The 229,086-nt window shown below is 62.7% G+C and carries 213 protein-coding genes and 1 other RNA gene (2 of these 214 running past the window's edge); 71 read left to right on the plus strand and 143 right to left on the minus strand.

Annotated features, from left to right (window positions below; genetic code table 11):
* Nucleotides 1-651 carry the final stretch of a glucans biosynthesis glucosyltransferase MdoH gene (gene mdoH / locus DT070_RS02710; protein WP_122954018.1) on the plus strand. Its footprint begins 1,350 nt before the window's first position, so only the last 651 of its 2,001 coding nucleotides appear in the window; its start codon lies beyond the left edge, outside the window; the stop codon is at nt 649-651.
* A gap of 141 nt (nt 652-792) precedes the next feature.
* On the opposite strand, the gene ffh is transcribed toward mdoH, so the two are convergent.
* Complete coding sequence (ffh, locus tag DT070_RS02715) at nt 793-2,151, minus strand: signal recognition particle protein (RefSeq protein WP_122954019.1); 1,359 nt, start codon at nt 2,149-2,151, stop codon at nt 793-795.
* Between the two features lie 100 nt (nt 2,152-2,251).
* Here ffh and DT070_RS02720 point away from each other — a divergent pair, with 100 nt between their 5' ends.
* The 10 genes from DT070_RS02720 (at nt 2,252) to DT070_RS02760 (ending at nt 12,980) form a co-directional block, all read left to right on the plus strand.
* Nucleotides 2,252-3,052, plus strand: a complete 801-nt coding sequence (locus tag DT070_RS02720) for an inner membrane protein YpjD (RefSeq protein ID WP_122954020.1) — start codon at nt 2,252-2,254, stop codon at nt 3,050-3,052.
* Nucleotides 3,049-3,300 carry a PP0621 family protein gene (locus tag DT070_RS02725; protein ID WP_122954021.1) on the plus strand — a complete coding sequence of 84 codons (252 nt, stop codon included), beginning with the start codon at nt 3,049-3,051 and terminating at the stop codon, nt 3,298-3,300. Before DT070_RS02720 ends, DT070_RS02725 begins: the two co-directional genes overlap by 4 nt.
* Entirely contained in the window at nt 3,297-5,015 is a 1,719-nt protein-coding gene (locus DT070_RS02730; protein ID WP_122954022.1) for an ATP-binding protein, read from the plus strand. Before DT070_RS02725 ends, DT070_RS02730 begins: the two co-directional genes overlap by 4 nt.
* Nucleotides 5,015-6,469, plus strand: coding sequence for a sigma-54 dependent transcriptional regulator (locus DT070_RS02735; RefSeq protein ID WP_122954023.1), 1,455 nt, complete (start codon nt 5,015-5,017; stop codon nt 6,467-6,469). Before DT070_RS02730 ends, DT070_RS02735 begins: the two co-directional genes overlap by 1 nt.
* The gene (gene ampD / locus DT070_RS02740; protein WP_122954024.1) at nt 6,456-7,058 is read left to right on the plus strand and encodes a 1,6-anhydro-N-acetylmuramyl-L-alanine amidase AmpD; all 603 of its coding nucleotides are present in this window, start codon (nt 6,456-6,458) and stop codon (nt 7,056-7,058) included. Before DT070_RS02735 ends, ampD begins: the two co-directional genes overlap by 14 nt.
* Before the next feature lie 447 nt (nt 7,059-7,505).
* On the plus strand, nt 7,506-10,415 hold the full coding sequence (locus DT070_RS02745; RefSeq protein WP_122954025.1) for a ribonucleoside-diphosphate reductase subunit alpha: 2,910 nt from the start codon (nt 7,506-7,508) through the stop codon (nt 10,413-10,415).
* A 133-nt stretch (nt 10,416-10,548) separates the two neighbouring features.
* A complete protein-coding gene (locus tag DT070_RS02750) occupies nt 10,549-11,781 on the plus strand; it encodes a ribonucleotide-diphosphate reductase subunit beta (RefSeq protein WP_122954026.1) in 1,233 nt (410 codons plus the stop codon).
* Between the two features lie 36 nt (nt 11,782-11,817).
* Nucleotides 11,818-11,952, plus strand: a complete 135-nt coding sequence (locus DT070_RS21675; RefSeq protein ID WP_255416853.1) for a hypothetical protein — start codon at nt 11,818-11,820, stop codon at nt 11,950-11,952.
* 14 nt (nt 11,953-11,966) lie between these two features.
* Entirely contained in the window at nt 11,967-12,440 is a 474-nt protein-coding gene (locus DT070_RS02755) for a histone H1-like DNA-binding protein (RefSeq protein WP_122954027.1), read from the plus strand.
* 186 nt (nt 12,441-12,626) lie between these two features.
* The gene (locus DT070_RS02760) at nt 12,627-12,980 is read left to right on the plus strand and encodes a DUF167 domain-containing protein (protein ID WP_122954028.1); all 354 of its coding nucleotides are present in this window, start codon (nt 12,627-12,629) and stop codon (nt 12,978-12,980) included.
* Between the two features lie 78 nt (nt 12,981-13,058).
* On the opposite strand, the gene DT070_RS02765 is transcribed toward DT070_RS02760, so the two are convergent.
* From DT070_RS02765 to DT070_RS02795, 7 genes are all read right to left on the minus strand, one after another.
* Nucleotides 13,059-13,961, minus strand: a complete 903-nt coding sequence (locus DT070_RS02765) for a carbohydrate kinase family protein (RefSeq protein WP_122954029.1) — start codon at nt 13,959-13,961, stop codon at nt 13,059-13,061.
* Nucleotides 13,962-13,981: 20 nt separating this feature from the next.
* Nucleotides 13,982-15,106: a DUF3426 domain-containing protein gene (locus DT070_RS02770; protein WP_122954030.1), complete on the minus strand. Its 1,125-nt coding sequence runs from the start codon at nt 15,104-15,106 to the stop codon at nt 13,982-13,984.
* 67 nt (nt 15,107-15,173) lie between these two features.
* Nucleotides 15,174-16,064: a 50S ribosomal protein L11 methyltransferase gene (prmA, locus tag DT070_RS02775; RefSeq protein WP_122954031.1), complete on the minus strand. Its 891-nt coding sequence runs from the start codon at nt 16,062-16,064 to the stop codon at nt 15,174-15,176.
* Between the two features lie 143 nt (nt 16,065-16,207).
* Nucleotides 16,208-17,557, minus strand: a complete 1,350-nt coding sequence (gene accC / locus DT070_RS02780; protein ID WP_122954032.1) for an acetyl-CoA carboxylase biotin carboxylase subunit — start codon at nt 17,555-17,557, stop codon at nt 16,208-16,210.
* A gap of 42 nt (nt 17,558-17,599) precedes the next feature.
* Entirely contained in the window at nt 17,600-18,055 is a 456-nt protein-coding gene (accB, locus tag DT070_RS02785) for an acetyl-CoA carboxylase biotin carboxyl carrier protein (RefSeq protein WP_122954033.1), read from the minus strand.
* A 334-nt stretch (nt 18,056-18,389) separates the two neighbouring features.
* The gene (locus tag DT070_RS02790; RefSeq protein ID WP_240642559.1) at nt 18,390-18,947 is read right to left on the minus strand and encodes a TlpA disulfide reductase family protein; all 558 of its coding nucleotides are present in this window, start codon (nt 18,945-18,947) and stop codon (nt 18,390-18,392) included.
* Entirely contained in the window at nt 18,944-19,507 is a 564-nt protein-coding gene (locus DT070_RS02795) for a hypothetical protein (protein WP_122957218.1), read from the minus strand. The genes DT070_RS02790 and DT070_RS02795 overlap by 4 nt, the downstream gene beginning before the upstream one ends.
* A 290-nt stretch (nt 19,508-19,797) precedes the next feature.
* Between DT070_RS02795 and mpl the strand changes: the two genes are divergently transcribed.
* Entirely contained in the window at nt 19,798-21,225 is a 1,428-nt protein-coding gene (gene mpl / locus DT070_RS02800; protein ID WP_122954035.1) for a UDP-N-acetylmuramate:L-alanyl-gamma-D-glutamyl-meso-diaminopimelate ligase, read from the plus strand.
* A gap of 115 nt (nt 21,226-21,340) precedes the next feature.
* Here mpl and DT070_RS02805 read toward each other — a convergent pair whose 3' ends face one another.
* From DT070_RS02805 to rodA, 5 genes are all read right to left on the minus strand, one after another.
* The gene (locus tag DT070_RS02805; protein ID WP_122954036.1) at nt 21,341-21,652 is read right to left on the minus strand and encodes a hypothetical protein; all 312 of its coding nucleotides are present in this window, start codon (nt 21,650-21,652) and stop codon (nt 21,341-21,343) included.
* Nucleotides 21,653-21,750: 98 nt separating this feature from the next.
* Nucleotides 21,751-22,875, minus strand: a complete 1,125-nt coding sequence (locus tag DT070_RS02810) for a 3-deoxy-7-phosphoheptulonate synthase (RefSeq protein WP_122954037.1) — start codon at nt 22,873-22,875, stop codon at nt 21,751-21,753.
* 248 nt (nt 22,876-23,123) lie between these two features.
* Nucleotides 23,124-24,647 (minus strand): metalloprotease TldD, encoded by a 1,524-nt coding sequence (tldD, locus tag DT070_RS02815; RefSeq protein WP_228778592.1) that lies wholly within the window; start codon nt 24,645-24,647, stop codon nt 23,124-23,126.
* A gap of 59 nt (nt 24,648-24,706) precedes the next feature.
* The gene (locus tag DT070_RS02820; RefSeq protein ID WP_228778591.1) at nt 24,707-25,594 is read right to left on the minus strand and encodes an NAD(P)-dependent oxidoreductase; all 888 of its coding nucleotides are present in this window, start codon (nt 25,592-25,594) and stop codon (nt 24,707-24,709) included.
* Between the two features lie 13 nt (nt 25,595-25,607).
* Complete coding sequence (gene rodA, locus DT070_RS02825) at nt 25,608-26,762, minus strand: rod shape-determining protein RodA (RefSeq protein ID WP_122954038.1); 1,155 nt, start codon at nt 26,760-26,762, stop codon at nt 25,608-25,610.
* Between the two features lie 216 nt (nt 26,763-26,978).
* On the opposite strand from rodA, the gene DT070_RS02830 reads away from it, so the two are divergent.
* The 5 genes from DT070_RS02830 to DT070_RS02850 all read left to right on the plus strand — a co-directional run bounded on the left by DT070_RS02830 (nt 26,979) and on the right by DT070_RS02850 (nt 32,186).
* Nucleotides 26,979-27,575, plus strand: a complete 597-nt coding sequence (locus DT070_RS02830) for a YqiA/YcfP family alpha/beta fold hydrolase (RefSeq protein WP_122954039.1) — start codon at nt 26,979-26,981, stop codon at nt 27,573-27,575.
* A gap of 66 nt (nt 27,576-27,641) precedes the next feature.
* Nucleotides 27,642-29,702: a ribonuclease catalytic domain-containing protein gene (locus tag DT070_RS02835; RefSeq protein WP_122954040.1), complete on the plus strand. Its 2,061-nt coding sequence runs from the start codon at nt 27,642-27,644 to the stop codon at nt 29,700-29,702.
* Nucleotides 29,703-29,739: 37 nt separating this feature from the next.
* Entirely contained in the window at nt 29,740-30,588 is an 849-nt protein-coding gene (locus DT070_RS02840; RefSeq protein ID WP_122954041.1) for an energy transducer TonB, read from the plus strand.
* 9 nt (nt 30,589-30,597) lie between these two features.
* The gene (gene aroE / locus DT070_RS02845) at nt 30,598-31,437 is read left to right on the plus strand and encodes a shikimate dehydrogenase (RefSeq protein WP_122954042.1); all 840 of its coding nucleotides are present in this window, start codon (nt 30,598-30,600) and stop codon (nt 31,435-31,437) included.
* Nucleotides 31,434-32,186, plus strand: a complete 753-nt coding sequence (locus DT070_RS02850) for a transglycosylase domain-containing protein (protein WP_122954043.1) — start codon at nt 31,434-31,436, stop codon at nt 32,184-32,186. Before aroE ends, DT070_RS02850 begins: the two co-directional genes overlap by 4 nt.
* Nucleotides 32,187-32,199: 13 nt before the next feature.
* Here the strand turns inward: DT070_RS02850 and DT070_RS02855 are convergent, their stop codons facing one another.
* The gene (locus DT070_RS02855; RefSeq protein WP_122954044.1) at nt 32,200-33,447 is read right to left on the minus strand and encodes a hypothetical protein; all 1,248 of its coding nucleotides are present in this window, start codon (nt 33,445-33,447) and stop codon (nt 32,200-32,202) included.
* 101 nt (nt 33,448-33,548) lie between these two features.
* On the opposite strand from DT070_RS02855, the gene DT070_RS02860 reads away from it, so the two are divergent.
* Genes DT070_RS02860 through ruvC form a run of 3 tightly spaced genes read left to right on the plus strand, consistent with a single transcriptional unit; the run spans nt 33,549 to nt 35,752 of the window.
* Nucleotides 33,549-34,160, plus strand: coding sequence for a 1-acyl-sn-glycerol-3-phosphate acyltransferase (locus DT070_RS02860; protein ID WP_122954045.1), 612 nt, complete (start codon nt 33,549-33,551; stop codon nt 34,158-34,160).
* 20 nt (nt 34,161-34,180) lie between these two features.
* Nucleotides 34,181-35,161: a phosphatidate cytidylyltransferase gene (locus DT070_RS02865; protein ID WP_122954046.1), complete on the plus strand. Its 981-nt coding sequence runs from the start codon at nt 34,181-34,183 to the stop codon at nt 35,159-35,161.
* A 42-nt stretch (nt 35,162-35,203) separates the two neighbouring features.
* Nucleotides 35,204-35,752: a crossover junction endodeoxyribonuclease RuvC gene (ruvC, locus tag DT070_RS02870; protein WP_122954047.1), complete on the plus strand. Its 549-nt coding sequence runs from the start codon at nt 35,204-35,206 to the stop codon at nt 35,750-35,752.
* A 599-nt stretch (nt 35,753-36,351) separates the two neighbouring features.
* Here the strand turns inward: ruvC and DT070_RS21205 are convergent.
* From DT070_RS21205 to DT070_RS02970, 21 genes are all read right to left on the minus strand, one after another.
* Entirely contained in the window at nt 36,352-36,525 is a 174-nt protein-coding gene (locus DT070_RS21205; protein ID WP_164483706.1) for a hypothetical protein, read from the minus strand.
* A gap of 23 nt (nt 36,526-36,548) precedes the next feature.
* On the minus strand, nt 36,549-37,472 hold the full coding sequence (lpxC, locus tag DT070_RS02875) for a UDP-3-O-acyl-N-acetylglucosamine deacetylase (protein WP_122954048.1): 924 nt from the start codon (nt 37,470-37,472) through the stop codon (nt 36,549-36,551).
* Between the two features lie 331 nt (nt 37,473-37,803).
* A complete protein-coding gene (ftsZ, locus tag DT070_RS02880; RefSeq protein WP_122954049.1) occupies nt 37,804-39,036 on the minus strand; it encodes a cell division protein FtsZ in 1,233 nt (410 codons plus the stop codon).
* A 149-nt stretch (nt 39,037-39,185) separates the two neighbouring features.
* Nucleotides 39,186-40,415 carry a cell division protein FtsA gene (gene ftsA / locus DT070_RS02885; RefSeq protein ID WP_092131935.1) on the minus strand — a complete coding sequence of 410 codons (1,230 nt, stop codon included), beginning with the start codon at nt 40,413-40,415 and terminating at the stop codon, nt 39,186-39,188.
* Between the two features lie 6 nt (nt 40,416-40,421).
* Nucleotides 40,422-41,213: a cell division protein FtsQ/DivIB gene (locus DT070_RS02890; protein ID WP_122954050.1), complete on the minus strand. Its 792-nt coding sequence runs from the start codon at nt 41,211-41,213 to the stop codon at nt 40,422-40,424.
* Between the two features lie 8 nt (nt 41,214-41,221).
* On the minus strand, nt 41,222-42,199 hold the full coding sequence (locus DT070_RS02895; RefSeq protein ID WP_122954051.1) for a D-alanine--D-alanine ligase: 978 nt from the start codon (nt 42,197-42,199) through the stop codon (nt 41,222-41,224).
* A complete protein-coding gene (murC, locus tag DT070_RS02900; RefSeq protein WP_122954052.1) occupies nt 42,196-43,611 on the minus strand; it encodes a UDP-N-acetylmuramate--L-alanine ligase in 1,416 nt (471 codons plus the stop codon). The genes DT070_RS02895 and murC overlap by 4 nt, the downstream gene beginning before the upstream one ends.
* Nucleotides 43,612-43,873: 262 nt before the next feature.
* On the minus strand, nt 43,874-44,956 hold the full coding sequence (gene murG, locus DT070_RS02905) for an undecaprenyldiphospho-muramoylpentapeptide beta-N-acetylglucosaminyltransferase (RefSeq protein ID WP_122954053.1): 1,083 nt from the start codon (nt 44,954-44,956) through the stop codon (nt 43,874-43,876).
* Nucleotides 44,953-46,209, minus strand: coding sequence for a putative lipid II flippase FtsW (gene ftsW, locus DT070_RS02910; RefSeq protein WP_122954054.1), 1,257 nt, complete (start codon nt 46,207-46,209; stop codon nt 44,953-44,955). Before ftsW ends, murG begins: the two co-directional genes overlap by 4 nt.
* Complete coding sequence (murD, locus tag DT070_RS02915; RefSeq protein WP_122954055.1) at nt 46,206-48,020, minus strand: UDP-N-acetylmuramoyl-L-alanine--D-glutamate ligase; 1,815 nt, start codon at nt 48,018-48,020, stop codon at nt 46,206-46,208. Before murD ends, ftsW begins: the two co-directional genes overlap by 4 nt.
* Nucleotides 48,021-48,026: 6 nt before the next feature.
* Nucleotides 48,027-49,205 (minus strand): phospho-N-acetylmuramoyl-pentapeptide-transferase, encoded by a 1,179-nt coding sequence (mraY, locus tag DT070_RS02920; RefSeq protein ID WP_122954056.1) that lies wholly within the window; start codon nt 49,203-49,205, stop codon nt 48,027-48,029.
* Nucleotides 49,195-50,604 (minus strand): UDP-N-acetylmuramoyl-tripeptide--D-alanyl-D-alanine ligase, encoded by a 1,410-nt coding sequence (gene murF, locus DT070_RS02925; protein ID WP_122954057.1) that lies wholly within the window; start codon nt 50,602-50,604, stop codon nt 49,195-49,197. Before murF ends, mraY begins: the two co-directional genes overlap by 11 nt.
* Entirely contained in the window at nt 50,601-52,100 is a 1,500-nt protein-coding gene (locus tag DT070_RS02930; RefSeq protein ID WP_122954058.1) for a UDP-N-acetylmuramoyl-L-alanyl-D-glutamate--2,6-diaminopimelate ligase, read from the minus strand. Before DT070_RS02930 ends, murF begins: the two co-directional genes overlap by 4 nt.
* A complete protein-coding gene (locus DT070_RS02935; protein WP_122954059.1) occupies nt 52,097-53,830 on the minus strand; it encodes a penicillin-binding protein 2 in 1,734 nt (577 codons plus the stop codon). Before DT070_RS02935 ends, DT070_RS02930 begins: the two co-directional genes overlap by 4 nt.
* Nucleotides 53,827-54,141: a cell division protein FtsL gene (ftsL, locus tag DT070_RS02940; RefSeq protein ID WP_122954060.1), complete on the minus strand. Its 315-nt coding sequence runs from the start codon at nt 54,139-54,141 to the stop codon at nt 53,827-53,829. Before ftsL ends, DT070_RS02935 begins: the two co-directional genes overlap by 4 nt.
* A gap of 124 nt (nt 54,142-54,265) precedes the next feature.
* The gene (gene rsmH, locus DT070_RS02945) at nt 54,266-55,183 is read right to left on the minus strand and encodes a 16S rRNA (cytosine(1402)-N(4))-methyltransferase RsmH (protein WP_122954061.1); all 918 of its coding nucleotides are present in this window, start codon (nt 55,181-55,183) and stop codon (nt 54,266-54,268) included.
* A gap of 9 nt (nt 55,184-55,192) precedes the next feature.
* Complete coding sequence (mraZ, locus tag DT070_RS02950; RefSeq protein WP_122954062.1) at nt 55,193-55,621, minus strand: division/cell wall cluster transcriptional repressor MraZ; 429 nt, start codon at nt 55,619-55,621, stop codon at nt 55,193-55,195.
* 530 nt (nt 55,622-56,151) lie between these two features.
* The gene (locus tag DT070_RS02955) at nt 56,152-57,978 is read right to left on the minus strand and encodes an STAS domain-containing protein (protein WP_122954063.1); all 1,827 of its coding nucleotides are present in this window, start codon (nt 57,976-57,978) and stop codon (nt 56,152-56,154) included.
* Nucleotides 57,979-58,018: 40 nt separating this feature from the next.
* Nucleotides 58,019-59,068, minus strand: coding sequence for an RNA polymerase-binding protein DksA (dksA, locus tag DT070_RS02960; RefSeq protein ID WP_122954064.1), 1,050 nt, complete (start codon nt 59,066-59,068; stop codon nt 58,019-58,021).
* 290 nt (nt 59,069-59,358) lie between these two features.
* Nucleotides 59,359-60,420: a GTP-binding protein gene (locus DT070_RS02965; protein WP_122954065.1), complete on the minus strand. Its 1,062-nt coding sequence runs from the start codon at nt 60,418-60,420 to the stop codon at nt 59,359-59,361.
* 239 nt (nt 60,421-60,659) lie between these two features.
* Nucleotides 60,660-61,850 carry a class I SAM-dependent rRNA methyltransferase gene (locus DT070_RS02970; protein WP_122954066.1) on the minus strand — a complete coding sequence of 397 codons (1,191 nt, stop codon included), beginning with the start codon at nt 61,848-61,850 and terminating at the stop codon, nt 60,660-60,662.
* 190 nt (nt 61,851-62,040) lie between these two features.
* On the opposite strand from DT070_RS02970, the gene DT070_RS02975 reads away from it, so the two are divergent.
* Nucleotides 62,041-63,846, plus strand: a complete 1,806-nt coding sequence (locus DT070_RS02975) for a 7TM diverse intracellular signaling domain-containing protein (protein ID WP_228778590.1) — start codon at nt 62,041-62,043, stop codon at nt 63,844-63,846.
* 16 nt (nt 63,847-63,862) lie between these two features.
* On the opposite strand, the gene DT070_RS02980 is transcribed toward DT070_RS02975, so the two are convergent.
* The 3 genes from DT070_RS02980 to dapF all read right to left on the minus strand — a co-directional run bounded on the left by DT070_RS02980 (nt 63,863) and on the right by dapF (nt 66,592).
* Nucleotides 63,863-64,930: a tyrosine recombinase XerC gene (locus DT070_RS02980; protein WP_228778589.1), complete on the minus strand. Its 1,068-nt coding sequence runs from the start codon at nt 64,928-64,930 to the stop codon at nt 63,863-63,865.
* A gap of 14 nt (nt 64,931-64,944) precedes the next feature.
* Nucleotides 64,945-65,637, minus strand: a complete 693-nt coding sequence (locus DT070_RS02985; protein WP_122954067.1) for a DUF484 family protein — start codon at nt 65,635-65,637, stop codon at nt 64,945-64,947.
* Between the two features lie 76 nt (nt 65,638-65,713).
* Nucleotides 65,714-66,592 (minus strand): diaminopimelate epimerase, encoded by an 879-nt coding sequence (gene dapF, locus DT070_RS02990; RefSeq protein WP_122954068.1) that lies wholly within the window; start codon nt 66,590-66,592, stop codon nt 65,714-65,716.
* 170 nt (nt 66,593-66,762) lie between these two features.
* Between dapF and DT070_RS02995 the strand changes: the two genes are divergently transcribed.
* The 4 genes from DT070_RS02995 to DT070_RS03010 all read left to right on the plus strand — a co-directional run bounded on the left by DT070_RS02995 (nt 66,763) and on the right by DT070_RS03010 (nt 70,414).
* On the plus strand, nt 66,763-67,083 hold the full coding sequence (locus DT070_RS02995) for a hypothetical protein (protein WP_122954069.1): 321 nt from the start codon (nt 66,763-66,765) through the stop codon (nt 67,081-67,083).
* Between the two features lie 43 nt (nt 67,084-67,126).
* Entirely contained in the window at nt 67,127-68,761 is a 1,635-nt protein-coding gene (locus DT070_RS03000; RefSeq protein WP_122954070.1) for an MBL fold metallo-hydrolase, read from the plus strand.
* A gap of 223 nt (nt 68,762-68,984) precedes the next feature.
* Nucleotides 68,985-69,860 carry a basic amino acid ABC transporter substrate-binding protein gene (locus tag DT070_RS03005; protein ID WP_122954071.1) on the plus strand — a complete coding sequence of 292 codons (876 nt, stop codon included), beginning with the start codon at nt 68,985-68,987 and terminating at the stop codon, nt 69,858-69,860.
* Between the two features lie 47 nt (nt 69,861-69,907).
* A complete protein-coding gene (locus tag DT070_RS03010) occupies nt 69,908-70,414 on the plus strand; it encodes a DUF2127 domain-containing protein (protein ID WP_122954072.1) in 507 nt (168 codons plus the stop codon).
* Nucleotides 70,415-70,529: 115 nt separating this feature from the next.
* On the opposite strand, the gene rnpB is transcribed toward DT070_RS03010, so the two are convergent.
* Nucleotides 70,530-70,867: RNase P RNA component class A (gene rnpB / locus DT070_RS03015), an RNA gene on the minus strand.
* 84 nt (nt 70,868-70,951) lie between these two features.
* Between rnpB and DT070_RS03020 the strand changes: the two genes are divergently transcribed.
* Genes DT070_RS03020 through DT070_RS03030 form a run of 3 tightly spaced genes read left to right on the plus strand, consistent with a single transcriptional unit; the run spans nt 70,952 to nt 73,988 of the window.
* Nucleotides 70,952-72,622, plus strand: a complete 1,671-nt coding sequence (locus DT070_RS03020; RefSeq protein ID WP_122957222.1) for an NAD(P)/FAD-dependent oxidoreductase — start codon at nt 70,952-70,954, stop codon at nt 72,620-72,622.
* Nucleotides 72,622-73,242 carry a flavin reductase family protein gene (locus tag DT070_RS03025; RefSeq protein ID WP_122954073.1) on the plus strand — a complete coding sequence of 207 codons (621 nt, stop codon included), beginning with the start codon at nt 72,622-72,624 and terminating at the stop codon, nt 73,240-73,242. The genes DT070_RS03020 and DT070_RS03025 overlap by 1 nt, the downstream gene beginning before the upstream one ends.
* Nucleotides 73,243-73,298: 56 nt before the next feature.
* Complete coding sequence (locus DT070_RS03030) at nt 73,299-73,988, plus strand: ProQ/FINO family protein (RefSeq protein ID WP_122954074.1); 690 nt, start codon at nt 73,299-73,301, stop codon at nt 73,986-73,988.
* Nucleotides 73,989-74,050: 62 nt separating this feature from the next.
* Here DT070_RS03030 and htpX read toward each other — a convergent pair whose 3' ends face one another.
* The 12 genes from htpX to DT070_RS03090 all read right to left on the minus strand — a co-directional run bounded on the left by htpX (nt 74,051) and on the right by DT070_RS03090 (nt 86,639).
* Nucleotides 74,051-74,926, minus strand: coding sequence for a protease HtpX (gene htpX, locus DT070_RS03035; protein ID WP_122954075.1), 876 nt, complete (start codon nt 74,924-74,926; stop codon nt 74,051-74,053).
* 118 nt (nt 74,927-75,044) lie between these two features.
* Nucleotides 75,045-75,794 (minus strand): DUF3025 domain-containing protein, encoded by a 750-nt coding sequence (locus tag DT070_RS03040; RefSeq protein WP_122954076.1) that lies wholly within the window; start codon nt 75,792-75,794, stop codon nt 75,045-75,047.
* 5 nt (nt 75,795-75,799) lie between these two features.
* The gene (locus DT070_RS03045; RefSeq protein WP_122954077.1) at nt 75,800-76,582 is read right to left on the minus strand and encodes an NYN domain-containing protein; all 783 of its coding nucleotides are present in this window, start codon (nt 76,580-76,582) and stop codon (nt 75,800-75,802) included.
* Nucleotides 76,582-77,661 (minus strand): dihydroorotase, encoded by a 1,080-nt coding sequence (gene pyrC / locus DT070_RS03050; protein WP_122954078.1) that lies wholly within the window; start codon nt 77,659-77,661, stop codon nt 76,582-76,584. Before pyrC ends, DT070_RS03045 begins: the two co-directional genes overlap by 1 nt.
* Nucleotides 77,662-77,772: 111 nt before the next feature.
* Nucleotides 77,773-78,192: a GreA/GreB family elongation factor gene (locus DT070_RS03055; protein WP_122954079.1), complete on the minus strand. Its 420-nt coding sequence runs from the start codon at nt 78,190-78,192 to the stop codon at nt 77,773-77,775.
* 284 nt (nt 78,193-78,476) lie between these two features.
* On the minus strand, nt 78,477-79,214 hold the full coding sequence (locus tag DT070_RS03060) for an amino acid ABC transporter ATP-binding protein (RefSeq protein WP_122954080.1): 738 nt from the start codon (nt 79,212-79,214) through the stop codon (nt 78,477-78,479).
* A gap of 51 nt (nt 79,215-79,265) precedes the next feature.
* Nucleotides 79,266-79,952 carry an amino acid ABC transporter permease gene (locus tag DT070_RS03065; RefSeq protein WP_122954081.1) on the minus strand — a complete coding sequence of 229 codons (687 nt, stop codon included), beginning with the start codon at nt 79,950-79,952 and terminating at the stop codon, nt 79,266-79,268.
* A gap of 1 nt (nt 79,953) precedes the next feature.
* Nucleotides 79,954-80,676 (minus strand): amino acid ABC transporter permease, encoded by a 723-nt coding sequence (locus DT070_RS03070; RefSeq protein WP_122954082.1) that lies wholly within the window; start codon nt 80,674-80,676, stop codon nt 79,954-79,956.
* A 107-nt stretch (nt 80,677-80,783) separates the two neighbouring features.
* A complete protein-coding gene (locus DT070_RS03075) occupies nt 80,784-81,674 on the minus strand; it encodes a transporter substrate-binding domain-containing protein (protein ID WP_122954083.1) in 891 nt (296 codons plus the stop codon).
* Nucleotides 81,675-81,925: 251 nt separating this feature from the next.
* On the minus strand, nt 81,926-83,380 hold the full coding sequence (locus DT070_RS03080; RefSeq protein ID WP_122957223.1) for an aspartate ammonia-lyase: 1,455 nt from the start codon (nt 83,378-83,380) through the stop codon (nt 81,926-81,928).
* Nucleotides 83,381-83,568: 188 nt separating this feature from the next.
* A complete protein-coding gene (locus DT070_RS03085) occupies nt 83,569-84,531 on the minus strand; it encodes a LysR substrate-binding domain-containing protein (protein ID WP_122954084.1) in 963 nt (320 codons plus the stop codon).
* 245 nt (nt 84,532-84,776) lie between these two features.
* Nucleotides 84,777-86,639, minus strand: coding sequence for an ABC transporter ATP-binding protein/permease (locus DT070_RS03090; protein WP_122954085.1), 1,863 nt, complete (start codon nt 86,637-86,639; stop codon nt 84,777-84,779).
* 56 nt (nt 86,640-86,695) lie between these two features.
* Between DT070_RS03090 and DT070_RS03095 the strand changes: the two genes are divergently transcribed.
* Complete coding sequence (locus DT070_RS03095) at nt 86,696-87,133, plus strand: acyl-CoA thioesterase (RefSeq protein WP_122954086.1); 438 nt, start codon at nt 86,696-86,698, stop codon at nt 87,131-87,133.
* Between the two features lie 73 nt (nt 87,134-87,206).
* On the opposite strand, the gene DT070_RS03100 is transcribed toward DT070_RS03095, so the two are convergent.
* Together DT070_RS03100 and DT070_RS03105 are read right to left on the minus strand one after the other, a co-directional pair.
* A complete protein-coding gene (locus tag DT070_RS03100; RefSeq protein ID WP_122954087.1) occupies nt 87,207-87,575 on the minus strand; it encodes a hypothetical protein in 369 nt (122 codons plus the stop codon).
* Nucleotides 87,572-88,957, minus strand: a complete 1,386-nt coding sequence (locus tag DT070_RS03105; protein WP_122954088.1) for an acyclic terpene utilization AtuA family protein — start codon at nt 88,955-88,957, stop codon at nt 87,572-87,574. The genes DT070_RS03100 and DT070_RS03105 overlap by 4 nt, the downstream gene beginning before the upstream one ends.
* 108 nt (nt 88,958-89,065) lie before the next feature.
* Here DT070_RS03105 and DT070_RS03110 point away from each other — a divergent pair, with 108 nt between their 5' ends.
* From DT070_RS03110 to DT070_RS03145, 8 genes are all read left to right on the plus strand, one after another.
* Entirely contained in the window at nt 89,066-89,941 is an 876-nt protein-coding gene (locus DT070_RS03110; RefSeq protein WP_122954089.1) for a branched-chain amino acid ABC transporter permease, read from the plus strand.
* A gap of 124 nt (nt 89,942-90,065) precedes the next feature.
* Entirely contained in the window at nt 90,066-91,142 is a 1,077-nt protein-coding gene (locus DT070_RS03115) for a branched-chain amino acid ABC transporter permease (RefSeq protein ID WP_122954090.1), read from the plus strand.
* Nucleotides 91,139-91,936 carry an ABC transporter ATP-binding protein gene (locus DT070_RS03120; protein ID WP_122954091.1) on the plus strand — a complete coding sequence of 266 codons (798 nt, stop codon included), beginning with the start codon at nt 91,139-91,141 and terminating at the stop codon, nt 91,934-91,936. The genes DT070_RS03115 and DT070_RS03120 overlap by 4 nt, the downstream gene beginning before the upstream one ends.
* Nucleotides 91,933-92,730 (plus strand): ABC transporter ATP-binding protein, encoded by a 798-nt coding sequence (locus DT070_RS03125; RefSeq protein ID WP_122954092.1) that lies wholly within the window; start codon nt 91,933-91,935, stop codon nt 92,728-92,730. The genes DT070_RS03120 and DT070_RS03125 overlap by 4 nt, the downstream gene beginning before the upstream one ends.
* Nucleotides 92,731-92,857: 127 nt before the next feature.
* A complete protein-coding gene (locus DT070_RS03130) occupies nt 92,858-94,711 on the plus strand; it encodes a long-chain fatty acid--CoA ligase (RefSeq protein ID WP_122954093.1) in 1,854 nt (617 codons plus the stop codon).
* Between the two features lie 52 nt (nt 94,712-94,763).
* Nucleotides 94,764-95,939, plus strand: coding sequence for an ABC transporter substrate-binding protein (locus tag DT070_RS03135; RefSeq protein WP_194965965.1), 1,176 nt, complete (start codon nt 94,764-94,766; stop codon nt 95,937-95,939).
* Nucleotides 95,940-96,103: 164 nt separating this feature from the next.
* Entirely contained in the window at nt 96,104-96,700 is a 597-nt protein-coding gene (locus tag DT070_RS03140) for a YdeI family protein (protein ID WP_122954094.1), read from the plus strand.
* Nucleotides 96,701-96,804: 104 nt separating this feature from the next.
* A complete protein-coding gene (locus tag DT070_RS03145; RefSeq protein ID WP_206074063.1) occupies nt 96,805-97,341 on the plus strand; it encodes an MgtC/SapB family protein in 537 nt (178 codons plus the stop codon).
* 22 nt (nt 97,342-97,363) lie between these two features.
* On the opposite strand, the gene DT070_RS03150 is transcribed toward DT070_RS03145, so the two are convergent.
* Entirely contained in the window at nt 97,364-97,807 is a 444-nt protein-coding gene (locus DT070_RS03150; protein ID WP_122954096.1) for a hemerythrin domain-containing protein, read from the minus strand.
* A 201-nt stretch (nt 97,808-98,008) separates the two neighbouring features.
* On the opposite strand from DT070_RS03150, the gene DT070_RS03155 reads away from it, so the two are divergent.
* From DT070_RS03155 to otsA, 7 genes are all read left to right on the plus strand, one after another.
* A complete protein-coding gene (locus DT070_RS03155) occupies nt 98,009-98,965 on the plus strand; it encodes a complex I NDUFA9 subunit family protein (RefSeq protein ID WP_122954097.1) in 957 nt (318 codons plus the stop codon).
* Between the two features lie 231 nt (nt 98,966-99,196).
* Entirely contained in the window at nt 99,197-99,880 is a 684-nt protein-coding gene (locus DT070_RS03160; RefSeq protein ID WP_122954098.1) for a glutathione S-transferase family protein, read from the plus strand.
* Nucleotides 99,881-99,892: 12 nt separating this feature from the next.
* Entirely contained in the window at nt 99,893-100,198 is a 306-nt protein-coding gene (locus tag DT070_RS03165) for an NIPSNAP family protein (RefSeq protein ID WP_122954099.1), read from the plus strand.
* A 34-nt stretch (nt 100,199-100,232) separates the two neighbouring features.
* On the plus strand, nt 100,233-101,522 hold the full coding sequence (locus DT070_RS03170) for a multifunctional CCA addition/repair protein (protein ID WP_122954100.1): 1,290 nt from the start codon (nt 100,233-100,235) through the stop codon (nt 101,520-101,522).
* A gap of 55 nt (nt 101,523-101,577) precedes the next feature.
* Complete coding sequence (gene otsB, locus DT070_RS03175) at nt 101,578-102,426, plus strand: trehalose-phosphatase (RefSeq protein ID WP_122954101.1); 849 nt, start codon at nt 101,578-101,580, stop codon at nt 102,424-102,426.
* Nucleotides 102,423-104,285, plus strand: coding sequence for a glycoside hydrolase family 15 protein (locus DT070_RS03180; RefSeq protein ID WP_122954102.1), 1,863 nt, complete (start codon nt 102,423-102,425; stop codon nt 104,283-104,285). Before otsB ends, DT070_RS03180 begins: the two co-directional genes overlap by 4 nt.
* 124 nt (nt 104,286-104,409) lie before the next feature.
* On the plus strand, nt 104,410-105,792 hold the full coding sequence (gene otsA, locus DT070_RS03185) for an alpha,alpha-trehalose-phosphate synthase (UDP-forming) (RefSeq protein WP_122954103.1): 1,383 nt from the start codon (nt 104,410-104,412) through the stop codon (nt 105,790-105,792).
* A 799-nt stretch (nt 105,793-106,591) separates the two neighbouring features.
* Here the strand turns inward: otsA and DT070_RS03190 are convergent.
* From DT070_RS03190 to cadR, 8 genes are all read right to left on the minus strand, one after another.
* Nucleotides 106,592-107,083, minus strand: coding sequence for a thioesterase family protein (locus tag DT070_RS03190; protein ID WP_122954104.1), 492 nt, complete (start codon nt 107,081-107,083; stop codon nt 106,592-106,594).
* Nucleotides 107,080-108,258, minus strand: coding sequence for an acyl-CoA dehydrogenase family protein (locus DT070_RS03195; RefSeq protein ID WP_122954105.1), 1,179 nt, complete (start codon nt 108,256-108,258; stop codon nt 107,080-107,082). Before DT070_RS03195 ends, DT070_RS03190 begins: the two co-directional genes overlap by 4 nt.
* Nucleotides 108,255-110,159: a biotin carboxylase N-terminal domain-containing protein gene (locus DT070_RS03200; RefSeq protein WP_228778587.1), complete on the minus strand. Its 1,905-nt coding sequence runs from the start codon at nt 110,157-110,159 to the stop codon at nt 108,255-108,257. Before DT070_RS03200 ends, DT070_RS03195 begins: the two co-directional genes overlap by 4 nt.
* On the minus strand, nt 110,156-111,337 hold the full coding sequence (locus DT070_RS03205) for an acyl-CoA dehydrogenase family protein (protein WP_122954106.1): 1,182 nt from the start codon (nt 111,335-111,337) through the stop codon (nt 110,156-110,158). Before DT070_RS03205 ends, DT070_RS03200 begins: the two co-directional genes overlap by 4 nt.
* Nucleotides 111,338-111,362: 25 nt before the next feature.
* Nucleotides 111,363-113,021, minus strand: coding sequence for an acyl-CoA carboxylase subunit beta (locus tag DT070_RS03210; protein ID WP_122954107.1), 1,659 nt, complete (start codon nt 113,019-113,021; stop codon nt 111,363-111,365).
* The gene (locus tag DT070_RS03215; protein ID WP_122954108.1) at nt 113,018-113,902 is read right to left on the minus strand and encodes an SDR family oxidoreductase; all 885 of its coding nucleotides are present in this window, start codon (nt 113,900-113,902) and stop codon (nt 113,018-113,020) included. Before DT070_RS03215 ends, DT070_RS03210 begins: the two co-directional genes overlap by 4 nt.
* Entirely contained in the window at nt 113,899-114,630 is a 732-nt protein-coding gene (locus DT070_RS03220; protein ID WP_122954109.1) for a TetR/AcrR family transcriptional regulator, read from the minus strand. Before DT070_RS03220 ends, DT070_RS03215 begins: the two co-directional genes overlap by 4 nt.
* A gap of 77 nt (nt 114,631-114,707) precedes the next feature.
* Nucleotides 114,708-115,217, minus strand: coding sequence for a Cd(II)/Pb(II)-responsive transcriptional regulator (cadR, locus tag DT070_RS03225; protein ID WP_122957226.1), 510 nt, complete (start codon nt 115,215-115,217; stop codon nt 114,708-114,710).
* Nucleotides 115,218-115,321: 104 nt separating this feature from the next.
* On the opposite strand from cadR, the gene DT070_RS03230 reads away from it, so the two are divergent.
* The gene (locus DT070_RS03230; protein ID WP_122954110.1) at nt 115,322-117,577 is read left to right on the plus strand and encodes a cation-translocating P-type ATPase; all 2,256 of its coding nucleotides are present in this window, start codon (nt 115,322-115,324) and stop codon (nt 117,575-117,577) included.
* The gene (locus tag DT070_RS03235; RefSeq protein ID WP_122954111.1) at nt 117,577-117,936 is read left to right on the plus strand and encodes a DUF3703 domain-containing protein; all 360 of its coding nucleotides are present in this window, start codon (nt 117,577-117,579) and stop codon (nt 117,934-117,936) included. The genes DT070_RS03230 and DT070_RS03235 overlap by 1 nt, the downstream gene beginning before the upstream one ends.
* 47 nt (nt 117,937-117,983) lie before the next feature.
* On the opposite strand, the gene DT070_RS03240 is transcribed toward DT070_RS03235, so the two are convergent.
* From DT070_RS03240 to DT070_RS03270, 7 genes are read right to left on the minus strand one after another with little or no spacing between them, the layout of a single operon-like run.
* Nucleotides 117,984-119,051 (minus strand): ABC transporter substrate-binding protein, encoded by a 1,068-nt coding sequence (locus DT070_RS03240; RefSeq protein WP_122954112.1) that lies wholly within the window; start codon nt 119,049-119,051, stop codon nt 117,984-117,986.
* 54 nt (nt 119,052-119,105) lie between these two features.
* Entirely contained in the window at nt 119,106-120,287 is a 1,182-nt protein-coding gene (locus DT070_RS03245; RefSeq protein ID WP_122954113.1) for an FAD-binding oxidoreductase, read from the minus strand.
* On the minus strand, nt 120,284-121,666 hold the full coding sequence (locus DT070_RS03250) for an FAD/NAD(P)-binding oxidoreductase (RefSeq protein WP_122954114.1): 1,383 nt from the start codon (nt 121,664-121,666) through the stop codon (nt 120,284-120,286). Before DT070_RS03250 ends, DT070_RS03245 begins: the two co-directional genes overlap by 4 nt.
* A complete protein-coding gene (locus DT070_RS03255) occupies nt 121,663-121,974 on the minus strand; it encodes a (2Fe-2S)-binding protein (protein ID WP_122954115.1) in 312 nt (103 codons plus the stop codon). The genes DT070_RS03250 and DT070_RS03255 overlap by 4 nt, the downstream gene beginning before the upstream one ends.
* On the minus strand, nt 121,971-122,765 hold the full coding sequence (locus DT070_RS03260; RefSeq protein ID WP_122954116.1) for an ABC transporter permease: 795 nt from the start codon (nt 122,763-122,765) through the stop codon (nt 121,971-121,973). The genes DT070_RS03255 and DT070_RS03260 overlap by 4 nt, the downstream gene beginning before the upstream one ends.
* A gap of 12 nt (nt 122,766-122,777) precedes the next feature.
* Nucleotides 122,778-123,659, minus strand: coding sequence for an ABC transporter permease (locus DT070_RS03265; RefSeq protein ID WP_122954117.1), 882 nt, complete (start codon nt 123,657-123,659; stop codon nt 122,778-122,780).
* Nucleotides 123,656-124,726: an ABC transporter ATP-binding protein gene (locus tag DT070_RS03270; RefSeq protein WP_122954118.1), complete on the minus strand. Its 1,071-nt coding sequence runs from the start codon at nt 124,724-124,726 to the stop codon at nt 123,656-123,658. Before DT070_RS03270 ends, DT070_RS03265 begins: the two co-directional genes overlap by 4 nt.
* Nucleotides 124,727-124,935: 209 nt before the next feature.
* Between DT070_RS03270 and DT070_RS03275 the strand changes: the two genes are divergently transcribed.
* Nucleotides 124,936-125,757 carry an IclR family transcriptional regulator gene (locus DT070_RS03275; protein ID WP_122954119.1) on the plus strand — a complete coding sequence of 274 codons (822 nt, stop codon included), beginning with the start codon at nt 124,936-124,938 and terminating at the stop codon, nt 125,755-125,757.
* Between the two features lie 123 nt (nt 125,758-125,880).
* On the opposite strand, the gene DT070_RS03280 is transcribed toward DT070_RS03275, so the two are convergent.
* Complete coding sequence (locus DT070_RS03280; RefSeq protein ID WP_122954120.1) at nt 125,881-126,774, minus strand: LysR family transcriptional regulator; 894 nt, start codon at nt 126,772-126,774, stop codon at nt 125,881-125,883.
* 109 nt (nt 126,775-126,883) lie between these two features.
* On the opposite strand from DT070_RS03280, the gene DT070_RS03285 reads away from it, so the two are divergent.
* Genes DT070_RS03285 through DT070_RS03295 form a run of 3 tightly spaced genes read left to right on the plus strand, consistent with a single transcriptional unit; the run spans nt 126,884 to nt 130,661 of the window.
* Nucleotides 126,884-127,912, plus strand: coding sequence for a DUF1338 domain-containing protein (locus tag DT070_RS03285; RefSeq protein WP_122954121.1), 1,029 nt, complete (start codon nt 126,884-126,886; stop codon nt 127,910-127,912).
* Nucleotides 127,909-129,153 (plus strand): PLP-dependent aminotransferase family protein, encoded by a 1,245-nt coding sequence (locus DT070_RS03290; protein WP_122954122.1) that lies wholly within the window; start codon nt 127,909-127,911, stop codon nt 129,151-129,153. Before DT070_RS03285 ends, DT070_RS03290 begins: the two co-directional genes overlap by 4 nt.
* The gene (locus DT070_RS03295; protein WP_122954123.1) at nt 129,150-130,661 is read left to right on the plus strand and encodes an aldehyde dehydrogenase family protein; all 1,512 of its coding nucleotides are present in this window, start codon (nt 129,150-129,152) and stop codon (nt 130,659-130,661) included. The genes DT070_RS03290 and DT070_RS03295 overlap by 4 nt, the downstream gene beginning before the upstream one ends.
* A gap of 109 nt (nt 130,662-130,770) precedes the next feature.
* Here the strand turns inward: DT070_RS03295 and DT070_RS03300 are convergent, their stop codons facing one another.
* From DT070_RS03300 to DT070_RS03355, 12 genes are all read right to left on the minus strand, one after another.
* On the minus strand, nt 130,771-131,577 hold the full coding sequence (locus tag DT070_RS03300) for an enoyl-CoA hydratase (RefSeq protein WP_122954124.1): 807 nt from the start codon (nt 131,575-131,577) through the stop codon (nt 130,771-130,773).
* Nucleotides 131,578-131,606: 29 nt separating this feature from the next.
* Nucleotides 131,607-132,440, minus strand: coding sequence for an acyl-CoA thioesterase II (locus DT070_RS03305; protein ID WP_122954125.1), 834 nt, complete (start codon nt 132,438-132,440; stop codon nt 131,607-131,609).
* Nucleotides 132,441-132,467: 27 nt separating this feature from the next.
* Entirely contained in the window at nt 132,468-133,346 is an 879-nt protein-coding gene (locus tag DT070_RS03310) for an alpha/beta fold hydrolase (protein ID WP_122954126.1), read from the minus strand.
* A gap of 135 nt (nt 133,347-133,481) precedes the next feature.
* Nucleotides 133,482-134,681 carry an acetyl-CoA C-acyltransferase gene (locus DT070_RS03315; RefSeq protein ID WP_122954127.1) on the minus strand — a complete coding sequence of 400 codons (1,200 nt, stop codon included), beginning with the start codon at nt 134,679-134,681 and terminating at the stop codon, nt 133,482-133,484.
* Between the two features lie 23 nt (nt 134,682-134,704).
* Nucleotides 134,705-135,211 (minus strand): DUF4442 domain-containing protein, encoded by a 507-nt coding sequence (locus DT070_RS03320; protein WP_122954128.1) that lies wholly within the window; start codon nt 135,209-135,211, stop codon nt 134,705-134,707.
* Nucleotides 135,211-137,625 carry a 3-hydroxyacyl-CoA dehydrogenase/enoyl-CoA hydratase family protein gene (locus DT070_RS03325; protein ID WP_122954129.1) on the minus strand — a complete coding sequence of 805 codons (2,415 nt, stop codon included), beginning with the start codon at nt 137,623-137,625 and terminating at the stop codon, nt 135,211-135,213. The genes DT070_RS03320 and DT070_RS03325 overlap by 1 nt, the downstream gene beginning before the upstream one ends.
* Nucleotides 137,626-137,774: 149 nt before the next feature.
* Nucleotides 137,775-138,209: a DUF2147 domain-containing protein gene (locus tag DT070_RS03330; RefSeq protein ID WP_122954130.1), complete on the minus strand. Its 435-nt coding sequence runs from the start codon at nt 138,207-138,209 to the stop codon at nt 137,775-137,777.
* 29 nt (nt 138,210-138,238) lie between these two features.
* Nucleotides 138,239-140,035: an acyl-CoA dehydrogenase C-terminal domain-containing protein gene (locus DT070_RS03335; RefSeq protein WP_122954131.1), complete on the minus strand. Its 1,797-nt coding sequence runs from the start codon at nt 140,033-140,035 to the stop codon at nt 138,239-138,241.
* Between the two features lie 20 nt (nt 140,036-140,055).
* A complete protein-coding gene (locus DT070_RS03340) occupies nt 140,056-140,787 on the minus strand; it encodes a TetR/AcrR family transcriptional regulator (RefSeq protein ID WP_122954132.1) in 732 nt (243 codons plus the stop codon).
* A 305-nt stretch (nt 140,788-141,092) separates the two neighbouring features.
* Nucleotides 141,093-141,941 (minus strand): fumarylacetoacetate hydrolase family protein, encoded by an 849-nt coding sequence (locus DT070_RS03345; RefSeq protein WP_122954133.1) that lies wholly within the window; start codon nt 141,939-141,941, stop codon nt 141,093-141,095.
* Nucleotides 141,942-141,973: 32 nt separating this feature from the next.
* A complete protein-coding gene (locus DT070_RS03350; protein ID WP_122954134.1) occupies nt 141,974-142,720 on the minus strand; it encodes an SDR family NAD(P)-dependent oxidoreductase in 747 nt (248 codons plus the stop codon).
* Nucleotides 142,717-143,451, minus strand: coding sequence for an SDR family oxidoreductase (locus tag DT070_RS03355; RefSeq protein WP_122954135.1), 735 nt, complete (start codon nt 143,449-143,451; stop codon nt 142,717-142,719). Before DT070_RS03355 ends, DT070_RS03350 begins: the two co-directional genes overlap by 4 nt.
* A gap of 132 nt (nt 143,452-143,583) precedes the next feature.
* Here DT070_RS03355 and DT070_RS03360 point away from each other — a divergent pair, with 132 nt between their 5' ends.
* The 6 genes from DT070_RS03360 (at nt 143,584) to DT070_RS03385 (ending at nt 150,104) form a co-directional block, all read left to right on the plus strand.
* Nucleotides 143,584-144,333, plus strand: a complete 750-nt coding sequence (locus DT070_RS03360) for a FadR/GntR family transcriptional regulator (RefSeq protein ID WP_122954136.1) — start codon at nt 143,584-143,586, stop codon at nt 144,331-144,333.
* An 85-nt stretch (nt 144,334-144,418) separates the two neighbouring features.
* Entirely contained in the window at nt 144,419-145,423 is a 1,005-nt protein-coding gene (locus tag DT070_RS03365; protein WP_122954137.1) for a sialic acid TRAP transporter substrate-binding protein SiaP, read from the plus strand.
* Between the two features lie 80 nt (nt 145,424-145,503).
* The gene (locus DT070_RS03370) at nt 145,504-146,058 is read left to right on the plus strand and encodes a TRAP transporter small permease (protein ID WP_122954138.1); all 555 of its coding nucleotides are present in this window, start codon (nt 145,504-145,506) and stop codon (nt 146,056-146,058) included.
* Nucleotides 146,059-146,076: 18 nt separating this feature from the next.
* The gene (locus DT070_RS03375; protein WP_122954139.1) at nt 146,077-147,471 is read left to right on the plus strand and encodes a TRAP transporter large permease; all 1,395 of its coding nucleotides are present in this window, start codon (nt 146,077-146,079) and stop codon (nt 147,469-147,471) included.
* A gap of 42 nt (nt 147,472-147,513) precedes the next feature.
* Nucleotides 147,514-149,040: a UxaA family hydrolase gene (locus tag DT070_RS03380; RefSeq protein WP_122954140.1), complete on the plus strand. Its 1,527-nt coding sequence runs from the start codon at nt 147,514-147,516 to the stop codon at nt 149,038-149,040.
* Between the two features lie 8 nt (nt 149,041-149,048).
* Entirely contained in the window at nt 149,049-150,104 is a 1,056-nt protein-coding gene (locus tag DT070_RS03385) for a malate/lactate/ureidoglycolate dehydrogenase (RefSeq protein ID WP_122954141.1), read from the plus strand.
* Between the two features lie 19 nt (nt 150,105-150,123).
* Here the strand turns inward: DT070_RS03385 and DT070_RS03390 are convergent, their stop codons facing one another.
* Nucleotides 150,124-151,527: a mannitol dehydrogenase family protein gene (locus DT070_RS03390; protein WP_122954142.1), complete on the minus strand. Its 1,404-nt coding sequence runs from the start codon at nt 151,525-151,527 to the stop codon at nt 150,124-150,126.
* Nucleotides 151,528-151,628: 101 nt separating this feature from the next.
* Between DT070_RS03390 and DT070_RS03395 the strand changes: the two genes are divergently transcribed.
* The 6 genes from DT070_RS03395 to manD all read left to right on the plus strand — a co-directional run bounded on the left by DT070_RS03395 (nt 151,629) and on the right by manD (nt 156,874).
* Complete coding sequence (locus DT070_RS03395) at nt 151,629-152,363, plus strand: FadR/GntR family transcriptional regulator (protein WP_122954143.1); 735 nt, start codon at nt 151,629-151,631, stop codon at nt 152,361-152,363.
* Nucleotides 152,364-152,562: 199 nt separating this feature from the next.
* Complete coding sequence (locus DT070_RS03400) at nt 152,563-153,408, plus strand: ABC transporter substrate-binding protein (RefSeq protein ID WP_122954144.1); 846 nt, start codon at nt 152,563-152,565, stop codon at nt 153,406-153,408.
* A gap of 66 nt (nt 153,409-153,474) precedes the next feature.
* Nucleotides 153,475-154,140, plus strand: coding sequence for an amino acid ABC transporter permease (locus DT070_RS03405; protein WP_122954145.1), 666 nt, complete (start codon nt 153,475-153,477; stop codon nt 154,138-154,140).
* Nucleotides 154,137-154,796 carry an amino acid ABC transporter permease gene (locus DT070_RS03410; RefSeq protein ID WP_122954146.1) on the plus strand — a complete coding sequence of 220 codons (660 nt, stop codon included), beginning with the start codon at nt 154,137-154,139 and terminating at the stop codon, nt 154,794-154,796. The genes DT070_RS03405 and DT070_RS03410 overlap by 4 nt, the downstream gene beginning before the upstream one ends.
* Nucleotides 154,797-154,807: 11 nt before the next feature.
* Nucleotides 154,808-155,593: an amino acid ABC transporter ATP-binding protein gene (locus DT070_RS03415; protein ID WP_122957227.1), complete on the plus strand. Its 786-nt coding sequence runs from the start codon at nt 154,808-154,810 to the stop codon at nt 155,591-155,593.
* 69 nt (nt 155,594-155,662) lie between these two features.
* Complete coding sequence (manD, locus tag DT070_RS03420) at nt 155,663-156,874, plus strand: D-mannonate dehydratase ManD (RefSeq protein ID WP_122954147.1); 1,212 nt, start codon at nt 155,663-155,665, stop codon at nt 156,872-156,874.
* A 286-nt stretch (nt 156,875-157,160) separates the two neighbouring features.
* Here the strand turns inward: manD and slmA are convergent, their stop codons facing one another.
* The 49 genes from slmA to DT070_RS03665 form a co-directional block, all read right to left on the minus strand.
* Nucleotides 157,161-157,811: a nucleoid occlusion factor SlmA gene (gene slmA, locus DT070_RS03425; RefSeq protein ID WP_122954148.1), complete on the minus strand. Its 651-nt coding sequence runs from the start codon at nt 157,809-157,811 to the stop codon at nt 157,161-157,163.
* Between the two features lie 179 nt (nt 157,812-157,990).
* Complete coding sequence (locus DT070_RS03430) at nt 157,991-159,412, minus strand: sensor histidine kinase (protein ID WP_122957228.1); 1,422 nt, start codon at nt 159,410-159,412, stop codon at nt 157,991-157,993.
* Between the two features lie 107 nt (nt 159,413-159,519).
* The gene (locus DT070_RS03435; protein ID WP_122954149.1) at nt 159,520-160,221 is read right to left on the minus strand and encodes a response regulator transcription factor; all 702 of its coding nucleotides are present in this window, start codon (nt 160,219-160,221) and stop codon (nt 159,520-159,522) included.
* Between the two features lie 260 nt (nt 160,222-160,481).
* Nucleotides 160,482-161,621 (minus strand): glycosyltransferase family 4 protein, encoded by a 1,140-nt coding sequence (locus DT070_RS03440; protein ID WP_122954150.1) that lies wholly within the window; start codon nt 161,619-161,621, stop codon nt 160,482-160,484.
* Nucleotides 161,622-161,873: 252 nt separating this feature from the next.
* Complete coding sequence (argB, locus tag DT070_RS03445; protein WP_369973915.1) at nt 161,874-162,785, minus strand: acetylglutamate kinase; 912 nt, start codon at nt 162,783-162,785, stop codon at nt 161,874-161,876.
* Nucleotides 162,786-162,862: 77 nt separating this feature from the next.
* Nucleotides 162,863-163,726, minus strand: a complete 864-nt coding sequence (locus DT070_RS03450; protein ID WP_206074051.1) for an NAD(P)-dependent oxidoreductase — start codon at nt 163,724-163,726, stop codon at nt 162,863-162,865.
* A gap of 26 nt (nt 163,727-163,752) precedes the next feature.
* Complete coding sequence (locus DT070_RS21745; protein WP_122954152.1) at nt 163,753-165,651, minus strand: NAD-dependent epimerase/dehydratase family protein; 1,899 nt, start codon at nt 165,649-165,651, stop codon at nt 163,753-163,755.
* On the minus strand, nt 165,648-166,205 hold the full coding sequence (locus DT070_RS21720; protein WP_305036993.1) for a serine O-acetyltransferase: 558 nt from the start codon (nt 166,203-166,205) through the stop codon (nt 165,648-165,650). The genes DT070_RS21745 and DT070_RS21720 overlap by 4 nt, the downstream gene beginning before the upstream one ends.
* Nucleotides 166,202-167,653, minus strand: coding sequence for a hypothetical protein (locus tag DT070_RS03465; protein WP_153976293.1), 1,452 nt, complete (start codon nt 167,651-167,653; stop codon nt 166,202-166,204). The genes DT070_RS21720 and DT070_RS03465 overlap by 4 nt, the downstream gene beginning before the upstream one ends.
* A gap of 13 nt (nt 167,654-167,666) precedes the next feature.
* Complete coding sequence (locus tag DT070_RS03470) at nt 167,667-168,902, minus strand: hypothetical protein (protein WP_228778586.1); 1,236 nt, start codon at nt 168,900-168,902, stop codon at nt 167,667-167,669.
* Between the two features lie 87 nt (nt 168,903-168,989).
* Nucleotides 168,990-170,114, minus strand: a complete 1,125-nt coding sequence (gene wecB, locus DT070_RS03475; protein WP_122954156.1) for a non-hydrolyzing UDP-N-acetylglucosamine 2-epimerase — start codon at nt 170,112-170,114, stop codon at nt 168,990-168,992.
* Complete coding sequence (locus DT070_RS03480; protein WP_122954157.1) at nt 170,107-171,117, minus strand: polysaccharide biosynthesis protein; 1,011 nt, start codon at nt 171,115-171,117, stop codon at nt 170,107-170,109. Before DT070_RS03480 ends, wecB begins: the two co-directional genes overlap by 8 nt.
* A gap of 15 nt (nt 171,118-171,132) precedes the next feature.
* The gene (locus DT070_RS03485) at nt 171,133-171,993 is read right to left on the minus strand and encodes an SDR family oxidoreductase (RefSeq protein WP_122954158.1); all 861 of its coding nucleotides are present in this window, start codon (nt 171,991-171,993) and stop codon (nt 171,133-171,135) included.
* Between the two features lie 6 nt (nt 171,994-171,999).
* Nucleotides 172,000-173,235, minus strand: coding sequence for a glycosyltransferase family 4 protein (locus DT070_RS03490; protein ID WP_122954159.1), 1,236 nt, complete (start codon nt 173,233-173,235; stop codon nt 172,000-172,002).
* Nucleotides 173,232-173,390 (minus strand): hypothetical protein, encoded by a 159-nt coding sequence (locus tag DT070_RS21210; RefSeq protein WP_153976292.1) that lies wholly within the window; start codon nt 173,388-173,390, stop codon nt 173,232-173,234. Before DT070_RS21210 ends, DT070_RS03490 begins: the two co-directional genes overlap by 4 nt.
* Nucleotides 173,391-173,672: 282 nt before the next feature.
* Complete coding sequence (locus DT070_RS03495; RefSeq protein WP_164483707.1) at nt 173,673-174,215, minus strand: pilin; 543 nt, start codon at nt 174,213-174,215, stop codon at nt 173,673-173,675.
* Nucleotides 174,202-175,176 carry a hypothetical protein gene (locus DT070_RS03500; protein WP_122954161.1) on the minus strand — a complete coding sequence of 325 codons (975 nt, stop codon included), beginning with the start codon at nt 175,174-175,176 and terminating at the stop codon, nt 174,202-174,204. Before DT070_RS03500 ends, DT070_RS03495 begins: the two co-directional genes overlap by 14 nt.
* 13 nt (nt 175,177-175,189) lie before the next feature.
* Nucleotides 175,190-175,996: a glycosyltransferase family 2 protein gene (locus DT070_RS03505; RefSeq protein ID WP_164483708.1), complete on the minus strand. Its 807-nt coding sequence runs from the start codon at nt 175,994-175,996 to the stop codon at nt 175,190-175,192.
* Between the two features lie 186 nt (nt 175,997-176,182).
* The gene (locus DT070_RS03515) at nt 176,183-176,878 is read right to left on the minus strand and encodes a cytidylyltransferase domain-containing protein (RefSeq protein WP_122954164.1); all 696 of its coding nucleotides are present in this window, start codon (nt 176,876-176,878) and stop codon (nt 176,183-176,185) included.
* Nucleotides 176,875-177,519 (minus strand): imidazole glycerol phosphate synthase subunit HisH, encoded by a 645-nt coding sequence (gene hisH / locus DT070_RS03520; RefSeq protein ID WP_122954165.1) that lies wholly within the window; start codon nt 177,517-177,519, stop codon nt 176,875-176,877. Before hisH ends, DT070_RS03515 begins: the two co-directional genes overlap by 4 nt.
* On the minus strand, nt 177,509-178,276 hold the full coding sequence (gene hisF / locus DT070_RS03525; protein ID WP_122954166.1) for an imidazole glycerol phosphate synthase subunit HisF: 768 nt from the start codon (nt 178,274-178,276) through the stop codon (nt 177,509-177,511). The genes hisH and hisF overlap by 11 nt, the downstream gene beginning before the upstream one ends.
* A gap of 3 nt (nt 178,277-178,279) precedes the next feature.
* Nucleotides 178,280-179,443 (minus strand): N-acetyl sugar amidotransferase, encoded by a 1,164-nt coding sequence (locus DT070_RS03530; RefSeq protein ID WP_122954167.1) that lies wholly within the window; start codon nt 179,441-179,443, stop codon nt 178,280-178,282.
* The gene (locus tag DT070_RS03535) at nt 179,440-180,516 is read right to left on the minus strand and encodes a nucleotidyltransferase family protein (protein WP_122954168.1); all 1,077 of its coding nucleotides are present in this window, start codon (nt 180,514-180,516) and stop codon (nt 179,440-179,442) included. The genes DT070_RS03530 and DT070_RS03535 overlap by 4 nt, the downstream gene beginning before the upstream one ends.
* Entirely contained in the window at nt 180,513-181,691 is a 1,179-nt protein-coding gene (neuC, locus tag DT070_RS03540; RefSeq protein ID WP_122954169.1) for a UDP-N-acetylglucosamine 2-epimerase, read from the minus strand. The genes DT070_RS03535 and neuC overlap by 4 nt, the downstream gene beginning before the upstream one ends.
* Nucleotides 181,688-182,680, minus strand: coding sequence for an N-acetylneuraminate synthase (gene neuB / locus DT070_RS03545; RefSeq protein ID WP_305036994.1), 993 nt, complete (start codon nt 182,678-182,680; stop codon nt 181,688-181,690). Before neuB ends, neuC begins: the two co-directional genes overlap by 4 nt.
* Nucleotides 182,681-182,694: 14 nt before the next feature.
* Nucleotides 182,695-183,312: an acetyltransferase gene (locus DT070_RS03550; protein WP_122954171.1), complete on the minus strand. Its 618-nt coding sequence runs from the start codon at nt 183,310-183,312 to the stop codon at nt 182,695-182,697.
* A complete protein-coding gene (locus DT070_RS03555; protein WP_164483709.1) occupies nt 183,309-184,475 on the minus strand; it encodes a LegC family aminotransferase in 1,167 nt (388 codons plus the stop codon). Before DT070_RS03555 ends, DT070_RS03550 begins: the two co-directional genes overlap by 4 nt.
* Nucleotides 184,476-184,488: 13 nt before the next feature.
* On the minus strand, nt 184,489-185,493 hold the full coding sequence (locus tag DT070_RS03560) for an NAD-dependent 4,6-dehydratase LegB (RefSeq protein ID WP_122954172.1): 1,005 nt from the start codon (nt 185,491-185,493) through the stop codon (nt 184,489-184,491).
* Nucleotides 185,494-185,503: 10 nt separating this feature from the next.
* Nucleotides 185,504-186,475, minus strand: coding sequence for a hypothetical protein (locus DT070_RS03565; protein ID WP_122954173.1), 972 nt, complete (start codon nt 186,473-186,475; stop codon nt 185,504-185,506).
* Nucleotides 186,476-186,515: 40 nt separating this feature from the next.
* A complete protein-coding gene (locus tag DT070_RS03570) occupies nt 186,516-187,187 on the minus strand; it encodes a hypothetical protein (RefSeq protein ID WP_122954174.1) in 672 nt (223 codons plus the stop codon).
* A 37-nt stretch (nt 187,188-187,224) separates the two neighbouring features.
* Nucleotides 187,225-187,899 carry a DapH/DapD/GlmU-related protein gene (locus DT070_RS03575; protein WP_122954175.1) on the minus strand — a complete coding sequence of 225 codons (675 nt, stop codon included), beginning with the start codon at nt 187,897-187,899 and terminating at the stop codon, nt 187,225-187,227.
* 2 nt (nt 187,900-187,901) lie between these two features.
* Nucleotides 187,902-189,350 (minus strand): hypothetical protein, encoded by a 1,449-nt coding sequence (locus DT070_RS03580; protein ID WP_122954176.1) that lies wholly within the window; start codon nt 189,348-189,350, stop codon nt 187,902-187,904.
* A gap of 45 nt (nt 189,351-189,395) precedes the next feature.
* Entirely contained in the window at nt 189,396-190,118 is a 723-nt protein-coding gene (locus DT070_RS03585; protein ID WP_122954177.1) for a hypothetical protein, read from the minus strand.
* A gap of 30 nt (nt 190,119-190,148) precedes the next feature.
* A complete protein-coding gene (locus DT070_RS03590) occupies nt 190,149-190,685 on the minus strand; it encodes a GNAT family N-acetyltransferase (RefSeq protein ID WP_122957231.1) in 537 nt (178 codons plus the stop codon).
* A gap of 4 nt (nt 190,686-190,689) precedes the next feature.
* A complete protein-coding gene (locus tag DT070_RS03595; RefSeq protein WP_122954178.1) occupies nt 190,690-191,997 on the minus strand; it encodes a DegT/DnrJ/EryC1/StrS aminotransferase family protein in 1,308 nt (435 codons plus the stop codon).
* A complete protein-coding gene (locus tag DT070_RS03600; RefSeq protein WP_122954179.1) occupies nt 191,994-192,965 on the minus strand; it encodes a Gfo/Idh/MocA family protein in 972 nt (323 codons plus the stop codon). Before DT070_RS03600 ends, DT070_RS03595 begins: the two co-directional genes overlap by 4 nt.
* Nucleotides 192,958-193,863, minus strand: coding sequence for a hypothetical protein (locus DT070_RS03605; protein ID WP_122954180.1), 906 nt, complete (start codon nt 193,861-193,863; stop codon nt 192,958-192,960). Before DT070_RS03605 ends, DT070_RS03600 begins: the two co-directional genes overlap by 8 nt.
* Nucleotides 193,863-194,597, minus strand: coding sequence for a cytidylyltransferase domain-containing protein (locus tag DT070_RS03610; RefSeq protein ID WP_122954181.1), 735 nt, complete (start codon nt 194,595-194,597; stop codon nt 193,863-193,865). Before DT070_RS03610 ends, DT070_RS03605 begins: the two co-directional genes overlap by 1 nt.
* Before the next feature lie 42 nt (nt 194,598-194,639).
* Nucleotides 194,640-195,728 (minus strand): pseudaminic acid synthase, encoded by a 1,089-nt coding sequence (pseI, locus tag DT070_RS03615; RefSeq protein ID WP_228778585.1) that lies wholly within the window; start codon nt 195,726-195,728, stop codon nt 194,640-194,642.
* Nucleotides 195,698-196,222, minus strand: a complete 525-nt coding sequence (pseH, locus tag DT070_RS03620; protein WP_206074052.1) for a UDP-4-amino-4,6-dideoxy-N-acetyl-beta-L-altrosamine N-acetyltransferase — start codon at nt 196,220-196,222, stop codon at nt 195,698-195,700. Before pseH ends, pseI begins: the two co-directional genes overlap by 31 nt.
* Nucleotides 196,212-197,297, minus strand: a complete 1,086-nt coding sequence (pseG, locus tag DT070_RS03625; RefSeq protein ID WP_122954184.1) for a UDP-2,4-diacetamido-2,4,6-trideoxy-beta-L-altropyranose hydrolase — start codon at nt 197,295-197,297, stop codon at nt 196,212-196,214. The genes pseH and pseG overlap by 11 nt, the downstream gene beginning before the upstream one ends.
* 5 nt (nt 197,298-197,302) lie before the next feature.
* Nucleotides 197,303-199,330, minus strand: a complete 2,028-nt coding sequence (locus tag DT070_RS03630; RefSeq protein ID WP_122954185.1) for an aminotransferase class III-fold pyridoxal phosphate-dependent enzyme — start codon at nt 199,328-199,330, stop codon at nt 197,303-197,305.
* Nucleotides 199,327-200,208, minus strand: coding sequence for an aldo/keto reductase (locus DT070_RS03635; RefSeq protein WP_122954186.1), 882 nt, complete (start codon nt 200,206-200,208; stop codon nt 199,327-199,329). The genes DT070_RS03630 and DT070_RS03635 overlap by 4 nt, the downstream gene beginning before the upstream one ends.
* On the minus strand, nt 200,205-201,365 hold the full coding sequence (gene pseC, locus DT070_RS03640; protein WP_122954187.1) for a UDP-4-amino-4,6-dideoxy-N-acetyl-beta-L-altrosamine transaminase: 1,161 nt from the start codon (nt 201,363-201,365) through the stop codon (nt 200,205-200,207). Before pseC ends, DT070_RS03635 begins: the two co-directional genes overlap by 4 nt.
* Nucleotides 201,362-203,161, minus strand: coding sequence for an ABC transporter ATP-binding protein (locus tag DT070_RS03645; protein WP_206074053.1), 1,800 nt, complete (start codon nt 203,159-203,161; stop codon nt 201,362-201,364). The genes pseC and DT070_RS03645 overlap by 4 nt, the downstream gene beginning before the upstream one ends.
* A complete protein-coding gene (gmd, locus tag DT070_RS03650) occupies nt 203,158-204,252 on the minus strand; it encodes a GDP-mannose 4,6-dehydratase (protein WP_122954188.1) in 1,095 nt (364 codons plus the stop codon). The genes DT070_RS03645 and gmd overlap by 4 nt, the downstream gene beginning before the upstream one ends.
* A gap of 15 nt (nt 204,253-204,267) precedes the next feature.
* Nucleotides 204,268-205,287, minus strand: coding sequence for a GDP-L-fucose synthase (locus DT070_RS03655; protein WP_122954189.1), 1,020 nt, complete (start codon nt 205,285-205,287; stop codon nt 204,268-204,270).
* Complete coding sequence (locus tag DT070_RS03660; RefSeq protein WP_122954190.1) at nt 205,284-206,747, minus strand: mannose-1-phosphate guanylyltransferase/mannose-6-phosphate isomerase; 1,464 nt, start codon at nt 206,745-206,747, stop codon at nt 205,284-205,286. The genes DT070_RS03655 and DT070_RS03660 overlap by 4 nt, the downstream gene beginning before the upstream one ends.
* Nucleotides 206,744-207,067 carry a MarR family EPS-associated transcriptional regulator gene (locus tag DT070_RS03665; protein ID WP_122954191.1) on the minus strand — a complete coding sequence of 108 codons (324 nt, stop codon included), beginning with the start codon at nt 207,065-207,067 and terminating at the stop codon, nt 206,744-206,746. Before DT070_RS03665 ends, DT070_RS03660 begins: the two co-directional genes overlap by 4 nt.
* Before the next feature lie 299 nt (nt 207,068-207,366).
* Here DT070_RS03665 and DT070_RS03670 point away from each other — a divergent pair, with 299 nt between their 5' ends.
* Complete coding sequence (locus tag DT070_RS03670; RefSeq protein ID WP_122954192.1) at nt 207,367-207,927, plus strand: sugar transferase; 561 nt, start codon at nt 207,367-207,369, stop codon at nt 207,925-207,927.
* A gap of 37 nt (nt 207,928-207,964) precedes the next feature.
* A complete protein-coding gene (locus DT070_RS03675) occupies nt 207,965-209,917 on the plus strand; it encodes a nucleoside-diphosphate sugar epimerase/dehydratase (RefSeq protein ID WP_122954193.1) in 1,953 nt (650 codons plus the stop codon).
* On the opposite strand, the gene rfbC is transcribed toward DT070_RS03675, so the two are convergent.
* From rfbC to DT070_RS03700, 5 genes are all read right to left on the minus strand, one after another.
* Nucleotides 209,914-210,462 carry a dTDP-4-dehydrorhamnose 3,5-epimerase gene (rfbC, locus tag DT070_RS03680; protein WP_122954194.1) on the minus strand — a complete coding sequence of 183 codons (549 nt, stop codon included), beginning with the start codon at nt 210,460-210,462 and terminating at the stop codon, nt 209,914-209,916. The two genes, DT070_RS03675 and rfbC, sit on opposite strands and share 4 nt — an antisense overlap.
* Nucleotides 210,459-211,346, minus strand: coding sequence for a glucose-1-phosphate thymidylyltransferase RfbA (rfbA, locus tag DT070_RS03685; protein ID WP_122954195.1), 888 nt, complete (start codon nt 211,344-211,346; stop codon nt 210,459-210,461). Before rfbA ends, rfbC begins: the two co-directional genes overlap by 4 nt.
* 10 nt (nt 211,347-211,356) lie before the next feature.
* The gene (gene rfbD / locus DT070_RS03690; RefSeq protein WP_122954196.1) at nt 211,357-212,253 is read right to left on the minus strand and encodes a dTDP-4-dehydrorhamnose reductase; all 897 of its coding nucleotides are present in this window, start codon (nt 212,251-212,253) and stop codon (nt 211,357-211,359) included.
* Between the two features lie 8 nt (nt 212,254-212,261).
* Nucleotides 212,262-213,326: a dTDP-glucose 4,6-dehydratase gene (gene rfbB, locus DT070_RS03695; protein ID WP_122957233.1), complete on the minus strand. Its 1,065-nt coding sequence runs from the start codon at nt 213,324-213,326 to the stop codon at nt 212,262-212,264.
* A gap of 147 nt (nt 213,327-213,473) precedes the next feature.
* Nucleotides 213,474-215,459: an SDR family oxidoreductase gene (locus DT070_RS03700; RefSeq protein ID WP_122954197.1), complete on the minus strand. Its 1,986-nt coding sequence runs from the start codon at nt 215,457-215,459 to the stop codon at nt 213,474-213,476.
* Between the two features lie 235 nt (nt 215,460-215,694).
* On the opposite strand from DT070_RS03700, the gene DT070_RS03705 reads away from it, so the two are divergent.
* The 4 genes from DT070_RS03705 to DT070_RS03720 all read left to right on the plus strand — a co-directional run bounded on the left by DT070_RS03705 (nt 215,695) and on the right by DT070_RS03720 (nt 219,254).
* Nucleotides 215,695-216,201, plus strand: a complete 507-nt coding sequence (locus tag DT070_RS03705) for a phasin family protein (RefSeq protein ID WP_122954198.1) — start codon at nt 215,695-215,697, stop codon at nt 216,199-216,201.
* Nucleotides 216,202-216,328: 127 nt separating this feature from the next.
* Nucleotides 216,329-217,624, plus strand: coding sequence for a patatin-like phospholipase family protein (locus tag DT070_RS03710; RefSeq protein WP_122954199.1), 1,296 nt, complete (start codon nt 216,329-216,331; stop codon nt 217,622-217,624).
* 127 nt (nt 217,625-217,751) lie between these two features.
* Nucleotides 217,752-218,411: a TetR/AcrR family transcriptional regulator gene (locus tag DT070_RS03715; RefSeq protein ID WP_122954200.1), complete on the plus strand. Its 660-nt coding sequence runs from the start codon at nt 217,752-217,754 to the stop codon at nt 218,409-218,411.
* 69 nt (nt 218,412-218,480) lie between these two features.
* Nucleotides 218,481-219,254: a hypothetical protein gene (locus tag DT070_RS03720; RefSeq protein WP_122954201.1), complete on the plus strand. Its 774-nt coding sequence runs from the start codon at nt 218,481-218,483 to the stop codon at nt 219,252-219,254.
* 301 nt (nt 219,255-219,555) lie between these two features.
* Here the strand turns inward: DT070_RS03720 and DT070_RS03725 are convergent, their stop codons facing one another.
* From DT070_RS03725 to DT070_RS03750, 6 genes are all read right to left on the minus strand, one after another.
* Entirely contained in the window at nt 219,556-220,317 is a 762-nt protein-coding gene (locus DT070_RS03725; protein ID WP_122954202.1) for a 5'-methylthioadenosine/adenosylhomocysteine nucleosidase, read from the minus strand.
* A gap of 188 nt (nt 220,318-220,505) precedes the next feature.
* Nucleotides 220,506-222,194, minus strand: coding sequence for a long-chain-fatty-acid--CoA ligase (locus tag DT070_RS03730; RefSeq protein WP_122957234.1), 1,689 nt, complete (start codon nt 222,192-222,194; stop codon nt 220,506-220,508).
* 186 nt (nt 222,195-222,380) lie between these two features.
* Nucleotides 222,381-223,805, minus strand: coding sequence for an NAD(P)(+) transhydrogenase (Re/Si-specific) subunit beta (locus DT070_RS03735; protein WP_122954203.1), 1,425 nt, complete (start codon nt 223,803-223,805; stop codon nt 222,381-222,383).
* On the minus strand, nt 223,802-224,128 hold the full coding sequence (locus DT070_RS03740; RefSeq protein ID WP_092132381.1) for an NAD(P) transhydrogenase subunit alpha: 327 nt from the start codon (nt 224,126-224,128) through the stop codon (nt 223,802-223,804). The genes DT070_RS03735 and DT070_RS03740 overlap by 4 nt, the downstream gene beginning before the upstream one ends.
* A 77-nt stretch (nt 224,129-224,205) precedes the next feature.
* Nucleotides 224,206-225,321: a Re/Si-specific NAD(P)(+) transhydrogenase subunit alpha gene (locus DT070_RS03745; RefSeq protein WP_122954204.1), complete on the minus strand. Its 1,116-nt coding sequence runs from the start codon at nt 225,319-225,321 to the stop codon at nt 224,206-224,208.
* 249 nt (nt 225,322-225,570) lie between these two features.
* A complete protein-coding gene (locus DT070_RS03750; RefSeq protein WP_122954205.1) occupies nt 225,571-227,103 on the minus strand; it encodes a CoA-acylating methylmalonate-semialdehyde dehydrogenase in 1,533 nt (510 codons plus the stop codon).
* Nucleotides 227,104-227,268: 165 nt separating this feature from the next.
* Here DT070_RS03750 and DT070_RS03755 point away from each other — a divergent pair, with 165 nt between their 5' ends.
* The 3 genes from DT070_RS03755 to mnmA form a co-directional block, all read left to right on the plus strand.
* The gene (locus DT070_RS03755) at nt 227,269-228,228 is read left to right on the plus strand and encodes a LysR family transcriptional regulator (protein WP_122954206.1); all 960 of its coding nucleotides are present in this window, start codon (nt 227,269-227,271) and stop codon (nt 228,226-228,228) included.
* A gap of 76 nt (nt 228,229-228,304) precedes the next feature.
* On the plus strand, nt 228,305-228,814 hold the full coding sequence (locus DT070_RS03760) for an NUDIX hydrolase (protein ID WP_122954207.1): 510 nt from the start codon (nt 228,305-228,307) through the stop codon (nt 228,812-228,814).
* Nucleotides 228,815-228,893: 79 nt separating this feature from the next.
* Nucleotides 228,894-229,086, plus strand: the 5' portion of a protein-coding gene (gene mnmA / locus DT070_RS03765) for a tRNA 2-thiouridine(34) synthase MnmA (RefSeq protein WP_122954208.1). The gene runs 1,031 nt beyond the window's last position; 193 of the gene's 1,224 nt are visible here — the first part of the coding sequence; its start codon is at nt 228,894-228,896; its stop codon lies off the right edge, out of view.

Genomic DNA, 229,086 nt, shown 5'->3' on the forward strand with positions numbered 1-229,086 from the left:
GCCTATTTGTCGGCGCCGCTGTGGCTGTGCTTCCTCACGCTAGGCACGGCGCTGTGGCTGTCGGGCTCGCCGATGATTGCCGACTGGACGCTGCTGCCGGGCGAGCTGATGGCGCTCTGGGGCTGGACGCTGTGCATGCTGTTTTTGCCGCGCATCCTGGGCATCGTCGCCGTGCTGGTCAACCGCCAGCAGGCCTCTTACGGCGGCACCGCCAGCCTGCTGCGCAGCGCGTTGCTGGAGACGCTGATCGCGCTGCTGCAGGCGCCCATCCGCATGCTGGCGCATTCGCTGTTTGTGGTGGTGGCCCTCACCGGCCTGAAGCTCGAATGGAAGTCGCCCCCGCGCGAAGCGGCCGCCGTGCCCTGGCGCCATGCGCTGGCGCAGCTGGCGCCCATGTCCGGCGTGATTGTGCTGCTGGCCGTCGGCATTGCGGTGATCGATGCCCGCGCACTGGTCTGGCTGATCCCGGTCGGCCTGCCGCTGCTGCTGGCGATCCCGATGACGGTGCTCACCAGCAAGGTCGGCGTGGGCACGGCCCTGCGTGCGCAGAACTACCTGCTGATCCCGGAAGAGACCCGCTCGCCGGCGGTGCTGCGCCGCGCCTGGCTGCATGCAAGCCGGCTGGCCCAGCCTCGGCTGAAGGCGGCCTGACGCGTTTGAAAAGCCCAAGAAAAAAGCCGCTTGAAGCGGCTTTTTTCTTGGCGGTCAATTCCGGCAAATGCTATTAATTTAATAGCTATAAGTCCAGGCGGCGATTGGGCAGGTGGCCTTTTTTGCTTAAATCCCGGCCGGTTAAAACTTCGGCATGCCCTTCATGCCGCCCATGCGCTTCATCATCTTCATCATGCCGCTGCCCTTCATCTTCTTCATCATGCCCTGCATCTGCTCAAACTCGTTGAGCAGGCGGTTGACCTCCTGAACATGCACGCCGGAGCCGGCGGCGATGCGGCGCTTGCGGGTGGCCTTGATGAGTTCGGGCTTGCGGCGCTCCAGCGGCGTCATGCTCTGGATGATGCCTTCCTTGCGCTTGATGTCTTTTTCGGCCTTGTCCATGTCGACCTGGCCGGCCTTGGCGGCCATTTGCGCGGGCAGTTTGTCGAGCAGGCTGGACAGCCCGCCCATGTTTTTCATCTGCTGCAGCTGGCTCAGGAAGTCGTTGAGGTCAAAGCCGTCGCCGGACTTGATCTTGGCGGCAAGCTTCTGGGCGGACGCCATGTCCACCCCGGCAGCCACCTGCTCGACCAGCGCGACGATGTCGCCCATGCCCAGGATGCGGCCGGCGTGGCGCTCGGCGTCAAACACTTCCAGGCCGTCGATCTTTTCGCTGGTGCCGGAGAACTTGATGGGCGCGCCGGTGACCTGGCGCACGCTCAGCGCCGCGCCGCCGCGCGAGTCGCCGTCGGTTTTGGTCAGGATGATGCCGGTGAGCGGCAGTGCTTCCTTAAAAGCCTTGGCGGTGTTGACGGCGTCCTGGCCCTGCATCGCGTCGACCACAAACAGGGTTTCGACCGGGTTCAGGATGGCGTGCAGCTCCTTGATTTCGGCCATCAGGGCTTCGTCAATGGCCAGGCGGCCGGCCGTGTCGACCAGCAGCACGTCAAAGAAATGCTTGCGGGCGTAGTCAATGGCGGCGCGGGCGATGTCGGCCGGTTTCTGCTCGGGCGAGCTCGGGAACCACTCGGCGCCGGCCTGCTTGGTCACGGTTTTGAGCTGCTCGATGGCGGCCGGGCGGTAGACGTCGCCCGAGACCGTCAGCACTTTTTTCTTGCGCTTTTCGATCAGGTGCTTGGCCAGCTTGGCGGTTGTCGTGGTTTTACCCGCGCCCTGCAGGCCGGCCATCAGGATGACGGCGGGCGGCTGGGCCGCCAGGTTGATGTCGCTCACGCCTTCGCCCATCGTTGCCGCCAGCTCGCGGTTGACGATGCCGACCAGCGCCTGGCCCGGCGAGAGCGATCCCATCACCTCCTGACCAAGCGCTTTGTCCTTGACCCGGGCAATGAAGTCGCGCACCACCGGCAGGGCGACGTCGGCCTCCAGCAGCGCCATGCGCACCTCGCGCAGCATGTCCTGCACATTGGATTCGGTGATGCGGGCCTGGCCTCGCATTTCCTTGACGAGGCGGGATAACTTGTCGGTAAGGGCTGAGGCCATGGGAAGGCGCCACGGGCGTGGGGCAGTTAGGGGTGGGAAAGGGAGGGCGCCAGGCTGTCAGGAGGGCGGCGGGAAAGACAGTAAAGGCTAAACTCTAGCCATGATTTTAGCTTTGAGCGCCTGGTGGGGTCTTGCGGTAGCGGCGGGCGCCGCCATTGCCTATGCCGTGCTGGCGCTGGCCACCCCGCGCCTGGCGGCCGGCACCATCCGCGCCGTGCTGCTGGCGGCCTGGCTGCTGCACGCGCTCGCGCTGGCCGACGGCCTGCTGGGCGAGCCGCCCCGCTTCGGTTTTGCGCCGGCCCTGTCCATGACGGTCTGGCTGGTGCTGACCGTCTACGCGATCGAAAGCCGCCTTTTCCCGCAGCTGCAGGCCCATTGGGCGCTGGCCGGGCTGGGCAGCGCGGCCGTCATCGTTGCCGCCATCTTCCCCGGAACGACCTACCACGCCATCGCCTCACCCTGGCTGCCGCTGCACTGGGCCCTGGGCATCGCGTCTTACGGACTCTTTGCCGCGGCGGTCGTGCACGGCTGGCTGATGACGCGCTCCGAACGGGCCATCCGCCTGGCCGCGCAAACCGATGCCGGCGTGCCGCTGCTCACGCTGGAGCGCCTGACCTTCCGCTTCGTCGAGGCCGGCTTTGTGCTGCTGTCGGCCACGCTGTTTGTAGGCTGGCTGTTTGCCGAGACGCTCTACGGGCCGGGACTGGCCTGGAAGTGGAACCACAAAACCGTTTTTTCCGTCCTGGCCTGGTTGACATTCGCCGGCCTGCTGATCGGCCGCGCGCGCCTGGGCTGGCGCGGGCGCAAGGCGGTAAACGTTTTGTACCTGGGGTCGGGCTTGCTGCTGCTGGGCTATGCGGGTTCGCGCTTTGTGCTTGAAGTCATCCTGAGGCGGGCATGAAATACCTGCTGGTCGCGGCCCTGGTGCTGGTGGTGTTCTGGCTCTGGCGGAACAACCGCGACGCGGAAAGAAAAGACGCTGCGGCAAGCCGTGCGCCGGCCCCGCCAAAACCCGGAACTGCTGTCACCGAAATCGTCGCCTGCGAGGTCTGCGGCGTACATTTGCCGAAATCAGAAGCGCTGATCGCAGGCAAGGGCATTTACTGCAGCGATGCGCACCGCCGCCAGGCCGGGGGCCAGGGCCTGTGACCACGCCGTCCCATTGGTTTGAGACAGGCGGCGACAAGATACCCGGCGCCTGGGAAAACGAGCCGGAAGTGGGTTCATTCGGGCGCCTGTGGCGCGTATTCATGACGGCGCGCGTGGCGATTGCCTCCGTGCTGGTGATCCTGCAGGCCGTTATTTATGCGCTGGGCAATATCACCGACGGCTGGTCCATCGCGGTGTGCGTCGCCTATCTGTGCGCAACGCTGGCGGTGCGGCTCTGGGCCAGGCCCCGGCCGCCCGGAAGCACCTTTGACGCGCAATGGGTATTGACGATCGGCGTGGATGTCATCACGTTCTCGGCGCTGAATTTTCTGCAGTCGAGCGGCATCAACTACACACCGCTGTTTGCGCTGCCGGTGCTGCTCTCCTCCATCCTCGGCCCGATTTTGCTGGCTTTTGGAACGGCCGCCAGCGTCACGCTGCTGCTGCTGGTGGAGGCATGGTCGAGCTCGCTGCAAAACCTGGGTGACTCCAGCGCGCGCTTTCTGCAGTCGGGGCTGAGCGGCTCCGGCTTCTTCCTGGTGGCACTGCTGGCCAATCACCTGGCACTGCGCCTGGCGCGTGAAGAGCAACTGGCAAAGCGCAGCCAGTCTGCCGCGCGCATGCAGATCCAGGTCAATGAACTGGTCGTCGAAACCCTGGCGGACGGTGTGCTGGTGGTGGATATCAACGGCATCGTCCGTTCAGCGAACCCTGCTTCCCGGCGTTTGCTGACAGCCGGGGAATCCGTGCGCAACGCACCTTTTATCCTGGCCACCGAAGCGGCCTGGCAGCCGCTGGCCGAATTGACGCACCACACTTTCAGCACACAGACTCCCCAGGAGGCCGACGTCAGCCTTGAGTACCCGGACAGCCACAGCCGGCGGCTGCACGTGCGCACGCGGCTGGCGGCCTCGCAAAACGGCACGCACGAGAGTCTTTGCGTGATGTTTCTCGAGGACCTGCGTGAAATGGAAGCGCGGGTGAGAACCGAGAAGATGGCCGCCATGGGACGCATGTCGGCCGCGGTGGCGCATGAGATCAGGAATCCGCTGGCGGCCATCTCGCAGGCCAACGCGCTGCTCGAGGAAGACCTGCAGGACGCAGGGCACCGCCAGCTCACCGCCATGGTCAGGCAAAACGCGCAGCGCCTGGCCAAAATTGTCGACGAGGTGCTGAATATCTCCAGGGCCCAGGCGCAACTGCCGCTGGCAGAGGCGACTGCCCTGGCGCTGGATGAAACCGTCCAAAAAATCGCCACCGACTGGGGTACCCAAACCGCCGCATCGCAGCGAATGCGCATCACGACAGACTCGGGCAACGCCGTCGTGTGCTTTGAGCCCGAACACCTGCGGCGCCTGATGGTCAATTTGCTGGACAACGCCTTGCGCTATGCCGGCACCTCCGTCCGCTCCATCGAGGTGAGTACCCAGGTCGTTTCACCGGGGCAGGCGTTCCTGTCGGTATGGAGCGACGGGCAGCCGCTGGAGCAAACCGTCCAGACCCATCTCTTCGAGCCGTTTTTCTCTTCGGAAAGCCGCTCCAGCGGATTGGGCCTCTATATTTGCCGCGAACTGTGCGAGCGCTACGGCGCGCTTATCGGCTACCAGCGCGTACAACGCGCCGGCACCGAGGGCAATGAATTCTTCGTCATGTTCAGGCCGACCTCCCCCGCTTTAAACACGCCGCCGCCTTCTTTTGCCACAATGCCCACCTAATGAGCACGCAAGCCCCCGCCGCCCAGCAAGCCCGCATCCTCGTCATTGACGACGAGCCGGACCTGCGCACCCTCTACGAGCTGACGCTGCTCAGGGAAGGCTATCGGGTGGAAGCTGCCGGCGACCTGCAGCAGGCCCGCCAGCAACTGAGTGAAAACCGCTTCGACGCGGTCATCACCGACATGCGCCTGCCGGACGGCCTGGGCCTCGAATTGCTGCGCGACCTGGTGACCCAGCAGCGGCCGGAGCGCTGCGTGGTCATCACGGCGCACGGTTCTGCCGAAAATGCGGTCGAAGCGCTGAAGGCCGGCGCTTTTGACTACCTCACCAAGCCGGTCGACCTCAAACAGTTTCGCAGCGTCGTCGCCTCGGCCGTGCAGGGCGCGCGGCAGCCCGCTGCTGCCGCCAAGGCCGAACGCAATGGCGCGGAACCGGGTATCGCCCCCCTCGCGATCCCGCTGCCCGTAGCCGCCGATGCGCCTTTGATACTGCAAAAACTGGTCGGTGAATCGGCCGTCATGCGCGCCGTGAAATCGCGCATCGTCAAGGTGGCGGGCAGCATGGCGCCGGTTTTGATCCAGGGAGAATCGGGCACCGGCAAGGAACTGGTCGCGCGAGCGGTGCACGGCTGCAGCCACCGGGCGGCAGGCCCTTTTGTGGCAGTCAACTGCAGCGCCATCCCCGAGAACCTTCTCGAAGCGGAGTTCTTCGGCGCGCGCAAAGGGGCGTACACCGGATCGGCACAGGACCGGCAGGGCTACTTCCAGGCGGCCAAAGGCGGCACCCTGTTTCTCGATGAGATCGGCGACCTGCCGCTGGCCATGCAATCCAAGCTGTTGCGGGCCATCCAGGAGCGAACGGTGCGCCCGCTGGGCTCCCCGCACGAAGATGCCGTCGATGTGCGCATCGTCAGCGCCACCCACAAGGACCTGTCCGCCGGCGTAGAGCAAGGCACCTTCCGCCAGGACCTGTATTACCGGCTCAACGTGATCGAGATTCTTGTGCCCGCCCTGCGCGAGCGCCGGGAAGACCTGCCCGCTCTGTGCAAGGCACTGCTTTCAAGAATCTGCCAGGAGTCCGGCTTCGGCATGCCCGAGCTGACGGACGCCGTGATGGAACAACTGCGCGCGCGGCCCTTCAACGGCAATGTGCGGGAGCTTGAAAACACCCTGCACCGGGCGGTGGCGCTCGGCGACGGCAGCGAGCTTCACTTCGATGCGCCGGCGGAAGAGCACGTCTCGGTTCCCGAGAACCTGCAGGATTACCTGGACGGGCAGGAAAGAAACATTCTTACCAAGGTATTGCTGGAAACCGGCTTTAACCGCACCGCCGCAGCCAGCCGGCTGGGCCTGACGCTTCGCCAGATCCGCTACCGGATTGCCCGCCTGAACATCGTGACGCCGGGCAGCGACGACCCCGCCGACGGACTCGACCCTGCCGATGACCCCGCCTGAGCCCGGCGGCGCACCCGCCTCACAGCCCCTGTGGCAAAACGGCTGGTACCGGTACGCGCGGGCACTGGCTTCGCCCAATTTCGGCCCGCGGCCCGAAGGCGCGCAGATCGACCTGATCGTCATCCACTCCATCAGCCTGCCGCCCGGCGAGTTCGGCAACGGCAACGTCCAGCGCCTGTTCACCAATGAACTCGACTGGGAGGCGCATGCTTACTTCCAGGGCATTCGCGGCTTGCAGGTCTCATCGCATTTTTTCATTGCCCGCGACGGTGCCTTGTGGCAGTTTGTCGGCTGCAACGACCGGGCGTGGCATGCCGGCGAGTCCAGCTACCGCGGACGCGGCAACTGCAATGACGACTCCATCGGCATTGAGCTGGAGGGGCTGGAAGGCAATCTCTTTGAGGGCCCCCAATATGAAACCCTGGCCGGACTGTGCGCCGGGCTTCTTCAGGCCTATCCCATTGCCCACATTGCCGGGCATGAGCATATTGCGCCGGGCCGCAAGCTGGATCCGGGACCGGGCTTCGACTGGCCTTTGCTGCAAGACGCACTGGCATTGCCTGCTAGGTGTTTTCCCGAAATTATTTGAACGGCCCGCCGCGCGCACCACACCATCAGGGTGCATTTTGTGGCGCAAAAATTTGCGGTACTTTTACCGTTTCAATGCCGGCCGGTGCCGCCGGCCCAAAGCACGCGCAAAGCCGCGCCAGCGCTTTGTCCATGAGGCGCAAGCGTGATTTCATGAGGGCTTGGCGAGCATCAACGCGCTCTCCGATGCTTGATTGAGGTGCACAAGCACGGCACAAAAAAGCACCTGAAAAAGCCACAAAACGTAACAGCGAATTCAGAGGGCGATACACTACCTGTAGTGGCTTGTATTCCCTTGGTACCCTAGGTATAGTGTCTAAGCCCTAATTCAGTTTTGACGTAATTCGGGCCCAGCGCCGCAGGGAACCGTTCATTGCCCTTGAACAACCCCGGCAAATTTGGATGCCCCGGACAGCACGTCAGACAGTCATAAAACAAAGAGGAACTCATGCAAACAGCACAACACGCGGTGCCAGCAACGTCCAGCGTTCTGGCAGGCAATCCCGCAGCAGGCGACACCAACGCACAATCCAACCCCCTCGCCCATTACCAGATCATTCGCCGCAATGGCGGCGTGGTGCCGTTTGAGCCCAACAAGATTGCCGTGGCCATGATGAAGGCCTTCCTGGCGGTTCACGGCACGCAGGGCGCCGCATCGGCCAGCGTGCGCGAAACGGTGGACGGCCTGACCCAGGCGGTCATTCGCGCCCTGATGCGTTCGCGCCCGGGCGGCGGCACCTTTCATATAGAAGACGTGCAGGACCAGGTCGAACTCGGCCTGATGCGCGGCGGCCACCACGAAATCGCCCGCGCCTACGTGCTGTACCGCGAAAAGCGCACGCAGGAGCGCGCACGCCAGCCCCAAACCACCGCACCCGCAGCGCCCCTGATCCATGTGACCGACCGCGGCAACCGCGTCGCGCTCGATGTGCGCAACCTGCAGGCGCTGATTGAGGCGTCCTGCGCCAACCTGGGCGCCGACGTCAAACCCGACCCCATCGTTGCGGAAACCATGCGCAACCTGTACGACGGCGTTCCCATTGACGAGGTCTACAAGGCTTCCATCCTGGCAGCGCGTACCCTGATTGAAAAAGACCCCGACTACACCTACGCTACCGCGCGCCTCTTGATGCACACCATCCGCCGCGAAGTGCTGGGCGAGGAAGTCAACCAGGCCGACATGGCGATCCGTTACGCCGAATACTTCCCCCAGTTCATCGCCAAGGGCGTGCAAAACGAGCTGCTCGACGAAAAACTGCAGCAGTTCGACCTGGCCCGCCTGGGCGCCGCGCTCAAGCCCGAGCGCGACCTGAAGTTCGACTACCTCGGCCTGCAGACCCTGTTTGACCGCTACTTCCTGCACGTGCGCAAGCAGCGCATCGAGCTGCCGCAGGCTTTCTTCATGCGCGTGGCCATGGGCCTGTCGCTCAACGAGATCAACCGCGAAGAGCGCGCGATCGAGTTCTACGAAATCCTGTCGTCCTTCGACTTCATGTCGAGCACGCCGACCCTGTTCAATGCCGGCACGCTGCGCTCGCAGTTGTCGTCCTGCTACCTGACGACCGTCGCCGACGACCTGGGCGGCATCTACGACGCCATCAAGGAAAACGCCCTGCTGTCCAAATTTGCCGGCGGCCTGGGCAACGACTGGACGCCCGTTCGCGCCCTGGGCGCCCATATCAAGGGCACCAACGGCGAATCGCAAGGCGTCGTGCCTTTCCTCAAGGTCGTCAACGACACGGCAGTGGCGGTCAACCAGGGCGGCAAGCGCAAGGGCGCCGTCTGCGCCTACCTGGAAACCTGGCACCTGGATATCGAGGAGTTCCTCGAGCTGCGCAAGAACACCGGCGACGACCGCCGCCGCACGCACGACATGAACACCGCCAACTGGATCCCCGACCTCTTCATGCGCCGCGTGATGGAAAAGGGCACCTGGACACTGTTCTCGCCGTCCGACACGCCTGACCTGCACGACAAGTTCGGCAAGGACTTCGAGAAAATCTACACCGCCTACGAGGCCAAAGCCGAGCGCGGCGAGATCAAGCCCTCCCGCAAGCTGCAGGCCACCGACATGTGGCGCAAGATGCTGTCGATGCTGTTTGAAACCGGCCATCCCTGGATCACTTTCAAGGACGCCTGCAACGTGCGCTCGCCGCAGCAGCACACCGGCGTCGTGCACTCGTCCAACCTGTGCACCGAGATCACGCTGAACACCAGCGACACCGAAACCGCCGTGTGCAACCTCGGATCGGTCAACCTCGTGCAGCATTTGAAGGACGGCGCGGTCGACCACGAAAAGCTCAAGAAAACCATCACCACGGCCATGCGCATGCTGGACAACGTGATCGACATCAACTACTACGCCGTCAAGAAGGCCCGCGACTCCAACATGCGCCACCGTCCCGTGGGCCTGGGCATCATGGGCTTCCAGGACTGCCTGTATGAACTGCGCGTGCCTTACGCCTCGCAGGAAGCCGTCGAGTTCGCCGACAAGTCCATGGAAGCCGTCTGCTACCACGCTTACTGGGCCTCCACCGAGCTGGCCAAAGAGCGCGGCAAGTACGCCAGCTACAAGGGCTCGCTCTGGGACAAGGGCGTCCTGCCCCTGGACACGCTGGACATGCTGGCCGAGCAACGCGGCGGCTACGTCGAAGTCGACCGTTCCGCCACGCTGGACTGGGAAGCCCTGCGCAAGAAGATCGCCAAAGACGGCATGCGCAACTCCAACTGCGTCGCCATCGCCCCGACGGCCACGATTTCCAACATCATCGGCGTGGACGCCTGCATCGAGCCCTGCTTCGGCAACCTCTCGGTCAAGTCCAACCTGTCCGGCGAATTCACGGTCATCAACCACTACCTGGTGCGCGACCTCAAGCGCCTGAACCTGTGGGACGACGTGATGGTGGTGGACCTGAAGCACTTTGACGGATCGCTGCGCCCCATCGACCGCGTGCCGCAAGACGTCAAGGCGCTGTACGCCACGGCGTTTGAAATTGAGACCTCCTGGATTGTCGAAGCCGCAGCGCGCCGCCAGAAATGGATCGACCAGGCCCAATCGCTCAATATCTATATGGCGGGTGCCTCGGGCAAGAAGCTCGATGACACCTACAAGCTGGCCTGGTTGCGCGGCCTGAAGACCACCTACTACCTGCGCACGCAGAGCGCGACGCACGCCGAGAAATCAACCGTGACCGCAGGCAAGATGAACTCGGTTTCTTCCAGCACGGCCACCGCAAGCAGCGGCATGAGCGCGCTCGAAGCGGCTGCTGCCGCAGCGCAAGCGCAGATGAATGCAACGCCGGCAACCGACATCAAGTTCTGCGCGATCGATGACCCGGGATGCGAGGCCTGCCAGTAAAAAAACTTTGAATCGCGCAGTCACCCGGCCGCGCGATTCGATGTATATGAGCAACACAATTTTGTAGCGATGTGAATGAACACTTTTCATTTTGTATCGCTGCTTTCATAATCCCAAAGTATTGGAAACCTCTATGTTGACCTGGGACGAAGAAGTCAAACCATCTTTGCAAACATCTCATAACAGCGGCACGCCCGAAGGCCGCTCGATGGAACTTCCGCCTCTTTCTTTGAACCCCGCCGGGCAACCCCAAGCGCAAGTGCGCATGCTCAACGACGGCGCGTTCACACCCGCACCCGCTGCCATCTCTTCTACCCCTTCTGCTCCTGCAGCAGAACCCGCCAAGGCGCAGCGCGTCAAGGCCTCCGACAAGCGCATCATCAACGGCCAGACCGACGTCAACCAGCTGGTGCCCTTCAAATACAAATGGGCCTGGGAAAAATACCTCGCCACCTGCGCCAACCACTGGATGCCGCAGGAAGTGAACATGACGCGCGACATCGCGCTCTGGAAAGACCCGAACGGCCTGACCGAAGACGAGCGCCGCCTGGTCAAGCGCAACCTGGGTTTCTTTGTCACGGCCGATTCGCTGGCCGCCAACAACATCGTGCTGGGCACCTACCGCCACATCACGGCGCCCGAGTGCCGCCAGTTCCTGCTGCGCCAGGCATTCGAAGAAGCCATCCACACCCACGCTTACCAGTACATCACCGAGTCGCTGGGCCTGGACGAAGCCGAGATCTTCAACGCCTACAACGAAGTCCAGTCCATCAAGGACAAGGACCAGTTCCTGATCCCTTTCATTGAAGTCATCTCCAACCCCCACTTCAAGACCGGTACGCCCGAAGCCGACCAGACGCTGCTCAAGTCGCTGATCGTGTTTGCCTGCCTGATGGAGGGTTTGTTCTTCTATGTGGGCTTCACGCAGATTCTTGCGCTGGGCCGCCAGAACAAGATGACCGGCGCCGCCGAGCAATACCAGTACATCCTGCGCGACGAGTCGATGCACTGCAACTTCGGCATCGACCTGATCAACCAGCTGAAGCTGGAAAACCCCCATCTCTGGACCGCAGAGTTCAAGGCCGAGATCAAGGCCTTGTTCATGAAAGCCGTCGAACTGGAATACCGCTACGCCGAAGACACCATGCCGCGCGGCGTGCTCGGCCTCAATGCCTCCATGTTCAAAGGCTACCTCCGCTACATTGCCAATCGCCGCGCCACGCAGATCGGACTTGAAACTCTCTTCCCCAACGAGGAGAATCCGTTCCCGTGGATGAGCGAAATGATCGACCTGAAGAAAGAGCGCAACTTCTTTGAAACCCGTGTGATCGAGTACCAGTCCGGTGGTGCACTTTCCTGGGATTGATTGAAAAACGCCCGAACAATGATTTTAAGAATTGCAATGACCAATGACGCTGCCGAAGAGCACGCGTTGGGCTTTGCTCCTGTGTTCGCGGCGCTGGGACCGGTTTATCCGGGGCCCAACGCCGTGAATCGCTTTACGTACTCCAACCGTGAAGTGCTCTTTGCAACGTGATCAAGGAGAAAACTATGGCAACTGCGAAAAAAACTGCGGCTAAAAAAGCTGCTCCAAAGAAAGCCCCTGCTAAAAAAGTAGCGGCTAAGAAGGCTCCTGCGAAAAAAGCAGCAGCGAAAAAAGCTCCGGCTAAAAAAGCTCCAGCGAAAAAAGTAGCGGCCAAGAAGCCAGCTGCGAAAAAATCGCCAGCGAAAAAGCCAGCAGCCAAGAAGGTAGCGGCCAAGAAGCCAGCGGCGAAGAAAGCCGCAGCTAAAAAGCCAGCAGCCAAGAAGGCCGCGAAAAAGGTAGCGAAGAAACCAGCGGCCAAGAAAGCCGCTGCGAAAAAGCCTGCCGCCAAGAAAGCAGCGAAAAAGCCCGCTGCGAAGAAAGCCGCGAAAAAACCTGCTGCCAAAGCTGCCAAAGCACCTGCTGTAGCGGCTGCCCCTGCGGCTCAGACAACCCTGAACCCGCAAGCTGCCTGGCCGTTTCCAACAGCCAGCAAGCCGTAAGCAGTAAGGTATTTCTGCTTGGAGCCCGATATCGAAAGATGTCGGGCTTTTTTCATTGCCGGGCCGCCCCAAAATGAAAAGCGCCCCCTCAGGGGGCAGCGAGCACACGAAGTGAGGGAGCGTGGGGTTATTTTTCATGCCCGTGCAGTTTTCACAGCTGCCCGGCCTCTTCACATACCCGCCGCCATGAACATACCCCCTGCACCACCCGACCTGCCCTTCATGCGCACGGAAAAGAACGGCGATGTGCTGCTGGACGTGCACGTCGTGCCGAATGCCGCCAGAACCCAAGCCATGGGACTGCATGGTGAGGCCGGAGATCTGGCGCTGCGCCTGCGGCTGCAGGCGCCTCCCGTAGACGGCAAAGCCAACCAGGCGCTGGTGAAGTGGTTGGCCGGTTGCCTGGGTGTACCCCAACAGGCGGTCACGCTGGCGCGCGGCGAGACCTCCAGGCGCAAGCAGCTGCGCGTGCAAGCTTTGGCGGCAAGCCAGGCCACATGGGATGAATTGGTGAAGGCTGCGGGCAGGCCCGCGCCATAAGGACGCAATCAGCAAACGGGCAGCGCAGCGGTTAAATTGCTATTAATTTAATAGCTATAACCCAAGGTACGGATTGGGCTAGGCAGCGATTTGTTCAGCAGTCAGGGTGTAATTCTGGCCGCCGCGCGTGGCGATCTTGAGCGCACCCACCCGGTTACCCAGCGCGGCGCAACGCGCCAGCGACCAGCCCTGCTCCAGGCCAAACAGCAGTGCGCCGCGAAAGGCATCGCCACAGCCGGTCGGATCGACCACTTCTGTGGCCTTCACAGGCGGTACCAGCGTTTTTTCGCCGGCCACCCAGACTTCGCAGCCCTCGGCGCCCAGCGTCACCACCAGGCCCTCCACCCTGCGCGACAACTCGGCGCACGACAGACCCGTGCGGTCGCAAAGCATTTTGGCTTCGTAATCATTGACCGTCACCCAGGTCGCCAGCTCGACAAAATGCGCCAGCTCCTTGCCGTCAAACATGGGCAGGCCCTGGCCCGGGTCAAACACAAAAGGAATGCCGGCCGCCTTGAACTGTTCTGCGTGCTGAAGCATCGCGTCGCGGCCATCGGGAGCAATGATGCCCAGCTTGATGTCGCTGCGGGCCTCGATGCGGGTCACATGGGCCTGCATCATCGCGCCGGGGTGGAAGGCCGTGATCTGGTTGTTGTCGCGGTCGGTCATGATCATGGCTTGCGCGGTGTAGGTATCGCCGACCTGGCGGACGAACTCGGTGCTGACGCCCAGGGTTTTCATGCGTTCCACATACTCGGCGCCGTCGGTGCCGACGGTGGCCATGGGCAGCGGTTTGCCGCCGAGCTGGCGCAGGCTGTAGGCAATGTTGCCGGCGCAGCCGCCGAACTCACGGCGCAGGGCCGGCACCAGGAAAGACACATTGAGGATGTGCAACTGGTCGGGCAGGATCTGCTCGGAAAAGCGCCCCTCAAAAGTCATGATGGTGTCAAACGCCAGGGAGCCACAGATAACAGCAGACATTCAGTTCTCTCTCGTATCAATCAGGGATAAAAAGCCAGGACGCGGTAGCCGGCAACCCGCAAGGGGCCGCCGGGCGCAGGGGAAGGGGAAGAAGATGCCGAAGCAGGCGCCGGCGCAGCCGCGTCGCCGGAGACTTTCATGACGACCACACCCGCCAGGTCCGACTGTGCGGCCAGCGTAGCGCTTTTGGCGCCAAACTGCGCCGGCGTGAGGATGCGGCGCACGATGGCCTGGTCCTGTGTGTCGGTCAGCGTGACTTCCAGCGACGGCATTTCAAGCACCACCACGCCGGTGTTCTTGAGGGTAAAACTGAGCCGGTAGGCGTCGGGGCCGAGACGGTTGAAACTGGAACTGTCGATCACCAGCGCCTCGATATGGCGGGGCGCGCGTATCTGGCACTGCAGCGGGCCGCAAATCGCCTGGAGCGCCGGAACCAGGCGCGGCTCCAGCGCCGCCAGCGTGTCCCGCTGCTGCACGCCCCATTGCAGCACCAGGGCCGCCAGCAGCAACAAGGACAGCAAAGCCAGCGACCAGCGTGTCGACGCCTTCTTCCAGAAGGCCTTGCGCCGCGCATCCCGCACAAAAGAAACATCGTGCTCCACGCGTATGCGCGAGTCCGGCATGCCGGAGTCCACATCCGAGAAAAGGAAGCTTGAATCGTCTTCGGGCGTTGGCCGCACCATGGCCGGCTGCCGGGGCAGCGGCGCCGGGGGCAGCGAATCATCATCGAGCTCCACCGGATCCAGCTGGCGTTCCTGCTGCGCCCGCTTCCAGCGCACGGGGTCAAAGTCGGCGGCGCTGTCCTGGGCTTCAACGGGTCCGGCCCGCATGGGCCGCTGCGGCGCCCTGTCGGCAAACGACCGGGCAGGTGCCCAGTCATCGGGGTGAAGGCCTGCAGGCTCTGTGTCGGCGGTGGCTTGCGGGGTGGAAGGAGGGCCGGGTTCCGGCAGTGGCTGCGGCGCGGTGTCGGCCAGCGGGGCGGATGACGTTGCCAGCGACGACATATCGCGGGGCAGCAGATGGGCCGAAGCGTCAAAGACTTCGGCGCAATGCCCGCATCGCACCCAGCCCTGCGAGACTTTGAGTTGATCGGTCACGACTTTGAACATCGTGCCGCATGCGGGGCAGCGCGTAATCAGGCTCATTTAGCGCTGTATTGTAGGGGTGCAGGCCGCTGCTGACGGCCCGTGGCGAGCTGGAGCGCGGGAATGCCTAAAAGGCCGCGGTCATCAGGATCCAGCCCTCTTGCGTGTCATGCACGGTGAGCCGGCAGTAAGGCGCATAGGCCTCCTTGAGCTCTTCGGCCTGGCGGTCAAGAATGCCGGCCAGCACCAGGTGCCCGCCTTTGTCGACATGCGAACACAGCAGCGGCGCCAGCACCTTGAGCGGCGTGGCAAGGATGTTGGCCAGCACCGTCTGGTACTTGCCGGTGGCCTTCTCGGGCAGACCTGCCTTGAGCACCACGTGGTTGGCCTCGGCATTGGCCCAGGTCGACTCGACGGCGGCCTGATCGATATCGACAGCGTCGATGTCGGTTGCGCCGAACTTCGCCGCGCCAATGGCCAGAATGCCCGAGCCGCAGCCGTAGTCCAGGACACGGCCGAGATCTTTGCCGGCGGAACCCTGGCCCGCGATCCAGCGCAGGCACATGCGCGTGGTGGGATGGGTTCCGGTGCCAAACGCCAGGCCCGGATCCAGGCGAATCAGCTGTTTGGCCTCTGCGGGCGGCTCATGCCAGGTCGGCACGATCCAGAATTCGGGCGTGATGTCGACCGGCGCGAACTGCGATTGCGTCAGTCGCACCCAGTCCTGGTCGGGCACCGGCTGAATGGCCACCACCCGGCAACCGGCGAAAAAATCTTGCGCCGCCAGCACGCCGGCGGCGTCACGCGCCAGGGCTTCGGTGGCAAACAGCGACACGATGCGCGAGCGCTCCCAGCCCGCCTTGGGCGGCGGCATGTCCGGCTCGCCAAACAGCGCCTGCTCCGCCGGCGTCTGCGCATCGGCATCTTCCACCGACACGCTGAGCGCATCCAGCGCGTCCAGCGCCTCGCTCAGGATTTCGACTTCGTCGACGGGGGTCAGCAGGATCAGTTCAAACATGGTTTATTGCCTCGCAGGAAGCTCTACGCCGAGGAGCACGGTATTCAATTCCAGCATGAGCCGCGGAACCGGCTTTGCCGGGCCGCAGGGCGGGCGGCCCCCTCGGGGGGCAGCGACCCACACGAAGTGGGGGAGCGTGGGGGCTAACGTTCTCGCTTGGACAGCCACTCTTCGAGGTAATGAATATTCGTGCCGCCGTCCATGAACTTGGCATCCACCATCAGCTCGCGGTGCAGCGGGATGTTGGTGTTGATGCCTTCGACCACGGTCTCGGCCAGCGCCGTGCTCATGCGGGCCAGCGCCTGCTCGCGCGTGTCGCCGTGCACGATGATCTTGCCGATCATCGAGTCGTAGTTGGGCGGCACGAAGTAGTTGGCGTAAATATGCGAGTCCACCCGCACGCCCGGCCCGCCCGGCGTGTGCCAGGTCGTGATGCGGCCCGGCGAAGGGACAAACTTGTACGGGTCTTCCGCGTTGATGCGGCATTCGATCGAATGGCCCTTGAGCTCGATGTCGCGCTGGGCGAAAGGCAGCTTTTCACCGGCGGCCACCATGATCTGGGTGCGCACGATGTCCACGCCGGTGATCCACTCGGTGACCGGGTGCTCCACCTGCACGCGGGTGTTCATCTCGATGAAGTAGAACTCGCCGTTTTCGTAGAGGAACTCAAAGGTGCCCGCGCCGCGGTAGCCGATCTTCTTGACGGCGGCGACGCAACGCTCGCCGATGCGCTCGATCAGCTTGCGCGGAATGCCGGGCGCTGGCGCTTCTTCAATGACTTTCTGGTGGCGCCGCTGCATGGAGCAGTCGCGCTCGCCCAGCCAGACCGCGTTTTTGTGCTGGTCGGCCAGGATCTGGATTTCGATGTGCCGCGGGTTCTGGAGAAACTTCTCCATGTAGACCTCGGGGTTGCCGAAAGCCGCGCCGGCTTCGGCCTTGGTGGTCTGCACCGCGTGCAGCAAGGCCGCCTCGGTGTGCACCACACGCATGCCTCGCCCGCCGCCGCCGCCCGCCGCCTTGATGATGACGGGGTAGCCGATCTGTTTGGCGGTGCGCTTGATGAAGACCGCGTCGTCGGGCAATGCGCCTTCGGAGCCGGGCACGCAGGGCACGCCGGCCTTGATCATGGTTTGCTTGGCCGAAACCTTGTCGCCCATGATGCGGATGGATTCGGGCGTGGGGCCGATGAACTTGAAGCCGCTTTTTTCTACCCGTTCGGCGAAGTCGGCGTTTTCGCTCAGGAAGCCGTAGCCGGGGTGAATCGCTTCAGCATCCGTCACCTCGGCGGCCGAGATGATGGCCGGCATGTTGAGGTAGCTGTCTTTGGAGGGCGCCGGGCCGATGCAGACCGACTCGTCCGCCAGCTTGATGTATTTCGCCTCGCGGTCGGCCTCGGAATAGACCATCACGGCCTTGACGCCGAGTTCGCGGCAGGCGCGCTGGATGCGCAACGCGATCTCTCCGCGGTTGGCGATCAGTATTTTCTTGAACATGCGTCGGTAAGCCTGGTTTGAAAAAGGGGGCGAAGCGCCCGCTTACTCAATGATGAAGAGCGGTTGGCCGTATTCGACAGCCTGGCCGTTTTCCGAAAGAATCTTGGTGACCGTGCCGGATTTGTCGGCTTCGATCTCGTTGAGGATCTTCATGGCCTCGATGATGCAGATGGTCTCGCCTTCCTTGACGACGCTGCCCAGTTCGACAAAAGGCTTGGCGCCGGGGCTGGCGGAGCGGTAGAAGGTGCCCACCATGGGCGACTTGACGGCATGGCCGGCCGGTGCGGCGGGGGCGGCTTCAGCCACCGGGGCAGCGGGGGCGCCTGCTGCGGGGGCCGCAGCGGGAGCTGCTACCATGGCAACCGGCTGCTGCATCACGAGCGGGGCGCCGCTGGACTTGACGATACGCACCTTGCCTTCGGCTTCGGTGATTTCCAGTTCAGACACGTTGGACTCCGAAACGAGGTCGATCAGGGTCTTGAGTTTTCTTAAATCCATGGGTTCTCTCCAACGACGGTAGATGCTGGCGCGAGGGTTTCAGCGCAGCGTCTGAATAAAAGCGTGGAAACCGGGCAAGCGCATCGCCAACACCGATCTCTCTTCTTTTTTCATTTACTTCCTGCTTTTGTGCCCTAAAGCACTTATCAGTTTATTACTGCAGGCACCAACCAGGTGGCCGGGCCTGTGAGAGCGCAGAGTGTACATCAAGCTGGAGGGCCTCCCAAGCCCCTGACGGCAACCCTGGCAGACCATTAGTAAGCGCCTATACCGCGGCTGTTCGGTGCAGCTCGCAGCGCGTTCCCGTCAGTTAGACCAAAGATACCAGCAACAGCTATTTCAGCTTGGCCCAAAGCGCCAGTTCTTCGGGCAAGACCTGGCCGATCTTGCGGTGAAGCAGCTCGCCGGTGGCGCTGAACACCACCGTAAAAGGCAGGCTGCCGGCGAGGTTGCCCAGCGATTTGCTGAGCTCGGTGCCGCCCATCCCGGCCATGCCGACCGGAAAATGCAGCGGTGTCGCTTTCAGCCAGTCCCTCACCTTGCTGGGCTGGTCGACCGCCAAACCGACGATTTGAATGTTTTTATCGCGGTTTTCCTGGTAGAAGTAATCCAGTAAAGGCAACTCCTCCACGCACGGCGGGCACCAGGTCGCCCAGAAATTGACCAGCAGGAGCTTGCCCCGAAAACTGCTCATGGACAGGTTTTTGCCGTCGGGCGTGTCGAAATTCAGGCTCCAGAAGGCGTCGGTCGCGCTGCCCGCCGTGCCGCCGGGAGCCTTGGCCACGACCTTTTCATCCACCGCGTGGGGCTGGAATTTCCACCAGGCGACGCCCGCGCCGGCCAGGCCGGCCACAACGGCGGTGCCGCCATAAAGCATGTTTCTGCGATTCACGAGTTCTCGGCTCCGGGTTGGGGGGACAGCAATTTTTGCACGGCGGCCAGGTCGCCTCGGGGGCTGCGGCCTTTGGTGTCGGGCCTCAGGGCGCCGCGCAGGTCGTCATGGTCATACACCATCAGGTGCACACCCACGGTTTCGTTTAGAGGTTTGCACACACTTCGCAAACTGAGCGCTTCCACGCTGTCGCCGGTAAAACCGGTGACGGTGCGCGGCTCGTAGTCCACATTGTGCTCAATCAGCGCGATCTCGGCCGATTTGGGGTCGTCGCAAAAAAGCTGGATATAGATATCAGACAGCCGGGTGGCCGTGCCGTGCCAGACGGCGCCTCCCAGATAGGGCCGGAACTGCGCCAGCCGCTCCATCCAGGTCAAGGCCAGCTCACGCAGCGCGGTCAGCTCGGCCGGCTGGGTGTCGGCGCAGAACAGCGCGATGTATTCACGCACCGCGTCTTCCAGCTCGTCGTTGCCCGGCAACTCGGTGCGCGCGGGCAGCGCCATCTGCTTGACGGCGCGGCGTTTGGCCGGGCCGTACTCCAGCCCTTCTTCCACGACCATGGCGGCGGCCGTGGCGGCGATTTCGGATTTGAGGGTGTGTGGGGTCAAGGTCGGCTGGCGTGGGCCAGTGATAGGAGTGAAGCAGATGCGGGCGAAACGATTGTGCCCGGGTTAGGCCACCGTTGCGGCCTAAAGTTCACGGCAAACAGCTGAAGGCGTGGTTGCTATGAAATCAGGAGCTAAAAGCCAAGGCAGCACCTGGGCCGGAGGCCTTTTTTACTTGAAACCCCCGGGAGCCGGAGGAGCCCCGGCCTGCCGGGCGGCAAAACGCCCTGCCTAGAATACGGGCCATGCACATACATATTCTGGGAATCTGCGGCACTTTCATGGGCGGCCTGGCCGCCCTGGCGCGGGAGGCGGGGCACAAAGTCACGGGTTGCGACACCGGCGTCTACCCGCCCATGAGCGACCAGCTGCGGGCCCTGGGCATTGAACTGATCGAAGGCTATAGCGCCGACCAGATGGCGTTTGAGCCCGATGTGTTTGTGATCGGCAACGTCGTGTCACGGGCCCGCCAGCCGGACGGCAGCCCACGGTATCCATTGATGGAAGCCATCCTCAACAGCGGCAAGCCCTACACGAGCGGTCCGCAGTGGCTGTCTGGCCACGTGTTGCACCACCCAACCCACCACGCCACCGGCCCGCGCCATGTGCTGGCCGTGGCCGGCACGCACGGCAAGACCACCACGACCGCCATGCTGACCTGGATCCTGGAGCAGGCCGGCCTCAAGCCGGGTTTTCTGGTGGGCGGCGTGCCGCTGAACTTCGGCGTGTCGGCCCGGCTGGGCGAAGGCAACGCCTTTGTGATCGAGGCCGACGAGTACGACACCGCGTTTTTCGACAAGCGCAGCAAGTTTGTGCATTACCGCCCGCGCACCGCCGTGCTGAACAACCTGGAGTTCGACCACGCCGACATCTTTGACGACCTGGCGGCCATCGAGCGGCAGTTTCACCACCTGGTGCGCACCGTGCCTTCGCAGGGGCGCGTGGTCGTCAACGCCGCCGAAGCCAGCCTGCAGCGCGTGCTGGCCCAGGGCTGCTGGAGCGAGCAGGTGCTTTTCGGCGGTGGCACACTGAATAAAGACGGCTTTACCGCCCAGGGCGAGCCGCATGACTTCAAGGTGCTGAAAGCCGGGCAGGCCGTGGCCCATGTGCAATGGGGCATCAGCGGCGTGCACAACCAGCTCAATGCACTGGCCGCCATCGCCGCGGCCGAGCATGTCGGCGTGGCGCCCGAAGCCGCCGCCCAGGCGCTGGCCTCCTTCCAGAACGTCAAGCGCCGCATGGAAGTGCGCGGCGTGGTGAAGAAACCCGGCGGCGACATCACGGTGTACGACGACTTCGCCCATCACCCGACCGCCATCCACACCACGGTGGACGGCCTGCGCCGCCAGATCAAAAGCGCCGGCAAGGGCGGCGAACGCATCCTGGCGATTTTCGAGCCGCGCAGCAACACCATGAAACTGGGCGCCATGACGGCCCAGCTGCCCTGGAGCCTGGAGCAGGCCGACCTGGCGTTTTGCCACGCCGGCGGGCTGGACTGGGATGCGCGCGCCGCACTCGCGCCCATGGGTGACCGCGCGCAGGTCGCTGGCACCATCGATCAGCTGGTTGGGCAGGTGCTGGCCGCGGTGCGGCCCGGTGACCATTTGCTGTGCATGAGCAACGGCGGGTTTGGCGGGATTCACGCCAGGCTGCTGGCGGCGCTGCAAGCGTGATGAACAGCCTTACGGATTCAAACCCGGTTTGCTATTAATTTGATAGCTACCAGTTCATGATTGGCATGGGCTGGAGGCTTAAATCGCTTAAGAAAAAGCGAACGCCGCAGGGGCGCTAGAAACTGATGCTGAGCGTGGCGACGTCGACATGCACAACGGGCTTGCCCAGCGCCGCACTCGAAGCCCGGGCAAATTCCTGGGCCCATTTGGCCTCGGCAAACTTCGCCGGCCCGGCCGCCTGGGCCACCACCACGACCTTGTCGGCCGTCAGCAGCTTGCCGGTGGGCCGCAGCGGCTCGCAGCCCATTTGCGTGAACTGGTCGTCCAGCCACCAGCGCGCCACATCGTGCGGCATGGGCTGCACTTCGTTGAGGTCCAGCCGCACGGGCGGGCTGTCTTTGAAGGTCACGCTGACTTCGCTGCGCATGGCCGGCTCCTGGTAGGCAGATGCTGCATGTTCGGCGATCTGCGGGCGCGCGGCATTCGCACTTACCCGCAAGATGCCGGCGGCCTCTTCGTTGCTTCTTACTTGGCGGCGCGACGCTTGAGCACGGCGGCAGACAGCACTTCCAGCACGTCCAGAGAATCGCCCCAGCCCAGGCAGGCGTCGGTGATGCTTTTGCCGTATTCCAGCGCTTTGGCGTCGTCCTTGCCGGGGGTGAATTTCTGCGCGCCGGGGTTGAGGTGGCTTTCCACCATCAGGCCGAACACATGGCGCGAGCCGCCCGCCACCTGGCCGGCGATGTCGCGCGCCACGTCGACCTGCTTTTCATGCTGCTTGGAGCTGTTGGCGTGGCTGCAGTCCACCATCAGCGTGGCCGGCAGTTTGGAGGCTTCGAGTTCCTTGCAGGCCGCCGCGACGCTGGCCGCGTCGTAGTTGGGCGCCTTGCCGCCGCGCAAAATCACGTGACAGTCCTTGTTGCCGTTGGTCTGCACGATGGCGACCTGGCCGTTTTTGTGCACCGACAAAAAGTGGTGGCCGCGGGCAGCCGCCTGGATGGCGTCCGTCGCAATGCGGATGTTGCCGTCGGTGCCGTTCTTGAAGCCGATGGGCGCCGACAGGCCCGAAGCCAGCTCGCGGTGCACCTGGCTTTCGGTCGTGCGCGCACCGATGGCGCCCCAGGAAATCAGGTCGCCGATGTACTGCGGCGAGATCACGTCGAGGAACTCGCTGCCGGCGGGCAGGCCCAGGCGGTTGATGTCGATCAGCAGCTGGCGCGCGATGCGCAGTCCTTCGTCGATGCGGAAGGTTTCGTCGAGGTAGGGGTCGTTGATCAGGCCCTTCCAGCCGACGGTGGTGCGCGGCTTTTCGAAGTAGACGCGCATCACGATTTCCAGCGAGCCTTCGTACTTCTTGCGCTGCTCGACCAGCTTGCGGGCGTATTCCAGCGCGGCCATCGGGTCATGGATGGAGCAAGGCCCGACGACGACAAGCAGGCGGTCGTCCTTGCCCTGGATGATGTTGTGGATGCTTTTGCGGGTTTTGCTGATCAGCGTCTCGACGGCGGTGCCGCGGATCGGGAAAAAGCGGATGAGATGCTCGGGAGGGGGTAGCACGGTGATGTCCTTGATGCGTTCGTCGTCGGTCTGGCTGGTCTTTTCGACGGTCGCATACCAGTTGTCGCTGGCGGAGGTGGGCTTGGCATTCATCGGAGTTTTCCTTTTCTTTCGGGCTATCAATCAGGTCGTCGGTGTCGGGTCATCTGGAAATTGGAACGGGCAAAAAAAAACCGCCGGAGGCCGGCGGTTTTTGGAGAATCGGTGCGTTTTATCGGGTCACGCGTTGATCTCTCTACCGCCGGAAGCGCTTGAGAACCAAAAGTAACCGAAGTAAAACTTGGCCGAATTCATAAGCTGAAATGTAGCACAGGTCAAAAAGTGGCCAATTCAGGGCCTGTTCAGGCGGTTCCGCCCACCGTCAGGCCGTCGATGCGCAGAGTCGGCTGGCCGACGCCGACCGGCACGCTCTGGCCTTCCTTGCCGCAGGTGCCCACGCCGCTGTCCAGCGCCATGTCGTTGCCCATCATGGTGACGCGGGTCAGCGCGTCGGGACCATTGCCGACAATCGTCGCGCCTTTGACCGGATACAGGATCTTGCCGTTTTCAACCCAGAAGGCTTCGCTGGCCGAAAACACGAACTTGCCCGAGGTGATGTCGACCTGGCCGCCGCCGAAGTTGGTGGCGTACAGGCCTTTTTTGATGCTGGCCACGATTTCTTCGGGCTGCTTGTCGCCGCCCAGCATGTAGGTGTTGGTCATGCGCGGCATGGGCACGTGGGCGTAGCTTTCGCGGCGGCCGTTGCCGGTGGGTTTGACCTTCATCAGGCGCGCATTGAGCGAGTCCTGGATATAGCCCTTCAAAATTCCGTCTTCGATCAGCACATTGCGCTGGCTGGCGTTGCCTTCGTCATCGACGTTGAGCGAGCCGCGGCGGTCGGCAATCGTGCCGTCGTCCAGCACCGTGACGCCCTTGGCTGCCACGCGCTGGCCGATCTTGCCGGAAAACGCGCTGGAGCCCTTGCGGTTGAAGTCGCCTTCCAGGCCGTGGCCGATGGCTTCGTGCAGCAGGATGCCGGGCCAGCCCGAGCCCAGCACCACCGTCATTTCACCGGCCGGCGCGGGCCGCGCATCGAGGTTGGTCAGCGCGGCTTTCACCGCGTCGTTCACATATTCGGCGATCTGCGCGTCATCAAAGTAAGCCAGGCCAAATCGCCCGCCGCCGCCGCCCGAACCGACTTCGCGCCGGCCTTTTTGTTCGGCGATCACCGTCACGCTCAGGCGCACCAGCGGGCGCACATCGGCGGCCAGCGTGCCGTCGGCGCGCGCCACCATCACCACGTCGTATTCACTGGCCAGCCCCGCCATCACCTGCACGATGCGCGGGTCCTTGGCCTTGGCGAGCTTTTCAACTTTCTCCAGCAGCTTGACCTTGGCGGTGCTGTCCAGCGTGGCGATCGGGTCCAGGCCCTGGTAGAGCGAGCGGCTGCCGGCGATGCGGCTGGCGGGCGTCTTCACGCGGGCCGATTTGCCGCCTGCGGAAATGCTGCGCACCGTGCGGGCGGCATCGAGCAGCGAGGCTTCGGAAATATCGTCGGAATAGGCAAATGCGGTTTTTTCGCCGCTCACGGCGCGCACACCCACGCCCTGGTCGATGCTGAAGGAGCCGGTCTTCACGATGCCTTCTTCCAGGCTCCAGCCTTCGCTGCGGGTGTACTGGAAGTAGAGGTCGGCATCGTCGGCGCCGTGGGAGGTGATTTCACCCAGTGCACGGCTCAAATGCGCCTGCGTGAGGCCGAAAGGCGCCAGCAGCAGCTTTTCAGCGATCTCCAGCCGCCCCGAGGTGGACGCCGCCGTCGGCTTGGCCGTCGATGAGGCCGTGGACTTGTTGGAGGCGGAGGCGGGGGTGGAGCGAAGTGAGGTCATTGGGCCATTGTAGGCAGTCTGCGCTGCCTGACATGCCCCATGGGCATTGCCCGCCACGCTCAGGATTTGCCGGCCAGGTGCTTGAGATGCTTGAAAAGGGCCGCGTCGTCCTCACCCGCCAACCCGGCCTGGTGCGCTTCGGCAAAAACCCGGCTGGCGCGCAGGCCCAGCGGGCCGTCAAACCCGGCCGCGCGGGCGGCCTCCATGGCCAGGCGGGTGTCTTTTTCAAGCAATGTCACGTGCGCGCGGGGCGCGTAGTCGCCGGCAATCGCTCGGCGCATGCGGTCCGACCCAATCCAGCTCTGCCCGCTGGATTGCTCGATCACGTCCAGCGTGGTGCCCAGGTCCAGCCCCAGCCGGCCAGCCAGCGCCAGCGCTTCGGCGGCGCCCACCAGGTTGATGCCCGCCAGCAGGTTGTTAACCAGCTTGGTGCGGGCGCCGTCGCCGGGCTTTTGGCTGATGCGAAACACCTTGGCTGACAAGGCCTGCAGCAACTCAGCCTGCTGCGCATAGACCTCGTCCGCGCAGGCCAGCATCAGGCTCATGGTGCCGTCGCGGGCCCGCGCGGGCCCGCCGGACATGGGCGCGTCCAGCGTGTGCACACCGCGTGCCGCCAGTCGGCTGGCGAAAGATTCAACGTCTTGGGGCGAGATCGTCGGGCACAGCATCACGGCATGGCCGGGTTGCAGCATGCGGGCCAGGCCCTGGCCGTCAAACAGCACGTCTTCGGTTTGCGCGGCGTCGACCACGCAGATGATGAAAGCCAGTGAATCGGCCGAAGCTTCGGCGGGGGAGTCAATGGCCACAGCGCCCAGCGCCACCATATCGGCCACCTTGCCCTCGTCGATGTCGCAGACCTGCACGCTCCAGCCCTGGCTCAGCAGGTTGGCCGCCATGCCGCCGCCCATATTGCCGACCCCAATCACGGTCACGAGTCTGGGGTTCACGGCAAGACTCCGTTCAGGACTGCACCAGCCGTTTGGCCTTGGCGATCGACATCAGCATGCCGATGGCCAGGCCCAGCGTGACCATGGCGGTGCCGCCGTAGCTGATAAAGGGCAAGGGCACGCCCACGACAGGCAGGATGCCGCTGACCATGCCCATGTTGACAAACGCATAGGTGAAAAAAATCATGGTCAGCGCGCCGGCCAGCAGGCGCGCAAACAGCGTCGGGGCCTCCAGCGCAATCGCCAGCCCGCGCAGGATGAGGAAGATGAATCCGGCGATCAGAAGCAGGTTGCCCAGGAGGCCGAATTCTTCGGAATAGGCCGCAAAGATGAAGTCGGTGGTGCGCTCGGGGATGAACTCCAGGTGCGTCTGGGTGCCGGCCATAAAACCCTTGCCGGTGATGCCGCCGGAGCCGATGGCGATCATGCCCTGGATGATGTGAAAGCCCTTGCCCAGCGGGTCGCGCGAAGGGTCCAGCAGCGTGCAGATGCGCTGCTGCTGGTAGTCGTGCAGGACGGGCCAGCGCATGCCGTCGGCGCACAGCTGCGGCTCAAACCACACCAGCAGGAACATGCCGGTCAGCCCCAGCAGCACCGGCGGCACGATCAGCTTCCAGCTCAGGCCCGCAAAAAAGATGACGGCCAAACCTGCAGCCAGCACCAGCAGCGAGGTGCCCAGGTCAGGCTGCTTCATGATCAGCCCGACCGGGATGATCAGCAGCAGCCCTGCCGCCAGGAAGTCCAGCGGGCGCAACTGGCCTTCGCGTTTCTGGAACCACCAGGCCAGCATCAGCGGCATGGCGATCTTGAGGATTTCGCTGGGCTGGATGACCACGCCCACATTCAGCCAGCGCCGCGCGCCTTTCTTGGTGATGCCGAAAATCGCCACCGCGATCAGCAACGTGACGCCGGCGATGTACAGCGGCACGGCAAAGGCCATCAGGCGCTGCGGCGGGATTTGCGCCACCACAAACATGATGGCGCCGGCAATCAGCATGTTGCGGCCGTGGTCGACAAAACGGGTGCCGTGGTCGTAGCCCGACGAATACATGATCAACAGGCCCGCACAGGCCAGCAGGAAAACGGCAAAAGCCAGCAGCCCGTCAAAGCCCTGCAGCAAAGGCAGGGTTCGCTGGTAGAGGGAGGGTTTGTCGAAAACGGCAGACATGCCGCGATTATCCGCCAGCTCGATGGCCGGGCTGGTCGCCTTGCAGGGATTGCGACGATCACTGTGGGCATCGGATTGCTATCAAATAAATAGCGCAATACCTAACCACCATATGGGCTGGAGGCCGATTTTTCTTAAGAACCCGGCGCACCGCCTGAAAGCCTGCACTCAAACCCAGGCAAGGCGCAGGGCCCACCCGCCGTCTAACATGGCGCCATGCGCACCACCCACCTGCTTTACCTGCACGGCTTTCGCTCTTCGCCCCTGTCCACCAAAGCCAAAAAAATGGCGGCCCTGGTACAGGCGCGCCACCCGGCCGTGCGCTGGTGGTGCCCTCAACTGCCGGCCTCGCCCAAAGCCGCGCTGCAGATGATTCAGGATGAAATAACCGGCTGGCCGCGGCAGGCCGGCTACGAAAGCATGGCGGTGATCGGCTCGTCGCTGGGCGGGTTTTACGCCACCGCCGTGGCGGAGCGCACCGGCTGCCGCGCCGTGCTGCTGAATCCGGCCGTGGAGCCGGCGCGCGACCTGGCCGGTTATATCGGCGAACAAACGACCTGGCAAAACCCGAATGAACACTTCTTCTTCGAGCCGCACTTTGTGGACGAGCTCGAGGCCCAGCACGCCGGGCCGTTGAAGGCGCCCAAAAACTACTTCGCCGTGATCGCCAAGGGCGACGAGGTGCTGGACTGGCGCGAAATGACGGCGCGCTATGCGGGCGCGCGCATCAAGCTGCTGGAAGGCGGCGACCATGCACTGAGCGACTTTGACGCGCATGTGCCTGAAATTCTCGATTTCCTGGCTTTGGCCTGAAATCTCCCCGAACGGGGCCTGATTACACTAGTCCCAAGTCATCAAAGACACCAAAGGGATCCCGTTTTGTTTGTATTGTTTGAAGAAGCCGGCAAGTTTCTGGCCGGCCGCATTTTGTCCGAGAGCGACGCCTCGCTGCAGGTCGAGCTCGACTCGGGCAAGCGCGTGAAGGTCAAGGGCGTCAACGCCCTGCTGCGATTTGAAAAACCCTCGCCTGCCGACATGGTGGCCGCGGGCCAGAAATTGAGCCAGGACATCGAGCTCGACCTGGCCTGGGAATTTGCCAGCGAAGAAGAATTCGGTTTTGCCGACCTGGCGCGCGACTACTTCAGCGCCGACGGCAAGGCCGCCACGCTGGAGCAGCAGGCCGCCGCCCTCTTTCGCCTGTACGACGCGCCGCATTACTTTCGCCGCGCTGGCAAGGGCCGCTTCAAAAAAGCCCCCGCCGAAATCCTGCAGCAGGCGCTGGCCGCCATCGAGAAAAAGAAACAGATCGCAGCACAGATCACCGCCTGGGCCGAAGAACTGGGCCGCGGCGAATGTCCGGCGCCGGTGCGCGAGCAGCTGTACAAAATCCTTTTCAAGCCCGACAAAAACAGCGCTGAATACAAGGCTGTGGTCGAGGCCTCGCGCGCCACGCACACCGCGCCGCTCGATCTGCTGCAAAAGTCCGGCGCCATCGCTTCGCCCTACCAGTTCCACTGGAAGCGCTTTCTGTTTGAAAACTTCCCCAAGGGCACCGGCTTCCCCGCGCTGCAGGCGCCTGAAGTCAAGGACGAGCTGCCGCTTGCCGACGTGAAGGCGTTTTCCATCGACGACTCGGCCACCACCGAGATCGACGACGCGCTCTCCGTGCAAGGCCTGGGCAGTGGCACCGTCACGCTGGGCATCCACATCGCCGCCCCCGGCCTGGCCGTCTTGCCCGGCAGCCCGATTGACACCGTGGGCCGCGCGCGGCTGTCCACCGTCTACATGCCCGGCTACAAGCTGACCATGCTGCCCGACGAGATCGTCAAAAGCTACACGCTGCAGGAAGGCCGCAACTGCCCTTCCCTGTCGCTGTACATCACGCTGGACGAAGCCACGCTGGAGATCAAGGACAGCGTGACCCGGCTGGAGCAGGTGCCCATCGTCAGCAACCTGCGCCACGACGTGCTGGACAGCACTTTCACCGAGGCCTTTTTTGAAGCCGCGCAAACCACCCCTCCCACCGGCGTTGAGTGGGGCGTGGAGCTGAGCTTTTTGCACCGCCTGGCCAAACACCTGAAGGCGCAGCGCGAAGTCGCACGCGGCAAGCCCGAGAACTTCAACCGGCCCGATTACAACTTCCGCCTGGACAACCCCACGGGTGCCGAGCCCCAGGGCAACGAGGCCGTCAGCATCAGCACCCGCCAGCGCGGCGCGCCGCTGGATTTGATCGTGGCCGAGGCGATGATTCTGGCCAACAGCACCTGGGGCCAGTGGCTGGCCGAGCACGGTGTGCCCGGCATTTACCGCAGCCAGGCGAGCCTGGCGCCCGGCGTGAAGGTGCGCATGGGCACCAAGGCCTTGCCGCATGCGGGCCTGGGCGTGAAAAGTTATGCCTGGAGCACCTCGCCGCTGCGCCGCTACACCGACCTGGTCAACCAGTGGCAAATCATTGCCTGTGCGCGCCACGGCCGCACGGCCGCGCTGGCTGCCCCCTTCAAGCCCAAAGACGCCGAGCTGTTTTCCATCATCTCGGGTTTTGATGCGGCCTACAGCGCCTACAACGGTTTCCAGGCCGGTATCGAGCGCTACTGGACGCTCAAATACCTGCAGCAAAACAACATCACCGAGCTCACCGCCACCGCCTTCAAGGACAACCTGGTGCGCGCCGACGAGTTGCCACTGGTGCTGCCGGCCGTGGGTGCGCAGGGCCTGCCGCGCGGCGCGAAAGTGCGCGTCAAGCTGGGCGAGATCGACGAGATCACGCTGGATATTTCAGGCACGGTGATCGAGCGGCTGGATGTCGACATCGACGAGTCGCCGGACCCGCTGGGCGAGGAAGACGGCGAGTCCGAGATGGCGGCCGGCCCGATCTCGATTGCCGTCGATGTCAATGAGCCACAAACCGATGCCGCCGCTGCGGCCCCGGTGGCAGGTTGACACCGGAATGCATGCATAAGCCCCGATAATCTGCTCTGTGAAATCCCCGAGCACACTGCAAATCGCTTTAGGCGCATCCATCGCGTTCCACGTGGTGTTGCTGACGGTGCGTTTTGTCGACCCGGAGCGTTTTAACCGCGTCTTCCAGGACACGCCGCTGGAAGTGATCCTGGTCAACGCCAAGTCCAACGAAAAGCCGGATTTCGCCAAGGCCATTGCGCAGGCGTCCCTCGCCGGCGGCGGCGAGGCCGAAAAAGGCCGGGCCACTTCGCCGCTGCCGCCATCGGCCCTGATGGAGCTGGGCGACGCCACCGAAGACGCGCAGCGCAAGGTCGAGTCGCTGCAGGAGCAGCAAACCCAGCTGCTGGCGCAGATCAAGAAACAGCTGGCCTCCATGCCGCCGCCCGACCTGACGCAGCCCGCCAACAACCCCGCACAGGCCGAGCGCGAAGAAAAGCGCAAGCAGCTCATCAAGATCCTGGCCGAGATCGAACGCCGCATCAACGAAGAAAATGCACGGCCCAAAAAGCGCTACATCAGCCCGGCCACGCGCGAAGAGGTCTACGCCGTGTACTACGACGAGCTGCGCCGCAAGATCGAAGACAAGGGCACCGTCAACTTCCCCGAGCAGGCCGGCAAAAAACTGTATGGCGAGCTCACCATGGTCGTCACCGTGAATTTCGACGGCAGCGTGATCGACACCGAAGTCGTGCAGACCTCGGGCAACCTGACGCTGGACCGGCGCGCGCAAAGCATCGTGCGCGGTACCGGGCCTTTCGGTAAATTCAGCGACGCCATGCGCCGCAAGGCCGACCAGATCGTCGTGGTGTCGCGCTTCAAGTTCACGCGCGACGACACGCTTGAGACCAAACTCACGAGCCGTTGAGGTCGCGCCATGGATCAGTACTACGTCCTGGGCAACCCGATCGCGCACAGCAAATCGCCGCTGATCCACGCGCGCTTTGCCGAACTGACCGGCCAGACGCTGCAGTACGAACGCCTGCTGGTGCCGCTGGATGCCTTTGCCGCCACGCTGGCGCAACTGGCACAAGACGGCGTTAAAGGCTGCAACATCACCGTCCCTTTCAAACTTGAAGCCTTTGAAGCTGCCGCCACGCTGACCGACCGCGCGCAACTGGCCCGGGCCGCCAACACGCTCAAACTGGACGGCGGCCTCATCCATGCCGACAACACCGACGGCGTAGGCCTGGTGAACGACATCCAGAACAACGCCGGTGTTTCGCTGGCCGGGCGCGATGTGCTGCTGATAGGCGCGGGCGGCGCGGGGGCCGGTGCGCTGGCGCCGCTGCTGGCGGCCGGGCCGCGCCGGCTGGTGCTGGTCAACCGCACACGGGCCAAGGCCGATGCGCTGGTGGACAGCCACAAGGCGCATCCCTCCATGCAGGCTTTGCTACAAAAAACAGAGCTACAAGCCCAGGACCTGCCTGGGCTGCAGGGCAATTTCGATGTAATCATCAATGCCAGCGCCAGCAGCCTGGCCGGCGCCGGCGTGCCGGTGGCGGCCTGCGTACTCAAGCCCGGCGCGCTGGCCTGCGACATGATGTATGGCCCCGCGGCCGCCGGCTTTATGGTCTGGGCCAAAGACCACGGCGCCACGCCGCGCGACGGTCTGGGCATGTTGGTGGAGCAAGCCGCCGAGGCCTTCGAAATCTGGCGCAAGGTGCGCCCGCCGTCCGCGCAGGTGCTGCGGGAAATGCGGGCGCAGTTCGGATGAAAGCGCTGCTCCGCTTGCTGGGCCTGGGGCTGATCGCCGGGCTGGCGCTGCAGCTCTTTTTTGTGGCGCGCATCGCCATGATGGCTGTGGTGAACCCGGAGTCGACCGCCTTCCAGCGCTCGGAGGCTTATCTCATCGCGCGCAACACCGGCGCCCTGAAATGGCGCCAGCAGTGGGTGCCTTACAGCGAGCTGCCGGCACACCTCAAGCGCGCCGTCATCGCCTCGGAAGACGCGAGTTTTGCCGAGCACGACGGCGTGGACATGGAAGCGCTGGAAAAAGCCTGGGACAAAAACGCCAAGGCCGAGCAGCGCGCCGCGCAGTCGGCCAGCCGGCTGGCCCCGGCCAACAAGGCGGCCGCAACCCCGGCCAAGCCCCCCAAAATCGTGGGCGGCTCCACCATCACGCAGCAGCTGGCCAAAAACCTCTTTTTGTCGGGTGAACGCACCTTGCTGCGCAAAGGCCAGGAGCTGGTGCTGACGCTGATGCTGGAGGCGCTGCTGAGCAAGGAACGCATCCTGGAGATCTACCTCAACAGCGTGGAATGGGGTGAAGGCATTTTTGGCGCCGAGGCTGCGGCCCAGCACTACTACCGCAAGCCCGCAGCCAAGCTCAGCGCCTACGAGGCCGCGCGCCTGGCCGTGATGCTGCCCCGGCCCAAGTACTTTGAAACCCGGCCGGCCTCGGGTTACCTCGCCTCACGCGCCGGCACCATCGTGGCGCGCATGGGCGGCGTGGAACTGCCCTAGAACCCGTTCACGGTCAGCGCTTGACCACCAGCGAAGCCACGCCGGCCTCCCGGTTGCGGCCCACATCGGTTTGCAGGCTGCCCACCGGCGCCGTGCTGGTGTAAGTGCCGGCCGCCGAAGCCCGCACCTTGATCGAAACCGTGCACCCGCCGCTGCGGATGCCCATGCCGGCATCGACTGTCACCGTGCTGCCGCCTGGCGCGGCGCTGACCGAACCCAGGCAGTCGCCGCCCAGGCCCGACGGGTTGGCCACCACCAGGCCGGCGGGCAGCGTCTGCGCGAAAGGCGCGGCCAATACTGCGGCGCGACTGCCGGTGCTGTTGAAATGCAGCTCCAGCGTGCTGGTGCCACCGGGTGCAATCGTCGTGGGCGTGAAGACCTGGTTGATCGCGGGCGGGTTGGCCGCGTTGCCGGTCACCATCAGGTCGCGCACCTCGTGCACATTTTTGGCGCCGCCCGTGCTGCCGGCCACCCCCACGCTCAGCGCGGCGGGCGCCGCATAGGGGAAGTCGGTGTTGGACAGCAGGCGCCGGAAGGGGCCGGCCGTGCCGTCGCGCACATCGACATTGATGGTGTAGCCCACGCCGGCGGTCTTGGGCGTCAGCGTCATCACCACCTGGCGCAGCAACGGGCGCGCGGTGGCCGTGGCCTGGTCCACGTTGCCGGGCATGGGCACATGGGCAATAAAGGGGTTGCTGGCCGTGACGGGGCCGCGCAGCACCAGTGCCTGCGGCGCGCCGCCGGGACCGCCGCCGCCCGAGCAGTTGTCGGCCGGGCTGGAGAAATTGCCGTATTCATCCAGCGCCAGCGCCAGGTAGCCGCCGGCGCCCTTGCAATAACCCAGGCCACCGCCGGGCAGCGCACCGGCCATGTTTTGTGTGGCGTCATAAAGGAAGACCGAGATGCCGTCTGCGCCCGGCGCGCCGCCGCCCCACGAGGCATAGCTGAACGCCAGCGTCACGCCGCCCTGCGCACTGAAGCTGGCGGCGGTGTAGCGCACATTGCCCTGCGCACTGCCGACATTGCCCGTGAGCCGGAGCCAGCCGGCGCCTTCGGCATCGGCGACGGGTGCGGTCAGCGCCACCGACCCGCCCGGGCTCCAGCCCGCATCGAGTGTGGAGGCCGAGAAACGCCCGTGCACCTGGAACTGGCCCCAGGCGGCGCACGACAGCGCCAGGCACGCACCGCCGGCAAGCCAGCGGGACAGGAAAGCCGCGCGCCTGGGCGCAGCGAAAGATGGGGAAGTGTGGAGTTTCAGCATCGGCTACGAACGGAAGTATTAATAAGTATGCGCATCTTGCTATGTACCAGAATAGTTTGAATCGCGCCAGACGGTCACGGCGGGAACGTATCATCGGCGCCATGCTTGCCAAAATAATGAGCCTTTTCCTGCTGGGCCTGATCCGTACGCTCACAGGCGCACAGGCCCGCTGGCTGGGCTGCCCGCCCAAGGCCGAACAGCGGATTTACTTCGCCAACCACCAAAGCCACGCCGACCTGGTGCTGATGTGGGCGGCGCTGCCCGAAGAGCTGCGCAGCATCACCCGCCCCATCGCCGCCAAAGATTACTGGACCAAAACGCCGTTCAAGAAGTGGATCACCACGGCGGTCTTCAACGCCATTTACGTCGACCGCGCCAAGACCGGCGACCAGGACCCGCTGGAGCCGCTGATCGAGGCGCTGACCAACGGCGACTCCATCATCCTGTTCCCCGAAGGCACACGCGGCAACCAGGAAGAGCCGCAAAAATTCAAGGCCGGCCTCTACAACCTGGCGCTGAAGTTTCCCCACGTCGTGCTGGTGCCGGCCTGGATCAACAACGTGCAGCGCGTCATGCCCAAGGGCGAAGTCGTGCCGGTGCCCATCCTGTGCTCGGTCACCTATGGCGCGCCGATTTCGCTGGCCCCGGGTGAAGACCGCGGCGAATTCCTGGCGCGCGCGCGCCAGGCCGTCATCGACCTCAGGGAAACCTGACCCCAAGGCCCGGATTCCTGATGAACACCTTCTTGCGCAACCTTTCCCCCTCGCACCAGGTCGGCCTGCTGTTTGTGCTGGTCTTCGGCGTGCTGGCCATCATCAGCGCGGTGGCCTTTGTGATGTCGCTCAAGGACACGCACGAGGACGACCTGCACACCGACAAGCTCAAGGAATTCAACGGCCTGCTGCGCACCTCCTGGCTGATGTCGACGGTGTTCTGGATAGGCTGGACGCTGGGCGAGACCGTGGCCACGGTGCTGTTCGCCGTGGTGGCGTTTTTTGCGCTGCGCGAGTTCATCACGCTCTCCCCCACCCGCCAGGGCGACCACCGCAGCCTGGTGCTGGCGTTTTTTGTGGTGCTGCCGGTGCAGTTCGCGCTGGTGATCACGCGGCGCTTTGATTTGGTCACCGTGTTCATTCCGGTGTACGTGTTCCTGGCGATCCCGGTGGTGAGCGCACTGGCCGACGACCCGCAGCGCTTCCTGGAGCGCAACGCCAAGCTGCAGTGGGGCATCATGGTCTGCGTCTACGGCATCAGCCACGTGCCGGCCCTGCTGCTGCTGAAGTTTCCCAACTACGACGGCAAGAACGCCTTCCTGGTGTTCTTCCTGGTGTTTGTGGTGCAGACCTGCATGATCGTGGAGCACCTGGTGGGCCGCAAGCTGCAGCGCCCGCCCAGTGCGCCCAATGTGAGCAAGAGTTTTAACTGGACCAGCTGGCTGATCGCCGTGGTCGTGGCCAGCCTGCTGGGCGGCCTGCTGGCGGGCCTCACACCCTTCAAGCCCGCGCAGGCCGTCGCCATGGCTTTCATCGCCTGCGTGTCGGGCTCGCTCGGGCACCTGGTGATGAAGGCCCTCAAGCGCGACCGCGGCATTCCCAACTGGGGCAAGCGCGGCGTGGGCGTCACGGGCGCCAGCGGACTGCTCGACAGGGTCGATGCGCTGTGCTTCGGCGCACCGATCTTCTTCCACTCGGTTCGATGGTATTTTGGCCTCTAGCCCTTACTGTACCTTGACCAGTAGCTACAAAATTCATAGCAGATGCGCATCCTAGGCATAGACCCCGGCCTGCAGACGTCCGGCTTCGGCGTGGTCGATGTGGATGGCCAACACCTGCGCTACGTGGCCAGCGGCACCATCAAGACCACCCACCTGGAGCGCGCCGATCTGCCGGGCCGGCTCAAGGTGCTTTTTGAAGGTGTGTGCGAGGTGGTCGAGCGCTACCAGCCCGACGCCGCCTCGGTCGAAATCATTTTTGTCAACGTCAACCCGCAGGCGACGCTGCTGCTGGGCCAGGCGCGCGGGGCCTGCATCACCGCGCTGGTGTCACGCGAACTTTCGGTGGCTGAATACACTGCGCTGCAGCTCAAAAAAGCCGTGGCCGGCTACGGCAAGGCCGGCAAGGCCGAGGTGCAGGAGATGGTGATGCGGCTGCTAAAGCTGCCCTCGCTGCCCGGCAAGGATGCGGCCGATGCGCTGGGCCTGGCAATTACCCACGCCCATGTGGGCAGCGCGATGGCGCGGCTGGCGCAGGCCAGCGGCACGGGCGCGCCAATGACGGGAAATTACCGGGGTGGTCGAAGCCGATAGATTTTTACCTTGAGCGCCCGCATCTCAGCAAAGGCGTTAGCGTCCGGTATTTTTTGCCGGGCCACAGCGATCGGAGGGATTCAAGACAGTCTTGCATTGCTGAAACGCCTCTTCTTTTGACCCCGCGAGGCATCTGAAAAGGTGCGAAGCATTCCTGGCTTCATAGTACGCGCGCCATAAGGCGTCGCATTCCGTTCCTGTTTGACCTTTAGAAGACTGGCCTGCTGAACCAGGAGCAGCAGATCCTGGACTGGCAGGCGGGAGCCGGGCGGCCTCGTCACGAATTCGTTCGGCCTCCAGGGCGGCCAGCCGATCGCGATCCCTGGCAGCACGTGCGGCAGCCGTCGCACGCTCGCTTTCGGGCACCTGAAACTTCCCGGAGTTGATTTTGGTCGCGACGGCCTTATAGCGTTCCGGAACAGAATCGGCGACGTGCGTGCGGCCATGCTCGTCCACCCAGCGTCATATATCGGCGGCATGGCAAAGGCCGGCAACACACACCAAGACGATAGCGGCCAATCCTTTCACCGCAGTCCCCCGGGTAAATTTGTTGCAGCGAATCACGGCGTTAACTGCGCTGAGATGCTGCGGCAGACTGACTACACACGATCAAGTATCAATATCGCAAAAAAGACGAAGGCGGCAACCAGCGTCCAGATGAGGAGGGTCAGCCCCACACGTTTATAGCGGTCCTTCGACGTCAGCGCGTAGGCCGCAAAAAATCCAGCCGACACAAAAAGCAGCAGGAAAATAGCGACGCGGAAAACTGCCATGGGTGATTTTGCTTACTCGCAGGCTACCAGGCGCGCGCCAGCGTCGCAAAACCCTGCGGCGCTTTTTTCTCGTCCTCGAAGGTCACGACCTCGTAGGCGTCCTTGTGCGCCAGCAATTCGCGCAGCAGCTTGTTGTTCATCGCGTGGCCGGAGCGGAACGCGCTGTAGGCCGCCAGCATCGGCTTGCCCAGCAAATACAGGTCGCCCATGGCGTCGAGGATCTTGTGCTTCACGAACTCGTCGTTGTAGCGCAGGCCGTCGCTGTTGAGTACCTTGTAGTCGTCCATCACGATGGCGTTGTCCAGCCCGCCGCCCAGCGCCAGGCCGTTGGCACGCATCATTTCCACGTCTTTGGTAAAGCCGAAGGTGCGGGCCCTGGCGATGTCGCGCGTGTAAACGCCCGAGCCCATGTCGAACTCCACGCGCTGGCCGGTCGAGTCCACCGCCGGGTGGTCAAAATCAATTTCAAAGCTGAGCTTGTAGCCTTCGTAAGGACTCAGGCGCGCCCACTTGGTGTTGGCGCCCTCGCCTTCGCGCACCTCCACCGGCTTGATCACACGGATAAAACGTTTGGGCGCAGCCTGCAGTGCAATGCCCGCCGACTGCAGCAAAAACACGAACGACGAAGCCGAGCCATCCAGGATCGGCACTTCTTCAGCCGTGATGTCCACATACAGGTTGTCGATGCCCAGGCCCGCACAGGCCGACATCAAATGCTCAACCGTGTGCACCTTGGCGCTGCCGCTCGAGATCGTCGACGCCAGCCGCGTGTCCGTCACCGACTGCGCAGAGATCACGATGTCCACCGGCTGCGGCAAATCCACCCGGCGAAACACAATCCCCGTGTCCGGCGCCGCAGGCCGCAAAGTCAACTCCACCCGCTGCCCACTGTGCAGGCCCACGCCCACGGCTTTGGTCAGTGACTTAAGGGTTCTTTGGGCAAGCATGGTGTCTATTTTAGGTGGCGCAAAGCCATTTCAAGGGTAGGGGATAGCAATGCCGGGCATAGGCAGAGTGCATTGGGCGACCTCACGACCCTGCGGCCTCAGCGACGAGCACCCGGCCCACTACCCAAAGCGATTGGTCGAACGGAAAGCGTAGCGAGCGGGCTGAGGTTGCGTAGAGGAGCGGAACCGTACTCGGGTACGGCGAGCACCGCAAGCGCAAGATCGGGACGCGCAGTAGCTTTACATCCGCCCCGCCGCCGGGCCGCCCCAAGGCGGGGCAGCCCCCTCGGGGGGCAGCGCAGTACGCGAAGCGACAAGCGTGGGGGCCAGGTTAATCGGCTTGTTTGCGGAGGAAGGCGGGAATCTCGAAATCGTCCATCCCGCCAGAAGCCAGCGCATCCACCTTCGCAGCCGCCTGCGTCCGGTTGGTACGCCAGACGCTAGGCACCGACATATTCCCGTAGTCAGGCTGGGCCGATCCCGTGGCCATCTGCGGTGCACCACCAGCAGTGCCTGCCGTCGCATTCAACGTAGGCACATTAAACGGCACGTTGTCAGTACCGGTGCGCAGCACCTGCAGCGGCGGCGCATGGCGGCGCACGCCCTGGCGCGACAAACCCGTCGCGACCACGGTCACGCGGATGTCGTCGCCCAGCTCGTCGTCATAAGCCGTGCCGTAGATCACATGCGCATCCGGCGAAGCGTAAGCGCGGATGGTGTTCATCGCCAGCTTGGATTCGCTCAGCTTGAGCGAGCCCTTGGCGGCCGAGATCAGCACCAGCACGCCCTTGGCGCCCGACAGGTCGATGCCTTCGAGCAGCGGGCAAGCCACGGCTTGTTCGGCAGCGATGCGCGCGCGGTCGGGGCCATTGGCCTTGGCCGTGCCCATCATGGCCTTGCCGGGCTCGCCCATCACGGTGCGCACGTCTTCAAAGTCGACGTTCACATGGCCGGGAACATTGATGATCTCGGCAATGCCGCCCACGGCGTTTTTCAGCACGTCGTTGGCATGGGCAAACGCCTCGTCCTGCGTGACGTCGTCGCCCAGCACTTCGAGCAGCTTCTCGTTCAGCACCACGATCAGCGAATCGACGTTCGCTTCCAGCTCGGCCAGGCCGAGGTCGGCATTGGTCATGCGGCGGCCGCCTTCAAACTCGAAAGGCTTGGTCACCACACCGACGGTGAGGATGCCCATTTCTTTCGCGATGCGCGCGATCACCGGCGCCGCGCCGGTGCCCGTGCCGCCGCCCATGCCGGCGGTGATGAACAGCATGTGCGCGCCGTCAATCGCGCTGCGAATGTCGTCCGCCGCCAGTTCGGCCGCGTCACGGCCCTTGTCGGGCTTGCTGCCCGCGCCCAAGCCGCTGTTGCCCAGCTGGATGGTCTTGTGCGCGCTGCCGCGGCTGAGCGCCTGTGCGTCGGTGTTGGCGCAGATGAACTCGACGCCTTGCACGCCGCATTCGATCATGTGCCCGACCGCGTTGCCGCCGCCGCCGCCCACGCCGATCACCTTGATCTGCGTGCCCTGGTTGAACTCTTCGATTTCAATCATTTCGATGCTCATTGGGAGCCTCCTAATCAATAAACTGCAGTTGCCAATAGTTGGAAATTTGTACTTATGCTTGACATGGCGTCGTCACGCAGGGGGGTCCGCCCCGCCTGAATGCATACAACGCGAAGGCCTGCCGATAAAAGTGGAATAGGTTTTCATGGTCAGAAGTTCCCCACAAACCAGTCTTTGACCCGGCCGAATGCGTTGTGCACGCTGCCCGCTTTTTGCGACACCTTGTAGCCCCGCATGCGCGCCAGCCGGGCTTCCTCGAGCAGGCCCATGACAGTAGCCGCTCTCGCCTGGGCCACCATGTCGGACAAAGCGCTCGAATAACGCGGTATGCCGCGCCGAACCGGCTTGAGGAAGATGTCTTCGCCAAGCTCGACCATGCCGGGCATGACCGCGCTGCCGCCCGTGATGACGATGCCTGAAGAGAGAACTTCTTCGTACCCGGACTCACGGATCACCTGCTGGACCAGCGAGAAAATTTCTTCAATGCGCGGCTCGATCACACCGGCCAGCGCCTGTTTGCTCAGCATGCGCGGGCCGCGGTCGCCCAGGCCCGGGACTTCCACCTGCGTGTCCGGGTCGGCCAGCAGCTGCTTGGCATAACCGCTTTCGACCTTGATGTCTTCGGCATCCTTGGTGGGGGTGCGCAGCGCCATGGCGATATCGCTGGTGATCAGGTCGCCGGCAATCGGGATCACCGCCGTGTGCCGGATGGCGCCACCGGTAAAGATGGCGACGTCGGTGGTGCCGGCGCCGATATCGACCAGCGCCACACCGAGCTCCTGCTCGTCCTGTGTCAGCACCGACAGGCTCGACGCCAGCGGGTTGAGCATCAGCTGGTCGACCTCCAGCCCGCAGCGCCGCACGCACTTGATGATGTTTTCAGCCGCGCTTTGCGCGCCGGTGACGATGTGCACCTTGGCCTCGAGGCGAATGCCGCTCATGCCGATGGGTTCGCGCACGTCCTGGCCGTCGATGACAAACTCTTGCGGTTCCACCAGCAGCAGGCGCTGGTCGGTCGAGATGTTGATGGCCTTGGCCGTCTCGATCACCCGCGCCACGTCGGCCTGCGTGACTTCCTTGTCTTTCACCGCGACCATGCCGCTGGAGTTGATGCCGCGGATGTGGCTGCCGGTGATGCCGGTGTAGACACGCGCGATCTTGCAATCGGCCATCAGCTCGGCCTCTTTCAGCGCCTGCTGGATGCTTTGCACCGTGGCATCGATGTTGACCACCACGCCGCGCTTCAGGCCGTTGCTCGCCGCAATGCCCAGGCCTGCGAGCTTGAGCTCGCCGCCCGGCATGACCTCGGCCACCACCGCCATGACCTTGCTGGTTCCGATGTCCAGCCCGACCACCAGATCTTTGTATTCCTTGGCCATATCTATTTACCTTTTTTTCTTTCCGTCGTCTTTGTCAGCGGGGTTTCCCGTGGTGACGCCCTTGAGCCTGACCGCATAGCCGTTGCCGTAACGCAAATCGGCCGACTCCAGCTCACGCCCGTACCTGGATGAGACCTGCGTCATCGTGGCGATAAAGCGCCGCGTGCGCGCCTGTATTTCGTCCAGGGACCCGTGCCCCAGTTCAATCACGGCGCCGGTATCCAGTTGCGCACGCCAGCCGCCTTGCCCCGACAGCTGGAGCTCCTCCAGCGTTGCGTCCATGTCGTCGAACAGGGGCGACAGCACCTGGTAGGCCTGAAGCACCAGTGCCGCCTGCCCTGGTGGGCCATTGAGCAGGGGCAAGTCCTCAGCCTCGACATCGCCCTGGTTGGCATCGAAGACTTCGCCAAAACTGTTGACCAGCCGGGCCTCGCCCTCGGCGCCCCAGAAGGCCACCGGCTTGTGCTCCTGCAGCACGACTTTGAGCCGGTTGGGAAACTCACGCTGCACCAGCGCCCGGCGCACCCAGGGCACCGACTCGAACACCGCGCGCGTGGCGCCCAGGTCGACCGTGAAAAAGTTGCCCGCCAGCCGGGGCGCCACATTGGCGCGCAGGGTGACGGCGTTGTTGTGGATCAAATCGCCCTGCACGCGAATCGCGCTCAGGCTGAACAGGGACTGCCGCATCAGCCACGCCACACCCAGCGCCACAACCATGGCGGCAAACGCCAGGCTGAAGACCACCGTGAGGGTGTTCATCAGTTTGACGTCCAGCGGCAAGGGCGTGGAAAGGGGCATGGTTCGGCTCAAGTTGCGCCTCCTCCGTGCTTTTGGTGATCGAGCGAGGCGGTCTGCAGCACCTGGACGCAGAGGTCTTCATACGAAATGCCGGCCGCGCGCGCGGACATGGGCACCAGCGAATGGCCCGTCATGCCGGGCGAGGTGTTGATCTCCAGCAGGTAGGGCTTGCGCGTGACCTTGTCGATCATCACGTCGGCGCGGCCCCAGCCACGGCAATTGAGGATCCGGAAGGTATCCAGCACCAGCTGCTGGATGACGGCCTCTTCGCCTTCGGGCAGGCCGCAGGGCACGATGTACTGCGTGCTGTCGGTGAAGTATTTGTTCTGGTAGTCATAGTTGCCGTCCGGCGCCACAATGCGGATGACGGGCAGCGCGCGCGCCTGGGCGCCGGTGCCCAGCACCGGGCAGGTCACTTCGTCGCCGCTGATGAACTGTTCGCACAGCACATCGGCATCGAGTTTTTCGGCCTGCGCCACGGCCTCGGCCATGCCCGAACGCTCCGTCACCTTGGTCAGCCCGATGGACGAGCCTTCGCGTGCCGGCTTGACGATCAGCGGCAGGCCGAGTGCATCCGGCAACGCAGCGATGTCGGCGGCGCCATAGGTGCCACGGCGCAGCAGGCGGTATTGGGGCGTCGGCAGCCCTTCGGAAATCATCACGCGCTTGGTCATGACCTTGTCGATGGCCATGCTGGAGGCCATGACGCCTGAGCCGGTGTAGGGAATGCCCAGCAGCTCGAGTGCGCCCTGCACCGTGCCGTCTTCGCCGAAACGGCCGTGCAATGCGATGAAGCAGCGCTCGAAGCCGTCTTTCTTCAGCTCGCTCAGGTCGCGCTCGGCGGGGTCAAAGGCGTGGGCGTCCACGCCGCGCGAGCGAAGCGCCTTCAGCACGCCATTGCCCGACATCAGCGAGACTTCGCGTTCCGCCGACGCCCCCCCCATCAGAACGGCGACTTTTCCAAAGTTCACGGTGTTCTCTTTCATGTTCTGGCTCCTGCCGGCTCCAGCATTTCAACGACTTTGGCGGGCACCTGGCCAATCGATCCGGCGCCCATGCACATCACCACATCGCCATCCAAAGCGTTGTCCAGGATGGCCTGCGGCATGGCCTCGATCTCATCCACAAAAACGGGCTCCACCTTGCCGCCTACACGCAGCGCGCGCGCCAGCGAACGGCCGTCGGCCGCCACGATGGGCGCTTCGCCGGCGGCATACACCTCCGACAGCAGTACCGCGTCGGCGTTGCCTATGACCTTGACGAAGTCTTCAAAGCAGTCGCGTGTGCGGGTGTAGCGGTGCGGCTGGAAGGCCAGCACCAGGCGGCGGCCGGGGAAGGCGCCGCGCGCCGCGGCCAGCGTGGCGGCCATCTCCACGGGATGGTGGCCATAGTCTTCGATCACAGTGAAATGCCCGCCGCCCTTGGCCGGCAGGTCGCCGTAGCTCTGGAAACGCCGGCCCACGCCGCGGAATTCGGCCAGGGCTTTTTGCACGGCGGCGTCAGGCACATTGAGTTCGACCGCAATCGCAATGGCCGAGAGCGCATTGAGCACGTTGTGCTCGCCGGCCAGGTTGAGCACCACCTCCATGTCGGGCAGCGTGACACCGTTGCGCCGCTGCGCCGTGAAATGCATTTGTGCGCCCACCGGCCGCACATTGACGGCGCGCACCTGCGCGTCTTCGCCAAAGCCGTAGCTGGTGATGGGGCAAGACACCTGCGGCACGATCTCGCGCACGGCCGGGTCGTCGGTGCACAAGATCGCCGTGCCGTAAAACGGCATGCGGTGCAGGAAGTCGACAAAGGCTTTCTTGAGGTTGCCGAAATCGTGGCCGTAGGTTTCCATGTGGTCGGCGTCGATGTTGGTGACGACCGCCATCACAGGCAGAAGATTGAGGAAGGAGGCGTCGGACTCGTCGGCCTCGACCACGATGTAGTCGCCAGAGCCCAGCTTGGCATTGGCGCCTGCACTGTTGAGGCGCCCGCCGATGACAAAGGTCGGGTCCAGCCCGCCCTCGGCCAGCACGCTGGCTACCAGGCTGGTGGTTGTGGTTTTGCCGTGTGTCCCTGCAATGGCGATGCCCTGCTTCAGGCGCATCAGTTCGGCGAGCATGAGTGCGCGCGGCACCACAGGAATGCGCTTTTCACGCGCGGCCAGCACTTCGGGGTTGTCGGCCTGCACGGCGGTGGAAGTCACCACCGCATCGACGTCGGCCAGGTTACCGGCCGCATGGCCGACGAAGGTCTTGATCCCGAGCTTGGCCAGGCGGCGCAGCGTCGCGCTGTCCGACAGGTCGGAGCCGGAAATCACGTAGCCCAGGTTGTGCAGCACCTCGGCGATGCCGGACATGCCGGAGCCGCCCAGGCCGATGAAGTGAATGTTCTTGATGGCGTGTTTCATGGTCAGTCCAATGAAACGGGGAAATCGAATGTGCGCCGGGCCAATGCGGGGATGCAGGGCAAGGCGTGGCCCGCCGCCAAGGCTGCACGCCTTGGCAAGGGCCGCAACGCGGCCATGCGCCACGCATTGACCCGGCCCTTCGGGTGAGTGCCTGCCAGGGCCGCACTCGTTGTTGCCGTGCTCGCCGGGTGGTCAACCCGGCTGCGCGCGGCGCCTAGATTGCGACCCTGGCAGGCACTCACGCACATCCGATTTCCCCGTTTCATTGGACTAGCTCCTCGCAAGCGGCTACGACGCGAGCCGTGGCATCTGTTTTTTGCATTGTTTTGGCCTGTAGCCCATGCTGCATAAGCACATGGCGCTCTGTTTTTTGTAGCATTTCAGCGAGCCGCCCGGGTGTCAGGTCGCGCTGCTGGATGAGCCAGCCGCCGCCCTGGTCGACCAGAAACTTCGCGTTGGTGGTCTGGTGGTCGTCAACCGCGGCCGGAAAAGGCACAAACAGCGCCGCGGCGCCAACGGCGGCGATCTCGGTCACCGTGCTGGCGCCGGAGCGGCAGATGATGAGGTCGGCATCGGCGAAAGCCTGCGCGGTGTCTTCAATAAAGGGCGTGAGTTCGGCCTGCACGCCGGCCGCAGCGTAGTTGGCGCGCAACTCGTCAATCTGATGGGCACCGCTTTGGTGGAGGACCTGCGGACGTTCGCCTTCGGGAATCAGTGCGAGGGCTTTGGGCACGAGGTCGTTCAACCCACGCGCGCCCAGGCTGCCGCCGACCACCAGCAACTTCAAGGGACCGGTGCGGCCGGCAAAACGCTCTGCCGGGCCGGGCTGCCCAAGAAAGGCCGGACGCAAGGGGTTGCCCACCCATTCGGCTTTGCGGAACACATTCGGGAAGGCGGTAAAGACGCGGTCAGCGACGCCGGCCAGCACCTTGTTGACCATTCCCGCCACCGAGTTCTGCTCATGCAGCACCAGCGGCTTGCCCAGCAGCACGCTCATCATGCCGGCCGGAAAGCTGATGTAGCCGCCCAGGCCCACCACCACGTCGGGCTTGACGCGGCGCACCACCTGGATGCTTTGCCAGAAGGCCTTGAGCAGGCGCAAAGGCAGGAACACCAGCGTGGCGGGGCCTTTGCCGCGCACGCCGGAAAAATCAATGGTCTCGAAAGCGAAGCCGCGCGGCGGCACCAGCTGGCTTTCCATGCTGGGGCGCTGCTCACTGCCGCGCCCACCCAGCCAGTGCACACGCCAGCCGCGTTCGCGCAGGGCCTCGGCCACGGCCAGGCCCGGGAAGATGTGGCCACCAGTACCACCAGCCATGACAAGAGCGCAGCGCTGTCCACTCATGCGCGGCCCCCTCTCATGAGCATGCGGTTCTCGTAATCAATCCGCAACACGACCGCCAACGCAATCAGGTTCATCAGGATGGCCGAGCCGCCGTAGCTCATGAGCGGCAAGGTCAGTCCCTTGGTCGGCAAGGCGCCCAGGTTCACGCCGATGTTGATGAAGGTCTGGAAGCCCATCCAGATACCGACGCCCTGCGCCACCAGGCCGGCAAAGAGCCGGTCCAGCGCGATCGACTGACGGCCGATGTGCATGATGCGGCGGGTCATCCACATGAACATCCCGATCACTGTCAGCACGCCGAGCAGCCCAAACTCTTCGCCGATCACGGCCATCAGGAAATCGGTGTGCGCTTCGGGCAGCCAGTGCAGCTTTTCAATGCTGCCGCCCAGGCCCACGCCAAAAATTTCGCCACGCCCGAAGGCGATCAGCGAATGCGACAACTGGTAGCCCTTGCCCATGGAGTATTTGTCGCTCCAGGGGTCGAGGTAGGCAAAAATCCGCTCGCGCCGCCATTCGCTGAGCATCACCATGAGCCCGAACGCGACCACCACCACGGTGGCGATGACAAAGAACATGCGGGCATTGACGCCGCCCAGGAAAAGGATGCCCATGGCAATGACCGAAATCACCATGAAGGCGCCCATGTCGGGCTCGGCCAGCAACAGCAGACCCACGATGGCAATGGCGATTGCCATGGGCATGACGGCGCGGAAGAAGCGCTCCTTCACTTCCATCTTGCGCACCATGTAGTCGGCCGCATACAGCAGCACCGCGAACTTCGCCAGCTCGGAAGGCTGGAAGTTCATGATGCCCAGCGAGATCCAGCGGCGGGCGCCGTTGACGCCCTTGCCGATAAAGGGCACCAGCACCAAAATCAGCAGCAGCAACGAGATGACAAACAGCCAAGGCGCCATTTTTTCCCAGGTTGCCAGCGGCACCTGGAAAGCCAGGACGGCCACGACGAAGGCCACCACCAGCGACAGCATGTGGCGCATCAGGAAATGTGTGTGCGCATAGCGTGCGAACTTGGGGTTGTCGGGCATGGCGATGGAAGCGGAATACACCATCACCAGGCCGAACATCAGCAAGGCGACCGTGACCCAGAGCAGCCCCTGGTCGAAGCCGGCCATGCGCACAGGCGGCTTGGCCAGCGTTCGCGACAGGCTTTGCCCGCCCAGCCGCACCGGCAGCACATCGGCGGCAGCCTTGCCGAAGCCGGAGAACCAGCCCGAGATGCGCGCAGCAGCTGTCACAGCACGGCCCCCTGTTCCCGGGCCAACGCCTGCACCGCGTCACAAAACACACGGGCGCGATGTTCGTAGTTGTCGAACATGTCAAAGCTGGCGCAGGCCGGCGACATCAGCACGGCATCGCCGGTGGTCGCCTGTTGTGCGGCCAGGGTGACGGCCTCTTCCATCGACGCGGCGTCGAACACCGGGATATTGCGCGGCAGCACTTCCTTGATCAGGGGCGCATCACGCCCGATCAACACCACAGCCCGTACATGGCGCAGCACCGGGTCGGCCAGCGGCGAGAAATCCTGCCCCTTGCCTTCGCCGCCGAGAATGAGCACCAGCTTGCGCTCCAGGCCCAGCCCCGTCAGCGCCGCCACGGTGGCGCCCACATTGGTGCCCTTGCTGTCGTCAAAGTACTCGACGTCGTTGATGATGGCCACCGACTCCACACGGTGCGGCTCGCCGCGGTATTCACGCAAGCCGTGCAGCATGGGCGCCAGGTTGCACCCGGCAGCCACGGCCAGGCCCAGTGCGGCCAGCGCATTGGTGGCGTTATGGCGTCCGCGAATGCGCAAGGCCTCGATGGGCATCAGGCGCTGCACATGCAGCTCGACCTCTTCGTCCTTGCGGCGCTTGATGGTCTCATCCGCCTCGGCCGCCCGCACCAGCCAGGTCATGCCGTTGACGGTTTCAATGCCGTAGTCGCCGGGGCGTTGCGGTTCGCCCGCACCGAACGTGGCATGGGGACGAACCTGCGGCGGCTTCAACCGCACCTTGACAGGCGGCGGCAGCATGGCCATCACGCGCTCATCGTCGCGGTTGAGCAGCATGAAGGTGCTGGCGCCGAAGACTTTGGCTTTCGCCGCGGCGTAGGCGTCCATGTTGCCGTGCCAGTCGAGGTGGTCTTGCGTGATGTTGAGCACCACGGCGGCCGTCGGGTCAAAATCCTGCACGTCGGCCAGCTGGAAGCTGGACAGCTCCAGCACCCAGACCTGCGGCAGGGTTTCGGCGTCCATATGGGCCGACAGGGTGTCCAGCAGCGTGGGACCGATGTTGCCGGCGACGGCGACGGTTTTTCCGGCGCGCTGCACCAGCTGGCCGAGCAACGAGGTCACCGTGGTTTTGCCGTTGGTACCTGTAATGGCGAGCACGGCGGGGCGGTAGCCGACAGGTTTCTCCGGCGGCACAAGACCCAGCAGCTCAGGCGTCACAACACCTTCGCCGGTTTCATCCGGCACCGGTGCATCACCAGCAGCGTCCGGTGCGGCCACGGCCGCCTCTTGCAGGTCGCCGGAGGTATCGGCTGCCAAAGCGGCTTCGCCTTCGGGTGTGTCAGCCGCGTCGCCTGCGTCGGCGGCATCGGTCACGCCGGCTTCGTCAACGGCTTCAATCGCATCAGGCGCATCGGGCAAGGGCGCTTCTGCCGTCGGCTCGGGCGCCGCAACGGCTTCAGCAGGCTCTTCGGCCGCTTCGGCGGCGGGCGGCTCACGCAGGTCCGCCAGCGCGCGTGCGAAAAGATCCAGCTCGCCACCCACCGGCAAGCCCATGGCGCGCGCGGCATCGGCCACGGGGGCGATGGTGTCGGGCGTCAGTCCGGGCGAGCGATAAACGGCACGCACCGCAGTGCCTTGCACCAGTTCCGGGGTAAAGGCGCCGCCGGCAAAGGCCACGCCCGGCAGTTCCTCCTGCAGCGTGGCGAGCAAGGGCGGCGCTTCCCGTGTGTCGGCGACCGTCACATGGGCCCCGTGGCGCACGCACCAGCGCGCCATGGCCAGGCCGGACGCACCCAGGCCCAGGATCAACACGGTTTGGTCTTGTAGATGCCGCATGCCTTGTTACCTGAGCTTCAAGGTGGAAAGGCCGATGAGGCACAGCAGCATGGTGATGATCCAGAAACGCACGACGACCTGCGTTTCCTTCCAGCCGCTCTTTTCAAAGTGGTGGTGAAGCGGTGCCATCTTGAGGATGCGGCGACCCTCGCCGTACCGCTTCTTGGTGTACTTGAACCAGGTCACCTGCATCATCACGGAGAGGGCCTCAACGACAAAGATGCCGCCCATGATGGCCAGCACGATTTCCTGGCGCACGATGACGGCGATGGTGCCCAGCGCGGCGCCCAGCGCCAGCGCGCCCACGTCGCCCATGAAGACCTGGGCCGGATGCGTGTTGAACCACAGGAAAGCCAGGCCGGCGCCGGCCATGGCCGAGCAGAAGATCAGCAATTCGCCCGAGCCTGGGATGTGCGGGAAGAAGAGGTATTTGGAGTAGACCGAGCTGCCGGTGACGTAGGCAAACACACCGAGCGCCGAGCCCACCATGACCACGGGCATGATGGCCAGGCCGTCCAGACCGTCTGTCAGGTTGACGGCATTGCTGGAGCCCACGATCACCAGGTAGGTCAGGATCACGAAGCCGAACACGCCCAGCGGGTAGCTGATTTCCTTGACGAAGGGCACCAGCAAACCGGCCTTGGGCGGCAGGTTCACGTCAAAGCCCGACTGCACCCAGCTGAAGAACAGCTCCAGCACACGCATGTTGGAGCTCTCGGAAATGCTGAACACCAGGTAGAGCGCCGCGACCAGCCCGATGATGGACTGCCACATGTATTTCTCACGCGAGCGCATGCCTTCCGGGTCCTTGAGCACGACCTTGCGCCAGTCGTCTGCCCAGCCGATGGCGCCGAAACCCAGCGTGACGATCAGGACGATCCAGACAAAACGGTTGGACAGGTCGAACCACAGCAGCGTGGAGATGCCGATGGCCAGCAGGATCAGCACACCGCCCATGGTGGGCGTGCCGCTCTTGCTCAGGTGTGTCTGCATCGCGTATTCGCGGATGGGCTGGCCGATCTTGAGCGCGATGAGACGCCGGATCACAAAGGGCCCGGCCAGCAGGCCGATCAGCAGCGCCGTGAGCGCGGCCATGACGGCGCGGAAGGTCAGGTACTGGAACACCCGGAAGACCCCGAACTCGGGGGAAATCGACTGGAGCCACTGGGCCAGACTAAGCAGCATGGGGCCCTCCCTTTTGATGGTGATGTTGTTGTGTTGGGTCTTGTGCGTGCGCGGTGATGGCTTGCACCACACGTTCCATCTTCATGAAGCGTGAGCCTTTCACCAGCACACTGCCGGTGTGGGGGAGTTCGGCCAGCACGGTGGCGATGAGCGCATCCACGTCGCCGAAAACCTGCGCCTGGCCAAAGCCCGCCGCCGCGTTTTTCGACTGTTCCCCCAAGGTGAAAAGCTTTTCAATGCCCAGGGCGCGTGCATGCCGCCCGGCTTCGTCATGGAACTGCGGGCCCTGGTCGCCGACCTCGCCCATATCGCCCATCACCATCAGGCGCGGGCCGGGCAGTTCGGCCAGCACTTCCAGCGCGGCGTGCATGGAGTCGGGATTGGCGTTGTAGGTGTCGTCCACCAGCGTCAGCACACGGCCGGGCAGTGCCACGGCAATGGCGCGTGAGCGGCCCTTGACCGGGACAAAGGCCGACAAGCCTGCAGAAATGGAGGCCAGCGGCACACCCGCAGCCAACGCGCAGGCCGTGGCGGCTAATGCATTCTTGACGTTGTGCCTGCCGGCGATATGCAGTGAAAAGACGGCAGCGCCTGCGGGCGTAGCCGCCGTGACCTTCCAGCAGCCGTCCTCCCACTGCGCGGCGCCGGTGACATCGGCGGGGCCTGAGAGTGCAAATGTCAGCACCTTGCGCGAACCCACGAGGCCGCGCCAAAGCGGCGTGTACGCATCGTCGGCCGGGAAGACCGCAGTCCCGTCCGCAGCCAGCGACCGGAACACGGAGCCGTTTTCGCGGGCGACAGCCTCCACCGTTGCCATGAACTCAAGATGCTCACGCTGCGCGTTGTTGACCAATGCGACGGTGGGCTTTGCAATTTCGGCCAGGTAGGCGATCTCGCCCGGGTGGTTCATGCCCAGTTCGACCACGCCGGCTTCATGGGCCGCAGACAGGCGCAGCAGCGTGAGCGGCACGCCGATGTCGTTGTTGAGGTTGCCTTCGGTCGCAAAGGCCTTGTCGAGTTTCCATGCGCGCAAGATCGACGCGATCATCTGCGTGACGGTGGTCTTGCCGTTGCTGCCCGTCACCGCCACCAGGGGCAGGCGGAACTGCGACCGCCAGCCGGCGGCAAGCTGGCCCAGCGCCAGCCGGGTGTCGGGCACTTCCAGCCCCGGCAAGCCAGCCTCGGCCAGCCCATGGTGCGCAATGGCCGCCACTGCGCCCTGCACTTTGGCCTGCGCCAGAAACTCGTGCGCGTCGAAACGCTCGCCCTTGAGGGCGACAAACAGATCACCCGCCTGCAGGCTGCGTGTATCGGTGTTCACCCGCAAGGCCGTGACGCCGGCGTCCCCCACCAGACGCGCCGAATTCACCCAGCCCATGGCTTGCTGCAAGCGCATCATGAGCGGCCCCCTTGCACACCGGCCGCGGCGGCGCGGGCATCCAGGGCCGCCTGCGCATGTTCACGGTCGGAAAACGGCAGCTTCTGGCCGCTGATCTCCTGAAAACTTTCATGGCCCTTGCCGGCCAGCAGCACCACGTCTTGCGGTTGGGCCAAACTCAAGGCGTGCGTGATGGCGGCGGCACGGTCAGCCTGCACGTGCACGGCATCCCGGTGGCTCAAGCCGAGCAACACCTGGCAGATGATGGCCAGCGGGTTTTCGCCGCGCGGGTTGTCGCTGGTCACCACAATCTGGTCCGCGGCTTTTTCAGCGACGGCCGCCATCAGCGGGCGCTTGGTGGCATCGCGGTCACCGCCGCAGCCAAATACACACCAGAGCCGCCCGCCCCGGCGCGCGGCCGAGGGCTTGAGCGCCAGCAATACTTTTTCGAGGGCGTCCGGCGTGTGCGCGTAGTCGATGACCACCAGCGGCAGGCCTGGCATGGCCAGCGTCTCGGTGCGCCCCGGAACCGGCAGCAAACCAGTGCAGGCGCCCACGGCGTCGGCCAGGGCGATGCCCATCGCACGAAGCGCCGCCAGGACGCCGAGCAGGTTCGACACGTTGTACTGGCCCACCACCTGCGCGTGCACCCGGTGGCGCTCGCTGCCCTCGACCACATCAAAACTCAGCGCATCGGCGCCATGCTCAATCGCTTGCGCCTGCAGGCGTGCGGGCTCTGCGCACGACACGGTCCAGAGATCGAGCCCGCGGCCTTCCAGTGAGGCGTTGAGCTCGGCTCCCTTGCTGTCGTCGATATTGATGACCGCCGCCTTCAGGCCCGGCCAGCCGAAGAGCGCAGCCTTGGCCTCCCAGTACGCATCCATCGATGCGTGGTAGTCGAGGTGGTCCTGGGTGAAGTTGGTGAAAATCGCCACTTCAATGGCGGTGGCATCCAGGCGGTGCTCGACCACACCGATGGAAGACGCTTCAAGGGCGCATGCGGCAAACCCTTCGTCGGCGAAGCGCCGCAGCGCTTGCTGCAGCAGCACCGGGTCAGGCGTCGTCAGGCCGTTGGACACCATGGCACCGGGTTCGCCGATGCCCAGGGTTCCCACGACCCCGCACTTGTGCCCGATGCGGCCCAGGGCCTGGGCCAGCCACCAGGCTGTGGAGGTTTTTCCGTTGGTGCCGGTGACGGCGGAAATCCGCAACTGCCGGCTCGGTTCGTTGAAGTAGGCAGAGGCAATCGGCCCGGTTGCGGCCTTGAGGCCCGCGTAAGCAGCCACTTTCTCGTCATCGAATCCGTAGTCGGCCGCGCCGTCCTGCTCGACCAGGCAGGCCTTGGCGCCGGCGGCCAGCACGGCGCCCACAAATTTACGGCCGTCCGTCGCAGCGCCCGGCCAGGCAATGAAGCCGTCGCCCTGCGCCACTTTGCGGCTGTCGGTCCAGAGGCTGCCGTTCACGCGTTCGCGCAACCAGCCCGCTGCCTGCTCGGGGGTGTGGAGTTGCGTGCTCAAAACGACTCCTCCACGGCCTGGGTGGTGATTTGCGGCTTGACGCTCATGTCGGGCTGCACACCCATCATGCGCAGCGTCTGCTGCACCACCTCGCTGAAAACGGGTGCGGCAGCCACGCCGCCGAAGTAGTTGCCGTCGCTGGGCTCGTCGATCATCACGCCGACGATGATGCGCGGCGCCTCGATGGGCGCCATGCCTGTGAACCATGCGCGGTATTTGTTGGTGGCATAGCCTTTGCCGACCTGCTTGTGCGCCGTGCCGGATTTGCCGCCCACCGAATAGCCCACGGTCTGCGCAAGCTGTCCGGTGCCGCCGGGCGCAGCCGCCATCTGCAGCATCTTGCGAACGGCGTGCGCGTTCTCCGCGGAAAAGACCTGCACGCCCACGGCGGGCTCACTGCTCTTGAGCATGGTGGCGGGGATGATCTGGCCGTCGTGCGCGAACGCGGTGTAGGAGTGCGCCATCTGGAACAGCGAGGCCGACAGGCCATAACCGTAAGCCATCGTCGCCTGCTCGACCGGGCGCCAGGTTTTCCAGGGCCGGACACGCCCCGTGACGGCGCCGGGGAACTGGATTTGCGGCTTTTGCCCGTAACCCAGCGCCATGAAGGTTTCCCACATTTCCTGCGGGCTCATCTTTTGCGCAATCTTCAACGCACCGACATTGCTGGATTTCTGGATGACGCCTTCCACCGTCAGCGTGCCGTAGTTGTGCGTGTCGCTGATCGTGAAACCGCCGATGCTGTAGCGGCCGGGCCCGGTTTCGATGATGGTTTGCGGCTTGATGCGCCCGGCCTCGAGCGCCATGGCGACCGTGATCGGCTTCATCGTGGAGCCAGGCTCGAAGGTGTCGGTCAGGGCCCGGTTGCGCAGTTGTTCACCGGTGAGGTTTTTTCGCTTGTCGGGGACATAACTCGGATAGTTGGCCAGCGCCAGCACCTCGCCGGTCGTGGAGTCCAGCACCACCACGCTGCCGGCCTTGGCCTTGCGCGCGATGACGGCGTCGCGCAGCTTCTGGTACGCGAAGAACTGCACCTTGCTGTCGATGCTGAGCTGGATGTCCTTGCCTTCGACGGGATGCACCTGCTCGCCGACGTCCTCGACGACGCGGCCCAGGCGGTCCTTGATCACGCGGCGCGATCCGGCCTTGCCGGCCAGGTCCTTGTTGAAGGTCAGCTCAATGCCTTCCTGGCCACGGTCCTCGACATTGGTGAAGCCCACCACGTGGGCCACGGTTTCGCCTTCGGGATACTGGCGCTTGTATTCCTTGCGCTGGTAAATGCCCTTGATGCCCAGCGCATGAATTTTTTGCGCCACGGGTTCATCCACTTGGCGCTTGATCCAGACAAAGGTCTTGTCTTCTTCACCGAGCTTTTTGTTGAGCTCGGCCAGGGGCATTTCCAGCAGCCTGGCCAGCTCAGCCAGTTGCGCCTTGCTGGCTTCGACGTCTTCGGGAATGGCCCAGATGCTGGGCGCCGGCACGCTGGACGCGAGGATCAGGCCGTTGCGGTCCAGGATACGGCCGCGGTTGGCGGGCAGTTCCAGCGTGCGCGCAAACCGCACTTCACCCTGGCGCTGGAAAAATTCGTTGCCGAATATCTGGATGTAGGCCGCGCGGCCGGCCAGCCCGGCAAACGCCAGCGCCACACCAGCCACAATGAATTTGCTGCGCCAGACGGGCGTCTTGCTGGCCAGCAGGGGGCTGGATGAATAAAGAACGCTGCGGCTCATGGCCTGGCACTCCCCGGTGCCGGCGCCGAGGCGGCCGCTGCGGGCTCGTCCTTGTAGGTCACGTACTGCGTGATGGCCGGTGTGACCGTGCGCATCTGCAGCTTCTCTTTGGCCAGCTTTTCAACCTTCAAGGGCGTGGCTTGCGCGCGCTTTTCCACTTGCAGGCGTTCATTGGTCGTTTCGAGCTTGCGGCTTTCCGCGGCCGCCTTCTCGAGCTCGACATACAGGCGCCGCGATTCGTACTGCGTGCGTACGAGGTATAGCGCACTGACCAGCACCGCAAGCAACAGCACAATGTTCAGTCTTGCCATGACATAGCCCCCACGCTTGTCGCTTCGCGTACTGCGCTGCCCCCCGAGGGGGTCGCATTTTTCCTTGGGGCGGCCCGGCGGAAAAACCTGGCTCCCAAGTCTGCCGCTTCGCGTACCGCGTTATTCATGCGGCCACCTCAGTGCGTTCAGCGACGCGCATCACGGCACTGCGCGAACGCGGATTGCCGTCCACTTCTTCTTCGCTGGGCTTGGTGCGGCCAAGCGCCTTGAGCTGCATGGCCTTGGGTTCGGCAAAAGGCGCGCGGCGATCGAACACCTCGCGCGAATGGGCGGCGATGAATTGCTTGACGATGCGGTCTTCGAGCGAATGAAAACTGATCACCACCAGACGGCCTCCCGGTTGGAGAACTTTCAGCGACGCGGCTAGCGCCTGTTGCAGCTCTTCAAGCTCGGCGTTGATGAAAATCCGAAGAGCCTGAAATGTGCGCGTTGCAGGGTCCTTGCCCGGCTCGCGGGTTTTGACCGCGCCAGCCACGACTTCGGCCAGCTCAGCGGTGGTTCGAAGAGGGCCCCGTTCCTGTCGGCGACGATCAATCGCCTTTGCAATCTGTTGAGCAAACCGTTCTTCGCCATATTCACGAATCACCTCCGCCATGGTTTCTATGGATGCATCCGCCAGCCACTCGGCCACGCTCTGGCCACGCGTGGTGTCCATGCGCATGTCCAGGGGCCCCTCTTGCCGAAACGAAAAGCCGCGCACCGGGTTGTCGATTTGCGGCGAACTGACGCCCAGGTCCATCAGCACACCGGCCGCGCTGGCGGCGGGCAATTGCCCCAGGTGCATAAAACCCTCGTGGCGGATGGAAAAGCGCGGGTCGTTGATGGTCTGCGCCTCGGCGATGGCGTCGAGGTCCTTGTCGAAGGCGGTGAGGCGCCCCTGGGGCGAGAGCTGCGACAGCAGCAGGCGCGAATGCCCGCCGCGCCCGAACGTTGCGTCGACGTAGTGGCCGTCCGGGTTGACAAGAAGCGCCGCTATGGCTTCGTTCAACAGGACGGTGCGGTGTATCCATGTGCCGTTCACCGTCTTCTTTCAGAACGAGAAGTCTCTGAAGACATCGGGCATTTCGCCCTTCATCTGCTCAGCCTCCTGGGCCGCGTAGGTCGAGGCGTCCCAGAGCTCGAAGTAGCTGCCCATGCCGAGCAGCACCGTGTCTTTGCTGATGCCGGCGGCCGCACGCAGCTCGGGCGACACAAGGACGCGGCCGGTGGCGTCCATGTCGACGTCCATCGCGTTGCCCAGGAAGATGCGCTTCCACCATTGGGCCTGCATGGGCAGCGAGGCGATGCGGTCGCGAAATTTTTCCCACTCGTTGCGGGGGAAAATCATGAGGCAGCCGTGCGGGTGCTTGGTGATGGTGAGCTGGCTGGAAGCCGTGGCGCTCAGCACGTCACGATGCCGGGTCGGCACAGAGAGCCGACCCTTGCTATCGAGAACTAACGATGAGGCACCTTGAAACACTGCTACAAACCCTTGGAAAACACTTTTCACCACTAAATTGCACTTCTTCCCACTTTAGCAGGAAACCATTTGCAAACAAGGGATTTGAAACAAATTTTTTCAATGAAATCAAGGACTTAGAAGCGTCTCTCCATGCGGATCAATAATTAAATATCGTTCTAAATTAAGCACTTAGCAGATGCAGTGAAAGTATTGCTTTAAGCGATGGAGGCCGGGCAGTCAGGTCGTGGCCAAAATACGTGTGTATTTACATCAACGCCAGACGCTGGATGATGCGGCCGGGTGCGTAAAGCTATAAAAAATATAGCAGGATCCCTAATCACCGCAACGGCTGGAGGCCAAAAGAGCTGTCAAGGTTGCGTGAGCGTGCAACTTGCGCTGCCGCGCCACGGACACGCAGGTGGACAGGCAATGGTGGCTCGCGAGAGCGGGAAAGACAGAGAAAAAGGAGAGAAAGAGGAGAAACAGGAAGCGCCGCCGGAAAGCCGGGAGCGCTGCCAGCGCTGGATCAGCGCCTTGCGGCCGTGATGCTAGTCAACCCGAACCAGCACCCTGGCGTGCTCGGTAATGCCGATCACGTTGAAGAAGGCGGCCACCAGCCGGTTGACGTCGGAGAACTGCACGGACCGGTTTTCGGCCTCGCGGGCGGACACCCAGTTCAGGAGTGTGCCGGCGGCAGAGAAATCGACACGGATCAATTTGGAGCAGGAGATCAGCATCATGTCGGCGCCCATGAGTTTGACTTCCAGCTTGTCCAGCACCGCAATCGCATCACCCTGGATCTGCCCGGACAGCTCCACCGACAGGATGCTGCTCATTTGCGAGCTCATGGCGTCCATCTGGGTGTCACCCTCAATCGCGCTGAGGCTGGACGGCGTGGAGTCGCGGTAAACATCGCCAATGATGGTCTGGCCGGCGACAACGCCGCCCTGCGCATCCAGCGGCTTGTATTCGCAGCGCGCGCTGTCCCACGCGGGCGGGGACACCTCGTAAGTCACGCAAAAATCAAGGGCTGCCAGCTCGAAATCGTCAGGCCTGTGTGTGACGCGCAGGGCTTCCATGCGCAGCTTCCACCAGTTCTGGTCGGTGTCCCGGTTGCCAGACGGCGTGGCGTTTTCCAGCACGCTCTGCAGTTGCGAGTCGCCCAGGAAACGCAACTGGACGGGCTGCGCCGCCCACCCGCTGAACACCTTGGTCAGCGGTTCAAGGGCGGCCGGCTCGATGGTCTTGAGATTCTTCCAGTCCAGGCGCCACGGCATGGGCGCCTTGGCAATGGCCGCCTTGAGGGCCGCCACGGTCTGTATCCCCAACACCGACGGACAGATCCAGTCGGCCGCAGGGCCATTGCCGCTGGCCACCTTGCCCTCGGGGGTGCTGAGCATTTTCACCATGTCGGGCATGGAAAACCACTGCGGCGCCGAGCGGTCAAACCGTTCGACGAACTGGATGGCGGCATTTTCGAATTTGTCCTGCTGGGCAGTGGCGCGGTACAGGTCAAACAGCGTCAGCCAGGTGTCGGCATGGCCGGCACGTGCGGCGCCCGGCGCGAGGATCTCCAGCAAGCCGGCCTCGGCGCCGGCATCGTCGCCGTTGGCAAACCGGATGGCGGCCTCTTCGAGCTCGGCGTCGTGCGCCACTTCTTCGACATCGACGGCATTGAACTTGGAGGCGGAAAAACCGGATGCGCTGCTGTCAAAGTTGCTGTTGGCGCCTGCGGGAGCCGCGGGCGGGGCGGCTGGCGCCGGCCTGGCCAAAGAACCACCTGCACGGGCTTCTGCCAGCGCAACGGACAGGGAATCAGGTGCGGTCGGGTCCGGGTCGTGCGCGGGGACCGGGGCCGGCTGGGCCGCCTTGGCGGCCGCCGGCTGAAGCCCGGCAGGCGCCGTAGGCCGGTAGGCGGCCGGCAGCGCGTTGTCCATCAGGGGCGCATGAACCGATGCGGTGCTGCGGCCATGCGGCACGGAAGGAGGCGTCGAGCTGTCGGCGTCGCCATTCTTGGTTTTCCACCACTGCATGGACATTTGCGCTTCGATCTCATCGATCTTCTTGAGCGTGGTGGCCCTGTCGTCGGGTTTGGACGGCATGCTGCTCTGGAAGAAGGACGGCCTGCCGCCCGGGTCTTGCCCGATGCCCACCATGGCTTCGCGCTTGCGCATCTTGCGCAGCATGTCGAATTCACGCTTGCGTACAAAATCGTTTTGCCGCTTGCGCTCGATCATTTCCTTGAGCAATTGCTTGCTCATGGCTTCGTCGCGGTCCGTGGGCGCAGCGTCCAGATCCGACCAGTTCGTGGCCGGATTCCGGACGAACTTCACCATCTTGGAGAGCAAGCCTGATGCGGTATCTTCTTTGGACATGATGACGCGCGACTAAAAATCCTTCACCGGAAACCTGGCCTCAATCGCCAAACATCTTTTGCTTGAGCTCGCGGCGCTGCTGCGCTTCGAGGGACAAATTGGCGGTGGGGCGGGCGATCAGGCGGCCTACGCCGATGGGTTCGCCGGTTTCGTCGCAGTAGCCGTAGTCGCCGGAGTCGATGCGGGCGATGGACTGTTCGATCTTCTTGAGGAGCTTGCGTTCACGGTCGCGGGTACGCAACTCCAGAGCGTGTTCTTCTTCGATGGTGGCGCGATCGGCCGGGTCGGGAACGACGACGGTGTCTTCACGCAAGTGCTCGGTGGTTTCGCCGGCGCTGTTGTGGATGTCCTGCTTGAGCACCGACAGCTTGTGGCGAAAGAACGCGAGCTGCTTTTCGTTCATGTACTCGGAGTCAGGCATGGCCTTGACTTCGTCGTCGGTCAGCTGCTCGGCGGATTTGGTCTTCCAGTTGTTGGCAAGCTTGGGGTCTTTTTTGGCCGCCGCCTGGGGTGGCGGCGCGATCACGCGTTCGGTCATTGTTGAGTAACTGGCTTTGGCTGCGTCAGGCGCATGGGTTGGCACCATGGGTGCGGGAGGGGGAGATTGGGTGGCCACCCGGGCGGAACTGCGCCGGCCGGGCTTCAGGGGTGGCGGAGCGATCAGCCCGGCCCTGACGGGAGCCGGCGCCGGGGCCGGGGCTGCCACGGGCGCAGCGGCTTTGGCCACTGGCTTGACGGGTGCTTTGGGCTGCGGCTTGGCGACGGGTTTCGCAGCGGGTTTGGCGGCAGGTTTTGCAGCAGGTTTGGCGGACGGTTTTGGCGGCGATTTGGGCACAGGCTTGGCGGGTTTGGCAACGGCCTTGGCTTTTGACGGCGCGGGCTTGGCAGCGGTTTTTTTGGCGGCTGCGGGAGCAGGTTTTTTGGTAGCCGCGGCTTTGGCGGCCGGTTTGGCTTTGGCGACAGGTTTGGCAGCTTGTTTCACTGTCCTGGCTGCCGTCTTGGACGCTGGCTTGGCTTTCACGGCTGCTTTGGCAACCGCTTTGGCGGGGGCCTTGGCGGCCGGCTTGGTCTTCTTCGCTTGGGCTTTCACAATGTGTCTCCTCTGGAAAGCTGTACCGGAACCACTTTCAGGGCCCTGAGACGGCTTCCTGGCCAAACCGCCGCTACGCGGTCCGACCCTTCCTGTTGCCAGATTTCCTGGTTTGTCTGCCGCATGCCCGTCCTCGACGGGGCTCCCGATTCGATTTTTCGGGTATTTTGGTCGGCGCGCGATTGTAGCGGCTCGCCAGCCAGCTGTATTACCCGGCAAACAAATCGTTGGAGAATCGAGACAAACATGAGGCCCTCCGCCTTTTATAGGCTACAGGCGGACAGCCTACCTCAAACCAGGCACTGCTCCAGGCCCTGTACGAAAATATCTTTAGGCAAATCAATGCCGATGAAGACCATCTTGCTGTTTTTCTTCTCGCCCTCTGCCCAGGCGGGCCCGAGGTCGCTGCCCATGAGCTGGTGCACGCCCTGGAAGATCACCTTGCGGTCGGTGCCTTCCATGTTCAGCACGCCCTTGTAGCGCAGCATGCGCGGGCCGTAGATGTTGACCACCGCGCCCAGGAAATCCTCCAGCTTGGCGGGGCTGAAAGCCTTGTCGGACCTGAACACAAAGCTCTTGACGTCATCGTCGTGGTGATGGTGGTGGCCGCCCTCGCCGCCATGGGCATGCGAAGGATGGTCGCAATGCTCGCCGTGCACATGGTCATGGCCGTGGTCATGACCGGCGTGGTCGTCTTCCTTGAGGAAATCGGGGTCGATGTCCAGCTTGGCGTTGAGGTTGAAGCCGCGCAGGTCGAACACGTCCTTGATGGCGACTTCGCCGAAGTGCACGGCGGTTTGCGGGGCGCGCGGGTTCATGTGCTTGAGGCGATGCATCAGGGCCTCGACTTCGTCCTTGGCAACGAGGTCCGACTTGCTGATGAAAATCTGGTCGGCAAACCCGACCTGGCGGCGCGCCTCCTGGCGGTCGTTGAGCTGGTTGGCGGCATGTTTGGCGTCGACCAGCGTCAGGATGGAGTCCAGCAGGTATTGCTCGGCGATTTCTTCATCCATGAAGAAGGTCTGCGCGACCGGGCCCGGGTCGGCCAGGCCGGTGGTTTCGATCACCACGCGCTCAAAGTCGAGCAGGCCCTTGCGCTTTTTGGCGGCCAGCAACTGCAGGGTTTCGCGCAGGTCTTCGCGGATCGAGCAGCAGATGCAGCCGTTGTTCATCTGGATGATGTTTTCCTCGGTGTCGTTCACCAGGATTTCGTTGTCGATGTTTTCCTCGCCGAATTCGTTTTCGATCACGGCGATCTTCTGGCCGTGGGCCTCGGTCAGCACGCGCTTGAGCAACGTGGTTTTGCCGGAGCCCAGAAAGCCGGTGAGGATGGTGACGGGAATCAAGCTCATGGTGTTACCTAAAAAACGAGGGGAAATTGAGAGGGGCGCGCCGCGGTGCAAGCACCCAAGCTGGGGAGTTTAGCGGCGGGTTCAAGTCCGCCGGGGCGGGCCGGGCAATACCAACTCGGCCAACAGTTACTTTACAGACCGTGTCAAGCCCCGGGGCGCTTTCGACCGTCTTTTTGCTATTTTTTTGATAGCAAACAGCCAATACACCGCCTTGACTGCAGGCATTTTTTACTAGAAAGTCAGCCGCCCACCCGTTTCACCAGCACCAGCCCCTTGAGGTACTCTCCCTCGGGGAAAGCCACGGTCATGGGGTGGTCGGGCGCGCCGCCCATGCGCTCGGAGATAAAGGCGTCCACATTGGCATCGATGCCGGCCGACGCGACGATCTTGTGGAACAGGTCGGCGCTGATGCCGCCCGAGCACGAGTAAGTGAACAAGACACCGCCGGGCGCCAGGATGGACAGCGCCAGGCGGTTGATGTCCTTGTAGGCGCGCGCAGCGCGGTCGGCATGCGTCACGGTGGGCGCGAACTTGGGCGGGTCCAGCACGATGGCGTCGAAAGTCCGGCCCTCCTTCTGGTACTGGCGCAACGACGCGTTGACGTCGGCATCGAGCATGGTGGTGCGGCCGGCGTCAAAACCGTTCAACGCCACATTGGCCCGCGCCCGCTCAATCGCCGGTCCGGACGAATCGATGGAGGTCACATGCCCGGCCCCGCCAGCCAGCGCCGCCACGGTAAAACCGCCGGTATAGCAATAACAATTGAGCACGTTCTGGAACTTGAGCCGGCGCGTGTAGGCGGCAAACCGGGCGCGGCTGTCGCGCTGGTCCAGGTAAAAACCGGTTTTGTGACCCTCGGCGATGTCCAGGCTGAGCTTCCAGCCGTGCTCGGCGATGGTGATGCTGGTTTCACCCGAGCCGGCCAGCCAGCCGGTGACTTCGGGCAGGCCCTCAAGCGCACGGGAGCTCGCATCGGAGCGTTCATAAAGACGCGTGAGGCCGGTCTGCGCCAGCAGGGCCTCAACGATCACACCTTTCCACTTTTCGGCGCCGCAACTGGAAAACTGCGCCACCAGCGTGTCGCCGTAGCGGTCCACCACCAGGCCCGGCAGGCCGTCGGATTCGCCGTGGACCAGCCGCCGGCCGTCGCTCTGGATGTCAAACAGCTCGCGCGCCTTCAGCGCCTGGGCGATGCGCGCCGAAAAGAAGGCCGCGTCGATGCGCTGGGCTTCGTCAAAGCTCCACACCCGCGCGCGGATCTTGGAGGCCGGGCTGAACGCCGCCCAGCCCAGGAACTGGCCGGCATGGCTTTCCACCCTGACCGTTTCGCCGGCATCGCCGCCGCCTTTGGCGATGGCGCCGTCAAAAATCCAGGGGTGGCGCCGCAGCAAGGAACGCTCTTTGCCGTCCCGCAATCGAATAATTTTCATGGCGCTATTGTCGCGGCTGGGCCGTCGCGCCCCACGTGCCCGTGCAGCGCCGCAAAAATCGCGTGCAACCGCCGGCAATCGCCTGCACTTGTCCCCAGAACTGGGGAATGTCATGTTTGTGAAAGTTTGCGACAATCGCGGGTTAATGATTTTTACGTACATTTCACCGCAATTGGGGAAATTCCGGCGAATGATGGGCCCTTCAGGCCCTCGTCTTCGCAAGCCTGCCGCCGTCCGTACCTTGCTCCTGGGCCTGGCGATGAGCCTGCTCATGGGCTCGCTGCTGGCGCTGACCAGCCTCGATGCGCGCTCGCGCACCGTGCTCGACCTGGACACGCGCACCCAGCCGGTGACTTTGCAGGATTGGGGCGACTACTGGATAGACACCACCGGCCAGTTCACCCCCGAGCAGGTGGCCAACACGGCCGAAATCCCCTGGAAGCCGACGCGCGGCGAAGCCATCTACCCGGTCACTACCGGGCAGGCGATGTGGGTGCGTTTTAACGTGCCGCCCGCGCCCGACGCCGAGCGCTGGTACCTGGAAGTGCCTTATCCCTCCATCGACCGGGCGTCGCTGTACACCCTGGACGGCGCGGGCCAGTGGAACGAGCAGCGCGCCGGCGACCTGGTGGCCGTCAACAAGTGGCCGGTGCCTCACCGCCACCCGCTGCTGCCCATCGCGCTGTCGGCCGAGGTGCCCACCAAGTATTTGCTGCGCCTGGAAAACGGCCACGCCTTCAGCGCCCCGCTGCAGTTCATCAGCGAAGGCCGGCTGAGCTACTCCGAGCAGCGCGTCTCGCTGATCCTGGGCATCTTCTTCGGCCTGACCGGCCTGGCCGCGCTGATCTCCGCGCTCGGCGCGGTCTCGCTGCGTGATGCCGCCTACGGCTTTTACGCCCTGTGCGTCACCTTGCTGGGCCTGACGCAGGCCACCGTCACCGGCATCGCCGGGCTGCACCTGTGGCCCGCCTGGCCGGGCTGGAGCGACGTGGCCACCTCGGTGCTGCCCATGCTGACGATCTCGGCCACGCTGCTGTTCATTTCAGCGGCGACTTCGCTGCCCGAGCGCTCACGGCGCCTGCACTGGCTGATGGTGGGCCAGGCCGTGCTGGGCGCCCTCACCGCGGTGCTGCTGGCCGTCCTTCCTGCCGCATCGCGCATGGACGTGTTCATCCCGATCACGCTGCTGCTGGAGTTCAGCGGCATGCTGGTCCTGGCCTGGGCGTGGCGGCGTGGCGACCGGTTTGCGCCCTGGCTGATGCTGGCCTATGTGCCGGTGCTGGTGGCCGGGGGCTGGATGCTGGCGCGCAACGCCGAGCTGGTGCCCATCGGCTTTCTCACGCAGCACGGCATGCAGCTGGGCGTGGCGCTGCACCTGCCCATCGTGATGCTGGTGCTGATGCTGCGCAGCCAGCACCGGCGCGAAAACACCCGCCGTATCCAGGGCCTGGACCGGGTGGACCCGGCGACCGGCCTGATCAACGGCCATGTGTTTGCCGAGCGCCTCTTTCGCATGATCGCGCGCTCAGAGCGGCTGCGCCACCAGAGCGCGGTGATGATCATCGACCTGGTCAACTCCGAGCAGATCCAGCGCGACTTCGGGCGCAAGGCCGCTGACGAGCTGCCGCTGCGTGTGGCCGAGCGCCTTTTGTCCACCGCCCGCGAGATCGACAGCGCCGCGAGACTGTCGGAGCGGCGCTTCGGCATGCTGGTCGAAGGCCCTTTCAGCGCCGAAGACGCCGGCACGCTCGGGCCGCGCATCGTGGCGCGTTGCCTCATGCCGTACAAGGGCCTGCATGTGGACTGCGTGGCGCAGGTGCATGTGGCGTACGCGCTGGTGCCCCACCAGGGCTCGAATGCGCAGGGGCTGCTGACGCAGCTTGAAGAGCGCCTGGCAGCGGCGCCTGCTGACAGCAAACGCGCGGTGTTCATGCTCGGTGAGGCGCCGCCGGCAAGGCCACCGCGGCGCTCACGGCTGGGGCCGCTGCCCCTCTAAAACCGCTTCGGCGGGTTCAGCTTTTTGCCTTGCCGGTATCCGGGGTTTCAACCTCTGCGGCAACTTCAACCACAGCCGGCGCGCCTTTACGCAGAGGCGCCTTGGACAAGGCACGCGGATGCGTCGCGTCATACACCTTGGCCAGATGCTGAAAATCAAGACGCGTGTAGACCTGCGTGGTGGTGATGTTGGCGTGGCCCAGCAATTCCTGCACGGCGCGCAAATCGCCGCTGGACTGCAGCACATGGCTGGCAAAGGAATGGCGCAGCATGTGCGGGTGCACCGGCGTGGCCAGCCCGGCCTGCAAAGAGCGCTGCTTCAGCCGCACACGGATGTGCTGGGGCGTCAGGCGCGTGCCGCGCTGGTTGATGAAAAGGGCCGGGTCTTCGCGCGCCCAGCCCGCACGTGCGGCCAGCCACTGCTGCAGCACGCGCAGCGCGGCAGCGCCGACCGGCACGCTGCGCCGCTTGGAGCCTTTGCCCAGCACATGGGCCTCGGCCGCCTCCACATCGATCCAGCCGCGGGCCTGCGCGCTGGCCTGCACATTCAGGCCCACCAGCTCGCCGATACGCAGGCCGCAGCCGTAGAGCAACTCGGTGATGCACTGGTCGCGCAGCGCCAGCAAGGGATCGCCCTGCGTCACGTCGGCCTGGTAGGCGGCCAGTTGCACCGCTTCGTCCACACTCAGCGCCTTGGGCAGGGGTTTGGCGGCCTTGGGTGCGCGCACGTCCTGCACCGGGTTGCCCTTGACCAGGCCTTCCCGGCCCAGCCAGGTATAAAAACCGCGCCAGCCCGAGAGGATGAGCGCGATGCCGCGGCCGCTGCGCCCCGCCCCGTGCATTTGCGCCATCCAGCGGCGCATGTGCAGGTTCTGCACCGCCGTGAGTTCGACATTCGCCTGTCGGGCATTGGCTTCGAGCTTTTGCAAATCGAGCGCATACAGCTCGACGGTGCGCTGGGCCAGGCGCTTTTCGACGCGCACATGCTCGAGGTAGCGCTCAACCAGCGGGTGGGAGGGGGGCAAGGGTGGCGGCGCGGACGCCGCATCGCCGGGGCCGGACGCAAGAGGCGATGTTTGCGTCATGGGGCGGCAGCTGTTCAGTGGGCTGCCTGCTGGGGCCGCAGCCGTGTCAGCGCCGCGCCGGCCAGCTCACCCAGGCGTTCGAGGAAGTCGGTGCCCATGCCGCTGTGAAAACGTTCCGGGTCGGGCGAGGCCAGCACCAGCAGGCCGCCGACTTCAGCGCCGGCCGCCGCGCGCAGCGGTATCAGCGCCATCGACAGCGCCACGGCCGGCTCGGGCAGCCAGTTGACGGCTTCAAAGCCCGAGTTGACGCCGCAGTAAGGCGTGCTCAGCGACGAGGCAAAGGTTTTGGCGTCTTCGCTCACGTCGGTGGCAAAACTTTCGTCCGAAAAAATGCCGTTCACGTCCCAGACCTTGATGGCAGCCTGCGGAATCTGGAATTCGGTGGTGATGCCTTCGACGATCGCGCCGGGCAGGTCGCGCGCCTGCGCCGACTGCAGCAGCTTGCGCGTCCAGCGCTGCATCTTGTCGGCAATGGCCACATTGTCCTGGCCATGGCGGATCATGTCGACCATCCGCGTTTCCAGCCCCTTGATCTTTTCGCGCAGCATGAGCGCCTGGCGCTCCTGCAGGCTGACGGCGCGGTTGCCGTGGCCGCTGGACAACTGCACCGAAGCCAGCAACTCGGCGTGGCGCTCGAAGAAGTCCGGCGTGTTGGCCAGGAAGTTGGCGATGTCGTCTTCGGTGATGGGATGTTCGGTTGGATTCATGCCGGTATTGTCCTTAGTTTTGTGGCGGGTTCAAAGGCCTACTGTGCCCGCGTTACATCCGCTTTCGTCGAAAGGCTCAGATCGTTTCTGGAATTTCAATCTCCGACTCAAACACTGTAGTGGCCGGCCCGGTCATCATGACGGGCGCATCCAGCTGGCCCGTCCATTCGATGGTGAGCTGGCCGCCGCGTGTCATCACGTCCACCTTCGCATCCAGCAGGCCCCAGCGTATGCCGGCCACTACCGCCGCGCAGGCGCCCGTGCCGCAGGCCAGCGTCTCGCCCACGCCGCGTTCGAACACCCGAAGGCGGATCTGCCCGCGCGAGACCACCTGCATGAAGCCGGCGTTCACGCGGCGCGGAAAACGCACGTGGTTTTCGATCAGCGGGCCGGTTTGCAGCACCGGCGCCGTGTCGACGTCGCTCACCAGCTGCACCGCGTGCGGGTTGCCCATCGACAGTGCCGCTATAAAAACAGGAGCAGAATCCCAAGGCGCAGCAAGGGCCAGAGGCCATTTTTGCCATGAACCTTCGACCTGGGGATTCAAACCGGCCGCGTCAAAAGGAATGCGCGCGGGCTCAAACACCGGCGCGCCCATATCGACCGTCACGCGCCCGTCGGCCTGCATGCGCGGCTCGATGACGCCGCTCAGGGTTTTGACCCGCACGACGTCCTTGGCCGTCAGGCCCTGCTCGCGCACAAAACGCACAAAGCAGCGTGCGCCGTTGCCGCACTGCTCCACCTCGCCGCCGTCGGCGTTGTGGATCACGTATTCAAAGTCGATGCCCGCTTCAGGGGAAGGCCGCACCGTGAGGATCTGGTCGGCGCCGACGCCGAAGTGGCGGTCGGCCAGGAAGCGGTATTGCGCGGTACTCAGGCCCAGCGGCTTTTGGGTTTCGTCGAGCATGACGAAGTCGTTGCCCGCGCCCTGCATTTTGGTGAATCGGATTCGCATGAGAGGATTATCGGCGGTACGGTGCTCAAGGCTGACTGCCATCCAAATTGGACTCCGCAGCGCTCTTGTCAACCCTGCGCATGGGCACTCAAACGGCGTATCGCCTTATTCCGGGCACTTGAGCACAATAGACGCATCGACCACATAGACAACATACACAACGGTGAACTATGAAGTACATGGAAATGGCATTCAGCTGGTTTTTCTGTTTCGCGGTTCTTCACACCCTCTTTTCCTGGATCCTGCTTTTGAATATTCGCAACGAAGTCGCTATCAGGACGGAAATTTTCGGTTCAATCAAAACCTTGATTCTTGGCCCCAGAACCATGCGGTTCAAGTACTTCCTTTGGGCATCGGCACCCGCCGGCATCCATTTGCTGGGCGCTTCAATCCGTAATTTGTTCTTTCTGGCAGCCTGGTCGGGCCGGATCGCTTTTGTGCTTTTACTGACCTCGCTGGGTCTGCAACTATCTCTTATGGTCAACAAATAAGGCCCGCACACGCCAGGCGAAGAGCAAAAGCCATAATCCAAAAATGCCCCGTCTCTCACAACAGCTTTACCCCCACCGCGACCCCGCCCCGCTGCGCCCCGCAGCCACCGTCCTGCTGCTGCGCGACAGCCCCGAGGGCGTTGAGGTGCTGATGACGCGGCGCTCGATGACGGCCAGCTTCGCGCCGGGCGCTTACGTCTTCCCCGGCGGCGGCATCGATGCGGCGGACGCGCTGGCGCACAGCCAGTCGACGCGGCGCGCCACGCAGGGCGACCTGCACCTCACACAGGCCATTGCGGCCATCCGGGAAAGCTTTGAGGAGCTGGGCGTGCTGCTGGCGCGCCATGCGGACGGCAGCTATGCCACCACGGCAGACATCGCCTCGCTGGACCGCAAGGCGCCGTTTGCCGCGCAGTGCCAAGCGCGCGGCCTGACGCTGGCCGGTGACGAGGTGTTTGTGCTGGCGCACTGGATCGCCGACCGCGATTTGTCGCGCCGCTTCGACGTGCCCTTCCTGGCGGCGCGCATGCCCGAAGGCCAAACCCCGGTGGCCGACGAAGCCGAGCAGTTCGAGCCGGTCTGGGTGCGGCCGGACTATGCGCTGGCGCGGCACGCGGCGGGCAGTTTTCTCATGATCTTTCCCACCATACGCACGCTGGAGCGCCTGCAGCACTACCCGACGGCCGATTCGGTGCTGGCGGCCTGCGCGTCTGAAATTCCGCTGTGGACGTCCTGCCCGCGCACCGGGCTGCTGGCCGGCGAAGAAGCGCGCTACATGGAGCATGAAGCGCCCTATGGCGAACTGACCCTGACCAGCCCCGACGGGCAGGTCGTGCACGCGCTGGACTGGCAGACGGCCCGCCCCGTGCCGCTACTCAAGAACGTCATGCGCCTGACCGCCCCCAACCCCGGCATGATGACCGGGCCGGGCACCAACAGCTACATCGTGGGCGACGCCGCCAGCGGCTACATCGTGATCGACCCGGGCCCGCACGACGAAGGGCACATCCAGCGCCTTTACGAGGCAACCGGCGGGCGCATCGAAGCGATTGTCTGCACGCATTCCCACCCCGACCACTCACCCGGCGCCAGGCCGCTGCAGGCGCTGTGCGCGCACCGCCCGCCCATCCTGGGCCTGCCTTCGGCCGCCACCGCGCGGCCCGACTCACACTTCGCACCAGACCGGGCGCTATCAAATCAGGAGCTACTGGTGCTTGCTGGGTCTGGGCTGGAGCACACTTTGATGGTGATTTTGACGCCCGGCCACGCGGCCAACCACCTTTGCCTGGTGCTGCTGGAAGACGGCCTGCTGTTTTCCGGCGACCACATCCTCAACGGCAGCACCACCGTGGTGAACCCGCCCGACGGCGCGATGACGCCCTACCTCGATTCGCTGGACACGCTGGCCGGCGCCTGCGACGCGCACGGCATTGAATTCATCCTGCCGGCGCACGGGTATGTGCTGGGCGATGCCCGGGGCGCGATTGCGCAGCTCAAGGGGCACCGGCTCAAGCGCGAGGCCAAGGTCATAGGCGCCATGCAGGCCCAGCCCGAGGGCTCGATGGACGACTGGGTAAAACTGGCCTACGACGATGTCGACCCGCGCATCTGGCCGCTGGCCAAACGCTCGCTGCTGGCGCATGTCGACCGCGTGCGCGAACTGGGCCTTGCCCATTAGCGGCATCGCTGTGGCGTGAAAGTTGCTAAACCTTGCACCGTACGTAAGGGTATACACCTGCCTGATCGGCGTTAAGGGCCCGTAACGGTCGCCAAGGCTACTGCGAAGGGCTGTTGGCCCCGAAGGCTGAGGTTTATACTTTTTGTTCGTATGCCAGAGGCCGTGCCTGACCGCGCGGCCAGACGGGCATCACCCATCATTTCAACCATTTTCGAGGGACTTCATGTCTTTTACTTCCATCACCACGCGACGTTTCCTGCAAACCGCCGGCACCCTGGTCGCCGGCATCGTTCTGGCCGCCTGCAGCAAGACCGAGCCGCCCGCGCCGGTGGCCGCCACGCCGGCGCCTGCAGCGTCTGCACCGGCCCCTGCCGCCAAGGTCTACCTGGTGGGCACCGACGCCGCCTACGCGCCGTTTGAGTCGCAAAACGAAAAAGGCGAAATCGTCGGCTTCGACATCGAAATCGTGCAAGCCGTCGCACAGAAGGCCGGCATCGAAGTGAAATTCCTGAACACGCCATGGGAAGGCATCTTCAACACGCTCGCCCAGGGCGACCGCGACCTGCTGGTCTCGTCCATCACCATCACCGATGAACGCAAGCAGACCATGGACTTCTCGACACCTTACTTCGATGCGCAGCAGCTGATCGCCGTGAAGAAGGACTCGAAGATCGCCAAGTTCGCCGACCTGAAAAAACTCAAGGTCGGCGTGCAGAACGGCACCACCGGCGATGAAGTCGTGAGCAAGCTGCAGGGCAAGAACAGCGCCAACATCAAGCGCTTTGAGTCGACCCCCCTGGCACTGAAAGAACTCGAAGCCGGCGGCGTGGACGCCGTGGTGGCCGACAACGGCGTGGTGGTGCACTACGTCAACAACAACAGCGATGCCAAGTTCAAGACCGTCAGCGACGCCAGCTTTGTGTCCGAGCAGTACGGTCTGGCCGTCAAGAAGGGCAACACCGAACTGCAAGGCAAGCTCAACAAGGGCCTGGCCGACATCAAGTCTGACGGCACCTACGACAAGATCTACACCAAGTACTTCGGCGCGCCACCGGCTGCCGCAGCAGCGCCCGCACCTGCGGCCGCAGCCTCGAAGTAAACACTGCATGACCGGGCGGCGCAGCCTTTCATGACTGCGGCGCCCGCATGCCCCTGAACCCCGCCCCACCAAAGGGCGGCACCCCTCCAGAAGCCGGCGGTGATCCCAGCGCCCATCGCCGCGCCCTGCACGCGATTGCCCTCTTTGAAGCCGTCAAAGGCCTGGCCGCACTGGCAGCCGGCATCGGCCTGCTGGGCCTGTTGCACCACGACATCCACCACATTGCCGTTGCGCTGCTTTGGCGGTTTCACCTCGACCCGGCCCTGCCCTACCCGGCCATCCTGCTGCATTACGCCGACCTGCTGAGCGCGATCGACCTGCGCACGCTGGCGCCCGTGGCGCTGGCCTATATCGGCGTGCGCTTTCTGGAAGCCTGGGGCTTGTGGAGGGGGAAAACCTGGGCCGAATGGCTGGGCGCGTTGTCGGGCGCCTTGTACATCCCGCTGGAGATTGCACACCTGGTGCATCGCACCAACCTGATCAATGCGGCGGTGCTGCTGGCAAACGTGGTGATCGTCGGATTCCTGGCCCTGCAACTTTGGCAAAGGAAATAGGCCCCCACGCTTTTCACTGCGTGTAATGCGCTGCCCCCCCCCCGAGGGGGCTGTGCTTGCTTGGGGCGGCCCGGCGCTGCGCACGGCCAGCGCTCATTCCTGTCAGGTGATAAAAGTGTGAAGCCCACCGATAAGCCGGATTCTGTGCGCGGGCTTCCTTTCGGTTGCCCGTGTGACCGCCATTAATCTGGGCCGGGGGTCGCCCCCGCGGCTCAATGCTACCTACCCGCCAGCTCTGCGGAACCACATCAACGCTGGCCTACTTGGTATTGCTGCGCGTAGAGATTGCCCGTTTCACCCGGCCCGGGGTTGCCCCAAGGCCGACTCGTCTCTGTTGCTCTGATCCTCACCTCACGGTGGAGAGGTGTTACCTCCTACGCTGTCCTGTGCAGTCCGGACGTTCCTCCAGTGCCTGGTTTCCCAGATTGCACCAGCGGCGGTCTGGCAGGCTTCACGGGGTCTATTATCCGCCAGCCCTCCCTGGCAATGGGCGCCCTTTAAAATACAGGCTGCTTGATCAACACGAGCCTCCTTGCCATGATTCGACTGACAGAACTCAAACTTCCGCTGGACCACGCGGAAGATGCCCTCCCCGCCCTGGTCGCCAAAACACTGGGTATTGCCACGGGCGCCCTGCAAACCGTCCACATCCACAAACGCAGCTTCGACGCCCGCAAGGCGGATTTGCTCAAGGTGTACATCGTTGACGTCACACTGGCCGACGCCAGCCAGGAAAGCACGCTGCTGGCGAAGTTCTCCGGCAACCCGCACATCCTGCCCACGCCCGACATGGTCTACCGCCCGGTAGGACAGGCGCCCGGCAGGCTGCCGCTGCGCCCCGTAGTCGTGGGCTTTGGCCCCTGCGGCATGTTTGCGGCCCTGCTGCTGGCGCAAATGGGCTTTAAACCCGTCGTGCTGGAACGCGGCAAGACCGTGCGCCAGCGCACCAAAGACACCTGGGGCCTGTGGCGCAAGAACGTGCTCAACCCGGAGTCCAACGTGCAGTTCGGCGAAGGCGGCGCCGGCACTTTTTCCGACGGAAAGCTCTACAGCCAGATCAAGGATCCGCGCCACCTGGGCCGCAAGGTGATGAACGAGTTCGTCAAAGCCGGCGCGCCCGCCGACATCCTGTTTGAAGCGCATCCGCACATCGGCACCTTCAAGCTGGTGAAGGTGGTCGAGAACATGCGCGAGCAAATCGTCGCGCTGGGCGGCGAGATCCGTTTCGAGCAGCGCGTGACCGACGTGCTGATCGAAGACGGCCCAGAGGGCAAGCAGCTGCGCGGCCTCACCGTGCTGGACCAGGCCACGGGCCAAAGCCACGAGATGCGCGCCGACCAGGTGGTGATGGCGCTGGGCCACAGCTCACGCGACACCTTTGCCATGCTGTATGAACGCGGCGTGCACATCGAAGCCAAGCCCTTTTCCATCGGCTTTCGGGTCGAGCACCCGCAGGGCATCATCGACCGCGCGCGCTGGGGCCGCCATGCCGGCCACCCCTCGCTGGGTGCGGCCGAATACAAGCTGGTGCACCACGCCAGCAACGGACGCTCGGTCTACAGCTTTTGCATGTGCCCGGGCGGCACGGTGGTGGCCGCCACCTCGGAGCCTGGCCGCGTGGTGACCAACGGCATGAGCCAGTATTCGCGCAACGAGCGCAATGCCAACGCCGGCATCGTGGTGGGCATAGACCCGCGCGACTACCCCGGCTGGGAAGCGGGCGACGCGCTGGCCGGCATCGCGCTGCAGCGCCAGCTCGAGTCGCACGCCTTTGTGCTGGGCGGCAGCAATTACAACGCCCCGGCCCAACTGGTGGGCGATTTTGTGGCGGGGCGCCCCTCCACCGCACTGGGCAGCATCACACCGTCGTACAAGCCCGGCGTGGCGATCGGCGATTTGTCGTCCGCCCTGCCCGGCTATGCCATTGAGGCGATGCGCGAAGCCTTTCCGGTGTTCGGCAAAAAGATCAAGGGCTTTGACACCCATGACGCCGTGTTGACCGGCGTGGAAACGCGCACATCGTCGCCGATCAAGATCAGCCGCGGCGAAGACCTGCAAAGCATCAACGTGCGCGGCCTCTACCCTGCGGGCGAAGGCGCCAGTTACGCCGGCGGCATTTTGTCGGCGGGGGTCGACGGCATCAAGGTGGCCGAAGCGCTGGCGCGCAGCGTACTGCAAGACGCCGGACAACAGCGGATGGCTGCCTGATGGACCAGGGCTTTCATTTTTACGAGCCTTCGAAGGGCCACGGCCTGCCGCACGATCCTTTCAATGCCATGGTGGGCCCGCGGCCCATCGGCTGGATTTCTTCGCAGGACGCGAAGGGCCAGCTCAACCTGGCGCCCTACAGCTTTTTCAACGCCTTTAACTACACGCCGCCCATCATCGGCTTTGCCAGCATTGGCGCCAAGGACAGCCTGCACAACATCCGGGAGACCGGCGAGTTCGGCTGGAACCTGGCCACGCGGCCGCTGGCCGAGGCCATGAACCGCTCCTGCGCGATGGTGCCGCCCGAAGTCAACGAGTTCGAACTGGCGGGCCTCACGCCTGTCGCCTCTCAACGCATCGCCGTGCCGCGCGTCAAGGAAAGCCCGGTCTCGTTCGAGTGCCGGCTGACGCAAATCCTGCAGTTGCAGGGCGCCGATGGCGTGGCGGTGCCCACATGGCTGATACTCGGTGAAGTCGTCGGCGTGTACATCGCCCGGCATTTGATCAAAGACGGCATTTATGACACGGCAGCGGCCGAGCCCATTCTTCGCGGCGGCGGCCCCGCCGATTACTTCGCCGTGACGCCCGACAACCTTTTTCGCATGTTCAGGCCGCGCTGACGGCACCTTCGTTGCGCCTGAAACCTCCAGACACGCCTCATTTCACTCTCTCCACCATGACCGAAACCACCACACCCGCCTCCGTCCCTGCAACCGGCGCCGAACGCCCCCGCAACCCGCAGCGCAACCGGCCCCAGGGCCAGCCGCAGCGCACGCGCGAGGTGCATCCGGCGCTGGAAAAGCTGTTTGAGCTGTACCCCAAGCTGTTCGGCGCGCATTTCCTGCCGCTCAAGCTGGGGGCGTTCCAGGACTTGCTGGCGGCGCACCCCGAAGCCTTCAAGAAGGACGAGCTGAAGGTCGCGCTCGGGCTGCACGCACGATCGACGCGCTACCTTGAATGTGTGGCCGCCGGCCACCCACGCCATAACCTGCAAGGCGAGCCGGTGGAGCCGGTGGCGCCGGAGCATGTGCACCACGCCATCATGGAAGTGTTCCGGCGCCGCCAGGCGCGGTCAAAGGAAGATTTGCGCCCCCATGTCCGCGCGCGCCTGATGGAAGCCATCGAGGCGTCGGGCCTGAGCCGCGAAGCCTATGCCGAGTGCATCCGCACCCAGGATGAGGTGTCGACCGCGCTGCTGGACGAAGCTTTCGCCGAGTTGGCTGCGCAGGCTGCCAAGCGCGAGGCGCTGATGCGGGCATTTGAGGCCAGCGGCAAGACCGAAGCCGAGTTTGCTGATATGTACGGCATGAACCCGGCCGAGGTTGGCCATACGCTGGAGCGCGTGCGCGCTGCGCGGCAGGCCTGAGTTTTTCCGCACGCACAAAAAAGCCGGCGCATGCGCCGGCTTTTTTAATCAAGCAAGGCCGCTTAGCCTTGCGCGTTCTGCAACGCAGCGATGCGCTCTTCAATCGGCGGGTGCGTGGCAAACAGCTTGCCGATGCTGCCGGTAATGCCCATGGCCTCGACCGCTTTGGGCAACTCGCCGGGCTGCATGCCGCCCAGGCGGGCCAGCGCATTCATCATGGGCTGGCGGCGGCCCATCAGCTGGGCAGCGCCCGCGTCGGCACGGAACTCACGCTGGCGCGAGAACCAGGCCACGACGATGGCGGCCGCAAAACCGAGCACGATGTCCAGAATGATGGTGCTGACGTAGTAGCCGATGCCGGGGCCGGAGTTGTTGTCGCTGCCGCGGCGCAGGAAGCTGTCGACGGCGTAGCCGATCACGCGCGAGAGGAAGACCACAAAGGTGTTCATCACGCCCTGGATCAGCGTCATGGTGACCATGTCGCCATTGGCGATGTGGGCGATCTCGTGGCCGAGCACGGCCTCGATCTCTTCCTTGGTCATGCCTTGCAGCAAGCCGGTAGACACGGCGACCAGCGACGAGTTTTTAAACGCACCGGTAGCAAAGGCATTGGGCGCGCCTTCAAAAATGCCGACTTCAGGCATGCCGATCTGGGCTTTGTCGGCCAGCTTGCGCACGGTCTCGACAATCCAGGCCTCATCGGCGTTCTGGGCATCGTTGATGAGGCGGACGCCGGCGCTCCATTTGGCCACGGGCTTGCTGATCAGCAGCGAGATGATGGCGCCGCCAAAACCGATCACCAGCGCAAACCCGAGCAACATGCCCAGGTTCAGGCCGTTGGGGGTGAGGTAACGGTTGACGCCCAGCAGGCTGGCAACAATGCCCAGCACCGCCACAACGGCGACGTTGGTCAAGATAAACAGAAAAATACGTTTCATGGGTTCTCCGTGGGGTCGGTGAAAAATCCCGCCTTGGGCAGGATATGAGGGCCTTCCGGCCCCGTTCAAGCGGGCTTGCGTGCAGGCCGGCTGATTTTTATCTGTTGTTTATGACAGCCTATGACGGCTGCGGCGGCCTGAATACAAAAGAGTCATCATAAAAGGAAAAGTTCTCGTTCTCGGGCCACCAGCCTGGCACGCCCAGCACCGGCAAAGGCGCAAAAGGCTTGGCGGCGAGCTTGGCCGCGCTCAGGTCGGCCGCTACCCAGGCGTCCAGTTCCGCTATTGAATTCATAGCGGAATCTGCAATGTACACGTGGGCTGTGATGGATTTTCGTGGTTGAAGAAGCTTTTCAAGCAGGGCGTGGCCGAAGAGCACAAGCTGCGCTTGCTGCCACAGCGCCCGATGCGTGACGAAGAGGCCTTTCCAGTCGCGGGCGATGAGCGCGTCCCACAGCGGCTGCGGCGCCGAAAGGAAAGCCGCGTTTTCGTCAAACACCGTCAGGGCATCACGCACCGGCCCGCGCACCGCTGCGATGCCTGCAGCGGCAATTTCGGCGTCCTGCAGCTGGTTAAGCCTGCATTTGGTCTGCGGAAAGCGCATCCAGCACAGGCCGTTAAAAAAATCGTGCGAACCCTCGCGGGTCGGGCACAGCCGGGTTCGGGCGATAAAACTCTCGTAAGCCTCACCGGAAGGCAGGCTGCACTGCGGCGCGAAGCACACCGGCGCGGGCTGCACGGCGTTCAGCGCCTGGTGCAGTGCCACACCGGCGCCGACGGCGCAGGCCACGCGCTGGCCGGGTTCGCGCCAGGCTTGCAGCCAGGGACGGGTCCAGTCGATGGGGGGCAGCGGCGCCGGCGTTTTCATGGCGGTCAGGCCCTGGCCGGCTTGTGCTGCTTTCTGTCGCGCACCATGACCGTGGACTTGCCTTCGTCAGCGATGTCAAAAAGCTGGGTCGCCACAAGCAGCTTGGTCAGCGTGGCATAGCCGTAGTTGCGGTGGTCAAACGAGGCCTGGTTGGCGATCTGGGTGCCGACCGCACCGACGCGCGCCCAGCCTTCGTCGTCAGCCGCGGCCTGCACCGCATTGCGCAGCAGCATGACGAGTTTGGCGTCCTGCTTGAGTTGCGCAGGCGTGGCGCGCAACGGTATTGTGGACACCGCTTCACCGTCGTCCCTGCCGTCGCCGTGGGTGCCGCCCGGAGCGTCAGCAACGGCAATAGGACGCAGCTTGTCGAGAAACAGGAAACGGGAGCAGGCATTGACAAAGGGCTCCGGTGTTTTCTGTGCGCCGAAGCCGTAAACCGCCGCCCCCTTGGCGCGCAGGTGCATGACCAGCGGGGTGAAGTCGGCATCCGACGAGACGATGCCGAAAGCATCGGGCCGGTCGGTATAGAGCAGCTCCAGCGCGTCGATCACCATGGCCATGTCGCTGGCGTTTTTGCCTTTGGTGTAGTCAAACTGCTGCATGGGGCGGATGGCATGCTCGTGCAGCACTTCTTCCCAGCCCTTGAGCTCGTTCTTCTTCCAGTTGCCGTAAGCGCGCCGGATGTTGGTCTCACCGAAGGTCGACAGCTCGTTGAGGATCAGGTCGATCTTGGAGGCTGGCGAGTTGTCGGCGTCTATGAGCAAGGCAACGCGCGGCTTGTGGTCCATCAGGGGCTTTCGGAAGTGTGCAGTTTCCAGGGCAGGTTTTCGCCCGAGCGCAAAGGCTTGAGCTCGGCCTCGCCAAAGGCATAGCTTTCGGGCGGGCGCCAGCTTTCCCTCTTGAGCGTGATGCTGCCGGTATTACGCGGCAGGCCGTAAAAGTCGGCGCCGTTGAAGCTGGCAAAGGCCTCGAGTTTGTCCAGCGCATTGGCGGTGTCGAAGGCCTCAGCGTAGAGCTCCATGGCGGCATGCGCGGTGTAGCAGCCTGCGCAGCCGGTGGCGTGCTCCTTTAGGTGGGCCGGGTGCGGCGCGCTGTCGGTGCCGAGGAAAAAGCGGTTGTTGCCGCCGGTGGCGGCCTCAACCAGTGCCAGGCGATGCGTTTCGCGCTTGAGCACCGGCAGGCAGTAGTAGTGCGGGCGGATGCCGCCGGTGAAAATCGCGTTGCGGTTGTAAAGCAGGTGGTGCGCGGTGACGGTCGCGCCCGTGAATTTTCCGGCGTCCCGCACGTAGTGGGCGGCTTCGCGGGTAGTGATGTGCTCGAAGACGATTTTGAGCTCAGGGAAGTCGCGGCGCAGCGGGATCAACTGGGTATCGATGAACACCGCCTCGCGGTCAAACAGGTCGATGTCGGACGAAGTGACTTCGCCATGCACCAGCAGCAGCATGCCGGCCTTCTGCATGGCCTCCAGCGTCTTGTAGGTCTTGCGCAGGTCGGTCACGCCGGCATCGCTGTTGGTGGTGGCGCCGGCCGGATAGAGCTTGGCCGCGACCACGCCGGCGTTTTTGGCGCGGGCAATCTCGTCGGGCGGCAGGTTGTCGGTCAGGTAAAGCGTCATCAGCGGCTCGAACTTCACACCGGCCGGCACGGCGGCCTGGATGCGTTCGCGGTAGGCAACCGCCTGCGCAGCGGTGGTCACTGGCGGGCGCAGGTTGGGCATGATGATGGCCCGGCCGAATTGTGCGGCGGTATGGGGCACGACAGTGTGCAGGGCCTCGCCGTCACGCACATGCAGGTGCCAATCGTCGGGGCGGGTGATCGTCAGGGTGGGGGTCGCGCTCGAAGCGGGGGTGCTGGTGGCTGAAGTCATGACTGAATTGTCGCACCGCCGGGCGTGAAAGGACACCCGGCCGACCCCGCAAATACCGGCCACGCGGAGGAAGTGGGCACTTCCCGTCCGCGCGACCGGTGAGGCTAAAACCTACAGCAGGTAATCGCCGCTTTCTTCGGGTTGAAACAGCACAGCCCGGATTTGCGCCGATGCCCTGGCCCCCTGGGGGCCGCCCCAGTGCGCTACCTGTCCGACCGAAAGGCCCAGCAAGGCGGCTCCTACCGGCGAGAGCACCGACACGGAGCCTACGGCGGGCTCGGCATCGTGCGGGTAACACAGGATCAGCTTGCGCTGTTCACCGGTCAGGGTGTCGGCGATCAGCACTTGCGAATACATGGTGACCACATGCGGCGGCACCTCGTGCGAAGACACCAGTTCCGCGCCGTTGATCACCTCTTCAATGGCGCCGGATTCCACCGAAACCCCGGCGGGCGGGCGGCGCAGCAGGTTGGAGATGCGGACATGGTCAAGCTCAGTCATCGTGCGCGGCTGAGAAGCGAAAACAAACATGGGAAAACTCCTGGATCAGATGCCCGGAACAGGCTTACCGGGCAAGCCACGCTGAGGTGGGGCCCGACGATCTGGAGGTAGCGCTATGAAAGAGAAATGGGGAAGGCGATCGCCGGGCTCAGGAATGTGCCACCGGCTGATGCGGCCACTGCAGCGCATGACCTGCACAGGCCCGCACATCCACCGCCACTGCAACAGCAGTGAACAGGCGGTTTGCAAGGAGCAAGGCAGTCATGGGCATGGCAGGCATGAACAATGAGCGCCGGCCGTCAGGCCGGCATCGCTCAGTGCGCCAGGATCTTGTTGAGGAAATCCTTGGTGCGCGGCTGGCGGTTTTCAGGATGATTGAAGAACTCGTCTTTCGAGCAGTCTTCCAGGATCTTGCCGCCGACGTCCATAAAAATCACGCGGCTGCCGACCTTGCGGGCAAAGCCCATTTCGTGGGTCACCACCATCATGGTCATGCCTTCAACGGCCAGACCCATCATGCAGTCCAGCACTTCGCCCACCATTTCGGGGTCAAGCGCGGATGTGGGTTCATCAAACAGCATGGCGATCGGGTCCATGCTGAGTGCTCGGGCAATCGCCACGCGCTGCTGCTGGCCGCCCGACAACTGGCCGGGGAACTTGTCTTTGTGCGCCATCAGGCCCACGCGGTCAAGGTATTTGAGGCCGTGCTTCTTTGCTTCGTCCGGTTTGCGGTTCAGCACCTTGACCTGCGCCAGCGTCAGGTTCTCGGTCACGCTCAGGTGAGGGAACAGCTCGAAATTCTGGAACACCATGCCGACGCGGCTGCGCAGCTTCGGCAGATCCGTCTTGGGGTCATGCACAGCCTTGCCATCGACAAAGATCTGGCCCTTCTGGAAAGGCTCCAGCGCGTTGATGGTCTTGATGAGCGTTGACTTGCCCGAGCCCGAAGGGCCGCAGACCACAACAACTTCACCCTTTTTGATGCTGGTGGTGCAGTTATTGAGAACCTGCACTTCACCGTACCATTTGGAAACTTCTTTCAACTCAATCATCTTCTTCTCCAGTGTTCTCTTTGAGATTCGTGTGCCTTGAAAGCGGCGTTCTCAGCGAATGATGGCGATTCTGCTGTTCAGGCGCTTGACCAGATAGGACAGCCCGAAGCACATCACGAAATAAACCACGGCAGCCAGCAGGTAGGCCTCTTCAGGGCGGCCATAAATCTTGCCGGCGGTGCTGAAGCCCTTGAGCAGGTCGTACGCGCCGATGGCATAGACGAGCGACGTATCCTGGAACAGGATGATGGTCTGGGTCAGCAGGATGGGCACCATGTTGCGAAAAGCCTGCGGCAGGATGATCAGCTTCATGTTCTGCGAGTAGGTCATGCCGAGCGCACGCCTTGCGTTGACCTGACCGCGCGAAATGGACTGGATGCCCGCGCGCATGATCTCGCTGAAGTAGGCCGCTTCAAAGGCCACGAAGGTGATGATGGCGGAGATCTCTGCGCGATAGTTGCTGCCGCCGGGGATCAGGCTGTAAAACGACGCCGGCACCAGCAGGAAGAACCACAGGATCACCATCACCAGTGGAATGGACCGCATGCCGTTGACGTAGAAAGTCGCGGGAATCGTCAGGATCTTTTTACCCGACAAGCGCATGAGGGCCAGGATGGTGCCGAAAATAATACCGCCTATGGTGGCGATGATGGTGAGCTGTATGCTGAAGATAAAGCCCTTGATCACGAACTGGGAAATCATCTCCCAGTTCAGGAAACTCATGTCGAGTCCAAGCATGTCAGTGTCCTCCGCCCGTTGAGCCGGCTACGACGAAGCCGGGGATCTGAACCTTCTTTTCAACAAAGGCCATGACCCGGTTGACCGCGAAGGCAGACACTGCATAAAGAGCCGTCACGGCCAGGTAAATTTCAATGCCGCGCGAGGTTTCTTCCTGCGCCTGCATTGCAAACATGGTGAGCTCGGCGATCGACACCGCAAAAGCGACCGAGGAATTCTTCAAAAGATTCATCGACTCACTGGTGAGTGGCGGAATGATGATGCGAAATGCCATCGGCAAGATCACATAGCGATAAGTCTGCAGGGTGGTAAAGCCCATGGCCATACCGGCGTAGCGCTGACCGCGGGGCAACGCCTGTACACCGGCCCTGACTTGCTCGGCAATACGCGCCGAGGTGAAAAATCCGAGCGCAAACACGACCAGCACGAAGCTGGGCAGGTCTTTCATCGCCGGGAAAATCTTGGGAACCACAAAGTACCAGATGAAAATCTGGACCAGCAAGGGAACATTGCGGAACAGCTCGACCCAGGCATTGGCGAAACGCACCAGCCACGGGCTATTGGGCAAAGTGCGCAGCGTGCCGATGAGCGCGCCGCACAGCATGGCGATCACCCATGAGGCGCCGGCAACGGACAGCGTCCAGCCCCACGCGTCAAACATCCACTGCAAGTAGGTGCGACCGCTACCGTCATCATTTAAAAATACCTGCCAATCCCAAGTCATCACGGCTCCAGCAAATGGTTGTTATCTTGTTGTCCCATGCCACGGTAAACGAGAAACCCCGCCAGAGCAAGGCGACCGGCGGGGTTTGTCAATTTACCTGACCCGAATTACTTCTGGACGTACTCTTCCATTGGCTTGTCGTTCGGGTTGTCCCACGCAGCTTTGGTGCTGGCGCTCAGGGCCAGGCCGACCTTGGTGTTCTTCGGAGGAATCGGCGACAGGAACCACTTGGTCCAGAGCTTGTTCATCTCGCCGGACTTGATCATGCCCTTGACCGTGTCATCGGCCAGGCGCTTGAGCAGCGGGTCGTCCTTGCGGATCATGATGGCGATGGGTTCCACGCTCAGCACTTCACCGACGATCTTGAAGTCCGAAGGCTTCTTGGCGGTGGCGATGTTGCCGGCCAGGATGGAGCCGTCCATCACGAACGCATCAGCGCGGCCGGACTCGAGCAGCAGGAAGCTGTCGGAATGGTCCTTGCCGAAGATTTCCTTGAACTCGACGCCCGTGGCGCGCTTGTTCTTGCGCAGCGTCTGCACGGACGTGGTACCCGTGGTGGTCGCAACGGTCTTGCCATTGAGCTGGGCCACGGAGGTGATGCCGGAGTTCGCCTTGACCGCAATACGCACTTCTTCGACGAAAGTGGTCACCACGAAAGCCACGTCTTTTTGACGGGTCGCATTGTTGGTGGTGGAGCCGCACTCGATATCAACCGTGCCGTTTTGCACGAGGGGAATACGGTTTTGCGAAGTCACTGGCTGGTACTTGACTTCCAGCTTGCGCTCGGCGGCCTTTTCGAGGCCGGCCAGGATGCGCTGGCAGATTTCAACGTGGTAGCCGGTGTATTTGCCGTCACCCAGGGTGTAGGACAGCGCACCGGACGAGTCGCGAACGCCCATGGTGACAACGCCGGAAGCCTTGACTTTGGAAAGGGTATCGGCAAATGCACCGCCGGTGGCGAGCAAAGCGATGGACAGAGCGACAAGCTTGAGTTTCATGGGATCTCCTGTAATGAATGAAACGGTTAGCAAACTATTCTAGAGAGATGGTACCCGGGCTACGCCTAGGTTTACCCGGCCTCTAAAACGGGGAAAGTGGACTGCAGGTGGCTGTGTGAAACGATATTGGGGAGTGTTTTGAGTGAAACCCGATGCGGCAACGGCTGTTTCCAGGGTTTTCCAAAATGGTGCACACATAAAAGTCCGAGACTATACGGCAGATGTAAGCAGTCTTTATGCCAGCGGGGTGATCAGACGACCAGCCGCAAGGGCTGCGTCAGCTTGTCGGGCACCAGCAGCGCCTCGACCTCAGCCTGCGTCATGATGCCCAGCGACTCGGCAATCTCGGCAATCGGTGCACCGGTGGCGATGGCGGTCTTGGCAATCAGCGCCGCTTTTTCGTAGCCGATGATGGGGTTGAGCGCGGTCACCAGCGTGACCGATTCGCGCACCCGCCTGGCCAGCAGTTCGCGGTTGGCCTCAATGCCTGAAACACAGTTGGCCTGTAGCGTGAGGCAGGCCTGGCTCAAGTGCTCAATACTCTTGAAAAGGCTCCAGCCCATGATGGGTTCGAAGGCATTGAGCTGCAGTTGCCCCGCTTCGGACGCCATGGTGACGGTCATGTCATTGCCGATCACTTCAAAAGCGACCTGGTTCATCACCTCGGGAATCACCGGGTTCACCTTGCCGGGCATGATGGAGGAACCGGCCTGGCGCGGCGGCAGCCGGATGTCGCCAAAGCCGGCTTGCGGGCCGCTGGACAGCAGGCGAAGGTCGTTACAAATCTTGCTGAGCTTGGTGGCCACGCGCTTGAGCACGCCGGAAAGCTGCACAAATGCGCCGGTGTCCTGTGTGGCTTCGATCAGGTTGACGGCTTTTTCAACCGGAATGCCGCTTTCCTCCGCCAGGTATCGGCAGGCCATGTCGGCGTAGTCGGCCGGGGCATTGATGCCGGTGCCGATGGCCGTGGCGCCCAGGTTGATTTCCTGGATCAGCGCGCGCGCTTCCCGCAAGCGGGCTTCGTCCTCGCCGATCATGACGGCGTAGGTCATGAATTCCTGGCCCAGGGTCATGGGGACGGCGTCCTGCAGCTGGGTGCGGCCGATTTTCAGGATGTCCTTGAACTCGTGCGCCTTGGCTTCAAAGCCGGTGCGCAGGATGGCTATGGACGCCAGCAGGCGCTCGATGGCAAACCACAGGGCAATGCGCACGGCCGTGGGATAGACATCGTTGGTGCTTTGCGAGGCGTTGACGTGGTCGTTGGGATGCAATGCGTCGTAGCGGCCTTTTTCAAGGCCCATTTTTTCCAGTGCGAGGTTGGCGATGACCTCATTGGCATTCATATTGGTGGACGTACCGGCGCCGCCCTGGATCACGTCAACCACAAATTCGGCGTGATGCTTGCCGGCAATCAGGTCGTCGCAAGCCGCCATGATGACGGCGGCGCGTTTGGCGTCCAGTGCGCCCAGTTGCTGGTTGGTGCGGGCGGCGGCCTTCTTGACGAAGCCCAGCGCGCGAATCAGGTCGGGCATGGCCGAGATGCGGGTGCCGGAGATGGGGAAGTTTTCGACCGCGCGCGCCGTATGCACACCCCAATAGGCCGCTGAAGGAATCTGCTTTTCACCGAGAAAGTCGTGCTCGGTGCGGGTCCCCGCCGCTGGTTTGGAGGCGAGTGCGTTGGGAGCGGGGGATGAATCAGGGAGCACAGGCAACCATCAGGATTGGAATGTGACGAACTGTATGTTTGCGGGTCCGAAAACACCAATGCTGATTCATCGATCTTCTATGCATTTTTCTTATAACCACTTAGGGTAACTACTAGTCGCCCTTTGGCAGCCCTCTGGCCAGTCGTACAGGGACCCGCCCCGGTCGCCCGCATTTAAGCCGGCATCGCCTACCGCGTACTGCCCAGCAGGTGGGTGCGTGCGCCGGTTTTGTCCTTGCTGTCGGCCTGGGCCTGCAGGTAAGACCACAGGGCCTGGGCGTGGCTCTTGGGGGACTCCTTGGAGGTAGGCCGCTCGCGGTACACGCGCACGTCCATGGTCATCTCCAGGTTGCCGCCGGCGCTGACGAGTTTTTTGGCCCGCAGTTCCTTCTTCACGGCACTCAAGGGCAAAAACGCGATGCCGTGGCCTTCCAGCGCCATCGCCTTGAGGCCCTCGGCCATATCGGTCTCATAAACGCGGTCCAGGTGAATCGCCGTGGCGGACTGCTTGAGAAGCATGTCCACCATGCGGCCCAGGTAAGCACCGGGCGCATAACCCAGGTAAGGCAGGAGCTGGCCTGCCCGCCCCGGCAGCATGTACTCGGGCTCGCCTGCCGCATTGGCCCGCACAAACGGCGCCAATATCTCCTGGCCCAGCGACACCATTTCATAGCGGTCCGGATCCAGCTGGAAAGGCTGGGACTCATGGTAGTAAGCGATCAGCAGGTCGCAGCTGCCTTCGACCAGCCGCAACACCGCGTCGTGCACATTGAGCGCAATCAATCGGCTTTTGATGGGGCCGAACTTCTCGCGCAGGCTGCTGACCCAGGCCGGGAAAAAGGTAAACGCCAGCGTGTGCGGGACCGCAAATTCAATGACATCCTGCCCGGCCGAGGTATGGCCGCGCAGCATCGCCCGGGTGGACTGCAGGCCTTGCAGCATTTCAAGCGACTGGCTGTAGAGCGTCTCGCCGGCCGGCGTGAGGCGGGTGGGATAGGAGCTGCGGTCGACCAGGTCGGTGCCGGCCCAGGCTTCCAGCGCCTGGATGCGCCTTGAAAACGCGGGCTGGGTGACATGACGCAGTTGGGCGGAGCGGCTGAAACTGCGGGTTTCAGCCAGGCTCACGAAATCTTCCAGCCATTTGGTTTCCATGGAGCCGATTATGCAAGTCGCTGTAGTAATTCGATGTACGGGGATTCCATAGCCAGTGGTGGTGCGCGGCACCGGCCGAGCTCTTGCCGGCAGGGCTTGCGAAACCGGCCGCTTCCCTCTCAAACAGTCCCTGAATCCATCACCCCAAGCGCTGAAATGCGCACCACTATTCGCGTCTTCAAGAAATTACAGATTCCCTACCCATGTAAATAAAAAAACCGGCGCCCTGTCTCCCGCGAAAACCATCAATCCTCGGCGGAACTCTGCTGCAGCGCCCACATGCGCGCATACGCGCCTTCCATCGCCAGCAGCTGGGGATGCGTGCCGCGCTCCACGATGCGCCCGGCGTCCATCACCAGAATCTCGTGCGCATCGACCACGGTGGAGAGCCGGTGGGCAATCACCAGCGTGGTCTTGTTTTGCGCGGCGGCGCGCAGCTCGGTCTGTATCGCGCGCTCATTGGCCGAGTCCAGCGCCGAAGTGGCCTCGTCAAAAATCACCACGGGCGGGTTTTTCAGCAGGGTGCGCGCAATCGCCACACGCTGCTTCTCCCCGCCCGAGAGCTTCAGGCCGCGCTCGCCCACCATGGTCTGGTAGCCGGCAGGCGTCGAGACGATGAAGCTGTGGATGCGTGCCGAGCGCGCGGCCTCTTCGACCTCGGCATGCGTGGCGCCCGGCTTGCCATAGGCAATGTTGTATTCCACCGTGTCGTTAAAGAGCACGGTGTCTTGCGGCACGATGCCGATCGACTGGCGCACGCTCGATTGCGTCACCTGTTTGATGTCCTGCCCCGCGATGGTGATGCGCCCGCCTTCAGCGTGGTTGCTCACGTCGTAAAAACGGTAGAGCAGGCGCGCCAGCGTGGACTTGCCCGCGCCCGAAGAACCCACCACCGCCACCGTCTTGCCCGGCGGGATTTCAAAACTCACGTTGTGCAGGATGGGCCGCGCCGGGTCGTAGGCAAAGTTGACGTTCTCAAAGCGCACCTCCGGTGAATCGCCGATGACGATAGGCTGCGCGCCCGGCTCGTCGGCAATCTCACGCTCTTTTTCCATCAGCGTGAACATCTTTTCCAGGTCAGTCAGGCTCTGCTTGATCTCGCGGTAGATCACGCCGAGGAAACCCAGCGGGATGTAGAGCTGGATCATGAAGGCGTTGACCATCACCAGGTCGCCCAGCGTCATGTGGCCGGCGACCACGCCCTGCGTGGCGCGCCACAGCATGGCCACCAGCGCAATCGCAATGATGAGCTGCTGGCCGGTGTTGAGCAGGCTCAGCGTGTTCTGGCTCTTGATGGCGGCGCGCCGGTAGCGCAGCAGGTTTTCGTCGTACCGGGCGGCTTCGAACTCTTCGTTGTTGAAGTACTTGACGGTCTCGTAGTTCAGCAGCGAGTCGATCGCGCGGCTGTGGGCCGACGAGTCCAGCTCGTTCATGGCTTTGCGGAATTGCGTACGCCATTCCGTCACCGTGACGGTGAAGAAGATATAAAACACCAGCGCGATGCCGGTGATGCCGGCAAACCAGACATCAAACTTCACCGCCAGCAGCGTGAGCACCAGCGTCACTTCGATGAGTGTCGGGATGATGCTGTAGAGCGAATACGAAATCAGCGAATGCACGCCGCGCGTGCCGCGCTCGATGTCGCGCGTCATGCCGCCGGTTTGCCGCTCCAGGTGAAAGCGCAGGCTGAGCGCATGCAGGTGGCGAAACACCTCCAGCGAAATCCGCCGCGCCGCACCTTCGGTGGCCTTGGCAAACACCAGCTCGCGCAGTTCGGCGAACAGCGTAGTGGACAGGCGCAGCAGGCCGTAGCCGAGCAGCAGCGCCACCGGCACCACCAGCACCGCCTGCGTGTCGCCCGCCTTGATGTTCATGGCGTCGACCAGGTTCTTCAGCAGGAGCGGCACGCCCACATTGGCCATCTTGGCGCCGACCATGAAGCCCAGGGCCGCGACCACACGCCATTTGTACTCCCACAGGTAGGGAAAGAGGCGTTTGAGCGTGGCAAAGTCCGAGCGCTGCAGCGCCGGCGCCTTGCCGGCACCCGGTACGGTTGCGGCCGCAGGAACGGCAAGGGAAGAATCGGCAGCGGAAGCTCGGGAGCGCATGAGGGACAATCGTGGAGTTGTTGTAATAACTTACTTTTTGACTTCAGATTGTGCCTATGTCTACCGAATCAAGCGCCCATACGGACATTCACGCCGACGACGCCCTGAACGTCCAGTTGCCCACCGACAAGGAGCTGGTGCTCAAGGTCATCCCCATGCCGGCCGACTGCAACGCCAACGGCGACATCTTCGGCGGCTGGGTCATGGCGCAGGTCGACCTGGCCGGCTCCGTGGTGCCGGCCCGCCATGTCGACGGGCGGCTGGCCACCGTGGCCGTCAACCAGTTCATCTTCAAGCAGCCGGTGCGCGTCGGCGACATCCTCTCGTTTTTCTCCAGCCTCACGCGCATCGGCACCACGTCGATCACGGTGCAGGTCGAGGTGTATGCCGAACGCTTTCGCGCGCAGGGCCGCTACATCAAGGTCACGGAAGCCAGCCTGACCTATGTGGCGATCGACGATTTCGGCAAGCCGCGCAAGATTGCCAAAGACTAAGGTTTCCGGCTGAATTGCTATCAATTTAATAGCTTATTGCCCAAGTACTACATGGGCTAGAGCCCGATTTCGTTCAATCCGGCCACCACCCCACGCGCGGCGCGGCGACGGCTTCGGCGAGTTCTTCAGGGCTCACCTCTATTTCCATGCGCAGCAGGGCCGCCGCCATGGCCTTGCCCAGGTTGTCCATGCGCAGGTTGCGCGCGCCGCCGCCTTGCAGCGCGCCCTTCAGCACCAGCTTGAGCGCCAGGATGTTCGGCAAGCGCCAGCACACCACATCGCCGGGAAGCCACGGCGCGAAGTGCGCCTGCACGCGTTCGGCCGTCACCTCGCGCTCCAGCAGCCGGTAGCCGGCTTCGTTCCAGGCAAAGAGGCCAAAGTCCACCCAGTCGGCCTTGTCGCCGCTGCGCGCATGCGCGAGTTTCACCAGTGGCACTTTCATGATTGCAGCACCTCCACACGCAGCGCCGCTTCGACAGCGCCGCGATCCATCAGCGCAGGCCAGATGCCCAGCAGCTCACTGCTGTTGTTCAGCCCGTGAAAGCCGCATGTGTAGGCCGGCCCGCTCAAGGCCATCCATGGGAACAGGCGGCCAAAGCCGTCGGCCACGGCCTTGTCCCGCGTCCGGACCACCAGCCGCACCCAGACCTCGTTGAGCTCCGCCAGCACTTCGGGTGCGGGGAGCGGCGCGAGCGGGCCGTGCGCGGAGTTAAGCCCCGGGAACTCCACAAACAGCTCGTCATGCGCCATGCGTTTATCGGCCAGTTGCGCCTTCACCATCTCCACCGCTGCCAGCGCCTTGTCATGCGCGTCGGGCCAGCTAAAGCCCCAGGTGACTTCGGCCTTGTAGCCGTCACGGAACCCGCCCACCACTTTAAGCTGCGCGGGCCGCGCGTGGCCGCGCACGCCCGTCATGCGCACAGCATCGTGGCCCAGGTCCTCCAGCCGCACGGCCGACAAATCCATCACCACATCGGGCGAGGCATAGTGCGCCGGGTCATGCACTTCATACAGCAGCTGCTGGCGCACGGTGTCGAAGTTGACGCGCCCGCCCGTGCCCGGCGCCTTGGTGATCAGCGCACTGCCGTCCTCGCTGACCTCGGCAATCGGGTAGCCGATGTGCGCCAGGTCAGGGATCGCCTTCCACGCCTGCTGGCTGCCGAAGTTGCCGCCGCTGCCCTGGCCCGAGCATTCGAGCAAATGCCCTACCGCCAGGCCTTGCGCAAGCCGGTCCAGTTCGGTGGATGTTTTGGCGTCTTCCAGTTTCCAGTTGAATTCATGCACCAGCGGCGCAAGGAACAGCGCCGCATCGGCCACGCGCCCGGTGACGACGATGTCCGCGTCCTGCTGCAGCGCCGACACGATAGGCCGCGCACCCACGTAAGCATTGGCAAACACCATGCGCTCGCGCACGGACTCAAAAGCCTGGCCATTAAACATATGCGGCGGCGCAATGGCCCCAAGCTGCGGCAACACGTCGTCACCCGTGACCACCGCGATGCGCGCCTTCCAGCCTTTCGCCGCAAACGCCGCGCGCAATGCGGCACCTGCACCGGCGGGATTGAGCCCGCCCGCGTTGCAAATGAACTTGACACTGAGCGCCTGCATCAACGGCCACAGCTTCATCAACATGGGGACCACGTCGCGCGCATAACCGAGCGAGGGGTCACGCTGCCGGTCCTTCTGCAGAATGGCCAGCGTCAACTCGGCGAGATGGTCGCTTGCGATGTAGTGCACACCACCGCGCTCAATGCTTGCGGCCACGGGCTCCCACGCGTCACCGTAGAAACCCAGGCCCGCACCGATACGAACATTTCCTTGCATCTAGGGATTACGCTTGATCGCGTATGCGACACGTATTCGGAACAACCCCTAGCGACAGACCTGTAGGTGACAGCTATAACTTGGCTAACAACCAAGGGAGACCGCTACGTGCAATTTCTGCAGCTGCTCATCAGCGGTATTGCCCAAGGCTGCATCTACGGGCTGATCGCGCTGGGCTTTGTCCTCATCTACAAAGCCACCGAGACGGTCAGCTTCGCGCAGGGCGAGCTGATGATGCTGGGGGCATTTGGCGGCCTGGCCTGCATGACCTTGCTGGGTTTTCCCTTCTGGCTGGCGGTGATCAGCGCGATTGCGGGCATGGCGCTTTTCGGCATGGCGCTGGAGCGCCTGGTGATACGACCCATCCTTGGCCAGCCCGCGTTTTCCATCGTGATGCTCACCATCGGCGTGGGCTACACGGCGCGCGGCCTGATCACCATGATTCCCGGCATCGGCACCGAAACCTATGTGCTGCCCGTGCCCTACAAAGACCAGATCTGGAGCCTGGGCACGCTGGTCATCAACGTCGAGCAGGTCGCCATCATCGTCACCACCGCGGTGCTGTGCCTGATCCTGTTTGCGATGTTCAAGTACAGCAAGCTGGGCATCGCGATGCAGGCGTCGTCGCAAAACCAGCTGGCCGCGTACTACATGGGTATTCCCGTCAAGCGGCTTAACGGCCTGGTGTGGGCGCTGGCCTCGGCCGTCGCGGCGATTGCCGGCCTCCTGCTCGCGCCCATCACCTTTGTGCACGCCAACATGGGCTTTATCGGGCTCAAGGCTTTCCCGGCTGCAGTGGTGGGCGGCTTCGGCAGCCTGCCCGGCGCGATTGTGGGCGGGCTGGTCATCGGCCTGGTCGAATCGTTCTCGGGTTTTTACTTGCCCGACGGCTTCAAGGACATCGCTGCGTATGTGGTGGTGCTCATCATGCTGATGGTCAAGCCCAGCGGCCTGTTCGGCGAGAAGTTAAGAAAAAAAGTATGAAGCACGAACAGGTTCACGCGTTCTGTCCCGTCGAGCCAGGCCACCGCGGAACCGGCTTTGCCGGGCCGCCAGTGGCGCCCCCTGAGGGGGGAGCGCCGAAGGCGCTTCGGGGGGGAGCCTTCTAATGCGCTTTATTTTCAAAACTGACTACGGCCAGGATCTCAATCTGGCAAAGCACCCCGGCCATGTTTTCTGGTACGGCGCGCTATTGCTGTTACTGCTCGCAGCGCCCTGGATCTTTCCCGAATACTGGCTGGCGCAACTCACCTTCGTGATGATTTATTCCATCGCCGGCCTGGGCCTGATGCTGCTGGCGGGTTTTACCGGCCTTTTCTCTTTGGGGCATGCGGCTTTCCTGGGCGTCGGCGCCTACACGCAAGCGGTACTCACCAATGCGGGCCTGCCCTTCCCTATCGCACTGGCCTGCGCTGCGGGCTTGTCGGCCGCTGTGGGCCTGGTCGTGGGCTTGCCCGCGCTGCGCGTGAAGGGCATTTACCTCGGCATGGCCACACTGTCCTTCGGCTTCATTGTGGAAGAAGTCTTTGCACGCTGGGAGCGCGTCACCGGCGGCAATGCCGGCATCCACATCAAGGTGCCCGACATGTTCGGCTGGAAGCTGGCCAGCGGCGAGTCGTTTTATTTCCTCTGCCTCATCATCACCGTGGCCGCGACGCTGGGCATCCTCAATTTGCTGCGCTCGCCCACGGGCCGGGCTTTTGTCGCGATCCGCGATTCCGAGATTTCGGCCCAGAGCATGGGCATCCACCTGGCGCGCTACAAGACGCTGTCGTTTGCGCTGTCGGCCGCGCTGGCGGGCGTGGCCGGTGCGCTCTATGCGCACAAGCTGCAGTTCATCTCGCCCGACCAGTTCAACATCCTGCAGTCCATCGACCTGCTCTTGATGATCGTGATCGGCGGCGTGGGCTCGGTGCATGGCGCTTTCCTGGGCGCCATCTTTTTGATTTCGATGCCGCAAGTCATTGGCCTGACCAAAGACTATTTGCCCGCCACCATTGGCCAGGCACCGGGCCTTCAGGCGGCGGTCTACGGCATTGTGCTGATTGCCTTTGTGCTGTTTGAACCGATGGGGCTGTACGGCCGCTGGCTGAAGATTCGCACTTATTTGCAGCTCTTTCCTTTCTACCGAAAAGGGCTCTTTAAACGGCAGAAATCGTTCCAGAAGTCGGACCGCCTGAAATGAGCACAACACTCCTTTCCGCCAAAAACCTCAGCGTGCGCTTCGGCGGCGTGCTGGCCGTCAACAACGTGAGCTTTGACGTCAAGCAGGGCGAAGTCTTCACGCTGATCGGCCCCAATGGCGCGGGCAAGACCACGGTGTTCAATCTGATCAGCCGTATCTACACGCCCACCACGGGCGAGATTGAATACCGCGGCGAAAAACTCACCCACCAGCCGCCGCACAAGATCGCCTCGCTGGGCATTGCGCGCACCTTCCAGAACATCGAGCTGTTTGAGCATGCGACCGTGCTGCACAACCTGCTGATCGGCCGGCACACGCACCGGAAGACCGGCTTGCTGCATGACCTGTTTTTCACCGCCAGGGCGCGTGAGGCCGAGTTGCTGGCGCGCGAGAAAGCCGAGCAGGTGATCGACTTCCTAGACCTGCAACACCACCGCGATTCGATGGTGGCAGGCCTGCCTTACGGCGTACGCAAAGTGGTCGAGCTGGCGCGGGCACTGTGCACCGAGCCGCAACTGCTGCTGCTCGACGAACCCTCTTCCGGCCTCAACGTCGAAGAAACAGGCGACATGGCCTTCTGGATCCAGGACATCCAGCACGAGCTGGGTATCACGGTGTTGATGGTCGAGCACGACATGTCGCTCGTCTCACGCGTGTCCGACCGTGTGCTGGCCATGAACCAGGGCGAGGTGCTGGCTGTCGGTACGCCGCGTGAAGTGCAGAATGATCCGGGTGTGGTCGAAGCCTATCTTGGCTCCGTTGATGAAGTGACTTCTTTGCGGAGGAGCGCATGAGTGCGACACCTCCACCTGTGAGCGACCAGCCCGTCCTGAAGCTCCTCAATGTCGAGAGCGCCTACGGCCCGATCAAGGCGATTCGCGGCGTGAGCCTGCAGGTGCGCCGCAGCGAGATCGCCACCGTGCTGGGCTCCAACGGCGCGGGCAAGTCCACCATCCTCAAAACCATCTCGGGCATTCTCGATCCGCGCAAAGGCTCCATCGAGTTCAAGGGCCAGGACATCACGGCGCAAGACCCGGCGCTGATCGTGCAGCAAGGCTTGAGCCACGTGCCCGAAGGCCGCGAAGTGTTTCCGCTGCTGAGCGTGCGCGACAACCTCCTGATGGGCGCCTACACCCGCAAGGACCGCGACGGCGTGGCGCTCGACATGGAGGCGGTGTACGGCTACTTCCCCATCCTGAAAGAGCGCGCCTTGCAGGATGCCGGCCTGCTCTCGGGCGGCCAGCAACAAATGCTGGCGATCTCGCGCGCGCTCATGGCCTCGCCCGACCTCATGCTGCTGGACGAGCCCAGCCTGGGCCTCTCACCAAAGCTCACCAAGGAAATATTCGAGATCGTGGTGCGCATCAACCGCGAACGCGGCACCACCATCCTGCTGGTCGAGCAAAACGCCAACATGGCGCTCAACGCGTCGGACTACGGCTATGTGCTGGAAAACGGCCGCATCGTGATGGAAGACACCTGCGCCCGACTGCGCGAGAAGGACGACATCAAGGAGTTCTACCTCGGCATGAAGGAAGACGGCGTGCGAGGCGAGCGGCGCTGGAAGAAAAAGAAAACCTGGCGATGAGAAATACGCCCCCTGAATCGGCCTTCGGCCTCCCCCCCCCACTGGGGGGCGATGCTGGCGGCCCGGCAAAGCCGGTTCCGCGGCATCCTTGCATTGAGCATGTTGTGTTTCGGCATTGGAGTTTCGAATGAGCAATCTTTGGGATCTGAGCCACATTCAGCCCGAGCATGCCATCGTCATGCCGGGCGACACCATCCCTGCCGTCTTCTGGAACGCGGTGGAGAAGCGCAGCCACAAAACGTGGATGCGTCAGAAAAAGCTCGGCATCTGGCGCAGCTGGACGTGGACGCAAACCGGCGATGCAGTGCGCGAGATCGCCGCCGGCCTGCAGGCGCTGGGCTTTGCGCGCGGCGAATGCGCTTCCATCCTTTCCAACACCGTGATCGAGTGGGTGCTGGCCGACCTGGCGGTGCTCAGCTGCGGCGGTGTCTGCAGCGGCATTTACCCCACCGACGCCGCATCGCAGGTGCACTACCTCTGTGAAGACTCCCGCAGCACGATGCTGTTTGTCGAAGACGACGAGCAGCTCGACAAGGCGCTGGAAGTGCGGCCGCAATTGCCGCTGCTGCGCAAGATCATCGTGTTCGACACCGAAGGCCTGCGCGACCTCAACGACCCCGGCGTGATGGGGCTGGGCGAGCTGCGCGCGCTGGGCCGCAGCTACCTGGCCGACCACCCTGATGCCGTGAAAGACAGCGCCGCCGCCTGCAAACCCGAGGACCTGGCCATTCTGGTCTACACCTCAGGCACCACCGGCAAACCGAAAGGCGCGATGCACAGCCAGCGCGGCCTGGTGTTCACCGCGCGCGGCTACAACACGCTGGTGGCGCAAAACGAAGACGACGAGCGCATGTGCTTTTTGCCGCTGTGCCACATCGCCGAGCGCATGGGCGGCGAGTACTTTGCGATGTACGCGGGTGCCAAACTCAACTTTGTCGAGAACCCCGAGACCATTCCGGAAAACGTGCGGGAGATCGCGCCCACCGTCTTCACCGCCGTGCCGCGCGTGTGGGAGAAGTTTTACTCCGGCGTGATGATCGCGCTGAAGGAAGCCAGCTGGCTGCAACAGCGTGCCTACGGCTGGAGCATCGGCGTGGGCATGCGCATTGCCGACACGGTGCTGGAGGGCCGGCGCGTCAGCGGCGTGCTCAAGGCCCAGTTCACGCTGGCGCGCTGGCTGGCGCTGAACAATACACGCAAGCTGATCGGCATCCACAAGGCGCGTTTTTGCGTCACAGGCGCAGCGCCGATTTCACCGGACCTGGTGAAGTGGTACATGGCGCTGGGCGTTCCCATGCTCGAGGTCTGGGGCATGACGGAAACCTGCGGCGCCGCCAGCGGTGTGCCGGCCAGCTGCATGCGGCCCGGCTCCATCGGCCCGGCCGCCGGCTACAACGAGATGCGGCTGGACCCGGCCACCGGCGAGATCCTGGTTCGCGGTACCAATGTCTTCATGGGCTACCTGAACCAGCCTGAAAAAACCGCCGAGACGATCGATGCCGAAGGCTGGCTGCATACCGGCGACGTGGGCGTGATGGACGAGCAAGGGTTTTTCCGTATCACCGACCGGATGAAGGACATCATCATCACCGCCGGCGGCAAGAACGTCACGCCCAGCGAGCTGGAGAACGAGCTCAAGTTCTCGCCCTACATCACCGACGCGGTGGTCATCGGCGACAAGCGCGCCTACCTCACGGTCATCATCATGATCGACCAGGAAAACGTCGAGAAATTCGCCCAGGATGCGGACATACCCTTCAGTAATTACGCCAGCTTGACGCGGGCAACCGAAGTGCAAGAATTGATCCAGTGGGAGATCGACCGGGTCAACAAGAAGTTTGCGCGGGTCGAGCAGATCAAGAAATTTTTCCTGCTCGACACGCAGCTCACGGCGGAGGACGAAGAACTCACGCCGACCATGAAGCTCAAGCGCAAGCTCGTAGAACAAAAATACGCCCCGCAAATAGAGGCCATGTACTGATTACCGTACGTCGAGTGAACAAGAGCCAAGAACCTTTACAGGAGACAAAACCATGAAACCGAAGTCAACCGCCGTCCTCTGCGCGCTGGCCTGTGCAGCCGCCTTGTCGGCCGCTACCGCGCAGGCGCAAAGCCAGGGTGTCAGCAAAACCGAGATCACGCTGGGCTCCATCCAGGATTTGTCGGGGCCGCTGGCGGGCTTCGGCAAGCAGATCCGCAACGGCATGATGCTGCGCGTCAACGAGCTCAATGAGCAAGGCGGCATCAACGGCCGCAAGGTCAAGCTGATCGTCGAGGACTCGGGCTATGACCCGAAGAAAGCGGTGCTGGCGGCGCAAAAGCTGGTGAACCAGGACAAGATCTTCGCGATGGTGGGCCACCTGGGCACGGCGCAGAACCTGGCCGCCATGCCGGTGCAGTTCGAGAAAAACGTCATCAACTTCTTCCCGGTGACGGCTGCGCGCGAAATGTACGAGCCCTTCCACAAGCTCAAGTACTCATTCGCCGCCACCTACTACGACCAGATGAAGGCCGCCGTGCCCAAGCTGGTGAAGGAAAAGAACGCCAAGAAGGTCTGCTCGATGTACCAGGACGACGAGTTCGGCCTGGAGGTGCAGCGCGGCGCCGATGACGGCCTCAAGACCATCGGCATGACCATGGTCGAGAAGACCTCCTTCAAGCGCGGCGCGACGGACTTTTCGTCTCAAATCGCCAAGCTCAAGGCCTCTGAATGCGACCTGGTGGTGCTGGGCACCATCATCCGCGAGACCATAGGCGGCATCGGCACCGCGCGCAAGCTGGGCTACAACCCGGTCTTCCTCGGCTCCAGCGCGGCGTACACCGACCTGATTCATAAGCTGGGCGGCAAGGCCATGGACGGCCTCTACGCCACGATGACGGTGCAAAACCCCTACCTGGACGAGGCCTCGCAGCCCATCCGCTTCTGGGCCAACAAGTACAAGACCGCCTTCAATGAAGACCCGACGGTGTTCTCGGTCTACGGCTACACGGTGATCGACAGCTTCCTGCGCGCATCGGAAAAAGCCGGCGCCAACCTTTCGACCGACAGCTTCATCAAGGCCATGGACACCATGGTCTACCCGCCCGACATCTTTGGCAGCTCCGAAGGCAAGTTCGGCCCGCAAAAGCGGCTGGGCAACAACCAGTCGCGGCTGTCGGTCCTGCAGGACGCGCGCTGGAAAGTGGTGTCGGACTACATCACGCAGTAAAGCCGGTTCGCTCTTCAAAAACCACCTCCGGGTGGTTTTTTTATGCCAAAACAGGCTGCAGCCATTGCCTCATATGGACGTATCGCTACTGAATTCATAGCAGATGTTTTAGCGGGTGCCCACTGCAGCTTGCGGTGGGGCCAGCGCGTCACGCAAAATGCGCCATGCCTACCCCTGCCAAAACCCCTGCCGCCCCGCTTGCCACCGTACGCTGCAAAGACACCCAGGCCTTCCAGAAATGGCTGGCCAAACACCATGCCGGCAGCCCCGGTGTCTGGCTGCAGATCGCCAAGAAGGATTCGGGCATCGCCTCTGTCACCAACGCAGAAGCGCTGCATGCCGCGCTCTGCTACGGCTGGATCGACGGCCAGAGAAATTCCATGGACGCGCAATACTTTTTGCAGAAGTTCACCCCGCGCCGCGCCCGCAGCACCTGGTCCAAGGTCAACTGCGCCAAGGCGCTGGCGCTGATCGAATCCGGGGACATGCAACCGGCCGGCCTGGTTGAAGTTGAGCGCGCGAAAGCGGACGGCCGCTGGGATGCGGCGTATGACGCGCAGAGCAAGATGACGGTGCCGGACGACCTGACGGCATTGCTCAAAAAGAGCGTGAAAGCCAAAGCCTTCTTCGAATCACTGGATTCGCGTAACCGCTTCGCGATCTTGTTCAGGCTGCAAACCGCCAAGAAAGCGGAGACACGCGAACGCCGGCTGCTGAAGTTTTTCGACATGCTCAAGCGCGGCGAAAAAATCTATCCCTGAAAACGGACAGGGCTTTCGGTGACGCCGGACGGCAGGCACGGTACATTCAATCAGGTGAGTCCATCTCTCAACCGAACACATGAAAAGGATTTCGCATGGCGTCAATGTGGCTGCAGCAAGTCGGCGAAACCATCGCCGCGGAATTTTCTGATCTGCCCGACGCCGAGCAGGCCACGCGCGTGATGGTGCGCCTGACGCTGGCGGCCTTGCTGGGCGGGCTGCTGGGCATAGAGCGTGAGCAAAAAGGCAAGGCCGCCGGCGTGCGCACGCACATGCTGGTGGCCATGGGTTCTGCGATGTTTGTGCTGGTGTCGCAGCAGTCCGGCATGATCACCGCCGACCTGAGCCGCGTCATCCAGGGCGTGATTGCGGGCATCGGCTTCCTCGGCGCCGGCACCATCCTCAAGGGCCACATCAAGGGCAATGCCGATGAAGAACAGGTCAAGGGCCTGACCACGGCCGCCGGCATCTGGCTGACCGCCGCCATTGGCGTCGCCGCCGGTATGGGACGTGAAAGCACTGCGGTGCTGAGCACCCTGCTGGCGCTGGGCATCCTGTCGGTGGTGCCCCGCGTCGTGCGCTATCTGGAAAAACCCGAGCCGCTGCTGACCGGCGCCGACAAGCCGGACGGCAAGCCCTAAGCCGGGTCAAGCCACAAGCGGCTCAGTCTTTGGTGCGTTGCGAGACAAACTCGCCTTCGTAGCCCTTGGCCAGCGAGAGCTTCTCGGCCTCCGTCAGCACCTTGCCCGCCAGCTGGAACACACCCTGCTCCTCGTCTTTGAGGTGGTGGTAAATCTTGTGGTGCAGCGCTTTGGCCGTGGCCAGCCACGCCGGTGAGCTGAAATCGGTTTTTTCCAGCGTCTCGACCAGCTCGTCCATCTCGTGGTGCTCGGCAATGCCGTGGCGTGAGGGCTCCTGCGTGATGTCATGCGCAATGAGCGGCACATAAAAGAAACGCTCTTCGGCGGCCGCGTGTGCCGCCAGTTCGCGTTTGAGCTCCTTGAACAGCAGGTCTCTTTCCTTGCTGTCGCCCTGGGTCTTGATCAGGTTGTCGGCCAGGGAGCGCTGGGTTTCGTGGCTGGTGCGTAGTGCTTCAAAGATGTTCATCCACCTATTATCCGAACGCACCCCGCGCAGCCGTGTAGGCCAAAGGCGAAATTGCAGGCCCGTCCGGCGCTGATTCTCGCTATTGGTTTAATAGCATCATGTCCATACCCTGAGAGGGCCAGATCCGGAAATGGCTTGCAATATCTACCCCGGACGCCAAAACACGGCACAAGCGCCCGAAGCGCGCTAAATTAGCGGTCTATGAACAAAATCCTTCTCCTGGGCGGCACCGGCTTTGTCGGCCGCCATGTCTGCGAAAAACTCGCCCGTCTGCAATGCCGCGTCACCGTCGTCACCCGCCGCCGTGACAAGGCCCGGCACCTGCAGATGCTGCCGCTGCTCGATGTGATCGAGGCCGACGTGCACGACAGCGCCGCGCTGGCGCCCCTGCTGGCGGACCACGACGCCGTGGTCAACCTGGTGGCCATCCTGCAGGGCAACGAGGCCGCGTTTGAAAAAGCCCATGTCCAGCTGCCCCTGGCGCTGGCCCGCGCCTGCGAGGCCAGCGGCCTGCGGCGCATCGTCCACATCAGTGCGCTGGGCGCTTCGCCCGGCTCCGCATCGATGTACCAGCGCAGCAAGGCACGCGGCGAGGCGGTGTTGCTCAGCACCGGCCTGGACGTGACGGTGCTGCGGCCCAGCGTGATTTTTGGCGCCGAGGACAAATTCCTCAACACCTTTGCCGGCTTGCAGCAGGTGTTCCCGGTGGTTCCGCTGGCCGCGGCCGATGCGCGCTTTCAGCCCGTGTGGGTCGAAGACGTGGCCGACGCCGTCGTGCATTGCCTGCAGGAGCCCGACACCGTGGGCCAGATTTATGAAGTCTGCGGGCCGGATGTCTTCACCTTGCGCCAGCTGGTCACGCTGGCCGGCCGCTATACCGGCGTCAACGACGGCAAGGGCCGGCCGGTGATCGCGCTGCCGGCAGCGCTGGGGCGCCTGCAGGCGGCCCTGATGGAGCTGGCCCCCGGCGAGCCGCTGCTCAGCCGCGACAACCTCGACGCCATGGCCACCGACAACATCGCCAGCGGCAAGCTGCCCGGCTTGCAGGCGCTGGGCATCCAGCCGGCGGCGCTGGATGCGATTGCGCCTTCTTATTTAGGTGCACAGGGTTTGCGCAGCGGGCTGATGGCAAAGCGCAAGACCGCTGGCCGGTTTTAGGCCCCACGGCCCATGCAGGATTAAAGAGTCCAAGCGGGCAGCCGCGGAACCGGCTTTGCCGGGCCGCAGGCGCCGCCCCCTTGAGGGGGGAACAGGCTACACGCGGTGAGCCTGGACGGGGGTGCATCAATTTTGCAGATTTTTTGCATCAATCGAAATTTCGCACGGCGGTAGCATCGCAAGTCGTTTCATTTCGGCGTCTTCTTTCAGCATCAGCAGAACAGGCACACCATGCTCAAGCTCTACATCGGCAATAAAAACTACTCTTCCTGGTCCATGCGCCCCTGGGTGCTGCTCACGCAGGCGGGCATTCCGTTTGAAGAAATCAAGCTGCGTTTTGACTCGTTTGACGCCAACTCCAGCTTCAAGGAAAAAATCGGCAGCGTGAACCCGACCGGCCGGGTGCCGGCGCTGGACGACGACGGCTTCGTCGTATGGGACACGCTAGCAATTGCCGAGTACGTCGCCGAACAATTTCCCGGCAAAAAACTCTGGCCGCAGGATGTGAAAGCGCGAGCCCGGGCGCGCAGCGTCTGCGCCGAGATGCACAGCGGCTTCGGCGCGCTGCGCTCGGCCTGCCCGATGAACATCGAGGCCGACCTCTCCGACATGGGCCAGCTGATCTGGCGCGACAAATCGGCCGTGCGTGCCGACGTGCAGCGGCTGGTGGAAATGTGGACCGAGTTGCTGCAGCAATACAAAGGCCCCATGCTGTTTGGCGAGTTCAGCATTGCCGACGCTTTTTTTGCACCCGTGTGCATGCGCATTAGCCGCTACGCCCTGCCGGTGCCGGCAGAGATCAGCGCCTATATCCAGCGCGTCAGCGCCCTGCCCGGCGTCAAGGCCTGGATCGACGACGCGCTGGCGGAAAACGACTTCCGCGAGTTCGAAGAGCCTTACCGCGTCAAACGCTGAGCAGGAGGCCCCATGGTCACGATTTACCTGCGCTACGTCCTCAACACCGCCAAGCTCAAGGAATTCGAGCACTACGCCAAGCTGTGGATCCCGCTGGTCGAAAAGTTCGGCGGCACGCACCACGGCTACTTCATGCCCAGCGAAGGCGCCAACAACATTGCGCTGGCCCTGTTTACGTTTGAAAGCCTGGCGGCCTACGAGATTTACCGCAAGGACTCCTTTGCCGACCAGGATTGCCTGGCGGCCTTCAAGTACGCCGAGACCACCGGCTGCATCATCAGCTACGAGCGCAGTTTCTTCCGGCCCGTGTTTTCCTGAGGCCTGTCCGCCCACCAGCCGCTAAACTGCCTGGATGCAGATTTACATGGTCGGTGGCGCGGTGCGCGATGCCTTGCTGGGCTTGCCAGTGCAGGACCACGACTGGGTGGTCGTGGGCGCCACGCCCGAAGCACTGATCGCCCGCGGCTACCTGCCTGTGGGCAAGGACTTCCCCGTCTTCCTGCACCCCGACACCCGCGAAGAGTATGCGCTGGCCCGCACCGAGCGAAAAACGGCGCGCGGCTACCGCGGCTTTGCCGTGCATGCAGAGCCCGACGTGACGCTGGAGCAGGACCTGGCGCGCCGCGACCTCACTATTAATTCCATAGCAGCACCTTCAATTGATACGCGAGCTGCAGCCAGATTTGATCCTGATTTTTCGGCGCTGATCGACCCTTTCGGCGGGCAGAAAGATCTTCAGAACAAAGTACTGCGCCACGTGACAGACGCGTTTCGCGAAGACCCGGTACGCATCCTGCGGCTGGCGCGCTTTGCCGCGCGCTTTCCGGATTTTTCCGTTGCACCCGAAACCATGGCGCTGATGCAAGCCATGGTGGCCGAGGGGGAAGTCGATGCGCTGGTGCCCGAACGTGTATGGCAGGAGATCGCCCGCGGGCTGATGGAAAAAAAGCCCTCGCGCATGTTCGAGGTGCTGCGCGAAAGCGGCGCATTGCAAAAGCTGTTGCCCGAAGTGGCGCGCCTGTGGGGCGTGCCCCAGCCCGCCGCCCACCACCCCGAGGTCGACACCGGCGTCCACCTGATGATGGTGCTGGACATGTCGGCGCAGCTTGAAGGCTCCTTGCCCGTGCGCTTTTCCTGCCTGTGCCACGACCTGGGCAAAGGCACCACGGCGGCCGACGCGCTGCCGCGGCACATCGGCCACGAAGAGCGCAGCGCCCGGCTGCTCAAAGATGTGTGCGAGCGCCTGCGTGTGCCGGTGGAGTGCCGCGAGATGGCCGACGTGGTGGCGCGCGAGCACGGCAACATCCACCGCAGTGAAAGCCTGAGCGCCGCAGCCCTGGTGCGCCTGATGGAACGCTGCGATGCCTTTCGCAAGCCGCAGCGTTTTGCCGATGTGCTGCTGGCCTGCGAATGCGACGCCCGCGGACGGCTGGGCCTTGAGGATTCGCCCTACCCCCAGCGTACGCGCCTGCTGGAGGCCTTGTCCGCGGCGCAGGCGGTAGACACCCATCAGCTGGCGCTTGAAGCACAGGCCGCCGGGCGCGGCGGCCCGCAAATCGGCGAGGCCATTCACAGGGCGCGCGTCAAAGCGGTGCAGGCCTGGAGCACCGATACAGGGCAGCCGCCAACGGCCGGATCCTGAAAAAGCGAAACCGGCCTACAGCCATTGAACGGGCCCTCTGCTAAGGTGACAAGCGATGCATTCATCCTCATCACAACCCCTGGCACCGACCACGCCCGCCGCCGATTCAGCAAACACACCGGCCTCCTCGCCGCCTCTGAATTTGCCGGCCATCAGCGCGCACACCGCACTCTTCCTGGACTTTGACGGCACGCTCGCCGACCTGGCACCCCAGCCCGAGGCCGTGCAACTTGCGGCCGGCCTGGTGCCGGCGCTGGCACGGCTCTCGACTCAACTGGGCGGTGCGCTGGCCATCGTGTCGGGCCGCACACTCAGCGACCTTGACGGTTTCCTCGCGCCCCTGCGCTTGCCGGCGGCGGCCGAGCATGGCGCGCAGCGCCGCGTCGCGGGCGGCGCTGCCGTCAGCCTGGCCGCACCCGACCTGCAGGAGGTGGCACGCCGCGCCGCTGAATTGATGGTGCACCACCCGGGCCTGCGCGTGGAAGTCAAATCTGCCGCCGTTGCGCTGCACTACCGCCACGCCCCCGAGCTCGAAGCGCTGTGCCTGCAGGTCATGCAGGAGGCCGCCGTCAACACCCCAGGTGTGGAGCTGCTGCGCGGCAAGTTCGTTTTTGAAGTCAAGCCCTCGGGCGTCAGCAAAGGCACGGCGATTGCAGCCTTTATGGCCGAGCCGCCGTTTGCCGGCCGCATACCGCTGTTTGCGGGCGACGACACCACCGATGAAGCCGGCTTCTCGGCCGTGCAATTCATGGGCGGCGAAGGCATCAAGGTGGGCGAAGGCGCCACGCTGGCGCGCTGGCGCTGCGCCTCGCCCACAGCGTTGCGGCAATGGCTTGGCGATGCACTTTCACCCGACGCACAGTCGATACACACAAAAACCGCCACACAGGAATCCGACTCATGAGCGTCGCCGCCGACTCCCTTCACTTCGCGCCGCCCGCCGAGCCGTCTCTGGCCATGGGGGTCATCGGCAACTGCGCCTTCAGCGCGCTGATCGACGCGCGCGGCCGCATCGTCTGGTGCTGCCTGCCGCGCTTTGACGGCGACCCGGTGTTCAATGCCCTGCTCGAGCCGCAGCGCGCACACGGCGACGACGCAACCATGCCCGGCGCCGATGACTCGCAGTCCAGCGCCTTCGCCATCGAGATCGAAGACTTTGCCGAAGCCAAACAGTGGTACGAGCCCAATACCGCCGTGTTGCGCACCCAGCTGTTCGACAAGCACGGCCAGGGCGTAGAGATCACCGACTTCGCACCGCGCTTTTTCAGCCGCTCGCGCTTCTTCCGGCCCATGACACTGGTGCGCCGCATCAAGCCCATCAGCGGCGCGCCGCGCATTCGCGTGGTGCTGGACGTGCGCTTTGACTGGGGTCGGCGCAAGCCTATGGTCACCCAGGGCAGCAACCACCTGCGCTATGTGGGCGACGAGCTCACGCTGCGGCTGAACACCGACGTGTCGATTTCGCACCTGCTGTCAAAGCAGCCTTTTGTGCTGACGCGGGAACACAATTTCTTGCTCGGCGCCGACGAGTCCTTGCCTGAAGGCATCGCCGACACGGCGCGCCTGTTTGAGCAGGAAACCATTGCCTACTGGAAAAAATGGAGCCAGCGCCTGCACATTCCGCTGGAATGGCAAGAGGCCGTGATACGCGCGGCCATCACGCTCAAGCTCTCGCTGTTTGAAGACACCGGCGCCATCGTCGCCGCCATGACCACCAGCATTCCTGAAGCGCCGGGCAGCCAGCGCAACTGGGACTACCGCTACTGCTGGTTGCGCGACGCCTTTTTTGTGGTGCGCGCGCTCAACAGCCTCTCGGAAGTCGGCACCCTGGAGGACTACCTGCGCTGGCTCAGCAATGTGGTGGTGCAGTCCAAGGGCGGGCACATCCAGCCGCTGTACGGCATTGGTCTTGAGCGCGAGCTGCCCGAATCCATCATGGTGCACCTGGGCGGCTACCGCGGCATGGGCCCGGTGCGCGTGGGCAACCAGGCGCAAGAGCACTTCCAGCACGACGTGTATGGCAATGTGGTGCTGGGCGCCGCCCAGGCCTTTCACGACCACCGCCTGCTGCATCGCGCAGGCATCGCCGAATTCAAGCGGCTGGAAGACGTGGGCGAGCAGGCTGTGGCCAACTACGACAAGCCCGACGCCGGCATGTGGGAGCTGCGCACGCGCGCACGCATCCACACCTCGTCGGCGCTGATGTGCTGGGCCGCCTGCGACCGCCTGGCCAAGATCGCGCTCACGCTCAAGCTGCAGGACCGGGCCGACTACTGGCGCGGCCACGCGGCGGTGATGCAGGAGCGCATCCTGCGCGAATCCTGGAGCGAAGAACGCCAGGCCTTTGCCGAAAGTTTTGGCGGGCGCGACCTGGACGCCAGCGTGCTCCTGATGATTGAAGTCGGTTTTATCGACCCGAAAGACCCGCGCTTTATCGCCACAGTCGATGCGCTGGAAACCCATTTGTGCGACGGCCCTTACATGCGCCGCTATGAGGCGCCCGACGATTTCGGCAAACCGGAAACCGCCTTCAACATCTGCACGTTCTGGCGCATCGATGCGTTGGCCCGCATAGGCCGCAAAGAGCAGGCGCGCGAGATCTTCAACACCATGCTGGCCGCACGCAACCATGTGGGCCTGCTGTCGGAAGACACGCATCCCGTGACCGGCGAGATGTGGGGGAATTTTCCGCAGACGTATTCGATGGTGGGCATTATTAATGCCGCCGTAAGACTTTCGTCTCCTTGGGAATCCCAGGTATGAACTTGAACACCACCCCCGCCGGATGCTCACTTCGTGTAGCACCTCCCCCCCTTGCAGGGGGCTGGCGCCTGCGGCCCGGCAAAGCCGGTTCCGCGGCCCCTGCTGGAGAAGAGGGCCGCTTGTCATGAGCCGCCTTGTCGTTGTATCCAACCGCGTGGCCGATCCTCGCAAGGCCGCTGCCGGTGGTTTGGCCGTTGCGCTAGGTGATGCGCTGAGCACGACCGGCGGGCTGTGGTTCGGCTGGAGCGGCACGGTGGTCGAAGGCGGCGCACAGGGCGAGGGCGAGTTGCATGTGCAGCAGGCCGGCAACGTCACCCTGGCCACGGTCGACCTGTCGACGGAAGACCATGCGGGCTATTACCTCGGCTACAGCAACGGCGTGCTCTGGCCGGTGTTTCATTACCGGCTGGACCTGGCGCGTTTCGACGCCGGTTTTATCGAGGCTTACCGCCGCGTGAACCGGCTGTTTGCGCACAAGCTGATGCCCCTGCTCAAGCCGGACGACATCATCTGGATCCACGACTACCACCTGATCCCGATGGCCGCCGAGCTGCGTGCCATGGGCTGCAACAACCGCATCGGTTTTTTCCTGCACATCCCATTGCCGCCGCAGCAGGTGCTCGCCGCCATTCCCCAGCACGAGTGGCTGATGCGCGCGCTGTTCGCGTATGACCTGGTCGGCTTTCAAAGTGAAAACGATTTGCTGCATTTTTCACGCTATGTGCAGGCCGAGGCCGGCGCCGTGGCGCTGGGCGGCAACCGCTTCCGGGCTTTTCACCGCACGGTGCGCGCCGGCGCTTTTCCCATCGGCATCGACGTGGACGAATTCGCCGCGCTCACGCACGCGCAGGATGCGCGCGACATGTATGAGCGCATGAAGGAAGAGTATTCACGCCGCAAGCTGCTGCTGGGCGTGGAGCGGCTCGACTATTCCAAAGGCCTGCCGCAGCGCATGAAGGCATTTGCGAAGCTGCTGACCAAGTACCCGGAAAACATCCGCAGCGCCACATTGATCCAGATCGCCTCGCCCAGCCGCGAGGACATGGGCACGTACACCGACTTGCTGCAGGAGCTTGAAAGCATCTGCGGCGCCACGAACGGCAATTTCGGCGAGCTCGACTGGATGCCCATCCGCTATATCCACCGCAACGTGGCACGCAAACGCCTGCCGGGCTTGTACCGCGTGGCGCGGGTGGCGCTGGTCACGCCGTTGCGCGACGGCATGAACCTGGTGGCCAAGGAATTCATTGCCGCGCAAGACCCGGCGGACCCGGGCGTGCTGGTGCTGTCACGCTTTGCGGGTGCGGCCGAGCAGCTGGAAGATGCGCTGCTGGTGAATCCCTATGACATTGACGGCACGGCGGACACGATACAGCGGGCGTTGCAGATGCCACTGGAAGAGCGGCAGGCCCGGCACCAGAAGATGCTCAAGAACATCCGCGAGTACGACGTGCACTGGTGGCGGAGGGAGTTTCTGAATGCGCTTGGGTATGAGGGGCCGGCCTAGCTGAGGCCGGGGTCTTGCTCGTTCCCCGTTCCCCGTTCGGGCTGAGCCTGTCGAAGCCTCGTGGTGCTCCGGCGATGTGGTTTTTGCTGCGGGTGGCTGGCCGGGGGTTGCCCGGCGGCAACTCACTTTCTTTTGCTTCGCCAAAAGAAAGTAAGCAAAGAAAAGGCGACCCTACTGGCTGCGTCCCCTGCGCTTCGCTCCGGGGCAACCTGCGGTGCTCGATTCAGGCGGGGTCTCGCTAAACTCGCTTCGCTCAGACAACGCGATCCCTGATCCGCCTGAATCTCCGCTCCTCGGCGCATCCAGAAGGGGGTGGAGACAGGAATACCAGTACCGAAATCCCAACAGCCGAAGACAGACCCCGAATACCTGAAGAAACAAGGACTCGCCGTGGCGAGTCCTTGTTGTATTGGAGTTTGGTTTTTGTCTTTTGTCCCCGCTCCCGATTGCCCCTTGTGGATGCGCCGAGGAGCGGAAGACCAGACGGATCAGGGCAAAAACTTGTTTGAGCGAAGCGAGTTGTTTTTGACCCCGGCTGGGCTGAGCACCGCAGGTTGCCCGTAGCGAAGCGCAGGGACGCAGGAGCCAGGGTCGCCTTTTCTTTGGTGACTTTCTTTTGGCGAAGCAAAAGAAAGTTACTTGCCGCCGGGCAACCCCGGCCAGCCGCCCTCAGCAGAAAGCACATCGCCGGAGCACCACCAGGCTTCGATACCTCAGCCCGAACGGGAGGGGGGAAGGCTTCGACAGGCTCAGCCCGAACGAGAAACGAGAAACGAGCAAAACCGCAGCCAGGAAAAACTCAGGAAACGATATAAGCCCCAGCCCCGGTAGAAAACAGCTTCCCATCAGCCCCCAAAAACTCCATCCTCGTACTCGCCACCCGAGACCCCAATCGCATCACCTCCGCCCGCAACTCAAAAAACTCACCGATGCCAGGCCGCAAATAATCCACCCGCAAATCAATCGTGCCCAGCTTCGCAAACCGGTGCAGCCGCTGCAGCGGAGCCTCATCCATGTGCCGCGCACCGATGGCCGCCATCACCGCGAGCCCGCCCATCGCGTCCAGCCCGGCGCTGATCACGCCGCCATGGATGCGGTTGTGCGCATAGTGGCCTATCAGCTCGTTGCGCATGTCGATGCGGGCCACCACGCGGTCGGCCTTGACCGAGGTGATCTTCAGGCCCAGCAGTTTGTTGAAAACAATTTTTTCTTCAAACAGTTCTTTGAGGCCGGCGACGAATTCGGGCTCGAATTCAATCGCGTCTGCGGAGGTGGGGGGTGCTTTGGTCATAGGCCTAATTGTCGTGCAGCGAGGTCTTTCATGATTTCTTCGGCGCCGCCGCCAATCATCATGACCTTGACCTCGCGATAAATGCGTTCGCTTTTTGTGCCGCGCATGTAACCCATGCCGCCCAGGATCTGCACCGCCTGGTCGGCGCAGAACTGCATGGTTTGTGTGGCGTGGTTTTTCAGCAGGCAGACCTGGGCCACCCAATCCGCGTTGCCGGACGCTTCTTCACCAGCGTCGGCACGCGCGGCCAGCGCGTCGGCCCAGGCCTGGGTGGAGGCGATGCGCATCTGCATGTCGACCAGCTTGTGGCGTATCACCTGGTGCTCGACCAGCGCCGCGCCAAAAGTTTTGCGCTGGCGCGCCCAGTCCAGCGCCTCGTCAAAGCAGGCCTGGGCAAAACCCAGCGAGGCCACCGACAAGGCCATGCGCTCGCCGTTGAAGTTGCCCATGATCATGCGAAAGCCCAAGCCCTCTTCACCGATCAAATAACGGGCCGGCACGCGCACATTGTCAAAACGCAGGTGCGCCGTGTCGGAGCACCACCAACCCATCTTCTGCAAGGGGCTGCGCGAAAGGCCCACCGCATCGCCTGGCACCACGAGCATGGAAATACCACCCGCACCTTTGGCCTCGCCGGTGCGCACCGCCACCGTCAGAAAATCGGCCCGCATGCCTGAGGTGATGAACACCTTCTCGCCGTTGACCACATAGTCGTCGCCATCCCGCCGCGCCGTGGTGCGCAACGAGGCCACGTCGGAGCCGCCGCCCGGCTCGGTAATCGCCAGCGCCGCGATTTTTTCACCGCGCAGCACGGGCGCGATGACCTCTTGCTGCAGTGTCGGGCTGCCATGGCGCAGCACCGGCGGCAAGGCGATGTTGTGGGAAAAGAGGCTGGCCATCACGCCGCCGCTGCCGCCGCAACGGCACAGGGCCAATGTGACCGCGTTGCGCAGCCGCCAGGAAGCGGGTGTACCACCCAGCGATTCGGGATAGCCCAAACCCAGCAAGCCCAAGGTTGCAGCCTGAGCATGGAGTGCACGCGGAAACTCGCCGGCTTCGTCCCATTGCGTGACATGCGGCGCAATCTCGCGTTCGGCGAAACGGCGCACGGTGTCGGCCATGGCCGTGACGGCTTCGGCTTCTTCCTGTTGATTCCGGACAAGGGATGCGCTCATGCCTCAAACCTCAGCAGCACCTGGCCGGGGCTTGTCTGCCGGCCCACTTCTGCCAGCACGGCAGCCAGCACCGCATCGTGCGGGGCGTTGACGGCATGCTCCAGCTTCATGGACTCGATCACCAGCAGGGTGTCGCCGCGCTTGACGGCCTGGCCGGGCGTGGCGTGAACGGCAATAACCTTCCCGTTGAAGGGCGCACGCAGTTCCTGTGCAGCCGCCGTGCCGCCCGACACGGCCGGCTCAAATGTCGCGTCTTCCAGAAACAGGTCGACGGCGCCCCTCTGGGCGTGCCAGCGCGCACCGGGCTGGCCGGCCGATTCATTCAGGCGCACAAGCGATATGCGCTGGAGCGCCTGGCCCGTGCGCAGCACCTCGCCGCCCGCTTCAACCTCCAGTTCACCGCCGCCCAGTTCGCGCACACGCAAGTCCAGCAGCCCGGTGCGATGCCGCAGCCGGACCGGCCTCGGAAAGGGGCATGGCAGGCTGGACCCGGGATTTCTGGCAAAAATGGCCTCTAGCCCATATGGCACAAGGGCTTGCAGCTCCTCTTTTTGTAGCAGATCCCGGATGCTGTCTCCGTGCGCCTGTAAAAAGGGGATCAGTGCCTGGCCTGCACGAAACACCGGATGGGCAAGGCAGGCCGCCAGAAAGCTGCGGTTGGTGGGCAAGCCCAGCACCTCGGTGCGGCCCAGCGCCGCCACCAGCTGGTCAATCGCCTGCTCCCGTGTCGCGGCATGCGCCACGAGCTTGCCCAGCATCGAGTCGTAATGCGGCGACACGACCTGGCCTTCAAACAAGGCGTGGTCAAAGCGCACACCACCCGGCTCGCGAAAATGTTGCACCGTGCCGGTGTGCGGCGTGAAGTTCTCGTCCTCGGCGCACAGGCGCACTTCAATTGCGTGGCCGGTGAATACCACCCGCTCCTGCGCAAGAGGCAGCGGCTCACCTTGGGCCACGCGCAGTTGCCATTCGACCAGATCAAGACCTGTCACCGCTTCGGTCACGGGGTGCTCAACCTGAAGCCGCGTATTCATCTCCATCAAGAAAAAGTCCGGTCCGTCAACCAGAAACTCCACCGTCCCCGCCCCCACATAGCCCGCCGCCTGCGCCAGCGCCACAGCCGCGCCGCACATGCGCGCATGCAGCGCCGCATCCACCGCCGGGCTGGGCGTTTCTTCCACAATCTTCTGGTGGCGGCGCTGCACCGAGCAGTCGCGCTCACCGAGGTGGATGCAATGGCCATGCGCATCCGCAAACACCTGAACCTCCACATGGCGCGGGTTCAGCAAGGCCCTTTCAATCAGCAACTCCGCGCTGCCAAAGGCCGACAGCGCTTCCGACCGCGCGCTCTGCAGCGCTGCCGGCAACTGACTCGCCTCCTGCACCAGACGCATGCCGCGCCCACCGCCGCCGGCCACGGCCTTGACCATGATGGGGTAGCCGATGCGCCCGGCTTCGGCCGCAAAGCGCACGTCGGACTGGTCATCGCCCTGGTAACCGGGCAGGCAGGGCACGCCCTGAGCGCCGGCCAATTGTTTGGCAGCCGACTTGCTGCCGAGCTGCCGGATGGCCGCTGGCGGTGGCCCCACCCAGGTCAGGCCCGCAGCGATCACCGCATCGGCAAACGCGGCGTTCTCGCTGAGAAAGCCATAACCCGGATGCACGGCATCGGCGCCGCTGGCCTGGGCCGCGGAAATCAGCTTGTCGATGCGCAAATACGAATCGGCCGAGCTGACGCCGCCCAGCGCAAACGCGCTGTCGGCTTCGCGCACATGCAGCGCCTGCGCATCGGCGTCTGAATACACCGCCACCGTCTGCAAGCCCATGGCGTGCGCGGTGCGCATGATGCGACGTGCGATTTCGCCGCGGTTGGCGATCAGGAGCTTGTTGATGCTTCTCATGCAGCAGGCTTCTTGCCGGACTTGGCCACACCCATGATCTTGGCGATGATGCCCATCATCACCTCGTCGGCCCCGCCGCCTATGGAGGCCAGGCGGCCGTCGCGGAACATGCGCGAGACCTTGTTCTCCCAGGTGTAGCCCATGCCACCCCAGAACTGCAGGCAGGTGTCGGGCACCAGGCGGTTCAGCCGCCCGGCCTTGAGCTTGGCCATGGAAGCGAGCTCGGTCACGTCCTGGCCTTGCACATACAGCTCGCAGGCGCGGTATGTCATCGCGCGCAGGCTTTCGACTTCGGTCTTCATCTCGGCCAGCTTGAACTGCACCCATTGCTGGTCGGCCAGCGCGGCGCCGAAGAGCTTGCGCTCATGCGCCCACTCGACCGTCCATTCAATGCAGTTGCTCAGCGACTGGATGCAGCTGGCCGCGCACCACAGGCGCTCTTCCTGGAACTGCATCATCTGGTAGGTAAAACCCGATCCCTCGCTGCCGATCAGGTAGCGCTGCGGCACGCGCACTTCGTCAAAATAAATCAGGCCGGTGTCGGACGAGTTCATGCCGATCTTTTTGATCTTCTTCGCGGCTTCAATGCCTTTGCGCAGCTTGCCCTTGTCGCGCATGGGCACCATGACCAGGCTTTTGTTTTTGTGCGCGGGGCCGTCGCCGGTATTGACCAGCATGCACATCCAGTCGGCCTGCAGGCTGTTGGTGATCCACATCTTTTGGCCGCTGATGACGTAGTCGCCACCGTCCTTGCGGGCATGGCTTTTGATGGAGGCGACATCGCTGCCGGCGCCCGGCTCGCTCACGCCGATGCAGCCCACGGCGTCGCCGGCAATCGCGGGCGCCAGAAACTCGCGCTTGAGCTCGTCGCCGCCAAAGCGTGCCAGCGCCGGCGTGCACATATCGGTCTGCACGCCGATGGCCATGGGTACCCCGCCACAGTCGATATGGCCCAATGCTTCGGCCATGGCCACGCCGTAGGAATAGTCCAAGCCCGCGCCGCCGTATTCCTCGGGTTTGGTCAGGCCCAGCAGGCCGAGCTTGCCAAGTTTTTTGAACACTTCATGCGCGGGGAAGATTTCGGCGGCTTCCCATTCGTCGACATGCGGGTTGATCTCGGCGTCGATAAAGCGTTTAAGGGTTTTCTGGATTTCCAGGTGTTCGTGTGTGTATTGCATTTTTTTGTCTCCGTCTTTGAAGGGACTACATGCGCGCCACGCCAAACTGCATGGGCCGCAACTGCCGCGCCTCGGCGTCTGCGCACATCGCCAAACATTCGGCCAGCACCGCACGCGTGTCGCGCGGGTCGATCACGCCGTCGTCCAGCACCAGGCCGGAGGTATAGAACACGTCGGCCTGCGCCTCGAACATGGCGACGATCTTGTCGTACTGGGCTTGCGACTGGGCTGGGTCCGGCGCGATGCCTTTGCGCGCCAGCGCCGCCTCACCGACGATCTGCATGGTGCGCGCGGCCTGTTCGCCGCCCATCACCGCCGTTTTGGCGCTGGGCCAGCTGAACAGAAAACGCGGCGCGTAACCGCGGCCGCACATGCCGTAGTTGCCCGCACCGAAGGATGCGCCGCACTGGATCGTGATTTGCGGCACGGTGGCGTTGGTGACGGCCTGGATCATCTTGGAGCCGTGCTTGATCATGCCGGCCTGCTCACTCTCTTTGCCGACCATATAGCCGGTGGTGTTTTGCAAATAGACGATGGGGTGACCGAGCTGGCACATCAGCTGGATAAAGTGTGTGGCCTTGTTGGCGCCGGCCACGTCGATCGGGCCGTTGTTGCTGATGATGCCGACGGCATAGCCGTCAATGGACGCCTGCACGCACACGGTGGCGGCGCCGTAAAGCGCTTTGAAGGGCAGAAAGTCAGAGCCGTCAACGAGCCGGGCAATCACCTCGTGCATGTCCAGCGGCTGGCGCAGGTCGCTGGGGACCAGGCCCAGGAGCTCTTCGGCCGGGTACAGCGGGTCCCGGGGTTTCCCATCATTTGCTATTGAATTAATAGCTGAAAACCCATGACGCACCTGGGCTGGAGGCCGATTTGACCATGAAGTGCGGGCCACAACCTCGCGCGCCAGGCCCAGCGCCTGCCGGTCATCGTCGGCCAGTTGTTCGCCCAGGCCCGAGGTGCCGGCGTGCATTTCGGCGCCGCCCAGTTCTTCTTCCGTGGCGACTTCGCCCGTGGCGGCCACCAACAGCGGCGGGCCGGCCAGGAAGGCGCGCGAGCGTTTGCGCACCATGATGACCACGTCGCTCAGGCCCGGCATGTAGGCGCCGCCCGCCGTGCCCGAACCGTGCTGCACTGTAATGACGGGAATGCCCGCCGCCGACAGCCGGGCCAGGTTGCGAAAGAGGCTGCCGCCGTGCACAAAACCTTCGACCCGGTAACGCATGAGGTTGGCGCCCGCGCTTTCCACCAGGTGGATAAAGGGCAGCTTGTTCTGCAGCGCGATCTCCTGCACGCGCAGGATTTTTTCCAGCCCCATGGCCTGGACGGCGCCGGCTTCAATGCCTGAATCACTGGCCACCACCATGCAGCGCACGCCGCTCACAAAGCCGATGCCGGCGACCACGCCGCCACCCGGCACCGATTGGGCTGCGTCCTTGCTGTCCTGCAAATAGCCCGCGAGGGAACACAACCCGATCCACGGCGCGCCCGCGTCCAGCAGCAGCGCCACACGTTCGCGCGGCAGCAGCTGGCCACGCTTGTCGAAGGCGGGCCGTGATCTGGCGGAGGCGGCGGCGCTGCGCTCTTCCAGCGCGCGCAGCGCGGCGATGCGCGCGAGCATGGCCTCACGCCGCTGCAGGGCGACGGCGCCTTCTGCATTCCATGCCGATTGAAAGAGGGTCATGACTGGAAGACCTTGGGAGTTTCGGCCAGGTGAAAACCTTCAAAAGGTTGGATGGCCTCACGCTGCAAAGCCTCGGCGTCGGGCCGCTTCATGGGCCAGCCCATGCGCACCTGGGGCCGGGCGCCATCGACCCGCAGCGTGCTGCCGCTGATGAAGTTGGCGGCCTTGCTGAGCAGGAAGACGACGGCGGCCGAGGTTTCGCTTTCAGTGCCGAAGCGGCCCAGCGGCACGGTGTTGCGCATCTCGCGCAGCATGGGGCCGGCCTCGGGCGGGTAGTGGTCCATCCCGCTGGAGGCGATGTAGCCGGGCGCGAGCGCGTTCACGCGAACGCCGTTGTGGGCCCATTCGGCGGCGGCGGTTTCGGTGAAGCTCACCATGCCGGCGCGCGCCGCGCCGCTGTGGCCCATGCTGGGCATGGAGCCCCACATGTCGGCCACGATGTTGACGATGCTGCCGCCTTTGCCTTGCATGGCTTGCAGGTAGCATTCGCGCGCCATCAAAAAGCCGCCGGTCAGGTTGGTGTTGATGACGGCCTCCCAGCCTTTGGCGCTGATGGATTCGAGCGGCGTGATGTACTGGCCGCCGGCGTTGTTGACCAGGCCGTCGATGCGGCCCTGCGCCACCACGATCGCGGTGATGGTGGTTTTGACGGCCTCTTCCTGGCGGATGTCACAAGGGTGAAAACTCACGCGCCCGCCCTGCGCCACGATTTCACCGGCCACGCTGTGCAGCTTGTCGATATTGCGGCCTATCAGCACCACATGCGCGCCCAGCGCGGCCAGTTCATGCGCGATGCAACGGCCGATGCCCGAACCGCCGCCGGTGACGACGATGACCTGGCCGGCAAAGAGGCCGGGCTGGAAGACGGATTGGTAACTCATGGTCGGGCCTTTCTTGCCGGCGTTTTTTCCCCAATGAACAGGGCCATGGCCGCGTCCGCCAGGTCGTCCAGCGATGCATCTTTCTTCGCGTCAAACCACTGCACCGACCAGTTGAGCGCGCCGAAGATCAACAGGCGCGCGAGCTTCACCGGCCCCTTGAGCTGGCCCGCTTTGGCCAAGGCCTCCAGCACCGGCGCCCAGACGGCTTCGTAGTCGCTTTGCAGCTTGGCCAGCAGGCTGCGTTGCCGTGCGGTGATAGAGCGCGACTCATACAGCATCACCGGAATGAAGTCGCTGCCGGGGCCGAGCAGCACGTCAAAGTGGTTGCGGATCAGCACGCGCAGCAGCGCCGGCGCTTCAGCCGTGGAAAGCCCCGCCGCCTGCAGGGCCGCGGCCTGGCGCTGCAGGGCCGAACGCATGCCCTCTTCCATCACGGCGTTGAGGATTTCCGCCTTGCTTTTGAAGTGGTAGAAGGGCGAGCCGCTGTGCATGCCGACAGCGGCCGCGATGTCGCGCGTGCTGGTGGCGTCAAAGCCTTTTTTACGGAACAACCGGGCGGCGGTGTTGACGAGTTCGACCCGCCGGTTGCCGTCGTCACGCTCGTCCAGTGTTTTGCGCGGGCGGCCGCGTGGGCGTTTTTCAGCGGCGCCGGCCTCGGGTTTTGTTCGGGTTTGAGGTTGCGCAGGTACTCGCGGGGCGGGGCGCGATCGCGCGGCAGGTTTGTCCATAAGGGCAGACCATATCAAAACCCGGTATTTTTAGCAAGCACGTGCTTTGTGAAAATACCTTGCGAACGACATCCCTGTCAGCGAGCGGTGTTCTTTCTCGCGGGTGCAGCTTTCGCAGACGCCCCGACCTGTGGGTGCGTACCGTGAATGTGGTCGGCATGGCCCTTTCCTGCGGGCGCACGGCTGTGTTCCAGCGCAGCTTTTTCCAGCCCGCTCAGGATGCCGCATGAAGCGCTGGCCTGGCCGCTGGCGCATTGCTCGCGCAGCAGCTTCAGGTCTTTCTCAAGTGCCTTGAGTTCACGGATGCGCGCCGCGACATGGCCGATGTGTTCGTCCAGCAGCGCGTTGATGTCGGCGCAGCTTTCATCCGGTGCGTCCTTGAAGTCCAGCAGCGTGCGGATCTCGCCCAGCGTCATGTCCAGTGAGCGGCAGTGGCGGATAAAGGCCAGGCGCTGCACATGGCTTTCGTCGTACACGCGGTAGTTGGCGTCGGTGCGCGCGGCTTCGGGCAGCAAGCCCTCGCGCTCGTAATACCGGATGGTTTCCGCCTGGGTCTGCGTGGCCTTGGCCAGTTCTCCAATTTTCATCATGGGCTCCATCAGGTGCGGATTGCCGCCTCGCCGACCCTTCAGTAGGGGTACTCAGAAGGCGGCCTTGACTCTAAGGTCGCTACAAGGTTTCCAATTAAGCCATGAAAACTGAAAACACACCTGTTATCGACGCGCACAACCACTCCAGCTGCTGCGGCGCCCCTGCGCCTGCGGCCGCCGCGCCCGTGCCGCTGGGCGCCGGCGGGCAACTTTTCCGCATCGCCACCATGGACTGCAGCGCCGAAGAGTCCGACATCCGCCGCGCGCTGGAGCCGATAACCGGCATCCGTTCGCTGGGTTTTCAGCTCGGCGCGCGCACGCTTCGGATCGAAGCGTCCGAAGGCGCTTATCCGCTGGCGCTGGAGGCGATTCGCAAAGCCGGGTTTGATCCGAAACCTGCCACCTCCACCAATGCATCGCAAAACGGTGACCATGCGGGGCACGACCACAGCCACGATCACGCCCATGACCACAGCGAAGGTCACGGCTTCAGCAGCGGCGTCACGCGCCTGGTCGCGGCACTGGTGCTGGCGGTCGGCGCTGAAGCGGTGTCATTCTTTGCACCCGACGTGATGGCCTGGAAGCTGGCCGGCATGGCCATCGCCGCCGTGGCCATTGCGCTGGCCGGCCTGGACACCTACAAAAAAGGCATGGCCGCACTGCTGCGCGGCAAGCTCAATATCAACGCGCTGATGTCGGTGGCCGTGACCGGCGCCTTCCTGATCGGCCAGTGGCCCGAAGCCGCCATGGTGATGGCGCTGTATGCGATAGCCGAGCTGATTGAAGCCAGGGCCGTGGACCGTGCGCGCAATGCCATCAAGGGCCTGCTGGACATGGCGCCCGACGAAGCGCTGATGCGGGGCGCAGACGGCGTTTGGTCAGCCACGCCGGTCGCCGCCGTGCCGCTGGAGGCCGTGGTGCGCATCAGGCCGGGTGAACGCGTGCCGCTGGACGGCGAGGTGACGCTGGGCCACAGCGCCGTCAACCAGGCGCCCATCACGGGCGAGAGCATCCCGGTCGACAAGGAACCCGGCGACGCCGTCTTTGCCGGCACCATCAACGAAACCGGCGAGATCGAAGTGCGTGTCACGGCAGCCGCCGACAACACCACGCTCGCGCGCATCATCCACGCCGTTGAGCAGGCGCAAGGCAGCCGCGCGCCGACACAGCGTTTTGTCGACCGCTTTGCCGCCGTCTACACACCGGCGGTGTTTGCCATCGCCGTCGCCGTGGCGGTGCTGATGCCGCTGCTGGCGGGCCTGACATGGCAGGAGTCGCTCTACAAGGCGCTGGTGCTGCTGGTGATCGCCTGCCCCTGTGCGCTGGTGATTTCCACACCGGTCACCGTGGTGAGCGGCTTGTCGGCGGCGGCGCGCCGGGGCATCCTGATCAAGGGCGGCACCTACCTTGAAGAGGCGCGCCTGCTCAAGGCCGTGGCACTCGACAAGACCGGCACCATCACCGAAGGCAAGCCCCAGCTCGTGGACTGGCGCGCCTGGGGCGGCGCCGATGCAGCAACGGCCGCGCAGCTGGCCGGCGCCATGGCCTCACGCTCGGACCATCCGGTGTCCAAAGCCATTGCCGCAGGATTGAACGTTGAGACTGCCGATGTGCAGGCCTTCAAAGCCTTGCCGGGCCGGGGCGTTGAGGGAGCCATCGCCGGCAAGCGCCTGGTGCTGGGCAATCACCGCCTGATCCATGAACTCGGCTTGTGCGGGGTAGAACTTGAAGCCGAGCTCGCCCGGCATGAACAACAAGGCCGCACCGTGACGCTGCTGGCTGACGATGCACACGTGCTGGCGCTCTTTGCCGTGGCCGACACCATCAAGGAGACCTCACGTCAGGCGATTGCCGACCTGAAGGCACTGGGTGTTACGCCGGTGATGCTGACCGGCGACAACGCCGCCACCGCGCAAGCCATCGCTGCGCAAGCCGGCATTGCAGACGCGCGCGGCGACCTGCTGCCCGAGGCCAAACTCGCCGCCATCCAGGCGATGCAGCAACGCTACGGCGCCACCGGCATGACGGGCGACGGCATCAACGACGCACCCGCGCTGGCGCAGGCCGACATCGGCTTTGCCATGGGCGGGGCCGGCGCCGACACCGCCATGGAAGCGGCCGACGTGGTGATCATGAACGACAACCTGGAGCGTGTGGCCGAAACGGTGCGGCTGTCAAAGCGCACGCACGCCATCCTGTGGCAGAACATCAGCCTGGCGCTGGGCATCAAGAGCGTCTTCCTGGTGATGGCCGTCTTTGGCACGGCCACGATGTGGATGGCGGTGTTTGCCGACATGGGCGCCAGCCTGCTGGTGGTGGGCAATGGTTTCCGTTTGCTGCGCAAGCAGCAAAAGTGATGGCGACAGACCACACCCGCAATACCTACGTGCAGCTGATGCTCGGTTTCAGTCAGAGCGTCGGCCAGGATCACGAATTACGTTGGGCATGGCTGATGGCCGCGCACATTGTGGGCCAGCAAAATTCTGGTTTGCATTGGCGCAGCCACATCGCCATGCTGCGGTTTGCGTTAAAGACGCGGGACTACCCCGAAGCGGCAGGCCAGCTGATGCGCCTGAGCCTGGTGCCCCTGGGGCATCTCGCAGGCCGGCTTCCTGCCGGGAACCACGGGCGCGCCACTGTCAGTGCATTCACGCCCATGCCCGTCGACCCCTCTCTTGGGGAGCTGATTTCGCAAGCTCACCAAAAAGAGAGATGAAGCGCCACTTCAACGGGTGAAGCGGCGTCATTCGGTCCGAGTGGTTCTTAGCGCTCGACCGTCTTGTTCCAGCGCGCGTTCCAGGCCGGGCGGTTTTCGTTGATCGCATCCCAGTCCACGGCGATCGCCGTCTTCATGTACTCGTTCATCTGCGCCACCAGTGCGCCGGCCTTGCCCGAGGCTTTGGTTTTGGGGTTGGACGGAATCTGGTCGCCGAATTCCAGCGCCGCGGCCTGGGCTTCAGGCGACAGCAGGTATTGCGCCAGCTTGTGCGCCAGCGCGGGCTCACTGTTTTTGGCAATCACGCATTCGCCGACCGTCAGCACCGCCGAGCCTTCCTTGGGCTGCACGTATTCGACCGGCAGGCCCTTGTCCTTGAGCACGCCGACGGCCGTCGGTGTGAGCGGGAACATCGCGGCTTCACCCGTCTGCACCATCTCGGCCAGCTTGGCGGAGCTGGGGATGTACTCGAGCACATTGGGGCCGATGGTGGTGGGCCAGGCCTTGAAGCCGGGCTCGACGTTCTTGTCATTGCCGCCCTGGATGCGGTTGAACAGCAGAAAACCGTGCAGGCCGAAGGTGGACGAGGACAGCGACTGGAACACCACCTTGCCCTTGTATTTCGGGTTGGCCATGTCCATCCACGAGGTGGGCGGCGCCCAGCCTTTTTCGGTGAACATCTTCTTGTTGTAGGCGATGCCGGTCATGCCGATGTTGACGCCGGCGGCCATGTCGCCCTTGAAGCGTGCGGTCGGGAAGAGGTCGTTCAGCGCGGGCGTGGCCTGCATCTTCTCGCACAGGCCCATGCCGATGGCGCGGTACATGATGCCGTCGTCCAGGAACATCACATGCATCTGCGGGTTGTCCTTGTTGGCCTGCGCCTTGGCCAGGATGTCGGACGAGGTGCCGGGCACCACCACCACCTTGACGTTATTGGCTTTCTCGAACGCACCGAAGACATGCTCGGTGTAGGTTTTTTCCATGGTGCCGCCGTTCATGCCGATGTACAGCGTCTTGGTCTGCGCCATGGCGTTGCCGCCGGCCAGGCTGGCGGCCGCAAGGGCCAGGCACACCGCGGTGGCGCGGGTGGACAGGAATCGTGAGGATGTTTTCATGAAAGGCTCCTGGTGGCTTGGTGGGTGAGTGAATGAATGAATGGATGGATGGAATCAATGGGAGGAAGCAAGGACGGACGAGGCAACAGCGGAAGGGACAAGGCCGGCGGTTGCCGCACGCGGACTTGCTGAGAAACGGGTCACCGAGAACGCGTCGATGGGTGTGACGCTCTCGCCGTCACGCACCAGGTCGGCCAGCACGGCGCCCACACCAGGGCCCAATTGAAATCCGCCGCCGGCAAAACCGAATGCATGAATCAGGCCCGGTGTGGTGGCGCTGGGGCCTATCACCGGCAGGCGGTCGGGCAGGTAGCCTTCGGTGCCGCTCCAGGTGCGGATGATGTGGGCGTTTTTGAGCGCCGGCAGCAGCTCGACGGTTTGCTGCATCAGCCCGGCCATGCCGCTGCGCTGCGCGCGGGCGCGCTGGTCGTCCAGCGCATAGCCCCGGCCGCCGCCGATGACGCAGTTGCCACGCGCCACCTGGCGGGCATACACACCGCCGCCTTCCACGCCCAGGCTCAGATTCATGAACACGGGCAGCGGCTCGGTCACCGCCATCTCGGGGTGGCCGGACTCCATGGGCACGATGTCGCCGAACTGGCCCGCAATGGTGGCGGCCCAGGCGCCGGCGCAATTGAGCAGGTGTTGGGCACGCACTTCCAGCACACTGCCCGAGCGCAGCACAAATTCGGTGCCGTCATGTGCGGCTTGATCCACACGCGTCTGCTCGCGGATGTCGGCGCCCAGGCGTTTGGCGGCCAGCGCAAAGGCCGGCGACACCAGGCGCGGGTTGGCCTGCCCGTCTTCGGGGCACAGCGAAGCACCCACGGCAGCCTTGCCCAGCCAGGGGCAGCGTTCTCGCAGCGCGCGCGTCGAGAGCATTTGCAGGTCCATGCCAAAGCCGTGTGTGCGCTCGCGGTAGTTTTCGAGCGAAGCCAGGTCGGCCTCGCTGCGCGCAATCTTCAAATGGCCCGAGCGCAGGTATTCGCCGTCGGTGCCGATGAGTTCAGGCAGCTGTGCCCACAGGCCCTGCGCACGCTGCGACAGCGGCAACTGGCTGAGCGGCCGGCCCTGGCGGCGCACGCCGCCGTAGTTGACCCCGCTGGAGCGAGAGCCGCACAGGTCGCGCTCGAGCAGCACCACCGACAAGCCCATGCGGCGCAGGAACAGCGCCGCCGATGAACCCATGATGCCGCCGCCGATGATGGCGACGTCGGCTTTGAGGCGCTCCATCATGCAGCCTCCTGTTGGATCGCCGGTGCAACCACGGCCGAAAACGGCAGCGGCTTGATGGGCGACTGACCGCGCAGGCGGCCCACGGCGTCAGGCTGGGCAGCACAGGCGTGCGCGAGGATTTCAGCCGCCGCCACACCGCAGGTGCGGCCCTGGCAGCGGCCCATGCCGACGCGTGTCAGCGCCTTCAGGCGGTTCATCTCGCGCGCGCCGGTGTCGGCCACGCAGCGGCGCAATTCGCCGGCGTTGATTTCTTCGCAGCGGCAGACCACCAGCTCGTCCGGCGCAGACGCAGCCCAACCGGCGGGAAAAGGAAATGCCCGCTCCAGCCCCCGGCGAAACGAGGCGACAGCGGCCAGGCGGTTTTCAAGCGATGCTGCGCGCGCTGCATCAACTGTCTTTCCGGCATCAGCCAACAGCGCCAACGCAGCGCGTTCGCCCGCCCACTCGGCCGCATCGGCGCCCATGATGCCGGCGCCGTCGCCTGCGAGGTACACGCCGGGCACGCTGGAGCGGCCCGCAGCATCGCGCTCGGGCAACGCACCGCGTTGCAGTTTGTCGTAATGGAAACGGCAGCCCAGCAAATCAGGCAATTGCGTTTCGGGCCGCAGCGCATAACCAAAGCCCACGCCGTCGCAATCGATGTGGTGGTCACGGCCCGCCTTGCGCCAGTGCATGGCCTGCACGCGCTCGCCGCCGGTGGCGCGTGTCAGCTCAACACCCTGATGCACGGCAATGCCATGCAGCCGCAGCCAGCCCAGGTAAAACAGGCCCTTGGCAAACAGCGTGGGCTGGCCCAGCATGGCGGGCGCTGCCGCAGCCTTGTCGGCAAAACGGGCCGTGTCGAGCACCGCGACCACCTGGGCGCCGGCCTTGGCATATTGGTAAGCAATCAGGTACAGCAAGGGCCCGGTACCGGCAAACACCACACGCGAGCCAATCGCACAGCCCTGGAACTTGAGCGCGACCTGCGCAGCGCCCAGCGCATAGATACCTGGCAAAGTCCAGCCCGGGAAAGGCAGCACACGGTCCGTCGCACCGGTGGCGACGATGAGGTGGCTGTAGGGCAGCGTGCTCATCTCCCCCTGGCGAAGCAGGTCCAGCTGGCTGGCCTCGGCGCTCCAGACCAGCGTGTCGGGACGGTAGTCGATCTTGTCCAGGATGCCGGCCATGGCGCTGTGCACCGCGTCGGCGCGGCTTGCTTCAAAACCGTAGAGCGTTTTCTTGGTGCGGGTAAAGCCCGGCGGCGGCTGGCGGTAGATCTGGCCGCCCCAGCGCAGCGCCTCATCCACCACCACCGGCCTGATGCCGTGCGCCACCAGCGTCTGCGCCGCACGAATACCGGCCGGCCCGGCGCCCACAATGACGGCCCGCACGCTCATACCGGGCCCTCCGCGCCCGTCACCAGCCGCATGCCCTCTTCGATAAAGGTGCCGCAGGCGCGCAGACGCCGGCCCGACTCGGTGGCAACCCAGCAGTCCTGGCAGGCGCCCATCAGGCAGAAGCCCGCGCGCGGCTCGCCGCTGAATTCACTGAAGCGCAGCTGCGCGCTGTGCGTCAGCACTGCCGTCAGCACGGTGTCGCCGGCCAGCGCCTTTAATGGTTGCCCATTCAGTACAAAACTCACGGGTGTGCGGCCGCTTTCGGCCACGCGATGGAGCAAAGCCCCGGACTCGGTGATGGGTTTCATTTGTGTCCGACCAGAATCTTGTCGAGGCCGTAGATGCGGTCCAGCACCAGCATGGCCACCGCCGTCAGCGCCACCATGAGCGCCGAGACCGCCGCCATCAGCGGGTCTATCGACTCGGTGGCGTACATGTACATGCGCACCGGCAGCGTCACGGTAGAAGGCGCGGTGACAAAAATCGACATGGTCACTTCGTCAAAGCTGTTGATAAAAGCCAGCAGCCAGCCGCCGGTGACGCCGGGCAAGATCATCGGCAGCGTGACGCGGACAAACACCGTCGCCTGGCTTGCGCCCAGCGAGAGTGCCGCCTGCTCGGCGCTGCGGTCGCTGCCCTCGACCGAGGCCAGCACCAGGCGCAGCACATAAGGCGTGATGATGACCACGTGCGCCAGCGCCAGCCAGAAGAAGCTGCCGGTCGCGCCGATCAGCGAGAAAGTGCGCAGCAGCGCCACGCCCAGCACCAGGTGCGGAATGATGAGCGGCGAGAGAAACAGGCCGTTGAGGAAATCGCGGCCCGGGAAGGTATGGCGCGCAATTGCCAGCCCGGCCGGCACGGCCAGCAAGGTGGCCAGCGTGGCGGAGATGGACGCCAGCCAGAGGCTGTTCTTGAAAGACTGCACAAAGTCCGAGTGCGCAAACACCGCGCGGAACCAGCGCAATGAAAAGTCCGTGGTCGGGATGGCCAGCGTGTTGCCCGGTGTGAAGGCCACCACGCACACGATGACCAGCGGCGCCAGCATGAAAGTAATGACGAGCGCGTTGAAGAGCAGCGCGAGGGGACCGTTTTTGGACATGGTGCGCGCTCCTTATCCGAGAGATTTCTTGTAGGAGCGCTCGAGCACACGGTTGTAGCTCAGCATGATGGCCAGGTTGGCCAGCAGCAGCGTGAGCGCGATGGCCGCGCCCAGCGGCCAGTTGAGCTCGTGCAGGTACTCGTCGTACACCACCGTCGCCACCATCTTCAGGCGCCGCCCGCCCAGCAGGCCCGGAATCGCAAAGGCGCTGGCGGAGAGGCCAAACACAATCAGGCTGCCCGAAAGAATGCCCGGCAGCACCTGCGGAAAGATGATGCGGCGCAAGGTGGTGAAGTGCGAAGCCTGCAGCGACAGCGCCGCGTCTTCCACACCCGGGTCCAGCTTTTGCAGCGAAGTCCACACCGGGATCACCATGAAGGGCAGCATCACATGCACGAGTGCGATGACCACCGCGGCCTCGGTATAGAGAATGCGCATCGACGGCAGGCCGACGGCGCGCATGGCCTGGTTGACCACGCCCTCGGGGCCGAGCAGCATGCTCCAGCCGAAAGCGCGCACCACCACCGACACCAGCAAAGGCGCCAGCACCACCAGCAGCAGGATGGAACGCCACGGGCTGCGCATGCGGCTGAGCACATAGGCCTCGGGCGCACCGACAACGATGCAGATCAGGGTGGTGAGCGCGGAGATCCACAGCGTGCGCCAGAAGATGCCGTGGTAGTAGTCGTCCGTCAACACGGCGGCGTAATGCGCCAGGGTAAAGCTGTTCTTCACGCCGGTGGCGTGGTCAAACACCTGGAAGGACAGCACTGCCGTGAGCGCCAGCGGCACCAGCAGCAGGCAGGCAAACAGCGTGAACGCCGGCGCCGACAGCAGCCAGGGCGTACGTGATGCACTCGCCCGAGCCGGAGCCACTATGGCCGCAGAGCTCATGCCGGCACCCCTTGCGCGCCAGGCAGCAGGCGCACCTGCTGGGCGGCCCAATCCAGGCCGACGTTGGAGCCTTCTTCAGCAGGCGCCGTGCCGTCGTTGGGGCAGACCACCGCGAGTTTGCCGGCGGCGGTCGACACCTGGTAGAGCCACTGGCTGCCGAGGAAAAAACGTTCATGCACCGTGCCGCCAATACGGCCCTGAGCTTCAGGCACCAGGCGGATTTTTTCGGGGCGCAGGCTCAGCACCACGGCGTCGCCTTCTTCCACACCCGGCGCTTCGACCTCCAGCGGCACATTGCCGCCCACACGCACCGTGGCCCAGGGGCCGGTGGCCATCACGCGGCCTTCCAGCAAATTGGCCTTGCCGACAAAGCTCGAGATAAAGCGCGTCTGCGGGTGTTCATACAACCGGTGCGGCTGGTCGATCTGCGTCACGCGGCCGGCTTCCATCACCACCACGCGGTCGCTGATGGACATGGCTTCGGTCTGGTCGTGCGTGACCATCACGGTGGTGGTGCCGACCTTGCGCTGGATCTGCCGCAACTCGAATTGCATTTCCTCGCGCAGCTTGGCGTCGAGGTTGGAGAGCGGCTCATCGAGCAGCAGCACCGGCGGCGAAATGACCAATGCGCGGGCCAGGGCCACGCGCTGGCGCTGGCCGCCCGACAGCTCACGTGGGTAGCGGGCGGCGTGCGCCTCCAGGTGCACCAGGGCCAGCGCGGCTTTCACGCGCTCGGCGCGTTCTTCTTTCGGCACGCGGCGCATCTCCAGGCCGAAGCTCACGTTGTCGTACACGCTCATGTGCGGGAAGAGCGCGTAGCTCTGGAACACGATGCCCAGGCCGCGCGAGTTAGGTTTGGCGTGGGTGATGTCACGGCCGTCCAGCGTGATTTGGCCCGAGCTCACCTCGCAAAACCCCGCAATCATTTGCAAGGTGGTGGTCTTGCCGCAGCCCGAGGGGCCGAGCAGCGAGACAAATTCGCCCTTCTCCACCGACAGGTTCATGTCGGCCACGGCGCGGGTGGCGCCGTAAGACTTGTTCACATTCGCCAGGGTCAAAAAGGACATGGGGAGCACCTCTGCAACAAGGGGAATGACCAGCGCCGCACAAACAAAACGATGTGCAAAACGATGACACCCTGATGACTTCATGCTAGGGCATCCCATAAAAAATCGTCAATAGGTTATTCCGTATAGAGATATCTTTATTTGATTTATTCCGTTTAACGGAATTTATATACACTTAAGGCAATACTGATTCCGCCAAGGGAGACGCCATGAAAGACGATGACAATAGCTCCAGCAGCGTGCAGCGCGCCTTTTCCATCATCCGGGCACTGGCCGCCACGCAGGCCAAGGGCGGGCGTATCACCCACATTGCCAAGGCCACGGGCCTCACGCAGGCGACCACCCACCGCATCCTGCAAAGCCTGGTGGCCGAGCGTGTGGTCGAGCAGGAAACCGGTTCGAAGCTCTACCGACTGAGCATTGATTTTTTTGCGCTGGCCGCACAGGCCGGCAACACCATGGACCTGCGCAGCCTGTGCCGGCCTTCGATGCTGCGGCTGTGTGCCAGCCTGGGCGACACCATCTTTTTGCTGGTGCGCAGCGGCTTTGACGCCGTTTGCCTGGACCGCAGCGAAGGCCCGTTTCCCATCCGCTCGTTCACCGGCGACATCGGCGGGCGCGTGGCGCTGGGCATGGGCCAAGGGGGCCTGGCCATCCTGGCGTTTTTGCCCGAGACCGAGCGCGAAGAAGTGATCCGCTACAACCTGCCGCGTGTGCGTGAGTTCGGCGTGTACGACGAGGTCTACCTGCGCACCGAGATCGAGCGCGTGCGCGAGCTTGGTTATGCCGGGCGCAATACCAACCTGCTGGACGGCATGGCCGGCGTCGGTGTGCCGGTGCTGGACCGCGAAGGCCGCGCCGTCGCCGCGCTCAGCGTGGGCACGATCTCTTCACGCCTGAGCCCTGACCGCCTGCCCACGGTGGTGGAGCTGCTCAAGCGCGAAGCCACGGCCATCAGCGCGCAGATCAATCCATTTGACAGCACGTTGCGGCGGCCGGCGCAGAGCTTGGCGCCGACTGACAACACTTGAGACCCTCGGTGCTCGAGAGCTGCTCACAAACCCAGCGAAGCGGTCCTGGCTAGGCGCGCCGCCGCAGACAGTGCTACAGCACGGCAAGGCGGCGCAACAACGCCAGGAGGGTTTTTGAGCGGCTCAGGGCGCGGCGGCCTGCTCGCGCAGCCAGCCGCGCAACTGCACCAACGGCCGCCAGCTGGTTTTTTGCGAGGGCCAGACCAGGTAGTACGCAAAGTCCGAGCTCAGCGACAAATCAAACGGCACAGCCAGCGTGCCGTCGGCAATATCGTCGGCCACCAGGAAGCGCGGCAGCACCGCGAGCCCCAGCCCGGCTTTAACGGCCTGCGCGATCATGGAAAAGAGCTCGTACTTGGGACCGGTGCCCGCGCCCTGCACGTCGTCAATGCCAGCCAGCTGGAACCAGTCGCGCCAGGCATGCGGGCGCGTGCTCTGGTGGATGAGCGTGAACTTCAACACGTCCGCGGGGCGGCGCAGCTGCCGCTTTTTCATGAGCGCCGGGCTGCACACCACCACGCTGTCTTCGCCCATCAGGTATTCCGATTCCGTGCCGGGCCAGTCGGGTCGGCCGTAGTGAATGGCGGCATCCAGGCCCGTTAATGAAAAATCAAAGGGCTGCAGGCGCGTGGCCAGGTTCAGCGTCACATGCGGATGCGCTTTCAAAAAAGACGGCATGCGCGGGATCAGCCACTTGGTGGCAAAGGTGGGCACCACACCCAACTCCAGCGTGCCGCCCTCGCCTTTGGACGAGACCAGGTCCAGCATCGCGGCCTCGAGTGAATCCAGTGCCGGGCTGACGCGCGCCAGCAGCGAGCGGCCGGCGTCGGTCAGCTCCAGCTGGCGCGGCAGGCGCAGGAAAAGGCTCACATCCAGGTCCTGCTCCAGCCCGAGGATCTGGTGGCTGACCGCGCTCTGGCTCACCGACAGGTCTTGCGCCGCCAGCGTGAAGCTGCCGCGGTGGGCCGCCGCTTCAAAGGCCAGCAAGGCCTGGGTGGAGGGGATTTTCCGGCGCATCGCATGAATATATCTCATGCCTCCATCGAAATACATCCTTTGTGCCTCACACCAAAACTATCGAAAATCCGGCTTTCACCTGCCCATTACACGACTCAAAACACCTGAAATGACCCATCTCCAGAAGCTCCTCGCTTGCTGCCTGCCCGCCGAGGCCGTCAAAAGTATCCATGAGCAGATGTACGTTCATCCATCGCTGCAGCAAGCCGCGTCGGGCACCGTCACCCGGGCCGAACTGGCCCAAGCCTTGAACATGGCGCTGTTCTACAGCCTGGTGCAGCGCGTGCCCGCCGGGCAGGACTACATCGCCAGCGATGTGATCGCGCAAAAGCGCCAGGTGGTGTTTGACCACGGCGCGCTGCGCACGGTGCGCTGGCCCAGCGGCGCCCTGCCCGCCGGTGAGGCAGCCTTTACCCGCGTGCTGCGCCCGCTGGGGTTTGAACTGCAGGGCACCTACCCGCTGCCACGCCTGAAGATGACGGGCCGCGCGTATTGCCACCGCGATTTTCCCGAAGACATCGCGCAGTTCTTTGTCTCTGAACTTCACCCCGAGCAGTTCTCGGCGCCCTTCCAGTCGGCCGTCACGCGTGTGCTGTCGACCTCACGCGACCCGCTGGGGCCGCAGGACGTGGCCGACCTGGAGCAGCTCACGCGCGACGGCACATTGCCCCTGGCGCAGGCGCTGCGCCTGCTGCCGCAACTGCTGCAATGCTTTGACCGCCAGCACGGCGTCTTTGGCGTGGACGACTATGAGTTGCTGCTGGCCGAATCCGCCGAGATGGCCTGGATTGCCACCGAAGGCAATGCCTTCAACCACGCGACCGACCGCGTAAGTGATGTGGACGCGGTGGCTGAACGCCAGCGCGCGCTGGGCCGGCCCATCAAGGACAAGGTCGAGGTGTCGGCCAGCGGCCGTGTGCGGCAGACCGCCTTTCGTGCGGCCACGGTGCAGCGCGAGTTCATCACCCCCCAGGGCCGCATCACGCGCGACGTGCCCGGTTCGTTTTATGAATTCATCACACGTGACGCCCTGACGCCCATCGCCGCGAACGACCCGGTGCAGGCGCCGCGGCTGGACCTGGCCTTTGACGCCGGCAACGCCACCGGCATTTTCGGCATGACGGCCGCACGCGCATGAGCGCTGTGCGGGCGCTGTACGCACAGGCCAGCGGCTCACCCATACGCGCCATGCTGGCGCTGGCCGGCCAGGAGGACATGATTTCGCTGGCCGGTGGCCACCCGGATCCGGCGCTGCTGCCGGCCGGGTGGCTGCGCGAATCGCTGGAAGGCGTATCCGCAAAACTCCAGGGCCGCAGCCTGCAGTACGGCGCTACCGAAGGCTTGCCGGAGCTGCGCGAAGCCAGCGCTGCCTTGCTGATGCAGCGCGGCCTTGCGGCCAAAGCAAGTGAGCTCCTTATCACCACGGGCTCACAACAAGCCATCGATTTGCTGGCGCGTGTGCTCATCGAGCCGGGCGAAGGCATTGCGGTGGAATCATTCAACTACCCGGCCGCATTGCAGGCTTTTCGTTTTGCAGGCGCGCGGCTGATTGAAGTGCCGACCGACGCGCAAGGCATGGATGTTGACAGGCTCGAGGCCATTCTGCAGGCCGAGCGCCCGCGCGTGCTGTATGTGGTGCCCAACTTTGCCAACCCGACCGGTGCCGTGATGCCGCTGGCGCGGAGGCTTCACCTGCTGGAACTGGCTGCACAGTATGGCGTGACGCTGATCGAAGACGACCCCTACGGCGAGCTGTGGTTTGGCCAGGCGCCGCCACCGCCACTCGCACAACTCAACCAGCAGGCCGGCTCGCCCGCACAGGTCGCCTACATGACCAGCTATTCCAAGGTGGTGGCCCCGGCCCTGCGCCTGGGTGTGCTGCTCGCGCCGGCGGACATATCGCGCGCGGTGGTGCTGGCCAAACAGGCGGCCGATGTGCACAGCGGCTCGCTGGAGCAGCTCACACTGGCGGCCATGTTGGGCGCCAACCGACTCGCGCCGCACCTGGATGTGCTGCGCAAGGCCTATGCCCTCAAAGGCGCCACGCTGGCCGTTGCCTTGCGCACGCATGCCGGCGACCTGCTTGAATTTGACGCGCCGCAAGGCGGCATGTTTGTCTGGGCCCGGCTGCGCGCCGACTTGCCGCTGTTGCCGACACAGGACTGGGTGGACTTCGGCCTCCGGCACAAAGTGCTGGTTGTGCCGGGCGCCGCCTTCAGCATCAGCAATGCCGCGCAACCCTGGCTGCGTTTGAGCTTTGCCAATCCGTCACCCGCCGCGCTGCAGCAAGGCGCCGGGCGGCTGGGCCGCGGGCTGCACAGCCTCATCACACCCACCGCTTCCGATTTCAGGACAACCCACGAAAGGACTTCATCATGAGTCACGCCAGCGACGTTTCATCCCTCTTCAAAACCCTGGGTGTCAGTACCGACCTCAGCAGCAAGGCGGCTGCAGCCATCGAAGTGGTCACGCCGATTGACGGCAGCCTCCTGGCGCGCGTGGCCATCCACAGCGCCGCCGACGTCGACGGCGCACTGAACCGCGCCCACCAGCGTTTCATCGACTGGCGCAATGTGCCCGCACCCAAACGCGGCGAGCTGGTGCGGGCGTTTGGTGAAACCGTGCGCCGCCACAAAAACGAACTCGGCCAGCTGATCTCGCTGGAGACCGGCAAGATCTTGCAGGAAGGCCTGGGCGAGGTGCAGGAAGTCATCGACATCTGCGAGTTTGCCGTCGGCCTGTCGCGCCAGCTCTACGGCCTGACGATTGCCAGCGAACGCCCCGACCACAAGCTGCTGGAAACCTGGCACCCCGTGGGCGTGGTCGGCATCATCTCGGCGTTTAACTTTCCGATGGCGGTGTTTGCCTGGAACGCGGCACTGGCACTGGTGTGCGGCAACACACTGGCGTGGAAGCCTTCGGAGAAAACGCCGCTCTCGGCCATCGCCCTCAACGGCCTGCTGCTGCAAACGGCGAAAGACATCGGCCTGGCCACCGAAGGCCTGAGCGAATTGCTGATCGGCGAGCGCGCCACCGGCGAGGCGCTGGTCAAGCACCCGCACGTGAAGCTGGTGAGCGCTACCGGCTCCACCGCCATGGGCAAGAACGTGGCCATCGCTTGTGCCGGCCTCTTCAAGCGCTCGCTGCTGGAGCTGGGCGGCAACAACGCCGCCATCGTCTGCCCTTCAGCCAACCTGGAACTGGTGGTGCGCGGCGCGGCCTTTGCCGCGGCGGGCACCGCGGGCCAGCGCTGCACCAGCCTGCGCCGGCTCATCGTGCACCGTTCGATTTACCCCGAGCTGGTCAAACGCCTGGTGGCAGTGTTTGAACGCCTGCCCATCGGCAACCCGCTGAAAGACGGCACGCTGGTCGGCCCCTTGATCGACGGCCGCGCGTTTGAGGCCATGCAATCTGCCCTGGCCGAAGCAAAGAAGCTGGGCGCCACCGTGCACTTCGGTGAACGCCAGCCGGGCGATGGATCAGCCCACTATGTGCGCCCCGCCATCGTGGAGCTGAAGGAGCAAGCCGGCCCCATGCTGCATGAGACCTTCGCGCCAATTTTGTATGTCGTGCCTTACGACAACTTTGATGAAGCCATCGCACTGAACAACGCCGTGGCGCACGGCCTGTCGTCGGCCGTCTTCACGCAGGACCTGCGCGAAGCCGAGCAGTTCACCTCGGCGCGCGGCTCCGACTGCGGCATTGCCAACGTCAACATCGGCACCAGCGGTGCGGAGATCGGCGGCGCGTTTGGCGGCGAAAAAGAAACCGGCGGCGGGCGCGAGTCGGGATCGGATTCGTGGAAGGCTTATATGCGCCGTGCCACCAACACGGTCAACTACGGCAGCAGCTTGCCGCTGGCGCAGGGGATCCGGTTCGAGATTTAAGCCGGAAAGCATTTGCTATCTTTTTAGTAGCATCCCACCTATACCCTATAAAGGCTAGAGGCCAATTATTCTTACAAAAGAAGAAAGGCCTTGCAAGACGGCGTGCGCGTTAGACGGCCGAGAAATCCGGCTTGCGCTTAGCCATAAACGCCGAGAAGGCCTCGCGCGCGGCCGGCTCGCCCAGCATGCGGCCGAAGCTGGCGCCCTCTTCCGCCATGCGCTCGGCCACCACGGTGGCGTTGCCTTTTTTCATGAGGCGTTTGGTTTCCATCAGCGCGCTGAGCGGCTTGGCCACCAGCTTTTGTGCCTGGCGTTGCGCCAGTGCGTTGGCTTCGGTGGGCGGCACGATGCGGTTGATCAGGCCGATCTCGAGTGCGGTCTCGGCCATGAAAGGCTCGCCCAGCAGCAGCGCTTCAGCCGCGCGCGGGTAACCCATCAGTTGCGGCACCAGGAAGCTCGATGCCGCTTCCGGGCACAGGCCCAGGTTGACGAAGGGCATCGAGAACGCGGCGTTGTCGCCGGCATAAACCAGGTCGCAATGCAGCAGCAATGTGGTGCCAATGCCCACGGCCGGGCCGCACACCGCCGCGACCAGGGGCTTTGGAAAACTGCTGATGCCGCGCAGGAAGCGGAACACCGGCGAGTCGGATGTGGCGGGCGGGTTGTTCAAAAAGTCGGCGATGTCGTTGCCGGCGGAAAAAATGGTTTCGTGGCCCTGGATCACTACCGCGCGCACAGCCGCGTCGTGATTGGCGGACTCCAGCGCATCGGCCAGGGCGCCATACATGGCGGCGGTGATGGAGTTTTTCTTGTCCACACGGTTGAGGGTGATGGTCATCACGCCTGCGTCGACGTGGACCAGGATTTCGGGGATGCTGCCGGTAGAAACCGGGCTGATGGAGGTGGGAGTGTTCATGGTGTTTTCCGATTGAGACGCCAAGTGTCTCATTCCTTGTAATAGACGATCTGCGTGCTGGTAGCCAGCAGCACGCCGGCTTCGCTCCACAGTTGCGCGGTCTGGTCGAAGAAGCCGTTGCGAAAGGCCTGCGCCCTGGCCTGGCCGAACAAAAAGCCATCGCCGCATTGCGCCAGCTGGGCGCTGTCCGCATGGAAGTAGGTGGTGATCGACACCGTGCCTGCCGGCACGCGCGTGGCGCGGCGCAGCCAGACGCGCGGGTAGAACACGTCGGACAGGGCGGCAAGCGCCGGGAAGTCCAACGGGCGCGGCGGGTCGTCGCGCACCCACAGTTGGGTCAGGCTGTCTTCGCCGCTACCGTCCCACACGGGCGGGATGACGCCGCGCACCGGCCGAAGGTCGTAGCGGCTGGTCCATGCGGCGCTGGAGACCTGGAGGCGGGCCGCCGCATCCGGCGAGGCCGCTGCGGGCATGGGGGTGTCGCTCTGGCTCCAGGTCTCGCGGCGTGCGGCCGTGACGGCCGTGGCCGTCATCACGACCTCCAGGGCGCCGCCGGCCGCATCGGCCTGTGACAACTCCACTGCCCAGTGTTGGGTCGATCGGTTGGTGCGCACAGGCCTGGCGGTGACTGTGAACGCGCCTTCGGCCACGGCCGCCGCGTAGTTCACCGTGAGCGCGACCGGCTCGCCCAGCAAGGCCGGGTGCATCAGGATGGCGCGCAGGGCCGTGGCGGCGGTGGTGCCGCCAAACGGGCCGACCATGTTCCAGTAATCAGCATGGGTATGGCCCTGCCACGTGCCCGGGCTGCCGTTGCCGGCGGCTTCGAGCCGCAGCGCTTCGTCAAGGGGATGTGATGTCGTCATGCCTGCAGTATGCGCACGCATGGCGTTTTATGCCGCCCTCTTGGCGACACCTGCCATGCCTTCGAGGATCTGCTGCACGCGCGGCCACAGGGTGCTGTTGAACTGCTCGCGGAAGAAACCGAAGTGCCCGATGCGCCTGACCTTGAGATCGGCCGGCGCGATGCGCTCAAAGGTGCGCGGCGCGTTGGCATACAGGTTGATCAGGTTTTGCGTGCCGCGCCAGGTCATGAGCTCGTCGTCGGTGATGGACAGCGCCGTGACGGGAAAGCTGACTTTTCCGTAGCTCAGGCGCGCGCTCTCACCTTCGGCGCCCACGCTGTACTGCGGGTTCAGGCACCACTTGCGCCACTGCAGCATCACGCCGGCTGGCAGGTCGCCCACCTTGCGCAGCGTGCGACCCGGAAAGTAGCCGAAGAGGCGTGTGGCCAGCGGCACCAGCACGTACCAAAAATACAAAATGAGGCGGCGCAGCTGCGGCGCGTTGTCACGCCAGTAGCCGCTGCCGGCGGCAATACTGACCAGGCCGTCGACCTTGCCCTGGTTCTTTAGGAAGCCCGGCAGTTGCGCGCCCAGGCTGTGGCCGAGCAGGTACAGCGGCGCATCCGGCAGCGCCGCCTTGGCGGCATCGACCACGGCTTCGTAGTCGCTGGCCCAATCAAGCAGGTCGGCCTTGAAGCCGCGCAGGCTGCCATTGGCGGTGGCGGGCAGTGAGTCGCCCGAGCCGCGGTAGTCAAAGGTGGTGACGCGAAAGCCCTGGCTCGAAAGCCATTCGGCAAACGGCGCGTAGTAATGCTGCCGCACGCCCATCGCGCCGCCTATCACCACGCTGGTGTGCGCGGACTGGGTAGCGTCGTACACGCGCAGTGAGAGCTGCGCGGCGCCGGTTTCCAGAGTCTGGATCTGCATGATGGTCTCCTGTTGTTACCCGTGCCGGTCTGTGCCGGCTCCCATCACTGACAAAGCTTGCTATCTATTTGATAGCTCTAACCCAAAGCGGGACTTGGGCTAGAGCATCAAAAAGCTTGAAGAAAGCGGGGATCCTCAAACCCGTTCAAAAATGCCCGCAGCGCCTTGGCCCATCCCCACGCACATGGTCACCATGCCATATTTCAGCTGGTGGCGGTGCAAGGCATGGATCACGGTGGCGGCGCGGATGGCACCGGTGGCACCCAGCGGGTGGCCCAGCGCGATGGCGCCGCCCATGCGGTTGACCTTGGATGCATCGAGCTTGAGCGTGTTGATGACCGCCAGCGACTGCGCGGCGAAAGCTTCGTTCAGTTCAAACCAGTCGATGTCTTCCTGCTTGAGGCCGGCGTAACGCAAGGCCGCAGGAATGGCTTCGATCGGGCCTATGCCCATGATTTCGGGCGGCACGCCCTTGGCGGCGTAGCTGACAAAGCGGGCCAGCGGCTTGAGGCCGAAATCCTTGACGGCTTTTTCGCTGGCCAGCACCAGGGCACCTGCGCCGTCAGAGGTCTGCGAACTGTTGCCGGCGGTGACCGAGCCGCGCGCGGCAAACACCGTCTTGAGTTTGGCCAGGCCTTCGAGCGAGGTGTCGGGGCGTGGGCCCTCGTCCAGGCTCACGGTGCGCGTCTTGGAAATCACTTCTCCGGCTTCCAGGTTGGCCGTGCGGTCGGTCACTTCGACTGGCGTGATCTCGTTGGCGAATTCACCAGCCTGTTGTGCCTTGATGGCCTTGAGGTGCGACTCGAGCGCGAACTGGTCCTGCGCCTCGCGCGAGACCTTCCACTGCTGGGCGACCTTCTCGGCCGTCAGGCCCATGCCGTAGGCGATGCCGACGTTCTCGTCGTTCATGAACATATTGGGCGAGAGCGAAGGCGAGTTGCCCGACATGGGCACCATGCTCATGCTTTCGGTGCCGGCGGCGATCATCACGTCGGCTTCGCCCACGCGGATGCGGTCGGCTGCCATCTGGATGGCCGAGAGGCCGGAGGCGCAAAAACGGTTGACGGTGATGCCGCCCACGCTGGTGGGCAGGCCCGCCAGCACCGCGCCGATGCGCGCCACGTTCAGGCCTTGTGGGCCTTCAGGAATCGCGCAGCCGCAGATGATGTCTTCAATCGCTTTCGGATCGAGCGAAGGCACTTGTGCCAGCGCCGCCTGCAGCGCTTTCACCAGCAGATCGTCGGGCCGCATATTGCGGAAATAACCGCGGCCCGAGCGCCCGATGGGCGTGCGGGTGGCGGCGACGATGTAGGCTTCCTGGACTTGTTTGGCCATGATGGTTTCCTTCAATTTCTCGGTTAACTTTTACGCGGGCCGGCGGGAATCCAGGCCCAGACAAATTCGCATTCGACCGGGTTGACGCCGGCTTCGTCGGTCACGATGACCGGCACGTTGACTTCACCCTTGTCGCTGGCCTGCATGGCGGCGCGCTGCTCGTCGCTCAGCGTGGCCACGGCGCGCAGGGCGCCGGTGGCGCGTTTTTTGAACGCCATCTTGAGTTCTTTGGCCAGCGGGATGCAGTCGTCGCGCACATTCATGCCGACGACCATGCCGGTGGCGGTTTCTGCCAGCAGGTTCATCGCCGAAGCGTGCACGCCGCCGATGTGGTTTTGCACACGCTTTTCATTCTTCACGCCGATTTCCACCATCGCGGGCGTCATCTGCAAAAAGTCGAGCTTGGCCGTGCCGGTAAAGGGCACGGCGCGGCGCAGCACCACGCTGCGAAACCACGGCCGCGCGAACGCGGGCACGTCTTTCAGCTGCGCGAGCTGGCGTTCCAGGCGATTGGGCTTGTGGTTGCTCATCAGTTTCTGACGGGCTTACCCGTGCTCATCATTCCCATGATGCGTTCCTGCGTCTTGGGATGCTCGAGCAGCGAGCAGAAGGCCTTGCGCTCCAGCGTCATCAAATACTCTTCCGTCACCAGCGTGCCGGCATCGACGTCACCGCCGCACACCACGCCGGCGATCAAGCCGGCGATGTGGAAGTCGTGCGCGCTGATAAAGCCGCCGTCGCGCATATTGACCAGCTGGCCCTTGATGGTGGCCAGGCCGCTGCGGCCCACCACCGGGAACTGGCGCTTGTGCGGTGCGCGGTAGCCGGAGTTGAACAGCGCGCGCGCCTCGTTCAGCGCGACAAACAGCAGCTCATCCTTGTTCGGCACGATCACGTCGCTGTCGAGCAGATAACCGATCTTGCGGCTTTCAATCGCGCTGGTGCCGACCTTGGCCATCGCGGCGGCGGTGAAACCTTCGGTGAGGAAAGGCAGGATGTCCTTGTTGGTCGAGGTGCCGGCGTTTTCTGCGGCGCGGCGGGCAATATAGGCCAGGCCGCCGGCGCCGGGCACCAGGCCCACACCGACTTCGACCAGGCCGATGTAGCTTTCCATCGCTGCCACACGCTTGGCGGAATACACCGCCATTTCGCAGCCGCCGCCCAGGGCCAGGCCACGGATGGCCGACACCACGGGCACGGCCGCGTAGCGCAGCTTGAGCATCACGTTCTGCAGTTCGGCTTCAGCGCCTTCGATCGCCTTGGCACCGCCCATCATGAAGGCGGGCAACATGGCCTGCAGGTCGGCGCCGGCCGAGAACATCTCGTCGTTGGACCAGATCACCATGCCCTTGTAGCTTTTCTCGGCCAGGTCCACACCCATGGCCAGACCTTCCGCCACGTCGGGGCTGATGGCGTGCATCTTGGTTTTGATGCTGGCGATCAGCACGTCGGCGTTTGCGCCCTCCAGCGTCCAGAGGCGGATCGCGTCGTCTTCATGCAGCGTGGTGCCTGCGGTCTCGAATGCGGGCGCCTTGGCGCCGAGCACGTCTTCGGGGAAGAACTGACGCTCATACACCGGCAGCTTGCGGCGCGGGATGAATTTCTTGGCCGAAGCGCTCCACGAACCTTCAGCCGTGTGCACGCCGCCAGCGTCGGCCACCGGGCCCTTGAAGACCCAGTCCGGCAGCGGCGCTTTGGACAGCGCCTTGCCGGCGTCGATGTCTTCCTGGATCCAGGTGGCGACCTGCTTCCAGCCGGCTTGCTGCCACAGCTCGAAGGGGCCTTGCTTGGAGCCGAAGCCCCAGCGCATGGCGAAGTCGATGTCGCGCGCGGTTTCGGCAATGCTTTCCAAATGAACGGCAGCGTAGTGGAACTGGTCGCGCAGGATGGCCCAGAGGAAACGCGCTTCGGCGCCTTCGGCTTCGCGCAGGAGTTTGAGGCGCTCGCCCGCGGGTTTTTTCAGCATGCGGCCGACGACTTCATTGGCCTTGGCGCCGGCGGGCACGTATTCCATGCTCTCGGGGTCCAGGCGCAGGATGTCGCGACCCTGTTTTTTGTAGAAGCCCGCGCCGGTCTTCTGGCCCAGGCTTTTCGATTCGAGCAGCTTGGCCAGCACGGGCGGCGTGCCGTACACATCGGAGAACGGGTCTTCCACCTTGCCGGGGCCAAGGTTGTCCTGCAGCGTCTTGATGACGTGGGCCATGGTGTCCAGGCCCACCACGTCGGCGGTGCGGAAGGTGCCTGAGCTCGCGCGGCCCAGCTTCTTGCCCGTCAGGTCGTCGACCACGTCGTAGCTGAGTTTGAAGGTCTCGGCTTCCTTGATGGTGGCCAGCATGCTGGCGATGCCCACGCGGTTGGCGATGAAGTTGGGCGTGTCGTGCGCGCGGATCACGCCCTTGCCGAGCGCGCTGGTGACAAACGCTTCCAGGTCGTCCAGCACCTTGGGTTCGGTGGTCGGCGTGTTGATCAACTCGACCAGCGTCATGTAGCGCGGCGGGTTGAAGAAGTGGATGCCGCAAAAGCGCGGCTTGATGGATTCAGGCAGCGCTTCGCTGAGTTTGGTGATCGACAGGCCCGAGGTGTTGCTGGCCACGATGGCGCCTTCGGCAATGAAGGGCGCGATCTTGTGATAGAGGTCGGTCTTCCAGTCCATGCGCTCGGCAATCGCCTCGATGATGAGGTCGCATTCCAAGAGCTGCTCCATGTTCTCTTCGTAGTTGGCCTGCTGGATAAGCGCTGCGTCTTCAGGGACGCCCAGCGGAGCAGGCTTGAGCTTCTTGAGGCCTTCAACCGCCTTGATGACGATGCCGTTCTTCGGGCCTTCCTTGGCAGGCAGGTCGAACAGGATCACCGGCACCTTGACGTTGACCAGGTGGGCGGCAATCTGCGCGCCCATGACGCCGGCGCCGAGGACGGCGACTTTCTTGACTTGGAATCGTGACATCTGTTTCGTTCCTTATGAATTACTTTTCTTCGAATCTCTTCTTCATCCCTGGCGAGTGACAGCGTGGAACCGGCTTTGCCGGGCCACTGCTGTCGCCCCTGCAAGGGGGGGTGCGGCTACACGCAGTGAGCCGCAGGCGGGGTGTGCCATCAGTTAACACGGACCCAAGTTTGGGTGCGGCCAAATGGGCCGATGGAGCCGCGGACTTCCATCTTCTTGCCGCCTTCAATCGGGGTCATCTTGAGGGAGTAGCTTTTGCCGTTGTCCGGGTCGAGGATCTTGCCGCCTTCCCAGACATCGGCGTCGGGTGACTTCTTGGCGCCGCGAATGATCTCCAGGCCCAGCCGGGGCTTGTCTTTGCGGTCATCGCTGCATTCGGTGCAAACGTCGTCGGGCTTGACGCCGGGGGACAGGCGCTTCTCGACCTTGCCGTTGAGCACGCCGCCGGCTTCAGCGATGCGGATCTCCACTTTCGGGTCGCCGGTTTTTTCGTCGAAACCGCGCCACAAACCGACCGGCGTGTTCTGGGCCAGCGCAGGGATGGCCATCAAACCCAAAACGATCATCAACAGTTTATTTTTCATGGTGTCTCCCTTTGATTGGTTCAGAACGCTCAAGCCAGCGCTTCGTCGGTTTCCATCAAGGACTTGCTGCCCGCGCGTGCGGTGCGCATCAGCGTTGCGGTTTCCGGGAACAGCTTGGCGAAATAGAAACGCGCCGTCTGCAGCTTGGCCACATAGAACTTGTCGGTATTGCCGGCAGCGATTTCGCGCAATGCGGTTTGCGCCATCAAGGCCCAGAAGTAACCGAACACCAGGTGGCCGGCCACGCGCAGATAATCCACCGCGGCAGCGCCCACTTCGTCGGGGTTCTGGAAGCCCTTGAAGCCCAGCTCGGTGGTGAACTTGGTCATCTGGTCGGCGAGATATGCCAGCGGGTTGATGAACTCGGCCATCTTCTCGTTGACGCCTTCTTCGGCAATCAGCGCGCCAATCACCTTGCCGAATTTCTTCAGCGTGGCGCCGTTGTTGCCCAGCACCTTGCGGCCCAGCAGGTCCAGCGACTGGATGGTGTTGGTGCCTTCGTAAATCATGTTGATGCGGTTGTCGCGCACAAACTGCTCCATACCCCACTCTTTGATAAAGCCGTGGCCGCCGAAGACCTGCATGCAGGCGTTGGTGGAGATGTGGCCGTTGTCAGTCAGGAAGGCTTTGACGATGGGCGTGAGCAGGGCGACGATTTCGCCGGAGTCCTTGCGTACCTTCTCATCAGGGTGGTGCAGTTCCTTGTCGAGCAGCAGCGTGCAGTAGATCGCCAGCGCGCGGCCGCCTTCGGCATAGGCCTTGGCCGTCAGCAGCATCTTGCGCACGTCGGGGTGCACGATGATCGGGTCGGCCGGTTTGTCTTTGGCCTTGACGCCGGAGAGTGAGCGCATCTGGATGCGGTCTCTGGCGTAAGCCAGCGCGTTCTGGTAAGCCACTTCGGTCAGGCCCAGCGACTGGTTGCCCACGCCCAGGCGTGCGGCGTTCATCATCACGAACATCGCGGCCAGGCCCTTGTTGGGCGCGCCCACCATGGTGCCGACGGCGTCTTCGAGCACCATCTGCGCGGTGGCGTTGCCGTGGATGCCCATCTTGTGCTCCAGGCCGCCGCAGTAGATGCCGTTGCGCGAGCCGAGTGCGCCGTCCTTGCCGATGTTGAACTTGGGCACGGCGAACAGGCTGATGCCTTTGCTGCCCTGGGGCGCATCCGGCAGGCGGGCCAGCACCAGGTGCACGATGTTGGCGGCCATGTCGTGTTCGCCGGCGCTGATGAAGATCTTGTTGCCGGTCAGGCGGTAGGTGCCGTCAGGTTGCGGCTCGGCCTTGGTGCGCAGCAGGCCCAGGTCGGTGCCGCAATGCGGCTCGGTCAGGCACATGGTGCCGGTCCATTCACCGCTGGTGAGCTTGGGCAGGTAGAGCTTTTTCTGCTCGTCGGTGCCGTGCGCGTGCAGGGCTTCATATGCGCCGTGCGACAGGCCGGGGTACATGGTCCAGGCCTGGTTGGCCGAGTTGAGCATTTCGTAGAGGCACTGGTTCAGCACAAAAGGCAGGCCCTGGCCGCCGTATTCGGGGTCGCAGCTCAGCGCGGCCCAGCCGCCTTCAACGTATTGCGCGTAGGCTTCCTTGAAGCCCTTGGGCGGCGTGACTTCGTGCGTGGTCTTGTCGAGCTTGCAGCCCTCTTCGTCGCCGCTGATGTTCAGCGGGAAGGTCACTTCGGCAGCGAACTTGCCGGCTTCTTCGAGCACGGCGTTGATGGTTTCGACGTCGACGTCGGCGTGCTTGGGGATGGCCTTGAATTCATCGGTGACCTTGAGCACTTCGTGCATGACGAATTGCATGTCGCGCAGGGGTGGGCTGTACTGTGGCATGGTGGGTAGGTCCTTTAGCGTTAAACCGGTTTGGAAGGGGAGGCTTTGCCGGAAGATTTCTTCGGCGAAGCGGAGGTGGGGGAAGTCGCGGCGGCATCGCTGCCGTAACGCGCCAGGATGTTGGCAAAACCCGTGTTGGCGCGGTCCATGGAGCCCGGCGTTTTGAGGAAGCGGGCTTCGTAATGCAGCGCCAGGATCAGGCCGTGGATTTCAAAGGCCATCTGGTGTTCGTCGGCATCGGCGCGCAGGTGGCCGGCCTCCTTGGCCTGCACCACGGCGCGGTACATGGCCGCCAGCCAGGTGCGCACCGAACCTGCCAGCGCATCGCGCACCGGGCCCGGCCTGTCGTCAAACTCAACGGCGCCGCTGATATAGAGGCAGCCCGAGTCAATTTCGAGCGAGGTGCGCTTCATCCAGTTGTGAAACAGCGCCGCCAGACGCGGCAAACCGCGCGGCTGCTGCAGCGCCGGGAAGAAGACCTCTTCTTCAAAGCGCACGTGGTATTCGCGGATGACGGAAATCTGCAGCTCTTCGCGCGAGCCGAAGTGGGCGAACACGCCCGATTTGCTCATGCGCATGACCTCGGCCAGCGCGCCGATGCTCAGGCCTTCCAGCCCGATCTGCGTGGCCAGGCCCAAGGCGGCATCGACGATGGCGGCCTTGGTCTGCTGGCCTTTTTGCTGGCTTTTGGCCACGGCGCTACCCGTTGCCGGGGCGCGGGAGGCTTTAGCGGGGAGTTCTGTGATGGCCATGAGGTGCTACAAAATAAAACGAACGGTCGTTCTATTTTGCAACACTTTGATGACCATCAGCAAGCAGGGGTTGTTTGGGGCCTGCTTATAGGGAACGAGCTCTAAGGTCAGGGAGGGTAACTACTTAGCCCCAACAGTCGTGCGCTTTATGCTGAGCGCTATCAAATTGGGAGCTACTTGTGCATGCCCTGCCTGGGCTAGAGGCCGATTTGATGCATAAACCTGCAGGGCTGTGCCGGGTTGAAGAATTTCACCGGGCAGCTGCGGAACCGGCTTCGCCGGGCCGCAGGCGCTGCTCTCTTGGGTTACTTCTTATAGGCAATGACGGTTTGGTGCTGTTCGCCCAGGCCTTCGATGCCCAGCGAAACCTTGTCGCCCTTCTTCAAATACACAGGCGGCTTCATGCCCAGGCCTACGCCGGGCGGGGTGCCGGTGGTGATGACGTCGCCGGGCTCCAGCGTCATGAACTGGCTGACGTAGCTGACGATCTTGGCGACGCTGAAAATCATGGTTTTGGTGTTGCCCTTTTGAACGCGCTTGCCGTTGACCTCAAGCCAGAGGCCCAGCTTTTGCGGGTTGGGCACTTCATCGCGGGTGACCAGCCAGGGGCCGAGCGGCCCGAAGGTGTCGCAGCCTTTGCCCTTGTCCCAGGTGCCGCCGCGCTCGATCTGGAATTCGCGTTCGCTCACGTCGTTGATGGTGCAGTAGCCGGCCACGTAATCGAGCGCTTCTTTTTGCGACACGTAACGCGCGGTTTTCCCGATAATCACGCCGAGCTCGACTTCCCAGTCGGTCTTGACCGAGCCCTTGGGCAGCATGATGGGGTCGTTCGGGCCCTGAATGCAGCTGGTGGCTTTCATGAAGACCACCGGCTCGGCCGGAATCGGCAAACCGGATTCGGCCGCATGGTCGGCATAGTTCAGGCCGATGGCGATGAACTTGGGCACACCGGTGACCGGGCTGCCGTAACGCGGCGAGCCTTTGACCAGCGGCAACTTGTCGGTCTTGAGTTTGCGCAGTTTGGCAATTGCCGCGTCACCCAATTGCTCGGGGCCGATGTCTTTGATGACGGCGCTCAGGTCGCGCAGCTTGCCGTCAGCGTCGATGAGGCCGGGCTTTTCCTTGCCGGGGTTGCCATAACGAACGAGTTTCATGGTTTTCCTTTTTGATGAGTGAAGGGTGTGAATCAGTAAGTGGAACGGCCGCCGGAGAGGTCAAACACGGCGCCGGTCGAGAAAGAGCAATCTTCGGTGCACAGCCAGCTGACCATGGCAGCCACCTCATCGGGCGTGCCGAAGCGTCCCATAGGGATTTTCGAGAGCATGAACTGGATGTGCTCCGGTGTCATCTGGTCAAAGATGGGCGTCTTCACCGCGGCCGGCGTGACGCAGTTGACGCGTATGCCGGTGTCGGCCAGTTCCTTGCCCAACGATTTGGTCAGCGCCATCACGGCGGCCTTGCTGGCGCTGTAGGCGCTGGCGTTCGGGTTGCCGTCTTTGCCGGCCACCGAGGCGATGTTGACGATGCGCCCGTAGTTGCGCGTGCGCATATGCGGCACCACCTCGCGGCAGCAAAAGAAGAGGCCGTTGAGGTTGACCTGCTGCACCTGCATCCACTGCTCGGGCGGGTAGTCCCACAGCTTCACATTGGGGCCGGTGATGCCGGCCGAGTTGACGAGCGCATCGACGGCCGGGTTGTGGGCCACGGTTTGTTTGACCGCTTCGACCACGCTGGCATGGCTGGCCACATCGACCGCCACGGTGTGCACACCGGCGCCCAATGCGGATTTGGCTTTGGCCAGCGCGTCGGGGTTGATGTCCCATAAGGTGACTGTGCCGCCTGAAGCCAGCATGCGCTGGGCAATCGCAAAACCCAGGCCGACCGCGCCACCGGTGATGACGGCGTGCCGCCCTTTGAGGTCAAGCTGGTTCATATGGTGATCCCGCCGTCAACGTTATAGGCCTGGCCGGTGACAAACGCCGCTTCGTCGCTGGCCAGGAACACCACCAGCGGCGCAATCTCATGCGCTTGCGCAAGGCGGCCCAGCGGCTGGCGGGCGATGAAGGCCTTGCGCGCCGCCACCGGGTCGTCGTTGGCGTTGATGCGGTCTTGCAGCGAGGGCGTGTCGACCGTGCCGGGGCAGATGGCATTGCAGCGCACGCCGTCGGCCACAAAGTCGGCCGCGACGCTTTTGGTCAGGCCGATCACCGCCGCCTTGGTGGTGCCGTAGACAAAACGGTTGGGCAGGCCCTTGATGCTGCCGCAGACGCTGGCCATGTTGATGATGCTGCCGCCTTTTTTGGCCTGCATGCCGGGCAGCACCGACTGGATCATCCAGAACTGCGCGCGCACATTGAGGTGAAAGGCGAACTCGAGTTCTTCATCGGTGGCCTGCAGCGCCGTGCCGCCGTGCACAAAGCCGGCGCAGTTAAAAAGAATGTCCAGCGGCGGAAGGCTGCCCACCAGCTTCTGGATGGCGGCTTTGTCCAGCACATCGAGCGGCAGCGCGGTGATGTTGGCCACGCCTTTGTAGCTCGCCAGAAGTTCGGGCTTGAGGTCTGTCGCCCAGACCTGCGCGCCCTCGGCCGCCAGTGCCAATGCAGTGGCGTGCCCTATGCCCTGGCCCGCTGCGGTGACCAGTGCTTTCTTTCCTTCAAGTCTCATCTTCACTCCTACAGGGTTTTGCCGGATGTTGGCCCGGGGGTTTCATGGGATTATTAATTGGCCTGACCACTTGTCCAATTCTGGCTAACCCTTAAGTCCCGCCTTTGTCCTTTTTCGGTTCTTTTTCCGCCCATGCCCCTGCAAACCGTCGAACCGCAACGCCTGTACCGCCAGATCGCCGAGCAGCTGCGTACGCTGATCTCTGCCGGCGAATGGGCCGTGGGCGCACGCCTGCCGGCCGAGCGCGACCTGGCGCGGCAGCTGGGCGTGAGCCGGCCTTCGGTGCGCGAAGCGCTCATTGCGATGGAAGTCGAAGGCTGGGTCGAGGTGCGCACCGGCTCGGGCGTGTATGTGCTGGACCGCAGCAAGGCGCCCAGCCACGACGGCAATGGCAACGGAAGGACGGCAGAAATATCGCCCGACGAATGGGGCCCGCTGGAGCTGATACGCGCCCGCCGTGTGGTCGAAGGCGAAGTCGCCGCCATGGCAGCCACCCAGGCCAAACGCAAACACATTGACGCCATGGACAAAGCCCTGGCCAGCATGAAGGCGGATGCCGACCGCGGCGTGCTGCCGCTGGAGGGCGACCGCGCCTTTCACACCGCCATCGTCGAGTCCTGCGGCAACGTGGTGCTGATCGAGACCATCCAGCGCTTCTGGGATTCACGGCGCGGCCCGCTGTTTGAGCGGCTGGGCGGGCATTTCGAGACCGTCGATTCCTGGCGCTCGGCCATCACCGAGCACCAGGCGATTTTTGACGCGGTGCGTAACCGCGACCCCGATGCCGCGCGGGTGGCCATGCATGCGCACATGGACCAGTCCCACAAGCGCTTCAGCGTGAGCTGGCGCCGCACCAAAAACCAGGAGGCGCTCAAAAAATGAACGCCTCCCCTCTCACAACGGCGCGCGTGCTGGTGCGCACCGCCGCTTCTTTTTAATGCCAGCAACCACCCTTTGAGGAGACAACATGACCGCATTCCATAAAAAACGATCCGCTATTAAAACCATAGCTGCATGCGCAATGATGATGGGGGCTTTGGGCCTTTCCGGCATTGCATCGGCACAAACAAAACTGAAATGGGCGCACGTCTATGAGACGTCGGAACCGTTTCACAAATGGTCGGTATGGGCCGGCGACGAGATCAAAAAACGCACCAACGGCAAATACGAGATCCAGGTGTTCCCCGCCTCCACGCTGGGCAAGGAAGCCGACATCAACCAGGGCCTGACCCTGGGCACGGTAGACATCATCCTCACGGGCGCAAGCTTTGCCGGCCGCACCTACCCGCCGCTGGCCATTGGCTACTTCCCCTTCATCTTCCGCGACGCGGAGCACCAGCTCAAGTTTGCCAACAGCGATGTGTTCAGGGAGCTGGCCGCCGGCTACGACCAGAAAAGCGGCAACCACATCACCGCGCTCAACTACTACGGCGCGCGCCATGTCACTTCCAGCGCGGCACGGCCCATCACCAAACCTGAGGACATGAAGGGCCTGAAAATCCGCGTGCCGGACGCACCGGCTTACATGGCTTTCCCGAAATCGCTGGGCGCCAACCCGACGCCGATTGCCTTTGCCGAGGTTTACCTCGCGCTGCAGAACGGCACGGTCGACGCGCAGGAGAACCCGCTGCCGACGATTGAAGCCAAGAAGTTCTTTGAAGTGCAGAAAAACATTTCGCTGACCGGCCACATCGTGGATTCGCTGCTGACCGTGGTGTCGGGCCAGCTGTGGGGCAAGCTGAGCGCGGATGAAAAGAAGATCTTCAGCGACGTGATGCTCGAAGCCGCCGAAAAAACCGGCCGCGAAATCATCGCCTCTGAAGCCCGCTTGGTCGAAGAGTTCAAGAAGAAGGGCAACAACGTGATCACGGTCGACAAGAACGCCTTCCGCGCTGCGGTGCTGAAGAACACTTCGCCGGCCGACCAGGGTTATCGCCAAGCCGATTACGACCGAATAATCAATCTGAAATAACGGCAGCCCCGGCATGCGCAGCCAGCCCATCCGGGCTGGCTTTTGCACCACTTCTACGCGTAACAAAAAAGAGAGACACGATGAGCGAAAAAATCATCAGCGACGACGGCTCGTTCCACACCGAGGACGAGGCGGTGGACCTGTCAGGAACGACCCTCGAAGGCTGGGTGGCACTGGGCTTCTTCTGGGTGCTGGGCGCCACGGTGCTGTACCAGTTCATCACACGGTATGTCTTCAATGACTCGGCCGCGTGGACAGAAGAAATCGCGCGCTATGAATTGATCGCCGTGGTGTTCATAGGCGCCGCCATCGGCGTGGCCAAGAACAACCATATCCAGGTGGATTTTTTCTACCGCCACATGCCGGCAAAGATGGGCCGCATCATGTCGACGGTGACGGACGTGCTGCGCATCGGCTTTTACGGCGCGGCCGTTTTCATGACGGTGCAGATGATGGCCAAGATCGGCAACCAGACGCGCATGACGATTGTGGATTTGCCCATGAACATCGTCTACGGCCTGTGCCTGCTGGGCTTTGCCGCCATGCTGGTGCGCGCGATCCAGGTGGCCCGCATCCATTACCGCCGCGGCTACAGCGTGCTGGAGCGCCCCGAGACCACCATGGAAGACCGCTGAACGCGAACCCTCACCATCATGCTCAAAATATTTTTCCTGATCTTCATGGGCGCCGGCATCCCGGTCGCCATCGCCATGGCCGGCGCCTCGCTGGTGTACATCCTGTTCACCGGCAACCTGCCGCCGTTTGTGGTGATTCACCGCATGGTCTCGGGCATTGACAGCTTTCCGCTGCTGGCCGTTCCCTTCTTCATCCTCGCCGGCAACCTGATGAACAACGCCGGCATCACCACGCGCATCTACAACTTCGCACTGGCATTGGTCGGCTGGCTCAAGGGCGGCCTGGGCCATGTCAATGTGCTGGGCTCGGTGATTTTTGCGGGCATGAGCGGCACGGCGATTGCCGATGCGGCCGGCCTGGGCACCATCGAGATCAAGGCCATGAAGGAACACGGCTACTCCTCCGAATTCGCCGTCGGCGTGACAGCCGCCTCGGCCACGCTGGGCCCCATCATCCCGCCCAGCCTGCCTTTTGTGATTTACGGAATGATGGCCAACGTGTCCATCGGCGCGCTCTTCCTGGCCGGCCTGCTGCCGGGCCTGTTGATGGCGGTGCTGATGATGCTGACGGTGGCTTACTTTGCGCACAAGAACGGATGGGGCGCCGACATCAAGTTCTCGGGCAGCAAGCTGGCCAAGGCACTGATCGAGCTCGGCGTCGTCGCAGCCTGGCCGCTGGTGCTGTGGCTGCTGATCACCAAGGCCGGCGCGCCGGCGCAGGTCACGGTGATCGCAGGGCTGGTTGCGCTCTTCGTGCTCGACAAGATCTTCAAGTTCGAGGCGGTGCTGCCCATCATGACGCCGGTGCTGCTGATTGGCGGCATGACGACCGGGCTTTTCACGCCGACCGAGGGCGCCATTGCCGCCTGCGTGTGGGCGATGGTTCTGGGTTTCTGGTGGTACAAGGCGCTCAAGTTCAAGATGTTCGTGAAGGTCTGCCTCGACACGGTCGAGACGACGTCCACGGTGCTCTTTATCGTCGCGGCCGCGTCCATCTTCGGCTGGATGTTGACGGCCACCGGCGTGACGACCGCCATCGCCTCGTGGGTGCTGGGCTTTACCCAGAGCCCCTGGGTGTTTTTGCTGCTGGCCAATCTGCTGATGCTGTTTGTCGGCTGCTTCCTGGAGCCGACCGCCGCGATCACCATCCTCGTTCCGATTTTGTTGCCCATCACGGCGCAACTCGGCATTGACCCGGTGCACTTCGGGCTGGTGATGGTGCTGAACCTGATGATCGGCCTATTGCATCCGCCCATGGGCATGGTGCTGTTTGTGCTCGCGCGCGTGGCCAACCTCTCAGTTGAGCGAACGACGATGGCCATCTTGCCCTGGTTGGTACCGTTGTTATTGAGCCTGGGCATCATCACTTACTTCCCTGCGGCGGTACTCTGGTTGCCGAAGATGTTCTACTGAAATGAACCCCGCGCCCCCGATGAAAACATACAGATCCAGACCATGACACCCTTTATCCGCCTCCACCCCGCCGATGACGTCCTGATTGCCCGCGCCCAATTGGTGGGCGGCACGCAGGTTGAAAACATCACCGTGCGCGGCCTGATCCCAGCCGGCCACAAGATCGCCACGCGCGCGCTGGCCGGGGGCGAGCCGGTGCGGCGCTACAACCAGATCATCGGTTTTGCCAGCAAGCCGATCGCGCCGGGCGAGCACGTGCACACGCACAACCTCGACATGGGCCCGGACAAGGGCGACTTCGCGCGCGATTACGCCTTCGGCGCCGACGTGAAACCGGCACCGGCCAAACGCGAGGCCACCTTCATGGGCATCAAGCGGGCCGACGGCCGTGTAGCCACGCGCAACTACATCGGCATCCTCTCCAGCGTGAACTGCTCGGCCACGGCGGCACGTGCCATTGCCGACCATTTCTCGCGCCAGAACAATCCGTCTGCGCTCAAGGACTTTCCCAACGTCGACGGCGTGGTCGCGCTGACGCACGGCACCGGCTGCGGCATGGACAGCGAGGGCCTGGGCCTGCAGATCCTGCAGCGCACGCTGACGGGTTACGCCACCCACCCCAACTTTGCCGGCGTGCTGGTGGTGGGCCTGGGCTGCGAGTCCAACCAGATCAACGCCTGGCTGGCGCACGGCAGCCTGCGCGAGGGCGAGACCCTGCGCGTCTTCAGCATCCAGGACACGGGCGGCACGGCCAAAACCGTGGCCAAGGGCATCGCGATGATCAAGGAGATGCTGCCCGAGGCGAACAAGGTCAAGCGCGAGCCCTGCAGCGCGGCGCACATCACCATCGGCCTGCAGTGCGGCGGCTCTGACGGCTACTCCGGCATCAGCGCCAACCCCGCGCTGGGTGCGGCGGTGGATTTGCTGGTGGCGCACGGCGGCACGGCCATCCTCAGCGAAACGCCCGAGATTTACGGCGCCGAACATTTGCTGACGCGGCGCGCTGTGCGGCCCGACATCGCCGAGAAACTGATCTCACGCATCAAATGGTGGGAGCACTACACCGAGATCAACGAGGGTGAGATGAACAACAACCCCTCGCCCGGCAACAAGGCCGGCGGCCTCACCACCATCCTGGAAAAATCGCTGGGCGCGGTCGCCAAGGGCGGCACCTCCAACCTCGAGGCGGTGTATGAATACGCCGAACCGGTGGGCGCGCACGGTTTTGTCTACATGGACACGCCGGGCTACGACCCGGTCAGCGCCACGGGCCAGGTGGCCGGCGGCGCCAACATCATCTGCTTTACCACCGGACGCGGCTCTGCTTACGGCTGCGCGCCCTCGCCTTCGCTCAAGCTGGCGACCAACTCGGCGCTGTGGCAGCGGCAAGAGGAAGACATGGACATCAACTGCGGCGAGATCATCGACGGCGGCGTGTCGGTTCAGGAGATGGGGCAGCGCATTTTCGAGATGGTGCTGGCCACGGCATCCGGCGAGCCCAGCAAAAGCGAGAAACACGGCTACGGACAAAACGAATTTGTACCCTGGCAAGTCGGCGCGGTGATGTAAAGATTTATATGCAAAAAGTGCTTCAAGCCCAATACCTGCGTGCACAAGCAGCTAGCATTTTTATAGCGGCCGGCAGTTCGCCCGCTGAGGCGGAGAAGGTCGCCGCCAACCTGGTGATGGCCAACCTGAGCGGCCACGACTCTCACGGCATCGGCATGCTTCCGCGCTACGTCGACGCCGTGCTCGAAGGCGGGCTGACGCCGAACGCCGAAGTCAAAACCCTGCTGGACACCGGCTCGCTGCTCAGCCTGAACGGCCAGCGCGGCTATGGCCAGTCCATCGGTGAGCAGGCAATGGCGCTGGGCATGGCGCGCGCCAAAACCCACGGCAGCTGCATCATGGCGCTGGCCGAATCGCACCACCTGGGACGCATCGGGCACTTCGCCGAAATGGCAGTCGCCCAGGGTCTGGTGTCGCTGCATTTTGTGAACGTGATGACGCGGCCGGTCGTGGCCGCCTGGGGCGGCAGCGATGGGCGCTACGGCACCAACCCCTGCTGCATCGGAATCCCTTTAAAAGACCAGCCACCCTTCGTTCTTGACTTCGCGACCAGCCGCGTGGCCCAGGGAAAAATGCGCGTGGCGCACAACCAGGGCAAGTCGGTACAGCCGGGTTTGCTGATCGACGAACACGGCCAGCCCACCACCGACCCGGGCGTTGTGGTGGTGCCGCAAGCCAACGGTTTTTTTGGCGCGCTGATGCCTTTTGGCGAACACAAGGGCTACGGCCTGGCGGTGGCGTGCGAGCTGCTGGGCGGCGCGCTCACCGGCGGCGGCACCTGGCACCACCCTACCGTCAGCGTGCGTGCGGTCTATAACAGCATGCTCACCATCCTGATCGACCCCGGCAAGCTGGGCACCCAGTCGGCCATGGAAACCGATGCACTGGCTTTTGTCGAATGGCTGCGCAAAAGCCCACCGGCCGACGGTGTGAACGCGGTGCAGATCGCGGGCGAGCCGGAACGCCGCGCGCGGCTGCAACGCGAGCAGGACGGCATTGAGGTCGACGCCGGCACCTGGGAAGAAATCGTGGGTGCGGCGAACAAGGTGGGCCTCAGTCTTTAACGGCCCGTGCTGAAGGCATTCAAGCGCTATTGAGTTCCTTGATCGCGCCCAGCAGCCCGACTGACTGGGTACGCTCCAGCCAATGCGCCACGCGCGACGCCCAGCGTGGGTCGCGCGGCAATTCTTGCCCCCAGATCGCACCGGCGCCCAGCAAGGCGTCCACGGTCTTGGCCACATCACCGCGATGCTTCCTGGCGACGTCCTGCAGCGTCTGCGCAAGCGGGTCGTTCAGCGCGTAGGGTTTGCCGGCTTCGTCTTCGCCCAGGCAATAACGCATCCACGCCGCAGCGGCCAGCGCCAGGTGTTCTACCTTGCCGCCACGGGCCAGTTGCGCCACCACCGAAGGCACCCAGCGCTGCGGGATCTTCTGCGAGTTGTCGGTCGCGATCTGGTGCACGCTGTGCTTGAGCGCCGGGTTGGCAAAGCGCGCCAGCAAGGCGTCGCGGTAGGCGGCCGCGTCGGGGCGCGCCAGGTGGGGCATGACTTCCTGCGTCATGAGGCCGTGCACAAAGCGCTGCAGGTCGGGCTGGGCAATGCATTCATGCACGGTGGGCAAGCCCAGCACCGCGCCCATGTTGGCCATGGCTGAATGGCTGCCGTTGAGCATGTAGAGCTTGGCCTGCTCGAAGGGCCGGACATCGGCCACCACCTTCACGCCGGCCGAGGCCAGCACCTTGGCGTCGGCGGGGTCGGCAAAACGGTCTTCCATCACCCATTCCCAAAAACCTTCGGTCGCGACGGCGCATTGGTCGGCGACGCCCAGCGCTTCGGCGGCTTCCTGCAGCCTTTCGGGCGTGGTGGCCGGCACAATGCGGTCGACCATGCTGTTGGGGAAGGCGCAGTGTTGTTCTATCCAGCCGGCGAGCGCATCGCTCTCGCCGCGCGCCTGCTCCAGGCAAAGCTTTTGCAGTTTGCGGCCGTTGTCGGTGAGGTTGTCGCAGGAGGCAATCGTCAGCCCGCCGGCGCCGGCCTGGCGGCGCGCCAACAAGCCCTTGACCAGCAGCGCCGCCAGGTCCGGGCCGTAGCCCTTCTCGGTCACCGTCAATGTCACCCAGCGCGTGGACGGCGCGGCGATGGCGCCGATCACACGCTCCGGCTCGCGCGCCGCCACGCAGGTGCCGAGTACCGAGCCCACCACCTGCCAGCTGCGGCCGGCGTGGCTGTTGATTTGCACTGAGTACACGCCTTGCTGCTGCGCCAGCGCATCGGCGAGCTGTGTGGAGCGCATCGCCACGCCCAGAACACCCCAGCCCGCGTCACCGTTGTGAAGCAGGGCATCGAACACCACGGCCTGATGCGCCCGGTGAAAAGCGCCCAAGCCCAGATGCACCACGCCGATGCCGGAAGGATTTCTGTCAAAAAGGGGGGTCGTGATGCCGCGTTCGGCCAAGGCGGGCAGCGCCGCCGGAGTGAGTTCTTGCATGGCGCCATCTTAGGGAGGGCCAGAGGCCGGTTTTGTAGTGGTAAACCACAATACCCATAATTGGTATGCCATGAATAATTTGGTCCAACCACTTTAAAACCATGAACACCCCCCAAGTCAAAACCCCCGCTACGCCAGAGGTCGTGCTGCCTTCCGCCAATACGGACCGGTCTTACCAAAAGCTGGCGGGGCAGATCCTGGAGCTGATTGGGCAAGGGGAATTCGCCTCGGGCGCCCGCCTGCCGTCAGAGCGGGCCCTGGCCGAGCGTTTTGACGTGAGCCGCACCTCGGTGCGCGAAGCCATCATTGCGCTGGAGCTGCAAGGCGCCGTCGAAGTGCGCGGCGGCTCCGGCATTTATGTGGCCCAGCTGCCGGCCATTCGCCCGCCGGTGTTCATGCCGCAAACCGGCCCCGGCCCGTTTGAGGTGCTGCGCGCCCGCTGCCTGATCGAATCGGAAATCGCTTCGGTGGCCGCCGTCACTCGCCAGGACGCCGACCTGGACCGCATCTTTGCGGCGCTGGCCGCCATGCGCGAGCACATGGACGACAAGCTCGCCAACGAATCGGCCGACCGCCTGTTTCACCTGCGTATTGCCGAGGCCACCGGCAACAGCGTGCTGCTGCAAATGGTCACCGCGCTGTGGGACCACGCGCGCGGGCCGCTGTGGTCGCAGATGGAGGCGCACTTTCACTCCCCCGCGCTGCGCGCGGCCTCGCAGGAAGACCACCAGCGGGTGTTCAGCGCGCTGCTGGCGCGGGATGCCGAAGGTGCCAGAAGTGCCATGAAGGCGCACCTCGAACGCGTCATCAGCGAGTTCGCCCAAGCCTGGCGCTGAATATGGCCGCCACGCTTTTCGCCTCGCGTAATGCGCTGCCCCCCGAGGGGGCCGCCCGCCTGTGGCCCGGCAAAGCCGGTTCCACGGCTCATGCTGGGTTAAGTCCAGCGTTTGCGTAGGCCAGCAGTACCAAGTATTTCGACACGACACATCACCAACCCGCGCCGGGGAAACGGCGCACTACAACCAGGAGACAAGCATGAAACATCCCTCATTCATCCGCCGGCAGGTGCCGGCACTTATCGCCGGCCTGCTGATGGCAGCCGGCGTCGGCCAGGCATTTGCCCAGGCCGTCCCGGCGCCCGGCACCAGCGCGCGCATCGACGCGATCAAGAAAGCCGGCGTGCTGCGTGCCGCCGTGCTGTCCAACCCGCCCTGGCTGGTGGAGAACACCACCGGTTCGGGCGACGCCTGGGCCGGCCCGGCGTGGATTCTGGCCAATGAATATGCGCGCCTGCTGGGCGTGAAGCTGCAGGCCGTGCCGGTCTCGCACGAGACCAAGGTGCCGGTGCTGGCCTCCAACCAGGCCGACATGACGATCTCGCCGCTGTCGGTGACGCCGGAGCGCCTGAAAGTCGTGGACTTCGTGACCTACTCGGCCACGGCGCTGTGCATGTTCGGCCGCGCCGACAACCCCAAGGTGGCCAAGGCCAAATCGATTGACGAGTTCAACAGCCCCGACATCACGGTGGCCTACTTCACCGGCGGCGGTGAAGAGAACTGGGTCAAAAAGCGTTTCCCCAACGCCAAACTGCGCGGTGTCTCCACCGCCGGCACCGCCGCGCCCGTCGAAGAAATCATGGCCAAGCGCGCCGACGTGACGCCGATCAACCGGGTGCCATGGGTTGCGCTGAACCGCAAGGTCAAGGGCCTGAAGGCGCTGCCCGACGGCAACAACTGCCAGAACAGCACCGAGCAGGCCGTGCCCATCGGCCTGGCCATCGACAAGAACCAGCCCGAGTACTTCAACTGGCTCAAGGCCGTGAACGAAACGATGAAGCCCAAGCTCGAAGCGGACGAAATCCGCGTCATCGGCACGATGTAAACCCGCGCGGCCGGGTGCGGCCCACAGGCTGCACCCGGCCCTGCCTTGCGAGACAGACCCGTCCCCATGGAACTTGATTTTTCACCCCTGATCGACAGCTGGCAGTACCTGCTGGGCGGCCTGGGGCTCACATTGCTGCTGTCCTTGCTGACCGCCGCCGGCAGCCTGGTGCTGGGCACTGCCCTGGGCCTGGGCCGTGTCTACGGCAAGGCCTGGCTGCGCATCCCGATTGTTTTTTACATCGACACGCAGCGCGCCATTCCCGTGCTGGTGATCCTGGTGTGGTTTTATTTCGCGGTGCCCATCCTGACGGGCATCAGCTTTCACCCTTTCTGGGCCGCGCTGATGGCGCTGACGCTGCACATCGCCGCCTACGTGGCCGAGATCGTGCGCGCCGGCATTGAATCGATACGGCCGGGGCAGATACGCGCGGCGCTGGCGCTGGGCATGTCACGCGCGCAGATCGTGCGCAAGGTGGTGCTGCCGCAGGCGTTGGTGCGCATGCTGCCGTCCTTCGGCTCCATCCTCTCCATCACCATCAAGGACACGGCCATTGCCGCCGTGATCGCCGTGCCGGAACTGATGAAGCGCGCCGAAACCATCGCCGGCCAGAGCTACCGGCCGATTGAAGTCTTTACCACCGTGATGGTGATTTATTTCATCATCCTTTTCCCCGGCTCGCGGCTGATCGACCGGCTGTACCAGCGCGTGGCGCACCTGGGGCGCTCATGAACCTCGACTGGAACATCGTCTGGCAGCACCGCTGGGACCTGGCGCACGGCGCGGGGCTGACCGTGCTGCTCACCGTGCTGACCATGCTGGCGGCGGTGCCGGCCGGCATTGTGCTGGCGCTGATGCGGCTGTCGCGCTCGCGCATTCTCTCTACAGCGTCGCTGTGGTTTGTGGAGTTCTTTCGCAACCTGCCGCTGATCCTGGTCGTGTACTGGGCGTTTTATGTGATGCCGGTGTTTCTGCACATCGAGTTCTCAGCCTTCACCACCGGGCTGATCGCGCTGTGCCTGAATGTCTCGGCCTACAACGCCGAGACCTTCCGCGCCGGCATCAACTCCATCCGCAAGGGCCAGATGGAAGCGGCGATCGCCGTGGGCATGAGCCGCTGGCAGGCGATGAAGCAGATCATCATTCCGCAGGCCTGGCGGCGCGTGCTGCCGGTGCTGGCCAGCACCTGGGTGTCGCTGTTTAAAGACACCTCGCTGGTGTCGGTGATCGCGGTGGGCGAGCTGGCGCACGTGGCGCTGCAGATCCGCTCGTCGAGCTTTCGCGTGCTGGAAATGCTCACGGCGATGGCCGTTATTTACTGGTTGATGGGTTATCCGCAGGCCAAGCTGGTCGACTGGATTCACAAACGATTTGAGGTCAAGGAATGAACGGCGACAACATGACGACAAACACCGCAGCCCACGGCGAGCGCCGCGGCGCCCACCTGCCGCCGGTGGTGGTGTACGACCAGGTGCGCAAGCTGTACGGCGACTTCGTGGCCATCGACGGCGTGTCAGTGCAGGTCAACAAGGGCGAGGTGATGTGCCTGATCGGGCCCTCGGGCTCGGGCAAGTCCACCCTGCTTCGCTGCACGAATGCGCTGGAGGTGGTGGACGGTGGCCGCGTGCTGTTTGACGGCGTGCCGCTGCCGACCGACGAGACCGAAGCGCGCAAGGTGCGCCGCCGCATGGGCATGGTGTTCCAGAACTTCGAGCTGTTTCCGCACAAGAGCGCGCTCGACAACGTGGCCATCGGCCCCGTCACCGTGCTGGGCATGAGCGAAGACGAGGCGCGCGCCCGCGCCATGAAGCTGCTCGAAAAAGTCGGCCTGGCCGACAAGGCGAACAACTTCCCGAGCGGGCTTTCAGGCGGCCAGCAGCAGCGCGTGGCGATTGCCCGCGCGCTGGCGATGGAGCCGGAGGTCATGCTGTTCGACGAGCCGACCTCGGCGCTGGACCCGGAAACCATCGGCGAGGTGCTCAACGTGATGAAGCGCCTGGCCGACGAAGGCATGACCATGGTGGTCGTCACGCATGAAATGGCGTTTGCCCAGCGCGTGGCCAACTGGGTGGTGGTGTTCGACCACGGCAAGGTGGTCGAGCAAGGCCCGCCCGGCCAGATTTTCGAGAACCCTACGGCCGAGCGCACGCGCGACTTCCTCGGCCACCTGGGCTGGAGCGGCTGACGCCGCCAGGCCCCCCCCCACAAACATTCTCCACAACAACAGAACCAGACCGGGACTTCCGGAGCCTTCATGAAAATTACCAACGCACGCGTTATCGTCTGCAGCCCCGGCCGCAACTTCGTCACCCTCAAGATCGAAACCGACGAGGGCCTGACCGGCATCGGTGACGCCACGCTCAACGGGCGCGAGCTGTCCGTCGTGAGTTACCTGACCGAGCACGTCATCCCCTGCCTGATCGGCCGCGACCCGCAGCAGATCGAAGACATCTGGCAGTACCTGTACAAGGGCGCTTACTGGCGCCGTGGCCCGGTGACCATGAGCGCGATCGCCGCGGTCGACACGGCCCTCTGGGACATCAAGGCCAAGGCCGCCAACATGCCGCTGTACCAGCTGCTGGGCGGGCGCAGCCGCACCGGCGTGATGGTGTACGGCCACGCCAACGGCAGCGACATCAGCCACACCGTCGAGGAAGTGCTGCGCTACAAGGAAATGGGTTACCAGGCGATACGCGCGCAAAGCGGCGTGCCCGGGCTGGAAAAGGTCTACGGCGTGGGCCGGGGCAGCATGTTCTATGAGCCGGCCGACGCCAGCCTGCCGAGCGAGCACGACTGGAGCAGCGAGAAATACCTGCTGCACACGCCCAAGCTGTTTGACGCGGTGCGCCAGGCCGTGGGGCCGGACACCCATTTGCTGCACGACGTGCACCACCGGCTGACGCCCATCGAGGCGGGCCGTCTGGGCAAGTCGCTGGAGCCCTACCACCTGTTCTGGATCGAGGACGCGACGCCGGCTGAAAACCAGGAGGCCTTCCGCCTGATCCGCCAGCACACCACCACGCCGCTGGCCGTGGGCGAGATTTTCAACACCATCTGGGACTGCAAGGACTTGATCCAGAACCAGCTGATCGATTACATCCGCGCGACGGTGGTGCACGCCGGCGGCATCACCCACCTGCGCCGCATCGCCGACTTTGCCGCCATGCACCAGGTGCGCACCGGCTGCCACGGCGCGACGGACCTGTCACCGGTGTGCATGGGTGCGGCGCTGCACTTTGACACCTGGGTGCCCAACTTCGGCGTGCAGGAATACATGCGCCACACCGAGCAGACCGACGAGGTCTTCCCGCACAGCTACCGCTTTGACAAAGGCCTTATGCACTGCGGTGAAACGCCGGGCCACGGCGTGGACATCGACGAAAAGCTGGCCGCCAAATACCCCTACCAGCGCGCCTACCTGCCGGTGAACCGCCTGCAGCACGACGGCACCCTGTGGAGTTGGTAGCATGGGAAATTTAAGCAAAATCGGCCTCTAGCCCAATAACGGCGTGGACTAGCAGCTATTGATTTGATAGCAGATTCGACCAGCCGCGATGCGAAGCGAGCCGCAGCAAGGCCAGCATGAGCCGCGGAACCGGCCTCGGCCTGTCCTGAGCCTGTCGAAGGGCCGGGCCGCATGGCGGGCGGCCCCTCGGGGGCAGGAAGCTACACGAAGTGAGCGACCGTGGGGCGAACATTCTTCGTCCCCTGCAAGGGGAAAAGGCGCTACACGCAGTGAGCGCCGATAGGGGTTAGCCTAATAGATTGGCCAGGCTGGCTTCGAGGTGCTCGGACGGCAGGCGCTTGAAGCCCGAGCGGGCGAAACGCTGCAGGCGCCCCACCATAAACGCGACGATGACCGAGGCGCGCACCTGGGCGTCGACCGTGGGGGTGGCCGCGCCGCTGGCGGCGGCTGCGTCGCGCAGGCTTTGTTTCAGGCTGGACTCCAGCTTGTCAAAAAACTGGTTCATGCGCTCTTGCAGGCGGTCGTTTTCAAACACCAGCGCATCGCCCACCATGACGCGCGTCATGCCGGGGTTCTTTTCGGCAAACTGCAAAATCATGATGACCAGCTTGCGGGTGCGCACCGCGTGGTCGGGCTCGCGTTCGCCGATCTGGTTGATCAGGGTGAAAACGCTTTGTTCGATGAATTCGATCAAACCCTCGAACATCTGCGCCTTGCTGGCGAAATGGCGGTACAGGGCCGCTTCGCTCACATCGAGCCTGGCCGCCAGGGCCGAGGTGGTGATGCGCTCGGCGCCCGGCTGTTCCAGCATCGTCGCCAGCGCCTGCAGGATCTGGACCCGGCGCTCGCCCGGTTTGGGGCGCTTGCGCGCCGCAGGCTCGGCAGCAGCCGGCGTGGCCTGCGGGTTCACTTCGGATTCAGACGCTAAGTCGGACATAGGCGATAGGAGGAAATGAAGAATGTTTCAAAAAACCGGGAATCGTTGCAATTGATTCTCGCACAGCAAAGTGACAGTTGAGACCGGTTCAGGGGGCTTGAAGTCTCCGGGTTTTCGTCCATGAGAGGGAGACTCAATGTTCTGTTTCGTAACAGCAAGCGCTCACTGTGGCGGGCGAACTACAAACTCAGCCGCACCCGCAGCCCGCGCGGGCCCGAGGCGTCCGCGGAGGCGTCATCCAGCTCCAGCTGGGAGCGGTGAACCCGGGCGATTTCATTGGCAATCGCCAGGCCCAGGCCATTGCCCTCCCCGACCGTGCCCAGGACCCGGTAGAAACGCTCCAGCGCCTTGCCACGCTCTTCGGGGGCAATGCCGGGGCCGTCGTCTTCGACCTCCAGGAAGACGCCCCAGCGCGGGTGATCCGGGTCCGGCTGCGGGCCGGCGCCGGGCCCGCAGCGGATGGTGACGGTGCCGCCGGGGGGCGTGTACTTGACGGCGTTGTCCACCAGGTTGCCCAGCAATTCACGCAGCAGCCATTCATAGCCGCTGGCCTGCGCCGGCTGGGCGTCCAGGCCCAGGTCAATGCCTTTGCGCGTGGCCGCGTCCAGGTGCAGCGGCAGGATGGATTCGCACAGGTCCTTCAAATCCACCCGCTGCATGGGCTGGGCGGCGGCGGCCGACGCGTCGGCGCGCGACAGCGCCAGCAGCTGGTTGGCCAGCTGCGAGGTCCGCCGGGTGGCGTTGCGCAGCTTGATGATTTTCTCGGCGGGCAGCGTGACGGCGCCGTCGGAACCCGCCGCCTGCCCCACCCTGGCGGCCTGCGCCCAGGCCTCGACCTGCGCCTGCAGCCCGGCCAGCGGCGTGCGCAGCTGGTGCGCCGCGTCGGCCACAAAACGGCGCTGGCCCTCGGCCTGGTCATTGACCAGCCCGAACAGGCGGTTCAGGGCTGTGACGAGCGGCTGGACTTCGGCCGGCGTGGTCAGCGGGTCGATCGCGCTGAGGTCGCGCGGGCTGCGGCGCTCCACCGCGTCTTTGAGCTCGATCAGCGGCTTGAGCGCCCGCATCACGGCCCAATTGACCGCAAAGCCCGCCACCACCACCAGGATGAGGTTGGGCAGCAGCACCTTGAAGAGCACGGAGCGCACCCATTGCTGGCGCGGGTCCGAGCCGTCGGCCAGCTGCACGATCAGCTCGCCGGCGGAGGTGCGGGTGCGCTGGGCCGCGATGCGGTAGATCACGCCCTGGTGCTCAAGGCTGTGGAATTCGATGTCGTGTGTGGCCGGCAGCAGTTCGGGGATCCAGGCCTCGCCCGCCAGGAATTCGCCTTGCGCATCCGACAGGCGAAAACCGACGGAGCCGGTGCGGCCCTTGAGGAAATCTTCCACCGCCGGCGCCAGCAGCAGCAGGGGCTCACGGCCCGCGGTGATGCCGGGCGCCACCACGGAGTCGGCCAGCAGGGGAATCAGCCGGGCCAGCTGCTGGTCTTTTTGCAGGGCGACGTTGCCGGCGGTCTGGTAGTCAAAGTAAATGCTCACCAGCGCGAAGATGCCCAGCGGAACCAGCAGCAGCATGAGCAGGCGGCGCTGCAGGCCTGATTTCATCGCGGCGGGCACGAGGCGGCTGTTGCCGGCGCGGGCGGCCACGGCGGCCAGTTGGGCCCTCAGGCGGGCGGCCCAGGAACGGCCGGGGGCATTCATGCGCTGCCTGCTTATTCGCCGCCGGCGCCGGGCAAGCCGGGCGCGGCTTCCACCAGTTCAAGGCGGTAGCCAAACCCGCGAATGGAGCGCACGGCAATGCCGTGGGGCTCGAGCTTGCCGCGCAGTCGCGAGATATACACCTCGATGGCGTTGGGCGTGATTTCCTTGTCCCAGCCGGTCATGGCCTGCAGCAGCTTGTCTTTGCTGGCGGGTTTGGGGGCGTTGATCAGCAAATATTCCATCACCGTCCATTCGCGCGGGCCGAGCTCGATCAGCTGGCCGCCGGCGCGGGCTTCGCGGTTGGCCGTGTCCAGCTCCAGCGCCCCGAAGCTCAGGGTGGCGCTGGTGGCGGCCTGGGAGCGGCGCAACAGCGCACGCAGGCGCGCCAGCAGCTCGGGCAGCTCAAAAGGCTTGACCATGTAGTCGTCGGCACCCAGGTCCAGCCCCTGGACGCGGTCCTGCAGCGCGTCGCGCGCGGTGAGGATGAGCACCGGCATCGCCAGCCCGCCGCGCCGCAGGCGCCGGGTCAGCTCCAGCCCGTCGATGCGCGGCAGGCCGATGTCGATGATGGCGGCGTCGAAGGTTTCACCTTGCAGGACTTCCTCGGCCCGCTCGGCGCTGCCGACCCAGTCGACCGCGTAACCGGCGTCGCTGAGCCCCAGCTTGATGCCGCTGGCAACCATCACGTCGTCTTCAACCAGTAGGAGTCGCATATTTTTGAAGCATAGGCCGCACAGTGTGCCGGTCTTATGCGGGAATACGAGGATGCTGAAAGGTAGCTGTCAGCTTTGTCGATCAGGTAGTCCGAACGGGGCCCGCATCCACTGCACGGTCCGTTGCACTACCGGCACACGCTTGATCGTAGCGACGCGAACGGGCTGACCGATGCCGGCAAATGCCGCGACGCTCAGCGTCAAGGCGCCAGCGAGAACGCGCGCACGGCTACTTGATGGGTCTGTCGGGTTGGCTCTGATTACTTTGGCTGCTGCATCAGCGAGCGCCGGAACAACTGGCGAGTCATGTCCACAATGCTTGCGTCTTGTGCGAACTTCAGGCCATGGTCTCGCGCTCGCTCGGAAAGCGACTTATATGCGGCATCATCCATATCAACAAGCTCGTCAAGGGCGGAACAAAAGGCCCGCTCATTACTGAGTGGAAAATTCCAACCCGCCCCCAGCGCCTGCAGTCCACCCCAGGGCGTAAGGTCGCTCAGAATTGGCGGACAACCCGCCAGCATTGACTCCAGCACCACATGCCCGAAGTTTTCGCCATGCGTCGGAAACAGGAATGCGTGGGCTTGCGAGAAAGCAGCAGGCACTTGTTCAGGTGTTATGGGGCCGTGAAATCGCACATTCGATCCTTGCGCCAATACACGGCACTCTGCCGCATATTCGGCATCCTCCTCAGGACCGTAGATGTCGAACTGAATTTCAGACTTGCCACGGATCATCCGCAGCGCCGCGTCCAAATTTTTTTTGCGTGAGATACGCGAGACAAACACCAGCCGCAACTGTCCGCGCTGCTTGACCGGCCTGGTGTGCAACAGGGAAGTTGCTGACGCCGGCAAGTCTGGCGCCACTACAATTTCGCTAGACTGCCCGAACCAATGTTTGATTTCCTGCGCTTCAGCCTCTGAAGAGGCTTGCCATGTCACGCCCCTATACAGTCCCGTTGCGTAAGCAGCACGTAGAAAGACGGCCTTCTTACCAGCCTTCAGCGCAAGAGCGCCCGGTGATAGTTCTCCGCGCGGAGCTATTACGATGGCCGTTCGGCGTGCCCTTCCGAGTCGATGCAGTAACAAAGGCCAAACGCTAAAGGTCAAAGAAAACAAGCTGTTCAAATATAGAAGCTGATGATCCTGCCTACGCATCACCGATGCCACCTGCCTGTGACAGGCGTCCGGTGACAAGTAGACGACAGCAGCGCCTGTGGGGTCGCCGCGTGCACCGGCAGAATAAGCTGCATCGTCGCCCAAATCGCGGTCACGCGTAACCACCACGAATTTAAACTCAGCACTCAAGTGTTGCAGCGTGTTTGCGAGAGTGCGAATCGGACCGCCAGCCTTGAATCCAGGTAGGTAGTAATCGGCCATGACGAGGACTGTGCTGCTCATGCCCGGCAGTATATCTAGGTCGATCTAGCGGTCTGCCCGTCTACTTATGGCCACACAGAGCTTGTTCTGCCTGATATCAAACACCACAAAGCCATCAGCTGACCCGCCGATGGTTTTTTTCACGGTGATCATTCGAGGTGGCAGGAATCCCTTGAAAGAGGCCATCAGAAGATTGCGTGAATCGCCCCGGCTTGAACAGCCCCTGGAAGTTAGCCGATTGCGATCCCGCCAATCAGGTAGTCCGAAAAATCGCTAGTGCGAGCGGATCATCGTCCCGTAGGCCTGGTCAGTCAGGATTTCCAGCAGCATGGCGTGCGGGACGCGACCATCGATGATGTGGACCGAATTCACACCGCTCTTGGCCGCGTCCAGCGCGCCTTCAATTTTGGGCAGCATGCCGCCGGAAATCGTGCCGTCGGCAAACAGCTCGTCGATCTCGCGGGCGCTCAGGTCGGTGAGCAGTTCGCCGGCTTTGTTCAGCACGCCGGGGGTGTTGGTGAGCAGCACCAGCTTCTCGGCCTTGAGCACGGTGGCCAGCTTGCCCGCCACCACGTCGGCATTGATGTTGTAGCTTTCGTTGGCCTCGCCGAAGCCGATCGGGCTGATGACGGGAATGAAGGCGTCGTCCTGCAGGGCTTTGACCACGCTCGGGTCGATGCTGACGATGTCGCCGACAAAACCGATGTCGTGCTCTTTGGCCGGGTCGTCCTTGTCGGTCATCTTGAGCTTTTGCGCCCGGATCAGGCCGCCGTCGCGCCCCGTCAGGCCCACGGCCTTGCCGCCGGCCTGGTTGATCAGGCCGACGATGTCCTGTTGCACCTGGCCGGCCAGCACCCACTCAACCACTTCCATGGTTTCTTCGTCGGTGACGCGCATGCCCTGGATGAAATGGCCTTTTTTGCCCAGGCGGTTGAGCGCCGCTTCGATCTGCGGGCCGCCGCCGTGCACCACAACCGGGTTCATGCCCACCAGCTTGAGCAGCACCACGTCTTCGGCAAAGTCGGCTTGCAGGGCCGGGTCCGTCATGGCGTTGCCGCCGTATTTGATGACCAGCGTCTTGCCGTGGAACTTGCGGATGTAAGGCAGCGCTTGGGCCAGGATTTCGGCTTTGTCGCGCGGGCCAACGTGGGAAAGGTCTGGGTCAGTCATGGGGGTGTCGCTCATGGCCAGGGGTCTAAAAAGGGAGGATGGCGCAATTGTGCAGCATCGCCGGGGCCTTGCCGCGCCCGGGCGCCGGCACGTCAGCGCAGCGTGTTGAGGTAAGCCGGGTCGAACCGGCCCGGCCGGTAGCCAAAGTCGCGCGTCGCGTCCTGGTGGTCGAAGACCAGGTCGGCCTGCATGCGCAAGGCCATGTCGGGCGTCAGGTGGGCAAAACGCGGGTGAAGGCGGGCCAGCCACACCGCAACCCGGAACGCGGTGATCGGCACGGGGATCAGCACGGGCTTGCGGCCGAGTGTTTCAAAGATGCGCCGCACCATGTCGGCGTAGGCCAGCGTTTCGCCGCCGCTCAGGTTGTAGGCCTTGTTGTAGCTCGCTGGCTCGGCAAGGCTTTGCATGCAGGCAGCGGCCAGGTCACGTGCATGGACCGGCTGGCGGCGCCCGCTGGCTTGGCCGAAGCGCGGGAAAAACCCGAAGCGGCGAATCAACCGGGCAATGTCGGCCACATTGCGGTCGCCGCCGGCGCCGCCGTAGATCAGTGTGGGCCGGAATATCGTCCAGGCCATCCCCAGGCGCTCGCACTCGCCCATCACGTGTTCTTCAGCGGCAATGAGCTTGTTGACGACTTGCAGCTCGTAAGGGCTGGCTGATTCCTGCTTGGTGAACCGGCTGGTCGAGCTGAAGGCGATGACCCGCCGCACGCCGCAGGCGTGAAACTTTTCGAGCCAGCCCGGCAGCAACCACAGGCTTGCGGTGTGGATGAGCGCGCCGGCTTCGACGCCGGGCAACTCCTGCGAGGGCGTGGTCAGATCCACGGCGGAACACGCCAGGCCTGATGCACGGTCTTCTTCAGCCAGGGGCCGGCGCCCCAGGGCATGCACCTGAAAGCCTTGCTGCAGCAGCAGGGGCAGCAGCAGCGAGCCGATCGTGCTGGTCCGGCCGGTCAAAAAAACGGTCCGGGATGCAGTGCTTGTCATGGACTACCGTGCCGGAAATATTGGGCGGCCTCTCTCAAAGCGTCATCCACGTCCACGGGGGGTTCCCAGCCCAGGACACGGCGTGTTTTTGAAATGTCCACCTGCAGCGAGTCACACAGCCGCTGCATGACGGCCTCCTGCCCCGCCACCCGGGCGGCGCCCTTCAGCACCATGACCGGCACCGAAATCAGTCTGGCGGGTTTGTCCAGTGCTGCTCCCGTACGGCTCAGCAGCCCCGAGATGGAAAGGTCTTCCCCATCGCTGGCCAGAAAAACCTGGTTGGCTGCAGCAGGATGCTGAATACAGATGGCAATAAGATCCGCCAGGTTACCCAGTGCCACGAGGCTGCGCCGGTTGGGCAATGCGCCCAGCGGCATGGGCAAACCCTTGAGCAGCCAATGCATCATGGATTGAAAGTTGGCTTTCACACCCCGCCCGTAAACCAGGACGGGACGGATGATTACCACTTCCAGTCCAGTCTCGGCAGCGAGTTGCAGCAAGCCCTGTTCAGCTTCATGCTTGGAAATCCCGTAAGGATCGGTCGGATGCGGCACATCCTCCGCAGTGAATGGTTGGCCCACAGGCGTCACCTCGCCGTTGACCTTGATGGAACTGATAAAAACAAAGCGGCGCACGCCCGCCGCGGCGGCCTGGCGCGCCAGGTTCAAAGTCAGGGCCACATTCGTACGGCGAAATTCAGCAAGGGGATCCGCAGCAACCTCGCGCATCAAATGGACGCGGGCAGCAAGATGGACGACGCTGTCCACCCCGGCCAACGCCACCGACCAATCCGTGTTCTCGTCAATCTCGTTCATCGACAGGCCTTCCAGCCCGTCATCTGAAGCAACGTGCTGCTTGTGCCGTACCACCCCACGCACCTGGTAGGCCCTCGACGTCAGAACGGAACAAACAGCTGTTCCTACAAACCCATTGGCGCCCGTCACCAGCACAATCTTTCCTGCCCCTGTGAAAGCACCAGGCTGCCGCGCGCCGGATGTCTTGGCCCGCATGGCGTTTTTGGCGCTTGTTTTTTTTGTGACGTCTGCATCCGGATGGGTGCTGAACACACCGCCCCATTTACGCCAGTAAAGAAAGCCGGAACGGATCGTCACCAGCCGTGATGCCCATGAGCGATGGGTATCGCGCGCCCACTGGTGCACAACTTTGACTTTGGGAACATAAATAACCCGCGCCACCTGCAATGCCCTGCGACCTATATCCGCGTCTTCGTAATGCAGGAAATAGTCCGGGTCAAATCCCCTGATTTGGTGCAGCACGCTGGTACGGAAAAACATGCAGGCGCCCGTGGGGTACTCCACGTCAAAAATCGGCTTTTCATAGTCACAATCCAGCATCTCAAATTCGGCAAGCGTCGGCTCAAACCACGATTGCAGCCATTTGGGGGAGAAACTGCGCAGAAACATGACCAGCAAAGTCGGATGGCGTTTACAAAGGTAATGCCGCTCACCGTCTTCGCCAAATACCGCCGGCGTCAAAAGCCCGGCGTCAGGGTGGTCTTCGAGGAACCGCAACGCTTCGCGCAGCGCATCGGGCGCCACAAACAAATCCGGGTTCACCACCAGGTGATAGTCTGAACGGGCGCCTTCAATGGCCAGGTTGTTTCCCCTGCCGTAGCCGACATTGCCGGGCGAGCGCAGGAGATGCACCGTCCAGTCGGGCATGGCGGAACGGCGCGCATCAAGCCACTGGCCAATCCGTTCGTGCAGGACGGCGTCGCTGGAGTTGTCGACGAGCGTCAACTCCAGAAAACGCTCGCCATCCTCTTTCGCCACACGGCCGGCTTCCTGCAGGGCCAGCAGCGTGCGTTCCAGTGTCGCCAGATCCGGTTTGTAAAGCACCAGCGAGGCGCTTAAAGAAAGAGAAAGACGGGTCAATTTTGTTCCTGCGCGTTATCTGCGCCGCTGCGGAGAATTATCCTGGCGGGCACGCCCACCGCTACGGCATAGGGAGGGACGTCCTGCAGCACCACAGCATTGGCGCCGACTTTGGCGTGATCGCCGATGGTCACGCGGCCAATTACCTTGGCCCCTGCCCCAAGGACCACATGGTTGCCGATGACCGGCCGAAGGGAAACCGTGAAGCCGTTGTCTGGCTCGGCCGTGCCCAAGGTCACACCCTGCTGGATGGTGACATTTTCGCCAATCTTTTCGGCGCCCAGGACCGTGCCCACGGTATGCGGCAAAAACAGCCCACCGCCTATTTTTACCTGGGGGGATGACTCAATGCCGAAAATAGCCACATTGGCCATAGTGAAAAGTTTGGCCAGAACGCCAAGCCGCCGTTCAAAGAAAAATTCCGCGAGACGGATCAACACCACCGGCGCCATGCGCGGGTTGAAACAGCTTTTGATCAGCTTCAAGGTGGAAACCGGCCCGGTGTGTCCCATGAATTTCTGAAAACGCTCAATATCAGATCGTAGATTTTTCACAGCACCACTTTCTTGTAAGCGACCAGGGATGCTGCTGCCACAGCCGGGCCCGCACCAATGCAAAGCCATTGCTCAATGGCCCAATCCTGTGCGGGCCCCGAGCCCGTGAACACCAACAGAAACAGGGGCAGGGTTGCTGCCAGCAGCAAAGGCCATATGTGCATGCGCCGCATCAACGGATTTTTGTGCCCAGCATATTCCACTACAAACACCAGGTAAAGAAAGTTGGGCAGCACGAAGGCCCAGGCCAACGCCGGAAGGGTTGAGAAGTTAACCAGCGCAAACCTGACAGCGGCGAGCAGGCCCAGATTCAGCGCAAGATCTGAGAGCAACAACACGCGTGAATTTCGGGTGGCAAGAATCATGGTGCCATATACCCACGAGATGCTACGAAAAAGAACTGCGATCACCAGTACAGCGAGAACCTGCCCCGATGCCTGGAATTCCCGGCTGTACAGCAAATTGATCAGCGGACCTTTCAGGAGAACCATGCCGTAACACACCAGTACACCGCCGGCCAGCACCAAGTATGCCGTTTTGAGCATGCAGGCCTTCTGACTCTTCGCATCTGTAGCCCGAGTCAGAAGCGGGAGATAGATTGCACTGCAGGCGGTCAGAAAAAGCGTGGTGTAGTTGAACGTCAACGTCCAGCCCGCATCAAACAAGCCGGCAAACGCCAGGCCTTGCGCTTCGATCACCCAAGACCGGATCAACAGCAATGCCAAAGTGGTGGAAAGCGCTGCCGCAAGGTTGGACAGCGCGAACCGGAGAAAAACACGGCTCTCGCTTGTGTTCAGGCGGGCCGCCTTCAACGGCGAGGCAAGCCGTGGCAGACGCGATATGCCGAATAAACCGGCCAGACAGGTGACGCCGAAGCACACAACAAAAGACATGGACAGCACAAATGGGTCGGCCGGCAACCGCCACCACCATGCACCGGCCAGCAACATGACGAGCGCCGCGGGCCCGGCAATCTGCGCCAGCGCAAGATAGGGATAGGAACGGTAACCATTGAGCACCGCCAGCGCGTAGGTCCCGGCGACATTGAGCAGCACGGCCAAGGCGAGCCATCGCACGGTGGCCACCAGCCCAGGCGCGCTGGACGACAGGAAAAACTGGGTAAGAACAGGCGCCGCGACCAGTATGGCCAGCACCACCATCACGCCCGACGCGCCAACAAGGCGCGCCGCAGTCGCCCGGAATTGCCTGCGGGCGGCGTCCTCGGGCCGCTCCGACAGGCCCTGGACGACGGAATTTGTGCCGCCAAAAGTCGCCCCCACCGTAGCGGCCTGCGCCATCTGCCTGAGTTGCGAGAAAAGCCCGACGCCTTCCGGGCCCAGCCACAGGGCAACAGCCTTGAAACTGAGCAACCACAAAAATGCCGACCCAAACACGCCGGCAGTGCTGATCAGAATTCCGCCTCTCAGGCTTGGGGAAGGCGTACTCATAGCCACGCCGGCGTCAGCCCCCACGCTGCGGTGGTGCGTTGAGACGCAAGCGGGTCAGCAGCAGGCCCCAGAGAAAGAACGCAAAAATGCCCGGGTAGGGCTGCCGCAGCGTAACCTTGAAATTGCTGTCGACCAGCACCATGAATGCCACCAGCGCGGCCAGCCAAAGGGTTTGGCCGGTCAAAGTCTTTCGGTGAAGTACGACCTGCCAGGCGGTGTAGCCGATCAGCGCCAGCAGCGGCATGAGGGGGAGGAGCCCGAAGTTGTACACGAAGTCGAGGTACCAGTTATGTGCACTGGTTTTGACTTCACGCGGAGGCGGCTCCACGTGCCCGAGCAGCATGGTGCGGTCACTTTCGGTGATCCAGTCATGGTAGAGCTTCCAGTCTCCCAGGCGATCCAATACGTTGACGGGCACCTTCCCATTCACCAGTGTCTGGAATTTCCCCAGATACTGGCCGTTGTCACCGATGATGCTGGTGTTCTTTTCGGCGATTCCGTAGTAAATCGCGACCACCAGCCCCGCGGCGAAAATGCCCGCACCAAACAAAGCGAAACCGATCAGGCGCCCCGTCTTGAGTTGCCACATCCTTCGCAAGAAAAACGCCGCAACGAAAACGCAGTAAAGCCCCATGGCCAGGAAGGACGCACTGGCGATGGCATAAACACCCATGACAACGGCAAGGAAGCTCAACGTCCTTTTGTTGTTGTCCCACAGATGCACCATGACGAGGCAGAAGGCCAGTACAAAGACGACAGGAACGAACTGGAAGTGCTGGTAAATACTGAAAACGTACAGGTTATGAGTCAAGGTCAGCGTCTTTTGCCACCAGCCCGCAAGAATCTGAAACGGCACCACCGCCAGCAACACCCACATAAAAGCCCTGGGAATGATGTCGTCTTCATCCCGCACCAGTTGCCCGAGAACCAGCCCCATGGTGGGCAGCAGGAATTGCAGTCCGATCAACACCTTTCGCTGTGCCACTGGCTGATCGGCTCCGGCACACAACAGGGACACCAGCATCAATGCCGAAAAGACCCCGATAAACCACGCTGCGGGCAGCGCCTGACGGTAATTTTTGGCAAGGGCAAGGATGCCGAGCAGGCAGGCAATGATCGATATCGGCAAAGGCAGTTTGCTGAGCACGCCGAGTGAATCTGTCACCGCCGCTGGATTGTTATAGATGCCGCCGGAAAGCTGGAAGAACAGTGGGAACAGCAAGGCAATGGCGATGAGCCAGATGGTCAAGGGATGGTTTTTGAATGGCATGATTTTTAGTATCAGCGGCTATGTGGCTCTCGCGCACCTGGCACGCGGTCGCAGGGATTTTTCGGCCTATCTACCCCAAACCGTCCGGTTGACGTAGTCCACATAACTGAGCACTACGCGTGTCACCTGCTTGGACACGGGTCCGGTCTGATAGTCATCCACAACCTGCATGCGGGGCCCCGCAACCGCATGCTGGGATATGACTACCTGAATCGCTTCAAGCACCCGCTCTTTGCGCAAGCCGCTCATGACCAGCGTACCCACGTCCATACCTTCGGGGCGCTCATGCGCATCGCGTATGGTGATAGCAGGCAGATTCAACAGGGAAGCCTCTTCCGTGATCGTTCCGCTGTCGGAAATCACGCAGGAGGCGCCCATCTGGAGCTTGATGTAGTCGAAGAAGCCAAAGGCCTTGGAAAACTGAATCAAGGGGTCAAAGGTCGCGCCCTCCAGCAAGTCCAGCCGCTTGCGGGTTCGCGGATGCGTGGAGACAATGACCGGCATCCCGTATTTTGTGGCCAGCGCATTGAGCGTATCAACCAGGTCCCGCAGGTTTGCCGGGGTGTCCACGTTTTCTTCGCGGTGCGCACTGACAACAAAAAACTCCCGCTCTTTCAAGCCCAGCCGCGCCACCACGTCCGACTTTTCAATCTGCGGCATATAGTGCTCCAGTACCTCGCACATGTGCGAGCCGGTCTTGATGATGGTTTCGGGGCGAATGCCTTCTGCAATCAAGTAACGGCGGGCATGCTCGGTCAACACCATATTGATATCGCTCAAATGATCCAGCACCTTGCGATTGAGCTCTTCCGGAACACGCTGGTCGAAGCAACGGTTACCGGCTTCCATGTGGAAGACGGGCACCTTGCGCCGCTTGGCAGCAATGACAGCCAGGCAGGTGTTGGTGTCGCCGTAAAGCAGGATGGCGTCAGGTTTTTCCAGGACCAGCACATCGTCGGCCTTTTCAATGACCGAGGCTATGGTCTTTGCGGCAGTATCACCTGCGACCTCAAGAAAATGATCTGGCTTGCGGATCCCGAGGTCGTCAAAAAAGACCTGGTTCAACTCGTAATCGTAGTTCTGGCCGGAGTGAACCAGTACATGGTTCACCTGGGCGTCCAATTCGGCGATCACCCGGCTCATCTTTATAAGTTCAGGCCGGGTTCCCACCAGCGTCATGACCTTAAGCATGAAGCGCCTCACGCACTTCCGCAAGCTTCATCAACGTAGCTTTGACGCCGTCGATGTCCAAGCGCTCCGTGTTGTGCGAGGTGTAGTCATCCAGCTCGGAAATGTGCGCTTCGCCCTCGACGAAATACTTGTCGTAATTGAGATCGCGGTTGTCCGCGGGAATCCTGTAGTAGCGTCCCATATCTTCGGCTTTAGCCATTTCTTCACGCGAAATCAGTGATTCATAAAGCTTCTCGCCATGCCGCGTGCCGATGACCTTCACAGGCTTTGCATCGCCGAACAGCTGCTGCAAGGCAGCCGCAAGGTCGGCCACCGTGGATGCCGGGGCCTTCTGCACGAACAGGTCGCCCTGCTGGGCATGTTCGAACGCATGCAGCACCAGGTCTACCGAATCCTCGAGGGACATCAGAAAGCGCGTCATGTTGGGGTCGGTAACGGTCAAGGCCTTGCCCGCCTTGATCTGGTTGATGAAAAGCGGGATCACGGACCCGCGGGACGCCATCACGTTGCCGTAGCGTGTCGAGCAGACCACTGGGCCCGAAGCCGAAATGGTGCGCGACTTGGCCACGGTGAGTTTTTCCGCCATGGCTTTGGAGATGCCCATGGCGTTGATCGGATAGACCGCCTTGTCCGTGCTCAACACCACCACGCGTTTGCAGTTGTTGGCAATGGCGGCATTGAGCACGTTTTCGGTGCCCAGAACATTGGTCTTCACCGCTTCCATCGGGTAAAACTCGCAAGACGGCACCTGCTTGAGCGCCGCCGCGTGGAACACATAGTCCACTCCGCGCAAGGCGTCGTTGACGCTCTGGTATTCGCGGACGTCGCCGATGTAGAACTTGACTTTGTCGTTGTTCAGCGCAATCCGCATGTCTTCCTGCTTCTTCTCATCGCGGCTGAATATCCGGATTTCGGAGAAATCCGAATCGAGAAAGCGCTGAAGCACGGCGTTGCCGAAGGAACCCGTCCCGCCGGTGATCAGAAGTACTTTGTTTTTGAACATTGCGAACTTTCAATATTATTTTTCAGCCTCATACATCACGCGCACCATGTTTTCCCACGACGGCGCACGATAGCTGGTGGTCTGCCGGAAGCGCGACGAGTCGAGCGAGCGGTCTATCACCAGCGCGTCATCGGGTAACACGTCGATGGTCTTTTCATACTGAGCGGCCACCAGCTTCAGGAGGTCGAACTTACTGATGGGTGCGGACGAAACATGGTAAAGACCATGCAGCGAAGGATCGGGCAATACCACGTCGCGCATTACCCGCGCCAGTTCGATGGTCGTCATGCCGGAAAAAATGCTGCGCCTGAAACCGTGAACCGAGCCTTGCTGCGCGAGAAACCAGTCCACCAACGCACGGCTGGAATTGAGCTCACGCCCCACGATGGAGGTTCTCAGCGTCACCACATTCGCGGCGTCACGCGGCTCGCCGATGTATTTGGACTTCCCGTACAAATCCTCGGCATCGGACAGGTCGTCCTCCGTGTACATGCCCTTGCGGCCGGAAAACACACAATCCGTGCTGACGTGCAGCAAGCGGACATTGCCGGTAGCGCACAACAACGCCAGACGATGGGGCAGCATCGCGTTGATGGGCAGGACCACCAGGGGATCTTCCACGTGCTCCTTCTGTTTGATGAGGCCGACGCAGTTGATAACCACATCCGGGCGCACGCGCTCGAAGGCAGCGCGAAGGGCTACGTCATCCAGAACGTCCACGCCCGTCAGGATGCGCAGCTGTTGTGCGGGTGAGAAATACGGCAGGACGGCCTCGTTACGTACAAGCCCCCAGACGTCATGCGGCGCGTGTCCATCAAACTCCCGAAAAACCGCACTGCCCAGCATGCCGCTTGCGCCGAGTACCAGTACACGCATCTGTAATTACCCTTTCAAGCCAGAGCGGCGCGCCTGCAGTATCTCCACAAGTCGTTCCACCTGGCGATTCATATCAAAATTTGCATCGAAGCAAGCCCGCCCCTTTTGCCCCATGGCGTCCCTCGCGGAAAGCGGCAAGGCGTGCATGCGGCGCATGCAATCGACCAGGGCCTGCGCATTTTCCGGCTCGCACACCATGCCCGCGCCAGCCTCTTCCACCACTTTCCCGCCCTCCCCCTGCAATGCCGCCACAATCGGTCGCCCTGCTGCAAGATAAGCCTGTATTTTGCTCGGCACGGTGTGGTCAAGCACTCCCCCGCTTTTCAGCGTCACCAGCAAGGCCGAAGCCTCGCGGAATAGTTCCGGCATGGATTCGGCCGGGAAACGACCGGGCAAGGCCAGATTATCCAGCTTTAAAAGGTTTTTTTGACCCTGGACCCAATCCAGCATACTGCCGCTGCCCACCAGCACCAAGCAGATTTCGGGCGCGTCCCGCAGCAATACGGCGGCCTGCACCACGGTTTCGACCGCCTGGGCCTTGCCTATATTGCCGGCAAACACCACACAGAATTTCCGCGCCAAAAGACTGGAGAGCTCCGCCGGCAACGCGTCCGGCACCCCCGCAGGCACGTCAGGATCCACGGAATTGGGGAAATAAACCAGCTTTTTGGGGTCAGCATAACGCGCCGTGGGAGCCTGAAACGCCCTGGATTGCAGCAGCAGCGTGTCGCAGCGGCCATAGATCAAGCGCACCAGCCAGCCCACCGCCTTCAGCAGGCCGGCATTGCGGACAAAACCCGTCGCCGCCAGGCTGTCGGGCCACATGTCCTGCACCCACACCGCAAGGTGCGCCCGTTTCAGCCATTTCAGCAGGATCGCGGGTATCACCTGGGTGATCGGCGAAGGCGCAAACACCACGATGGCATCAAAAGAACGCGAGCGCAGCAGCCAGGGGAAATACAACAAGCCGGAAAAGACAAAAGACAGATAGTTCAGGGTCAGGTTGACGCCGCCGCCCCGCCCCCTGGGCCAGATCGGTACACGCACCACGTCCACTTTATCCATGAAGCGCTCTCGCACAGTGCCGCCGGCACGGTAACCCGGGAACACCCGGCCATCGGGGTAATTGGGTTTGCCCGTGGCCACCACCACCTCATGACCGCGTTCGGCCAGCTTGCGAACGAAATCGCTGATGATGAAATTTTCGGGCCAGAAATACTGGCTGACGATGAGTATTCTCAAGACTTCGCCTTTTCAAGAATGTTCCGCAGGAAGGCCTCGGGCTTGCCAAGAAGCGTTGCGGGGCCCGGGATGGCGAGAAAGCGCTTCACCGCCTGTGCGATCGACACCGCCGATGCCTGATTGAACATCTGCTGCGGCGCGACCACATTGCGCACGGAATCGAGCCCGCGGCCGCAATAGGAATCCCCCGCTGTTGGGCCTCAATCAATTTCAGCCCGAAGGACCCAAGCTGCGACGGGTAGATCACGGCGTGCGCGCCGGCGTAAAGATTGCTTGCCCAACAACGCGGATAGCAGAGTTTTCCGCCGTCACGAGGAATGTTGGCCGCATGAATGATCAAACGATCTGCCATTTACGCTTCTCACGACTACGCCGGCAGTAGGCATCATCTGCGATACGTAGAAGGCACGGTTCGGCAACGCGCGGGCTATCCATATTCATAGCTTGTTCGCACCTGCCGCCCGATGGCGGCAGGCATCCGGTGCGTACTTGCTTTCCAGCGTGCCCTTGTTGGCCATGACGTAGGGGTCGCGTGAGCGCGTAAGGGACGATGTGCAGACCCAGATGATTTTCCGCGAAGAAGCAGCCACCGCCTTGCCCGCCTGCGCGAGCGGCAACAGCCCCGCATCCGCTTGCATCATGGGGATGAGCTTGAGGCTTTTACCTCCGCCACCGATCTCTGCAAAGGTCAATGTAATGATCCCCGTCGGAGCGGCAATCTCGACTGCCGCTGCCTGATTCTTGAGTACGATCGGCGCCCATGCCGCATCGAACGCGACCCCCTTGAGCGCATTGCTATCCACCAGTGCCTGCGCATTGGCTGCCAGTGGCAATACGGCGGCGACTTGCTGGCGTACCCGATGGCTTTCGAACGCCGCGGGAAGGTGGGTGACAACCAGCACCGCCAGCGACAGAAGAACCGCCACATCCACCAAAGACCATGATTTTAGGTCAGGGAATTTCACTTTACGGAAATCCATGGCCGTAAACGATAATGTTCGAGACAAAACCGAACGCTTTGTAGGCGAGATATGCAAGGGTTGCCAGGACGCCAACATTGAGGCCGCCATTCGCCCTCAGTCCGTAATACAGGAAGATGAAGTAGCCGAGCATGTTCAGGCGCGAGCCGCCCAGAATACCGACGCCGACCATCACAGGCAGAAAACTCAGCACCGGCCCAAACAGCTTTCTCGCATAGAAGCAAGAAAGGCCAAGCAGAATCAGGACCGGCACCAGCGACGTGAAACTAAGAGACTCTCGCCCGGCAAGATAGATACTCAATTTCCAGAGCAAGTAGTTGGATTCGAATCCGATGCCTACGGCAACCACCACGGCGGGGAATGCGAACTTCAGCAAAATGCTTCGAGGACGCAATTCTCCCCTCTCTAGTTTCGCGATAAAACCGGACAGCCAAGCCCCCAGCCACACTGGAAACATCGAGAAATGCGACCAGACCGACATGAACGAAAAAACAAACATCCGGACGGGCTTCCCGGTGCTTAGGAACGCCAGAACCAGAAACAGAAACCCAAACTTGAGGCGCTCGGCGGAAAAATATAGAACGAAGACGTAGAAGTTCGTGGTCACGATGGCGGCGGCAATCCGGATATCGGCGCCCCAGGCCAGAAACAGCCTCATGGAATAGGCAGCCAGGATGCCGTTGCATACCGACATCAGAAGATCCTTGTCGATTTCGAGAGTGCTGCCCAAAAGGGAGACGATGTAGTGAACGCGTTCAGCGCTGGACACTGCCGATTCATATGCAAGCTGACCGGTCGCCCAACCCATCCCAGGCAAAATGTTGTAGGCGCTGTGATAAGCGGCCTGATCTGCCTCGGTATAGAAGCCGGCAAGAACCAGGCTACCGAAGAAGACCAGGAAACCCAACAATAAACACACCAGTTCCTGGCTTTTGCGGTCCGCTTGGGATACGTTGTTCATCGCGGGGCGTCAGTCACTTGAGCATTATCATCTTCTTGACGAGCGAAGCCGGCAGGAGCCGCTTTATCGTCGACCTGAACACCGAATTAATAACGCGCCCCCAGAAATAAAGGCGGATCAATGGGCGCATCCGCCCCCTGCACACGGCATCGCGGGACGCCAATATCGTCCTGACACGGTTGCCTTCGGAGAGGCCGCCGGTAAGTACGCTCGAGACAATCTGCTCGGTCCTCAGGAAACCGGCACCCACAAGATAAGCCTGGTAAAAAAACTCCAGGTCAGCGGCAATCCGATTCGCGGCATTGAATGGATGCGCACGGTGGTAGCCGACCTCGACAAACGCCGACTGGTGCGAGAACTGCATGCCCTGCCAGAGCCTGGCCGGCTTGCCGGGTTGTTCGATCCGCTTGAAATCCGGATACCTTATTTCCACGCCGCCATAGATAACCGTGTTGCCGTTGTTCGGCACGGAGAAAACCTTGGTCAGCGTATCGGCAGAGTGAAATGCGTCCCCGGCGTTCATGAAACTGATCCATGCACCCGTTGCCAGCCGCAGGCCCTTGTTCATAGCGTCGTAGATGCCCTGGTCCTTCTCGCTGCGCCAGCAGGAAATTCTCCCGGCATACTTCCTGACGATGTCCAGGGTGCCGTCGGTCGACCCCCCGTCGATGACGATGTATTCGAGATGCGGGTAGTCTTGGCCCAATACGCTGCAAATTGTGGCTTCGAGATATTTTTCCGCATTGAATACGACAGTCACCACCGAAACCTTGGGCAAGCCATCAGAGGCACCCGCGATGCCCGACCCCACCGGCGTCACTGCGAGGCATCCTGTATCGAAACCGACAACAGTCCGACGGCAGACCAGAGCGTCAACAACCGATATAGCAGCGTCAGCAACGGAGCATCAGGCATCACGAACCGATAGTGAACCTGCAGTGCCCGCAGTAAAACATCGGTAGTTCTTGATCCGGCCGCCGCGCAGAAAACTTTTGCCTGCATTTCTTTATTCCCGCGTTACGTAGCCAAGAAGATACTCGGCCCACTGCCAATCCGTTTCCGTATCGATGTCGACGCCTTCAATGGGCGCATCCATGACCAGCGGCACCGTGTCTTCATTGCAGAAAGAGCGCGACGTCCGCAGCTCGGCGGGGGAAATAAGGTAGAACGCGCCGTTGAGCGCGTAGGCCGACGGCAGCGCCTGGGCACGGAGATCCGCCTGGCTGCGTTCGACAAAAGGCTTCATCGAGCCGCCGTCGATCCGGAAACACCACAGCGGATGCGTGCTTGCCTGCGATACGCCGACGACCGAGCGCAACGCATGCGCCCGGAAAATTTCCAGCCCCCGCAATACCGTTTCCCGGCTGCGGAAAGGCGAGGTCGGCTGCAATAGCAGCAATCCATCCACCGGCCCATGCAGACCTTCGTAGTAGTCAAGCGCATGCAGGGCCACGTCCACCGATGAGGCCTCGTCTGTTGCCAACGCCGCCGGCCGCAACCACGGCACCGATGCGCCCGCTTTGCGGGCGATGTCGCCGATCCAGTCGTCGTCTGTGGAAACCACGATGTCGACAATTTCGGGAATACCCTGCGCGGCCTGGATGCTCCATTCGATCAGGGGCTTGCCCCCCAGCGCTCGCGTGTTTTTGCCGGGAAGCCGCTTGGAGCCGCCGCGCGCGGGAACAAGGGCGAGTATCTTCATAGAGACAGGAAATGCTTGAGCACCTTCAGGCCGGCAGTCCCGCTTTTTTCCGGATGGAACTGGCAGCCATGAATGTTGGCCCGCGCGATCACGGCACTCACGGCGGCTCCGCCATACTGGCAATCGGCCACGCGGTGCGAGGGGTCTTGCGGGGCGGCCATGAAGGAGTGGACGAAATAGAACGCCTCGCTGGCGGCCATTCCCTGCAACAGCGTGTCGTCCCAGCTACTTCTGCCGTCTGGCAGGGACAGTTCACTCCAGCCGATGTGCGGCACTTTCTGCGGGTGCCCGTCGCTAGTGCTGGTCGGGATGGGAATCACCCGTCCGGGAATCAGTCCCAAGCCGGAGGTCACGCCGAATTCCTCACTCTCGTCGAGCAACAGCTGCATGCCCAGGCAGATGCCCAGCAGAGGCTTCCCCAGGCGGGCGAAAGAGCGCACCACTTCGTCCAGATTGCGGCGATGCAACTCGGCCATGGCATCGCGAAAGGCCCCGACGCCCGGCAGTACGATCCGCGGCGCGGCCAGGATGATTTCCGGGTCGTTTGATACCAGCACCGAGGCACCGCAATGCTCAAAGCCGCGGCTGACGCTCAGCAGATTACCTACCCCGTAATCGATGACAACGACATCAGCGTTCATATGCCCGCACCTTGACTCCGCCCGCTTTCGCGGCTTGCCGCAACTCCCCAAGGGTCGCGCGCTCGTAATGGAGGATGTCCGCCATTGCCACCGCGTTCGCCCCGCTCTCCCTGACCACCGCGACCAGATCGTCAGCCTTACCCATGCCGCCGCTTGCGATCACCGGAATGCCGACGGCGTCGGTGATGGCCCGCGTTAGCGCAAGATCGAATCCCTGGCGGGTGCCTTCGCGATCAATCGAAGTCACCAGAATTTCCCCGGCGCCCAAGGCTTCGCCCTTGCGTGCCCATTCGACCACATCGATGCCGCTTCTTTCGCGTCCGGTGTCCGTATACACCTCCCAGTGGCCGGGGGACTGCTGTTTGGCCTCGATCGACAGCACCATGCACTGCGACCCGAAACGCCGGGAAACCTCATGGATAAGCTCGGGGCGTAGCACCGCGGCGGTATTGATCGCCACCTTGTCGGCGCCGGCGCCGAGCAGGTCGCTGACATCCTCGACGCTGCGGATGCCGCCGCCCACCGTGATGGGGATAAAGACATCCTTGGCGGCCGCGCGGATGATGTTCGTCAGCTTGTTACGCCCGTACAGGCTGGCGACGATGTCGATATACAACAGCTCGTCGGCGCCCTGCTCGTAATATTTTTTCGCGTATTCACCGGGATCGCCGATAACACGCAAGCCTTCAAGGTGTACCCCCTTGATCAAATTTGCGCCCTTGATATCGAGCCGGGCGATGAGACGGGTATTGCTCATGCACTATTCATCACTTTCATGCCAGACGGCATGGCGCAGCTTCCACTCACCATCCTGTTGATGCCAGATGTGGTCCGAGCGCCAGCTGTCGATAACCTCGTGCACTTCAGCATCGGTAATCGAACAAAACTCCAGGAATTCCTTGTAATACTTCCTCGGAAATTCATGGTCATAGCGCTTGACCAACGCGACGCCCTCTTCTCGCGTGATCTTCCCGTCACGGATCTCATGGGCCGCATCGGAGGTAGTGCGGCCGATGCCAAACTTGATGTATGAAAGATAGTAATGAAACCCATCAATCTGGTCGTCCAGGCTTGCGTACTTCGAGTACGTACCTTCCGAACGTTCGGTATTGGGTGTAAAACCGGTATGTTCACGGCAGTAGTAGTAGTTCTCCTGCGGATCCCAGAATTTGTAATAGCCCAGAAAATGAATTTCCGTCTTGTTCTTCGTAGTGTCCTCATAACTAGGCGCCATGAAGGGATACAAATCCGCTAAAGAGACGCCATGCTCCGCCCAGAATTCCGGCGGCAAGCCAGAGAAGTAATGCTTGTCGTGATCCTGGATGTCGCGCGTCGGCCGGAAGGCGTTTTTCATGTCGCCCCCGTACTCGATCTCACCATTCTCGCCATACATGATGAGCTGGATATTGTGTTTGACCGCCATGTGCAGTGGGAAATTAGTTTGCCCGTAGATAAAAGGCTGAAACGGGTCGCCCAGATGCTTGAACGACAGGTGCGTGAGTTTCTTGGTGACCTGGGGGTTCGGCGTGCCCAGGATATGGTTAAAACCGGAGGCAATGAATGCATCCAGATTCTGACGCCCGATGGCGGTTGCCTTTAACGGCGCCCACGTTACCGCCAGCGGATTCATGCCATATTTGAACTTCAGCTGGTGCGCCACAAAGCTGCCGTCCTTGCCGCCGCTGCATGGCACCACGACGTCGTATTCGCCATTGCTCTTGCGATACCGATCACACAGATCAATCAGCTCCTTCTCGCGCTGCGCCCAATCGATCTGCGTGCGCTTGTACTCGGCGTAATTGCAGGCGGAACAGACGCCATGTTCATCGAAGGTGATACGCGGACGCTGATTGGAAACCGTGCATTTCTTGCAGAACCTAATTTCGGGCGGCAAATTGTATTGTTTGATTAAATCTCTCTTCATGGCTTCAACTCTTTCACCAAACTAGTACTAATGGAATCTGTTGCAAACTTCAAATCGTCGGGCCTGCCGACATCTAACCACGGTTCGTGCATAGGGTAAGCCACCGTGCGCATGGCCTTGCTCTGCAGGCGCTCGAATAAAGCAGGCATATCGCACGGCACTCCAGGCACAAGACTCTCGAGGGCTTCAGGCGCAAGGGCATACACGCCCGCATTAATGTGGCTGCGCGCAATCGGTTTTTCCTCGAAGCCGACGATGTCGATGCCGTCCGTCTGGACCACGCCGAACGGATGCTGCCATTCATGCAGCCTCACTGCCATGGTTGCAGCTGCCGTATAGCGGCTGTGAAAATCGAGCAACTCACCATAGCGGATGTCGGTGATCACGTCACCGTTGGTCACCACGAAGGGCGCATCGGGCCGCGGGTTGAGCAGGCCGAGCGCGCCGGCCGTACCCAATGGCGCAGGCTCGCGCAAGTAATCGATGGTCACACCGAGCTTTTCGCCATTGCCGAAATAGTCTTCGATCATGTGGCCCAGGTAATGGATGGCAAGCACGAAATGGTTGAAGCCCTCCGACTTAGCGCGCTCGATGATGTGCTCCAGCATGGGCTTGCCGGCCACCGGCACCAAGGGCTTGGGACAGTTTTCCGTATGTGGCATCAGGCGCGTTCCCTTACCCCCCGCCATGATCACCATCAGGTTGGAACGCGCAGCCGGCGTTGTGACCTCATCCCAAAGATGCAGCCCGACCACACGCTGATCCTCGTCGACGATGGGAATCTGCTGGATCTTGTTGGCCGTCATCAGCCGCAAAACGGTATCCCGCCCCAATCCCGGAGGCACGACCAGGGCGTTGCGATGGACAATTTCCGCCAGGGGGCTACTCATATCCAGCCCCCTGAGCAGGCCGCGGCGAATATCGCCATCTGAGATCGTGCCTTCCAGCCGTCCGCTCTCGTTGACGACCAGCACGATCTTTATCGCGACCTCGTCGAGATTCAGGATCGCCTGCTGGATATTCGCACTGAGGGGCAGGATGCCTTGGCGCCAAAGTTCAATTGAGGCGCTCATGTCAGTCCTGCCGCATCCATGACGGGTAAGTCATGAAATGTTTTCTTGAGGGAGGTCGGGAAATCGTAGTCTTCCAGAATGTGCAGGATTTTTTGGCTGGCGCCGCCATCTCCATAGGGACTCGCTACCTGGCTCAGACCTGCCTGGAAATCCGCTGAATAAGCTTGCGCCAGCGCGGCCTTGATGCTCTCCCGGTCCGGCGTGCAATCGATCACGCTCTGCGCCTTGAGGCGGCCCTTCTGACGGTCTCCGATATTGACGGTCGCCTTCCTGAAACTCGGAACCTCCGCGAGCCCACTCGAAGAATTGCCGACCACGGCATCGACATGGGCGATGGCCGACAGGTAACGCAGCTGCCCGAGCGAGGCATAGACCTTCGCATTCGGTCTGGCGGCGACGTAAGCCTCCACCTGCCGGCTCAAGGCCCGCCCTTCCGTATCGGCGTTGGGCATGGTGAAAATGAGGTGGGTATCTTGCAAGGTATCGAGCGCGGCCAGCAGTTCGTCCATCTGCCCGGCCGCCGCGCCCTGCTCAAGCGTCGCCGGGTGGAAGGTGACGAGCAGGTTTTTCGGTCCCAGCTTGAAGTCCAGCGCCGCTTCCAGTGCCGCCCGATCAAGGAGATCCAGCTTGAGCATATTGTCGATGCCCAGGCCGCCCACCAGGAAGACGCGGGCGGGATCCTCGCCCAATTGAATGACGCGGCGACGATATGCCTCCGCCGCAACGAAATGCAACTGGGCCATCTTGGTGATGGAGTGCCGCAGGGCCTCGTCGAAAGCGCCTTCCGTGGTTTCTCCGCCATGCAGGTGCGCGACGGGAATGCGTGCAATCGTCGCGGCGGCCGCGGCAGAAAATATCTCGTACCGGTCGCCCAGCACCAACACCAGATCGGGGCGAAGTTCCGTAAAGGCATCCGCAAAACCGATCATCGCCAAGCCCATGGATTTGGCCACGCCGGACGAGGTATCCGAACTCAGCAGCATTTCGACCTTGCGATCGACGGCAAAACCATCCGCTTCGATATCGCGATACGTCAAGCCGAACTCCGGCGACAGGTGCGCGCCGGTGGCGATCACCTGCAACGCAAGCTTCGGCGATTGCCGGATGCCGTCCATGAGCCAGCGCAGCAGGCCATATTCAGCCCGGGTGCCGGTGACGACGCAAATCTTTTTCACAGAGCGATCAACTCGTCGGCGGCAAAGTCGCGTGATGCCACGCGACCGATGACCTCATCCCAGCGCATCGGCGATATGCCCGTGCCGGGGCGCTTGGCCGTGATGTTTTCGGGTGTGAACTTCTCGCCCGCACGGATCGGCGCATTGGCGACCAGGGACTTTCTGGCAATCGGCTTGTTCTTGGTTTCACTGGGGCTGGCACGCTTGACGCCGTCGCCCAAGGCGGCTTCGATATTGCGGATCGCCCTCACCATAGCCTTGAGTTCATCCGGCTCCAGGCTCGCGCCGTGATCGGGGCCGGGGAGGCTGCGATCCAGCGTGAAATGCTTTTCGATTACACAAGCGCCCAGGGCAACCGCGGCAATCGCGACCTCGATGCCCTGCGTATGATCCGAGTAGCCGACGGCGACATCGAACGCCTTGCCGATGTTCTGCATCGCACGCAGGTTCACGTCAGACATGGGCGTGGGATATTCGGTATTGCAGTGGAGCACGACTACTTGATCGCGAGCGACGCCGGCGGCTTCGAACACGGCCAGCGCGCTTTCGATCTCGCCCAACGAGGCCATGCCCGAAGACAGGATTAAAGGCTTGCCCAGCCCACCCGCATGGCGCAGATACGGCAGATTGGTGATTTCACCAGATGGAATCTTGATCCGGTCCAGCCCCAGCCCAACGAGGAAATCCAGGCTCTGGACATCGAAGCCGGTGCTGAAGAAGGCAATGCCGTGCTGGCGGCAATGTTCGATCAGCACTTCGTGCATCTCGGCGGTCAGCTCGAGGCGGCTCAACATGGCGTGCTGCGACTCTGACGCGCTGGTGGATTGGACCTGGTATTCGGCTTTGCCGGCGGTACCGGTGGCGAGGCGATCGGCGGAGAAAGTCTGGAACTTGACCATATCGGCGCCCGCCTCGGCCGCAACCTCGATGAGACGCTTGGCCATGGCGATATTGCCGTTATGGTTTACCCCGGCTTCGGCAATAATCAAAGTGCGAGCACTATTCATCGCGTACCCCGAAAGATAGTACCTTCGGTCAAGTTTTTCGCCACTATGGCACCTGCGCCAACGACGCAACGGCTGGCGATCTGCACGCCGTGGTAGACGACCGCACCGCTGCCAATAAACGAGCCCGTATCAATATGCACATCCCCGTTCAGCTTGGCGCCGGTCGAGATGTGGCAATGCGCAGCGACGACCGAATCGTGCTCAACCAGGGCCTGGGAATTGATGATGCAGTTTGCGCCAACTCTGGCGCCGGCATTGATTATCGCACCATGCATGACGATAGTTCCCGGCTGCACCACCGCATGGCGCGAAACATGTGCGAGCGGGGAGACGATCGTGGGCAAATCAGCACCCAAGGCCTGCAACTTTTCAAACAAGGCGATTCGGATATCGGGGCTTTTGACCTGCCCCACCGTGACCAGTGCCGACGGGTATTTCTTGAGCAAATCCGGCAGGTCACCATCGCGTCCCAACCAGGGATAGCCGAGGCGGTCCGCCGCATCCGTTTCCTTGAGGTCGACAACGCCGGCAACCGTATAAAGGCCTTGGGCCTCGATCACATCGATGCAGGAGCGGCAATGGCCGCCGCCGCCGATGAGCAGCAGGGGCTTCACGCCAAACCCGCACTGCTGGGAATGTTGATAAGGCGACGCTCGAGTGACTCAGCGACAGGTAAAGGAGCACGAGGGGCGTCGAGATAGGGAGTCAGGCGATGTAGCAAGGTCCAGACCGGGCGCGTCATCAACCCGGCATCGTTGGTCGCTTTCAGCACTTCATCGCGCTGCCCGGCGACCGCCTCGCTCAGCAGGATGGCCTGCAGCCAGTAGTTGCTTTCGCAGCCGGCCGGCTCGGCAACCAGGCTGATCTCCGGCGTCGCCGCGAAGGCGGCCGCGTACCTGGCATAAAGGCGACGCTTCGACTGCAGAAACCCCGGCAACTGCTCCAGCTGGGCGCAGCCGAGGGCGGCATTGATGTTCGGCATGCGGTAATTGTAGCCAACCTCGTCATGCTCAAACGCCCAGCTGTGGGGGCGCTTTGCGGTAGTGGTCACATGCTTCGCGCGGCGCGCCAGGGCCGTGTCGTTGGTCAGGATGGCGCCGCCGCCGCCGGTGGTGATCGTCTTGTTGCCATTGAAGCTCAGGGTTCCGAGCAGGCCGCTGGTTCCGGTATGGCGGCTTTGGTAGAGACTGCCCAGCGACTCGGCAGCATCCTCGACCAGCGCAAGGCCGAACTCACCGGCCACCGCCAACAGGCCGGCCAGGTCGCACGGGTGCCCCAAGGTATGCATGGGCAGAAGGGCACGGATCGGGCGACCGGTCTGCTTGTTCACACAAACGCCGCCGCGCTGTTCGCTGCAATGCTTGAGCCACTCGCGCAGCGCCACCGGGTCGAGGCCGAGTGTCTCCAGGTTGCTGTCCACGAAATGCGGCGTAGCGCCGCAATAGCGCACGGCATTGGCCGTCGCGATGAAAGTCAGGGCGGGGATCAGCACCTCGTCGCCGGGCACGACCCCGGCCAGTAGCAGCGCCACATGCAGCGCGGCGGTGCCGTTGACAACGGCGACAGCATGTTTGGCGCCGGTGAACCGGGCCAGGTCCGCCTCGAAGCGGTCGACATAAGCGCCGACGGACGAGACAAAGGTAGAGTCCAGGCAGTCCTTGACATAAGCCCATTCCTGCCCGCCGAAACGCGGCTCATGCAAGGCGACCGGGCCCGGGCCGCATACCTGTGTAAGCGCCTGCACTACCTGCGCGGGGATATTCTGTGGTGTCTGCACTGGGTGGGAATGATCAAATGTTGTAGATGTCGGCCTTGTAGCCGCGCAGATTCTCGGGGCGTAGAAACCACGCCGCCGTTTCGGCGAGCCCGCGCTTGAGCCCGTCACGGCCGCCGTAGGCCGGCGCCCAGCCGAACAATTCAAGCGCCTTGGTGTTATCCGCCCACAGCCGCTCAACTTCGGAATTGGCAGGGCGCAGGCGACTCTCATCGGTGACGATCTCCACCTCAGCGTTCATAGCCTCCGCGATCAACCGGGCCGTGTCGCCGATCGACACTTCGAAGTTGCTGCCGAAATTGACGACTTCGCCTATGCCGCGATCCGACTCCAGGGCCGCGATGAAACCGTTCACCGTGTCCTGTACGAAATTGAAGTCGCGTGTCGGCGATACAGCACCCAGGCTGATCTGCTTCTTGCCGTTGGCGATCTGCGCAATGATCGTTGGAATCACTGCACGCGCGGACTGGCGCGGACCGTACGTATTAAATGGACGGGCGATGACGACAGGCAGTTCGAACGAGGCGTAGAAGGAATACGCCATCTGGTCGGCGGCGATCTTGCTCGCCGAGTAAGGCGACTGGCCCTGCAACGGGTGCTCCTCGGTGATCGGGACAAAGCGCGCGGTGCCGTATACCTCGCTCGTCGAGGTATGGACCAGCCGCTTGATGCCGAGTTCGCGCGCGGCCTGCAGGACGTTCAACGTACCCTTGACGTTGGTGTCGACATAGGTGTCGGGTGAGTGATAGGAATATGGGATGGCGATGAGCGCGGCAAGGTGCAGCACCGCGTCGCAGCCCTGCATGGCCGTCTTGACGCCATGCGGATCGCGAATGTCGCCGGAGAAAACCTCGAACTGCCCCTTCATCTCGACCGGGCACTGGTCCAGCCAGCCCCACGAGTTGAAGGAGTTGTATTGCACGAAGGCGCGGACCTTGTAGCCTTGTCGCACCAGACGCTCCACGAGGTGGGAGCCGATAAAGCCGTCGGCACCGGTAACCAGAACTGCATTCACATTCATTGTCAGGCTCTCATAGCAGTTTTTCAAACTCCACGAGGGAGCGGATGTAGTTGATTTTGTTGCCCGGGAAGGCCTCTTCGAAATGATTGACGCACAAACTCTTGTCCATCGGCGACATGTCGCCAAACATATGGACCAGGCTGACCGCGCGCTCATTGAAACCCAGCAGCGCCGATGATGAAACCCCGACGGCGAGATGATAGTCTTTATCCATCAATTCGACCGGCACGGACGGGTCCAGAACAACCGCGCCGTCGATCTGCAAATCCAGGCGATAAATTGGGTTCGGGTGGTCCTTGATATGGCAAACGTAGCCTCGGCTATGGGCTGCCTCAATCAGGGACCTGAACAGCGTGGATTGGCTTGCATCAGAAACAAAACTTTTTCCTGCAATGAACAGGACTTTATTGGTTTTTTGGCTGCCGCACGAAGAACACCTGGATATCACGTTCCGCGAGAAGCTCACGTCCATACTCGTGATCGCGCCGGGGTAGCTGCGGATCGACATTACGTATTCACTCTCGTTATCGCCTACCGCCGGTGAACGATAAAACCTGAAGCGGTCGACTACGCCCAATACGCCAAGGAGCCTATAAAGCCTGGTTCTAGGGAACACCTCCGGCTCGATTTCCTGGAAGCCTGACATGGTCACTTGCGGAAAATAATATCCTCGCGGCTTGATGACCTGCAGCAGCAGGTCGAATATGGGCAAGCAGCACTCGTGAAAGAAAATGACATGCGTACCGCTGATGCGCGCCTTCAGCAGTACAAACAAGAAATAGAGGGATTGCAGTGGGAGACCGGAGGGGACGCGGACGATCTCGATTTGCGGATTTTTTGTCCTGAAGCTCTGATAGGACAGCTCGTGTACCTCGCTCAGTACATAAATCTTTTCGACATTCAGCGTCTCCATCTGCGCCGCGATAAAGCCTACGGGCAGCGTGGATGCCACGATGCAGATGGATTTGTTTTCTATGTACATGAATTGGATACGTCGAAGTTTCGCACCGCGCGTGGCGTGCTCAGCCCTGCGCCTTGATCGCCTTCATGTTCAGGCTGACGGGGAACTCTCCCTTCGGCGTCCGGAAACCGGTTTCCGACCAGTCGCCGAGGTGCGCGCCGAACTCCTCAACGGTATTCCATTCGGCCATGTGCTCGAATCCACATGACGCTAGCAAGCTGGCCAGCGCCGCGCGATTAAACACCGACTTGTGAAAGTTGTACTCATAGTCCTGCCCACCCATCAGGGCGAGCTTGATCAATTCGAGGTTGTCGCCGTTGGCGTGGTAGATGGTTACTAGACGGTCGAAGTCGGGCACGGACAGCCGCAGCACTCCGCCAACTTTCAACTTCTTGCGGAAATTGCGAAGAATTTCGCCGACTTCCTCAAACGAAAAATGTTCAAGTACATGGCACATGTAAATCTCGCTGACGGCGCTGTCAGCAAATTCGTTGAGAGCGAAGCCTTCCGATCTCAAGTGGATGTGCGGCGCCTGGCGTGCATCAATGCTGATCCAACCCTGGATATTGATTGGGCCCGCACCCAGATGTATCTTCAGGCCGCCATCTCCACTCTTCGGGTAGACAGGAAGCTGGCCGCCGTAAACCGCCTGCTGCCTGCGGTTACGGATCGATTTGATTTTGGCGCGGACTCTGGAAATTAAACTCACTTTGGTGATCCAATCAATGCACATTTAGTGTGACGTACCTGGCGACAAACCGGGCAGGTGCTCAAGTCTCGGCAAGCCGGGATCCTATGATCCTGGCAGGTACTCCGCCCAGGATAGAGTAGTCGGGGAAGCTTTTTGTCACCACAGTATTGGCGCCGACCACCGTACCCTTGCCCAACTTGACGCCTGGAAGAATCACCGAGTTTGCTCCCAGCCAAGAGTCGGCGCCGATGGTGATGGGGGCGTAGGGTCGGTAATCCGGAGATCTCATGAATACCGCGTCGTTTTCACGTATGGTGCCGCCGCCGCGTATCTGATGCGTGCCGCTCAAAACCGTGACATTGTTGGCGAACAGGCAGTCTTCGCCAATGGCAACCTCGCCGGACACAAGGCAGTCAGAAAAAAATGATGTCCGGTTGCCGATCTTTATCGTCCCGCGGCTCGTGGAGATCATGCTTCTGGGTCCGATCGACACCCCATCCCCAATCTCTATTACGCCGTTTTCACCTGCGCCAAGTTCCGCCGAACTGGCCACGGTGCATTGATCGCCCATGATCAATACGCTATTGCTCAAGGCAAGCGTGCCGCGAAAAACCGTGTTGATCCCGAAGCGGCACCTGGCGATCGACGGAAAGTCCGACCTTATCTTTCCACGCATCAAGCCATGCGTAAGGCGAAACCATATGCCCCCGGTTTCGGTCACCAATTTTCTTGTTATTTTTGCAAGGTAACTCATAACTATGCCGCGAGGTGGTTGTCCAGCTGTGTCATCAATTCGGCGAAATCGCTCAAAAACTCCGCCTTGTCCGTCGCCGAACCCGATGAAACGCCGGTGCCTATGCCCGGGTAGTTGTTGATCGTGTTCATCGACAGGGTCCGGTCAAACCACTCAACGCCTTCCATCGGCTCGAACTGCCAACGCCGCTGGTCGTAAAAGACACCGGCCTCACCGAAGGTCCCGGCAAGATCGTAAATTCCCGGCGCCCCCCTGAACCAGGGGAGCCCCGCGCAACAGGTGGCGAGTCCGACCATGCTGCGTTCGACTCCGATGGAGCCTGTCACCGTGACCGGAAGCAGCTTCTGGCCACGGGCCTCGCTCAACTTGTAGGTCGGCGGCACGAAGACGCAACCCAGGGCGGCGAGTTGCCTGTAATACTCGATTGACCTGCACAGTCCCACCCTGGAGAAACCAACGACCTGGGAATAGTAGATCCAGCTGCCGGGATGCTCCTTGTACAGGATTTTCCCCCGATAACCCAGTTTCCGCATGGCGATGACCACATCCAGGTGGGTCGGATAATCGCCGCCCTCCGGAAAGGTCGAGGCCTCCGGTTGATAGTGGGCGTACAGGATGGGCAGCGACCCTTCTGCTTCGATCAGGCGGTCGACCGCAGCCTCATCTATCATGCTTCTGAGATAGTACTCGAGCGCGCGTTTCTGCTGCCGGACGATTCTCAGTATAGACAAGGCATCGTAGTCTTTGCGCTCGTCAATCGGATGCCGGACGACACCCGCATTTTTTCTCGATATCGCTTTCGCGATTGCCTTGGCGCCGAAGATCGCGACGCGCGCAAGCGCATAGCCGTAGCTCGTCGCCGTCCGGTCGATCTTTTCGTTGAGCTGTGGTGGCCTGGCGGCAAGATGGTTGTCGCGGTAGGCAATCACCTCGTCCCGAACCTGCTTGTCCGAGACCCCCACTGCCAGAATGCTCCGGTCCCGGATCGAAGCGTGTTGCACCACCGGCAATAAGCGGCTCGGCGACGCAAAAAAGGGCATCGGATAGAGATAGATCTGTTGTGCTCCCGCAATCTGGCAGGCGACCTCGATCAAGGAATACTCAATGTGATGCGCAACACCTGTGAAGAAAACCACGGACTTCACTCCGAGCGTCCGCATCTCCTGCGCCAGGCAGACGACGAACAGCAGGCAGGAGTGCTGGAAATCCTCGTATCTATCGGCTTGACCCATCCATCGGAACCACAGCGGCATCGTCCAATGGATCCTGGCTTTTATGTCATCGATGTCCAAGTCGGCGGGGATGGCGCCGGGATAGGCGATGACTACGGTCTGGCGTGCACCCGCTGACCAATAGGCGATCGACTTTTCCGCATAGATGGCGTATTTGTTATTGCCCCTGTATTCATTCGCCAAGAACTCATAGGGCTCTATCAGCAGGATTTCGCTCATGTCATGACCATTGCAAACTGGATTTAGGCGCGATGTCATGTCGTTTCAATCTGGTCCCGCAAGCAAAGCAATCGAACTTTGCCCAATGTTGGTATAGGCGGGAAAGAAGGCGATGCTAAAGATGTCACGATACCGGCCTTCAGCCGGAATACCCGCGCGGTGCGGTGTCGAGCCAGTTGAAAAAAGCAGCGTGTCGCCGCGCTTGCCCGTGAGCTTGCGCGCGATCAGATTTAAATCCTTGTTGTTTCTATCCATGACCGATGGCAGGAGCTTGTGCTCGTCCGGATTGGCCACAAACTCGAAAGGGCCGTCGTCTGCCGTCACATCACTCACCAGCACGAAGAGCTGGACATTCCTGAAGTCGACCACCTTGTCGTAGTGCCAGTTCTGGCTGAACAGTTCGGTGTTGCGATACGCCTCCGGAATCGCATAGTTGCGCCACACCATCCCGTCGTTGACGAGATATCCATCGCCGAGGAACATCCTAAGCACGCTGTCGTAATTCCTGATCGCCTGTTTGATGGAGGGCGGCAGGCCGGCCCAGTCGACGGTGTGGTACTTGCTGTAATAGCGCCCATCCGGCGCCTTGTTGCCCCGGTCTATTGCCTTGCTCTCATCCAGACCAAAATCGCTCTCCAACTCGATGTGGCCGGATACCGACAGCGTGAAGAACCGCTTCGAGAATATCGAACCGGCATGCCGAAACCGGAAATAGATTTCCGGAATCCGCTGCCTGAACCACGAATAGACCGACTTCAAAACTTTCATGCGTCTCTTTCCCTCAACCAGCAAGCGCGCTCAATCATTTGCCTGCGCATATTTGCCGTAAAAGTGCAGGTCTTGGGGCTGGCCATCCAGCAATTCGTGCCTCGGCCGCACCGCCTCGCAGTGCATGCCCGACCGTTCCATGATCCTGATCATCGCCTTGTTACTGCCCATCGCGCCCGCAGCCACCTTGCGGATTCGGCGCTCATCGATGAACCAGGCCACTAAGGTATTCCAGGCGTCCTGGCCGACGCCCTGCCCCCATACCGATCTGCGCCCTATCATGATGCCGATATCGGCAACACCATGCTGCGGCGAAACATAAGCCGTCATGGTGCCGATGGCGAGATCCTCGGCTTGCATTCTGACGCTCAGGAACAGGTTGGACGTGTTCAGAAAGCTCTCCCGGTATACCCGGCACGACGATTCAGTGTGGACGACGAATCGCTGGTTGCTGTATCTCACGACCTCGGGATCATTCAGCCACGCGACGTACTCGGGCGTGATGTCCGATTGCTCGAACGGGCGCAGCAATACCTTGCGTCCCGACAGGCTGACGAGATCAGCCATCAACTCAATGGGCACCGTCGTTGGGAAACGCGGACCTGAGCGCATCGAGGTTCGCCCACACCTTCCTGAATGCCCCCACCATCGCCGCCACTTCTGGGTCCGTGAGCTGGTGCAGGCACATTTCGAAACCCAGGTACGTCGCGTCGTGCAGCGCCTCCGCAACAGGGCAGATGCCCTTCGCGTAGCTCACGTCGCGACGGCAGATATCGGAAGACCACGGAAAGCCCGACGAGCCGTAGGCGATCTTTTTCTGGTACATGGGCAGCAGATGCACATTGGCGTAACCGGCCGCCAGCCCCACCAGCCCTTCGGCTTCCAGCGCCTCGATGATGCGGGCACGCGACACGCCGAGTTGCGCCACGTCCAGAAGCATAGGGTAGGTGTAATACACATGCGTGCAGTCAGGCTGGACAACCGGTGTCCGCAGCCCGGCAAGGCCCGCCAGACCCGCGGCCAGTCCCGCAGCGGCATGCTGCCGGCTGGCGACGAAACCGTTGAGCTTCTTGAGCTGCTCGATGCCTATCGCGCACTCGATTTCGCCGAGGCGAAAGTTGTAGCCAAGCATGTTGCTCAGATCAGTCACGCCTTTGCCGGCAACGACTGCCTCGGCATGGTTGCGGATCAATTGCAGCTTTTCAGCAATCGCATCGTCATTCGTGACCAGGATGCCGCCTTCGCCGGTATGAATATGCTTGTGGTAGTTCAGGCTGTAGCCGCCGACATGCGCCAGCGTGCCCGCCGGCTTGCCCTTGTAAAGAGCGCCCGGCGCCTGCGCGGTATCCGAGATGACCTTCAACCCATGTTTCTCGGCAATTGCCATCAGCGCATCCATATCCGCCGAGTGGCCAAAGATATCGACCACCATGATGGCTTTTGTGTAAGGGGTGATGTTGGCTTCTACCGACGCAGGATCGAGGCAGAACGACACCGGATCGATATCGGCAAAAACGGGGATGGCATTCCAGTGCAGGATTGCGGTGGCGCTTGCGCACATCGTCCAGGGCGGCACGATCACTTCGTCACCCGGCTCAATACCGACCGCGCCGATTGCGGCGATGAGGCCGGAAGTCCAGGAATTAACCGTGATGGCGTGCTTCACGCCGAAATACGCGGCAGATTGCTTTTCGAATTCCTGGACCTTGGGACCGCCGAAAAAATCAGGCTCCCAGCACCCCAGGAATTGAGACAAATTGCCGCTCTCGACCACGCGGCGGGCCGCTTCGACCTCTTCCTTGCCGAGCGAGTTGTATCGCTGGAATGGCTGGGTGATTGCCTTGGAGCCGCCGAACAATGCCAGTTTCTCTGTGCTCATGATGTTCTCTGTTGAATGATGGATTCGATTGCTTCAAGCGTCTTCAAGGCCTGTCGCCCGGTGCATAACGTGGTGGCCTTACCGGCCAGATGATCGTGTATCTGATCGTAGACGTGCCATTGGTAGATCGCCATGCCATTGGCAATCTGTTCCCGTTCGCTACCCAGGATTTTATAACCCTTGAAGCTCGGGTCGGAATACACCGCCTGCCACTCAATCAGCTCGCCGCCGCGCTCATACCTCAAGCGCCCGGAATGGCTCAGCAATTCCACGCCGTAATAGGAAAAGGCTTCCTCCCAGGCTGCGCGGAAAACCACGGCACCGCGCCCGAACCGGACTTCCACATCGGGCTCGGGATCGTGGCCATCCCAAAGGCGGCCGGAGTCCATGACTGTGGTGCTTGTTATATCGCCCAGCCAGAATTCGAGCAGATTGAGAAAGTGCGAGCCGTTGTTCAGTATTCCTTTGGAATACCACGCATTGCCCTTGACCGGCGTGGTGATTTCACCGCTTTCGATCCGTCGCTTGATTTCGATCACGCCAGGGTCGGTCCTGCGAATGTAGTTCACGAAGAGGCCGATTCCGGCGTCTTCGCATAGCCGCACCATGGCCCGGGCCTCCTCCAGTTGGTAGGCCAGGGGTTTCTCACACACTATCAGCTTGGGCCGACAGGTCCTGACGACTTCGGCGAGGATGGTGCCATGCGATGCGGAAGACGTCGCGATCACCACCACGGCAGGTTGCAGTTGCCGCAGTGCGGACTCGACAGAATCAAAAGCGGGCACACCATAGTGCTGCTCAAAGCGAGCTCGATACACGGGCAAAACATCCACCCCCCCCACGAGCTGAAATGCGGGATGCGCGGAAATGGCGCGGGCATGCGTGTAAATGGCCGTGCCGGGCGGGAGATCGAGGTCGTATCCCATACCGATCTGGCCGAGACCGATGATGATGCAAGACTCAGACATGATGCGCGGCCCCCGCGGCCAGCCGGCGCATGTGTTCGATCCCGCCCTGCGGCAACTGGCAGGGCCGGCCGGCTGGCGGAATGGTGCTGATCACGCGCTTGCCGGCCAACAGGCCAACCACCATCGCCATCGATTCGCAACCAACGACGATGTCGGACTCGATGGTCTCCTCAAGCAAGGTCTGCTGTCCGCCGAACTTGATGGGCAGCGCCGTGAACTCGCTGGCCCAGTGATACTTCTCCGCACGCTCCGATGGATGGGGGCGGATGGTGATGGCATCGATCTTCTGCCCCAAGCTACCGATGTTCTCCAGGAAGAAGCGCAGCGCGTCGTGCTCGGTATACCCCCAGTAGCGCTCATCGCCATATTGAGCGAGGGCATGATCGGCAACAGGTTCGCATACATACAGGACACTGGTGGCAGAAGGATGGGATCTGCCAGCATTCATTCGGGCGATCTCCGCCAACAGATCCTCGAAATATGGATTCGCCTGCAGCACCACGGGGATTTCCGGGAAGAGCGGGCGGGCAATGCGCTCCGCGTCTGCGTCGCCGACCCATATCTCGTCGGGCAGCACGCTTTGGCTGGCGTCTTGGAAACGTTCACGATAGTTGACCCAGTGATCCAGGAAAGCCACCGTTTTCTTGCCCCTGGCCCGACCAAGAACAATCGCTTCGCGTTCATAACTGCTCTGCCAACCGGTGCCGCACAGCACCCAGGTGCATTTGTCCAGCGCGTCATCCAGGCTCAGGTACTCGGCTTCTGGACACTTCCGCCTGAATATCGCCGCGGCGGGTCCAGCAACGACAACGCTGCAGCCGAAATCCGCACGGTTCAACCAACTGCTCAGGATTTCGGCGCCTCCCGCATCATGGCCGACGACTGCAACGTGTTCCATCAAGTATTGCCTTTGCGCGCGACTTCCTTGTTGATCTCCGCGAACTCGGGGAACTGGCGCAAAAAGCGCACCGCATCGAGGCAGGAAAACAAGGGGTTGTGCGCATCGAAATGTTCGATGATTTTTTTCAACAGCTCGTAATCGCTGCGCTCGTCGAGTGTCAGGCCCAGTTCAGGCCAGTGAATCTCGGGCGGTGCAACCAGATGCACATGCGTAAACACCTCCGGATGATTCCGGATATGCAGCGTCACGTGTTCGTGATCGAGCGGATCGTCTGTCATCTGCGCCGACCGCTTGAGCGTCTCCAGCGTGAACACCTGGGTATCCATGCCGTCGGGGTAGCTGCGCGCATGAGCATTGCTCACGTAATCGGCGTCATGGGCTTTGAACATCCGGATGGTCTGCTCGATGATCTCGGGATCGATGATCGGGCAATCCCCCGTGATCTCGACCACCACGTCGGCATCAGCCGAGGCGGCGGCATCGATGACACGCTGCATCACGTCCTGCTCGTCCCCGCGGAATACGGAGATGCCGAGGCGCCCGGCGAGCTCCACCAGCGGCGCATCGGCGGCATTGACCGTAGTTGCCAGGACGATCGCATCGATCGAAGGCACGGCCTTCAATCTGCGCACCAGATGCTCAAGCATGGGCGCACCTGCGGCAGTCAGCAGCGGCTTGCCCGGCAGGCGGCTGGAAGTCATGCGGGCCTCGATAGTTGCAACGATTCTCATGCGGATTCTTTCAATAAGCCTTCTTACACGGCGGGACGTGCTTCAGCGGCCCTTCAGATGGTCCCAGCTCAAGGCCGTGCCGAACGTCACATCTCGGTCCAAGTAACGGCCGACCACCTCATCCAGGTATTTCGGCGCGAGGCCGAAACCAGGCCTGACACTGCGGATCGCATCGCTGGTGATCAAGTCGCCGGCTTTAAGGTCCTTGACGAAATACAAGGAGCGCCTGAACTGCACATTGCCCTGCTCGCTCGACTTGCGCCCGAAGTCCACCTTGCCCAAGGCGCTCCAGGCGGTACGCGCGTCGTTGCACAGTGCCGCGAGCTCGCCCGGTTCGAGGGAGAAACTGTCATCCGGCCCGCCGCCGCTGCGATCCAGCGTGAAATGTTTCTCAATGATGGAGGCGCCTAGCGCCACACTGGAAATCGCCGTCGTGTTGTCCAATGTGTGATCCGACAGGCCGGTGACCAGTCCGAAGCGCCGCTGCATTTCCGGAAGCGTGGCAAGGTTGTAATCGGCGGCAGGAGCCGGATAGCCGCTGACGCAATGAAGGATGGCCAGCTCACTGCAGCCGCCGGCGCGTGCCGCCTCTATCGCTTCACCTATCTCTTCCGCATCCGCCATACCGGTCGAGATGATCATCGGCTTGCCGGTGCCGGCGACATACTTGATCAAGGGCAGGTCGACGGCCTCGAACGAAGCGATCTTGTAGGCAGGTGCATTCATGTCCTCAAGCAGATCAACGGCGGTAGTGTCGAACGGCGAACTGAAGATGGTGATACCGACTTTTCTGGCGTGTGCGAACAGGGGTGCATGCCAGTCCCAGGGCATATGCGCCTCGCGGTACAGGTCGTACAGCGTGCGTCCATCCCATAAACCGCCCTTAATATGGAACTCGGCGGCGTCGCTGTTCAAGGTGATGGTATCGGGGGTATAGGTCTGCAGCTTGACCGCATCGGCGCCGGACTTCCTGGCCGCCTCGATAATCCGCAGCGCGGTGTCGATATTGCCGTTGTGATTGGCCGACATCTCCGCAATGATGAAGGGAGGCTCCCCCAGTCCGATTCTGCGGCCTGCGATATTAATATGTGGTGCGTCGTTCATTTTGAATGCCCCGATTTCATGTTCCATTCGTCCTGCAGCAGGCCGAAGCAAATAATGTCGTGATAGCTGTCGGCTATCCTGTGCTGCTGCCGCAGGACGCCCTCCTGCCGGAAGCCGAGTTTCTGATGCATGCGAATGGAGGCCTCGTTGAAAGCCAGTGCCTGGCCGCACACCTTGTGCAGCGCCAAGGTGTTGAAAGCAAATTCGAGGGCAGTCGAACCAATCCTGGTTCCGGCACCCTTTGTCCCATCGGGAGCGGCATAAAACCCCCATGTGGCAATTGCCCCAATCTCCACGCCACTGAAACCCACGAAGCCAAGTGGTAGACCGGCCTCCTCGACGATCAACAAGCGGCGCATTGGATCCTGGGTGCTGCGCTCGAACCATTGCTGATGCTCGGCAAACGTAATTTCATGCTGCGTCAGCATACAAGCCCGGACCTGCGGCTGATTGCGCCACGCCAGCATCTGCTCCAGATCGGCGGCCCCCACCGGGCGGATGCGGCAATTATTAACTTGCATGGCTCATGGCTTCCACGACGCGGGAAACACCCATTCCGTCGCATACGGCGCGGCAGGCCTCCTGCATATCCAGCATATTACGCGCCACGCTCAAGTTCGCTATTTTGGCCTTCAATTCCATCGCCAGTTCGCGCCCGCCCAGCAGCAGCGAGACCGCACCGGCCTCGCTCAGGGCAAGTGCGCCGCCGCGCTGGTTGTCGGCAAGCACCATCGTCAACGTGGGCAACCCGAGGCAACAGCGCTCCCAAGCGGAAGTGCCGGCCGCCCCGATCGCCAGATCGCTGTCCGCCATCAGTTGCGCCATATCCCGCACATCAACTAAAACCTCCACGGCCTGCATTTGCCTTGCCTGGGCGCGAACCTCGGGCAGCCACGGCGCGCTCGCCCCCATCACAACCGTGATACGGCTGCCAACCGGCAACGGGTGGTGCATCAGGGCATCGAGCACCTGACCGGTCGCGTTATCCCTGTCGATGCCGCCCATGCCGATCAGCAGGCGGTCCATCCTTGCCTGGGTGCGCCGGGTGAAGCTGTATTCACGCAATGCCGAAAAATCAGGTCTCAACAACGCATATCGAGGCCCGGCAAGAACATCCGACCCCGCGGGAACCAGTCCGGCGTAGTCATCAGCCTTGCGATTCAGATTCTGGTCGAGCAGAAGCTTGCAATCGTGGAGCCGGTCGGCCAGGTCGTCGAAGACCATGACATGCCGGCTCACCGCGCCCGCCAAGCGCTCCCAGCGCGCATCCAGCGCATAGTGATCCACGACCAGCCAATCGACGGTGGCGGCGCCCACCGCCGCTACGGTCTGCTGCGCATCTGCCGCCCAGTCCGCGCCCAACCAACTGGCGTAACCTCCGGTGCCACATTCCCGGCCTGCATCGGAAAGCAAAGGCAAGGCATGCGCCTCATGGCCGCGGGCACGAATCACGTCGATCAAATTTCCGGAGTGCTCCCGGCATACGAAGCCGCACCGACCACCCTGTGCACGCAACGCATCCGCCAGCGTCAGGCAACGCATGACGTGGCCGGTGCCAATGTCCAGCGAGGCATCCGCGCGAAAAATGACCTTCATCACGCTCAGTTCAGCCGCTTGAAGCCCGCATGACACAACGGCCCCTTCATCAGAGCCATGACGTCGCGCCCGTCTTCGCATTCCCTGATCAATTTGAAGATCGGAGCAAGCGCATCGAAATACCCGTCAACGATATCGGGAGTGTGCTCGGTGCAGGCATAGGCGCTGTTGCCGGCCAGGTAGCCCTTGTCGAGCATTTCCTGGGTGATCAGTGTTTTATAGGCCAGGGCCTGGGGGCTGAGGAACGAAAACCCGGCCAGTGCCGGCAGGCCCCAGTGAGAAATTTCAAGCCCATGCTGGTCGGCCAGTTGCTGCCACCGCTGGCGAATGCCCAGGCCGGTCTGGGTAATGGTGCTCCACGACTGAACGCGCTCCATGACCTCCAGCGTCTTCAAGGCAGCTGTGGGGCCAATGCGCTCGGTCCAGAAGGTACTGCTGATGAAGGTGCTCTGTGCGGCTTCCATGATGTCCCTACGCCCGATGGTCGCGGTGATGCCGTAGCCGTTGCCCAAAGTCTTGCCGAACATGGCCATGTCGGGCTCGACGCCGTACTTCTTGTGCAGACCGCCGAAGGTCTCGCGAAAACCCGACGTGCACTCGTCGAAGATCAGCACGATGTTGCGGTCGGTGGCCAGTTTGCGCACCTTCTGCAGGAAGTTGTCTTCCGGCCCCATATTGCGCACCACCTCCATCTTGATCACGCCGATGTCGTGAGCCTGAACCAGGGCCTCCAGCTCGCCAAAGTTGTTGTAGTTAAACGGAAAGACCGTTCCCGCCAGGTTACGCGGAACGCCATTCGGCTCCAGGCCAGGCAGCAGGTGGCCGTCCAGCCCCTTGTCGGCGCCCAGGTTGGCAGACAGATACCAATCGTGCCATCCGTGGTAGCCACAGATCGCCACCTTGTCACGCCCAGAGGCGGCGCGAGCGATGCGGATTGCCACGGCATTCGCCTCGCCGCCTGAGCGGGCAAGGCGGGCCATGTCGGCCCAAGGATGGAGTTCGATCAGCTTCTCGGCGAGGTACACCTCTTCGGGGCAATTGAACGTCGACATGTTGCCGGCATCGACGGTCTTGCGCACCGCCTCATCCACCTCGGGATGACCGTATCCAAGCGAGTTGGTGCCGACCCCCATGAGGCTCATGTCGATGTATTCATTTCCGTCGAGATCCCAGACCTTGCAGCCTTTGGCCTTGCTGAAATAAGCCGGCCATTGATCGGGCAGAAACATCTCGGCGCGCTTGGAGAGCAGCATGTTGCCGCCCGGAATGATCTGCTTGGCCCGTTTCCAAAGTTTTTGCCCGTTACCCATTGCAGCTCCTTCGTTTCGTTGTACCTGGTGGTTGGCCGCGAACAGCGCGGGTGTATCCGATTGCAGTTGAAGCACCTGGCGCCAGCCGAAGTGGATTTCAGGGGCAAAGTGCGCAAAGACGTTGCTCGCCACCTCGAAGTCGGCCGGCTCATCGACCGTCCATCGCAACCCCGACAGGTCCTGTTCGTTCTGCATCGCGGCCGTCGTGAAACGCCCGGAAGTCCGGACATAAGGCGTCACATGTTCATGATCGAACTGGCTATCGCTTTCCTTCAGCGTCCGCTCCAGCGCGGCCAGGTTCACGACTTCGATGTCCAGCCCATCGGGATAGGTGGCCGGACTCACATTGCTGAAATAGTCGACCCCGGCGAGGCGGAACTGGCGGATGCAGTCGTCAACCAAAACTGGGTCGACCAGCGGGCAGTCCCCCGTGATGCGCACGACCACATCAGCCTGGTGTGCCTTGGCGGCCTTGACGAAGCGATCCAGGACGTCGTTCTCGCTACCCTGTTCGCAGGCATAACCCAAGCCCTGAACATGCTCGACCAAAATGCGATTCCGGGGCTCGATCGACGTGGCCACGATGATCTTGTCCAACTCGACGGAACGCGAAAGACGGGCCAGCAGCAGTTCGATCATTGGCACCCCGCCGATTGCCTTCATCACTTTGTTGGGCAATCGGGTCGAGCCCATGCGGGCCTGGACGATAGCAACGATTCTCATGATCCGGCCCGATTCCAGTTTGAAGGATTGATCAGATCCGCATCAGCACAAGCAAGGTCCGGCAGCGGCAGGGGCGCCATCACCTTTGCATCTGCGCAATCGTGCAGCAGGGTCTTGAACTCTTCGGCGCTCGCCACACCGACAACGACGCGACCGACCTGCGGCAAGGAAAGCGGATATTGAAGGCACGCAAAGGTCGCCGTAACGGCATGCGCATCCAGCCAATCGTGCCACGCGTCCCATAAATGATTCCAGCGCGCGAAGCGGGCGGGTATGGCGGCCCTCGGCATGAGCAGTAGCCCCTGGAGAAAGGCGGAGCGCGTGTGCACCTCCACGCCGGCTTCATGCAGGCGCTGCAACCAGCCGGATGTCTCCAGGCGGCGGTCGAGCAAGTTCAATGGAGCCTGCACCAGGTCAGGCGCGCAGACCGGCATGATCGAAGCCAACTGTTCCGGCTCGTAAATGGATACGCCGACCTTGGCTACCAGCCCCTCCTGCTTCAGCGCCTGCAATGCATGAGCAAGCGCCTGCCCCCGGGGGCCTTGGAGCTGTTCGGCACGATGCAGAAGTACGCCATGAATCCGCGTCACGCCCAGGCGTTTCAAAGAAGCCTCGATCTGGCCGCGCACCCACGCCTCGACGCTGTCCACATCCCCGGTAATTGCGGGCAGCTTCGTCACCACCTTGAAACCAGAGACTCCAACTTCGCCCAGACAGGCTTCACTGTCACCGTAGGCGATCGCGGTGTCGATCGTATCCACACCACCCGTCCGAGCCAAGCCGACAATATTGCGCGCAGCCTCGCGCGAGACCTGACCACTTAAATTCGAAACACCGTAAGCGAGGCCGAACTGGGCCCCTCCCAACGCAAGCTTCATGCGAATGCCTCGGCCAGGACCTGAATAACCTTACCTTGCTCGATGCCGGTCAGCGTCGGGTACATCGGGATGCTCAAGGTCTGCTTGTGATAACGCTCAGACGCCGGACAATAGCCCGCACGAAAGCCCATGGCCTCGTAGTATGGCTGCCGATAGACCGGGATGTAATGCAGGTTGACATTGATTCCGGCGGCCTGCAGCGCGTCGTAAATCCGTCGCTGCGTGGAGCCACTTGCGTCCTGATCGACTTGAATCGTATAGAGGTGATAGCTGGAGTAGCTGTCCGGATGCTGCCACGGCAACTGTATGGGCAAGCCGGCCAACTCGTTGTCATAGCGTTCGGCGATGCGGTGGCGCATTTGGACAAGTTCCTGCAACCGCTTCATCTGGCTCACGCCCAGAGCGGCCTGGATGTCGGTCATCCGATAGTTGTACCCAAGGCAGATTTGCTGGTAGTTCCAGATCTCATCGTCCGGCCGTAGCTGCATTTTTTTGGATTCGCTGGTGATGCCATGACTACGAAACCGCTGCATCAGACTCGCGAGAGCGGGATCATTGGTCAGCGCCATGCCACCCTCACCGGTCGTGATGATCTTCACAGGATGAAAACTGAACACCGTGATGTCGCTATAGCGGCAGTTCCCGACCGGTTCGCCCTGGTAGCTGGCGCCGATGGCATGCGATGCGTCTTCAATGACCTTGAACCCATATTGCTGGCTGAGCTTGTGAATGCCCGCCATGTCGCAGGATTGGCCGCTGAAGTGCACCGGAACCACCACCTTGGGAAGTCGGCCTTCCTGCTGCGCATGTGCCAGCTTTTCAGCCAGCTTTTCCACGCTCATGTTGTAGGTGGCAGGGTCAATGTCGACAAAGTCGACCTTGGCCCCGCAGTAAAGCCCGCAATTGGCACTGGCGACAAAGGTAATCGGCGAGGTCCACAACCAGTCGCCTTCGCCCAATTCGAGCGCCAGGCACGCGATGTGCAGCGCAGCGGTGGCGTTATTGACCGCGATGGCGTATTTTGCACCCACCTGGGTGGATACGGTCTGCTCAAATAACGGAACCATGGGTCCTTGCGTCAGGAAGTCCGATTTAAGGACCTCCAGCACAGCGGAAATATCAGCTTCGGAAATATCTTGTCGGCCGTAGGGAATCATGGGGAAATGCCTTGTGAAGGGTGGCCGATGATGTCGGCATAGGAGCCCACCCGTTTTACAGCGCCAGCGTCCAATTCGACGATTTGCGAACAATTCTTCAAAGTCGTCAAACGATGGGCCACGATAAGGATGGTCAATTCACCGCCGAGGCTATCAATCGCCTGCATGACGGCCTGTTCGGTCTCGTTGTCCAGTGCGCTCGTGGCCTCGTCGAACACGATGACATTGGCTTGCTTGTACAGCGCCCGGGCGATGCCGATTCGCTGGCGCTGTCCGCCGGAAAGACGTACGCCGCGCTCGCCGACCATGGTTTCGTACTGCTTGTCCCAGGTGGCTATGGTCTGAGCAATTTGCGCCTGCTCGGCGGCCGCGCGCAGACGAGTCCGATCGATCTGGTTCGCGGGCACGCCGAAAGCGATATTTTCGGCGATCGTACTGTCGGACAGAAAAATCGCCTGCGGCACATGCGCAATATTCGCCTGCCAGGCACGATGGTTTTGGGGGGTGATCGCTACGCCATCAACCTGCATGGTCCCGTCGGTAGGCGGCAACAAGCCCATCACGATGTCCAGCAGCGTACTCTTTCCACTGCCCGTCTTGCCGATGAACCCAATGCGAGCGCCCTTGGGTATCGTCAGGTTCAAGCCATTCAACACCAGCGGACCTTCCGGGGTATAGCGAAAGCGCAGGCACTTCAGATCGATGCCGTAGCGGAACGCAATCGGCGCTGGCCGGGGTTCGCTGGCATAGGCGGGTAAGGGCTGGTCTAGCAGTTCCAGCGTGTCCCGCAAGGGGGCGCGGCCGGCATGGATGTGCGCCAGGCTCGAGTAGACCAGTTGCATCACGGGTAACAAGCGCTGCGCGCCTAGCACCATGGCGCCGATCACGGGGATCGCGGTAGTGATGCCTTCCGGCCGGTTGGCCAGCACATAAGCCAGCACGGCGATAACGACCATCCCGAGGGCCTCAATGCCGAAGCGCGGGCTACCATTGGTGATCTGGACGTTGGCCATGGCCCGCCGAAGTGGTTGGTCTGCATTCAGATAGGTCTTGCAGTAGGCCGCCTGCGCGCCATCGATCAACACGTCGCGAATCCCGCTGAGACCTTCTTGTACCGCCTTGATGACCTGGTTTTGCTCCCGGCTGATGCATATGCTGTTTTCCACAAGCCGCTTCTTGGTAGCCAGGAGGATCAACACATAAATCGTGCCGAAGACCACCAGCACGACAAAGGGGATCAGCGGCTCGATCACGATCAGGGCCGCGACGATGGTCAACAGCATCAGCAGGGAGCTGACGATGGCGAGGACGGGCAGAATGATGCCGTTCACCAACCCGTTCGCCTTGGCTGAAATGCCCGCAATGACCTCGCTGCTATTGCGCGCCAGATGCACCGCATAGGGCTGATAGAGCGTGCGGCGGTAGATGCTGATGCTGAAATCCGCACCTATGGAATGGCTCAGCCGCGTCTGCGCCCACAGGAGAATAAAGCGCATCACACCCGAGACAATCGCCGACACAGCGAAAACCACGGTCAACGGCAACAACAGTTGCCTCGCTTCGGTCAATCCGAGCCACTGGATCACGCCTTGCATATAAGGCTGCCTGAAAATCGGCTCCGGATTGGTCAACACGCCCAGGAACGGCAACACTGCACCGATGCTGATCACCTCGGCCAGGGACGCGAGGATCATCAGGGCAAACAGGACGCTCAGTTGCACGCGGCGCCGGGGGCTGATGTGAGGCCACAGCCGGCGAAGAAGTTCAAACAGGGACTGATGGCGCTGCACGGTCACTCGTGGTAATCCATGGTCTTGAAACCATGGTGCTTGATCAGCTCATCGCGCTCGGCAGCCTTGAGGTCTTCGCGCACCATTTCTGCGACGAGTTCCGCGAACGTAATCTTGGGCGTCCAGCCCAGCTTTTCCCGAGCCTTGGTCGGGTCGCCCAGCAGAGTCTCGACTTCGGTCGGGCGGAAGTAACGCGGGTCCACGCTGACGATGCACTTGCCGTTGCCGTCATAGCCCTTCTCATCGACGCCGGCTCCTTCCCAGCGGATGCGCATGTCCAATTCCGCGGCTGCGGCATCGACAAAATCCCTGACCGAAAATTGCACGCCGGTGGCGATCACAAAATCCTCGGGTTTTTCCTGCTGCATCATCAGCCACTGCATTTCAACGTAGTCGCGTGCATGGCCCCAGTCGCGCCTGGCGTCGAGGTTGCCGAGGTAAAGGCAGTCCTGCAGGTTGAGCTTGATGCGGGCCAGCGCGCGCGTGATCTTGCGCGTCACAAAGGTTTCGCCGCGCACCGGGCTTTCGTGGTTAAAAAGGATGCCGTTGCATGCGTAGATCCCGTACGCCTCGCGGTAATTGACCACCATCCAGTAGCCGTACAGCTTGGCTACCGCATAGGGGCTGCGTGGATAAAAGGGTGTCGTTTCCTTTTGCGGAATTTCCTGCACCAGGCCATACAGCTCGCTGGTGGACGCCTGGTAAAAACGGGTCTTCTTCTCCAGGCCAAGAATGCGGATCGCCTCCAGCAGGCGCAGCACGCCCAATGCATCCGAATTGGCCGTGTACTCGGGCTCCTCGAAACTGACCGCCACGTGGCTTTGGGCCGCCAGGTTGTAGATCTCGTCCGGCTGGATCTGCTGGATGATGCGGATCAGCGAGGACGAATCGGTCATGTCGCCGTGATGGAGAAAGAACTGCACGTCGCGTTCGTGGCGATCCCGGTAGAGGTGATCGATGCGGTCCGTATTGAACAGGCTCGTGCGGCGTTTGAGGCCGTGCACGATATACCCTTTTTGCAGCAGCAACTCGGCGAGATACGAGCCGTCTTGACCGGTCACACCGGTGATGAATGCGACCTTTTGCTTTGAGGACATCGTCTGAGGCTTTCTTTATCTTTGGGCCGCTTGGGAGGGCGGTTGTACGGGCGGTCGTGCGCTGGGCTGCGAGGCCAGGAAATCCTGGTACGCGGCCGCCAATCCCTGCGTAAGGCTGACCTCGGCGCGCCAGCCCAGTGCATTCAGCCTGGCGCTGTCCATCAGCTTGCGCGGCGCACCGTCGGGCTTGCTGATATCGAAGCTGAACCCACCGGAATACCCGACCGCGCGGGCGACGGATTCGGCAAGTTCACGTATGGTGATGTCGCTGCCGACGCCGACGTTGATATGGCTTTGCATGGGCGACACGTGCCTGTCGTAGCTCGCCTTGTCCAGGTTCATCACATGGACGCTCGCGGCGGCCATGTCATCGACATACAGGAACTCCCGCTTCGGCGTTCCGCTGCCCCAGATAACCACCTGCGGCGCGCTTTCTACCTTGGCCTCATGAAGGCGGCGGATGAGCGCCGGGATGACATGGGAGTTCTCGGGGTGGTAGTTGTCGCCGGGACCGTACAGATTGGTCGGCATCACGCTGCGGTAGTCCAGGCCGTGGCTGTCGCCGTATTGGCGGTTATAGCTTTCGCAAAGCTTGATGCCGGCGATCTTGGCAATCGCGTAGGGTTCGTTGGTTGGCTCCAGCGTACCCGTCAACAAGGAATCTTCGCGCATGGGCTGCGCGGCAAGACGCGGGTAGATGCAGCTGGATCCCAGGAACAGCAGCTTGCGCACGCCGCTGCGGAAAGCGCTGTCGATGACGTTGGCCTCGACCATCAGGTTTTCGTAGATGAACTCGGCGGGATAGGTATTGTTGGCATGGATGCCGCCGACTTTGGCCGCCGCGAGATACACCTGCGAGGGCTTTTCGGTTTCGAAGAAATGGCGCACTGCGGCTTGATTCGTGAGGTCAAGCTCCGCGTGGGTGCGGGTCAGCAGCAGCTCAGCCGGGTGGCCTGCCGCCAGCAGTTGGCGGACAATGGCCGAGCCGACCATGCCGCGATGGCCGGCGACATAGATCTTTGCGTCGGTCCTCATCGGTCACTCCGTCCGTACCGATCTTCAAAACGGACGATATCGTCTTCACCCAGATAGCTGCCCGACTGCACTTCAATGATCTCCAATGGGATCGTGCCGGGGTTGGTGAGGCGATGGACCTCGCCCAAAGGGATATACGTTGACTGGTTTTCGGTCAGCATGATCGTCTTGTCGCCGCAGGTGATCTCTGCCGTGCCCTTGACCACCACCCAATGCTCTGCCCGGTGATGATGCTTTTGGAGGCTTAGACTTGCCTTGGGTTTGACCTGGATACGCTTGACCTTGAAGCGCGGCCCCTCGTCGATGCTGTCGTACCAGCCCCAAGGGCGATGCACTTTGCGGTGCATCGCCAGCTCTTCCCGCCCGCCGGCAGTAAGCTGGTTGACGATGTGTTTGACGTCCTGGCTGCGGGATTGGTCGGCGACGAGGACGGCATCCGGGGTTTCGATGACTATAAGATTGTCGACGCCAACAAGACCGACGAGACGGCTGGTGGCATGAACCAAGGTATTGCGACTGTCAACGGTCAGAACATCCCCAAAGCAGGCATTGCCCTTATCGTCCTTGGACAGAATTTCCCAGACAGAATCCCAGGCGCCCAAGTCACTCCAACCGGCATCAAGAGGGACCATTTTGAGCGGGAAATCGCTACCGCGGCAGCGTTCCATCACGGCGTAATCGACGGATTCGGCAGGAACGGCAGTGAACTCCTGCTTTCCGGGTCGAACAAATTTCTGGTCGATGCTGCGCTTTGCCCATGCGGCGCGGCTGGCTTCGGCAATATCCGGCCGGAAGCATTCCAGAGCCACCATCCACACGGAAGCTTTGAGCACGAACATGCCGGCATTCCAGTAATACCCACCCTCGTCGAGGTAAGCCTGTGCCATTGCGGCGTCGGGCTTTTCAACAAAACGCTCCACGGTAAAACCCGGCGCTGGCTCGCCGGCAGTTGATACCGCCTTGATGTAGCCGTAGCCGGTTTCCGGCCCATCCGGCGTAATGCCAAGGATGACGACGGCACCCGCAGCAGCCTCGCGAATTGCCGCTTGCATGGCGATAGCGAAAGCCGGCTGATCAGCAACGGTCTGATCAGCCGGGGTCACGAACAGAACAGGATCATCTCCATTTTCCATCGCGGCAAGGGCTGCCAAAGTCAGGGCTGGCGCAGTATTACGTCCCACGGGCTCAAGAAGCGAGCACCCCAATTCAATGCCCGCTTCGCGCAATTGTTCCTGCGCCAAAAACCGGTGCTCCTCATTGGTAACTATGTACAGAGGCGCAACTTTAATTTGCGCATCACCCACGCTCATCAACCGCTTCGTGGCCAGTTGAAACAGGCTTTCTTCACCCGTAAGACAAAGAAACTGCTTGGGAAACCCCGTTCGCGAAAGCGGCCAGAGTCTCGTTCCAGACCCACCGCATAGAACTACCGGCCTTGCTTGAATCGTAGGTAAGCTCATTCGTTGCCGACCTCGGTTTTCAATTGCTCGATTTCGGCTTGCAACGACTCATACTCCGCCAGCTTTCGCTTTAAAAACTCAGCTGTCAGCTTCGACTTCTCTGCCACCCCCGACGGCGTTAGCAGGTAGGCGTAAGCAAGCTTGTTGTCGCTGCTGCGAAAGTTCTGAACCTTGATCAGCCCTTTGCTCATTAGCGCCTTGAGGCAGTAATTGGTCTTGCCAAGGCTGATACCCAAGGCATCTGCCAAGCCGCGTTGATTTACCCGCGGATTTGTCTGCAGCAAACGCAGTACCTGCAAATGAGACTCTTCAGTGGACATGTTTATCTTGGGTTGCTTTGTCGGGTCAGTGCAGAAAGCTCCGATACCATCTGTTGTTGATGCCGCGCAGACTTAGTATGTTCAACAGATGAACAGTATATATGTAAGGCATGGATTTTTCCAGTAAGTGCAATGACCAAACGCCCCTCCTCTATTTGGAGGGCGGCATTAACGCGAACCCGTCAGCATAGAATCGAGCGTCGTAAATGCTGTTGCGCACAAACTGCAGAGCTACCCGGGAGGGTGGGTATAAAAGGAGCATTCATGACAAGTTCAAAACAGCAAAAGGTGATGTTCCTTTGAAGCGGCTATTCGATCTGGCTCTTGCCGTCCTACTGTCAGGCGCCCTTGCCCTTCCTATTCTGATCGTTGCCATCCTGGTCCGGCTCACTTCACCAGGCCCGGCGCTGTACTGGTCTGATCGCGTTGGCCGTCAGAACCGCATATTCAGGATGCCAAAATTCCGGAGTATGCGCACGGGCACCCCAGCTGTTGCCACGCATCTGCTGGCGAACCCGCAGGCGCACCTCACTTCAATCGGCCCGTTTCTGCGTAAAAGCAGCCTCGACGAACTCCCGCAGCTTTGGAGCATCCTCGTGGGGGACATGAGCTTTGTGGGGCCGCGACCGGCACTGTTCAACCAGGCTGACCTGATTGCGCTACGTACGGCGCAGGGGGTGCACGAACTTGTCCCGGGACTCACGGGATGGGCGCAGATCAATGGCCGCGATGAGTTGCCGATTCCTGAAAAAGTGGCGCTGGATGCAGAGTATCTGCGTCGGCAGTCGCTCTGGTTCGATATCCGGATTATGTGGATGACCGCAGTCAAAGTGCTTCGCCGTGACGGCGTTTCTCACTAAGCCGCAAATGACCGGTTCCACTTACGATACCAAGTCAATGATCAAGAAGAACCTGTTGAGCCAGTCGCGGCGCGTCAAACAACTGATGGTGCTGTTCGCCGACGCCGTAATGGGCATCGCGGCTGTTTGGGTGGCCTACTCGTTACGCCTCGACACCCTGCATTGGCCGTATAGCGCTCACCAATGGTGGCCTTATGTGCTGGCGCCGATATTGGCGGCACCCATCTTCTGGCGCAACGGTCTTTATCGGGCGGTTTTCCGGCACAGCGGCATGGCGGCCATGCGGGCGCTGGTGATTGCCGTGACGCTATATGCCGTTTTGTTTTTCGGCTTGTTGGTGTTCATGTCATGGCCCGATGTGCCACGCTCGCTTGGCCTGCTGCAACCATTGATACTCATACTGCTTGTAGGAGGAAGCCGGGCTGCTGCGCGCCAGTGGCTGAGCAGCTTATCCGCGAGGCAACGTAGGGACACACCGGTCAGTCGCCTGTTGATCTATGGCGCGGGATCCGCCGGCGTTCAAATCGCCAACGCCATAGCGACCTCTCACGAGTTCAAACTGCTTGGGTTTGTCGACGACAGCCCGGCCCTGCAAGGTTTGACCATCAACAATGTGCCTGTTTACGCACCGGCCAACCTACCGGGCCTGGTTGAAAAAGACGGCATCACCGACATGCTGCTGGCGCTGCCATCCATCACCCGGGTTCGCCGCAATGAAATCCTGAACGAACTCCAGCCACTGCCAGTCCACGTGCGCTCCCTGCCCGGCCTTACTGATCTTGCCCATGGCCGCGTAGCCCTGGCCGACATCAAGGATCTGGATGTGGAAGATTTGCTGGGCCGCGATCCCGTACCGCCCGACCGCGCATTGCTGGCCCGCAACCTGATGGGAAAAGTGGTGCTCGTCACCGGCGCCGCGGGAAGCATAGGCAGTGAGCTTTGCCGTCAGATACTGCAAGAACGGCCGGCGCGCCTGATTCTCGTCGAGCACAGCGAGTTCGGCCTCTATAGCATCCACCAGGAACTTGAGCAACTCTGCCGGCGCATTGCCGAGCACTGCGGCGCCACTGTGGAACTCGCACCGTTGTTGGCCAACGTCCGCGACTACGGTCGCATGCTGGAGATTTGCCGGGCCTACCAGCCACACACGATTTACCACGCAGCCGCCTACAAACACGTTCCACTCGTCGAGCACAACCCCGCCGAAGGAATCGCAAACAACGTGCTGGGCACGTTCAACACGGCACGCGCCGCAATAGAGACTGGTGTCAGCCATTTCGTGCTCGTGTCCACTGATAAAGCCGTGCGGCCCACCAACGTTATGGGTGCCAGCAAACGGCTTGCCGAAATGGTTTTGCAGGCGCTCTCAGCCATGCCAGCTCTCAGTTTCGGGCACGGCAGCGCTACAGACAACCTCACACGGTTTGCCATGGTGCGGTTCGGAAACGTTCTAGGCAGCAGCGGCAGCGTGGTGCCTTTGTTTCGGCGCCAAATCGAAACTGGTGGCCCGATCACCCTGACACACGCCGATGTGACGCGGTATTTCATGACCATTCCCGAGGCCGCACAGCTAGTGCTTCAGGCAGGCGCCATGGCTGAAGGCGGCGAAGTGTATGTGCTGGACATGGGCGAACCGGTACGAATCATCGACCTGGCTCGCCGCATGGTGAAACTATCGGGTTTCACAGTGCGAGACGAAAACCGCCCTGACGGGGATATCGCCATCGAGGTGACGGGCCTGCGCCCCGGGGAAAAACTCTATGAAGAGCTGCTCATCGGCGACAACCCCGTCGGAACGCCTCATCCCCGAATCCTGAAAGCGCGCGAGGATTTTGTCCCGTGGGAGGCGTTTCGGGACGATCTGGAACTGCTGCAAGGTGCTGTTCTGGCCAACGACACCGCCACACTGCGGACATTGCTGCTCAAACACGTCAGTGGATTTACCCCTGACGCCCAGGACAGCGACCTCGTCGGGATGGCGGGCGCTTAAGACAGGGAAAGAGCTTCCTGAAAGCTCTCTCCCACAACGTCTTTGGCAGAAAGAACAGGTTGGCCGCCGTCCAGAGGCCAGTCGATCCCAAGCGTGGGATCATTCCATACGATACAGCGCTCCTTTTCAGGCGCGTAGTAGTCAGTGGTCTTGTATAGAAATTCTGCGCTGTCGCTCAGCACCAGAAAACCGTGTGCAAGGCCCGGAGGCACCCAAAGCTGCCGGCGATTCTCCTCACTGAGCTCCAGGCCGAACCAGCGCCCAAAAGTGGGTGACGACGGGCGGATATCAACCGCCACATCAAAAACCGCGCCCCGCACGACCCGAACGAGTTTGCCTTGCGGCTGCCCAACTTGGTCGTGCAGGCCACGCAGGACATTTTTTGCTGAACGGCTGTGGTTGTCCTGGACAAAGGTGAAGTCGGTTCCTGTAGCGGCATTGAACTCGCGCTGATTGAAGCTCTCAAGGAAAAACCCCCGTTCATCGCCGAAAACCCGGGGCTCGATGATCAGCACATCAGCGATAGAAGTGGGAGTGACCTTCATGCCCGGCCCCTCTCTTTCAGAAGGTTTTGCAGGTACTGGCCGTATCCGCTTTTTGCGAGCGGTGCAGCCAGCTTCTCAAGCTGGGCATCGTCAATGAATCCATTGCGCCAGGATATTTCCTCGGGGCACGCGATTTTGAGGCCTTGGCGATGCTCCAGTGTCGAGATGAACTGGCTGGCTTCAAGCAGGCTGTCATGTGTGCCGGTATCAAGCCAGGCGTAGCCGCGCTGCATGATTTGCACCTTTAGCTGGGCCTGCTCCAGATAGCGCTGGTTAACCGCCGTGATTTCTAGCTCGCCGCGGGCGCTTGGTTTGATCGACTTGGCGATCTCCACGACCTGGGCATCATAAAAGTACAGACCCGTAACAGCGTAATTGCTTTTGGGCTCAGGCGGTTTTTCCTCAATGCTGCGGGCCTTGCCGGCCGGATCAAACTCCACGACACCATAGCGCTCGGGGTCTTTCACATGATAGGCAAACACAGTCGCACCCGATGCCTCTGAATCCGCGTCTACCAACAGCTTGTGCAAGTCATGGCCATAGAAAATGTTGTCCCCCAACACCAGGGCGCTGGGCGCGCCGTTGAGAAACTTCTCACCGATGATGAACGCCTGGGCGAGTCCGTCGGGGCTGGCTTGCACGGCATATTGAAGATTCATGCCCCACTGGGAGCCGTCTCCCAAAAGTTGCTCGAATCGCGGAGTGTCCTGCGGCGTGCTGATGATCAGCACTTCGCGGATGCCGGCGATCATGAGGGTGCTGAGCGGGTAATACACCATGGGCTTGTCGTACACCGGGAGCAATTGCTTGCTCATGGCCAATGTAGCCGGGTGCAACCGGGTGCCGGAGCCACCAGCCAGGATGATGCCTTTGCGTTGAGTCATAGAAAGTGGGTCAGTTCAGTTCGGCCAGCATGCGGGCAACGCCCTGCTCCCAGGCCGGCAGTTGCAGACCAAAGGCGCCGCGAAATTTAGTGGTGTTCAAGCGCGAATTATGCGGGCGTACTGCAGGCGTCGGGAAGACCGACGTGGGGACGGGGTCCACGGTGTCCGGTGACGCCCTGAGCGCCTTGCCGCTTTTCACGGCGCAATCGAGAACAAACTGCGCATAACCGTGCCATGAGGTTTCGCCCGCAGCCGCGACGTGGTAAGTGCCAGCCACACCTGCCGCAGCCCCTGTCAACGCGCTGCACAGCATGTGCGCCGTGACATCGGCCAGCAGTTCGGCCCCCGTCGGTGCGCCGAACTGGTCATCAACGACGGTCAGGCGGTCGCGTTCCGCAGCAAGGCGCAGCATCGTTTTGGCGAAGTTTCCGCCCCGCGCCGCATAGACCCAGCTTGTGCGCAGAACAAGGTGTTGCGCACACTGAGCCGCGATGCGCTGTTCGCCCTCCAGCTTGGTCCGTCCATAAACACTGAGCGGGCCAACAGGGCCAGCCTCTTCCCAGGGTTTGCTGCCGCTGCCGTCAAACACGTAGTCCGTCGAATAGTGAACCAGCCACGCGCCCACAGCACTGGCCGCCTCCGCCAACACGCCCGGCGCCTGGGCATTGACAGTGTGCGCAAGCGCGGCATCGCTTTCGGCTTTATCGACGGCGGTATAGGCTGCGGCATTGACGATAACGTCAGGCCGGATCTGCAGCACCGTCTCGCGGATTCCGTTCAGGTTGGCGAGGTCACCGCAGAATGCCTTGCTGTAGCGATCCAGTGCAACAAGCTCGCCGAGCGGCGCCAGGCTGCGCTGCAGTTCCCAGCCCACCTGTCCGTTCTTCCCGAAGAGCAGCACTTTCATGTGGGCACTCAGGATGAGGTCGCCGCATATTGGGCCTCGACCCAATCACGATAGGCACCGCTCTGTACATGGTTAACCCATTCAGGATTGTCCAGGTACCACTGGACGGTCTTGCGAATGCCGGTTTCGAAAGTTTCAGCAGGCTTCCACCCAAGCTCCTGCATGATCTTGCCGGCATCAATCGCGTAACGGCGATCATGGCCGGGCCTGTCCTTGATGAAGGCCACCTGTTCGCGGTAGCTGCCACTGCTGCGTGGGCGCAGTTCATCGAGCAACGCGCAAACCGCATGGACGATGTCGAGATTCGGTTTTTCGTTGCAGCCGCCGATGTTGTAGGTCTCGCCGGGTTTCCCGGCTTCGAGCACGCGGCGAATGCCGCTGCAGTGGTCTTTGACGTACAACCAGTCGCGCACCTGCTGGCCGTCGCCATAGACCGGCAGGGGCTTGCCGGCAAGGGCGTTGACGATCATGAGCGGAATCAGCTTTTCAGGGAAGTGGTAGGGCCCGTAATTGTTGGAGCAGTTGGTGGTGAGCACTGGCAGGCCGTAGGTGTGGTGATAGGCCCGGGCCAGATGGTCGCTGGCAGCCTTGCTGGCCGAATAGGGACTGTTCGGCTCATACCGGTTGGTCTCGCTAAAGGCCGGGTCGGCAGGCTGCAAGGAGCCATAAACCTCATCGGTAGAGACCTGGAGGAAACGAAACGCGCCCTTCTCGCCGGCAGGCAGGCCGTTCCAGAACTGGCGCGCTGCTTCCAGCAAGCGAAAGGTGCCGACGATGTTGGTCTGGATGAATTCTTCAGGGTCCGCAATCGACCGGTCTACATGCGACTCGGCTGCAAAGTGAACGATCGCGCGAGGTTTGTGCCGGGCCAACAAGTCCGCGACCAGGGCGCTGTCGCCGATCTCGCCCCGGACAAAAATATGCCGTGGATCACCCTTCAGGGGGTCCAGGGTTTCCATATTGCCCGCATAGGTGAGTTTGTCCAGGTTGACGACCGGCTCGTCGGTGCCCGCCAGCCAGTCGAGGACAAAGTTGGCGCCGATAAATCCGGCTCCCCCTGTAACCAAAATCATGAACTCACCCTTCAATATCCGGTGCGGCGTGGCACCGGCTTGCATTATGCCTTTGGCCCCGCAATGGCGGTCATGAAGAAGGCGGGCGAAACCAGTAAGGCCCCGCCCGCGCGGGGAAATCCTTTTAAGGGCTCTCGCCCGCCCCGGTCAGAAGTGAATTCCGCGCATCATTTGCTGCATGGCCACAGCCTCGGCGGACAGCTGGGGTTTCGCCGCTTTCTCGCCCTTGGCGGCCGAGGAGTCGGGGAACATGCGGAAGCTGGTGTTCATCGCAATTTGCGCGATGCGCGGCACCAGCGCATGCATCAGCTGGCCCGTAATGCCCAGGCGCGTGGCCACGCGCACCGGCTTGAAGATGCAGGCCTGCGCGATCATGTCGGCCGCCTCTTCAGGAGACAGCGTCGGTACGTTGTTGTACAGGTTGGTCGGCGCAATCATGGGCGTGCGCACCAGCGGCATGTTGATGGTGGTGAAGCTGATGCCGACGTCCGCGAACTCGCTGGAAGCGCAGCGTGTCCAGGCGTCGAGCGCGGCCTTGGAGGCCACATAGGCTGAAAATCGCGGTGCGTTGGTCAGCACGCCGATCGAGCTGATGTTGACCACGTGGCCCTTGCGTTTGGCGGCCATGCCGGGCAAAAGGCCCATGGTCACACGCAGGCAGCCGAAGTAGTTGAGCTGCATCGTGCGCTCATAGTCATGGAAACGGTCGTAGCTGGCCTCAATCGCACGGCGGATGGAGCGGCCCGCGTTGTTGATGAGGAAGTCCACGCCGCCGTGGTTCGCGATCAGCAGCTTGAGGAAGCGGTCGCAGTCGGCCATGTCGGCGATGTCGGCGGGATAGGCCACGAAGTGATAGCCCTTGGCCTTGGCTTCCTTGCAGGCTTCATCGAGCTTGTCCTGGTCGCGCCCGCAGATGACGGTGATGGCACCCGCTTCGGCAAATTTATGCGCAGCCGCCAGGCCGATGCCGGAAGAGCCGCCGGTAACCAGCACCACTTTGCCATTGACCGTACCCCTGAGCGAGCGGTCGATGTGCAGGTCCGGGTCCAGGTGGCGCTCCCAGTAGTCCCACAGGCGCCAGGCGTAATCCTTCAGGTTGGGGCATTCGATGTCCGCACCCTTGAGCGCGGCCATGGTGTCGCGGCAGTCAAAGCGGGTCGGGTAGTTGACGAAAGTCAGCATGTCTTCAGGCAGGCCCAGGTCGGCCAGCACCGCGTTGCGCACGCGCCGCACGGGCGCCAGCGCCATCAGGCTCTTTTTCACGCCTTTCGGAATGAAACCGAGCAAGGCGGCATTCACAAAGAGGTTCATCTTGGGCGCATGCGCCGCGCGGCTGAAGATGTCCAGCACGTCGCCCACGCGGTAGCCCACCGGATCGACCAGATGGAAGCACTTCTTGGCGATCGCCGTTTTGTGGCTGATGTGGTCCAGCGCGTCGACGACAAAATCGACGGGGACGATGTTGATGCGCCCGCCTTCGAGCCCCACTGCCGGCATCCAGGGCGGCAGCAATTGGCGCATGCGCTGGATCAGCTTGAAGAAATAGTACGGGCCGTCAATCTTGTCCATCTCGCCGGTCTTGCTGTCGCCCACCACCATGGCGGGGCGGAACACCGTCCACGGCACCTTGCATTCCTTGCGCACGATTTTTTCGCTCTCGTGCTTGGTCATGAAGTAGGGGTGCTCGTAGTTCTCGGCTTCCTCGAACATGTCTTCGCGGAACACGCCTTCATAAAGGCCGGCCGCGGCGATGGAGCTCACATGGTGAAAATGCCCGGCATCGATGGCCTTGGCGAACTCGACCGTGTTGCGTGTGCCTTCGATGTTGACGGCGATCTGGCTTTCTTCGTCGGCGCCCAGGTCGTAGACGGCGGCCAAGTGGTAGAAATGCCCGACCTGCCCTTTGAGCTTTTTGATGTCTTCGCTACTAACACCCAGCTTTTTGCTGGTGAGGTCGCCATGCACGGCAACGGCGCGCGCGGCGCTGACGCCCCAGAACTCCCTCAGCGCCGCCACCTTGCCGGCGCTCTCCTTGCGAATCAGGAAATGCACGGTCGTGCCTTTTCGTTCCAGAAGTTTTTTGACCAGGCGTTTACCGATGAAGCCTGTGGCTCCCGTGACGAAATAATGCATGTTGTGTTTTCTCCGCTGAACTGCCAATCAAAAAGTGATTCTTGCTTAAAGGGCATGACTCTCTATTCAGCAGAAACCCGCGTTCAGCGGCCTGCCGGACGCTTTTCCATAGAGCCACGTCTCTAGCGTTCTAGAACGCGGCACCTAAACGCCGCTGCGCAGAGGGCTTATTATTTTCCGTTCTGCGCGGTATATTGCGCAACGATCCACAACCACACACAGTCTGGAGTACACCATGGTCAAGAAACTGCAAAAAATGAGCGCCGACAAAAAGACGGGCCCGCAGCTGTCGGGCGCCGTCAAGGAATCCGCCCAGCAAATCTGGCTGGCCGGCCTGGGTGCTTTCTCCAAGGCACAGGAGGAAGGCGGCAAAGTGTTTGAGACGCTGGTCAAGGAAGGCCTGTCCATCCAGCGCAAGACCCAGGCAGTTGCTGAAGAAAAAATCTCCGAGGCCACCAACAAGATGGCCAACATGGCCACCGACATCCAGTCCAAGGCCGGCCACCAGTGGGACAAGCTCGAAAACATCTTCGAAGAACGCGTCGCCAAAGCCCTGAACAAGCTCGGCGTGCCTTCGGCCAAAGACGTGGACGCCCTAATTGCCCGCATCGACGAACTCAATCGCAATGTGCAGCAAATGAGCGGAAAAGCGCCTGCCCGCAAAGCAGCGGCAAAAACCGCAGCCAAGCCGGCCGCCAAAAAGGCTCCCGCCAAACGGCCCGCAGCACGCAAGTCGGCCTGATCATCACAAGGATCCAGAAAAAGGGACACGCCGTCCCTTTTTTTACGCCTGATCGCGGCCGTTTGCCCTTTCGCAATTGCTGCAGAGCAGCAAATTCCCCTCGGGCCGCCGTCTACACTTTCTTGCCATGACTCCAGCCAAGCGTTCCAAAAAGAAGCCTTCTTCCCACAAGCCGCGCATTGCATTGGCACTTGCCGGCGGCGGTCCTTTGGGGGCCATCTACGAAATCGGCGCGCTGTGCGCACTCGATGAAACCCTGCGAGGCCTTTCATTCACCGGCCTGGACCACTATGTCGGTGTCTCGGCCGGCGGTTTTATCGCTGCGGGCCTGGCCAACGGCATGACGCCGCGCGAGTTGTGCGCGGCCTTCATTGAAAACGGCGACACGGCCTCCGAAGTGTTTGACCCGGCCTGGCTCATGGTGCCGGCCTACGGCGAGTTCCTGCGGCGAGGCATCATGTTCCCCGGCCTTGCCGCATCGGCCCTCTGGCGCGCGACGCTGGGGCGTAAATCACTCGTTAATGCGCTGGAAGCGCTGGGGCCGGCCTTGCCCACGGGCATCTTCTCCAACGACGAAGTCCACACACAACTCGAGAAACTCTTTTCCAAACCCGGCCGCACCAACGACTTCCGGGAACTGCGCACGCGCCTCACGCTGGTGGCGACCAACCTGGACAGCGGGGACGCCGCTCCTTTCGGCCGCCCGGGCTGGGACCACGTCCCCATCTCCAAAGCCGTGCAGGCCAGCTCCGCTTTGCCCGGCCTGTTCCCCCCGGTCGAGATCGACAGGCACTATTACGTCGACGGGGCGCTGAAGAAAACCATGCACGCCGGTGTGGCGATGGACGACGGCATCGACCTGATGTTCTGCCTGAATCCGCTGGTGCCGTTCAATTCGACGCGGGCACCCGAGCTGGCGATGGACCAGCGCGTCATGCGCCGCGGCCTGCCGCGTGAGAAACAGTCCATCCCGCGCATCGTCAATGGCGGCCTGCCCGCGGTGCTGAGCCAGACCTTCCGCTCGATGATCCATTCGCGGCTGGAACTGGGCATGAAGCACTACGAGAAGGCTTATCCCGACACCGACATCGTGCTGCTGGAGCCCGACCACCGCGATGCCGAAATGTTTTTGGCCAATACCTTCAGTTACAGCCAGCGCCGCGAGCTGGCCGAGCACGCTTACCAAAAAACCCGGCAAATGCTGCGCTCGCGCAAGACCACGCTGTCGGCCAGGCTGGCGCGGCACGGCGTGTCGCTGAACCTGGACATCCTGGAAGACCCCAAAAGGCACCTCGTGGCCGCCAGGCCGGCTGCGACCCGCGTGGGCCGCGCCATCGCCTCGCTCGAAGACGTGATGGAAGATTTGAGCCACGCCGTGAAGGCGGCTTCCCGCCACGGGCACGCGTTGCCTGCAGCGGTTTAAGTCAAAGGTTCTCCGCGTTGCATCCCGGGATGCGCGGCAAGCCCGCGCCGGCTGATTGATGGACTTCCCTAGTTCCGCGCCGGCAGGCGCTGGGTTAGAGTAAAGAACACTAAGAGGTAGACAACTTATGGCGAAAAAAGCGCCGCGCCGTACAGCAGAACGGATCCTGGAGGTCACCCTGGACCTGTTCAACCGCTTTGGCGAGCCCAATGTGTCGACCACGCTGATCTCCGCCGAGCTCAACATCAGCCCCGGCAACCTCTACTACCACTACCCGGCCAAAGACGAGCTCATCAACTCGCTGTTCGACCGCTACGAAAAATCCCTGAGCGAGCTGCTCAATGCCAGCGACGGCGTGCGCGATGTGGAGGACGCCTGGTTTTTCATGCACACGCTGTTCGAGCTGATCTGGCAGTACCGCTTCCTGTACCGCGACCTGAACGACCTGCTGAGCAAGAACCGCCGGCTGGAAACCCACTTCCAGTGGGTGCTCAAGAACAAGACGCGCGCCGTCAAGGCGCTGCTTGACGGCATGAGCCGCACCGGCGCGATGACGATTGATTCGCGCGAAGTCGAGGCCACGGCCACCAGCATGGTGGTCGTGCTGACTTACTGGCTCAGCTTCGAATACGTTCGCGACCCGCGCAACGCGCTGGAACCGGCCAACGCGCAGGCTGCGCTGCTGCGCGGCGCGCACCATGTGCTGAACCTGCTGATTCCCTACCTGGAGCAAGGCCAGCGCGCCCACTTGCAGGCCCTGGTGGGTGCGTACAGCAACCCGTCTTGAGTTCTCTTGAGTTCAGCCAATCCGCCCTCATCCATAACACCAACAATTTTTACCTAGGAGACAACACACATGGCCAAATGGACTGCCTTTCCCCACGCCGGCGACTACACATTTGATGCCGCCAGCCTGAAGAAGAGCTGGGCCCGCCTGCACCAGGGCGACTGCGAACCCCTGCCCAAGGATGCGGATGTGCTTCAGGCCTGGGTCCTGTTTCACAACGGCGACTTCCAGAAGGCCTTTGATGCCGGCATCAAGGCCGGCGGCGACGGCATCACCGTGGCCAACAAAGCCGCCAGCATGTACGCCACCTACCTGGAAACGAAAGAAAAAACCAAGCTCGACCTCTTCATGGAAGTCGCGGCCCGCGCCGAGGCGCAGCAAAAGGACGACCCCAAGAACGCCAACGCCTGGTACTGGCAGGCCTATGCGCTGGGCCGCTACAGCCAGGGCATCAGCGTGGCCAAGGCCCTGGCCCAGGGCCTGGGAACCAAGGTGAAAAACTCGCTGGAGCAGGCCATCAAGCTGTCGCCCAGGCATGCCGACGCGCACATCGCGCTGGCGGCCTTCCACGCCGAGGTGATCGACAAGGTGGGCTCGCTGATAGGCGGCATGACCTACGGCGCCAAGAAAGACATCGGCCTGACGCTCTACAAGGACGCGCTCAAACTGCATCCCGGCTCCGCCATCGGCATGATCGAGTACGCCAACGGCATGGTCATGCTGGAAGGCGACAAGAAGATGAAGGAAGCCACCAGGCTGTATGAGCAGGCCGCTGCCAGCAAGCCGCTGGACGCGACCGAGCGGCTGGATGTGGAGATGGCGAAAGCCGAACTGGAAGACTGAGCCCGCGTTGCCGCTGCGCCCACGGCGCGAGCAGCAAGCCCTTCAAAGCCCGTGTGCCTGCCTCATGCGGGCTTTTTGTTTTTTTCTTGATTTTTCTTGATTTTTTGTTTTTGCTATTGTTTTGATAGCTACAAGCCTAATCAGAACCTGGGCTAGAGGCCAAAAACACTAAAAACCTGCGAAACGTTCGAGCGTTCGCGGCAGGCTCCGTCAACAACAGCCTTTTCGGCCTGCAACCCACACCCTGCCTGGGCATGCCGCTATCTAATTCATAGCATCAGAGTGTCGTGATGTCGTGGTGTCACAGCGAAACCAGCAATTTCTCCACGATGGCATGCGCATAGCGGCTCGCCACTTCTTCGACAAACCGCGGGAAATCAACATGCGCACTGTCGTCCGCCCGGTCGGAAATGGTCCGCACGGCGGCAAACGGCACGCCGTAGTCCAGGCACACCTGCGCCACCGCCGCGCCTTCCATCTCCACCGCCAGCACCTCGTGGCCGGCGCCGGTCAGCGCGGCGTGCAGCGCACGCGATTCGCCGGCGCCTGAGACAAAGCGGTCACCGCTGGCGATCAGGCCCTGGTGAGCGCGCGCTTGCGGAAACGCCGCGCTGGCCTGGCCATGGGCAAGCGCGGCGGAGGCGGCACCGAAAAGCAGCGCCGTCAGGGCCGGGTCGGCGTCGAAGCGGGTGCGGCCGTACAGAGGCACCTCGTAGCGCGGAAACAGCGGCGAGGCGTCCAGGTCGTGCTGTACAAAATCGGTGGCCACCACGATGTCGCCGACATTCACGCCCGCGCCCAGGCCGCCCGCCACGCCGGTAAACACCATGCGCCGCACGCTGAAGCGCTCGATCAGCGCCGTCGCCGTGGTGGCGGCCGCCACCTTGCCGATCTTTGACAAGGCCAGCACCACCGGCCTGCCGTGCAGGTCGCCCAGCCAGAAGTCGCGGCCGGCGTGGCTGACTTTGCGCGGATGATGCAACAACTCCATCAGGCCTTGCTGCTCCTGCAACAGGGCACTGAGGATGGCGGTTGGGGTGGTGGAGGCGGGTGTGGGTGACATGGCTTGATTGTGCCCATGAGGCATCCCCAGGTGGGTACGGGCGTAAAAAAGGGCGACTTGCGTCGCCCCGTAGAAAACCTTTGCAGGCTCTAAAACTTGTGTGCTCGGCCACTTCTTGCAGCGCCGGCATCACAAGCCCTGCAAGCAGGGCAGTTGTGAGCCTTTGCTGAAAGAAATGACGCTTCGCGTCATTTCTTGTCGCGCAACTCGCGGCGAAGAATTTTGCCGACAGGCGTCTTGGGCAGGTCGGTGCGGAACTCGACCACCTTGGGCTGTTTGTAGCCGGTCAGGTTGGCCTTGCAGTATTCGCGCACCTGGGCTTCGGTGAGGTCGGGGTTTTTCTTGACGATGACCAGCTTCACAGCTTCGCCGGATTTGTCGTCGGCCACGCCCACACAGGCGCATTCCATCACGCCGTCGAGCTTGGCCACCACGTCTTCGATCTCGTTCGGGTAGACATTGAAGCCGCTGACCAGGATCATGTCCTTCTTGCGGTCGACGATCTTGAAGAAGCCGTTCTCGTCGAGCACGCCGATGTCGCCGGACTTGAAGTAGCCGTCGGGCGTCATGACCTTGGCGGTTTCGTCGGGGCGCTGCCAGTAGCCGGCCATGACCTGCGGGCCCTTGATGGCGATCTCGCCGGGCTGGCCTTGCGGCACTTCGTTGCCGTCATCGTCGAGCAGTTTGAAGTACGTGCCGGGAATCGGCACGCCGATGGTGCCGGTGAAGGCCTTGCTGTTGGTCGGGTTGCAACTGGCAGAAGGCGAGGTTTCCGACAGGCCGTAGCCTTCGCAGACCGGGCAGCCGGTTTTCTCAAGCCAGAGCTTGGCCACCGCGCTTTGCACGGCCATGCCGCCGCCCAGCGAAATCTTCAGGTGCGACCAGTCGACCGTGTTGAAGTCGGGGTGGTTGGCCAGTCCGTTGAAAAGCGTGTTGACCGCAGGGAAGCTGTTGACCTTGTGCTTGGCCAGCTCCTTGAGGACGGCCGGCAAATCGCGCGGATTCGGGATCAGGATGTTTTTGCCGCCGGTGCGCATGCCCAGCATCATGTTCACCGTGAAAGCGAAGATGTGATACAGAGGCAGCGCGCAGACATAGGTGGGTTGCTGGTCGGCGGACATGCCGGCCATGGCCGGGCCGTTCCAGGCTTCGGACTGCAGCACGTTGGCGATCACGTTGCGGTGCAGCAGCACGGCGCCCTTGGAAACGCCGGTGGTGCCGCCGGTGTATTGCAGCACGGCCACGTCGTCAGGCTTGATGTCGGGACGCTTGAGCGTCAGGCGCGTGCCCTGCGCCACTGCGTCGTTAAAGCGCACGGCGCCCGGCAGGTTGAAAGCCGGCACCATCTTCTTGACATTGCGCACCACGTAGTTGACCAGCGCGCCCTTGAGCATGCCCAGCTGGTCGCCCATGGCGCACAGAACCACGTGCTTGACCGGGGTGGCGGCGATGCACTGCTCCAGCGTGTTGGCGAAGTTTTCAATAATGACGATCGCCTTGGAGCCCGAGTCCTTGAGCTGGTGCTCCAGTTCGCGCGGGGTGTACAGCGGGTTGACATTGACCACCACATAGCCGGCGCGCAGGATGGCGGCCACGGCCACCGGGTACTGCGGCACGTTGGGCATCATGATGGCGACGCGGTCGCCCTTGGCCAGGCCCAGGCTTTGCAAATAGGCGCCGAAGGCCTGCGACAGGCTGTCGGTCTGGCCGAAAGTGACGTCCTTGCCCATGAAGCTGTAGGCGACGCGGCTGCCGTGTTTCTTGAAGCTTTCCTCCATCAAGGCGACCAGCGACGGGTACTGGGACGCGTCGATATCGGTTGGAACGCCCGGCGGATAGGCTTTGAGCCATGGGCGGTCAAGGGTCGCTGCATTCATGTTTGTCTTCTCCATTACGTGTTGCTTACTGCCATGGATTCTCATGGCGTGCCCTCTTCGTGGCTATTGCGTTTTCCCTAGGAAACCCGGGAAATCAGGAGGGAAAGCTCTCTAAATTGAGAGGCGCCCGCGGCGCAAGGCCGCGGGAAGCCCCGGCAGGCGTGAGCCTGCGCTCAGGCTTTTGGGTTACTCGATGGCCTTGCCCATGTCTTCGATCACCTTTTTGGCGTCGCCGAACACCATCATGGTCTTGTCCATGTAGAAGAGTTCGTTGTCCAGGCCCGCATAGCCGGCCGCCATCGAGCGCTTGTTGACAATGACGGTCTTGGCCTTGTAGGCCTCCAGGATGGGCATGCCGTAAATGGCGCTGCCCTTGACGTGCGCGGCCGGGTTCACCACGTCGTTGGCGCCCAGGATGATGGCGACGTCGGCCTGGCCGAACTCGGCGTTGATATCTTCCATTTCATGCACCTGGTCGTAAGGCACTTCGGCCTCGGCCAGCAGCACGTTCATGTGGCCCGGCATGCGGCCTGCCACAGGGTGAATCGCGTACTTGACGTTGACGCCCTTCTCAGTGAGCTTTTGCGCCAGTTCCTTGACGGAATGCTGGGCGCGTGCCACGGCCAGGCCGTAGCCCGGCACGATGATCACGGTCTCGGCATTGCCCAGGATGAAAGCCGCGTCATCGGCAGAGCCCGACTTGACGGGGCGCTGCTCTTTGGCGCCTGCGGCGGCCGTGCCGGCCTCACCGCCGAAGCCGCCCAGGATCACGTTGAAGAAGGAGCGGTTCATCGCCTTGCACATGATGTACGAGAGGATGGCGCCCGACGAGCCGACCAGCGAGCCCGCAATGATCAGCATGGAGTTGTTGAGCGAAAAACCGATGCCGGCCGCGGCCCAGCCCGAGTAGCTATTGAGCATGGACACCACCACCGGCATGTCGGCGCCGCCGATCGGGATGATGATCAGCACGCCCATCACGAAGGCCAGCGCCAGCATCGCGAAAAACGCGGGCCAGCTGCCCGTGAACATGAACACCAGCCCCAGGCCGATGGTGATAAGGCCCAGCACCAGGTTCAGCTTGTGCTGGCCGGCGAACTGTACCGGCGCACCCTGGAACAGACGGAACTTGTAGGTGCCCGACAGCTTGCCGAAGGCGATCACCGAGCCGCTGAAGGTGATGGCGCCAATGGCCGCGCCGAGGAAGAGCTCCAGCCGGTTGCCGGTGGGGATAGGGCTGCCTTTGGGCGCGATGCCGAAAGCGTAGGGCTCGGCCACCGCGGCCACGGCGATAAAGACCGCGGCCAGGCCGATCATGCTGTGAAAGAACGCCACCAGCTCGGGCATCTTGGTCATCTCGACCGTCTTGGCGCGCCAGGCGCCATAGCCCCCGCCGACCACCAGGCCCAGCAGGACGTAACCCATGCCCAGGGCCTTGCCGCCCGAGATTTCGACGATTAGTGCGGCCGTGGTCAGCGCGGCAATCGCCATGCCGACCATGCCGAACAGGTTGCCGCGGATCGAACTGGTGGGGTGTGACAGGCCCTTGAGCGCCTGGATAAAACAAACAGAAGCCACCAGGTACAGCAGCGTGACGAGGTTCATGCTCATTTGGCGGCTCCTTCAGCAGGCGCGGCGGCTTTCTTGTCTTTCTTGCGGAACATCTCCAGCATCCGGCGCGTGACCAGGAAGCCGCCGAAGATGTTGACGGCCGCCAGTGCCACGGCCAGCACGCCCATGGTTTTGCCCAGCGGCGTTTCGGTCAGTGCGGCCGCGAGCATCGCGCCCACGATCACGATGGCCGAGATCGCATTGGTCACCGCCATCAGCGGCGTGTGAAGGGCCGGCGTGACGGTCCACACCACGTGGTAACCCACGTAAATGGCCAGTACAAAAATAATCAGGTTGATGAGGGTGGGTGACACTGCATCCATGGTCTTCTCCGTGAGGGACTGCGCGGGCATGAACCCGGCCATCCGATTAAATTCAATTGAGCCGATTGATCCGGGGGTTACTTCTTCTTGACCTCGCCGCCCTGCGTCATCAGGCAGGCGGCGACGATGTCATCTTCCAGGTCGACATTGAGCGTGCCTTCCTTGGTGATGATGAGCTTGAGGAAATCGAGCAGGTTGCGGGCATAGAGCGCGCTGGCGTCCGCCGCGACGAGGGCCGGCACATTGGTCTGGCCGATCAGCGTCACGCCGTGCTTGACGACGGTCTTGCCGGGCTCGGTCAGCGGGCAGTTGCCGCCTTGCGGTGCGGCCAGGTCGACGATCACGCTGCCGGGTTTCATGGCCTTGACCATGTCTTCGGTGACCAGCACGGGTGCGGGGCGGCCCGGGATCAGTGCGGTGGTGATGACGACATCGGCTTGCGCGACGCGCTTGGCGACTTCGGCCTTTTGCCGCTCGAGCCAGCTTGGCGGCATGGGCTTGGCATAACCGCCCACACCGACGGCGGCTTCGCGCTCTTCGTCGGTTTCGTAGGGCACGTCGATGAACTTGCCGCCCAGGGATTCGACTTGTTCTTTCACGCTGGGGCGCACGTCGCTGGCCTCAATCACAGCGCCCAGGCGCTTGGCGGTGGCAATCGCCTGCAGGCCGGCCACACCGACGCCGAGGATTACCACGCGTGCCGCCTTGACCGTGCCGGCCGCCGTCATCAGCATGGGGAAGAAGCGCTGGTATTCAGCCGCGGCCATCATCACGGCCTTGTAGCCGGCAATGTTGGCTTGCGACGAGAGCACGTCCATGCTTTGCGCGCGGCTGGTGCGCGGCGCGGCTTCAAGGGCAAAGGAAGTGAGCTGTGCTGCCGCCAGGCGCTGCAGGCCTGCGGCATCGAAGGGGTTGAGCATGCCGACCAGGACACCGCCGGATTTGGCCAGGCCCATTTCGCTGTCGAGCGGGCAGCGCACCTTGAGCACGATGTCGGCGCCGTAAGCGCCCGCCGCATCGGTGATCTCCGCGCCGACAGCCGTGTAAGCCTCGTCGGGAACGCTGGCGGCGACGCCGGCGCCCGATTGCACACGGACGGTGTGCCCTTGGGCCTTGAGCTTTTTGGCCGTTTCGGGCGTGATGGCGACGCGTGTTTCTCCGGCCGTGATTTCGGCGGGTACCCCAATGAGCATGGGTCTCTCCTCAGTACGTTGGTGTTGGTTTGGTTGACGTCAGCCCAGGGCGGGCTTGCGCGCGATCTGTCTCGGTGTCTGGTGTCTGCGAGTCCGTTTTTGTACCTGTCATGAAGCTTACATGAGATTTTTGCAATTTTTTGTCAGGGGAGTCTATAGTTTTTGACCCACATCAAGACACGCATAAAAATAGCCCCACCGGCCCTGATGTGGCGGGTGGGGCTGGGCTTGTTGCGGCTTGCCGGTGGGTTACTTTGCGGTGGGCATCACGAACTCGGCGCCTTTGCCGATGCTCTCGGGCCAGCGCTGCATGATGGACTTCTGCTTCGTATAAAAGCGCACGCCTTCTTCGCCGTAGGCATGCATGTCGCCAAAGAGGCTTTTCTTCCAGCCGCCGAAGCCGTGCCAGGCCATGGGCACCGGGATGGGCACGTTGATGCCGACCATGCCGACCTGGATGCGGCGGCTGAATTCGCGCGCCACATGGCCGTCGCGGGTAAAGCAGCTCACGCCGTTGCCGAACTCATGGGCGTTGATCAGGTTCACCGCTTCGGCAAAGTCCTTCACGCGCACGCAGCCCAGCACCGGGCCGAAGATCTCTTCCTTATAGATGCGCATATCGGGCGTGACGTGGTCGAACAGCGTGCCGCCCATCCAGAAGCCCTTGTCGCAGCCCGGGCCGGCCTTGGCGCCGGTGAAGGTGCGGCCGTCCACCAGCAGCTTGGCGCCTTCTTTCACGCCCGTGTCGATGTAGCCGGTGATGCGCTGGTGCGCCGCCGAGGTAACGATGGGGCCCATCTCGGCGTCGAGCTCCACGCCGTTCTTGATGACCAGCGTTTTGGCGCGTGCCTCGAGCATGGGGATGAGCTTGTCGGCCACATTGCCGACCAGCACGGCCACCGAGATCGCCATGCAGCGCTCGCCGGCTGAGCCGTAGCCTGCGCCGATCAGGGCGTCCACCGCCTGCGCCAGGTCGGCGTCGGGCATGACCACCATGTGGTTCTTGGCGCCGCCCAGGGCCTGCACACGTTTGCCGTGGCGCGCGCCGGTCTCATAGATGTAGTTGGCGATCGGCGTAGAGCCGACAAAGGACACGGCCTTCACGTCCGGGTGCACCAGCAGCGCGTCGACCGCTTCCTTGTCGCCTTGCACCACGTTGAAGACGCCGTCCGGCAGGCCGGCCTGCTTGAGCAGATCGGCCATGAAGAGGCTGGGGCTGGGGTCAATCGGGCTGGGCTTGAGGACAAAGCAGTTGCCGGCCGCAATCGCCACCGGGAACATCCACATCGGCACCATCACCGGAAAGTTGAACGGCGTGATGCCGGCCACCACACCCAGCGGCTGGCGCAGCGTCCAGTTGTCGATGCCGGTAGAGACCTGGTCGGTGAAGTCGCCCTTGAGCAGTTGCGGGATGCCGCAGGCGAATTCCACGATGTCGATGCCGCGCGAGACCTCGCCTTGCGCATCGGTGAAGACCTTGCCGTGTTCGGCCGTGATCATGTGGGCCAGCTTGTCCTTGTTCTGGTTGAGCAGTTCCAGGAACTTGAACATCACGCGCGCGCGGCGCAGCGGCGGCAGGTCGGACCAGGCCGGGAAAGCCGCCTGCGCGGAGGCCACGGCGGCGTCCACTTCCGCCGTGCTGGCCAGCGCCACATGGCCAGACACCGCGCCGGTGGCCGGGTTAAAGACTTCCTGGCTGCGGCCCGACGTGGGTGCAGTGACGCGGCCGTTGAGGTAGTGGCCGATGGTGGCTTGCGAAGCAGTGGCGGGCGATAAAGACATGGGGAATCCTCTGGAGATGGCCTGGCAGTTGAAGTGGGCACCCACAAAGGGGCGGCTTGATGGCAGTCTAGGCGCGCAAGCCCGAATTGATAATGCCCTCTTTTGTGATTACATTGTTCATATTGCTGAACAATCAATCGCCGAAGTGGCTTAAACGGCTTACCCATGTCTTCCGACCAGCTTTCCCCCCTTGTGGCCGACCTCCACCTGCTCACGGTGCTGGCCGCCACCCGCAGTTTTACCGAGACGGCGCGCCGCCTGGGCGCCTCCAAGGCCTCGGTCAGCATGCGCATCAGCGAGCTGGAGCGCGCCGCCGGCGTGATGCTGGTGCGGCGCACCACACGTTCGGTCGGCCTGACGGAGGCCGGCCAGCAGCTGGTCAACGGCATGCAGCCGGCCTTTAACCGGATCAGCGAGAGCTTCACCGCCGTCAAGGACCTGGTGGGAACGCCGCGCGGACTGGTGCGCGTCACGGCGCCGGTCGCCTTGGGGCGCCAGCACCTGGCGCCCTTTGTGGCGGCTTTCCTCAAGCGCTTTCCCGAGATCCACATCGAGCTCGAGTTGACCGACCGCTTTGTCAACCTGGCCAACGAGGGTTTCGACCTGGCCATAAGGCACACCAACGCCCCACCTGACACCCATGTGGCCTGGGTGCTGTGCGAAACACGCTCCATCCTGCTGGCCAGCCCGGATTACCTGGCGCGGCGCGGCACGCCGGCGCAGCCGTCCGAACTGGCCGGCCACGACTGCCTGCTCTACCTGGGCAACCACAACGCAGCCACCACCTGGACCTTTGTGCGCAGCGGCAAGCGAAAGTCCCGCGAGCAGGTAGGCGTAACGGTGACCGGCACCCTCAAGGCCAACAACAGCGAGGTGTTGCGCGAGGCCCTGGTGGCGGGCCTGGGCATCGGCCTGCTGCCGGACTTCAGCGCCACCACGGCCAGCGGCCCGCCGCTGGTTCAGGTGCTGCCCGACTGGCAGGTGCAAGGCTTTTTCGGTGAGCGCATCTACGCCTTGAGGCCCTGGTCGCCGCAGGTGCCGAAGGCAGTGCAATGCCTGGTCGAGCATTTGCGGGAGAGTTTTGCCGGCGGCTTTGGTGCCGCGGCGCAAAAGCCCGCGGGATGACGGCCGGCCCTGCCCATCCGGCCATGGCAAAAATACCCGCCGGGTTTGTCACACGCCCCACCGATAATCCCCACCCATGAATACACGATGGAAACCCAGCGTCACGGTCGCTGCGGTGATAGAAAAAACGATAGACGGCGTCTCGAAATTCCTGCTGGTCGAGGAGGAAACCCGGGACGGCCTGAAGCTCAACAACCCCGCCGGCCACCTGGATCCGGGCGAAAGCCCGATACAGGGCTGCGCCCGCGAGACGCTGGAAGAAACCGCCTTTCACTTCAAGCCGACCGAGATCGTCGGTGTGTACCTGTCCCGCTTCGAGCGCGCCGTGCCCGGGCAGGACGAGCCGATGGACATTACCTACCTGCGTTTTGCCTTTTGCGGCGAACTCGGTGAGCACGTGGCCGGCCAGGCGCTGGACGAAGGCATCGTGCGCACCGTGTGGCTCACGGCCGACGAAATCCGGGCCAGCGTCCCCATGCACCGCAGCCCCTTGCTGCTGACCTGCATGGAAGACTACCTGGCGGGCAAGCGCTACCCGATGGCGCTGGTGACGACCGACCCCAGCGTGTACCAGCCCCGGGGCTGAAACGCGCTTTTCCCGCGCCCCCGGGGCGCCATCATCCCCGCAAACCCACCGTGATTGGGCGCGCGGGGATAATTAGCCCATGGCTAATAAAGGCACATCCGCGCAGCGGATCGTTGTGGGTTTGAGCGGAGGCGTGGACTCCGCGGTGACCGCGCACCTGCTCAAACAGCAGGGCCACGAGGTCATCGGCATCTTCATGAAGAACTGGGAAGATGACGACGACAGCGAGTTCTGCTCATCCAACATCGATTTTGTCGACGCCGCTGCGGTGG

The sequence above is a fragment of the Polaromonas sp. SP1 genome (assembly GCF_003711205.1).
Taxonomy (GTDB): domain Bacteria; phylum Pseudomonadota; class Gammaproteobacteria; order Burkholderiales; family Burkholderiaceae_C; genus Polaromonas.

Bases quoted from the DNA above. Each gene is read 5' to 3' on its own strand.
- ffh (WP_122954019.1), bottom strand. From the start codon at position 2,151: ATGGCCTCAGCCCTTACCGACAAGTTATCCCGCCTCGTCAAGGAAATG.
- DT070_RS02720 (WP_122954020.1), top strand. From the start codon at position 2,252: ATGATTTTAGCTTTGAGCGCCTGGTGGGGTCTTGCGGTAGCGGCGGGC.
- DT070_RS02725 (WP_122954021.1), top strand. From the start codon at position 3,049: ATGAAATACCTGCTGGTCGCGGCCCTGGTGCTGGTGGTGTTCTGGCTC.
- DT070_RS02735 (WP_122954023.1), top strand. From the start codon at position 5,015: ATGAGCACGCAAGCCCCCGCCGCCCAGCAAGCCCGCATCCTCGTCATT.
- ampD (WP_122954024.1), top strand. From the start codon at position 6,456: ATGACCCCGCCTGAGCCCGGCGGCGCACCCGCCTCACAGCCCCTGTGG.
- DT070_RS02745 (WP_122954025.1), top strand. From the start codon at position 7,506: ATGCAAACAGCACAACACGCGGTGCCAGCAACGTCCAGCGTTCTGGCA.
- DT070_RS02750 (WP_122954026.1), top strand. From the start codon at position 10,549: ATGTTGACCTGGGACGAAGAAGTCAAACCATCTTTGCAAACATCTCAT.
- DT070_RS21675 (WP_255416853.1), top strand. From the start codon at position 11,818: ATGACCAATGACGCTGCCGAAGAGCACGCGTTGGGCTTTGCTCCTGTG.
- DT070_RS02755 (WP_122954027.1), top strand. From the start codon at position 11,967: ATGGCAACTGCGAAAAAAACTGCGGCTAAAAAAGCTGCTCCAAAGAAA.
- DT070_RS02760 (WP_122954028.1), top strand. From the start codon at position 12,627: ATGAACATACCCCCTGCACCACCCGACCTGCCCTTCATGCGCACGGAA.
- DT070_RS02765 (WP_122954029.1), bottom strand. From the start codon at position 13,961: ATGTCTGCTGTTATCTGTGGCTCCCTGGCGTTTGACACCATCATGACT.
- DT070_RS02770 (WP_122954030.1), bottom strand. From the start codon at position 15,106: ATGAGCCTGATTACGCGCTGCCCCGCATGCGGCACGATGTTCAAAGTC.
- prmA (WP_122954031.1), bottom strand. From the start codon at position 16,064: ATGTTTGAACTGATCCTGCTGACCCCCGTCGACGAAGTCGAAATCCTG.
- accC (WP_122954032.1), bottom strand. From the start codon at position 17,557: ATGTTCAAGAAAATACTGATCGCCAACCGCGGAGAGATCGCGTTGCGC.
- accB (WP_122954033.1), bottom strand. From the start codon at position 18,055: ATGGATTTAAGAAAACTCAAGACCCTGATCGACCTCGTTTCGGAGTCC.
- DT070_RS02795 (WP_122957218.1), bottom strand. From the start codon at position 19,507: ATGGTCGTGGAAGAAGGGCTGGAGTACGGCCCGGCCAAACGCCGCGCC.
- mpl (WP_122954035.1), top strand. From the start codon at position 19,798: ATGCACATACATATTCTGGGAATCTGCGGCACTTTCATGGGCGGCCTG.
- DT070_RS02805 (WP_122954036.1), bottom strand. From the start codon at position 21,652: ATGCGCAGCGAAGTCAGCGTGACCTTCAAAGACAGCCCGCCCGTGCGG.
- DT070_RS02810 (WP_122954037.1), bottom strand. From the start codon at position 22,875: ATGAATGCCAAGCCCACCTCCGCCAGCGACAACTGGTATGCGACCGTC.
- tldD (WP_228778592.1), bottom strand. From the start codon at position 24,647: ATGACCTCACTTCGCTCCACCCCCGCCTCCGCCTCCAACAAGTCCACG.
- rodA (WP_122954038.1), bottom strand. From the start codon at position 26,762: ATGTCTGCCGTTTTCGACAAACCCTCCCTCTACCAGCGAACCCTGCCT.
- DT070_RS02830 (WP_122954039.1), top strand. From the start codon at position 26,979: ATGCGCACCACCCACCTGCTTTACCTGCACGGCTTTCGCTCTTCGCCC.
- aroE (WP_122954042.1), top strand. From the start codon at position 30,598: ATGGATCAGTACTACGTCCTGGGCAACCCGATCGCGCACAGCAAATCG.
- DT070_RS02850 (WP_122954043.1), top strand. From the start codon at position 31,434: ATGAAAGCGCTGCTCCGCTTGCTGGGCCTGGGGCTGATCGCCGGGCTG.
- DT070_RS02855 (WP_122954044.1), bottom strand. From the start codon at position 33,447: ATGCTGAAACTCCACACTTCCCCATCTTTCGCTGCGCCCAGGCGCGCG.
- DT070_RS02860 (WP_122954045.1), top strand. From the start codon at position 33,549: ATGCTTGCCAAAATAATGAGCCTTTTCCTGCTGGGCCTGATCCGTACG.
- DT070_RS02865 (WP_122954046.1), top strand. From the start codon at position 34,181: ATGAACACCTTCTTGCGCAACCTTTCCCCCTCGCACCAGGTCGGCCTG.
- ruvC (WP_122954047.1), top strand. From the start codon at position 35,204: ATGCGCATCCTAGGCATAGACCCCGGCCTGCAGACGTCCGGCTTCGGC.
- DT070_RS21205 (WP_164483706.1), bottom strand. From the start codon at position 36,525: ATGGCAGTTTTCCGCGTCGCTATTTTCCTGCTGCTTTTTGTGTCGGCT.
- lpxC (WP_122954048.1), bottom strand. From the start codon at position 37,472: ATGCTTGCCCAAAGAACCCTTAAGTCACTGACCAAAGCCGTGGGCGTG.
- ftsZ (WP_122954049.1), bottom strand. From the start codon at position 39,036: ATGAGCATCGAAATGATTGAAATCGAAGAGTTCAACCAGGGCACGCAG.
- ftsA (WP_092131935.1), bottom strand. From the start codon at position 40,415: ATGGCCAAGGAATACAAAGATCTGGTGGTCGGGCTGGACATCGGAACC.
- DT070_RS02890 (WP_122954050.1), bottom strand. From the start codon at position 41,213: ATGCCCCTTTCCACGCCCTTGCCGCTGGACGTCAAACTGATGAACACC.
- DT070_RS02895 (WP_122954051.1), bottom strand. From the start codon at position 42,199: ATGAAAGAGAACACCGTGAACTTTGGAAAAGTCGCCGTTCTGATGGGG.
- murC (WP_122954052.1), bottom strand. From the start codon at position 43,611: ATGAAACACGCCATCAAGAACATTCACTTCATCGGCCTGGGCGGCTCC.
- murG (WP_122954053.1), bottom strand. From the start codon at position 44,956: ATGAGTGGACAGCGCTGCGCTCTTGTCATGGCTGGTGGTACTGGTGGC.
- murD (WP_122954055.1), bottom strand. From the start codon at position 48,020: ATGCGGCATCTACAAGACCAAACCGTGTTGATCCTGGGCCTGGGTGCG.
- mraY (WP_122954056.1), bottom strand. From the start codon at position 49,205: ATGCTGCTTAGTCTGGCCCAGTGGCTCCAGTCGATTTCCCCCGAGTTC.
- murF (WP_122954057.1), bottom strand. From the start codon at position 50,604: ATGATGCGCTTGCAGCAAGCCATGGGCTGGGTGAATTCGGCGCGTCTG.
- DT070_RS02935 (WP_122954059.1), bottom strand. From the start codon at position 53,830: ATGAGCCGCAGCGTTCTTTATTCATCCAGCCCCCTGCTGGCCAGCAAG.
- ftsL (WP_122954060.1), bottom strand. From the start codon at position 54,141: ATGGCAAGACTGAACATTGTGCTGTTGCTTGCGGTGCTGGTCAGTGCG.
- DT070_RS02955 (WP_122954063.1), bottom strand. From the start codon at position 57,978: ATGTCCAAAGAAGATACCGCATCAGGCTTGCTCTCCAAGATGGTGAAG.
- DT070_RS02965 (WP_122954065.1), bottom strand. From the start codon at position 60,420: ATGAGCTTGATTCCCGTCACCATCCTCACCGGCTTTCTGGGCTCCGGC.
- DT070_RS02970 (WP_122954066.1), bottom strand. From the start codon at position 61,850: ATGAAAATTATTCGATTGCGGGACGGCAAAGAGCGTTCCTTGCTGCGG.
- DT070_RS02975 (WP_228778590.1), top strand. From the start codon at position 62,041: ATGATGGGCCCTTCAGGCCCTCGTCTTCGCAAGCCTGCCGCCGTCCGT.
- DT070_RS02980 (WP_228778589.1), bottom strand. From the start codon at position 64,930: ATGACGCAAACATCGCCTCTTGCGTCCGGCCCCGGCGATGCGGCGTCC.
- DT070_RS02985 (WP_122954067.1), bottom strand. From the start codon at position 65,637: ATGAATCCAACCGAACATCCCATCACCGAAGACGACATCGCCAACTTC.
- dapF (WP_122954068.1), bottom strand. From the start codon at position 66,592: ATGCGAATCCGATTCACCAAAATGCAGGGCGCGGGCAACGACTTCGTC.
- DT070_RS02995 (WP_122954069.1), top strand. From the start codon at position 66,763: ATGAAGTACATGGAAATGGCATTCAGCTGGTTTTTCTGTTTCGCGGTT.
- DT070_RS03000 (WP_122954070.1), top strand. From the start codon at position 67,127: ATGCCCCGTCTCTCACAACAGCTTTACCCCCACCGCGACCCCGCCCCG.
- DT070_RS03005 (WP_122954071.1), top strand. From the start codon at position 68,985: ATGTCTTTTACTTCCATCACCACGCGACGTTTCCTGCAAACCGCCGGC.
- DT070_RS03010 (WP_122954072.1), top strand. From the start codon at position 69,908: ATGCCCCTGAACCCCGCCCCACCAAAGGGCGGCACCCCTCCAGAAGCC.
- DT070_RS03020 (WP_122957222.1), top strand. From the start codon at position 70,952: ATGATTCGACTGACAGAACTCAAACTTCCGCTGGACCACGCGGAAGAT.
- DT070_RS03025 (WP_122954073.1), top strand. From the start codon at position 72,622: ATGGACCAGGGCTTTCATTTTTACGAGCCTTCGAAGGGCCACGGCCTG.
- DT070_RS03030 (WP_122954074.1), top strand. From the start codon at position 73,299: ATGACCGAAACCACCACACCCGCCTCCGTCCCTGCAACCGGCGCCGAA.
- htpX (WP_122954075.1), bottom strand. From the start codon at position 74,926: ATGAAACGTATTTTTCTGTTTATCTTGACCAACGTCGCCGTTGTGGCG.
- DT070_RS03040 (WP_122954076.1), bottom strand. From the start codon at position 75,794: ATGAAAACGCCGGCGCCGCTGCCCCCCATCGACTGGACCCGTCCCTGG.
- DT070_RS03045 (WP_122954077.1), bottom strand. From the start codon at position 76,582: ATGGACCACAAGCCGCGCGTTGCCTTGCTCATAGACGCCGACAACTCG.
- pyrC (WP_122954078.1), bottom strand. From the start codon at position 77,661: ATGACTTCAGCCACCAGCACCCCCGCTTCGAGCGCGACCCCCACCCTG.
- DT070_RS03055 (WP_122954079.1), bottom strand. From the start codon at position 78,192: ATGTTTGTTTTCGCTTCTCAGCCGCGCACGATGACTGAGCTTGACCAT.
- DT070_RS03060 (WP_122954080.1), bottom strand. From the start codon at position 79,214: ATGATTGAGTTGAAAGAAGTTTCCAAATGGTACGGTGAAGTGCAGGTT.
- DT070_RS03065 (WP_122954081.1), bottom strand. From the start codon at position 79,952: ATGCTTGGACTCGACATGAGTTTCCTGAACTGGGAGATGATTTCCCAG.
- DT070_RS03070 (WP_122954082.1), bottom strand. From the start codon at position 80,676: ATGACTTGGGATTGGCAGGTATTTTTAAATGATGACGGTAGCGGTCGC.
- DT070_RS03075 (WP_122954083.1), bottom strand. From the start codon at position 81,674: ATGAAACTCAAGCTTGTCGCTCTGTCCATCGCTTTGCTCGCCACCGGC.
- DT070_RS03085 (WP_122954084.1), bottom strand. From the start codon at position 84,531: ATGGAAACCAAATGGCTGGAAGATTTCGTGAGCCTGGCTGAAACCCGC.
- DT070_RS03090 (WP_122954085.1), bottom strand. From the start codon at position 86,639: ATGCGCTCCCGAGCTTCCGCTGCCGATTCTTCCCTTGCCGTTCCTGCG.
- DT070_RS03095 (WP_122954086.1), top strand. From the start codon at position 86,696: ATGTCTACCGAATCAAGCGCCCATACGGACATTCACGCCGACGACGCC.
- DT070_RS03100 (WP_122954087.1), bottom strand. From the start codon at position 87,575: ATGAAAGTGCCACTGGTGAAACTCGCGCATGCGCGCAGCGGCGACAAG.
- DT070_RS03105 (WP_122954088.1), bottom strand. From the start codon at position 88,957: ATGCAAGGAAATGTTCGTATCGGTGCGGGCCTGGGTTTCTACGGTGAC.
- DT070_RS03115 (WP_122954090.1), top strand. From the start codon at position 90,066: ATGCGCTTTATTTTCAAAACTGACTACGGCCAGGATCTCAATCTGGCA.
- DT070_RS03120 (WP_122954091.1), top strand. From the start codon at position 91,139: ATGAGCACAACACTCCTTTCCGCCAAAAACCTCAGCGTGCGCTTCGGC.
- DT070_RS03125 (WP_122954092.1), top strand. From the start codon at position 91,933: ATGAGTGCGACACCTCCACCTGTGAGCGACCAGCCCGTCCTGAAGCTC.
- DT070_RS03130 (WP_122954093.1), top strand. From the start codon at position 92,858: ATGAGCAATCTTTGGGATCTGAGCCACATTCAGCCCGAGCATGCCATC.
- DT070_RS03135 (WP_194965965.1), top strand. From the start codon at position 94,764: ATGAAACCGAAGTCAACCGCCGTCCTCTGCGCGCTGGCCTGTGCAGCC.
- DT070_RS03140 (WP_122954094.1), top strand. From the start codon at position 96,104: ATGCCTACCCCTGCCAAAACCCCTGCCGCCCCGCTTGCCACCGTACGC.
- DT070_RS03145 (WP_206074063.1), top strand. From the start codon at position 96,805: ATGTGGCTGCAGCAAGTCGGCGAAACCATCGCCGCGGAATTTTCTGAT.
- DT070_RS03150 (WP_122954096.1), bottom strand. From the start codon at position 97,807: ATGAACATCTTTGAAGCACTACGCACCAGCCACGAAACCCAGCGCTCC.
- DT070_RS03155 (WP_122954097.1), top strand. From the start codon at position 98,009: ATGAACAAAATCCTTCTCCTGGGCGGCACCGGCTTTGTCGGCCGCCAT.
- DT070_RS03160 (WP_122954098.1), top strand. From the start codon at position 99,197: ATGCTCAAGCTCTACATCGGCAATAAAAACTACTCTTCCTGGTCCATG.
- DT070_RS03165 (WP_122954099.1), top strand. From the start codon at position 99,893: ATGGTCACGATTTACCTGCGCTACGTCCTCAACACCGCCAAGCTCAAG.
- DT070_RS03170 (WP_122954100.1), top strand. From the start codon at position 100,233: ATGCAGATTTACATGGTCGGTGGCGCGGTGCGCGATGCCTTGCTGGGC.
- otsB (WP_122954101.1), top strand. From the start codon at position 101,578: ATGCATTCATCCTCATCACAACCCCTGGCACCGACCACGCCCGCCGCC.
- DT070_RS03180 (WP_122954102.1), top strand. From the start codon at position 102,423: ATGAGCGTCGCCGCCGACTCCCTTCACTTCGCGCCGCCCGCCGAGCCG.
- otsA (WP_122954103.1), top strand. From the start codon at position 104,410: ATGAGCCGCCTTGTCGTTGTATCCAACCGCGTGGCCGATCCTCGCAAG.
- DT070_RS03190 (WP_122954104.1), bottom strand. From the start codon at position 107,083: ATGACCAAAGCACCCCCCACCTCCGCAGACGCGATTGAATTCGAGCCC.
- DT070_RS03195 (WP_122954105.1), bottom strand. From the start codon at position 108,258: ATGAGCGCATCCCTTGTCCGGAATCAACAGGAAGAAGCCGAAGCCGTC.
- DT070_RS03200 (WP_228778587.1), bottom strand. From the start codon at position 110,159: ATGAGAAGCATCAACAAGCTCCTGATCGCCAACCGCGGCGAAATCGCA.
- DT070_RS03205 (WP_122954106.1), bottom strand. From the start codon at position 111,337: ATGCAATACACACACGAACACCTGGAAATCCAGAAAACCCTTAAACGC.
- DT070_RS03210 (WP_122954107.1), bottom strand. From the start codon at position 113,021: ATGACCCTCTTTCAATCGGCATGGAATGCAGAAGGCGCCGTCGCCCTG.
- DT070_RS03215 (WP_122954108.1), bottom strand. From the start codon at position 113,902: ATGAGTTACCAATCCGTCTTCCAGCCCGGCCTCTTTGCCGGCCAGGTC.
- DT070_RS03220 (WP_122954109.1), bottom strand. From the start codon at position 114,630: ATGGACAAACCTGCCGCGCGATCGCGCCCCGCCCCGCGAGTACCTGCG.
- cadR (WP_122957226.1), bottom strand. From the start codon at position 115,217: ATGAAAATTGGAGAACTGGCCAAGGCCACGCAGACCCAGGCGGAAACC.
- DT070_RS03230 (WP_122954110.1), top strand. From the start codon at position 115,322: ATGAAAACTGAAAACACACCTGTTATCGACGCGCACAACCACTCCAGC.
- DT070_RS03235 (WP_122954111.1), top strand. From the start codon at position 117,577: ATGGCGACAGACCACACCCGCAATACCTACGTGCAGCTGATGCTCGGT.
- DT070_RS03240 (WP_122954112.1), bottom strand. From the start codon at position 119,051: ATGAAAACATCCTCACGATTCCTGTCCACCCGCGCCACCGCGGTGTGC.
- DT070_RS03245 (WP_122954113.1), bottom strand. From the start codon at position 120,287: ATGATGGAGCGCCTCAAAGCCGACGTCGCCATCATCGGCGGCGGCATC.
- DT070_RS03250 (WP_122954114.1), bottom strand. From the start codon at position 121,666: ATGAGCGTGCGGGCCGTCATTGTGGGCGCCGGGCCGGCCGGTATTCGT.
- DT070_RS03255 (WP_122954115.1), bottom strand. From the start codon at position 121,974: ATGAAACCCATCACCGAGTCCGGGGCTTTGCTCCATCGCGTGGCCGAA.
- DT070_RS03260 (WP_122954116.1), bottom strand. From the start codon at position 122,765: ATGTCCAAAAACGGTCCCCTCGCGCTGCTCTTCAACGCGCTCGTCATT.
- DT070_RS03265 (WP_122954117.1), bottom strand. From the start codon at position 123,659: ATGAGCTCTGCGGCCATAGTGGCTCCGGCTCGGGCGAGTGCATCACGT.
- DT070_RS03270 (WP_122954118.1), bottom strand. From the start codon at position 124,726: ATGTCCTTTTTGACCCTGGCGAATGTGAACAAGTCTTACGGCGCCACC.
- DT070_RS03275 (WP_122954119.1), top strand. From the start codon at position 124,936: ATGAAAGACGATGACAATAGCTCCAGCAGCGTGCAGCGCGCCTTTTCC.
- DT070_RS03280 (WP_122954120.1), bottom strand. From the start codon at position 126,774: ATGCGCCGGAAAATCCCCTCCACCCAGGCCTTGCTGGCCTTTGAAGCG.
- DT070_RS03285 (WP_122954121.1), top strand. From the start codon at position 126,884: ATGACCCATCTCCAGAAGCTCCTCGCTTGCTGCCTGCCCGCCGAGGCC.
- DT070_RS03290 (WP_122954122.1), top strand. From the start codon at position 127,909: ATGAGCGCTGTGCGGGCGCTGTACGCACAGGCCAGCGGCTCACCCATA.
- DT070_RS03295 (WP_122954123.1), top strand. From the start codon at position 129,150: ATGAGTCACGCCAGCGACGTTTCATCCCTCTTCAAAACCCTGGGTGTC.
- DT070_RS03300 (WP_122954124.1), bottom strand. From the start codon at position 131,577: ATGAACACTCCCACCTCCATCAGCCCGGTTTCTACCGGCAGCATCCCC.
- DT070_RS03305 (WP_122954125.1), bottom strand. From the start codon at position 132,440: ATGACGACATCACATCCCCTTGACGAAGCGCTGCGGCTCGAAGCCGCC.
- DT070_RS03310 (WP_122954126.1), bottom strand. From the start codon at position 133,346: ATGCAGATCCAGACTCTGGAAACCGGCGCCGCGCAGCTCTCACTGCGC.
- DT070_RS03315 (WP_122954127.1), bottom strand. From the start codon at position 134,681: ATGGCCAAACAAGTCCAGGAAGCCTACATCGTCGCCGCCACCCGCACG.
- DT070_RS03320 (WP_122954128.1), bottom strand. From the start codon at position 135,211: ATGAGCAACCACAAGCCCAATCGCCTGGAACGCCAGCTCGCGCAGCTG.
- DT070_RS03325 (WP_122954129.1), bottom strand. From the start codon at position 137,625: ATGTCACGATTCCAAGTCAAGAAAGTCGCCGTCCTCGGCGCCGGCGTC.
- DT070_RS03330 (WP_122954130.1), bottom strand. From the start codon at position 138,209: ATGAAAAATAAACTGTTGATGATCGTTTTGGGTTTGATGGCCATCCCT.
- DT070_RS03335 (WP_122954131.1), bottom strand. From the start codon at position 140,035: ATGCCACAGTACAGCCCACCCCTGCGCGACATGCAATTCGTCATGCAC.
- DT070_RS03340 (WP_122954132.1), bottom strand. From the start codon at position 140,787: ATGGCCATCACAGAACTCCCCGCTAAAGCCTCCCGCGCCCCGGCAACG.
- DT070_RS03345 (WP_122954133.1), bottom strand. From the start codon at position 141,941: ATGAAACTCGTTCGTTATGGCAACCCCGGCAAGGAAAAGCCCGGCCTC.
- DT070_RS03350 (WP_122954134.1), bottom strand. From the start codon at position 142,720: ATGAACCAGCTTGACCTCAAAGGGCGGCACGCCGTCATCACCGGTGGC.
- DT070_RS03355 (WP_122954135.1), bottom strand. From the start codon at position 143,451: ATGAGACTTGAAGGAAAGAAAGCACTGGTCACCGCAGCGGGCCAGGGC.
- DT070_RS03360 (WP_122954136.1), top strand. From the start codon at position 143,584: ATGCCCCTGCAAACCGTCGAACCGCAACGCCTGTACCGCCAGATCGCC.
- DT070_RS03365 (WP_122954137.1), top strand. From the start codon at position 144,419: ATGACCGCATTCCATAAAAAACGATCCGCTATTAAAACCATAGCTGCA.
- DT070_RS03370 (WP_122954138.1), top strand. From the start codon at position 145,504: ATGAGCGAAAAAATCATCAGCGACGACGGCTCGTTCCACACCGAGGAC.
- DT070_RS03375 (WP_122954139.1), top strand. From the start codon at position 146,077: ATGCTCAAAATATTTTTCCTGATCTTCATGGGCGCCGGCATCCCGGTC.
- DT070_RS03380 (WP_122954140.1), top strand. From the start codon at position 147,514: ATGACACCCTTTATCCGCCTCCACCCCGCCGATGACGTCCTGATTGCC.
- DT070_RS03385 (WP_122954141.1), top strand. From the start codon at position 149,049: ATGCAAAAAGTGCTTCAAGCCCAATACCTGCGTGCACAAGCAGCTAGC.
- DT070_RS03390 (WP_122954142.1), bottom strand. From the start codon at position 151,527: ATGCAAGAACTCACTCCGGCGGCGCTGCCCGCCTTGGCCGAACGCGGC.
- DT070_RS03395 (WP_122954143.1), top strand. From the start codon at position 151,629: ATGAACACCCCCCAAGTCAAAACCCCCGCTACGCCAGAGGTCGTGCTG.
- DT070_RS03400 (WP_122954144.1), top strand. From the start codon at position 152,563: ATGAAACATCCCTCATTCATCCGCCGGCAGGTGCCGGCACTTATCGCC.
- DT070_RS03405 (WP_122954145.1), top strand. From the start codon at position 153,475: ATGGAACTTGATTTTTCACCCCTGATCGACAGCTGGCAGTACCTGCTG.
- DT070_RS03410 (WP_122954146.1), top strand. From the start codon at position 154,137: ATGAACCTCGACTGGAACATCGTCTGGCAGCACCGCTGGGACCTGGCG.
- DT070_RS03415 (WP_122957227.1), top strand. From the start codon at position 154,808: ATGACGACAAACACCGCAGCCCACGGCGAGCGCCGCGGCGCCCACCTG.
- manD (WP_122954147.1), top strand. From the start codon at position 155,663: ATGAAAATTACCAACGCACGCGTTATCGTCTGCAGCCCCGGCCGCAAC.
- slmA (WP_122954148.1), bottom strand. From the start codon at position 157,811: ATGTCCGACTTAGCGTCTGAATCCGAAGTGAACCCGCAGGCCACGCCG.
- DT070_RS03430 (WP_122957228.1), bottom strand. From the start codon at position 159,412: ATGAAATCAGGCCTGCAGCGCCGCCTGCTCATGCTGCTGCTGGTTCCG.
- DT070_RS03435 (WP_122954149.1), bottom strand. From the start codon at position 160,221: ATGCGACTCCTACTGGTTGAAGACGACGTGATGGTTGCCAGCGGCATC.
- DT070_RS03440 (WP_122954150.1), bottom strand. From the start codon at position 161,621: ATGAGCAGCACAGTCCTCGTCATGGCCGATTACTACCTACCTGGATTC.
- argB (WP_369973915.1), bottom strand. From the start codon at position 162,785: ATGAGCGACACCCCCATGACTGACCCAGACCTTTCCCACGTTGGCCCG.
- DT070_RS03465 (WP_153976293.1), bottom strand. From the start codon at position 167,653: ATGAGTACGCCTTCCCCAAGCCTGAGAGGCGGAATTCTGATCAGCACT.
- wecB (WP_122954156.1), bottom strand. From the start codon at position 170,114: ATGCTTAAGGTCATGACGCTGGTGGGAACCCGGCCTGAACTTATAAAG.
- DT070_RS03480 (WP_122954157.1), bottom strand. From the start codon at position 171,117: ATGTTCAAAAACAAAGTACTTCTGATCACCGGCGGGACGGGTTCCTTC.
- DT070_RS03485 (WP_122954158.1), bottom strand. From the start codon at position 171,993: ATGCGTGTACTGGTACTCGGCGCAAGCGGCATGCTGGGCAGTGCGGTT.
- DT070_RS03495 (WP_164483707.1), bottom strand. From the start codon at position 174,215: ATGGATTTCCGTAAAGTGAAATTCCCTGACCTAAAATCATGGTCTTTG.
- DT070_RS03500 (WP_122954161.1), bottom strand. From the start codon at position 175,176: ATGAACAACGTATCCCAAGCGGACCGCAAAAGCCAGGAACTGGTGTGT.
- DT070_RS03515 (WP_122954164.1), bottom strand. From the start codon at position 176,878: ATGAAGATACTCGCCCTTGTTCCCGCGCGCGGCGGCTCCAAGCGGCTT.
- hisH (WP_122954165.1), bottom strand. From the start codon at position 177,519: ATGAACGCTGATGTCGTTGTCATCGATTACGGGGTAGGTAATCTGCTG.
- hisF (WP_122954166.1), bottom strand. From the start codon at position 178,276: ATGAGCAATACCCGTCTCATCGCCCGGCTCGATATCAAGGGCGCAAAT.
- DT070_RS03530 (WP_122954167.1), bottom strand. From the start codon at position 179,443: ATGAAGAGAGATTTAATCAAACAATACAATTTGCCGCCCGAAATTAGG.
- DT070_RS03535 (WP_122954168.1), bottom strand. From the start codon at position 180,516: ATGAGCGCCTCAATTGAACTTTGGCGCCAAGGCATCCTGCCCCTCAGT.
- DT070_RS03560 (WP_122954172.1), bottom strand. From the start codon at position 185,493: ATGAATGTGAATGCAGTTCTGGTTACCGGTGCCGACGGCTTTATCGGC.
- DT070_RS03565 (WP_122954173.1), bottom strand. From the start codon at position 186,475: ATGTACATAGAAAACAAATCCATCTGCATCGTGGCATCCACGCTGCCC.
- DT070_RS03570 (WP_122954174.1), bottom strand. From the start codon at position 187,187: ATGTGCATTGATTGGATCACCAAAGTGAGTTTAATTTCCAGAGTCCGC.
- DT070_RS03575 (WP_122954175.1), bottom strand. From the start codon at position 187,899: ATGAGTTACCTTGCAAAAATAACAAGAAAATTGGTGACCGAAACCGGG.
- DT070_RS03580 (WP_122954176.1), bottom strand. From the start codon at position 189,350: ATGAGCGAAATCCTGCTGATAGAGCCCTATGAGTTCTTGGCGAATGAA.
- DT070_RS03585 (WP_122954177.1), bottom strand. From the start codon at position 190,118: ATGAAAGTTTTGAAGTCGGTCTATTCGTGGTTCAGGCAGCGGATTCCG.
- DT070_RS03590 (WP_122957231.1), bottom strand. From the start codon at position 190,685: ATGGCTGATCTCGTCAGCCTGTCGGGACGCAAGGTATTGCTGCGCCCG.
- DT070_RS03595 (WP_122954178.1), bottom strand. From the start codon at position 191,997: ATGAGCACAGAGAAACTGGCATTGTTCGGCGGCTCCAAGGCAATCACC.
- DT070_RS03600 (WP_122954179.1), bottom strand. From the start codon at position 192,965: ATGTCTGAGTCTTGCATCATCATCGGTCTCGGCCAGATCGGTATGGGA.
- DT070_RS03605 (WP_122954180.1), bottom strand. From the start codon at position 193,863: ATGGAACACGTTGCAGTCGTCGGCCATGATGCGGGAGGCGCCGAAATC.
- DT070_RS03610 (WP_122954181.1), bottom strand. From the start codon at position 194,597: ATGAGAATCGTTGCAACTATCGAGGCCCGCATGACTTCCAGCCGCCTG.
- pseI (WP_228778585.1), bottom strand. From the start codon at position 195,728: ATGGAACATGAAATCGGGGCATTCAAAATGAACGACGCACCACATATT.
- pseH (WP_206074052.1), bottom strand. From the start codon at position 196,222: ATGCAAGTTAATAATTGCCGCATCCGCCCGGTGGGGGCCGCCGATCTG.
- pseG (WP_122954184.1), bottom strand. From the start codon at position 197,297: ATGAAGGTCATTTTTCGCGCGGATGCCTCGCTGGACATTGGCACCGGC.
- DT070_RS03630 (WP_122954185.1), bottom strand. From the start codon at position 199,330: ATGAGAATCGTTGCTATCGTCCAGGCCCGCATGGGCTCGACCCGATTG.
- DT070_RS03635 (WP_122954186.1), bottom strand. From the start codon at position 200,208: ATGAAGCTTGCGTTGGGAGGGGCCCAGTTCGGCCTCGCTTACGGTGTT.
- pseC (WP_122954187.1), bottom strand. From the start codon at position 201,365: ATGATTCCCTACGGCCGACAAGATATTTCCGAAGCTGATATTTCCGCT.
- gmd (WP_122954188.1), bottom strand. From the start codon at position 204,252: ATGTCCTCAAAGCAAAAGGTCGCATTCATCACCGGTGTGACCGGTCAA.
- DT070_RS03655 (WP_122954189.1), bottom strand. From the start codon at position 205,287: ATGAGGACCGACGCAAAGATCTATGTCGCCGGCCATCGCGGCATGGTC.
- DT070_RS03660 (WP_122954190.1), bottom strand. From the start codon at position 206,747: ATGAGCTTACCTACGATTCAAGCAAGGCCGGTAGTTCTATGCGGTGGG.
- DT070_RS03665 (WP_122954191.1), bottom strand. From the start codon at position 207,067: ATGTCCACTGAAGAGTCTCATTTGCAGGTACTGCGTTTGCTGCAGACA.
- DT070_RS03675 (WP_122954193.1), top strand. From the start codon at position 207,965: ATGATCAAGAAGAACCTGTTGAGCCAGTCGCGGCGCGTCAAACAACTG.
- rfbC (WP_122954194.1), bottom strand. From the start codon at position 210,462: ATGAAGGTCACTCCCACTTCTATCGCTGATGTGCTGATCATCGAGCCC.
- rfbA (WP_122954195.1), bottom strand. From the start codon at position 211,346: ATGACTCAACGCAAAGGCATCATCCTGGCTGGTGGCTCCGGCACCCGG.
- rfbD (WP_122954196.1), bottom strand. From the start codon at position 212,253: ATGAAAGTGCTGCTCTTCGGGAAGAACGGACAGGTGGGCTGGGAACTG.
- rfbB (WP_122957233.1), bottom strand. From the start codon at position 213,326: ATGATTTTGGTTACAGGGGGAGCCGGATTTATCGGCGCCAACTTTGTC.
- DT070_RS03700 (WP_122954197.1), bottom strand. From the start codon at position 215,459: ATGCATTATTTCGTCACGGGAGCCACAGGCTTCATCGGTAAACGCCTG.
- DT070_RS03705 (WP_122954198.1), top strand. From the start codon at position 215,695: ATGGTCAAGAAACTGCAAAAAATGAGCGCCGACAAAAAGACGGGCCCG.
- DT070_RS03710 (WP_122954199.1), top strand. From the start codon at position 216,329: ATGACTCCAGCCAAGCGTTCCAAAAAGAAGCCTTCTTCCCACAAGCCG.
- DT070_RS03715 (WP_122954200.1), top strand. From the start codon at position 217,752: ATGGCGAAAAAAGCGCCGCGCCGTACAGCAGAACGGATCCTGGAGGTC.
- DT070_RS03720 (WP_122954201.1), top strand. From the start codon at position 218,481: ATGGCCAAATGGACTGCCTTTCCCCACGCCGGCGACTACACATTTGAT.
- DT070_RS03725 (WP_122954202.1), bottom strand. From the start codon at position 220,317: ATGTCACCCACACCCGCCTCCACCACCCCAACCGCCATCCTCAGTGCC.
- DT070_RS03730 (WP_122957234.1), bottom strand. From the start codon at position 222,194: ATGAATGCAGCGACCCTTGACCGCCCATGGCTCAAAGCCTATCCGCCG.
- DT070_RS03735 (WP_122954203.1), bottom strand. From the start codon at position 223,805: ATGAGCATGAACCTCGTCACGCTGCTGTACCTGGTGGCTTCTGTTTGT.
- DT070_RS03740 (WP_092132381.1), bottom strand. From the start codon at position 224,128: ATGGATGCAGTGTCACCCACCCTCATCAACCTGATTATTTTTGTACTG.
- DT070_RS03745 (WP_122954204.1), bottom strand. From the start codon at position 225,321: ATGCTCATTGGGGTACCCGCCGAAATCACGGCCGGAGAAACACGCGTC.
- DT070_RS03750 (WP_122954205.1), bottom strand. From the start codon at position 227,103: ATGTCTTTATCGCCCGCCACTGCTTCGCAAGCCACCATCGGCCACTAC.
- DT070_RS03755 (WP_122954206.1), top strand. From the start codon at position 227,269: ATGTCTTCCGACCAGCTTTCCCCCCTTGTGGCCGACCTCCACCTGCTC.
- DT070_RS03760 (WP_122954207.1), top strand. From the start codon at position 228,305: ATGAATACACGATGGAAACCCAGCGTCACGGTCGCTGCGGTGATAGAA.